Origin of the sequence: Pantoea sp. SO10 (genome assembly GCF_005281435.1) — a bacterium.
GTDB lineage: Bacteria > Pseudomonadota > Gammaproteobacteria > Enterobacterales > Enterobacteriaceae > Pantoea > Pantoea leporis.
Genome location: NZ_CP040095.1, coordinates 2,929,021 through 3,159,706, shown reverse-complemented (window position 1 = coordinate 3,159,706; position 230,686 = coordinate 2,929,021). Strand labels below are relative to the sequence as shown.

At 55.6% G+C, this 230,686-nt stretch carries 216 protein-coding genes, 7 tRNA genes, 1 other RNA gene and 2 pseudogenes (2 of these 226 running past the window's edge); 126 read left to right on the top strand and 100 right to left on the bottom strand.

Features of this window, described 5'->3' with window-relative positions; all coding sequences use genetic code 11:
* Positions 1–127: the 3' end of a tRNA/rRNA methyltransferase gene (locus tag FCN45_RS14640; protein ID WP_137386321.1), read on the top strand. The gene continues 986 nt to the left of window position 1, outside the view; only the last 127 of its 1,113 coding nucleotides appear in the window; its start codon lies beyond the left edge, outside the window; its stop codon occupies positions 125–127.
* A 37-nt stretch (positions 128–164) separates the two neighbouring features.
* Here the strand turns inward: FCN45_RS14640 and emrB are convergent, their stop codons facing one another.
* The 12 genes from emrB to FCN45_RS14580 all read right to left on the bottom strand — a co-directional run bounded on the left by emrB (position 165) and on the right by FCN45_RS14580 (position 13,875).
* Positions 165–1,700, bottom strand: coding sequence for a multidrug efflux MFS transporter permease subunit EmrB (gene emrB / locus FCN45_RS14635; protein WP_101763434.1), 1,536 nt, complete (start codon positions 1,698–1,700; stop codon positions 165–167).
* A gap of 17 nt (positions 1,701–1,717) precedes the next feature.
* Positions 1,718–2,890, bottom strand: coding sequence for a multidrug efflux MFS transporter periplasmic adaptor subunit EmrA (gene emrA, locus FCN45_RS14630; protein WP_110868299.1), 1,173 nt, complete (start codon positions 2,888–2,890; stop codon positions 1,718–1,720).
* Between the two features lie 148 nt (positions 2,891–3,038).
* Positions 3,039–3,569, bottom strand: coding sequence for a transcriptional repressor MprA (gene mprA / locus FCN45_RS14625; RefSeq protein ID WP_008101638.1), 531 nt, complete (start codon positions 3,567–3,569; stop codon positions 3,039–3,041).
* Positions 3,570–4,277: 708 nt separating this feature from the next.
* A complete protein-coding gene (gene proX / locus FCN45_RS14620) occupies positions 4,278–5,273 on the bottom strand; it encodes a glycine betaine/L-proline ABC transporter substrate-binding protein ProX (RefSeq protein WP_137386320.1) in 996 nt (331 codons plus the stop codon).
* A 63-nt stretch (positions 5,274–5,336) separates the two neighbouring features.
* Positions 5,337–6,515 carry a glycine betaine/L-proline ABC transporter permease ProW gene (gene proW, locus FCN45_RS14615; protein ID WP_137386319.1) on the bottom strand — a complete coding sequence of 393 codons (1,179 nt, stop codon included), beginning with the start codon at positions 6,513–6,515 and terminating at the stop codon, positions 5,337–5,339.
* A gap of 2 nt (positions 6,516–6,517) precedes the next feature.
* Positions 6,518–7,708 (bottom strand): glycine betaine/L-proline ABC transporter ATP-binding protein ProV, encoded by a 1,191-nt coding sequence (proV, locus tag FCN45_RS14610; RefSeq protein ID WP_137386318.1) that lies wholly within the window; start codon positions 7,706–7,708, stop codon positions 6,518–6,520.
* 482 nt (positions 7,709–8,190) lie between these two features.
* Positions 8,191–9,150, bottom strand: a complete 960-nt coding sequence (gene nrdF, locus FCN45_RS14605) for a class 1b ribonucleoside-diphosphate reductase subunit beta (RefSeq protein ID WP_036647504.1) — start codon at positions 9,148–9,150, stop codon at positions 8,191–8,193.
* Between the two features lie 8 nt (positions 9,151–9,158).
* The gene (gene nrdE / locus FCN45_RS14600; protein WP_101763438.1) at positions 9,159–11,297 is read right to left on the bottom strand and encodes a class 1b ribonucleoside-diphosphate reductase subunit alpha; all 2,139 of its coding nucleotides are present in this window, start codon (positions 11,295–11,297) and stop codon (positions 9,159–9,161) included.
* A complete protein-coding gene (nrdI, locus tag FCN45_RS14595) occupies positions 11,276–11,680 on the bottom strand; it encodes a class Ib ribonucleoside-diphosphate reductase assembly flavoprotein NrdI (protein WP_061718050.1) in 405 nt (134 codons plus the stop codon). The genes nrdE and nrdI overlap by 22 nt, the downstream gene beginning before the upstream one ends.
* A gap of 3 nt (positions 11,681–11,683) precedes the next feature.
* On the bottom strand, positions 11,684–11,926 hold the full coding sequence (nrdH, locus tag FCN45_RS14590; protein WP_137386317.1) for a glutaredoxin-like protein NrdH: 243 nt from the start codon (positions 11,924–11,926) through the stop codon (positions 11,684–11,686).
* A gap of 403 nt (positions 11,927–12,329) precedes the next feature.
* Positions 12,330–13,265 (bottom strand): IS110 family transposase, encoded by a 936-nt coding sequence (locus tag FCN45_RS14585; RefSeq protein ID WP_137385699.1) that lies wholly within the window; start codon positions 13,263–13,265, stop codon positions 12,330–12,332.
* Between the two features lie 289 nt (positions 13,266–13,554).
* The gene (locus tag FCN45_RS14580; protein WP_008101623.1) at positions 13,555–13,875 is read right to left on the bottom strand and encodes a DUF883 family protein; all 321 of its coding nucleotides are present in this window, start codon (positions 13,873–13,875) and stop codon (positions 13,555–13,557) included.
* A gap of 150 nt (positions 13,876–14,025) precedes the next feature.
* Here FCN45_RS14580 and FCN45_RS14575 point away from each other — a divergent pair, with 150 nt between their 5' ends.
* The 4 genes from FCN45_RS14575 (at position 14,026) to FCN45_RS14560 (ending at position 17,343) form a co-directional block, all read left to right on the top strand.
* The gene (locus FCN45_RS14575) at positions 14,026–14,364 is read left to right on the top strand and encodes a DUF2002 family protein (RefSeq protein WP_008101622.1); all 339 of its coding nucleotides are present in this window, start codon (positions 14,026–14,028) and stop codon (positions 14,362–14,364) included.
* A 134-nt stretch (positions 14,365–14,498) separates the two neighbouring features.
* Positions 14,499–15,914, top strand: coding sequence for an S-methylmethionine permease (gene mmuP, locus FCN45_RS14570; RefSeq protein WP_101763440.1), 1,416 nt, complete (start codon positions 14,499–14,501; stop codon positions 15,912–15,914).
* Positions 15,904–16,839, top strand: a complete 936-nt coding sequence (gene mmuM, locus FCN45_RS14565) for a homocysteine S-methyltransferase (protein ID WP_137386316.1) — start codon at positions 15,904–15,906, stop codon at positions 16,837–16,839. Before mmuP ends, mmuM begins: the two co-directional genes overlap by 11 nt.
* 84 nt (positions 16,840–16,923) lie before the next feature.
* The gene (locus FCN45_RS14560) at positions 16,924–17,343 is read left to right on the top strand and encodes a hypothetical protein (protein ID WP_137386315.1); all 420 of its coding nucleotides are present in this window, start codon (positions 16,924–16,926) and stop codon (positions 17,341–17,343) included.
* A 34-nt stretch (positions 17,344–17,377) separates the two neighbouring features.
* Here FCN45_RS14560 and speG read toward each other — a convergent pair whose 3' ends face one another.
* Genes speG through FCN45_RS14530 form a run of 6 tightly spaced genes read right to left on the bottom strand, consistent with a single transcriptional unit; the run spans position 17,378 to position 22,902 of the window.
* Positions 17,378–17,923, bottom strand: coding sequence for a spermidine N1-acetyltransferase (speG, locus tag FCN45_RS14555; protein ID WP_137386314.1), 546 nt, complete (start codon positions 17,921–17,923; stop codon positions 17,378–17,380).
* Positions 17,920–18,612: an ABC transporter ATP-binding protein gene (locus FCN45_RS14550; RefSeq protein WP_137386313.1), complete on the bottom strand. Its 693-nt coding sequence runs from the start codon at positions 18,610–18,612 to the stop codon at positions 17,920–17,922. Before FCN45_RS14550 ends, speG begins: the two co-directional genes overlap by 4 nt.
* Positions 18,605–19,438, bottom strand: a complete 834-nt coding sequence (locus tag FCN45_RS14545) for an ABC transporter ATP-binding protein (RefSeq protein ID WP_137386312.1) — start codon at positions 19,436–19,438, stop codon at positions 18,605–18,607. The genes FCN45_RS14550 and FCN45_RS14545 overlap by 8 nt, the downstream gene beginning before the upstream one ends.
* The gene (locus FCN45_RS14540; RefSeq protein ID WP_101763443.1) at positions 19,428–20,285 is read right to left on the bottom strand and encodes an ABC transporter permease; all 858 of its coding nucleotides are present in this window, start codon (positions 20,283–20,285) and stop codon (positions 19,428–19,430) included. Before FCN45_RS14540 ends, FCN45_RS14545 begins: the two co-directional genes overlap by 11 nt.
* Complete coding sequence (locus FCN45_RS14535) at positions 20,282–21,334, bottom strand: ABC transporter permease (protein WP_137386311.1); 1,053 nt, start codon at positions 21,332–21,334, stop codon at positions 20,282–20,284. Before FCN45_RS14535 ends, FCN45_RS14540 begins: the two co-directional genes overlap by 4 nt.
* Complete coding sequence (locus tag FCN45_RS14530; protein WP_137386310.1) at positions 21,334–22,902, bottom strand: ABC transporter substrate-binding protein; 1,569 nt, start codon at positions 22,900–22,902, stop codon at positions 21,334–21,336. Before FCN45_RS14530 ends, FCN45_RS14535 begins: the two co-directional genes overlap by 1 nt.
* An 806-nt stretch (positions 22,903–23,708) precedes the next feature.
* Here FCN45_RS14530 and mgtA point away from each other — a divergent pair.
* Positions 23,709–26,432: a magnesium-translocating P-type ATPase gene (mgtA, locus tag FCN45_RS14525; protein WP_137386309.1), complete on the top strand. Its 2,724-nt coding sequence runs from the start codon at positions 23,709–23,711 to the stop codon at positions 26,430–26,432.
* Between the two features lie 134 nt (positions 26,433–26,566).
* On the opposite strand, the gene FCN45_RS14520 is transcribed toward mgtA, so the two are convergent.
* Together FCN45_RS14520 and FCN45_RS14515 are read right to left on the bottom strand one after the other, a co-directional pair.
* A complete protein-coding gene (locus FCN45_RS14520; RefSeq protein WP_008101584.1) occupies positions 26,567–27,226 on the bottom strand; it encodes an epoxyqueuosine reductase QueH in 660 nt (219 codons plus the stop codon).
* Between the two features lie 123 nt (positions 27,227–27,349).
* Positions 27,350–27,706, bottom strand: a complete 357-nt coding sequence (locus FCN45_RS14515) for a hypothetical protein (protein ID WP_110868297.1) — start codon at positions 27,704–27,706, stop codon at positions 27,350–27,352.
* A gap of 224 nt (positions 27,707–27,930) precedes the next feature.
* Between FCN45_RS14515 and FCN45_RS14510 the strand changes: the two genes are divergently transcribed.
* A complete protein-coding gene (locus tag FCN45_RS14510) occupies positions 27,931–28,098 on the top strand; it encodes a hypothetical protein (protein ID WP_199559730.1) in 168 nt (55 codons plus the stop codon).
* Here FCN45_RS14510 and FCN45_RS14505 read toward each other — a convergent pair.
* The 3 genes from FCN45_RS14505 to smpB all read right to left on the bottom strand — a co-directional run bounded on the left by FCN45_RS14505 (position 28,065) and on the right by smpB (position 29,917).
* Positions 28,065–28,919 (bottom strand): PA4780 family RIO1-like protein kinase, encoded by an 855-nt coding sequence (locus tag FCN45_RS14505; protein WP_101763447.1) that lies wholly within the window; start codon positions 28,917–28,919, stop codon positions 28,065–28,067. The two genes, FCN45_RS14510 and FCN45_RS14505, sit on opposite strands and share 34 nt — an antisense overlap.
* Before the next feature lie 107 nt (positions 28,920–29,026).
* Positions 29,027–29,390: a transfer-messenger RNA gene (gene ssrA / locus FCN45_RS14500) on the bottom strand.
* 44 nt (positions 29,391–29,434) lie between these two features.
* Complete coding sequence (gene smpB / locus FCN45_RS14495; protein ID WP_137386308.1) at positions 29,435–29,917, bottom strand: SsrA-binding protein SmpB; 483 nt, start codon at positions 29,915–29,917, stop codon at positions 29,435–29,437.
* A gap of 159 nt (positions 29,918–30,076) precedes the next feature.
* On the opposite strand from smpB, the gene FCN45_RS14490 reads away from it, so the two are divergent.
* Positions 30,077–30,511 carry a type II toxin-antitoxin system RatA family toxin gene (locus FCN45_RS14490; protein ID WP_008101549.1) on the top strand — a complete coding sequence of 145 codons (435 nt, stop codon included), beginning with the start codon at positions 30,077–30,079 and terminating at the stop codon, positions 30,509–30,511.
* Positions 30,504–30,794: an RnfH family protein gene (locus FCN45_RS14485; RefSeq protein ID WP_137386307.1), complete on the top strand. Its 291-nt coding sequence runs from the start codon at positions 30,504–30,506 to the stop codon at positions 30,792–30,794. The genes FCN45_RS14490 and FCN45_RS14485 overlap by 8 nt, the downstream gene beginning before the upstream one ends.
* Before the next feature lie 54 nt (positions 30,795–30,848).
* On the opposite strand, the gene bamE is transcribed toward FCN45_RS14485, so the two are convergent.
* From bamE to nadK, 3 genes are all read right to left on the bottom strand, one after another.
* Positions 30,849–31,196 (bottom strand): outer membrane protein assembly factor BamE, encoded by a 348-nt coding sequence (bamE, locus tag FCN45_RS14480; protein ID WP_101763449.1) that lies wholly within the window; start codon positions 31,194–31,196, stop codon positions 30,849–30,851.
* Between the two features lie 187 nt (positions 31,197–31,383).
* Positions 31,384–33,045: a DNA repair protein RecN gene (gene recN, locus FCN45_RS14475; RefSeq protein WP_137386306.1), complete on the bottom strand. Its 1,662-nt coding sequence runs from the start codon at positions 33,043–33,045 to the stop codon at positions 31,384–31,386.
* An 85-nt stretch (positions 33,046–33,130) separates the two neighbouring features.
* Positions 33,131–34,009, bottom strand: a complete 879-nt coding sequence (nadK, locus tag FCN45_RS14470; RefSeq protein ID WP_061718023.1) for an NAD(+) kinase — start codon at positions 34,007–34,009, stop codon at positions 33,131–33,133.
* A gap of 122 nt (positions 34,010–34,131) precedes the next feature.
* Here nadK and grpE point away from each other — a divergent pair, with 122 nt between their 5' ends.
* A complete protein-coding gene (grpE, locus tag FCN45_RS14465) occupies positions 34,132–34,710 on the top strand; it encodes a nucleotide exchange factor GrpE (RefSeq protein WP_101763451.1) in 579 nt (192 codons plus the stop codon).
* Between the two features lie 46 nt (positions 34,711–34,756).
* On the opposite strand, the gene ung is transcribed toward grpE, so the two are convergent.
* On the bottom strand, positions 34,757–35,434 hold the full coding sequence (gene ung / locus FCN45_RS14460; protein WP_008101537.1) for a uracil-DNA glycosylase: 678 nt from the start codon (positions 35,432–35,434) through the stop codon (positions 34,757–34,759).
* A gap of 265 nt (positions 35,435–35,699) precedes the next feature.
* Between ung and grcA the strand changes: the two genes are divergently transcribed.
* Positions 35,700–36,083 carry an autonomous glycyl radical cofactor GrcA gene (gene grcA / locus FCN45_RS14455; protein ID WP_008101535.1) on the top strand — a complete coding sequence of 128 codons (384 nt, stop codon included), beginning with the start codon at positions 35,700–35,702 and terminating at the stop codon, positions 36,081–36,083.
* Between the two features lie 186 nt (positions 36,084–36,269).
* Here the strand turns inward: grcA and srmB are convergent, their stop codons facing one another.
* Positions 36,270–37,598, bottom strand: coding sequence for an ATP-dependent RNA helicase SrmB (gene srmB, locus FCN45_RS14450; protein WP_137386305.1), 1,329 nt, complete (start codon positions 37,596–37,598; stop codon positions 36,270–36,272).
* 141 nt (positions 37,599–37,739) lie between these two features.
* Between srmB and FCN45_RS14445 the strand changes: the two genes are divergently transcribed.
* Positions 37,740–38,489 (top strand): tRNA1(Val) (adenine(37)-N6)-methyltransferase, encoded by a 750-nt coding sequence (locus FCN45_RS14445; protein WP_137386304.1) that lies wholly within the window; start codon positions 37,740–37,742, stop codon positions 38,487–38,489.
* On the opposite strand, the gene nadB is transcribed toward FCN45_RS14445, so the two are convergent.
* On the bottom strand, positions 38,455–40,092 hold the full coding sequence (gene nadB, locus FCN45_RS14440; protein WP_101763455.1) for an L-aspartate oxidase: 1,638 nt from the start codon (positions 40,090–40,092) through the stop codon (positions 38,455–38,457). The genes FCN45_RS14445 and nadB overlap by 35 nt on opposite strands.
* Before the next feature lie 440 nt (positions 40,093–40,532).
* Between nadB and rpoE the strand changes: the two genes are divergently transcribed.
* The 11 genes from rpoE to acpS all read left to right on the top strand — a co-directional run bounded on the left by rpoE (position 40,533) and on the right by acpS (position 49,879).
* Positions 40,533–41,111 carry an RNA polymerase sigma factor RpoE gene (rpoE, locus tag FCN45_RS14435; RefSeq protein ID WP_007886161.1) on the top strand — a complete coding sequence of 193 codons (579 nt, stop codon included), beginning with the start codon at positions 40,533–40,535 and terminating at the stop codon, positions 41,109–41,111.
* Between the two features lie 27 nt (positions 41,112–41,138).
* Entirely contained in the window at positions 41,139–41,795 is a 657-nt protein-coding gene (gene rseA / locus FCN45_RS14430; protein ID WP_137386303.1) for an anti-sigma-E factor RseA, read from the top strand.
* Complete coding sequence (rseB, locus tag FCN45_RS14425) at positions 41,795–42,751, top strand: sigma-E factor regulatory protein RseB (RefSeq protein WP_137386302.1); 957 nt, start codon at positions 41,795–41,797, stop codon at positions 42,749–42,751. The genes rseA and rseB overlap by 1 nt, the downstream gene beginning before the upstream one ends.
* Positions 42,748–43,212 carry a SoxR-reducing system protein RseC gene (gene rseC, locus FCN45_RS14420; RefSeq protein WP_137386301.1) on the top strand — a complete coding sequence of 155 codons (465 nt, stop codon included), beginning with the start codon at positions 42,748–42,750 and terminating at the stop codon, positions 43,210–43,212. The genes rseB and rseC overlap by 4 nt, the downstream gene beginning before the upstream one ends.
* Before the next feature lie 218 nt (positions 43,213–43,430).
* On the top strand, positions 43,431–45,230 hold the full coding sequence (gene lepA / locus FCN45_RS14415) for a translation elongation factor 4 (protein ID WP_101763458.1): 1,800 nt from the start codon (positions 43,431–43,433) through the stop codon (positions 45,228–45,230).
* A 9-nt stretch (positions 45,231–45,239) separates the two neighbouring features.
* Entirely contained in the window at positions 45,240–46,211 is a 972-nt protein-coding gene (lepB, locus tag FCN45_RS14410) for a signal peptidase I (RefSeq protein ID WP_101763459.1), read from the top strand.
* Positions 46,212–46,329: 118 nt separating this feature from the next.
* Positions 46,330–47,010, top strand: a complete 681-nt coding sequence (rnc, locus tag FCN45_RS14405; protein WP_036620136.1) for a ribonuclease III — start codon at positions 46,330–46,332, stop codon at positions 47,008–47,010.
* Positions 47,011–47,059: 49 nt separating this feature from the next.
* A complete protein-coding gene (gene era / locus FCN45_RS14400; protein WP_008101512.1) occupies positions 47,060–47,965 on the top strand; it encodes a GTPase Era in 906 nt (301 codons plus the stop codon).
* 3 nt (positions 47,966–47,968) lie between these two features.
* Complete coding sequence (gene recO / locus FCN45_RS14395) at positions 47,969–48,697, top strand: DNA repair protein RecO (protein ID WP_008101510.1); 729 nt, start codon at positions 47,969–47,971, stop codon at positions 48,695–48,697.
* Between the two features lie 70 nt (positions 48,698–48,767).
* On the top strand, positions 48,768–49,499 hold the full coding sequence (gene pdxJ / locus FCN45_RS14390; protein WP_137386300.1) for a pyridoxine 5'-phosphate synthase: 732 nt from the start codon (positions 48,768–48,770) through the stop codon (positions 49,497–49,499).
* A complete protein-coding gene (acpS, locus tag FCN45_RS14385; protein WP_101763460.1) occupies positions 49,499–49,879 on the top strand; it encodes a holo-ACP synthase in 381 nt (126 codons plus the stop codon). Before pdxJ ends, acpS begins: the two co-directional genes overlap by 1 nt.
* On the opposite strand, the gene FCN45_RS14380 is transcribed toward acpS, so the two are convergent.
* Both FCN45_RS14380 and FCN45_RS14375 read right to left on the bottom strand, forming a co-directional pair.
* On the bottom strand, positions 49,876–50,124 hold the full coding sequence (locus FCN45_RS14380) for a YfhL family 4Fe-4S dicluster ferredoxin (protein WP_101763461.1): 249 nt from the start codon (positions 50,122–50,124) through the stop codon (positions 49,876–49,878). The two genes, acpS and FCN45_RS14380, sit on opposite strands and share 4 nt — an antisense overlap.
* A 55-nt stretch (positions 50,125–50,179) precedes the next feature.
* Complete coding sequence (locus tag FCN45_RS14375) at positions 50,180–51,019, bottom strand: MurR/RpiR family transcriptional regulator (RefSeq protein WP_101763462.1); 840 nt, start codon at positions 51,017–51,019, stop codon at positions 50,180–50,182.
* Between the two features lie 167 nt (positions 51,020–51,186).
* Between FCN45_RS14375 and yfhb the strand changes: the two genes are divergently transcribed.
* Together yfhb and tadA are read left to right on the top strand one after the other, a co-directional pair.
* Positions 51,187–51,825, top strand: a complete 639-nt coding sequence (gene yfhb, locus FCN45_RS14370; protein ID WP_137386299.1) for a phosphatidylglycerophosphatase C — start codon at positions 51,187–51,189, stop codon at positions 51,823–51,825.
* Between the two features lie 91 nt (positions 51,826–51,916).
* On the top strand, positions 51,917–52,384 hold the full coding sequence (gene tadA, locus FCN45_RS14365) for a tRNA adenosine(34) deaminase TadA (protein WP_225608164.1): 468 nt from the start codon (positions 51,917–51,919) through the stop codon (positions 52,382–52,384).
* Here the strand turns inward: tadA and mltF are convergent.
* Positions 52,381–53,838, bottom strand: coding sequence for a membrane-bound lytic murein transglycosylase MltF (mltF, locus tag FCN45_RS14360; protein WP_110868275.1), 1,458 nt, complete (start codon positions 53,836–53,838; stop codon positions 52,381–52,383). The two genes, tadA and mltF, sit on opposite strands and share 4 nt — an antisense overlap.
* 270 nt (positions 53,839–54,108) lie before the next feature.
* On the opposite strand from mltF, the gene purL reads away from it, so the two are divergent.
* The 5 genes from purL to glnB all read left to right on the top strand — a co-directional run bounded on the left by purL (position 54,109) and on the right by glnB (position 62,460).
* Positions 54,109–57,999: a phosphoribosylformylglycinamidine synthase gene (gene purL, locus FCN45_RS14355; protein WP_137386297.1), complete on the top strand. Its 3,891-nt coding sequence runs from the start codon at positions 54,109–54,111 to the stop codon at positions 57,997–57,999.
* A 610-nt stretch (positions 58,000–58,609) separates the two neighbouring features.
* Positions 58,610–60,037 carry a HAMP domain-containing sensor histidine kinase gene (locus FCN45_RS14350; RefSeq protein WP_101763467.1) on the top strand — a complete coding sequence of 476 codons (1,428 nt, stop codon included), beginning with the start codon at positions 58,610–58,612 and terminating at the stop codon, positions 60,035–60,037.
* A 3-nt stretch (positions 60,038–60,040) separates the two neighbouring features.
* Positions 60,041–60,712, top strand: coding sequence for a two-component system QseEF-associated lipoprotein QseG (qseG, locus tag FCN45_RS14345; protein ID WP_137386296.1), 672 nt, complete (start codon positions 60,041–60,043; stop codon positions 60,710–60,712).
* Between the two features lie 2 nt (positions 60,713–60,714).
* Positions 60,715–62,046 (top strand): two-component system response regulator GlrR, encoded by a 1,332-nt coding sequence (gene glrR, locus FCN45_RS14340; protein WP_101763469.1) that lies wholly within the window; start codon positions 60,715–60,717, stop codon positions 62,044–62,046.
* Positions 62,047–62,121: 75 nt separating this feature from the next.
* Positions 62,122–62,460 (top strand): nitrogen regulatory protein P-II, encoded by a 339-nt coding sequence (glnB, locus tag FCN45_RS14335; RefSeq protein ID WP_007886217.1) that lies wholly within the window; start codon positions 62,122–62,124, stop codon positions 62,458–62,460.
* Positions 62,461–62,511: 51 nt separating this feature from the next.
* On the opposite strand, the gene hmpA is transcribed toward glnB, so the two are convergent.
* Positions 62,512–63,696, bottom strand: coding sequence for an NO-inducible flavohemoprotein (hmpA, locus tag FCN45_RS14330; RefSeq protein WP_137386295.1), 1,185 nt, complete (start codon positions 63,694–63,696; stop codon positions 62,512–62,514).
* A 339-nt stretch (positions 63,697–64,035) separates the two neighbouring features.
* On the opposite strand from hmpA, the gene glyA reads away from it, so the two are divergent.
* Positions 64,036–65,289, top strand: coding sequence for a serine hydroxymethyltransferase (gene glyA, locus FCN45_RS14325; RefSeq protein ID WP_101763471.1), 1,254 nt, complete (start codon positions 64,036–64,038; stop codon positions 65,287–65,289).
* Between the two features lie 128 nt (positions 65,290–65,417).
* Positions 65,418–66,557, top strand: coding sequence for a 3-phenylpropionate MFS transporter (locus FCN45_RS14320; protein WP_110868271.1), 1,140 nt, complete (start codon positions 65,418–65,420; stop codon positions 66,555–66,557).
* Here FCN45_RS14320 and csiE read toward each other — a convergent pair.
* Entirely contained in the window at positions 66,554–67,822 is a 1,269-nt protein-coding gene (gene csiE / locus FCN45_RS14315) for a stationary phase inducible protein CsiE (protein ID WP_110868270.1), read from the bottom strand. The genes FCN45_RS14320 and csiE overlap by 4 nt on opposite strands.
* A 155-nt stretch (positions 67,823–67,977) precedes the next feature.
* Here csiE and FCN45_RS14310 point away from each other — a divergent pair, with 155 nt between their 5' ends.
* From FCN45_RS14310 to FCN45_RS14300, 3 genes are all read left to right on the top strand, one after another.
* Positions 67,978–68,604: a DUF1007 family protein gene (locus FCN45_RS14310; protein WP_137386294.1), complete on the top strand. Its 627-nt coding sequence runs from the start codon at positions 67,978–67,980 to the stop codon at positions 68,602–68,604.
* Positions 68,595–69,575, top strand: coding sequence for a nickel/cobalt transporter (locus tag FCN45_RS14305; protein ID WP_137386293.1), 981 nt, complete (start codon positions 68,595–68,597; stop codon positions 69,573–69,575). Before FCN45_RS14310 ends, FCN45_RS14305 begins: the two co-directional genes overlap by 10 nt.
* Positions 69,576–69,766: 191 nt before the next feature.
* Complete coding sequence (locus tag FCN45_RS14300) at positions 69,767–70,780, top strand: hypothetical protein (protein ID WP_101763476.1); 1,014 nt, start codon at positions 69,767–69,769, stop codon at positions 70,778–70,780.
* A gap of 35 nt (positions 70,781–70,815) precedes the next feature.
* Here FCN45_RS14300 and suhB read toward each other — a convergent pair whose 3' ends face one another.
* Positions 70,816–71,619: an inositol-1-monophosphatase gene (gene suhB / locus FCN45_RS14295; protein ID WP_008108283.1), complete on the bottom strand. Its 804-nt coding sequence runs from the start codon at positions 71,617–71,619 to the stop codon at positions 70,816–70,818.
* A 121-nt stretch (positions 71,620–71,740) separates the two neighbouring features.
* Here suhB and trmJ point away from each other — a divergent pair, with 121 nt between their 5' ends.
* The 5 genes from trmJ to sseB all read left to right on the top strand — a co-directional run bounded on the left by trmJ (position 71,741) and on the right by sseB (position 76,544).
* Positions 71,741–72,484, top strand: coding sequence for a tRNA (cytosine(32)/uridine(32)-2'-O)-methyltransferase TrmJ (gene trmJ / locus FCN45_RS14290; RefSeq protein ID WP_137386292.1), 744 nt, complete (start codon positions 71,741–71,743; stop codon positions 72,482–72,484).
* A gap of 135 nt (positions 72,485–72,619) precedes the next feature.
* On the top strand, positions 72,620–73,117 hold the full coding sequence (gene iscR / locus FCN45_RS14285) for a Fe-S cluster assembly transcriptional regulator IscR (RefSeq protein ID WP_008108287.1): 498 nt from the start codon (positions 72,620–72,622) through the stop codon (positions 73,115–73,117).
* Positions 73,118–73,205: 88 nt separating this feature from the next.
* Positions 73,206–74,378, top strand: a complete 1,173-nt coding sequence (locus FCN45_RS14280; RefSeq protein WP_137386291.1) for an IscS subfamily cysteine desulfurase — start codon at positions 73,206–73,208, stop codon at positions 74,376–74,378.
* Between the two features lie 62 nt (positions 74,379–74,440).
* A complete protein-coding gene (pepB, locus tag FCN45_RS14275; RefSeq protein WP_137386290.1) occupies positions 74,441–75,727 on the top strand; it encodes an aminopeptidase PepB in 1,287 nt (428 codons plus the stop codon).
* A gap of 49 nt (positions 75,728–75,776) precedes the next feature.
* A complete protein-coding gene (gene sseB / locus FCN45_RS14270; RefSeq protein ID WP_137386289.1) occupies positions 75,777–76,544 on the top strand; it encodes an enhanced serine sensitivity protein SseB in 768 nt (255 codons plus the stop codon).
* Positions 76,545–76,574: 30 nt separating this feature from the next.
* Here the strand turns inward: sseB and sseA are convergent, their stop codons facing one another.
* On the bottom strand, positions 76,575–77,414 hold the full coding sequence (gene sseA / locus FCN45_RS14265; RefSeq protein WP_137386288.1) for a 3-mercaptopyruvate sulfurtransferase: 840 nt from the start codon (positions 77,412–77,414) through the stop codon (positions 76,575–76,577).
* A gap of 147 nt (positions 77,415–77,561) precedes the next feature.
* Between sseA and FCN45_RS14260 the strand changes: the two genes are divergently transcribed.
* The 13 genes from FCN45_RS14260 (at position 77,562) to FCN45_RS14200 (ending at position 97,708) form a co-directional block, all read left to right on the top strand.
* Positions 77,562–82,448 (top strand): alpha-2-macroglobulin, encoded by a 4,887-nt coding sequence (locus FCN45_RS14260; protein WP_137386287.1) that lies wholly within the window; start codon positions 77,562–77,564, stop codon positions 82,446–82,448.
* 6 nt (positions 82,449–82,454) lie between these two features.
* A complete protein-coding gene (pbpC, locus tag FCN45_RS14255; RefSeq protein WP_137386286.1) occupies positions 82,455–84,779 on the top strand; it encodes a peptidoglycan glycosyltransferase PbpC in 2,325 nt (774 codons plus the stop codon).
* Between the two features lie 168 nt (positions 84,780–84,947).
* A complete protein-coding gene (gene ndk, locus FCN45_RS14250) occupies positions 84,948–85,379 on the top strand; it encodes a nucleoside-diphosphate kinase (protein WP_007884899.1) in 432 nt (143 codons plus the stop codon).
* A 188-nt stretch (positions 85,380–85,567) separates the two neighbouring features.
* Positions 85,568–86,737 carry a bifunctional tRNA (adenosine(37)-C2)-methyltransferase TrmG/ribosomal RNA large subunit methyltransferase RlmN gene (locus FCN45_RS14245; RefSeq protein WP_137386285.1) on the top strand — a complete coding sequence of 390 codons (1,170 nt, stop codon included), beginning with the start codon at positions 85,568–85,570 and terminating at the stop codon, positions 86,735–86,737.
* 75 nt (positions 86,738–86,812) lie between these two features.
* On the top strand, positions 86,813–87,547 hold the full coding sequence (gene pilW / locus FCN45_RS14240; RefSeq protein WP_137386284.1) for a type IV pilus biogenesis/stability protein PilW: 735 nt from the start codon (positions 86,813–86,815) through the stop codon (positions 87,545–87,547).
* Entirely contained in the window at positions 87,537–88,553 is a 1,017-nt protein-coding gene (gene rodZ / locus FCN45_RS14235) for a cytoskeleton protein RodZ (RefSeq protein WP_137386283.1), read from the top strand. The genes pilW and rodZ overlap by 11 nt, the downstream gene beginning before the upstream one ends.
* 38 nt (positions 88,554–88,591) lie before the next feature.
* Positions 88,592–89,713: a flavodoxin-dependent (E)-4-hydroxy-3-methylbut-2-enyl-diphosphate synthase gene (gene ispG, locus FCN45_RS14230; protein ID WP_101763487.1), complete on the top strand. Its 1,122-nt coding sequence runs from the start codon at positions 88,592–88,594 to the stop codon at positions 89,711–89,713.
* A 105-nt stretch (positions 89,714–89,818) separates the two neighbouring features.
* A complete protein-coding gene (gene hisS, locus FCN45_RS14225) occupies positions 89,819–91,093 on the top strand; it encodes a histidine--tRNA ligase (RefSeq protein ID WP_137386282.1) in 1,275 nt (424 codons plus the stop codon).
* 39 nt (positions 91,094–91,132) lie between these two features.
* Entirely contained in the window at positions 91,133–91,750 is a 618-nt protein-coding gene (locus tag FCN45_RS14220; protein WP_101763489.1) for a YfgM family protein, read from the top strand.
* A 19-nt stretch (positions 91,751–91,769) separates the two neighbouring features.
* Positions 91,770–92,951 carry an outer membrane protein assembly factor BamB gene (gene bamB, locus FCN45_RS14215; RefSeq protein WP_110866466.1) on the top strand — a complete coding sequence of 394 codons (1,182 nt, stop codon included), beginning with the start codon at positions 91,770–91,772 and terminating at the stop codon, positions 92,949–92,951.
* Positions 92,952–93,129: 178 nt separating this feature from the next.
* A complete protein-coding gene (gene der / locus FCN45_RS14210) occupies positions 93,130–94,620 on the top strand; it encodes a ribosome biogenesis GTPase Der (protein WP_101763491.1) in 1,491 nt (496 codons plus the stop codon).
* Between the two features lie 94 nt (positions 94,621–94,714).
* A complete protein-coding gene (locus FCN45_RS14205; protein WP_101763492.1) occupies positions 94,715–94,942 on the top strand; it encodes a zinc ribbon domain-containing protein in 228 nt (75 codons plus the stop codon).
* Positions 94,943–95,269: 327 nt separating this feature from the next.
* On the top strand, positions 95,270–97,708 hold the full coding sequence (locus FCN45_RS14200) for a glucose/quinate/shikimate family membrane-bound PQQ-dependent dehydrogenase (RefSeq protein WP_137386281.1): 2,439 nt from the start codon (positions 95,270–95,272) through the stop codon (positions 97,706–97,708).
* 87 nt (positions 97,709–97,795) lie between these two features.
* Here FCN45_RS14200 and FCN45_RS14195 read toward each other — a convergent pair whose 3' ends face one another.
* The 4 genes from FCN45_RS14195 to xseA form a co-directional block, all read right to left on the bottom strand.
* Positions 97,796–97,978 carry a general stress protein gene (locus tag FCN45_RS14195; protein WP_045814915.1) on the bottom strand — a complete coding sequence of 61 codons (183 nt, stop codon included), beginning with the start codon at positions 97,976–97,978 and terminating at the stop codon, positions 97,796–97,798.
* 103 nt (positions 97,979–98,081) lie between these two features.
* Positions 98,082–98,408, bottom strand: a complete 327-nt coding sequence (locus tag FCN45_RS14190) for a protealysin inhibitor emfourin (RefSeq protein WP_137386280.1) — start codon at positions 98,406–98,408, stop codon at positions 98,082–98,084.
* Positions 98,393–99,418 (bottom strand): M4 family metallopeptidase, encoded by a 1,026-nt coding sequence (locus FCN45_RS14185; protein WP_137386279.1) that lies wholly within the window; start codon positions 99,416–99,418, stop codon positions 98,393–98,395. The genes FCN45_RS14190 and FCN45_RS14185 overlap by 16 nt, the downstream gene beginning before the upstream one ends.
* Positions 99,419–99,467: 49 nt before the next feature.
* A complete protein-coding gene (xseA, locus tag FCN45_RS14180) occupies positions 99,468–100,841 on the bottom strand; it encodes an exodeoxyribonuclease VII large subunit (RefSeq protein WP_110866471.1) in 1,374 nt (457 codons plus the stop codon).
* Positions 100,842–101,010: 169 nt separating this feature from the next.
* Here xseA and guaB point away from each other — a divergent pair, with 169 nt between their 5' ends.
* The 3 genes from guaB (at position 101,011) to FCN45_RS14165 (ending at position 105,076) form a co-directional block, all read left to right on the top strand.
* Positions 101,011–102,477: an IMP dehydrogenase gene (guaB, locus tag FCN45_RS14175; protein ID WP_101763497.1), complete on the top strand. Its 1,467-nt coding sequence runs from the start codon at positions 101,011–101,013 to the stop codon at positions 102,475–102,477.
* A gap of 72 nt (positions 102,478–102,549) precedes the next feature.
* A complete protein-coding gene (guaA, locus tag FCN45_RS14170) occupies positions 102,550–104,130 on the top strand; it encodes a glutamine-hydrolyzing GMP synthase (RefSeq protein WP_101763498.1) in 1,581 nt (526 codons plus the stop codon).
* A gap of 169 nt (positions 104,131–104,299) precedes the next feature.
* Positions 104,300–105,076, top strand: coding sequence for a DUF3750 domain-containing protein (locus FCN45_RS14165; RefSeq protein WP_008108318.1), 777 nt, complete (start codon positions 104,300–104,302; stop codon positions 105,074–105,076).
* Positions 105,077–105,103: 27 nt separating this feature from the next.
* On the opposite strand, the gene FCN45_RS14160 is transcribed toward FCN45_RS14165, so the two are convergent.
* Entirely contained in the window at positions 105,104–105,283 is a 180-nt protein-coding gene (locus FCN45_RS14160) for a DUF2158 domain-containing protein (RefSeq protein ID WP_101763499.1), read from the bottom strand.
* Positions 105,284–105,499: 216 nt separating this feature from the next.
* Between FCN45_RS14160 and FCN45_RS23725 the strand changes: the two genes are divergently transcribed.
* On the top strand, positions 105,500–105,757 hold the full coding sequence (locus FCN45_RS23725) for a hypothetical protein (protein ID WP_137386278.1): 258 nt from the start codon (positions 105,500–105,502) through the stop codon (positions 105,755–105,757).
* A 13-nt stretch (positions 105,758–105,770) separates the two neighbouring features.
* Positions 105,771–106,271 (top strand): AlpA family transcriptional regulator, encoded by a 501-nt coding sequence (locus tag FCN45_RS14150; RefSeq protein ID WP_137386277.1) that lies wholly within the window; start codon positions 105,771–105,773, stop codon positions 106,269–106,271.
* On the opposite strand, the gene mgtE is transcribed toward FCN45_RS14150, so the two are convergent.
* The 5 genes from mgtE to ppk1 all read right to left on the bottom strand — a co-directional run bounded on the left by mgtE (position 106,268) and on the right by ppk1 (position 112,381).
* Entirely contained in the window at positions 106,268–107,701 is a 1,434-nt protein-coding gene (gene mgtE, locus FCN45_RS14145) for a magnesium transporter (protein WP_137386276.1), read from the bottom strand. The genes FCN45_RS14150 and mgtE overlap by 4 nt on opposite strands.
* Before the next feature lie 121 nt (positions 107,702–107,822).
* Positions 107,823–108,008 carry a YfgG family protein gene (locus tag FCN45_RS14140; protein WP_137386275.1) on the bottom strand — a complete coding sequence of 62 codons (186 nt, stop codon included), beginning with the start codon at positions 108,006–108,008 and terminating at the stop codon, positions 107,823–107,825.
* A 153-nt stretch (positions 108,009–108,161) separates the two neighbouring features.
* Entirely contained in the window at positions 108,162–108,761 is a 600-nt protein-coding gene (gene tehB / locus FCN45_RS14135) for a tellurite resistance methyltransferase TehB (RefSeq protein WP_245250861.1), read from the bottom strand.
* Between the two features lie 27 nt (positions 108,762–108,788).
* Complete coding sequence (gene ppx, locus FCN45_RS14130) at positions 108,789–110,315, bottom strand: exopolyphosphatase (RefSeq protein WP_101763505.1); 1,527 nt, start codon at positions 110,313–110,315, stop codon at positions 108,789–108,791.
* Between the two features lie 5 nt (positions 110,316–110,320).
* Positions 110,321–112,381 carry a polyphosphate kinase 1 gene (gene ppk1, locus FCN45_RS14125; protein WP_101763506.1) on the bottom strand — a complete coding sequence of 687 codons (2,061 nt, stop codon included), beginning with the start codon at positions 112,379–112,381 and terminating at the stop codon, positions 110,321–110,323.
* A 182-nt stretch (positions 112,382–112,563) separates the two neighbouring features.
* Here ppk1 and FCN45_RS14120 point away from each other — a divergent pair, with 182 nt between their 5' ends.
* From FCN45_RS14120 to pstB, 3 genes are read left to right on the top strand one after another with little or no spacing between them, the layout of a single operon-like run.
* Positions 112,564–114,657 (top strand): ABC transporter permease subunit, encoded by a 2,094-nt coding sequence (locus tag FCN45_RS14120; protein ID WP_137386273.1) that lies wholly within the window; start codon positions 112,564–112,566, stop codon positions 114,655–114,657.
* Complete coding sequence (pstA, locus tag FCN45_RS14115) at positions 114,654–116,252, top strand: phosphate ABC transporter permease PstA (RefSeq protein ID WP_137386272.1); 1,599 nt, start codon at positions 114,654–114,656, stop codon at positions 116,250–116,252. Before FCN45_RS14120 ends, pstA begins: the two co-directional genes overlap by 4 nt.
* A gap of 11 nt (positions 116,253–116,263) precedes the next feature.
* Complete coding sequence (gene pstB, locus FCN45_RS14110) at positions 116,264–117,031, top strand: phosphate ABC transporter ATP-binding protein PstB (protein ID WP_101763509.1); 768 nt, start codon at positions 116,264–116,266, stop codon at positions 117,029–117,031.
* A 109-nt stretch (positions 117,032–117,140) separates the two neighbouring features.
* Here the strand turns inward: pstB and purN are convergent, their stop codons facing one another.
* Complete coding sequence (gene purN / locus FCN45_RS14105; RefSeq protein ID WP_137386271.1) at positions 117,141–117,779, bottom strand: phosphoribosylglycinamide formyltransferase; 639 nt, start codon at positions 117,777–117,779, stop codon at positions 117,141–117,143.
* Positions 117,776–118,816 (bottom strand): phosphoribosylformylglycinamidine cyclo-ligase, encoded by a 1,041-nt coding sequence (gene purM, locus FCN45_RS14100; protein WP_008108330.1) that lies wholly within the window; start codon positions 118,814–118,816, stop codon positions 117,776–117,778. Before purM ends, purN begins: the two co-directional genes overlap by 4 nt.
* Positions 118,817–119,045: 229 nt before the next feature.
* On the opposite strand from purM, the gene upp reads away from it, so the two are divergent.
* From upp to hda, 3 genes are all read left to right on the top strand, one after another.
* Positions 119,046–119,672: a uracil phosphoribosyltransferase gene (upp, locus tag FCN45_RS14095; RefSeq protein WP_008108331.1), complete on the top strand. Its 627-nt coding sequence runs from the start codon at positions 119,046–119,048 to the stop codon at positions 119,670–119,672.
* A 118-nt stretch (positions 119,673–119,790) separates the two neighbouring features.
* Entirely contained in the window at positions 119,791–121,074 is a 1,284-nt protein-coding gene (uraA, locus tag FCN45_RS14090) for a uracil permease (RefSeq protein ID WP_137386270.1), read from the top strand.
* A gap of 93 nt (positions 121,075–121,167) precedes the next feature.
* Positions 121,168–121,869, top strand: a complete 702-nt coding sequence (gene hda / locus FCN45_RS14085; protein WP_036649513.1) for a DnaA inactivator Hda — start codon at positions 121,168–121,170, stop codon at positions 121,867–121,869.
* On the opposite strand, the gene arsC is transcribed toward hda, so the two are convergent.
* Positions 121,866–122,213 (bottom strand): arsenate reductase (glutaredoxin), encoded by a 348-nt coding sequence (gene arsC, locus FCN45_RS14080; RefSeq protein ID WP_137386269.1) that lies wholly within the window; start codon positions 122,211–122,213, stop codon positions 121,866–121,868. The genes hda and arsC overlap by 4 nt on opposite strands.
* A gap of 4 nt (positions 122,214–122,217) precedes the next feature.
* Positions 122,218–123,681, bottom strand: coding sequence for a M48 family metallopeptidase (locus FCN45_RS14075; protein WP_110866485.1), 1,464 nt, complete (start codon positions 123,679–123,681; stop codon positions 122,218–122,220).
* A 641-nt stretch (positions 123,682–124,322) separates the two neighbouring features.
* Here FCN45_RS14075 and FCN45_RS14070 point away from each other — a divergent pair.
* The 9 genes from FCN45_RS14070 (at position 124,323) to FCN45_RS14030 (ending at position 133,021) form a co-directional block, all read left to right on the top strand.
* Positions 124,323–124,928: a DsrE family protein gene (locus FCN45_RS14070; RefSeq protein WP_137386268.1), complete on the top strand. Its 606-nt coding sequence runs from the start codon at positions 124,323–124,325 to the stop codon at positions 124,926–124,928.
* Between the two features lie 23 nt (positions 124,929–124,951).
* Positions 124,952–125,560 carry a DsrE family protein gene (locus FCN45_RS14065; protein ID WP_137386267.1) on the top strand — a complete coding sequence of 203 codons (609 nt, stop codon included), beginning with the start codon at positions 124,952–124,954 and terminating at the stop codon, positions 125,558–125,560.
* A 126-nt stretch (positions 125,561–125,686) separates the two neighbouring features.
* On the top strand, positions 125,687–126,712 hold the full coding sequence (locus FCN45_RS14060) for a substrate-binding domain-containing protein (RefSeq protein WP_137386266.1): 1,026 nt from the start codon (positions 125,687–125,689) through the stop codon (positions 126,710–126,712).
* Between the two features lie 11 nt (positions 126,713–126,723).
* On the top strand, positions 126,724–127,722 hold the full coding sequence (locus FCN45_RS14055; protein ID WP_245250866.1) for an ABC transporter substrate-binding protein: 999 nt from the start codon (positions 126,724–126,726) through the stop codon (positions 127,720–127,722).
* Positions 127,722–128,585: an ABC transporter permease gene (locus tag FCN45_RS14050; protein WP_137386264.1), complete on the top strand. Its 864-nt coding sequence runs from the start codon at positions 127,722–127,724 to the stop codon at positions 128,583–128,585. The genes FCN45_RS14055 and FCN45_RS14050 overlap by 1 nt, the downstream gene beginning before the upstream one ends.
* Entirely contained in the window at positions 128,582–129,394 is an 813-nt protein-coding gene (locus FCN45_RS14045) for an ABC transporter permease (RefSeq protein ID WP_137386263.1), read from the top strand. Before FCN45_RS14050 ends, FCN45_RS14045 begins: the two co-directional genes overlap by 4 nt.
* Positions 129,391–130,374: an ABC transporter ATP-binding protein gene (locus FCN45_RS14040; RefSeq protein WP_110866491.1), complete on the top strand. Its 984-nt coding sequence runs from the start codon at positions 129,391–129,393 to the stop codon at positions 130,372–130,374. Before FCN45_RS14045 ends, FCN45_RS14040 begins: the two co-directional genes overlap by 4 nt.
* Before the next feature lie 70 nt (positions 130,375–130,444).
* Entirely contained in the window at positions 130,445–131,263 is an 819-nt protein-coding gene (locus FCN45_RS14035) for a phosphodiesterase (RefSeq protein ID WP_371419603.1), read from the top strand.
* 165 nt (positions 131,264–131,428) lie between these two features.
* Complete coding sequence (locus FCN45_RS14030) at positions 131,429–133,021, top strand: sensor domain-containing diguanylate cyclase (protein ID WP_137386261.1); 1,593 nt, start codon at positions 131,429–131,431, stop codon at positions 133,019–133,021.
* Positions 133,022–133,053: 32 nt separating this feature from the next.
* Here the strand turns inward: FCN45_RS14030 and bcp are convergent, their stop codons facing one another.
* Together bcp and FCN45_RS14020 are read right to left on the bottom strand one after the other, a co-directional pair.
* Entirely contained in the window at positions 133,054–133,521 is a 468-nt protein-coding gene (gene bcp, locus FCN45_RS14025) for a thioredoxin-dependent thiol peroxidase (RefSeq protein ID WP_101763523.1), read from the bottom strand.
* Between the two features lie 140 nt (positions 133,522–133,661).
* Positions 133,662–134,228: a glycine cleavage system transcriptional repressor gene (locus FCN45_RS14020; protein ID WP_101763524.1), complete on the bottom strand. Its 567-nt coding sequence runs from the start codon at positions 134,226–134,228 to the stop codon at positions 133,662–133,664.
* 143 nt (positions 134,229–134,371) lie between these two features.
* Between FCN45_RS14020 and dapA the strand changes: the two genes are divergently transcribed.
* The 6 genes from dapA (at position 134,372) to ypfH (ending at position 141,084) form a co-directional block, all read left to right on the top strand.
* A complete protein-coding gene (gene dapA / locus FCN45_RS14015) occupies positions 134,372–135,250 on the top strand; it encodes a 4-hydroxy-tetrahydrodipicolinate synthase (RefSeq protein ID WP_101763525.1) in 879 nt (292 codons plus the stop codon).
* Between the two features lie 14 nt (positions 135,251–135,264).
* On the top strand, positions 135,265–136,293 hold the full coding sequence (gene bamC, locus FCN45_RS14010) for an outer membrane protein assembly factor BamC (protein WP_101763526.1): 1,029 nt from the start codon (positions 135,265–135,267) through the stop codon (positions 136,291–136,293).
* Positions 136,294–136,559: 266 nt separating this feature from the next.
* Complete coding sequence (gene purC / locus FCN45_RS14005) at positions 136,560–137,273, top strand: phosphoribosylaminoimidazolesuccinocarboxamide synthase (RefSeq protein WP_007884822.1); 714 nt, start codon at positions 136,560–136,562, stop codon at positions 137,271–137,273.
* A gap of 214 nt (positions 137,274–137,487) precedes the next feature.
* A complete protein-coding gene (locus FCN45_RS14000) occupies positions 137,488–138,357 on the top strand; it encodes a neutral zinc metallopeptidase (protein ID WP_110866495.1) in 870 nt (289 codons plus the stop codon).
* Positions 138,358–138,383: 26 nt separating this feature from the next.
* The gene (locus tag FCN45_RS13995; RefSeq protein ID WP_137386260.1) at positions 138,384–140,315 is read left to right on the top strand and encodes a tRNA(Met) cytidine acetyltransferase TmcA; all 1,932 of its coding nucleotides are present in this window, start codon (positions 138,384–138,386) and stop codon (positions 140,313–140,315) included.
* Between the two features lie 73 nt (positions 140,316–140,388).
* Positions 140,389–141,084: an esterase gene (gene ypfH / locus FCN45_RS13990; protein ID WP_101763528.1), complete on the top strand. Its 696-nt coding sequence runs from the start codon at positions 140,389–140,391 to the stop codon at positions 141,082–141,084.
* 47 nt (positions 141,085–141,131) lie between these two features.
* Here the strand turns inward: ypfH and FCN45_RS13985 are convergent, their stop codons facing one another.
* The 3 genes from FCN45_RS13985 to FCN45_RS13975 are packed head-to-tail and all read right to left on the bottom strand — an operon-like array spanning position 141,132 to position 142,836.
* Positions 141,132–141,320 carry a YpfN family protein gene (locus FCN45_RS13985; RefSeq protein ID WP_008108368.1) on the bottom strand — a complete coding sequence of 63 codons (189 nt, stop codon included), beginning with the start codon at positions 141,318–141,320 and terminating at the stop codon, positions 141,132–141,134.
* Between the two features lie 18 nt (positions 141,321–141,338).
* A complete protein-coding gene (gene dapE / locus FCN45_RS13980) occupies positions 141,339–142,466 on the bottom strand; it encodes a succinyl-diaminopimelate desuccinylase (protein ID WP_137386259.1) in 1,128 nt (375 codons plus the stop codon).
* A gap of 1 nt (position 142,467) precedes the next feature.
* Complete coding sequence (locus tag FCN45_RS13975; RefSeq protein WP_101763530.1) at positions 142,468–142,836, bottom strand: ArsC family reductase; 369 nt, start codon at positions 142,834–142,836, stop codon at positions 142,468–142,470.
* A gap of 404 nt (positions 142,837–143,240) precedes the next feature.
* Between FCN45_RS13975 and ypfM the strand changes: the two genes are divergently transcribed.
* Positions 143,241–143,300 (top strand): protein YpfM, encoded by a 60-nt coding sequence (gene ypfM / locus FCN45_RS23890; RefSeq protein WP_137386901.1) that lies wholly within the window; start codon positions 143,241–143,243, stop codon positions 143,298–143,300.
* 196 nt (positions 143,301–143,496) lie between these two features.
* On the opposite strand, the gene acrD is transcribed toward ypfM, so the two are convergent.
* From acrD to narQ, 3 genes are all read right to left on the bottom strand, one after another.
* Entirely contained in the window at positions 143,497–146,613 is a 3,117-nt protein-coding gene (gene acrD, locus FCN45_RS13965; protein WP_137386258.1) for a multidrug efflux RND transporter permease AcrD, read from the bottom strand.
* Positions 146,614–146,808: 195 nt separating this feature from the next.
* Positions 146,809–147,441: a response regulator gene (locus FCN45_RS13960; RefSeq protein WP_137386257.1), complete on the bottom strand. Its 633-nt coding sequence runs from the start codon at positions 147,439–147,441 to the stop codon at positions 146,809–146,811.
* 109 nt (positions 147,442–147,550) lie between these two features.
* Positions 147,551–149,239, bottom strand: coding sequence for a nitrate/nitrite two-component system sensor histidine kinase NarQ (gene narQ / locus FCN45_RS13955; RefSeq protein WP_137386256.1), 1,689 nt, complete (start codon positions 149,237–149,239; stop codon positions 147,551–147,553).
* 244 nt (positions 149,240–149,483) lie between these two features.
* Between narQ and FCN45_RS13950 the strand changes: the two genes are divergently transcribed.
* From FCN45_RS13950 to nudK, 8 genes are all read left to right on the top strand, one after another.
* Positions 149,484–149,756, top strand: coding sequence for a YdgH/BhsA/McbA-like domain containing protein (locus FCN45_RS13950; protein WP_101763534.1), 273 nt, complete (start codon positions 149,484–149,486; stop codon positions 149,754–149,756).
* Positions 149,757–150,035: 279 nt separating this feature from the next.
* Positions 150,036–151,538: an L-asparagine permease gene (gene ansP, locus FCN45_RS13945; RefSeq protein ID WP_101763535.1), complete on the top strand. Its 1,503-nt coding sequence runs from the start codon at positions 150,036–150,038 to the stop codon at positions 151,536–151,538.
* Between the two features lie 163 nt (positions 151,539–151,701).
* A complete protein-coding gene (gene napF / locus FCN45_RS13940) occupies positions 151,702–152,172 on the top strand; it encodes a ferredoxin-type protein NapF (protein ID WP_137386255.1) in 471 nt (156 codons plus the stop codon).
* The gene (locus FCN45_RS13935) at positions 152,162–152,440 is read left to right on the top strand and encodes a chaperone NapD (RefSeq protein ID WP_137386254.1); all 279 of its coding nucleotides are present in this window, start codon (positions 152,162–152,164) and stop codon (positions 152,438–152,440) included. Before napF ends, FCN45_RS13935 begins: the two co-directional genes overlap by 11 nt.
* Positions 152,437–154,923, top strand: a complete 2,487-nt coding sequence (gene napA / locus FCN45_RS13930; RefSeq protein WP_137386253.1) for a nitrate reductase catalytic subunit NapA — start codon at positions 152,437–152,439, stop codon at positions 154,921–154,923. Before FCN45_RS13935 ends, napA begins: the two co-directional genes overlap by 4 nt.
* Positions 154,924–154,934: 11 nt before the next feature.
* A complete protein-coding gene (gene napB / locus FCN45_RS13925) occupies positions 154,935–155,366 on the top strand; it encodes a nitrate reductase cytochrome c-type subunit (protein WP_137386252.1) in 432 nt (143 codons plus the stop codon).
* Between the two features lie 7 nt (positions 155,367–155,373).
* Positions 155,374–155,958, top strand: coding sequence for a cytochrome c-type protein NapC (napC, locus tag FCN45_RS13920; protein ID WP_101763540.1), 585 nt, complete (start codon positions 155,374–155,376; stop codon positions 155,956–155,958).
* A 228-nt stretch (positions 155,959–156,186) separates the two neighbouring features.
* Positions 156,187–156,765 (top strand): GDP-mannose pyrophosphatase NudK, encoded by a 579-nt coding sequence (gene nudK, locus FCN45_RS13915; RefSeq protein WP_101763541.1) that lies wholly within the window; start codon positions 156,187–156,189, stop codon positions 156,763–156,765.
* 88 nt (positions 156,766–156,853) lie between these two features.
* On the opposite strand, the gene FCN45_RS13910 is transcribed toward nudK, so the two are convergent.
* Genes FCN45_RS13910 through FCN45_RS13875 form a run of 8 tightly spaced genes read right to left on the bottom strand, consistent with a single transcriptional unit; the run spans position 156,854 to position 164,780 of the window.
* The gene (locus FCN45_RS13910; protein WP_101763542.1) at positions 156,854–157,816 is read right to left on the bottom strand and encodes a ribokinase; all 963 of its coding nucleotides are present in this window, start codon (positions 157,814–157,816) and stop codon (positions 156,854–156,856) included.
* Complete coding sequence (gene alsK, locus FCN45_RS13905; protein WP_137386251.1) at positions 157,816–158,709, bottom strand: allose kinase; 894 nt, start codon at positions 158,707–158,709, stop codon at positions 157,816–157,818. The genes FCN45_RS13910 and alsK overlap by 1 nt, the downstream gene beginning before the upstream one ends.
* Positions 158,706–159,398, bottom strand: coding sequence for a D-allulose 6-phosphate 3-epimerase (gene alsE / locus FCN45_RS13900; protein ID WP_061717928.1), 693 nt, complete (start codon positions 159,396–159,398; stop codon positions 158,706–158,708). The genes alsK and alsE overlap by 4 nt, the downstream gene beginning before the upstream one ends.
* Positions 159,398–160,447, bottom strand: a complete 1,050-nt coding sequence (locus FCN45_RS13895) for an ABC transporter permease (protein WP_101763544.1) — start codon at positions 160,445–160,447, stop codon at positions 159,398–159,400. The genes alsE and FCN45_RS13895 overlap by 1 nt, the downstream gene beginning before the upstream one ends.
* 16 nt (positions 160,448–160,463) lie before the next feature.
* Complete coding sequence (locus FCN45_RS13890) at positions 160,464–161,453, bottom strand: ABC transporter permease (protein WP_101763545.1); 990 nt, start codon at positions 161,451–161,453, stop codon at positions 160,464–160,466.
* A complete protein-coding gene (locus tag FCN45_RS13885) occupies positions 161,446–162,951 on the bottom strand; it encodes a sugar ABC transporter ATP-binding protein (RefSeq protein ID WP_110866694.1) in 1,506 nt (501 codons plus the stop codon). The genes FCN45_RS13890 and FCN45_RS13885 overlap by 8 nt, the downstream gene beginning before the upstream one ends.
* A 2-nt stretch (positions 162,952–162,953) precedes the next feature.
* The gene (locus FCN45_RS13880; RefSeq protein WP_110866506.1) at positions 162,954–163,937 is read right to left on the bottom strand and encodes a substrate-binding domain-containing protein; all 984 of its coding nucleotides are present in this window, start codon (positions 163,935–163,937) and stop codon (positions 162,954–162,956) included.
* A gap of 12 nt (positions 163,938–163,949) precedes the next feature.
* Positions 163,950–164,780 (bottom strand): DeoR/GlpR family DNA-binding transcription regulator, encoded by an 831-nt coding sequence (locus FCN45_RS13875; protein ID WP_101763547.1) that lies wholly within the window; start codon positions 164,778–164,780, stop codon positions 163,950–163,952.
* Between the two features lie 488 nt (positions 164,781–165,268).
* Between FCN45_RS13875 and FCN45_RS13870 the strand changes: the two genes are divergently transcribed.
* A complete protein-coding gene (locus FCN45_RS13870; protein ID WP_110866507.1) occupies positions 165,269–166,342 on the top strand; it encodes a DUF1176 domain-containing protein in 1,074 nt (357 codons plus the stop codon).
* A 92-nt stretch (positions 166,343–166,434) separates the two neighbouring features.
* Here the strand turns inward: FCN45_RS13870 and ampH are convergent, their stop codons facing one another.
* The 3 genes from ampH to tal all read right to left on the bottom strand — a co-directional run bounded on the left by ampH (position 166,435) and on the right by tal (position 170,780).
* Positions 166,435–167,604 (bottom strand): D-alanyl-D-alanine-carboxypeptidase/endopeptidase AmpH, encoded by a 1,170-nt coding sequence (gene ampH, locus FCN45_RS13865; RefSeq protein WP_137386250.1) that lies wholly within the window; start codon positions 167,602–167,604, stop codon positions 166,435–166,437.
* Positions 167,605–167,750: 146 nt separating this feature from the next.
* Positions 167,751–169,760 carry a transketolase gene (gene tkt / locus FCN45_RS13860; RefSeq protein WP_110866508.1) on the bottom strand — a complete coding sequence of 670 codons (2,010 nt, stop codon included), beginning with the start codon at positions 169,758–169,760 and terminating at the stop codon, positions 167,751–167,753.
* A 69-nt stretch (positions 169,761–169,829) separates the two neighbouring features.
* On the bottom strand, positions 169,830–170,780 hold the full coding sequence (gene tal, locus FCN45_RS13855; RefSeq protein ID WP_101763551.1) for a transaldolase: 951 nt from the start codon (positions 170,778–170,780) through the stop codon (positions 169,830–169,832).
* A gap of 341 nt (positions 170,781–171,121) precedes the next feature.
* Between tal and maeB the strand changes: the two genes are divergently transcribed.
* Positions 171,122–173,401, top strand: a complete 2,280-nt coding sequence (gene maeB, locus FCN45_RS13850) for an NADP-dependent oxaloacetate-decarboxylating malate dehydrogenase (RefSeq protein ID WP_137386249.1) — start codon at positions 171,122–171,124, stop codon at positions 173,399–173,401.
* Between the two features lie 104 nt (positions 173,402–173,505).
* Here maeB and hemF read toward each other — a convergent pair whose 3' ends face one another.
* Both hemF and amiA read right to left on the bottom strand, forming a co-directional pair.
* The gene (gene hemF / locus FCN45_RS13845; RefSeq protein ID WP_137386248.1) at positions 173,506–174,426 is read right to left on the bottom strand and encodes an oxygen-dependent coproporphyrinogen oxidase; all 921 of its coding nucleotides are present in this window, start codon (positions 174,424–174,426) and stop codon (positions 173,506–173,508) included.
* A 48-nt stretch (positions 174,427–174,474) separates the two neighbouring features.
* A complete protein-coding gene (gene amiA / locus FCN45_RS13840) occupies positions 174,475–175,332 on the bottom strand; it encodes an N-acetylmuramoyl-L-alanine amidase AmiA (protein ID WP_110866511.1) in 858 nt (285 codons plus the stop codon).
* Positions 175,333–175,543: 211 nt separating this feature from the next.
* Here amiA and FCN45_RS13835 point away from each other — a divergent pair, with 211 nt between their 5' ends.
* The 11 genes from FCN45_RS13835 to FCN45_RS13785 all read left to right on the top strand — a co-directional run bounded on the left by FCN45_RS13835 (position 175,544) and on the right by FCN45_RS13785 (position 185,351).
* Positions 175,544–175,969 carry a GNAT family acetyltransferase gene (locus FCN45_RS13835; RefSeq protein ID WP_061717913.1) on the top strand — a complete coding sequence of 142 codons (426 nt, stop codon included), beginning with the start codon at positions 175,544–175,546 and terminating at the stop codon, positions 175,967–175,969.
* Positions 175,970–175,977: 8 nt separating this feature from the next.
* On the top strand, positions 175,978–176,430 hold the full coding sequence (locus tag FCN45_RS13830) for a DUF2919 domain-containing protein (protein WP_233501682.1): 453 nt from the start codon (positions 175,978–175,980) through the stop codon (positions 176,428–176,430).
* Between the two features lie 63 nt (positions 176,431–176,493).
* A complete protein-coding gene (locus FCN45_RS13825; RefSeq protein ID WP_101763568.1) occupies positions 176,494–177,114 on the top strand; it encodes an RpoE-regulated lipoprotein in 621 nt (206 codons plus the stop codon).
* A gap of 102 nt (positions 177,115–177,216) precedes the next feature.
* Complete coding sequence (locus tag FCN45_RS13820; protein ID WP_137386247.1) at positions 177,217–178,113, top strand: Dyp-type peroxidase; 897 nt, start codon at positions 177,217–177,219, stop codon at positions 178,111–178,113.
* Positions 178,114–178,382: 269 nt separating this feature from the next.
* Positions 178,383–179,399 (top strand): sulfate ABC transporter substrate-binding protein, encoded by a 1,017-nt coding sequence (locus tag FCN45_RS13815; RefSeq protein WP_137386246.1) that lies wholly within the window; start codon positions 178,383–178,385, stop codon positions 179,397–179,399.
* Entirely contained in the window at positions 179,399–180,232 is an 834-nt protein-coding gene (gene cysT / locus FCN45_RS13810; RefSeq protein WP_137386245.1) for a sulfate/thiosulfate ABC transporter permease CysT, read from the top strand. Before FCN45_RS13815 ends, cysT begins: the two co-directional genes overlap by 1 nt.
* Entirely contained in the window at positions 180,232–181,104 is an 873-nt protein-coding gene (gene cysW / locus FCN45_RS13805; RefSeq protein WP_101763571.1) for a sulfate/thiosulfate ABC transporter permease CysW, read from the top strand. The genes cysT and cysW overlap by 1 nt, the downstream gene beginning before the upstream one ends.
* A complete protein-coding gene (gene cysA / locus FCN45_RS13800) occupies positions 181,094–182,182 on the top strand; it encodes a sulfate/thiosulfate ABC transporter ATP-binding protein CysA (protein ID WP_101763572.1) in 1,089 nt (362 codons plus the stop codon). The genes cysW and cysA overlap by 11 nt, the downstream gene beginning before the upstream one ends.
* Positions 182,183–182,254: 72 nt before the next feature.
* Positions 182,255–183,136 (top strand): cysteine synthase CysM, encoded by an 882-nt coding sequence (gene cysM, locus FCN45_RS13795; protein WP_110866517.1) that lies wholly within the window; start codon positions 182,255–182,257, stop codon positions 183,134–183,136.
* A 176-nt stretch (positions 183,137–183,312) separates the two neighbouring features.
* Complete coding sequence (locus FCN45_RS13790) at positions 183,313–183,993, top strand: response regulator transcription factor (protein WP_008107810.1); 681 nt, start codon at positions 183,313–183,315, stop codon at positions 183,991–183,993.
* Positions 183,990–185,351, top strand: a complete 1,362-nt coding sequence (locus tag FCN45_RS13785; RefSeq protein ID WP_137386244.1) for an ATP-binding protein — start codon at positions 183,990–183,992, stop codon at positions 185,349–185,351. The genes FCN45_RS13790 and FCN45_RS13785 overlap by 4 nt, the downstream gene beginning before the upstream one ends.
* 224 nt (positions 185,352–185,575) lie before the next feature.
* On the opposite strand, the gene crr is transcribed toward FCN45_RS13785, so the two are convergent.
* From crr to cysZ, 5 genes are all read right to left on the bottom strand, one after another.
* Positions 185,576–186,079 carry a PTS glucose transporter subunit IIA gene (gene crr, locus FCN45_RS13780; protein ID WP_097096509.1) on the bottom strand — a complete coding sequence of 168 codons (504 nt, stop codon included), beginning with the start codon at positions 186,077–186,079 and terminating at the stop codon, positions 185,576–185,578.
* A 41-nt stretch (positions 186,080–186,120) separates the two neighbouring features.
* Positions 186,121–187,848 (bottom strand): phosphoenolpyruvate-protein phosphotransferase PtsI, encoded by a 1,728-nt coding sequence (gene ptsI / locus FCN45_RS13775; RefSeq protein WP_110866519.1) that lies wholly within the window; start codon positions 187,846–187,848, stop codon positions 186,121–186,123.
* 157 nt (positions 187,849–188,005) lie between these two features.
* Positions 188,006–188,263, bottom strand: a complete 258-nt coding sequence (gene ptsH, locus FCN45_RS13770; RefSeq protein ID WP_137386243.1) for a phosphocarrier protein Hpr — start codon at positions 188,261–188,263, stop codon at positions 188,006–188,008.
* Positions 188,264–188,651: 388 nt separating this feature from the next.
* Positions 188,652–189,623, bottom strand: coding sequence for a cysteine synthase A (gene cysK / locus FCN45_RS13760; protein ID WP_101763577.1), 972 nt, complete (start codon positions 189,621–189,623; stop codon positions 188,652–188,654).
* Between the two features lie 140 nt (positions 189,624–189,763).
* Entirely contained in the window at positions 189,764–190,522 is a 759-nt protein-coding gene (gene cysZ, locus FCN45_RS13755) for a sulfate transporter CysZ (RefSeq protein ID WP_101763578.1), read from the bottom strand.
* A gap of 217 nt (positions 190,523–190,739) precedes the next feature.
* Here cysZ and zipA point away from each other — a divergent pair, with 217 nt between their 5' ends.
* The 3 genes from zipA to FCN45_RS13740 all read left to right on the top strand — a co-directional run bounded on the left by zipA (position 190,740) and on the right by FCN45_RS13740 (position 194,024).
* On the top strand, positions 190,740–191,717 hold the full coding sequence (zipA, locus tag FCN45_RS13750) for a cell division protein ZipA (protein WP_137386242.1): 978 nt from the start codon (positions 190,740–190,742) through the stop codon (positions 191,715–191,717).
* A gap of 68 nt (positions 191,718–191,785) precedes the next feature.
* Positions 191,786–193,804 (top strand): NAD-dependent DNA ligase LigA, encoded by a 2,019-nt coding sequence (gene ligA, locus FCN45_RS13745; protein ID WP_137386241.1) that lies wholly within the window; start codon positions 191,786–191,788, stop codon positions 193,802–193,804.
* A 1-nt stretch (position 193,805) separates the two neighbouring features.
* The gene (locus tag FCN45_RS13740; protein WP_101763581.1) at positions 193,806–194,024 is read left to right on the top strand and encodes a DUF3820 family protein; all 219 of its coding nucleotides are present in this window, start codon (positions 193,806–193,808) and stop codon (positions 194,022–194,024) included.
* 31 nt (positions 194,025–194,055) lie between these two features.
* Here the strand turns inward: FCN45_RS13740 and FCN45_RS13735 are convergent, their stop codons facing one another.
* Positions 194,056–195,057 carry a bile acid:sodium symporter family protein gene (locus tag FCN45_RS13735; RefSeq protein ID WP_101763582.1) on the bottom strand — a complete coding sequence of 334 codons (1,002 nt, stop codon included), beginning with the start codon at positions 195,055–195,057 and terminating at the stop codon, positions 194,056–194,058.
* Positions 195,058–195,159: 102 nt separating this feature from the next.
* Here FCN45_RS13735 and FCN45_RS13730 point away from each other — a divergent pair, with 102 nt between their 5' ends.
* Positions 195,160–196,080, top strand: coding sequence for a LysR family transcriptional regulator (locus tag FCN45_RS13730; protein ID WP_101763583.1), 921 nt, complete (start codon positions 195,160–195,162; stop codon positions 196,078–196,080).
* On the opposite strand, the gene FCN45_RS13725 is transcribed toward FCN45_RS13730, so the two are convergent.
* From FCN45_RS13725 to FCN45_RS13705, 5 genes are all read right to left on the bottom strand, one after another.
* Positions 196,077–196,406, bottom strand: a complete 330-nt coding sequence (locus FCN45_RS13725) for a FlxA-like family protein (protein WP_101763584.1) — start codon at positions 196,404–196,406, stop codon at positions 196,077–196,079. The genes FCN45_RS13730 and FCN45_RS13725 overlap by 4 nt on opposite strands.
* 161 nt (positions 196,407–196,567) lie before the next feature.
* A tRNA-Lys gene (locus FCN45_RS13720) sits at positions 196,568–196,643 on the bottom strand.
* 4 nt (positions 196,644–196,647) lie between these two features.
* Positions 196,648–196,723 (bottom strand) — tRNA-Val (locus tag FCN45_RS13715).
* Positions 196,724–196,764: 41 nt separating this feature from the next.
* Positions 196,765–196,840, bottom strand: a tRNA-Val gene (locus FCN45_RS13710).
* A gap of 49 nt (positions 196,841–196,889) precedes the next feature.
* Positions 196,890–196,965, bottom strand: a tRNA-Val gene (locus FCN45_RS13705).
* 273 nt (positions 196,966–197,238) lie between these two features.
* Between FCN45_RS13705 and gltX the strand changes: the two genes are divergently transcribed.
* Positions 197,239–198,660, top strand: coding sequence for a glutamate--tRNA ligase (gltX, locus tag FCN45_RS13700; RefSeq protein ID WP_101763585.1), 1,422 nt, complete (start codon positions 197,239–197,241; stop codon positions 198,658–198,660).
* A gap of 35 nt (positions 198,661–198,695) precedes the next feature.
* Here gltX and FCN45_RS13695 read toward each other — a convergent pair whose 3' ends face one another.
* Both FCN45_RS13695 and FCN45_RS13690 read right to left on the bottom strand, forming a co-directional pair.
* Positions 198,696–199,049 carry a YfeC-like transcriptional regulator gene (locus FCN45_RS13695; protein WP_101763586.1) on the bottom strand — a complete coding sequence of 118 codons (354 nt, stop codon included), beginning with the start codon at positions 199,047–199,049 and terminating at the stop codon, positions 198,696–198,698.
* Between the two features lie 111 nt (positions 199,050–199,160).
* Complete coding sequence (locus FCN45_RS13690; RefSeq protein ID WP_137386240.1) at positions 199,161–199,949, bottom strand: formate/nitrite transporter family protein; 789 nt, start codon at positions 199,947–199,949, stop codon at positions 199,161–199,163.
* A 362-nt stretch (positions 199,950–200,311) separates the two neighbouring features.
* Here FCN45_RS13690 and FCN45_RS13685 point away from each other — a divergent pair.
* Together FCN45_RS13685 and FCN45_RS13680 are read left to right on the top strand one after the other, a co-directional pair.
* Positions 200,312–200,387 (top strand) — tRNA-Ala (locus tag FCN45_RS13685).
* 42 nt (positions 200,388–200,429) lie between these two features.
* Positions 200,430–200,505: transfer RNA gene (locus FCN45_RS13680), tRNA-Ala, on the top strand.
* Between the two features lie 124 nt (positions 200,506–200,629).
* Here FCN45_RS13680 and FCN45_RS13675 read toward each other — a convergent pair.
* The 4 genes from FCN45_RS13675 to FCN45_RS13660 form a co-directional block, all read right to left on the bottom strand.
* Positions 200,630–202,246 carry a rhodanese homology domain-containing protein gene (locus FCN45_RS13675; RefSeq protein ID WP_137386239.1) on the bottom strand — a complete coding sequence of 539 codons (1,617 nt, stop codon included), beginning with the start codon at positions 202,244–202,246 and terminating at the stop codon, positions 200,630–200,632.
* Positions 202,239–202,829 carry a cysteine dioxygenase gene (locus tag FCN45_RS13670; RefSeq protein WP_137386238.1) on the bottom strand — a complete coding sequence of 197 codons (591 nt, stop codon included), beginning with the start codon at positions 202,827–202,829 and terminating at the stop codon, positions 202,239–202,241. The genes FCN45_RS13675 and FCN45_RS13670 overlap by 8 nt, the downstream gene beginning before the upstream one ends.
* 5 nt (positions 202,830–202,834) lie before the next feature.
* Positions 202,835–203,923, bottom strand: coding sequence for an LLM class flavin-dependent oxidoreductase (locus FCN45_RS13665; RefSeq protein ID WP_137386237.1), 1,089 nt, complete (start codon positions 203,921–203,923; stop codon positions 202,835–202,837).
* 192 nt (positions 203,924–204,115) lie between these two features.
* The gene (locus FCN45_RS13660; protein WP_101763591.1) at positions 204,116–205,306 is read right to left on the bottom strand and encodes a NupC/NupG family nucleoside CNT transporter; all 1,191 of its coding nucleotides are present in this window, start codon (positions 205,304–205,306) and stop codon (positions 204,116–204,118) included.
* A gap of 369 nt (positions 205,307–205,675) precedes the next feature.
* Between FCN45_RS13660 and FCN45_RS13655 the strand changes: the two genes are divergently transcribed.
* On the top strand, positions 205,676–206,917 hold the full coding sequence (locus FCN45_RS13655; RefSeq protein ID WP_008101352.1) for an Nramp family divalent metal transporter: 1,242 nt from the start codon (positions 205,676–205,678) through the stop codon (positions 206,915–206,917).
* Between the two features lie 45 nt (positions 206,918–206,962).
* On the opposite strand, the gene FCN45_RS13650 is transcribed toward FCN45_RS13655, so the two are convergent.
* Both FCN45_RS13650 and mgrA read right to left on the bottom strand, forming a co-directional pair.
* Complete coding sequence (locus tag FCN45_RS13650) at positions 206,963–207,319, bottom strand: DUF2502 domain-containing protein (RefSeq protein ID WP_101763592.1); 357 nt, start codon at positions 207,317–207,319, stop codon at positions 206,963–206,965.
* A 159-nt stretch (positions 207,320–207,478) separates the two neighbouring features.
* Positions 207,479–208,468, bottom strand: coding sequence for an L-glyceraldehyde 3-phosphate reductase (gene mgrA, locus FCN45_RS13645; RefSeq protein ID WP_101763593.1), 990 nt, complete (start codon positions 208,466–208,468; stop codon positions 207,479–207,481).
* Between the two features lie 213 nt (positions 208,469–208,681).
* Here mgrA and FCN45_RS13640 point away from each other — a divergent pair, with 213 nt between their 5' ends.
* Positions 208,682–210,334, top strand: a complete 1,653-nt coding sequence (locus FCN45_RS13640) for an alpha-keto acid decarboxylase family protein (protein ID WP_137386236.1) — start codon at positions 208,682–208,684, stop codon at positions 210,332–210,334.
* A 160-nt stretch (positions 210,335–210,494) separates the two neighbouring features.
* Positions 210,495–211,460 (top strand): glucokinase, encoded by a 966-nt coding sequence (gene glk, locus FCN45_RS13635; RefSeq protein ID WP_101763595.1) that lies wholly within the window; start codon positions 210,495–210,497, stop codon positions 211,458–211,460.
* Between the two features lie 31 nt (positions 211,461–211,491).
* Here glk and FCN45_RS13630 read toward each other — a convergent pair whose 3' ends face one another.
* On the bottom strand, positions 211,492–212,217 hold the full coding sequence (locus FCN45_RS13630) for a LytTR family DNA-binding domain-containing protein (protein WP_137386235.1): 726 nt from the start codon (positions 212,215–212,217) through the stop codon (positions 211,492–211,494).
* Positions 212,214–213,905: a sensor histidine kinase gene (locus tag FCN45_RS13625; protein WP_110866529.1), complete on the bottom strand. Its 1,692-nt coding sequence runs from the start codon at positions 213,903–213,905 to the stop codon at positions 212,214–212,216. Before FCN45_RS13625 ends, FCN45_RS13630 begins: the two co-directional genes overlap by 4 nt.
* Before the next feature lie 269 nt (positions 213,906–214,174).
* On the opposite strand from FCN45_RS13625, the gene FCN45_RS13620 reads away from it, so the two are divergent.
* Complete coding sequence (locus FCN45_RS13620) at positions 214,175–214,699, top strand: GNAT family N-acetyltransferase (RefSeq protein ID WP_137386234.1); 525 nt, start codon at positions 214,175–214,177, stop codon at positions 214,697–214,699.
* Between the two features lie 118 nt (positions 214,700–214,817).
* Positions 214,818–216,056 (top strand): alanine transaminase, encoded by a 1,239-nt coding sequence (alaC, locus tag FCN45_RS13615; protein ID WP_008101332.1) that lies wholly within the window; start codon positions 214,818–214,820, stop codon positions 216,054–216,056.
* Between the two features lie 41 nt (positions 216,057–216,097).
* On the opposite strand, the gene ypdK is transcribed toward alaC, so the two are convergent.
* The 3 genes from ypdK to FCN45_RS13600 form a co-directional block, all read right to left on the bottom strand.
* Positions 216,098–216,169: a membrane protein YpdK gene (gene ypdK, locus FCN45_RS13610; RefSeq protein ID WP_099686956.1), complete on the bottom strand. Its 72-nt coding sequence runs from the start codon at positions 216,167–216,169 to the stop codon at positions 216,098–216,100.
* A gap of 202 nt (positions 216,170–216,371) precedes the next feature.
* Positions 216,372–217,400, bottom strand: a complete 1,029-nt coding sequence (locus tag FCN45_RS13605) for an HlyD family secretion protein (RefSeq protein WP_137386233.1) — start codon at positions 217,398–217,400, stop codon at positions 216,372–216,374.
* Positions 217,401–217,405: 5 nt separating this feature from the next.
* Complete coding sequence (locus tag FCN45_RS13600; protein ID WP_137386232.1) at positions 217,406–219,007, bottom strand: MFS transporter; 1,602 nt, start codon at positions 219,005–219,007, stop codon at positions 217,406–217,408.
* A 150-nt stretch (positions 219,008–219,157) separates the two neighbouring features.
* Between FCN45_RS13600 and FCN45_RS13595 the strand changes: the two genes are divergently transcribed.
* From FCN45_RS13595 to FCN45_RS13580, 4 genes are all read left to right on the top strand, one after another.
* Entirely contained in the window at positions 219,158–219,943 is a 786-nt protein-coding gene (locus FCN45_RS13595) for an IclR family transcriptional regulator (protein WP_137386231.1), read from the top strand.
* A 7-nt stretch (positions 219,944–219,950) separates the two neighbouring features.
* The gene (locus FCN45_RS13590) at positions 219,951–220,403 is read left to right on the top strand and encodes a universal stress protein (RefSeq protein WP_101763602.1); all 453 of its coding nucleotides are present in this window, start codon (positions 219,951–219,953) and stop codon (positions 220,401–220,403) included.
* A 9-nt stretch (positions 220,404–220,412) separates the two neighbouring features.
* On the top strand, positions 220,413–221,216 hold the full coding sequence (locus FCN45_RS13585; RefSeq protein WP_137386230.1) for a hypothetical protein: 804 nt from the start codon (positions 220,413–220,415) through the stop codon (positions 221,214–221,216).
* Positions 221,217–221,469: 253 nt separating this feature from the next.
* Entirely contained in the window at positions 221,470–221,751 is a 282-nt protein-coding gene (locus FCN45_RS13580; protein WP_008101319.1) for a membrane lipoprotein lipid attachment site-containing protein, read from the top strand.
* A 518-nt stretch (positions 221,752–222,269) separates the two neighbouring features.
* Here the strand turns inward: FCN45_RS13580 and FCN45_RS13575 are convergent.
* Complete coding sequence (locus tag FCN45_RS13575) at positions 222,270–223,487, bottom strand: MFS transporter (protein ID WP_137386229.1); 1,218 nt, start codon at positions 223,485–223,487, stop codon at positions 222,270–222,272.
* Between the two features lie 268 nt (positions 223,488–223,755).
* Between FCN45_RS13575 and FCN45_RS13570 the strand changes: the two genes are divergently transcribed.
* Positions 223,756–223,995 carry a hypothetical protein gene (locus tag FCN45_RS13570; RefSeq protein WP_008101313.1) on the top strand — a complete coding sequence of 80 codons (240 nt, stop codon included), beginning with the start codon at positions 223,756–223,758 and terminating at the stop codon, positions 223,993–223,995.
* A gap of 38 nt (positions 223,996–224,033) precedes the next feature.
* On the opposite strand, the gene FCN45_RS13565 is transcribed toward FCN45_RS13570, so the two are convergent.
* Positions 224,034–224,933 (bottom strand): DMT family transporter, encoded by a 900-nt coding sequence (locus FCN45_RS13565; protein WP_137386228.1) that lies wholly within the window; start codon positions 224,931–224,933, stop codon positions 224,034–224,036.
* Positions 224,934–225,113: 180 nt separating this feature from the next.
* Here FCN45_RS13565 and FCN45_RS13560 point away from each other — a divergent pair, with 180 nt between their 5' ends.
* The 3 genes from FCN45_RS13560 (at position 225,114) to FCN45_RS13550 (ending at position 226,635) form a co-directional block, all read left to right on the top strand.
* Positions 225,114–225,983, top strand: coding sequence for an AraC family transcriptional regulator (locus tag FCN45_RS13560; protein WP_137386227.1), 870 nt, complete (start codon positions 225,114–225,116; stop codon positions 225,981–225,983).
* Positions 225,984–226,088: 105 nt separating this feature from the next.
* Positions 226,089–226,400, top strand: a complete 312-nt coding sequence (locus tag FCN45_RS13555; protein WP_246862529.1) for a hypothetical protein — start codon at positions 226,089–226,091, stop codon at positions 226,398–226,400.
* Positions 226,401–226,425: 25 nt separating this feature from the next.
* On the top strand, positions 226,426–226,635 hold the full coding sequence (locus tag FCN45_RS13550; RefSeq protein ID WP_137386226.1) for a hypothetical protein: 210 nt from the start codon (positions 226,426–226,428) through the stop codon (positions 226,633–226,635).
* 20 nt (positions 226,636–226,655) lie between these two features.
* Here the strand turns inward: FCN45_RS13550 and FCN45_RS13545 are convergent.
* Positions 226,656–226,730, bottom strand: a tRNA-Arg gene (locus FCN45_RS13545).
* A gap of 87 nt (positions 226,731–226,817) precedes the next feature.
* Positions 226,818–227,732: a formate/nitrite transporter family protein gene (locus FCN45_RS13540; protein WP_137386225.1), complete on the bottom strand. Its 915-nt coding sequence runs from the start codon at positions 227,730–227,732 to the stop codon at positions 226,818–226,820.
* A gap of 243 nt (positions 227,733–227,975) precedes the next feature.
* Here FCN45_RS13540 and ccmA point away from each other — a divergent pair, with 243 nt between their 5' ends.
* Both ccmA and ccmB read left to right on the top strand, forming a co-directional pair.
* Positions 227,976–228,590: a cytochrome c biogenesis heme-transporting ATPase CcmA gene (ccmA, locus tag FCN45_RS13535; RefSeq protein WP_137386224.1), complete on the top strand. Its 615-nt coding sequence runs from the start codon at positions 227,976–227,978 to the stop codon at positions 228,588–228,590.
* Positions 228,590–229,177: pseudogene (gene ccmB, locus FCN45_RS13530) on the top strand (heme exporter protein CcmB); the annotation flags it as partial. The gene ccmA and the pseudogene ccmB, both read left to right, overlap by 1 nt.
* Here ccmB and FCN45_RS23885 read toward each other — a convergent pair.
* A pseudogene (locus FCN45_RS23885) lies at positions 229,148–229,246 on the bottom strand (hypothetical protein); the annotation flags it as partial. The pseudogenes ccmB and FCN45_RS23885 sit on opposite strands and share 30 nt — an antisense overlap.
* 60 nt (positions 229,247–229,306) lie before the next feature.
* Here FCN45_RS23885 and FCN45_RS13525 point away from each other — a divergent pair.
* The 3 genes in view from FCN45_RS13525 to ccmE are tightly spaced (each overlapping or abutting the next) and all read left to right on the top strand, a layout consistent with a single transcriptional unit that may run on beyond the window.
* A complete protein-coding gene (locus FCN45_RS13525; protein WP_110866541.1) occupies positions 229,307–230,047 on the top strand; it encodes a heme ABC transporter permease in 741 nt (246 codons plus the stop codon).
* Entirely contained in the window at positions 230,044–230,277 is a 234-nt protein-coding gene (ccmD, locus tag FCN45_RS13520) for a heme exporter protein CcmD (protein ID WP_137386222.1), read from the top strand. Before FCN45_RS13525 ends, ccmD begins: the two co-directional genes overlap by 4 nt.
* A protein-coding gene (gene ccmE / locus FCN45_RS13515; RefSeq protein ID WP_008101293.1) for a cytochrome c maturation protein CcmE crosses the window boundary here: on the top strand, positions 230,274–230,686 show its 5' portion. The gene runs 73 nt beyond the window's last position; the window shows 413 of its 486 coding nt (coding positions 1–413); its start codon is at positions 230,274–230,276; its stop codon lies off the right edge, out of view. Before ccmD ends, ccmE begins: the two co-directional genes overlap by 4 nt.

The following is a 230,686-nucleotide window of genomic DNA, read 5'->3' as shown; positions in this document are numbered from 1 at the left end:
GTCAGACAGCGCTTTCCAGCAGGGCGATCTCAGCCTGTCGATTGGTGGCACCGGCAACGTTGAAAGCCTCAACGTGTCAGTGGCAACCGGTATTCTGCTCGCCGAATGGTGGCGTCAGAACGCATAATAAAACGGGCCGCAAGGCCCGTTTTTGTTTGTCTCGCTTAGTGAGCGCCACCGCCGCCACTGCCCGCACCAAATGGTGGACGCGCAAACCACACCAGCACCAGCAAGATCAAGAACACGCCCGCCGATGCCCAGAAGATCTCATTCGCCGAAATAATCAGACCCTGATTGGTAATTTGCTGCGCGATATACGCCGAGGCCTGCTGCTGGGTCATGCCCATGCTTTGCAACTGGTCATACATCTGCTGTGAATTGACGTTGTACGGATTCACCGACTCCGACAGATAGCTATGATGCATCGATTCACGGTTACTCCACATGGTGGTAGTAATCGAGGTACCGATGGAACCTGCCAGCGTACGCACGAAGTTCGACAGGCTTGATGCCGCCGCCATGCGTTCTGGCGGTAAGCCTGACAGCGTAATGGTGGTGAGCGGCATAAAGAAGCACGCCACCGCAAAGCCCTGAATAAACTGCGGCCACGCTGATGCACCAAAATCCATCCCCGGCTCAAACGTGTAGGCGCGCCAGTAGAAACAGACGGCATACATGATGAAGCTAAAGGTCACCAGCTTACGCATATCCAGCTTGTGGGCGAAGCGGCCAATGATTGGCGACAGGATCACCGGCAAAATCCCCACCGGTGCCGACGCCAATCCGGCCCAGGTGGCGGTGTAGCCATATACCTCCTGTAATAGCTGCGGCAGCAACACTATCGAGCCGAAGTAAAGCATATAGGCCAGGCTGATCGACAAACAGCCGATGGTGAAGTTGCGCATCTTGAACAACGACAAATCGACTATCGGATGGTCGTCGGTGAGCTCCCACACCAGCAACACCAGCAGCGCCACCACGGCGACCACCATCAGCACAATGATCTCGGTTGAGCTAAACCAGTCGAGCTCTTTTCCGCGATCCAGCATCACCTGCAGCGAGCCAATGCCCACCACCAGCAGTACCAACCCAACCATATCGATCCGGCGGATTTCGGTTTTGGTTTCACGTCCACGCAGCGTTTGCAGCGTCAGTAACACCACCACCAAACCAATCGGTACGTTGATGAAGAAGATCCAGCCCCAGTGATAGTTATCGCTGATCCAGCCGCCGAGAATTGGACCGCAGATCGGTGCCACAATCACCGTCATCGCCCACAGCGAAAGCGCCACGCTGCGTTTCGCTGGCGGATAGTTGTTCAGCAGCAAACTCTGCGACAGCGGAATCAGCGGACCGGCAACCACGCCCTGAATGACGCGAAAGAAGATCAGCATCTCCAGGCTTTCGGACATGCCGCAAGCCCAGGACGCCAATACAAACAGGATGGTCGACCAGGTAAACAGCTTCACTTCACCGATGCGCTTGGCCAGCCAACCGGTAATCGGAATCGAGATGGCGTTCGCCACCCCGAAAGAGGTAATCACCCAGGTGCCCTGCGAGTTCGAGGCACCGAGGTTACCGGCGATGGTCGGAATCGCCACGTTAGCGATGGTGGAGTCGAGTACCTGCATGAACGTCGCCAGCGACAGGGCGATGGTCATCAGGACTAACGGCGCACCTTCAAGCGGTTTTTGTGCCATAACAGCCTCCCGCGGCGTTAGTCAGCGTTGGCACGAACGATGTCAGTAATCAGCTGGTTAACCGGCGCGAGGTCGATTGCCAACGCATTACTTTCATACGCGGCTTGCGAACGCACGGTGCTGGCCAGCGTGGCACCCTCTTTGTTTTGGGTATCCACTTTCACCAGCGTGGAGAGGCCGATACGTAGCGGATGTTCCGCCACTTGTTTCGGATCCAGCTCGATACGCACCGGCAGACGCTGGACCACTTTAATCCAGTTACCGGTGGCGTTCTGCGCAGGCAGCAGCGAGAAGGCGCTGCCGGTACCCATATCCAGACCCACCACTTTGCCGTGATACTCGACGTCATCGCCGTAGATATCACTGATCACCGTGGCCGATTGGCCGATACGGACACCTGCAAGCTGGGTCTCTTTGAAGTTTGCATCGATCCACAGATTAGTGGACGGCACCACCGCCAACAGCGGGGTGGTGGTGGAGATTTGCGAGCCAACCTGTACGCTGCGACGTGAAATGAAGCCATCAATCGGGCTACGGATTTCAGTACGCTGCAGCGCCAGCCAGGCATCGCGCAGCTCAGCCGCACTCTGCTGTACCGCGGGCTGATTTTCCAGCGAGGTATTCAGAATCATTGCCTGGTTAGCGTTGTATTGCTGCACTGCCACATCCAGCTGCGCTTTGGCTGTCGCCACGGCATCACGCGAGTGTTGCAGCTCTTCGCGGCCAATCAGATTAGACGCGCCCAGCGGCTCGCGGCGTTTCAGGTCAGCTTCGGCCTGTTCCAGCGCAGTTTGCTGCAGTTTGATGGTAGCTTGATACTGCTTGCCATTGATCATCAGCTGGTGAGTTTGACGCACGCTGGTGGCTAACGCGGTCTGCGCTTTTTCAAACGCCTGCTCGGCATCGGTTTTATCCAGCGACACCAGGACGTCGCCTTTCTTCACCACGTCGGTGTTATCAAACCACACTTTGTTTACGCTGCCAGAAACCTGCGCCATCACCTGCACCTGGTTGCCCGCCACGTACGCATCATCGGTTTCCTGGAAGTGACGCAGCACCAAATACCAGTAAGCCAGATACGAAACACCAATAATTACAAACACGATAGCCAGCAGGATCAGCACACCTTTGCGCTTCTTCTTTTTATTCGCTGGCTGTTGCGGGCTTTGAGCTTCCGCTGTCGCACTCATGTCGTTCTCCACGTTTTCCATTTAGTCGGGATGTGCCGATCCTTCAACACGGTTGCCCGAGTCAAAAAAGCCAGCACTTAAGCGCTGGCCGGACAAAAGGGGATTAAAATAGCGATTTCGGAAGGTGATTGTGTCGCACTTCTTGCTATTAGCGCGACAGGGAAGCGATAACCTGATCTTCGTCCATTTTATCGAGACGGTTAAGTAACTTACGGGTAATCGATTCCAGCTGATCCTGCTCGTTAGTAGAGAGCGAAGACCACAGATATTGCAGGCTCTGATGCTGCGGTGGCAGCAGCTGGCGCAGGAATTCATTGCCTTTTTCGGTCAAATGCAGATGCAGGCAGCGACGGTCGTTCTCGCTTTCACGACGTTCGATCCAGCCGCGCTTTTCCAGCTCATCAGCGATACGCGTGGCATTGGTGCGTGAAGAGCCGAGGGCAGAACTCAGTTCTGAAGGCTGAATGCTCTGATTTTCCTGTGCATCAAGGGTAATCAGCGCCATGAATAAGGTCTCGTTAATTCCCTGCGCCTTCAACATTTTGTTGCGATTATCCAGCAGTTTACCCTGCATGTGCATGCACAAGCGGGTCAGAATGATCTCCTGCAGCGGAAAATCTTTATGGCGGTTAGCACGGATGTTAAGCATCTGTTCAATGGGAGTAAACGAACTTTCCATTTTAAAAAAACCTCTTAGTTGCAACTGGTATAGTAATGATGGTGACAGATTAAGTGTAGTCACAATTTCCGCAGGTGATTGTTAGCACGATCACATAGTCAACATCTGACATTCCAGGTTGTTCCTTAACCCTGGGCATTTTGCCCTGACATCCCACCTGAACATACAGGCAGCCGATGCCATCAATTCATCTCGGGAAACCTTTTTACAGATAAATAATTTCGCGAGAAAAAATAACTCTGGTGAATAACTGCGCGGCTAACCATAACAAACCCAATCATTAATGAATAGTATTGCTCAGCGGTTTAGAACCATCTTTACGATTTCTAAACACTTTTCGCGCGCCGCTTATCCACGTAAATCAAGCTGTTGATTAACATACTCTTAACAACGCCCGCGCGAATGCGACACCAGCCTAAGTGATGGAATTTGATCGCTAAACGGGAAGCAGTCATTGCGTGCGGATAAGAGAGATAATCATTTGTAGGTAATAGTAACCGAAAAAATTATTTCAATGGTGTGTTAATTAACAGGACGTACCAGTGCGCTATAGCGCACGCTTCGCTTATCGGGGGAAAGGAAAAGGGGAGAGGCAGCCATTTGCCGTAGCGGCGCAATTTATTGCGCTGAGTTCCTGAAGTGGATTGATTGCATGAAAAACGGCGCGATAAATCGCGCCGCTACAATACTAACGCTAATGTAAATGCGTTACTTCGCTGCCGCCAGTGCGTCCTGAATCCACTTATCGAATTCCGCCTGATGACCTTTGATCCAGCCATCAACGTGGCCATTGATATCGGCTTCAGAAGCATGGCCCGCATGCATCGCCGCATTCTCGGCGTTGATGTCGCCAATCGGCAGCTTCATCTCAGCAAAAAGCTTTGCCGCGGCCGGATTTTTCTCGGTCCAGACTTTGTTGGCGACGATGTGCATGGTGTTCACCGGGAAACCGTAGTTAGCCCCGTTCGCCAGCTTAGTATCGACTTTGCTCTGCTCGCCCGGCAGTGAAGAGAACGGCACCTGCAGCCATACCACATCTTTACCTGGCTTCAGCACGTCGCTGACCCAATACGGCGTCCAGGTGTAATAGAACACCGGTTTGCCCTGTTTAAAGCGCGTGATGGTATCGGCGATCATCGCCGAGTAGTTGCCCTGATTGTGCTCCACGGTGTTGCTCAGCTTGTAGGCATCAATCTGGTGATTAATCACCGCTTCACAGCCCCAGCCTGGCGTACAGCCGGTCAAATCCGCTTTGCCATCACCATTGGTATCAAACAGTTTGGCGATCTTGGGATCTTTCAACTGTTCAATATTGGTGATGTGATACTGCTCGGCGGTTTTCTTATCGATCAGGTAACCCTGAGCCGCGCCACCGACGTAAGTGCCCTGGCGATAAAACTTCGCATCGCCGCCCGCGGCTTTATACATATCGTCGTGCAGCGGTTGCCAGTTGGTGGCAATAAAGGTGGCATCACCGGCTGCGATGGTGGTGTACGCCACGTTGTAATCAATCTCGCTTGGCTTCTCAACGGTATAGCCGAGTTTCTCCAGCGCGCGGCTTACCAACAGCGTCTGGAAGGTCTCTTCAGAGATGGTGCTCTGCGTCGGTTTAACGGTGATGCCTTTACCGGGCAGGTCGGCGGCGGACACGTGCGTCGCGGCGAACGTCGACAGGACGGCGGCGATGAGAGCTGTCTTGCGCATAGTCATTCCTTATTTTACGTGTTACGTCGAAGACGGGCGGCCGCAGCGGACCGCCCATTGAAATCAGGCTTTTTTACTGAAAGGGCGCATCAGCAGACCGAGCGGGCCAGTGCTGTACCAGTGGCGGCTGCCACGGCTGCGGCTGTCGCGGCCCATCGACTGCGTCAAGCGATCGAGGATAATGGCGAGGATCACGATGCCCACGCCGCCGACGGTGGCGAGGCCCATATCCAGGCGACCAATGCCGCGCAGCACCATCTGACCGAGACCGCCAACCGCAATCATCGAGGCGATCACCACCATCGACAGCGCCAGCATCAGCGTCTGGTTTACGCCAGCCATGATGGTCGGCATCGCCAGCGGCAGCTGCACTTTGAACAGCATCTGACGCGGGCTGGCACCGAAGGATTCACTCGCTTCAATCAGGTCGGCTGGTACCTGCTTAATACCAAGAATGGTGAGGCGCACAATCGGCGGCAGTGCAAAGATAATGGTCACCACTACGCCCGGCACGTTGCCGATACCAAACAGCATGACGATCGGCACCAGATAGACGAAGGCCGGCGTGGTCTGCATCGCATCCAGCAGCGGACGAATAATGCGCGCGGCACGTTCACTGCGCGCCAGCCAGATGCCGAGCGGCAAGCCGATGATGATGCAGAACAGCAGGGCGGTTAGCACCAGCGCCAGCGTCACCATCGCCTGCGACCAGGCACCAATCGCGCCAATGGCAATCAGCGAGACCAATGTAGCAATGCCCATCGCCGGGCTGGCAATCTGCCAGGCGATCAGTGCGAACACCACAATCGCTACCGGCGCGGGCATGCCGAGCAGTAACTGCTGGAACGCGCTGAGGATGTAATCCACCGGCACGCGAATGCCCTGAAACACCGGGCGGAAATGGCTGACCACCCAATCGATGCCTTCAGTCACCCAGCTATCAAGCGGAATCCAGGTTTTATGGAACGGGTCCATGAGGTTGAAATGTTCCGGCGCGGGAGCGGGTGCGCTGCTCAGCCAGTCGCTGCTGCTGGCAGCATTGCTGGTGGCATCGTGGCCACCGCTGCTGGCGGCGGAGGGATCGCCCCATGCATCGGCGCTGCCGGAGCTGCTATCTGCAGGCGCGGCACCGCCGCTCGCCCAGGGATCGCTGCTGCTGGCGGCGGGGCTGGTATCAGTGGTGGCAGGTTGCTGGGTGGTTTGGCTGGCGCTTTCCCACGGATTCGCTGTTTGTTCGCTCATGATTAGGCTCCTTCACGGTCTAAAGCACGCAACAGCATGCTTTTCGAAATGATACCGACGTACTGATTCTCTTCGCTGACTACCGGCACGGCGCAGGGCGCTTGTGCCACATGCGACAGCAGATCGTTCAGGGAGGTATCGGCAGGAACCGCTAAGGGCGTGTCGAGCAGCGCGCTATCCAGCCCTTCACCGGCCGCCAGCGCGGCTTTCAATGAATCGGTGGACACCACGCCAACAAACTTCTGTTTCTCCAGCACGTAGCCATATTCGCGATCTTCATCCTGCAGCAGCTTGATGGCGGATCGCGGACCAAAACCGGCGGCTTTGCGGATCAGTGAACCCGCGCTGCGACGCGCGATATCTTTGGCGCTAAACACGTGACTAATATCGACGCCGCGGAAGAAGGTGCGCACATAATCATTGGCAGGATTATTGAGGATTTCATCCGGCGTGCCGACCTGTACCACTTCGCCGCCCTGCATAATGGCAATGCGGTCGCCAATACGCATCGCTTCATCGAGGTCGTGAGAAATAAATACAATGGTACGCTGATGTTTGGCCTGCAGTTTTACCAGTTCATCCTGCATTTCGGTACGAATCAACGGATCAAGTGCTGAGAAAGCTTCATCCATTAATAAAATATCAGGATTAATCGCCAATGCGCGGGCTAATCCAACGCGTTGACGCATGCCGCCAGAAAGTTCATCGGGATAAGAGTGGGCGTAATTATCCAGGCCAACCTGACGCAATGCTTCCAGCGCTTTTTCCTGACGTTCGGCTAAGGGAATGCCGGCTAATTCCATGCCAAAGGCGGCATTATTTAGCACCGTCATGTGTGGCATCAGCGCGAAGGATTGAAATACCATACTGATCTTATTTCTGCGGACTTCACGCAGTTCCGATTCCGATATTTTGGCAATATCGACACCGTCTATGATTACCTGGCCGCGAGTGGGCTCGATCAGACGATTGAGAAGGCGAACCATGGTGGACTTACCTGAACCTGAAAGCCCCATGATGACGAAGATCTCGCCTTCTTCAATGGCCAGACTGGCATTTTTGACGCCAACAGAGAGGCCGGTTTTTGCCAGAATACTCTCTTTGCTTTCGCCTTTATCGAGCAGCTTAAATGCCTTTTCGGGATTATCCCCAAATACTTTATATAAATTCTTTACTTCGAGTTTAATTGCCATGCAGTAATTAATTTCCCGGTTAAATGTTTAACTATTTCTTGTTGTGGTCCTGATTAAAATTAAGCGCCCTATACCCTAACATAGTGAAATTATCTGACAACCCTGAATGGCGATATTCGGCGGCGCGCGCAGCAGTCAATCGCTAAAATCGCCAGTGCTCACAAGGGATGCGCGCGGATTAATTTTTTGCATTTGAGAAGTGAATTTATGTGCGTTTCAGACTGTTTCTGGTGCAGAGCGGCCGAAAATCAATCCAAAAGGAAGAAATATAAGTGAAATAAATGGGTGAGAAGAGCGGAAATAAGATTGGTTTAAAAATTAATTATCACTGAATCAATACGCTAAATAATTCGCGTCACAGCAAGGCGACAAGCCCACTCGACCCAGCAGCATAGTGAACTATGGGACTGGGAAGAGTGGGCGCAGTCAACGCTGCTGTGCCAAAAGTAGGTGCCGCCAGGCAACGCGAACTATGACGCGTATTAAAAATTCCAGTCTTCGTCTTCGGTTTCCACGGCTTTCCCCATTACATAAGAGGAGCCAGAACCTGAGAAGAAGTCGTGGTTTTCATCGGCGTTGGGCGACAGCGCGGACAAAATCGCCGGGTTCACGGCGGTCAGTTCCGCCGGGAACAGCGCTTCGTAGCCGAGGTTCATCAGCGCTTTATTGGCGTTGTAGTGCAGGAAGGTTTTCACCTCTTCCGCCCAACCGACTTCACCGTACAACGCTTCGGTATACACCACTTCGTTTTCGTACAGCGCCAGCAGCAAATCAATCGCGAACTGCTGCAACTCTTCGCGGCGGCCAGCATCGACGTTTTCCAGCGCCTTTTGGTACTTATAGCCGATGTAGTAGCCGTGTACCGCTTCGTCGCGAATGATCAGGCGAATCAGATCTGCGGTGTTGGTCAGCTTGCCACGGCTCGACCAATACATCGGCAGCCAGAAACCGGAGTAGAACAGGAACGATTCAAGGAACACGCTGGCGATTTTCTTCTTGAGCGGATCCTCGGCGCGATAGTGCTCCAGCACAATCTTCGCCTTGTTCTGCAACGCTTCATTCTCTTCACTCCAGCGATACGCCGCATCGACATCTGCGGTGTTACACAGCGTGGAGAAAATCGAACTGTACGAACGCGCATGCACCGCTTCCATAAAGGAGACGTTCGACAGCACGGCTTCTTCATGTGGCGTAATCGCATCTTCCATCAGACCCGGCGCACCAATCACGTTCTGGATGGTGTCGAGCAGCGTCAATCCGGTAAACACCCGAATAGTCAGCTGCTGTTGCTGGTGGTCCAGCGACTGCCACGCTGGCAAATCGTTGGAGAGCGGCACTTTTTCCGGCAGCCAGAAGTTACTGGTCAGTCGGTTCCACACTTCGAGGTCTTTTTCGTCCTGGATGCGGTTCCAGTTAATCGCTTGAATTTGTTTGAGTTGCATAGTTTTCATCACAGTGAGCAGGAGACGCAGCCCTGCACCTCGGTGCCTTGAAGCGCCATCTGGCGCAGACGAATGTAATAGAGCGTTTTGATGCCTTTTTTCCACGCGTAGATCTGCGCTTTATTGATATCGCGCGTGGTGACGTCGTCGCGGAAGAACAGCGTCAGCGACAGGCCTTGATCGACGTGCTGCGTGGCTTCGGCGTAGGTATCAATAATCGCTTCCGGCCCAATGGAGTACGCATCCTGATAGAGGTCGAGATTGTCGTTGGTCATAAACGGTGCCGGATAGTAGACGCGGCCAGTTTTGCCCTCTTTACGGATCTCAATGCGCGACACAATCGGGTGAATGCTGGAGGTCGCATGGTTGATGTACGAGATCGAACCGGTGGGCGGAATCGCCTGCAGGTTCTGGTTGTACAGCCCATGTTGCATCACTGCTGCACGCAGCGCTTGCCAGTCGGCCTGCGTTGGCAGAGTCAGTCCGGCATCGGCGAACAGCTTTGCCACGCGTGCGGTGCGCGGCAACCAGCGCTGTTCGACATATTTATCGAAGTAACTGCCGCTGGCGTATTTCGACTCGGCGAAACCGTCGAAACTCTTCTGATGCTCCTGCGCCAGCAGATTCGAGGTGCGCACGGCGTGATAGGTGACGCAATAGAAGTAGAGATTGGTGAAATCCAGCGCCTCTTCTGAACCGTACGCCATGCCTTCGCGCGCCAGATAACCATGCAGGTTCATCTGACCGAGGCCAATCGCGTGCGAGCGGCGATTGCCTTCCGCCACCGAAGGCACCGAATTGATCTCACTCATCTCGGAAACGGCGGTCAGTGCACGCACGGCGGTTTCCACGGTTTGCGCCAGATTGCGCGAATCCATGGCATGCGCAATGTTGAGAGAGCCGAGGTTGCAGGAGATATCTTTGCCGACGCGACGATAGCTAAGATCGTCATTGAATTCGCTGGCGCTGTTAACCTGCAAAATCTCGGAACAGAGATTACTCATGTTGATGCGCCCGGCAATCGGGTTGCTGCGGTTCACGCTGTCTTCAAACATGATGTACGGGTAGCCCGATTCAAACTGAATCTCCGCCAGCGTCTGGAAGAAATCGCGCGGCTTGATGTAGGTTTTGGTGATGCGATCGTCCGCCAGCATCTCATCGTAATGCTCGCTGATGCTGATATCACCAAAGGCTTTGCCGTAGATGCGCTCGACATCGTACGGCGAGAACAGCGCCATATCGCGATTCTCTTTCGCCAGCTGGAAGGTGATATCCGGGATCACCACGCCGAGCGACAGCGTTTTGATGCGGATCTTCTCGTCGGCGTTTTCACGTTTGGTATCAAGAAAGCGGAAAATATCCGGGTGATGCGCATTCAGCCACACCGCACCTGCGCCCTGACGTGCACCCAGTTGGTTAGCGTAGGAGAACGCATCTTCCAGCATCTTCATCACCGGAATTACGCCGGACGACTGGTTCTCAATGCGCTTAATCGGCGCGCCTGATTCACGCAAATTGGAGAGCAGGAACGCTACGCCGCCGCCGCGTTTCGACAGTTGCAGCGCCGAGTTCACCGCGCGACCAATCGATTCCATGTTGTCTTCGATGCGCAGCAGGAAGCAGGAGACCAGCTCGCCGCGCTGCTGCTTACCGCAGTTAAGGAAAGTTGGCGTAGCCGGCTGGAAGCGACCGCTCAGCATTTCCGCCAGCAGCTCGCGCGCTAAGGTTTCATTGCCGCGTGCCAGCGTCAGCGCCACCATGCAGGCGCGCTGTTCGAAGGTTTCCAGATAGCGTTTGCCGTCGAAGGTTTTCAACGTGTAGCTAGTGTAAAACTTCCACGCCCCGAGGAAGGTGTGAAAGGCGAACCCTGCCGCATCAGCTTCATCGTGCAGCTGACACAGGAAATCGAAAGCGTACTGATTTAGCACCTCGGCTTCGTAGTAGCCTTCGGCCACCAGATAGCGCAGGCGCTCGCCTGCCGAGGCAAACTGCACGGTATTGGGTTGTACATGCTGCAGGAAGAACTGGCGCGTCGCTTCGTGATCTTTACTGAACTGGATGCGGCCATCGGCGTCATACAGGTTCAGCATCGCGTTAAGCGCGTGGTAATCAGTCAGCGAGCTGTTTAGGGTGTCTGTCGTTGCCAAAATTGGGTCACTCCCGCTTTTACATTAGCGATATCGTCGGGGGTTCCCATCAGCTCAAAGCGGTAGAGATAGGGAACCTGACATTTCTGCGCAATGATGTCGCCCGCCAGGCAATAGCCTTCACCGAAGTTGCGGTTACCGGCAGCGATCACCCCGCGAATCCCGCGTCGGTTGGCATCATCATTGAGGAATTGAATCACTTGTCTCGGCACTGCACCGCGCGAACTGCCGCCGCCGTAGCTCGGCACCACTAAAATGTAGGGCTGTTCAATATGCAGGCGCTGCTTGCCGTCAACCGGAATGCGGCGGGCAGGCAGCCCAAGACGCGTGATGAATCGGTGCGTGTTTTCCGACTGGCTAGAGAAATAGACCAGTGGAAACATGGCTTATCCCCCGACGGCCGCGAGCTGGCCCAGGCTGGCAATTTTGTCGGGACGGAAGCCACTCCAGTGATCGTCTTGCGTCATCACCACTGGCACCTGGCGGTAGCCGAGCGATTTGAGGTTGTCGATGGCTTCAGGTTGGGTATCAAGGTTGATCAGCTGATAGTCGATACCTTTGCGGTCCATGGCATTTTTAGTCGCATTGCACTGGACACAGTTGTCTTTGGTGTAAATAATAATGCGCATGATTCGTATTTCCCTTTGATTGCGGTCAGATTGCGAGATACGAAGCAAATTCCTGTTTGCATCGAACTTCGTCCTTGACGATATTTGGTAGTTAGTTGATGGGTTGAATACTAGATGTAGTGGGTAAAAGGGTCAAGCCCACCAGATATAGGGTTTTGTGATTATGATCTTCGGATATTCGCTAAGGCCAGAGATCATGCGCCTTCCAGGCCGGAAAAATTTTTTGTAAAGGGAATGGAGTGGGAAGGTTGGTTGGATTTTGTGCGATTTGGCCCTCATCCCAGCCTTCTCCCGCAAGCGGGAGAAGGCGCCGATCCAGCATAGGTGTTACAGTTGAACGCCACCTAAACATTCCCTCTCCCGCCTGCGGGAGAGCAGCTGTGTTTAAAGTCAATGGATGCCGCTACGCCGGCCTCCATTCTTTATTGTCCCTCAGCATCGCGTTCAAAATGGTTATCAGCTTTCTCACACACGCCGTTATCGCGACTTTGAACACTTTTCCCCGCCCTGTCAGGCGCTCAAAAAAAGCTTTGATTGTTGGGTTGTAACGCACCGCCGTCAGCGTGGCCATATACAGCACCGACCGCACCGCACTTCGGCCGCCCCAGATGCAGCGCTTACCTTTCATTTTTCCGCTGTCGTGCGCGTAAGGGCACACGCCGACCAGCGCACTGATTTTATGACGGCTCAGCGCTCCCAGTTCCGGCAACATTGACAGCAACACAGCCATCGTCGTCGGTCCTATTCCCTTTACCTCTTCCAGAAGCTTAACCTTCTCTTTCCACAGCGGCATCGTTCTTATCTGTCTGTCGATATCGTCATCCGCATCCTTAATCTCCGCTTTCAGCCAGTCAATATGACGCTTGAGGCTCGCCGATATGGCAACGTCATCACAGCTTTTATACCGGTTTATTTCCATCGCACGATTCTCAACCAACTGCCTGCGACGGGTCACCATGCCTGCCAGCCGTTGTGTCTGCTCATCCGGCGTGGCGCGTACTTCCGGCTCCATGCGCCGGCCAAACTCGCAGATGAGGCGCGCGTCGTTTGGATCGGTTTTATGCAGCGTTCCCGTTGCGCGGGCGAAATTTTTTACCAGACGCGGATTGACTACAGCAACGGCAAAGCCCTGCAGCGTCAGCGTGGCGGCCAGCAGCGAGTGATAGCGGCTGGTTGCTTCCATAACCACAAGTTTCACGCGAAGGGCAGACAATACGCTCAGCAGTTGCTGATGACCGTCGGGTGAATTATCGAGATGCAGATAAGTACAGGAAGTATCGATATAAACGTCAAACGTCTCTTTAGCAATGTCGATGCCGATTACAGAGTATTCAGTCATTTCACATCTCCCGGCCTTGTAAGATACGGACTCGCAGAGCGGTCCTGGCAGCTGTTCGGGTTAAGAGAAAAACTGACGTTCCGCCATAAGCTCTCCCGCGGGCTTGATGTCCCAGAGGGCAGACGGGCTGAAACGTCAGGTACAACGCTTTGACAGTGTAGCCGCCCGGAGGCGGGTAACTAAGATGACTTTAAACATACAAGGGTTAGGGTGAGGGAAAGCGCGCACTATCTCGCGCCCACAAAAAAGCCCCGCATCAGCGAGGCTCATTGCATCAACGAACACAGGCTTATCGGCGTGAAGATACCAGTAGCGCGCCAAGCACTAAGCCTATCGCCGCACCGACGCCCACGCCGTGCCACGGCTTGTCATGGACATAGGCATCAACCTGCGTACCCGCATCACGTGCCGCTTGCGATACGCGACTCTGTCCGCCGCTCAGTTTGGCACGCGTCTGCTTCAACAGCGCCTGCGCCTGGCTACGGGCATTATCAACTTCGTCTTTAGCTTCACTGCCATAAGATTTAAGTAACGCCTCTAGCGAATCGGCCAGCTCGTTTACATCCTGATTGATATCAATGTCATCGTTTTTTGCGCTTCGATTAAACATTTTTTAGCTCCCTTTGATTTAACACGTAATACTTAGTGTAGACGAAGCGTGATTAAACGCAGGGATGTGCCAGGCTTTAGGGAAAATTCCGAATGCCCATGCCATCCTGCTGCTGTAAGGTTGCGGGGCTGTGAGAAGAGAGGAGCAAGCATGTATTTACGACCAGATGAGGTAGCGCGCGTACTTGAGAAAGTGGGCTTCGAAATGGATACCCAAACGCCAAAAATTTACGGTTATCGTCGCGGCGAAAACTATGTGTACGTCAATCGCGAAGCGCGTATGGGACGGACCGCCTTAATCATTCACCCGACGCTGAAAGAGAAAAGCCAGAGCTTTGCTGAACCGGCTTCAGAGATGAAAACCTGCGATCACTACACGCAATTCCCACTCTACTTAATGGGCGATTCGCAGGAGCATTACGGCATTCCGCACGGCTTCAGCTCGCGCGTTGCGCTTGAGCGTTATCTGCAAGGCGTATTTGGCGCCTGAACTTGCGCCCCGTTTCACGCGGGGCCGCAAACCCTGACTCAATCCTCTCCTTCTGCCCCCGTTGCAAATCCGCACGCTGACGCGTATAACCTTGTGTCCATATAGATGTTCAGACGTCCATACGGATAAATATCATGCAAACTCAGGATACGCCTCCACAGGAAAACTTTAAGCGCACCATGAAAGTGCGGCATCTGGTGATGCTGTCGCTGGGCGGTGTGATCGGAACCGGGCTGTTCTTCAATACCGGCTACATCATCTCAACCACCGGTGCAGCCGGCACCTTGCTGGCCTATCTGATTGGTGCGCTGGTGGTGTGGTTGGTGATGGTCTGTCTTGGCGAACTGGCCGTGGCGATGCCGGAAACCGGCGCGTTCCACGTCTATGCCGCGCGCTATCTCAGCCCGGCCACCGGTTATACCGTCGCCTGGCTTTACTGGCTCACCTGGACGGTGGCGCTGGGTTCCAGCCTGACCGCCGCCGGGTTCTGTATGCAGTATTGGTTCCCAAGCGTGCCGGTGTGGACATGGTGTCTGGTGTTCTGCATCGCTATTTATCTGCTGAATATCGTCTCAACGCGCTTCTTTGCCGAAGGTGAATTCTGGTTCTCCATCATTAAAGTGATCACCATCATCGCCTTTATCATTCTCGGTGCGGGTGCGATCTTTGGTTTTATCCCGATGAAAGACGGCAGCGCTGCGCCGGGATTACACAATCTCACCGCTTCCGGCTGGCTGCCGCACGGCACGCTGCCGATTCTGATGACCATGGTGGCGGTCAACTTCGCTTTCTCGGGCACGGAATTGATCGGCATCGCTGCCGGTGAAACCGAGCAGCCACAAAAAGCGCTGCCGCTGGCGATCCGCACCACCGTCGCACGGTTGATCATCTTCTTTATCGGCACGGTATTTGTGCTGGCGGCGCTGATCCCGATGGATCAGGCCGGGATCGTCAAAAGCCCGTTTGTGCTGGTGTTTGAAAAGATCGGCATCCCGTACGCGGCGGATATTTTCAACTTCGTGATCCTCACCGCCATTCTCTCCGCCGCCAACTCCGGCCTGTATGCTTCTGGCCGCATGTTGTGGTCGCTGGCTAATGAGAAGACGCTGCCGCGCTGTTTTGCGCGCGTCAACCGTCGTGGCATTCCCGTGCTGGCGCTGACCGTGAGCATGATTGGCGGCTTGCTGGCGCTGTTCTCCAGTGTGATTGCGCCGGACACAGTGTTTGTGGCGCTGTCGGCGATTTCCGGTTTTGCCGTGGTGGCGGTGTGGCTCAGCATCTGCGCCTCGCACTATGTGTTCCGTCGTCGCCATCTGCAGGCGGGCGGCAGCTTACAACAGCTGGCGTATCGCGCGCCGCTCTATCCGCTGACGCCGATTCTGGGCTTCCTGTTATGCCTGCTGGCGTGCGTCGGACTGGCGTTCGATCCGTCGCAGCGTATTGCGCTGTGGTGCGGCATTCCGTTTGTGCTGTTCTGCTATGCCGCATACCATGTCACGCAACGACGCAAGTCATCCCTTAAGGCTGAGGAGGCCAACGATGTCGCGTAATCCTGTCGCGCAGGCTCTAACCCAAACTGACACGCTGATTCTGGATGGCGCGCTGGCGACCGAGCTGGAGGCGCGCGGCTGCAATCTGGCCGATGCGCTGTGGTCGGCCAAAGTGCTGATGGAAAATCCTGAGCTGATTTATCAGGTGCATCACGACTACTTTGCTGCCGGCGCGCATGTGGCGATCACCGCCAGCTATCAGGCCACGCCGCAGGGTTTTGCCGCGCGCGGCTTAGATGAAGCGCAGGCGCTGGCACTGATCACCCAGAGCGTACAGCTGGCGCAGCGCGCGCGTGATGACTATCGCGCATCTTCCGCCAGCACCGCGCCCTTGCTGGTGGCCGGTTCGGTCGGGCCGTATGGCGCTTTTCTGGCCAATGGTGCGGAGTATCGCGGTGATTACGCGCTGCCGGAAGAGGAGATGAAAGCGTTCCACCGTCCGCGCGTGAAGGCGTTGCTGGAAGCGGGTGTCGATCTGCTGGCCTGTGAAACGTTGCCGTCCTTTACCGAAGCGCAGGCGCTGGTGAGTTTACTGGCTGAATTCCCTGCCAGCAGCGCGTGGTTCTCCTTTACCCTGCGCGATGCCGAACACATCAGCGACGGCACGCCGTTGAGTAAAGTGGCTGAGCTGGTGCATGCGGCACCGCAGGTGGTGGCGGTTGGCATCAACTGCGTGGCGCTGGAGAGCGTAACGCCCGCTCTGCGCCGCTTCCAGGCGCTGTGTGATAAGCCGCTGCTGGTCTATCCGAACTCCGGCGAGCAGTACGATGCCAGCAGCAAAACCTGGCACTCCGCGCCGTCGGGCTGCACGCTACATGACAAATTCGCCGAATGGCAGCAGGCGGGCGCACGTCTGATTGGCGGCTGCTGCCGAACCACGCCGCAGGATATCGCGGCGATCGCTGCCTGTTGTCAACCGCAATAAAGCGCAGAAAATCATCAGTGATAGCGCGATTAAGAACAGAAGGGCAGTTTACACTGTCCTATCTGATGCTGAAGCGGACCTGCTATGAACCTGCGACCTCTTTTTCCTGCCTGTGCGCTGCTGCTGAGCGGCTGCGCCACCATTGTCGGCACTGAAACGCAACCGGTGAAAATCGACTCCCTGCCGCAAGGCGCGCGTTTCACCGTGCAGGATGAGACCGGCCGCGCGGTGGCGCAGGGCTATACGCCGCAAACCGTCGAGCTGGCGAAATCGACCGGGAATTACTTTGGTAAGAAGCACTATCAGGTGATGCTGGAGAGTCCGGGCTACGTGCCGCTAACCTTGCCGATCGAGGCCAATGCCAATCTGTGGTATTTGCTGGGCAATATTCCGCTGTTGGGCTTCCCCGGCTGGCTGCTGGTCGATCCCTTCTACGGCGGCATGTACGAACTCAAACCAGAACATCCGCAGCCGAAGCTGAACGTCGTCGGCGCGCGGGGTTGAGGAGTGTTGGTCGCCGGCAATAGCGACCAAACGTTCACTGCGCGGTAGGCTTGACCATCGCATTGACGCTTTTATGCTGCGCCAGATGCTGCTGCTGGAAAATGCACATGCGGATGGTGTTGCGGTATTCGCCGTTGATGAAAAACTCGTGCTTCAGTACGCCTTCCACCTCAAATCCCAGCTTGGTGTAGATATGCACCGCCTTCTTATTCTCTTCATCGACAATTAGATAGAGTTTGTAGAGATTCAGCACCGAAAAGCCGTAATCCATCGCCAGCTTTGCCGCTTTGGTGGCTAAGCCTTTGCCCTGATGGGAAGGATCGATAATGATCTGAAACTCAGCGCGGCGATGCACGTGATTAATCTCGACCAACTCCACCAACCCGGCTTTGTGTCCATCATGCTCCACCACAAAGCGACGCTCGGTTTGGTCATGGATATGTTTGTCATACAGGTCTGAAAGCTCGACAAACGCTTCGTACGGTTCTTCAAACCAGTAACGCATCACGCTGGCGTTGTTATCTAATTGGTGCACAAAGCGTAAATCTTCCCGCTCCAGCGGACGTAACTTAACCGTCATACGGTGTTCCTTGTTGTTGAATGTTGCTCCACGATGCGGCCCTGCGCCATACGCGCCGCGCGATCGCACATGTGATCGATCACATCCGGATCGTGGCTGACCAGCACCATGGTTAAACCATCTTTTTGCTTTAGATCGTTGAGCAGGTTGAGGATCTCAGCCTGCACCGACATGTCCAGCGCCGAGGTCGGCTCATCCAGCAGCAGGATCTTCGGTTCCAGCAGCAGGGCGCGCACAATCGCCACGCGCTGCCGCTGACCGCCTGAAAGCTGATGCGGATAGCGATCTGCCAGCGCCGGATCGAGCCCGACATGACGGAACCCGGCATTAATGCGGTCGTCGATGTTATCACGTTTGAGCATTTTCAGCGGTTCCGCCAGCGTGCGACGCAGGCGATGGCGCGGATGCAGCGAAGCGTAGGGATCCTGAAACACCATCTGCACATCGCGGCGCAGCTGGCCGGTAAACGCTTTGCCGGGCTGCACGGCGGTGCCCGCCAGCGACATGCTGCCGCTCCAGTGCGGATTCAATCCCGCCAGCACCCACAGCAGCGACGACTTGCCGCAGCCGGACGGGCCAACCAGACCAAAACACTCACCGGCCGCGACCTGCAGCGACACATCGTGCACCACGGTGCGCAGCTCGTAACCTTGCTTGTGCGAAACGCTGAGGTTCGCTAACTCAATCATAATTCTTCTCCAGCGCGGCACGATCCAGCACCGGTAAACGCTCGCCGTGCGTGGCTTTACTCGGACGACAGGCCCACAAGGTGCTGGTGTAAGGATGGCTGGCGTTGGAGAGTTCGGACGCCGGCAAGGTATCCAGCACGCGGCCCTGATACATCACCATCACACGTTCGCAGTGCTCGGAAACCTGTTGCAGATCGTGGCTGATCAGCAGCAAACCCATGTTGCGCTGCTCAACCAGACGACGAATCAGCGCCAGCACCTGATCGCGCATCGCGTGATCGAGTGCCGACGTAGGTTCATCGGCGATCAGCAGTTCAGGATCGGTGATCAGGGCGATCGCCAGCATCACGCGTTGCCCCATGCCGCCAGAAAGTTGATGCGGATAGCGTTTCATCAGCTGACGCGGATCGGGCAAGCCCACCGCATCCAGCATCTCGCACACTTTCTCTTTACGTTCAGCGCGGCTCAATGTGTGGTGCAGCACCAGCGGTTCTTCCACCTGCCAGCCAATGGTGCGCGTGGGATTGAGCGCATATTTCGGATCCTGCATCACCATCGCCACTTTACTGCCGCGTAGCTGGATCCAGTCACGCTCGCGCAGGCTCAGCGCATCGGTGCCGACAATCTGCAAACGATCGGCCTGCAAGTGCAGCGAAGGTGACAGCAAGCCCATCAGCGTACGTGCGGTGAGTGATTTACCGGAACCGGATTCACCCACCAGCGCCACGCGCTCGCGGCCAATTTGGAAGCCGATGTTATCGACCAGCAGCGCATCATCGCTGCGAATCGTCAGGCCTTGTACATCAATTAACAGATCATTTGGCATGACGAGTATCCAGTCGGTCACGCAGGCCATCGCCTGTCAGGTTAAACGCCAGGCTGGCGAACAGAATCGCGCCGCCGGGTGCGGCGGCTACCCACCATTGGTCGAAGATCACTTTACTGCCTTCTGCCACCATCGAACCCCATTCGGCGGTAGGCGGTTGCACGCCCATGCCAAGGAAGCCGAGGCCCGCCGCTGAAAGAATGATTCCGCCGAGGCTCAGCGCGGCACGTACCACCGCCGTTGGCATACACAGCGGCAGAATGTGGCCAAACATCAGGCGTAAACCGGTGATGCCCTGCATGCGCGCGGCGGCGAGGTAATCACTGCGGCGCAGCGCCAGCGTTTCCGCGCGCGCCTGACGGGCAAACGGCGGCCAGCTGGTGAGCGCCAGCGCCAGTGCGCCATTCATCAAGCCGGGGCCGAGCATGGCGACCAGCGCCAGCGCGATCACCAGATTCGGCAGCGACAGGAAGATATCGGTTATGCGCATCAACACGCGCTCGGTCCAGCCGCCCACGTAACCGGCGGTGATGCCGACCAGCAGGCCAACCGGAATGGTCAGCACCAGAATCAGTGACACCAACAGCAGCGTGGGGCGCGCGCCATAAATCACGCGTGACAGCAGATCGCGGCCAAAGCCATCGGTGCCAAACCAGTGCAGCGCCGATGGCGCCTGCAAACGCTGGGAGATGATCTGCGCATTGGGATCGAAAGGCGCCAGCAATGGCGCGAACAACGCCATCGCCACCACAATCAGCACCAGCGTCAGGCCGATGGAAAGCGAGGTCACGCGCGCGCGGCGGCGGCGCGGACGCAGCGTTTCCAGTTCAGAGAGTTGTTGAGTCATCGGGTTCTCGGATCGGTTAACCAGGTCAGGGCATCGGCCAGCGCGTTGAGCAGAATAAAGCAGCTGCCAATTAGCAAGGTCGAGCCGAGAATCGCCGGTACATCGGAGGAAAACAGCGCGTTAGTCATGTAGCGACCAACGCCCGGCCAGGCAAATACCGTTTCGGTCAGTACCGAACCTTCCAGCAGCGTGGCGTAGGAGAGGGCGATAACGGTAATCAGCGTGCCCAGCACGTTGGGGAAAATATGACGCAGCAAAATGCGGCCACGGCTGGCACCTTTCGCACGCGCCAGCACCACATACTCTTTGCTGCTCTCTTCCAGCAGCGCCGCGCGCAGCAGGCGCGTGATACCCGCCATCGCCAGCAGGCCGAGAATCACCACCGGCAGCCACAAGTGGGCAATCGCATTGCGGAACATCTCGGGATCGCCGGACATCCAGCTATCAATCAGCACAAAGCCGGTTTTTGGCTCTAGCGTGTAGATCCAGATGTCATCAAGCTGGCCCGGTCCGGCGGACCAGTGCAGCACGGCATAAAACAGCAGCAAACCCAGCAGGCCGAGCCAGAACACCGGCACCGAGTAGCCGAGTAGCGAAACAAAACGCGCCACGTTATCGATTATGCTGCCCGGCTTCCACGCCGCCAGCAGCGCTAAGGCAATGCCGAACACCGCGGCAAAAATCATCGCGCAGGTGGCCAGCTCAATGGTGGCCGGGAAGGTGCGCATCAGATCGGCGCTGACCGGTTGATTGGTCAGATGCGATAAGCCGAGATCGCCGCGCGCCAAATGGCTGATATAGCGCCAGAACTGCACCAGCACCGGCTGATCGAGGCCGAGATCGTGGCGCACCTGCGCGTAGGTGGCTTCGCTGGCGTGATCGCCTGCGATCTGTTGCACCGGATCGACTGGCGACAGGTGCGACAGCATAAAAGTGAATGCTAACAAACCAACCAGCGTCACCAGCAGCGAAAGCAGGCTGGTGACGATGTGGCTAATGCGTTGCCAGAGTGGCCGGGCGAACCCGGCCTGTGAAGCTGACACTGCCATTACTTAGAAACCTGCGAGTAATACACCATGTCCGGGTTGATACCCTGCACATAGCCTTGCAGATTGTCGCGCAGCGCAATCAGGTTTTTCGCCTGCAAGCCAATCACGTACGGCGAGTTCTTCAGCACTTCACGCTGCATCGCCTGATAGAGTTCGACGCGCTTGTTGTTATCGCTCTCGGCGGTGGCGGCCAGCGTTTGCTTGTTCAGCTCCGGGATGTGCCAGTCGGAACGGTAAGCCACGGTTTTGCTGCCATCTTCCGGGTTGTAAGCGAAGGACGCGGCGTTGGTGTTGGGATCGAAATAGTCTGCGCCCCAGGCGTTCAGGGTGGCTTCATATTTGTGCGCCTTCACGCGGGTCGAGACTTCAGAGCTCAAGCCCGGTTGCACTTCCACTTTCACGCCGCCTTTGGCAAAGCTGCCCTGCAGCGCCTGTGCGATATCGAGGTAAGGCGGCTGGTTGCTGGTGGAAAGCGTGAAGCTGACGTTGGTCAGACCGGCTTTCTTCAGAATCGCTTTGGCTTTCTCAGGATCGTAAGTGTACGGCGTGTCGTTGATTGCGCCGAGGAAGCCTTTCGGCAGGAAGGTTTGATGCACGTCGAACTGGCCTTTCAGCAGGTCGTTAGCGATACCTTTATAGTCGAATAGGTATCGAGCGGCTTCCCACAGCGCCGGGTTCTTCAGCACCGGGTTTTCACCGATGTTGAACTGGATGTAATAGAGAGAAGCCATCGGAATCGCTTCGGTCTTCACGCCCGCTTTGCCTTTCAGCGAGGCGATCTGATCCGCACCGAGGTTACGCGCGATATCCACATCGCCCTGTTCCAGCAGCAGACGACGCGCAGCCGGTTCCGGAACGTTTTTAATCAGGATATTTTTCAGCTTCGGAGCGCCCGCTGGCGAAGTTGGATTCGCGCTCAGCAGAACCGCTTCGTGCAGCACCACTTTACGAATCTGATACGGGCCGCTACCGGCAGAGTGAGTACCGAGCCACGCGTGGCCGAAGTCACCGTTCTTCGCGTTGGCCTGCGCGGTTTTCTCATCAACAATCGAAGAGACCGGCGCGGAGAGCAGGCTGAGCACATACGCCGGGCTGACGTTGGCGCTCCAGCTGATCTGTACGTGGTTGTCATCAACCTTTTTCAGGAAGGTATCGACGTTGTCTTTATTCCAGCCAAGTTGGGTAAGAATAAAGGAGGGATCGAGGTTGAGTTTCACCACGCGACCCAGTGAGAAGATCACATCCTCAGGACGCAGCGGATTGCCGCTGGCGAACTGAGCACCTTTGCGTAGTTCAAACGTCAGGCTGCGATTATCGCTGCCCGCTTGCCAGGACGTGGCCAGCGTTGGCTGCAAATCGGTTGGATTAGTGGGATCGGACTGAACCAGGCGCTGATAAATGTTAGTGAACGCTTGCACCGTGGTGAGTTCGAAGCCCTGCGCAGGGTCGAAGCTGTCGGCATCATCGGTAGACTGGGCAATCACCAGCGTATCTTTCGGCGTCGCTGCCTGAACCGAGAAGGCGGCTACCAGCGATAACGCCAGCAGTGATGGAATAATTTTTTTCATGTTGTTTCCTTGCCTAAAAAAAGTAACGCGAGTTTACGAGAGCGCAGCAGTGAAGAATAGTCAATTTCAGGCTATGCATATGCATTAATGATCTAAGACGCATGGTTCAGTTATAAGGGAAAACCGCACAATCCGTAGCGGCGCAATTCATTGCGCAATGTGTGGACGGGCTTTGGGTGCAGGATCGTTAACGCAAAATCGCGCGATTAATCACGCCGCTACGGAATGTGCATGTGAGGTAATATCAACTCAACTGCAACGGAATATAAATGATGGGTGACTAACCGATAATTAACTTTACTTCGTTACTTGCCAGAATATAATGGCCGCAATTTCAAAGCAGGAGAGTTCAGTTGGACAGTCACCCTTTTAGTTGGCATCACAAGGCAAGCTGACGCGCGAACTTTTTTGTCGCTGCTTGCCAACACGGCGGGCAGCAATCCTCTCTTTTCTGATGATTGTTCCCTTTAAACGACATTGTAACGGGCCAAAGCCCGTGGGGATATCATCATGCACATGATTTTTAACACACTTTTCCCTCCGCCTCGATACGCGCGCTGAACCTCAGCGTGCTGATTAGCGCTGCACATTAGACGGCTTTTCGCTGTTCGATTGCGTGGTGTTTACCTTCGTCTTTATTTATTACTCGTTATTTTTCGAGCGACTCTTTTCGTCTTTAATTTCCGGGAGGTGATATGGAAATTCCCGACAGGTTATTTTTAATTTAACAAACGCATTGCCGTTAATTTAATTTGTGTGCCTCGCACGCAGGGATTTTTATTGCCGTAATAAAGAGGAATGTCACTATGACTGACATGAAACTCAACCAGGACAAAAAAGCCTGGAACACCACGCGCCAGCCGCGTCAAAAAACACCGCGTTACCTGATTGAAGATGAAGCCGGTTTTACTGCCGACGAAACGCTGGTGCGTCTGCGCAGCGATGCGCTTGGCCTGAGTGAACGTGAAGCCGAGGCGCGCCTGGATGTATATGGCCGCAATCAGGTCGAACACGACAAAGCGCCACCGGCGTTGTTGCAGTTGCTGCAGGCATTCAACAATCCGTTTATCTATGTCCTGATGGCGCTGGCGCTGGTGAGCTTTTTCACTGATTTCTGGCTGCCGCTGCGCAACGGCGAGGAGACCGATCTGACCGGTGTCATCATCATTGTGACGATGGTAACGCTCAGCGGTTTGCTGCGCTTCTGGCAGGAGTTCCGTACCAACAAAGCGGCGCAGGCGCTGAAATCGATGGTACGCACCACCGCCACGGTGCTGCGTCGTGAGTCAGCGCAGCAAGCGCCGCTCAAACATGAAGTCGATATCGCCACGCTGGTGCCGGGTGACATCATCTATCTGTCGGCGGGAGATTTGGTGCCAGCCGATGTACGGCTGCTGGATTCACGCGATCTGTTTATCAGCCAGGCGATTTTGACTGGCGAATCGTTACCGGTTGAGAAATATGACGTCACCGGCCACGTCACCAGCAAAAGCAGCGGGGCCAGCGAACAGGGCACATCGCTGTTGGAACTGGGCAGCGTCTGCCTGATGGGCACCAACGTGTCCAGCGGCAGCGCCAAAGCGGTGGTAGTGGCAACCGGCAGCGAAACTTACTTCGGTAGCCTGGCGAAATCGATTGTGGGTAATCGCGCACAAACCGCCTTTGACCGCGGCGTCAACAGCGTGAGCTGGCTGCTGATCCGCTTCATGTTGGTGATGGTGCCGGTGGTGTTGCTGATTAATGGCCTAACCAAAGGCGACTGGCTGGATGCTTCACTGTTTGCGCTGGCGGTAGCGGTAGGTTTAACACCGGAAATGTTGCCGATGATCGTCAGCTCCAACCTGGCGAAAGGTGCCATCGCCATGTCGCGGCGTAAAGTGATCGTCAAACGTCTGAATGCGATTCAAAACCTCGGCGCGATGGATATTCTCTGCACCGACAAAACCGGCACGCTGACGCAGGACAACATCATTCTGGAGCATCATCTGGATTGTGCTGGCGTGGAGAACTCACGCGTGCTGATGCTGAGCTGGCTTAACAGCCACTATCAAAGCGGCACGCTGAATCTGATGGATCGCGCCATTTTGCAGTACGGCAAAAACCGCGTCAGCGAAGCGGTGAGCGATACCTATATCAAAGTGGATGAACTGCCGTTTGATTTCATTCGCCGTCGCGTCTCGGTGGTGGTGCGCGATCGTCGTCTCAATCAACAGATGCTGATCTGCAAAGGCGCGGTGGAAGAGATGCTGAGCATCGCGACTGCCGAGCGTGAAGGCAAACTGGTGCAGCCGCTGAACGAAACGCGTCGTGCAGAACTGCTGGCGCTGGCACATCAATACAATGAGCAGGGTTTTCGCGTGCTGCTGGTGGCGAGCCGCGTGCTGGCGGATCCAGGTTTACAGCAGCCGCTGAGCGTGGCGGATGAGCAAGGCTTAACGGTAGAAGGACTGCTCACCTTCCTCGATCCACCGAAAGAGAGCGCCGCCAAAGCCATCGGCGCGCTGCGCGACAATGGCGTTAGCGTCAAAGTGCTGACCGGTGATAATCCGGTAGTGACCGCGCGCATTTGCCAGCAGGTTGGCATCGACAGCGGCGCGATCGTTACTGGCGACCAAATTGCCCTGATGAGCGACGAGCAGTTGGCAGACGCCGCCGCGCAGAGTGCGGTATTCGCTAAACTCACGCCGCTGCAGAAATCACGCATCCTGCGCGCGCTACAGCAACAGGGCCACACCGTTGGCTTCCTCGGCGACGGGATTAATGATGCGCCGGCGCTGCGTGATGCTGATGTCGGGATTTCCGTCGATAGCGCGGCGGACATCGCTAAAGAGTCCTCCGATATCATCCTGCTGGAAAAAGATTTGATGGTGCTGGAAGAGGGCGTAATGAAGGGACGCGAAACCTTCGGCAACATCATTAAGTATCTGAACATGACCGCCAGCTCGAACTTCGGCAACGTGTTCTCGGTGTTGGTGGCGAGCGCCTTTATTCCGTTCCTGCCGATGCTGGCGATTCATCTGCTGATTCAGAACCTGATGTACGATCTGTCCCAACTGGCGCTGCCGTGGGACAAAATGGACCGCGAGTTCCTGCGTAAACCGCGTAAATGGGACGCGCGTAATATCAAACGCTTTATGCTGTGGATTGGGCCAACGTCGTCGATTTTCGATATCACCACTTTCGCGCTGATGTGGTACGTGTTCGCAGCGAATACGCCAGAAATGCAGTCGCTGTTCCAGTCCGGCTGGTTTATTGAAGGCTTGCTGTCGCAGACGCTGGTGGTGCACATGCTGCGCACGCAAAAGATTCCGTTTATCCAGAGCCGTGCGGCGCTGCCGGTGCTGCTGACCACTGCGTGTGTGATGATCGCCGGCATTCTGCTGCCGTTCTCACCGCTGGGCGCGATGGTGGGATTGGTGCCGCTGCCATGGTCTTACTTCCCATGGCTGGTGGCAACGCTGCTCGGTTATTGCGTGGTCGCGCAGGGCATGAAAATGCTCTACATCAAGCGCTTTGGTCAGTGGTTTTAAACACATGGAGGTGAAATGCGTAACCGCAATCTCAATAAGGTGGTGTTTCACCTGATAATGATGATGGTTGTCATGGTGGTGTTAACGCTGGTGTTTCGTTAATGAAAAAAGGGCAGGATTTCCTGCCCTTTTCTTTACTCTTCGTCGGGCTGGTAATACTGCACGCCGATCTCAATGCGCTCGCGGCCGCTAGCTACGCGATGGCGATTGCTGTCGCGCAGCGAATAGATGCAGCCGCAATACTCCTGCTGATAGAAACGTTCGCGCTTGCTGATCTCAATCATGCGTGACGAGCCGCCACCTTTCCGCCAGTTAAATTCCCAGTAGAGCATATCGGGATAGTGCGCCGCCGCGCGCACGCCGCAATCGTTAATCTGCTGCATATTCTTCCAGCGCGAAATGCCGAGTGAACTGGTGATCACCGGGAAACCGTTTTCATGTGCATACAGCGCGGTGCGTTCAAAGCGCATGTCGAAACACATGGTGCAGCGCACGCCACGTTCCGGTTCCCACTCCATGCCACGCGCCCGCTCAAACCAATTGTCTTTGTCGTAATCGGCATCAACAAAGGGCACGCCAAACTGCTCGGCAAAGCGGATATTCTCCTCTTTACGCAGCTCATACTCTTTCAGCGGATGAATGTTTGGGTTGTAGAAGAAGATGGTGTAATCGATGCCGGAAGCCAGCATTGCTTCCATCACTTCGCCCGAGCAGGGCGCACAGCAGGAGTGCAACAGGACTTTGTTATGACCGTTGGGCAAGGGCAGCGGCTGGCGGGTAAAGGTGTCAGACATGAGCATTATTGGTTAATGGAGTGTTGGGTAAAGTCTAAGGGGATAGCGTTAAAGATGCAAAGTTGAGGAAAAACAGGCAATAAAAAAGGCCGCAAACGCGGCCTCTGGATTGAGCGACGAACCTTATTCAGTCACTTTCTTTTTCAGATCGCTGGCACCTTCTTTGGTTTTATTCCAGCCTTTCTGCGTGCCTTCTTTGGTGGCATCCCAACCTTTCTCAGAACCTTCTTTGGTTTTGTTCCAGGCTTTCTGCGTACCTTCGCTGGCTTTGCTGGTCAGGTTATCACTTTTGCCTTCTGCCGCATGCTTCGCTTTCAGCTGCTGCTCTTTACCTTCGTTCTGCGCCTGATGCAGTTTTTCTTTAGCGGTATTCGCACCGGCCTGCGCGTTAGCGACAGTTTCATCAGTTGCATGTGTGGTCGCGGCAAAAGCCGAAGATGCCATCAGAATGGCTGACAGTGCAATAATGGTCTTTTTCATAATTCCCTCTTTCATGAAATATGTCGTCTCAGGTAATCATCCTGGCACAGGCCGGGATGGAAAGATTTAAGAATAAACCAGGAATGAAAAAGGTCTAGTTTCGCTGGCAAAATCACCAGTAGATAGCATTTTAGGTTGTTGCAGGAAGGGATAAGAGCCACCTGAGCGGTGGCTCTGCAATATTAATCTGCTATCTGCCTGGCGCAGCATAGCAGTGGTGCAACGTGCAACGGTTGCGTACCGAGGTTGGCAATCAGGGATTGAACTTTACGCTGGTAACGTTGTGGAATCCGGGTGGCAATAAACACGCGATAGTCGAGGCGTTTATCGCCAGCCTGCCTGAGCTGTGGAGCCGCCTCTACTCTTCGTCGCGCTCTTTAGCGGCGCGCTGACGATCATAGAACTCATCTTCGGCGGCGATGATCTCATCCATCAATGAGTTCATATCCACTTCATGCACCTCTTCTACGAAGAGACCGGTGAGCGGCGTTTCTGGCGTCAGCTTTCCATCTTCATATAACTGCCAGATCTCTTTCGCATAGCGCGTTTGCAAAATCTGCGGAGCATATTGCCCGTAATAGGCGGTGATGTTGTTCACATCGCGCTCAAACATCGATTCAGCGTGGTTGTTTGCCGCGGCATCAACCGCTTGTGGCAAGTCGATAATCACCGGTCCGTTGGCATCCTGCAGCACGTTGAATTCCGACAGGTCGCCATGAACAATGCCGGCGCACAGCATGCGCACGATATTGCGGATCATGGTATCGAAATCCTTCAGGGCGTTCTCTTCAGTCAGGAACACATCGCTCAGGCGTGGCGCAACCAGACCTTCTGCGTCTGTGACCAGCTCCATCAACAAAACGCCGTCGATGCAAATGTAGGGCTGCGGGACGCGTACGCCAGCATTCGCCAGGCGGAATAACGCATCAACTTCCGCGCTTTGCCAGGTCTCTTCTTGCTGCTTGCGCCCGAATTTCGACCCTTTTTGCATCGCACGTGAATTACGGCTGTTGCGGACTTTACGCCCTTCCTGATAATGCACGGCCTGCTTGAAACTTCGTTGTGTGGCGTCCTTGTACACTTTCGCACACTGGATTTTGCCGCCCGTTAACACGGTATAAACGTCAGCTTCTTTGCCGCTTCTTAGTCTTTGTAGTACTTCATCCACCAGGCCATCATCAACGAGAGGCTGGAGTCGGTTTGGGATTTTCATGCGAGTCGCCTTGAAAGAGTCCAGATACAAAAAAGCCCGTAAGGCTTGCGCCATACGGGCTCTTAGGACTTCATCGAATGACTCTGGTGATCATCGATGGAGAATTTTGGTGGAGCTGGCGGGAGTTGAACCCGCGTCCGAAATTACTACACCGTCGGCACTACATGCTTAGTCAGTCTTTACATTCGCCGGCCAGCTGCGGACAGACACGCCACTGACAAACTAGCCTGATTAGATTTAGTGCTTCAACCCCAGGCAAGGCATCCACACGATCTCTTTTGGGTTTGACCTCTCTTGATCCCCCGTCTTAAGAGCGGAAGCTAGGGAGAGAGGGCTTCAAAGCAGGTTATTAAGCTGCTAAAGCGTAGTTTTCGTCGTTTGCGACTATTTTTTTGCGGCTTTTTACGAGGCAAACCGCCCCTCGGCATGCTCCTAAGGCTTCACAATCCCGTCGAGTCCAGAATCAGCCCCAAGAAATTTCAATACTACAGACAAGTGACGCTAAAATCCAGCGCTTAACGCTTTGAATTCTTCATAATGCGCGCTTTGTCCATCTTCCATTCGCGCTCTTTCACGTCGTCACGCTTGTCGTGCTCTTTCTTACCGCGCGCCACACCGATTTTCAGTTTGGCCCAGGCATTTTTCCAGTACATCGACAGCGCAACCACGGTAAAACCTTCGCGGTTGACGCGACCGTACAGCGAATCGAGTTCACGTTGTTTCAGCAGCAGCTTGCGGCTTCGCGTGGGATCACACACCACATGCGTTGAAGCAACCGCTAGCGGCTGGAAAGTAGAGCCGAACAGGTAAGCTTCACCATCGCGAAACAGAATGTAGCTATCGCTGATGTTAGCCTTACCGGCACGGAGTGATTTGACTTCCCATCCTTGCAACGACATACCCGCCTCGAACTCTTCTTCAATGAAGTATTCATGACGTGCGCGTTTATTGAGGGCAATAGTGGCTGAACCGGGTTTGTTAACTTTTTTCTTTGTCATAGTGCGGCGTAGTCTACATCACTCAGTTTATGGGCGCATCCCCTGTCCTGCAGGGCGGTAAAAAACACTCCATTTTAGCACAGCAAGCAAAGCCGTGAATTTTTGTTTGGTGACTGAAAATGGTATTATTCAATGGTTTTGTGATGAACAGGAACCATTATGGCCCAGATTAGTCGTTCAGCGCTGGTCCCTTATAGCGCTGAACAGATGTACCGTCTTGTGAATGACGTGGATGCTTATCCTCAGTTTCTGCCGGGTTGCACCGGCAGTCGCGTGCTGGATAACAGCGGAGATCAAATGACCGCGGCCGTTGATGTCTCGAAAGCGGGCATCAGTAAAACTTTCACCACGCGCAACACGCTGATCAGCAACCAAAGCATATTGATGCAGTTGGTTGATGGCCCGTTTCGTAAATTGACCGGCGGCTGGCATTTCACTTCATTAGGTGATGATGCCTGCAAGGTTGAGTTGAACCTCGATTTTGAGTTCACCAATATGCTGGTAGAAATGGCGTTCGGCCGCATCTTTAAAGAGCTGGCAAACAGCATGGTGCAGGCGTTCAGTCAGCGCGCAAAAGAGGTCTATCGTGCCTGATATCAGCGTGGAAGTGGTTTACGCACTGCCAGATAAGCAGTATTTGCGTGCCGTAACGCTTGAAGAAGGCGCAACCGTTGAGCAAGCGATCAAGGCTTCGGGGTTGCTGTCACTGCGTAAAGATATTGACCTGAACTCGAATAAGGTTGGGATTTATAGCCGCCCGGTAAAATTGGGTGATGCCGTCCAAGATGGTGATCGCATTGAGATCTATCGTCCGCTGATTGCCGACCCGAAAGAGTTACGGCGTCAACGCGCAGAGCGGTCAGCTGAGAAGAAATAGTCGGAATGTAAAAACGAAAAAAGGCGCTTAAGCGCCTTTTTTATTGCCGTTCACTTAGCCTTCTTTGCCTGAGAGCTTCGGCTTATTGTCGATGTTAGTCAGTGTTCCGTTGCTGTCAAAGGTCAGCGTCAGCGTTTGCTGTTTCACACCTTCATGGCCTGGTTCCTGGCGGAACACGTAATACCAAACGTTGCTGCCAAACGGATCGCGCATCATCGGCGTACCGAGCGTGTAGGCAACCTGCTGCTGCGTCATGCCGTTGTGAATTTTCGACACATCGTTGGCGACCAGGTAATTCCCCTGATTGATATCCGGACGATACACAACGCGCTCAAGGGTGGAACATCCAGCGGTCATCATCAACATTACTACTGCCGCGGCAGTCAGCGTTTTACAGCGCATCTATACATTCCTTTTCTGGGGCCAAACGCCTTTCAGCAGGCTATTTTTTTGCCATCAAATTCTGAACTCTGCCTGCGGCAGGCTTTATTACTCAGACGACATAACTGCCGATGATAATAAACCTTTTCGCTATTTGAAACCTCTACAGAGCAAGCATATGACCACCAGCCGGGAAAAAAGTGCGGTATCAGGCGGCTAAAAGTTCTTTAGCGTTAGCCAGCGTGTTGCGCGTCACCTCGCTGCCGCCCAGCAAACGCGCCAACTCTTGCAGACGCGCGCGTTTATCCAGCGGCTGCATATGCGTTTCTGTCATCGCACCATCGGTCTCTTTGCTGACGTAAAAGTGCTGATGACCGCAGCCGGCAACCTGCGGCAGGTGCGTGACACACATAACCTGTGTTGACTCGCCCAACTGACGCAGCATTTGGCCGACAACAGCGGCGGTTGGGCCGCTGATGCCAACATCTACTTCATCGAAGATCATTGCCGGTGTTTCCATTTTCTGTGCGGTAATCACCTGAATCGCCAGAGCGATACGCGACAGCTCACCGCCGGATGCCACTTTGCCCAGCGGCTGGAGCGGCTGGCCTGGATTCGTCGTAACGCGGAAATCAATGCGCGTTGCGCCATCTGCGGTGAGTTGATCGGCATTGAACTCCAGCACAATGGCAAACTGGCCGTGCGGCATTGCCAGCGTGCGCATGCTTTGCGTAATCAGCTGGCTCAATTCTTGAGCGGAATGCTCACGCAGTTGATGCAGATTTTCAGCGCTGACTAACGCGGCTTTGTGGTGAGCGACAACTTCAGACTGCAAAGTTTCCTGATCGCTCTCTTGCTGCGAAAGCAGTTCCGCTTCATCCAGCAGCTGCTGATAAAGCACCGGCAAGGTTTCAGGTGCGACATGGTGCTTACGTGCCAATGCAATCTGCCGTGACAGACGTTGCTCCAGCTCATGCAGCCGATTGGGGTCGAGATCCAGACGTTCGCAGTAGTGGCGTAGTTCATCACTGGCTTCACTGAGTTGAATCGCGGCTTCCTCCAGCAGATTGAACACGCCGCTGACTTTATTATCCAGCGTCACCAGTTCGCCCAGCATGTGACGAGCGCTATAAAGAAGGCTCTGCAGGTTGGTGTCATCCCCATCGGCGAGAATTTGCAGCGCTTGCTGGCTGGTGGACAGCAACTGGCCGCTGTTCGCCAGGCGTTTATACTCTTCATCAATCTGTTCAAATTCGCCCAGCTGCGGGGCAAATTCATTGAGTTCTTTCAACTGATACTGCAGTAGCTCGCGACGGGATTCACGCTCTTGCGAAAGCTGCTGATGCTGTGCCAGCGCGCGGCAACTCTGATGCCAGCGCTGATAGTGCTGGCGCATTTCAGACAGCAAATCATCGTGGGCTGCATACGCATCCAGCAGATGTTTTTGGTGATCGGATTTGAGCAGCAACTGGTGAGCATGCTGGCCGTGAATCTGAATCAGCAACTGGCCCAGTTCACGCAACTGCGACAGCGGCACCGATGTGCCGTTGATAAAGCCACGCGAACGACCATCCGCGCTAATCACACGCCGCAACAGACACTCATTGCCTTCATCCAGCTGATTCTCCACCAGCCAGCGTTGTGCGGAAGGCGAAGCTTTGAGCTGGAAGCGGGCGCAGATATCAGCGCGGCTGGCACCCTGACGCACCATATCTGCTTCAGCGCGGCCGCCCAGACACAGGCCCAACGCATCGATGGCGATAGATTTACCTGCGCCGGTTTCACCCGTGATCGCCGTCATACCACGATGAAAGTCGATCTCCAGTTCACGAACGATAGCAAAGTTACTGATGGTCAGTTGTGCCAGCATAGAATCACCTGTGTGTAAAAACAGATATGGTTTTACGTACAGTATATCCTGGTTTTTTATACAGTAAAGTAGTCAGCGCTGATTTTCAGAACAATTTTTTAGACCAGCCCAACTTTGAACTTAAGGTATTGAAATAGTTGTAATTTTTAGGATGGATAAGATTGAGATGATTGGCGCTACGGCGGATCAGGACATCTTCACCTTCCTGAATTGGCAAGGCAATCTGGCTGTCGCAACTGATCTCGAGATCGCTGCGCAGGGAAGAAAAACGCAGGCGGATGGTGCTGCTGCTGTTGATGACCAGCGGACGCGCAGAAAGCGTATGCGGGAACATGGGCACCAGCGTAATCGCATCCAGCGACGGCGTCAGAATAGGGCCGCCCGCCGAAAGCGAATAGGCGGTGGAGCCGGTCGGTGTGGAGATAATCAAACCATCGGAACGCTGTGAAAAGGCAAACACCTCATCAATATAGACTTCGAATTCAATCATATGCGCAACTTTACCGGGATGCAGCACCACTTCATTAATGGCGCTACCAATGCGCGGCGAGCACGCTTCTTTGCACACCTGCGCCTCCAGCAAGAAGCGGCTCTCGACGAAGTAATCGCCCTGCAGCACATCGTCCAGCTGCTGTTGCGCATTGTCCGGATCGAGATCGGTGAGAAAACCGAGGTTGCCACGGTTGATGCCAATCACTTTGATGTCATAGCGCGCCAGCACACGGGCAGCACCAAGCATGTTGCCATCGCCACCAACCACGACAGCTAAATCAGCGCGTTGACCAATATCCGCAAGACTGCCGGTTTGGGCATTTTTCAAATCCAGTTCGCGCGCAATTTGCTGCTCGACAATCACCTCATAACCCTTTGCCGTTAGCCAGCGCCAGAGCATTTCATGGGTGGTTAACGCAGTAGGATGGCGCGGATGGCCGACAATCCCGATGCAGTTAAAGTGTTTGTTCATTTAGCGCGAGTTCCTTATAAGCCAAAACGGCCAGGCAATGTGATGGGTTTACTTGAAACCGTCAAACTGATCCCCATAATAAGCCAACCAGCGAGATGAATGTGCAAAACGCGGAGAAATTCATGAGTAGTAAAGAACAGAACACCCCAAACGAGCAAGTCTCAGACGAAATTCAACAGGATCAGCAGCACGTGGACGCAGAGACAACCGCTGAGGTGGATCCGCGTGATGAGCGTATCGCGCAACTGGAAGCCGAGTTAGCCGTGTCGCAAACCGGCGTGCGCGATGCACAGCTGCGTGCGCAGGCGGAGATCGAAAATATTCGTCGCCGTACTGAAATGGACGTGGAAAAAGCGCATAAATTTGCGCTGGAGAAATTTGCCAACGAGCTGCTGCCCGTGATCGATAGCCTGGAGCGCGCGCTGGAAGTGGCAGACAAAGAGAACGCTGAACTGGCTTCGATGATCGAAGGTATCGAGCTGACGCTGAAGTCGCTGCTGGGCGCGGTGCGTAAGTTTGGCGTGGAAGTGGTGGGCGAAACCAATGTGCCATTCAATCCAGAGATCCATCAGGCGATGTCGATGATGGAATCAGAAGATATGGCGCCAAATCACGTGCTGATGGTGATGCAGCGCGGTTACACCCTCAATGGTCGCCTGCTGCGTCCGGCGATGGTGGCAGTGACCAAAGCCAAAGGCTAATCTGTCGCTGTAATAACAACGGCCGCTTAATGCGGCCGTTTGTTTATTAAGGCAACACCGGCATCCAGTCAATCGGTGACTGGCCCGATTGACTGAGCAGCGCATTCGCCTGCGAGAAGTGTTTACTGCCAAAAAAGCCACGATGCGCGGAGAGCGGAGAAGGGTGTGGCGCTTTCAATACATGATGACGTTGCGTATCAATGATGCTGCCTTTCTTCTGCGCATGCGAACCCCACAGCAAGAAAATTACCCCTTCGCGATGCTGATTGATGGCGCTGATGACGTTATCGGTAAAGGTTTCCCAGCCAAAGCGCGCGTGCGAATGCGCCTTACTGGCTTCCACCGTTAACACGGTGTTTAACAGCATCACGCCTTGTGTTGCCCAGCTTTCGAGAAAACCGTGCGTAGGACGCACAAAGCCAGGCATATCTTGCTCCAGCTCTTTGTACATATTCAGTAATGATGGCGGGATCGCCACGCCGGGCAGAACGGAAAAAGCCAGACCATGCGCCTGATTCGGGCCGTGATAGGGATCCTGCCCCAAAATCACCACTTTGATATCGCCCAGTTCGGTCAGCCGAAAGGCATTAAACACATCCTTCTGCGGCGGATACACCGTTACGCCGGCAGCGCGTTCATTGGCCACCGCTTTCAGCGTTTCCACGAAGTAAGGTTTCTCTTTCTCTTCAGCCAGCACGTCGTGCCAGGTCAGCTTCTCAGCCATCGTTGACTCCCTGCAAAATAGTGCGCCTAGCTTAACGTGTCGGACTCAACAGCAGAAGGGTAAAAATAATTTGAATATTTACGTAAAATTTTAATTAGCGAAGTTGTTATGAATCAATTTGTTAGGTTTTCAGCGTGTAATCGTGACTGGACGAAATTGATACAGGTCAAAACGGCGCTTTTCCTGCAGTGATATACCACAGCATTCCAAAACCTTATGAACCTCGCTGCCCAGTTGCGACAGCGTAAAGCCCTGGAGACCTACTATGATTACCGGTATTCAAATTACTCAGGCAAATAATCCACAGCTGTTGAACTCATTCTGGCTGCTGGACGATGATAAAGCCGAAGCGCGCTGCCTGTGCGCCAAAGGGGATTTCGCAGAAGATCAGGTTGTTGCTATCAGCGATCTCGGCGAAATCGCTTACCGTGAAATTCCACTTGAGCAGAAACCGCAGGTGCGCATCGAAGGTGGTCAGCACCTGAACGTTAACGTGCTGCGCCGCGAAACGCTGGAAGATGCCGTCAATCATCCGGAAAAATATCCGCAGTTGACCATTCGCGTATCTGGCTATGCCGTGCGCTTTAACGCGCTGACGCCAGAGCAGCAGCGTGACGTGATTACACGTACATTCACCGAAAGCCTGTAATTGCAGCGCTGACGAAAAGACACACAGCAATACAAGCCGCGCCAATGTTGATTGGCGCGGCTTTTTTTATCTGGCGAGTTTAAAAGAACGGTTCTTCAGGGCGGATGATAGCGAAAGCGCGTTTTCGCTACGCTTAAAACAAAAAAATCGCCTCAAAAGAGGCGATTAATTACAGCGAGTGCTGTTTTATTCCGCACCAGACTTTGGTGCATCGCTACCGCTTGGCTTGCGGCGTTTACCCACATTTTTGGTATCGCGATGACGTTGCTTGACGCGCGGTTTCTCTTGTTCTTTCTCTTTACGCTCTTGACGCTTCGCAAGTGCTTTTTTCGACGGTTTTCCCGTCACTTTAGCACTTGGCGCACGGCTTTCTGGACGCAGCTCATCAATCACACGCGCTTTTAACGGCTCGTTGATGTAACGGGTGATTTTGCCCAGCAGCACGTGATCGTGCGCTTCAACCAGCGAGATCGCGGTACCTTTACGGCCCGCACGCGCGGTACGACCGATACGGTGCAGATAGGTATCTGCGGTGCGCGGCAAATCGTAGTTAATCACGTGCGAGATATCGTCGATGTCGATACCGCGCGCAGCAACGTCGGTGGCAATCATCACCTTTACGCGGCCATCATTCATACGCTTGATGGCTTCGTTACGGTTGACCTGCACCATTTCGCCTTCGAGATAGCTGGTGCGGATGCCCGCTTCATGAAGCCAGGTAACCAGCTCATGCAGGCGCTCACGTTTGCGCACAAATACAATGACGCGCGTGGCATCTGGCTGTTTCAACAGGTGAATCAGCAGCTTATTCTTATGCTCTAAATTATCGGCGCGGTAATACCATTGCTGGATTTTTTTGCGTTCGCTTTTGCTTGGGTCGGCCTCAATAAACACAGGCTCGTTGAGCAAACGCTCGGCGAAGTCTTTGATGTGCTCACCTTCCAGCGTCGCCGAGAACAGCAGCGTCTGTTTGCGCCAGCGGGTTTCTGCGGCGATGGTTTCGATGTCCTGCGCAAAGCCCATATCGAGCATGCGGTCAGCTTCATCGAGAATCAGCGTTTCTACGGCGCGGCAGTCAAAGTTCTCTTCTTTGATGTACTGCAGCAAACGGCCGGTGGTCGCGACGACGATGTCCTGGTTTTCGCTGAATACTTCGGCATGGTTCATATACGCCACGCCCCCGGTGATGGTGGCGATATCCAGATGCGTGTGTTTAGCCAGCTCGCGCGCGTGATCGGCAACCTGCATCGCCAGTTCGCGCGTTGGGGTGATGATCAGAATGCGTGGTGGGCCTGATTTCTTACGCGGGAAATCGAGCAAATGCTGTAAAGCGGGCAGCAAAAACGCTGCAGTTTTCCCCGTCCCGGTTGGAGCCGAACCCAGAACGTCACGGCCTTCCAGCGCGGCAGGAATGGTCTCGGCCTGAATAACAGTAGGGCGAGTGAAGCCTTTTTCCTGCAAAGCTTGTAGCAGGCTTTCGTCGAGTTCGAGTTCGGAGAATGTGGTTACGGTCATGGTCTACCTCAGTTTGGGGCGCTGATTATAGACAGAACGAATATAATCTTCATCTGTTTGTGTAGGTATTACCGGCGCAGGTGAATTCCCATCGCCACCACGTTACACTTCCGGCAGTAAAAAATTCAATGGTAGTGAAGTATGTCTCAGGACCAGCCGCACGCGCGGCCGACGTTAAGAAAAGACGGTTTTACCTTTAAGCAATTTTTCGTGGCGCACGATCGCTGTGCGATGAAAGTCGGCACCGATGGCGTGTTAATCGGGGCCTGGGCGCCAGTAGCCGGCGCGCGTCGCATCCTCGATATTGGCTGCGGCAGTGGCTTGATTGCGCTGATGCTGGCGCAACGTACGCCCAGTTCGGTAGAGGTTGATGCCGTCGAACTGGAAGCCAGCGCAGCGCAGCAGGCGCAGGAAAATATACAGGCTTCGCCGTGGGCGGATCGCATCCACGTCCACCATCAGGATATTGTCAGCTGGAGCGAACAGTGTGAAAAACGCTTTTCGCTCATCGTCAGTAATCCACCTTTTTTCGCGCCCGGTATGGCAAGCGGCAGTGTCGCGCGCGATACCGCACGCAGCACCGCCACGCTCGACCATCTGACGCTGCTGCGTTGTGCCGCCCAGTTGATTGAAGAAGAAGGGCTATTTTGCGTGGTGCTGCCGGCTGAAGCTGGCGAAGCATTGATTTCACTGGCGCTGGCGGATGGCTGGCATTTGCGTTATCGCTACGATGTCGCCGCCTATGCGCAGCGCCCGCCGAATCGCGTGGTGTTAGGCTTTTCGCCCTCCGCCGGCGAAACTTTGCTAGAACGTCTCGCCATTCGTGATGAAGATAAAAGCTATTCAGCCGACTGGCTCAGCCTGGTGAAAGACTTTTACCTGTTCCGCTAGCTTCGGGCTGCAGGATGGTCGGTAACGCTTCATCCAGCAGATCGGGATTGTCGAGGGTAAAGTGTAGCCCTCGGCTCTCCTTGCGCTCCAGCGCACAGCGCACCATAAGTTCGGCGACCTGCACCAGATTGCGCAGCTCAAGAAGATTGTTAGAGAGGCGGAAGTGCGCGTAGTACTCGTCAATCTCCTGTTGCAGCAAATTAATGCGCCGCAGCGCGCGCTCCAGACGTTTGGTAGTACGCACAATTCCCATGTAATCCCACATGAATAATCGCAGTTCATGCCAGTTATGCTGGATTACTACGCGCTCATCGGCATCATCAACGCGGCTTTCATCCCACGCGGGCAGATGTTCTACCGCCGCGATGTCCGGCAAGCGGGCGATCATATCTTCAGCAGCAGACCAACCGTAAACCAGGCACTCGAGCAGGGAGTTGGACGCCATGCGGTTTGCGCCATGTAAGCCGGTGTAACTCACTTCGCCAATCGCATACAGTCCGTCAACATCTGTACGGCCTTGCTGATCGACCATCACGCCGCCGCAAGTGTAATGCGCGGCTGGCACAATCGGAATCGGCTGTTTAGTAAGATCGAGGCCAAAGGTCAGCAATTTTTCGTAAATCATCGGGAAGTGCGCGCGCACAAAGCTTTCCGGCTGGTGGCTAATGTCGAGATACATGCAATCGACGCCCAGCCGTTTCATCTCATGGTCAATGGCGCGCGCCACAATATCGCGCGGTGCCAGCTCGGCACGCTCATCAAAGTCAGGCATAAAGCGAGTGCCGTCAGGACGCAACAGCCAGGCACCTTCACCGCGCAGCGCTTCAGTCAGCAGGAAATTTTGCGCTTGTGGATGGAATAAACAGGTGGGATGGAATTGATTAAATTCGAGGTTCGCTACGCGGCAACCGGCGCGCCACGCCATGGCAATGCCATCGCCAGAGGCCACGTCCGGATTGGTGGTGTACTGATAGACTTTCGCTGCGCCGCCGGTGGCTAACACCACGGCGCGCGCGCGGCAGGTTTCCACCTGTTCACGTTTACGGTTCCAGATCCACGCGCCAACTACGCGGCGCTTGCCGGGCAGGCCAAGCTTATCGGAAAGGATCAAATCCACCGCATTGGTGCGTTCAATAATGCGGATGTTAGGATGGCTCAGCGCCTGGCTTACCAGCGTGGTTTCCACCGCGCGGCCAGTGGCATCGGCGCTGTGCAGAATGCGGCGATGGCTGTGCCCGCCTTCGCGCGTGAGGTGGTAACGCGCTTCACCCTCAGCCTGCGGCTCTTTATCGAAGGCGACGCCGTTATCAATCAGCCACTGCACGCAGTGACGCGCGTTGCTGGCGATAAAGCTCACCGTATCGCGGTCGCACAAGCCGGCACCCGCAACCAGCGTGTCTTCAACGTGTGATTCGATGCTGTCCGTTTCATCAAACACCGCCGCAATCCCGCCCTGCGCATACAGCGTTGAGCCCTCATTCACCTGCGCTTTACTCAGCACGGTAACCTGATAATGCGGCGCTAAGCGCAGCGCTAACGATAAACCTGCCGCACCGCTGCCGACGATGAGGACATCACACTGATATTCCGGGAGAGAAGTCATGGTGTTTAATTTACTAAACAAAAGGTGGCTTGAGCATAAGCTGTGATGGGGGGGCTGTGAAGTATTTTGAACCAACTGCGCGGAAAAATTATTCAGCGGGTAGAGATAGTAGCGTGAATTCAGTGAGTTAACTCTGAAATTGAGCACAATGTGTTTTTTATATCAAACACTCTGAAAATTCAGGGAATAAAGGTGAAAATGACGGCGTCATAAGGTACTCTGCCAGCGATTATCGGTTCCGCAAAAGACACCACCAGCGTGGCAAGTCGCTACACTGAAAGACAATCAACAACAATGATGTCGTGGTTCCGATACGGAAAATTCTGGTCGTAGTGAACTTCGGGCCAAAGGGCCACTCTAAGCGCATGCTTGCTCAGAATAATGAGATGTGCTGGCAGTTCACTTACGCATAAAAAAGTTTTGGGGAGATATTACCTCGGATGAGCGAGCAGTTAACGGATCAGGTTCTCGTTGAGCGGGTTCAGAAGGGAGATCAAAAGTCCTTTAATTTACTGGTGATTCGATACCAGCATAAAGTGGCGAGCCTGGTTTCACGCTATGTTCCGTCAGGCGATGTGCCTGATGTGGTTCAGGAATCTTTTATTAAAGCGTATCGCGCACTGGAATCGTTCCGTGGCGACAGCGCCTTTTATACATGGCTGTACCGCATCGCGGTAAACACAGCGAAAAATTATCTGGTTGCTCAAGGGCGACGTCCGCCATCCAGTGATGTGGATGCTATCGATGCGGAAAATTTCGAAAGTGCGGGTGCACTGAAAGAAATTTCGAACCCTGAGAACTTAATGTTGTCTGAAGAACTGAAACAAATCGTCTTTCGTACCATTGAGGCGCTTCCCGAAGATCTTCGTATGGCCATTACCCTCAGGGAATTGGATGGTCTGAGTTACGAAGAAATTGCCGTCATCATGGATTGTCCGGTCGGTACCGTACGTTCGCGTATCTTCCGTGCACGAGAGGCTATTGATAATAAAGTTCAACCGCTTATCCAACGTCAGTGATAACGGCTACTGGAAGGGTACCAAGGCATGCAGAAAGAAAAACTTTCCGCTTTAATGGATGGTGAAACTTTAGATAACGAGCTGTTGGCATCGTTGTCGAAGGATGCGGATCTTCAGCACAGCTGGGAAAGCTACCATCTCATTCGCGACACCTTACGCGGTGATATCGGAGAAGTGCTGCATTTTGATATCTCCGCACGTGTGGCGGCGGCCATCGAAAACGAGCCGGCACGCAAAGTCACTCCGCTGATCCCTGAAGCGCAGCCTGAACCGTCGCGCTACGAGAAGATGCCGTTCTGGCGTCGTGGTGGCAGCTGGGCGGCACAGCTGACGCAAGTTGGTGTGGCTGCGTGCGTCTCACTGGCGGTGATTGTCGGTGTTCAGCACTACAACAGTTCACCTACCGGCAGCGCAACTGAAGCGTCTGATTCACCGGCATTCAATACCTTGCCGATGATGGGTAAAGCGTCGCCGGTCAGCTTAGGCGTGCCTTCTGAAGCCTTCGACACCAACAGCTCTAATCAGCAGGTGCAGGAACAGCGTCGTCGCGTGAATGCCATGCTGCAGGATTATGAACTGCAACGTCGTCTGCATGCCGATCAGGTTCAGTTTGAGAAAAACGATCCGCAACAGGCTCAGGCTAATGTTCCCGGAAATCAGTCGTTAGGAACTCAGCAGCAGTAATGAAGCAGCTTTGGTGTGCCGTTAGCCTGCTGGCAGGCAGCCTGTTTTGCTCATCTATCGCCTCGGCGCAGACCTCTGCGTCCGGGGCGTTGTTGCAACAGATGGAGCAGGCAAGCCAGAACCTCAACTACGAATTTGCCTACATCAATGTCTCGCGTCTCGGCATTGAATCTCTGCGTTATCGTCACGCGATTATCGATAATCGTATCTTCGCCCAACTGTTGCAGATGGACGGGCCGCGCCGTGAAGTGATTCAGCGCGGAAACGACATCAGCTATTTCGAGCCGGGATTAGATCCCTTCTCGCTGCCGGGCAATCACATTATCGATGCTTTACCTGGTTTGATGTTTGCCGACTTCTCCCGTTTGGGCGAGGCCTACGATTTCATTCCGGTGGGCCGTTCGCGCATGGCCGATCAGATGTGCGAAGTGGTGCGCATCGTGTCACGTGATGGCACGCGTTACAGCTATGTCGTGTGGCTGGATGTGGACACTAAATTGCCGCTGCGTATCGATCTGCTTGATCGGGACGGTGAAACGCTGGAACAGTTCCGCGTCATCAGCTTTGCCGTCGACGAAGGCGTACGCAATCTGATGCAAGGGCTGGAGAAGGCCAACTTGCCGCCATCGCTGTCGTTACCGGCCGGTGACAAAGTGGAACTCAGCTGGCAGCCAAACTGGCTTCCGGCGGGCATGAAACTGATCTCACAAAGTCGCCGCGATATTCCGTCGATGAACAAAACTGTCGAATCGCGCCTGTACAGCGATGGCCTGTTTAGCTTTGCCATTAATGTTACGCCAGCAGATAAAAGCAGCAGCGTGCAGGCATTGCGCACTGGACGTCGCACGGTGCAGACAGAAGTGCGCAATAATAACGAAATCACGGTGGTGGGCGAGTTACCGCCAGCCACTGCCAAACGTATTGCGGACAGCATAGATTCGGGTTCACCAAAATGATGAAAGAATGGGCCACCGTGGTGGCGTGGAAAGAAGGCATTGCCACACTGCACACGGAAGCGAAAACGTCTTGTAACAGCTGCTCGGCGCGTAAAGGCTGCGGCAGCCATGCGCTTAATCAGCTGGGGCCGAAAAATGCCCACGTGATGACTATCGCCAGCGCGGAGCCGTTGCAACCCGGCCAGCGCATTGAGTTAGGCATCCGCGAAAGCAGCCTGCTGGGCTCTGCCTTGCTGGTTTACATGACGCCGCTGTTTGGCCTGTTTTTAGTGGCTGGCATCTTCCAGATGCTGTTCGCCAGCGATCTGGTTGCGGCCTGTGGCGCGCTGTTGGGCGGCATTGGCGGCTTTATCGTGGCGAAAGGGGTATCCAAACTCTTCGGCGATCGCGAGGCTTTCCAGCCGGTGATTCTCAGCGTTGCGTTACCGCCTGATGCGTTGCGCGTGGAAAGCGAAGCTTGATCCCCGTCCAGGCCGCGTTTGATGCGGCCTTTCCCAATCAGCTTAACCGCTGAAATCTGTTGCGATTCCCCACAGTTCCATTCTTTAACGCGCGGCGTTAACAGTGTAATATGCGTCGTCATTAATGAGGCCGACAGGGTTCCGGGTTAAGCTCACTTTCCTGAATGTGTTCGTGCTCAAGTTTCCCACTGATTTTCTACGTGAAGATATTCATATAAATGAAGCACATACGAAATTTCTCCATCATCGCTCACATTGACCACGGCAAATCAACGCTCTCTGACCGTTTGATTCAAATTTGTGGTGGCCTGAGCGATCGTGAGATGGCGGCGCAGGTTCTGGATTCCATGGATCTGGAACGCGAGCGCGGCATTACCATTAAAGCGCAGAGCGTGACGCTCGATTACAAAGCGCAGGACGGTGAAACTTACCAGCTCAATTTTATCGATACTCCTGGTCACGTTGACTTCTCCTATGAAGTTTCCCGCTCGCTAGCGGCGTGTGAAGGAGCATTGCTGGTGGTCGATGCAGGGCAGGGCGTTGAAGCTCAGACGCTGGCGAACTGCTACACCGCAATGGAAATGGATCTGGAAGTGGTACCGGTACTGAACAAAATCGACCTGCCTGCCGCCGATCCAGAGCGCGTAGCGGAAGAGATTGAAGATATCGTCGGCATTGACGCCACCGATGCGGTGCGTTGCTCGGCGAAAACCGGCGTCGGCGTACCCGACGTGCTGGAGCGTCTGGTGCGTGACATCCCGCCGCCAGAAGGCGATCCGGAAGGCCCGCTGCAGGCGCTGATCATCGATTCCTGGTTCGATAACTACCTTGGCGTAGTATCGCTGATTCGTATTAAGAACGGCACGCTGCGTAAAGGCGACAAAGTTAAAGTCATGAGCTCCGGTCAAAGCTACAACGCTGACCGTCTCGGCATCTTCACGCCTAAGCGTGTTGATCGCAACGAGCTAAACTGCGGTGAAGTAGGCTGGCTAGTGTGTGCGATTAAAGACATCCTCGGCGCACCCGTGGGTGATACGCTGACCTTACAACGCAATCCGGCGGAGAAAGTATTGCCTGGCTTCAAGAAAGTGAAGCCACAGGTTTACGCCGGTCTGTTCCCAATCAGTTCTGACGACTATGAAGCGTTCCGTGATGCGCTGGGCAAATTGAGCCTGAACGATGCGTCACTGTTCTATGAGCCAGAGAGCTCAACGGCGCTGGGCTTCGGTTTCCGCATCGGCTTCCTTGGTCTGCTGCACATGGAGATCATTCAGGAACGTCTGGAGCGTGAATACGATCTGGATCTGATCACCACTGCACCAACCGTAGTGTATGAAGTGGAAACCACCGACGGTGAAACTATCTATGTTGATAGCCCGTCGAAGCTGCCACCGCTGAATAATATTGCCGAGCTGCGTGAGCCGATTGCTGAGTGTCACATGCTGCTGCCGCAGGAGTTCCTCGGCAACGTCATTACGCTGTGTATTGAAAAACGTGGCGTGCAAACCAACATGGTTTACCACGGCAAGCAGGTTGCGCTGACGTATGAGATTCCGATGGCGGAAGTGGTTCTTGACTTCTTCGACCGTCTGAAATCAACCTCGCGCGGTTATGCTTCGCTGGATTACAACTTCAAACGTTTCCAGACCTCTGACATGGTGCGTGTCGACGTGATGATTAACTCAGAACGTGTTGATGCGCTGGCGCTGATTACTCACCGTGATAACTCACAATATCGTGGCCGCGACCTGGTGGAGAAGATGAAAGATCTGATCCCACGTCAGCAGTTCGATATTGCGATTCAGGCGGCAATCGGCAACCACATTATCGCTCGCTCAACGGTAAAACAGCTGCGTAAAAACGTCCTGGCGAAATGCTATGGCGGTGACGTGAGCCGTAAGAAGAAACTGTTGCAGAAGCAGAAAGACGGTAAGAAGCGAATGAAGCAGGTCGGCAACGTTGAGCTGCCGCAGGAAGCATTCCTTGCCATTCTGCATGTCGGTAAAGACAGCAAATAAGGATTTTTAATGGCTAACATGTTCGCCCTGGTTTTAGTGATCGCAACGCTGATCACTGGCGTTATCTGGTGTATCGATCGCTTTAAATGGGCACCGGCGCGTCGTGCGAAGCAGGCTGCCGCGCAAGCGCAGGCCGGCAACGCACTCGACAGTAAAACGCTGGCGAAAGTAGCCGCGCAGCCGGGTTGGGTTGAAACCACCGCATCGGTGTTCCCGGTGCTGGCGGTGGTGTTGATCGTGCGTTCGTTTATTTTTGAGCCGTTCCAGATTCCCTCGGGCTCAATGATGCCAACGCTGCTGATTGGCGACTTCATCCTCGTGGAGAAGTTTGCTTACGGTATTAAAGATCCGATTACCCAAACCACACTGATACCAACTGGCCATCCGCAGCGCGGTGATGTCGCGGTATTCAAATACCCGAAAGATCCCAGCGTGGACTACATCAAGCGCGTGATTGGCTTGCCGGGCGATAAAGTGGTGTTTGATCCTTACAGCAAAACCCTGACCATCAATCCGGGTTGCAGCAGCGGCAGTTGCGACACGGCGCTGCCAGTGACTTACACTAACGTTGAGCCAAGCAACTTCATTCAAACCTTCAGCGGCTTTGATGGCAATGAAACCGGCAACGGCTTCTTCCAGGCGCCACAGGGCGAAACCATGAAGGGCGGCCTGCGTCTCGGCACCCGCAAAGAGACATTGGGCAACGTAACGCACGATATCTTGCTGGTAAACGAAGCGCAAAGTCAGGCAAGCATGTATTATCAGCAGCCGGGCCAGCCGCAATCGACCTGGATTGTGCCGCAAGGGCAATATTTCATGATGGGTGATAACCGCGATAACAGCGCCGACAGCCGCTACTGGGGCTTTGTGCCCGAGAAGAATCTGGTCGGCAAAGCGGTGGCCATCTGGATGAGCTTCGAGAAACAAGAAGGACAGTGGCCGACCGGCGTGCGCTTTAGCCGCATTGGTGGGATTCACTAATTAGCTTCAAAAAAGGTTGGCCTCTCTTTCGGGAGGCCAGTGCACACGAAACAGACCAGGTTGGAACCTCAGCCCTGTTTCGTATGCAGTGATAGGCGCACAGAACAACTGGAATAGCATGAACCCCATCGTCATTAACAAGCTGCAGCGCAAACTGGGCTACACTTTTACTCATCCGGATTTATTGCAGCAGGCACTGACGCATCGTAGCGCCAGTAGCAAACACAATGAACGTCTTGAATTTCTTGGCGATTCTATTCTCAGCTACGTGATTGCCAATGCGCTCTATCACCGCTTCCCGCGTGTGGATGAAGGCGACATGAGCCGTATGCGTGCCACGCTGGTGCGCGGCAATACGCTGGCAGAGATGGCGCGAGAGTTCGACCTTGGCGAATGTTTACGCCTCGGCCCGGGCGAGCTGAAAAGCGGCGGTTTCCGTCGTGAATCGATCCTCGCGGATACCGTTGAAGCCTTAATTGGCGGCATCTTCCTCGATAGCAGCATTCAAACCGTCGAAAAGTTAATTCTCGACTGGTATCACTCACGACTGGAACAGATCAGTCCGGGCGATAAGCAAAAAGATCCGAAAACGCGCCTGCAGGAGTATTTGCAGGGACGTCATCTGCCGCTGCCGTCGTATTTGGTGGTGCAGGTGCGTGGCGAAGCCCACGATCAGGAATTCACCATTCACTGTCAGGTGAGTGGCATGGCAGAACCGGTGGTGGGCATTGGCTCCAGCCGCCGTAAAGCCGAGCAAGCAGCCGCCGAACAGGCGTTAATTAAGCTTGGCCTCGAATAAATAGTCACATTGCAGCGTCGAAAGCGGCGCTGCCCAAGTCAGGACTCGAATGAGCGAACTCGAAACATATAGCGGCTTTGTCGCGATTGTAGGCCGACCAAACGTCGGTAAATCCACTTTGCTGAACCAGTTGCTGGGGCAGAAAGTGTCGATCACGTCGCGCAAGCCGCAAACCACGCGTCACCGTATTATGGGCATCCATACCGAAGGCGCTTATCAGGCGATCTACGTGGATACGCCAGGGCTGCACATGGAAGAGAAACGGGCGATCAACCGCCTGATGAACCGTGCCGCCAGCAGCTCCATTGGTGACGTTGAGCTGGTGATCTTTGTGGTTGAAGGCACGCGCTGGACACCAGACGACGAGATGGTGCTCAACAAGCTGCGTGATAACAAAGTTCCGGTGGTATTGGCGATCAATAAAGTCGACAACATCCAGGACAAGAGCATTCTGTTACCGCATCTGCAGTTCCTTAGCCAGCAGATGAACTTCCTTGAAATCGTCCCTATCTCAGCGGAAAGCGGCAAAAATGTCGACGCGATTGCGGCGATTGCGCGCAAATGCCTGCCAAAATCTGAGCACCATTTCCCGGAAGATTATGTCACCGACCGCTCGCAGCGCTTTATGGCGTCTGAGATCATCCGTGAAAAGTTAATGCGCTTCCTGGGTGCAGAACTTCCTTACTCCGTTACCGTCGAAATTGAGCAGTTTGTTTCGAACGATCGCGGCGGCTACGACATCAATGGCCTGATCCTTGTTGAGCGCGAAGGCCAGAAGAAAATGGTCATCGGTAATAAAGGCGCCAAGATCAAAACCATCGGCATTGAATCGCGTAAAGACATGGAAGAGATGTTTGAAGCGAAAGTGCATCTCGAACTGTGGGTTAAAGTGAAATCGGGCTGGGCGGACGATGAACGTGCGCTGCGCAGCTTAGGTTACTCTGACGAAGGTTAAGTAATGGAAGGCTGGCAACGCGCCTTTGTGCTGCATAGTCGCCCTTACAGCGAAACCAGCCTACTCCTCGATCTGTTCAGCGAAAGCGAAGGGCGCGTCCGCGTCCTTGCCAAAGGCGCCCGCTCGCGCCGCTCCCAACTAAAAGGTGCACTGCAACCCTTTACGCCACTGCTGGTGCGCTGGGGTGGACGCGGTGATGTCAAAACGCTGCGCAATGCCGAAGCCGTTTCGCTGGCATTGCCGCTCAGCGGCATTACGCTCTATTGCGGGCTCTACGTCAACGAGCTGCTGTCGCGCGTGCTGGAGCAGCAAATTCCCTTCTCTGATATGTTCTTTGATTACCTGAATTGCATCCAAACGCTGGCGGCAGGCAACGGCTCGCCTGAACCGGCGCTGCGCCGCTTTGAGCTGGCGCTGCTCGGGCATCTCGGTTACGGCGTGGATTTTCTGCACTGTGCCGGCAGCGGCGAAGAGGTGGCCGATGGCATGACCTACAGCTACCGCGAAGAGAAGGGTTTTATTGCCAGTTTGGTGGTCAATCAACGCAGCTTTACCGGCCGCCAGCTGCGTGCGTTGTGGGAGCGCGAATTTCCCGATGCTGATACCCTGCGCGCCGCTAAACGCTTTACGCGCATGGCGCTGAAGCCCTATCTTGGCGGCAAACCGCTGAAGAGTCAGGAACTGTTTCGCCAGTTTGTGCCAAAAAAGAAACCCGATGTGGCAAACGACTAGCGCTGGTCGTACCGCCTGATATATTCAGCGCGGTACACTGCAAACACACTGAACACATTTAAGGATTGTCATGGCTGAGTTGCTGTTAGGCGTCAACATTGACCACATTGCCACCGTACGTAACGCACGTGGTACAAACTATCCCGATCCGGTGCAGGCCGCGTTTGTTGCTGAGCAGGCCGGCGCTGACGGCATTACCGTGCATCTGCGTGAGGATCGCCGTCACATCACCGATCGCGATGTACGCATTTTGCGTGACACCATCCAGACGCGCATGAATCTGGAGATGGCGGTAACGGACGAGATGATCGACATTGCCTGCGAAATCAAGCCGCACTTCGTTTGTCTGGTGCCGGAAAAGCGTCAGGAAGTGACCACCGAAGGCGGGCTGGATGTGGCGGGTCAGCAGGATAAAATCAATGCTGCGGTGCGCCTGTTAAGCGACGCCGGCATTCTGGTGTCACTGTTTATCGATGCCGATCACCGCCAGATTGAAGCGGCGGTTGCCAGCGGCGCGCCTTATATCGAAATTCACACCGGTGCCTATGCCGAAGCGCCCGAAGGTCTCGCGCGCCAGGCTGAGCTGTCGCGCATCCGCAAAGCCGCGACTTTCGCCGCCAGTCTGGGCCTGAAAGTCAATGCCGGCCACGGTTTGACTTACCACAATGTGCAGCCGATTGCTGAATTGCCGGAAATGCACGAGCTGAATATTGGCCATGCGATTATTGGTCGCGCGCTGTTCAGCGGTTTGGCCGATGCGGTCAGTGGAATGAAGCTGCTGATGCGGGAAGCGCGTCGCTAATGGCGATTCTCGGGCTCGGCAGCGATATCGTAGAGATCGAGCGCATTGCTGGCGTCATTGAGCGCTCCGGCGACCGTCTGGCGCGTCGCGTATTAAGCGAAGCCGAGTGGCAGCAATATCAGGCGCACCAGCAACCGGTGCGCTTTCTGGCTAAGCGTTTTGCGGTGAAAGAGGCAGCCGCGAAAGCGTTTGGCACCGGCATTCGCGGTGGCCTGGCCTTCAATCAGTTCGAAGTGTACAACGATGCGCTGGGCAAACCGGGATTACGTTTCTTTGAGCAGGCCAGGGTGATTGCCAGCCAGCTCGGCGTGAAGCATGTGCATGTGACGTTAGCGGATGAACGCCATTACGCCTGCGCAACGGTGATTATCGAGAACTAAGGATGCAACACCACGAACTTCTCCCACAGCGCCTCGCGGCTTTCCGGGTGCTGTGGATCGGTAATGATGGTGTTATCAATCGGACAGACGCTTTGGCAGGTCGGCACATCATAATGGCCCACGCACTCGGTGCAGCGGTCGACATCAATTTCATAGATCGCGTCGCCTAAGCTGATTGCCTGGTTTGGGCATTCAGGTTCGCACATATCGCAATTGATGCATTTGGTGGTGATGAGCAAGGCCATGGCAGAAGTCCAATAACAGCAGAAAAGGCGCGGGTATTATACGCGCCTGATCTCATCAGACCAGCTTTTTCACCAACGCTTCGCTGTGGCGAATGTGGCTGGAGGCGCGTTCAGGATCGTTTTGTACCAGCGCCATAAACAGCAGATCGGTCAACGCCAGCTGCGCGCTGGTCGACGAGATCGCCGCACTGCGCGTGCTCTGCTCTTCCGCCACGGTGTAGAGGCAAACCGTGGCGCACTGCTGCAGAGCATTCGGCGTAAAGCCGGTAAAGGCCAGCACATCGGCACCGACCTGCGCCGCTTCCTGCGCCGCCAGATTGATTTCGCGACGTTCGCCAGTATAGGAAATCGCCAGCAGCACATCGCCCGGCGCCATCGCTTGCACGCTGGCGAGCAAAGCGTGCATATCCTGCTCCGCCACCGCATTGATGCCGATCTTCATCAGCTTCCACGAAAAATCTTTCGCCACTAAACCGGACGCGCCGATGCCAACCAGCAAAATACGATTGGCATTTTTCAGCAGCTGCAAGGTTTGCAGCAGCTTCTCTTCGCTATTGATGTCCAGCGTGGCGCGGATCGCCGAGATCTTTTCGGTCAGCAGCTTTTCGCCGACCACTTTCAGCGGATCGTCGCTGAGAATATGGTTATGCACGGTAATCGCATCGCGATCGGCCATCGATTCGCTCAGCGCCAGCTTCAGCGCTGGAAATCCTTTGTAGCCCAGCTTCTGGGCAAACTTCACCACGCTGGACTGGCTAACGCCCGATTCCTCAGCGAGTTTTTGTGAACTGAGATGCCGTGCACGATCCGGCTGCGACAGCAAAAAATCCGCCAGCCGGCGCTCATTTAGCGCCAGTCGAGGGTAGAGCTGACGAATGCGCAGCAATGAACTCATGGTTCGATCCTTAATTCCTTTATCCGCAAACAGCGCGTAAACGCGAAGAATAAACTATTCAAATGGCATTGTAGTCACTGGAATTAAAAATAGCAGCTTTCGCCCTGAACGCCGAAGCTGGCTACACTGTAGTGCAGAAACCACGAAGGATAGAGAAGGAGTGCTGTTTGACAAAGGGTACACAACGACGCGTGGTATTTTTCGATCTCGATGGCACGCTGCATCAGCAAGACATGTTTGGCACCTTTATGCGCTATCTGCTGCGACGTCAGCCGATCAATCTGCTGCTGGTGGTGCCGCTGTTACCGGTGATTGGTCTTAGCATGCTGATCAAAGGCCGCGCCGCACGCTGGCCAATGAGTTTATTACTGTGGGCGATTACTTTTGGCCACAGCGAAAAACGTCTGCGCCAGCTTGAGGCGGAATTCGCTGAGTGGTTCCGCCAGCGTGTTACTGCGTTTCCGGTAGTGCAGCAGCGACTCACCGACTATCTCAGCAGCAGCGATGCCGATGTCTGGCTAATTACCGGTTCGCCGCAGTCGCTGGTGGAGCAAGTCTATTTCGACTCGGCCTTCCTGCCGCGCGTACAGCTGATTGCCAGCCAGATGAAACCGGGCCGCGGCGGACGTTTGCTGTCGATGCGCTGCCTCGGCCATGAAAAGGTGGCACAGCTGGAGGAGAAAATCGGCACGCCGCTGCAACTGTATAGCGGCTACAGCGACAGCAAACAGGACAACCCGCTGCTGTTCTTCTGTCAGCACCGCTGGCGCGTCACGCCGCGCGGTGAGCTGCAACAACTGGAATAACGCTTCGATTCCGGCAGCAGCATCGCTATAATGCGCCGCCTTTATTGCCCGCAGGAGTTGCCCGGTGAACCCACAAACTGATGAATATTGGATGCGTTATGCGCTGGAACTGGCGAAGCGCGCGTGGGAGCAGGGCGAAGTGCCGGTTGGTGCGGTGCTGGTGCAGGGCGACAAGGTGATTGGCGAGGGCTGGAACCGGCCGATTGGCCAGCACGATCCTACCGCACATGCCGAGATCATGGCGCTGCGTCAGGGCGGCAAAGTACTGGAAAACTATCGTCTGCTGGATACCACGCTATATGTCACGCTGGAACCCTGCGTGATGTGCGCCGGTGCGATGGTGCACGGCCGCATCACGCGGCTGGTGTACGGCGCTAAAGATGATAAAACCGGCGCGGCCGGTTCACTGCTGGATGTGATTGGTCATCCCGGCATGAATCATCAAATTCAGATTGATTGCGGTGTGCTGGCGGAAGAGTGTGCCGGGATGCTGAGTGACTTTTTCCGCATGCGTCGCGAACAGAAGAAGGCGCTGCGTCAGGCGCAGCGCACCGGTTAATTCATGGCAATTTTCGGTTCGACCGCCGGGTAACCGGCGCCTAACTCCGCTTCCAGTGCCGACTGCTGAGCTAAACGCTTCTCCTGTTCCTGCAAATATCCCACCAAACTGATCTGATATTTACGGATATTCTCCACGTAGTTATAAGCTTCGTGGCCGCGCGCGTAGCCGTAGGTGGTTTGCGTGTAATAGCGCTTCTGGCTCAACATCGGCAAACGCAGCTTCACATCGGCCCAGCTGTCGGGATTGCCGCCCTGTTTCGCCGTCAGCTTGCGTACGTCCAGCATGTGCGCGTAACCCATGTTATATGCCGCCAGCGCGAACCAGATACGTTCATCTTCAGGAATCGTTTCCGGGACTTTCTCCATCATGCGCTTGAGATATTCGCTGCCGCCGCGAATGCTCTGTTCGGGATCGAGGCGATCGTTAACGTCAAGGCTGTCGGCGGTATTACGCGTCAACATCATCATGCCGCGCACGCCGGTTGGCGATGTGGCCTGCGGATTCCAGTGCGACTCCTGATAAGATATTGCCGCCAGTAAACGCCAATCCATGCTGGCGGAATATTTCTCAAACAGCGGTTTGATATCCGGCAAAGTGTTATCAATGGCGCGCAGGAAGGTGCGGGTATCAACGTAATCGAAGGTGCCAACGTGGCCGAGATACTTCTCTTCCAGCCGCGCCATCGTGCCTTCCTCGCCCATCTGGCTGTAGAAGTCGAGCATCGCCGCACTCAGGCTGTCGTCTTCATTGCGCGGTAAATACCAGGTGACCGGCTCTTCGTCGGTCACATCAAACGCCACCGCCAGCTGCGGATGAATGCGCTGCAGCAGGCCGATGGTAACCGAATCGCCCACCGTGTAATCGAGTTTGCCGTCAGCAACTGCTTCAAGCAGCGCTTTCTGACCCTGATCGGTGGAGATCGCCCAGTCGAGATCGGGATAGCTGTCAGCTTTGGCGGAACGTAAAGTTGACAGATATGCCGAACCGGACTGCACAATCAGGCGGCCTTTGAGATCGCCGAGATTCTTAGGGCGAGGCTTATCAATGCGGTACACCAGCTGCTGCGACACAGAATAGTAGCTCGGGCCACTTTGGTAGTGCGCGAGGCGCTCGCTGTTGTAGATCAAGCCGGCCGCTAGCAAATCCGCTTTACCGTCATCGAGGTCGTCAAACAGATCGCCGAGGTTAGGACGCACCTCAACTTCCAGTTTTACGCCAAGGTAATCGGCGAAGCGCTTCGCCAGCTCGTAATCCATACCGGCTGGTGCATTGTTAATGGTGTAGTAAGTCAGCGGAGAGTTAACGGTACTGATGCGCAGCACTCCGCGTGATTTGATCTGTGATAGCGCGTCTGTTCCGCCCCCGTACCACGGGATTGAAGGCCACAATGCTAGCGCAAGTAGCACGGTGATCAGACCGATAAACAGATAGTTTATTTTTAGGCGTTTCAAATAGTTGTCTCGTAATGGCTCACAGGCCTCTGTCTTTTAAAGGCAGTATTTATGTTGTTTTAACTCCCAGAGCGAGGGGCATTTTGCGCAACAAAAAGGGGCAGGGCAACTTTTATAGCAAGAATTGTGCAAAATTCAGCCAAACGCCAGGTGCCAGAATTTATGCGCAAACGGTTTCGTAACCCGAGCTGTTTCTCTATAATACCGCCCGTTTTCCCCTGTTGCGCCCAATGAAGCGTCGCCCGGCACTTCAAAGACGAGAGATCTTTAATGATGGAAATTCTGCGTGGTTCGCCCGCTCTGTCGGCATTTCGTGTAAACAAACTGCTGACCCGCTTTCAGGACGCTCACCTTCCGGTGAGTGATATTTACGCCGAGTACGTCCATTTTGCCGATGTTAGTGCACCGCTCAGCGCGGACGAGCAAGCCCGCCTGCAACGCCTGCTGAAATACGGTCCTTCTCTCGCCGAACATGCGCCACAAGGGCGTCTGTTGCTGGTAACGCCGCGTCCCGGCACCATCTCACCGTGGTCATCGAAAGCCACCGACATCGCCCATAACTGCGATCTGCCACAGGTCTTGCGTCTTGAGCGCGGTATGGCCTTCTATGTGCAGGCACCTGAGCTGACGGAAGCCCAGTGGCAGCAGCTGGCGAGCCTGTTGCATGACCGCATGATGGAAACGGTGTTCGCTGATCTCAACGATGCGCAGCAGCTGTTTGCTCACCATCAGCCGCAGCCGCTGAAAAGCGTTGACGTGCTGGGCGCAGGCCGCAGCGCGCTGGAGCAGGCCAACACCACTCTGGGTCTGGCGCTGGCTGATGATGAGATCGATTACCTGCTTGATGCCTTTACTAAGCTGGGCCGCAATCCAAACGACATCGAGCTCTACATGTTTGCGCAGGCAAACTCCGAGCACTGTCGTCACAAGATCTTCAATGCCGACTGGATTATCGACGGCGAAAAGCAGCCGAAGTCGCTGTTTAAAATGATCAAGAACACCTTTGAACACAATCCTGAGCACGTGCTGTCTGCCTATAAAGACAACGCTGCGGTAATGGAAGGTTCTGAGGTTGGCCGCTTTTACGCCGATGCGCAGAAGGGCGAATATGAGTTCCATCAGGAAGCCGCACATATCCTGATGAAGGTCGAAACCCATAACCACCCAACCGCCATTTCACCGTGGCCGGGTGCCGCGACCGGTTCTGGTGGCGAAATCCGTGATGAAGGCGCAACCGGACGTGGCGCGAAGCCAAAAGCCGGTCTGGTCGGTTTTTCGGTATCGAACCTGCGTATTCCAGGCTTTGAACAGCCGTGGGAAGAGGATTTCGGTAAGCCGGATCGCATCGTCACTGCGCTGGATATCATGACCGAAGGTCCATTGGGCGGCGCGGCGTTCAACAACGAATTTGGTCGTCCAGCCCTCAACGGCTACTTCCGTACCTACGAAGAGCGCGTTAACAGCCACAATGGCGTGGAGCTGCGCGGCTATCACAAGCCCATCATGCTGGCGGGCGGCATCGGTAACATCCGTGCCGATCACGTGCAGAAAGGCGAGATCGTGGTCGGCGCCAGGCTGATCGTGCTGGGGGGCCCGGCTATGAACATCGGTCTGGGCGGCGGCGCGGCATCGTCAATGGCATCAGGCCAATCGGATGCCGATCTCGACTTTGCGTCAGTACAGCGCGACAACCCAGAGATGGAACGTCGTTGCCAGGAAGTGATCGACCGCTGCTGGCAGCTGGGCGAAGCCAACCCGATTCTGTTTATCCACGACGTCGGCGCGGGCGGTTTGTCGAACGCCATGCCAGAGCTGGTGAGCGACGGTAATCGTGGCGGTAACTTCAACCTGCGCGACATCCTCAGCGATGAGCCAGGCATGAGTCCGCTGGAAGTATGGTGTAACGAGTCGCAGGAACGTTATGTGCTGGCGGTCGCGCCGGAGAAACTGGCGCTGTTCGACGAGCTGTGCCAGCGTGAACGCGCGCCATATGCGGTCATCGGTGAAGCCACCGAAGAGCTGCATCTGAACCTCGCCGACAGCCATTTCGACAATAAGCCAATCGACATGCCGCTCGACGTGCTGCTGGGCAAAACGCCGAAGATGACGCGTGATGTTGCCAGCCAGCAGGCCAACGGCGAAGCGCTGCAGCGTGACGGGATTAGCGTAGCGGATGCGGTGAATCGCGTGCTGCACCTGCCGACCGTGGCGGAAAAAACCTTCCTGATCACCATCGGTGACCGCAGCGTAACCGGCATGGTGGCGCGCGATCAGATGGTAGGACCGTGGCAGATTCCGGTCGCGAACTGCGCCGTCACCACCGCCAGCCTCGATAGCTATCACGGTGAAGCATTCTCGCTGGGTGAACGTGCACCCGTCGCATTGCTCGACTTCGCGGCTTCAGGTCGCCTCGCCGTCGGTGAAGCGCTGACCAACATCGCCGCAACCTCCATTGGTTCGCTGCAACGCGTTAAGCTCTCTGCGAACTGGATGGCCGCCGCCGGTCATCCAGGCGAAGACGCGGGCTTGTACGCGGCGGTTAAAGCGGTCGGCGAAGAGTTGTGTCCCGCGCTGGGTATCACCATTCCGGTGGGCAAAGACTCGATGTCGATGAAAACCCGCTGGCAGCAAGGTACTGAGCAGCGCGAAATGACCTCGCCGCTGTCGCTGGTGATCACCGCCTTTGCGCGCGTGGAAGATGTGCGTCGCACCGTGACGCCGCAGTTGCAGGCGGATCAAGACAACCTGCTGCTGCTGGTGGATCTCGGCAACGGCGCGAACACCCTTGGCGCGACTGCGCTGTCGCAGGTTTATCGTCAGCTGGGCGATAAGCCTGCCGACGTGCGTGATGCTACGCAGCTGGCGGGCTTCTTCAACGCCATTCAGGCGCTGGTGGCCGAGCAGAAACTGCTGGCTTACCACGACCGTTCTGACGGCGGCCTGCTGGTCACGCTGGCGGAGATGGCCTTCACCGGTCACTGCGGTATCGAAGCCGATATTGCCGCGTTGGGCAGCGATGCGTTAGCCGCATTGTTCACCGAAGAGCTGGGCGCGGTGCTGCAGATCAACGCAGCGGATCGTGCAGCCGTCGAGAAGGTGTTCGCTGACCACGGTCTGAGCGCTAACCTGCACGTGATTGGTAAAGCCCTGCCAGGCGATCGCTTCGTGATCCGCTCTGGCGACAGCGCGGTGTACAGCGAAAGCCGTAGCACGCTGCGTACCTGGTGGGCAGAAACCACCTGGCAGATGCAGCGTCTGCGTGATAACCCAGCCTGTGCCGATCAGGAGCATGAAGCGAAGAAAGACGATAACGACCCAGGTCTGAACGTCCATCTGACCTTCAAACCAGAAGAAGATGTTGCGGCACCGATGATTGCGACGGGCGCACGTCCGCGTGTGGCAGTGCTGCGTGAGCAGGGCGTTAACTCACACGTAGAGATGGCCGCCGCCTTCCATCGTGCGGGCTTTACTGCAGTTGACGTGCACATGAGCGATCTGCTGGCGGGCCGTCGCGGTCTGGAAGAGTTCCAGGCGCTGGTCGCCTGCGGTGGCTTCTCGTACGGTGACGTGCTGGGCGCGGGTGAAGGCTGGGCGAAATCCATCCTGTTCAACGGCCGCGTGCGTGATGAGTTCGAAAACTTCTTCCATCGTCCACAAACACTGGCACTTGGCGTGTGTAACGGTTGTCAGATGATGTCGAACCTGCGCGAGCTGATTCCAGGAAGCGAGCTGTGGCCACGCTTTGTACGCAACCAGTCCGAGCGTTTCGAAGCGCGTTTCAGCCTGGTTGAAGTGGCGGCGAGCCCATCGCTGCTGCTGGATGGCATGGTCGGATCGCATATGCCAATCGCGGTATCGCACGGTGAAGGTTTTGTCGAAGTGCGTGACGGCGCGCATCTGGCACAGCTGGAGAGCAAAGGTTTGGTGGCGCTGCGCTTTGTCGATAACTTCGGCAAAGTGACAGAAAGCTATCCGGCTAACCCGAACGGATCGCCTAACGGCATCACTGCGGTAACCAACGAGAGCGGACGCGTCACCATTATGATGCCGCACCCAGAGCGTGTGTTCCGTACCGTGAGCAACTCCTGGCATCCGGCAGAGTGGGGCGAAGACAGCCCGTGGATGCGTATCTTCCGCAACGCGCGTAAGCAGTTGGGATAACAAAACAAAGGCCGCTAAACAGCGGCCTTTTTTATTCTGCGCGTTTTGCAGGTCCGCCATTCATGGCGACCTTACTAAAATCCGCATAATCTTCAAACTGTCGGAAAATAACGACAATCCCGCCAATACGTTGTCGTCAAAAGGTGACATTTAACTGATTGATTTATATAGCAAGTAAATTACCACGACAAACACGTTGCTAATCAGCGACACTTTTCACAGACCGTCCGGTCCGCTTTTCTCTAGGAGAGTGCTTCGTCTCTGGCATTCCTCTGATAATAAACGCTATTTATTTATTGGCACGATACTTGCTATACTCCCTACGTGGCTCATTCACCTGTTTATGATTGCCCCGCTTCAGCGGCTGAGCTCATAAAAACCGAATGACGCACCAAACGGAGCCTGTCGTCCACCTCACCGATAATCGTTTGCTTTGCAACGTTATCAAACATCGGGCGCAACGTTGAGTTAGGCTCCACCTATTTTGCAAGCGATGCTGCGGCGTCGCTCTCACGGCAGGCCAAAAGGCCTGCCGTTTTCATATCTGGCCTTTCTTCCGTTTTGATACTTCGCTAGCATGCCTGCAGCTCACATTTAAGGAAGCGCGGTTGTGATGAAATGGCGTCTGTTTCCCCGATCCCTGCGGCAGCTAGTGTTAATGGCTTTCCTGCTGGTACTGCTGCCGTTACTGGTGCTGGCATGGCAAGCGTGGGAAAGTCTTTCGGCGTTAAGCAACCAGGCGGCGGATACCAACCGCAATACCTTTACCGATGTGCGTCGCAGCGAAGCGATGGCGCGTACCGCGCTGGAGCTGGAGCGCAGCTACCGCCAATATTGCGTGCTCGGCGATGCGTCGCTGGCGAAGCTGTATCAAACGCAGTGGACGCGCTACGGCCAAATGCTCAGCAGTCACGCCGCCAGTTTGCCCGATCTGCCTTCCTTCAAAGTGCTGCAAACCACCTTGCCTTCACTGCAGCAACTGCAGTGCGATAACGGCAATCCTGAGGCGCAAGCCGCCAGCGCGCTGGAGCGTTTTTCCGATACCAACACGCAAATGGTGCAGGCAACGCGTGAAGTGGTATTTTCGCGCGGCTTACAGCTGCAGCGTGAAATCGCCGATCGCGGTCAGTTTTTTGGCTGGCAGGCGCTGATTCTGTTCCTGATTAGCCTGGTGCTGGTTTTGCTGTTCACGGGGATGATCATTGGTCCGGTGAAGCGGGTTGAACGCATGATTAATCGATTGGGCGAAGGTAAGGCGCTGGGCGATAGCGGCAGTTTCCGTGGTCCGCGTGAGATCCGTTCGTTGGGGCAGCGCATCGTCTGGCTGAGCGAGCGGTTAAGCTGGCTGGAAGAGCAGCGCCACGAATTTTTGCGCCACCTGTCGCATGAGCTGAAAACGCCGCTTGCCAGTCTGCGTGAAGGCACAGAACTGCTGGCCGATCAGGTCGCTGGACCACTGAATGCCGAGCAGCAGGAAGTGGTGGCGATTCTCGATACCAGCAGCCGTCATTTACAGCGGCTAATTGAGCAGTTGCTCGATTACAACCGCAAGCTGGCCGATGGACCGATGGCGCTGAAGCCCGTGGCGCTAAATGAGATCATTGATTCGGTGGTAAAAGTGCACTCGTTGCCAGCCAATGCGCGTGAGATGACCACCCACGTTGATCTGCAAGTGCATCATTGTCTGGCTGAAGCGACGCTGCTGCAGCGGGTGATCGATAACCTCTATTCGAACGCCGTGAACTACGGCAGTGAATCCGGTAACATCTGGCTGCAGAGCCAGCAGAAGGGCAACCAGGTGTGGATTGAGGTGGCAAACACCGGCACACCGATTCCGGCTGAAGAGCAGGCGATGATTTTTGAGCCCTTTTATCAGGGCAGCCAACAGCGCAAAGGGCCGGTTAAAGGCAGCGGGCTGGGCTTAAGCATCGCCAAAGATTGTCTGCGCAGGATGCACGGCGATCTGCAGTTGGTAACGCGCAAGGATGCGGATGTCTGTTTTCGTATCATTCTGACGACCAGCGCCGGGAATGCCTGATTAATGAAATTAACCCTATTCAAACTTGTGGCCAGTGTAGTGCTGGTTTTCGGCGTCAGCGCCTGCCAGGCACCGTCACAAGATCGTACGCAGCATAATGGCGTTAGCGTGCCTGAACCGGAGGTACGCCTGCCGGATTATCTGGCGACCGATTGCCAAAACGTGTGGCAAATCGAAACGCCAGCCGCCGCAGGCAATCCGCTCTATTGGCAGCGCGCCATGGATTGCGCCGAGCGCTTATCGCCGGCCGAAGCGCGTGCAGAAGCGCGTCGCTGGCCGGTGCAGGGCTGGGCGCGCGCCTTCAAGCAGGGCATTTTGCTCGCGAACGGTAACGTCACGCCAGTTGAGCGGCGTGATTTCGTCACCACTTTAGACGGTTACAGCGCGGCTTATCCGACGTCGGTGCGTCCGCTGCTCCAGCTGTGGCGCAGCAATCAGGCGGCCCAACTGGAGCTGAGCGAAGCGCGTGGACGCTACGCCGCTTTGCAGCAGAGTAATGACGCGGAGATGGATAACCTGCGCCAGCAGCAAACCAAAATGCGTCAGTCGCTGGCCGATACCCAACGCAAGTTAGAGCGTTTAACCGACATTGAACGCCAGCTGTCGTCGCGTAAAGCGCCTGATAGCAGCGACACATCGCACGGCGGCAGCGATGTGCAAAGTGAGGATCAGTAACCATGAAACAAGCCGCACGTTTATTGCTGGTGGATGATGATCCGGGCTTATTGAAACTGCTCGGCATGCGTCTGAGCAGCGAAGGCTATCAGGTGGCGACGGCCGCCAGCGGGCCGGAAGCCCTGCGCCATCTGCAGAAAGAGAAAGTCGACTTGGTGATCAGCGACCTGCGCATGGACGAAATGGATGGTCTGGCGCTGTTCGGCGAAGTGCAGAAACGTCATGCGGGCTTGCCGGTGATCATTCTCACTGCGCACGGATCGATCCCGGAAGCGGTATCCGCCACGCAACAAGGCGTGTTCAGCTTTCTGACCAAACCGGTCGATCGTGATGCCTTATATAAAGCGATAGATGAAGCGCTGGCTCAACGCGCGCCGATCAGCGATGACGGCTGGCGCGAAGCGATTGTGACGCGCAATCCGCAGATGCTGCGCTTGCTGGAGCAGTCGCACATGGTGGCGCAATCTGACGTCAGCGTATTGATTAACGGTCAAAGCGGCACCGGTAAAGAGGTGCTGGCGCAGGCGATTCACGCCGCCAGCCCGCGCGCCACCAAGCCGTTCATCGCCATCAACTGTGGTGCGCTGCCGGAACAACTTTTAGAGTCCGAACTGTTTGGCCACGCTAAAGGCGCCTTTACCGGCGCGGTCAGCGCACGTGAAGGTCTTTTCCAGGCGGCGGAAGGCGGCACGCTGTTTCTTGATGAGATTGGCGACATGCCACAGGCGCTGCAGGTGAAACTGCTGCGTGTGCTGCAGGAGCGCAAAGTGCGGCCGTTAGGCAGCAACCGCGATCTGGATATCAACGTGCGGATTATTTCCGCGACGCACCGCGATTTGCCCAAAGCGATGGAGAAGAAGAGTTTCCGCGAAGATCTTTACTATCGTCTTAACGTGGTGAATCTGAAAATTCCTGCGCTGCACGAGCGCGCTGAAGATATTCCACTGCTGGCGAATCATCTGCTGCGCCAATCCGCCGATCGCCATAAACCTTTCGTGCGCAGTTTCTCAGTGGATGCGATGAAGCGATTGGTCAGCGCCGCATGGCCGGGCAATGTGCGCCAGCTGGTCAACGTGATTGAACAGTGCGTCGCCTTGAGTACCGCGCCGGTCATCGGTGATGCCCTGGTTGAACAGGCACTGGCGGGCGAAAATACTGCGCTGCCCACTTTCGTCGAAGCACGAAATCAGTTTGAGCTGAACTATCTGCGTAAACTGCTGCAGATGACCAAAGGAAATGTCACCAACGCTGCGCGTCTGGCTGGACGTAACCGCACTGAATTCTATAAGCTGCTGTCGCGCCATGAATTGGACGCCAGCGAATTTAAAGAGTAGCTTGCTGCGGCAGCGTCAGGAACAATTATACTAACGGTATCCGTCCATCATGGAGGGAGTAAAAAAGGATCTGTCATGAAAAAGATCGATGCAATTATCAAACCATTCAAACTCGATGATGTACGTGAAGCCTTAGCTGAAGTAGGCATCACCGGGATGACCGTCAGTGAAGTGAAAGGCTTTGGTCGCCAGAAAGGTCACACTGAGCTGTATCGCGGCGCTGAGTACATGGTCGATTTTCTGCCAAAAGTGAAAATCGAAATGGTGGTAGGTGACGATATCGTCGATACCTGCGTAGAAACCATTATGAAAACCGCGCAGACCGGCAAAATCGGCGACGGCAAAATCTTCGTCTTTGACGTGGCGCGCGTAGTGCGTATCCGTACCGGTGAAGAGGACGAAGAGGCGATTTAAGCCCCTTCGCGCATTGCCTGTAAAAGCCTGCCTTGCGCAGGCTTTTTTGTTTTACAGCACCTTGTGCGGGCCAAATACTTCGTAGTGGATGCGATCAGCATTGATGCCGGCATCGACCAGTTGACGTGCGACAAACTGCATAAACGGTAGCGGGCCACAGATCCAGAATTGACGATCGGCCTGGTTCAGCGCGGAGGACACGCTCGCCAAATCCATCAAGCCCTGCGCGTCGTAACGTCCGACATCGGCACTTTCTGGTTGCCGATACCAAACGTGGCTGGTGAAGTTTGGCAGGCGTGCGCCGAGGGATTTCACCTCTTCAGCAAACGCATGCTGCGAACCGGCTTCCGCGGCGTGCAGCCAGTTAACCGCCGCCGCATGTTGCTGCTGCGCCAGAGTAGCCAGCATCGCCAGCATTGGGGTTTGGCCGACGCCAGCAGAGATCAGCGTAATCGGCGTAGCGGCTTCAGCCTGCAGGATGAAATCACCGGCTGGTGCCGCGCATTGCACGATATCGCCCACCTGCGCACGATCATGCAGCCAGCCCGACATGCTGCCCAGCGCTTCGCGTTTAACCGCGATGCGATAAAATTGCCCATTTGGCTGGTGCGTCAGCGAATACTGGCGATGCTGAATATTTTCACAGCCTGCCGGTTGTAAGCTGATGGCCAGATACTGCCCTGGCAGAAAGGTTGCCACCGGCTTACCGTCGTTTGGCACTAGTTCAAAACTCTTGATCACCGAACTCTCCTGATTGATAGCGCGAATACGAAAATCACGCGCACCGCGCCAGCCGCCGGTTTTCTCTTCGGAGGCCGAATAGATGGCTTCTTCACGCTGGATAAACACATCGGCCAGCACGCCGTACGCTTTGCCCCATGCGGTCAGCACTTCTTCACCCGGATGCAGCAGCTCATCAATCGTCGCCAGCAGGTTTTCACCCACAATCGCATACTGCTCGGGCTGAATGTTCAGGCTGGCATGCTTCTGCGCGATTTTCTCCACCGCCGGCAACAGCACGGCCAAATTTTCCAGGTTGCTGCCGTAAGCCACAATGGCGTTGAACAACGCTTCCTGCTGATTGCCGCTGCGCTGATTGTTCATGTTGAACACGTTTTTCAGTTCAGGATGTTGCGTCAGTAAACGTTGGTAGAAATGGCCGGTCAGCTGCGGTCCAACCTGGGCAATGGCGGGCAAGGTCGATTTGATGGTAGCGATGGTTTGCGCGTCGAGCATGGTGAAATCCTCAGAGTGAATTTAAACATGTATTTTAAATGCATCTTATGAGTAATCGAAGCGCCTGTAAATCCCTTGTTGTGATTAAGGATTAAGCAAGAAAGGTGCGGGCTGGCGCGCAAAGCTGAAATTCTTTCGCCATGAAAGTGAGCAAATTTCGTGATTTTCTGGCTTGCAAAAAAGCGTAAAAAACCCGTTCCAGCGCCATGCCAATCGTTTGCGCAAAAAGAGGGGATTGACGCTACCGTCACCTGTCAAAACCGTTTACACTGTTCGCCTTCGCCCCCTAGCCGGGGCCTAAACTGCCGTTAAAAAGTTAGCTGAGTCAGGAGAGTCCGGATGTTAAAGCGTGATATGAACATTGCCGATTATGATGCCGCGTTGTGGCAGGCTATGGAGCAAGAGAAAGTGCGTCAGGAAGAGCACATTGAACTGATTGCTTCTGAAAACTACACCAGCCCACGCGTAATGCAGGCCCAAGGTTCACAGCTCACCAACAAATATGCCGAAGGCTATCCGGGCAAACGCTATTACGGCGGATGTGAATACGTCGATATCGTTGAGCAACTGGCGATCGATCGCGCTAAAGAGCTGTTCGGCGCAGATTTCGCTAACGTACAGCCGCACTCCGGTTCTCAGGCCAACTTCGCGGTTTACACCGCGCTGCTGCAGCCGGGCGATACCATTCTGGGTATGAACCTGGCGCACGGTGGTCACCTGACGCACGGTTCCCCGGTAAACCTGTCGGGTAAGCTGTACAACGTTATCCCTTACGGCATCGATGAAACCGGCAAAATCAACTACGAAGAGCTGGCTGAGCTGGCACAAACACACAAGCCAAAAATGATCGTCGGCGGCTTCTCTGCTTACTCTGGCGTGTGCGACTGGGCCAAAATGCGTGAAATCGCAGACAGCGTTGGCGCCTACCTGTTCGTCGATATGGCACACGTTGCGGGCCTGATCGCCGCAGACGTCTATCCGAACCCGGTTCCTCATGCCCACATCGTGACTTCAACCACCCATAAAACCCTGGCGGGTCCGCGCGGCGGCCTGATCCTGGCGAAAAACGGTGACGAAGAGCTGTATAAAAAACTGAACTCCGCGGTCTTCCCTGGCGGTCAGGGCGGTCCTCTGATGCACGTGATCGCCGGTAAAGCGGTGGCGTTCAAAGAAGCGATGGAGCCAGAGTTCAAGACTTATCAGCAGCAGGTGGCTAAGAACGCGAAAGCGATGGTGGAAGTTCTGCTGGAGCGCGGTTACAACATCGTTTCCGGTGGCACACACAACCACTTGTTCCTGATCGATCTGGTCAGCAAAAACCTGACCGGTAAAGAAGCCGATGCCGCTCTGGGCCGCGCCAACATTACCGTGAACAAAAACAGCGTACCTAACGATCCGAAGAGCCCGTTCGTGACCTCTGGCGTGCGTATCGGTACCCCAGCGGTGACGCGTCGTGGCTTCAAAGAAGCTGACGTTCGCGAGCTGGCTGGCTGGATCGCTGACGTGCTGGACAACATCAACGACGAAGCGACCATCGAACGTACCAAACAGAAAGTGCTGGAAATCTGCAGCCGTCTGCCGGTGTACGCGTAAGCTTTACGCTTCTCGATGCAGTGCAAAAAAGGATGGTGCAAGCCATCCTTTTTTATTGCCGTCGCAGCAGTGCTCTGACAAAGTAGCGCCCACTCGTGCTGCTCAGCAGCATTTTTGCTGGAGGGAATATGGCAATCGGCTCCGCCAAATGGCTCGGTTTGGGCTACTTCACTTACTTCTTCTGTTACGGCATTTACCTTCCTTTCTGGAGCGTGTGGCTCAAAGGCACCGGACTTGATGCAGAAAAAATCGGTCTGCTGCTGGGGTGCGGCATGGTGGCGCGCTTTGTCGGCAGTTTGCTGATTGCCTCGCAGGTAAAAAATCCCTCACAGCTGGTCACTGCGCTGCGCTTGCTGGCGCTGATGACGTGCCTGTTCGCTATCGGTTATTGGCTGGGACAACAGTGGATGTGGCTGCTGTTCGTGATGATCGGCTTCAACCTGTTTTTCTCACCGCTGGTGCCGCTGAGTGATGCGCTGGCCGCCACCTGGACGCAGCAAATTGGTCTGACATATGGCCCGGTTCGTTTGTGGGGCTCGCTGGCGTTTGTCATCAGCTCTGCCTTAACCGGCATGCTTGTCACGGCGTTCTCATCGCAGGCGATTCTGGTGCTGCTGTCACTGGGCGCGATCGGCATGTTAGGTGGGATGATGTTAACGCCAGCGACGAAGCCGCAGGGCAGTGAACGTCAGACGTCAACCGATGGTGGCTGGCAGGCATGGCGTGATTTGCTGCGCGAAAATGCGGTGTGGCGTTTCATGTTATGCGTGACATTGTTGCAGGGCGCGCATGCGGCTTACTACAGCTTCAGCGCGATCTGGTGGCAGGAGAGCGGTTATTCCGCGTCGATTATTGGCTATTTATGGTCGCTGGGCGTGGTGGCTGAAATCATCATTTTTGCTCTCAGCAGCCGACTGTTTCGCCGCTGGAGTGCGCGCGATCTGCTGCTGTTATCAGGCGTGTGCGCCATTATCCGCTGGACAATGCTGGGATCCAGCACCGCGTTGCCGTTGCTGATCGTGGCGCAAATTCTGCACTGCGGCAGCTTTACCGTCTGCCATTTAGCGGCGATGCGGTTTATTGCCGCGCGCAAAGGCGCGGAAGTGATTCGTCTGCAATCGCTCTATTCGGCGCTGGCCATGGGCGGCGGTATTGCGGTGATGACTATGATTTGCGGCGTGCTGTTTACGCATCTGCAAGGACATCTGTTCTGGGTGATGGCGTTAGTGGCGTTGCCGGCGCTGTTCCTGCGTCCGCGCGCCGCTTAACTCTCCAGCAACTGGAGAATACGCTGCTGCTGATGACGACTCAGCGGCAGCTCCGCCTGTATTAGCGGCGGTGAGAACAGCGGCAATGAAATGGCATACGGCGTGATCACCAGCGCGATATCGCGCGGCGCGCCTTCACGCTGAAAATGCACGACGTCCTGATAGCTGATGTTGATCGGTAGCAGCGTCATTTCCCGCAGCTGCTGCTCCAGCAACTGCTCCAGCGCCGCATCCGCGCCCGTCAGCAGCAGCACCTGCTTTTCCTGCAATGCACTCTCCTGCATCAGCCAGGCACCAAATAACACCGCCACCAGACTTATCTCTTCAGCACTAAAGCGCGTGGCAAAGTTACGGCTGAAATGCTCAAGTGCGCGTTCCGTGGTACGCAGCAGACGCGGGTAGAGTCGTGCGACATCCAGCGCCACGCTGTTATCGATGCCGATGGCAAAATGGCTGCGATCCAGCGCCTGCGCCAGATGCGTAAAGAGTTGCTGAGTGAGTTCGGCGCGATTTCTGAAGGTGGTTTGTGCCAACTGCTCAAAGCGCGCAATCAGCGCTTCCACTGACTGCATCAGTTTTACCGCCTGCGGATGCTCCAGCTGCGTAGCGGTTGGCGCGTGAATCAGGCTAAATAGCAGCGTCCAGAAGTCGGTCTCGCTTACATCCGGCGCTAAGTGGCAGCGCTTCTGCCAGTGATGGATGACGTCGTCGGCGGCAGCTCGTTCGACTTTTTCCGCCAGCCACGCGCGCTGTCCGTCATTGAACAAGGCGTTTTGGCGCTGGCACAGCGCATACTTCATGAAGATTTGCAGAAACAGGCGGTCGCGCGGGCTGAAGTCGCGCGCCAGACGCAGGCTGCAGTGCTGAATCAGCGCCTGCAGGTTAGTTTCATCCCACAACGCTTTCTCGATTTTCAGGACTTTCAGGCGCTGACGCAGCACCGGGGCAAAATGCTCGCAGACAAAATCCTGCGACAAACGCAGCGCGCGTCGCAGCCAGTGGATCAGGCACAGCCGCCTATCCAGTTCCGTCCCGTGTATGCGGAAGCTGCCATCGACCATCTGGTGTAGCTCCAGTTGATGGTAACGCTGTATCTCCTCTCCCACATCCGCGATATCCTGTCGGGCGACAACAGGCGCCACGCCATTTAACTGGCAGAGCTTTTCAAGCGTCAACGCGGGAGCGGGCAGAAATAGCAGCAGTAACAGATGACAACGACGCTGGGAACGGCTGAAGAGTGGTGCAGAGGAGGGTGCAGAACTCATCAATGGTTTATCCGCAGGTCACTTTTGAGCTAAGAATAGCTAACTCCACGCGGTAACCTTGCACTTTGTCGTGACTTTTGTTCAGAGCTTTAGGGCGGGTCACAATTTTTCTGGGCCACTCTACACTTCACTTTAAAATTGTTACTTTATAACACATGAAAATTGCACTCATTACGTTTACGCTGTTGTTCAGCACCGCAGCCTGGTCACATCCGCATAGCTTCATTGACATGAAAACCGAGTTCATCAGTGACAACCAACATCTTAGCGGCATGAAAATGGTGTGGACCATGGATGAGATAACCTCCGCCGATCTGTTATACGACGCAGGTAAAGCCAAGCCCGGTGATGTGGTGTGGAAAAAGCTGGCGGCGCAGGTGATGGCAAATGTGCTCGGTCAGCACTATTTCACCGAAGTGTGGCAGGACAGAAATCGGGTCAAGTTTCTCAATCTGCCGAAAGAGTACAACTTATCGCGCAACGGCAACAAAGCGGTGCTGGAGTTTATCGTGCCGTTTGGCGAGCCGCAGTTATTAAGCGCGAAGCAGTATCGCATTCAGACTTTTGATCCCAGCTACTTTGTTGATATGTATTACGATAATCCACAGGCATTAACCATGGACGACACCGTTAAATCGCATTGCCAGATCGATCTGCATACGCCGAAACCGGATGACTCGCTGAAGCAATATGCGCTGTCGCTGGATAAAGCCGATGCGCCGCCAGAGGATATGGATCTTGGCCAGCAATTCGCCCAAACGGTGACACTGACATGTCACTGATTTCGCTTCCCTCCCGTTCACGTCGTTTATGGCCGCTGTGGCTGATGGCGGCGTTATTGCTGCTAGCGGGCGTGCTGCTGTGGCAGCACTGGTCGCAGATTTTGCTGCAAAGCGTGCTGTGGCAAAAAATCCTCAATCGCGAAATGACGCAGCTTTTGCAGCAGGTGGCTGAACAACCGCAGCATGCGGGCGTGACGCTGATGCTGTTCAGCCTCGCTTACGGCGTGCTGCATGCGCTGGGGCCGGGACACGGCAAAGTGGTGATCACTACCTTTCTTGCCACCCATCCGGCAAAGTTGAAAACCAGCATGAAGCTAACGTTGCTGGCTGCTTTGCTGCAGGGCGGCGTGGCGATTGGTTTGGTAACGCTGATGCTGGTGGTACTGCAAACCTCGTCGCGTCAGATGCATCTCGGCAGCTACTGGCTGGAGAAGGGCAGTTATCTGTTAGTCGTCGCGCTGGGTATTTGGGTCGGTTGGCGTGCATTGCGATCGCTGCGTCAGCAATGGCGTCCTCAGCCAAAGTTGCAGATCCACGCTATTCGCCCAGCGCATCAGCACGATGAACACTGCGGCTGCGGACATGCGCATCTGCCCAGCGCTGCGCAGATGGATCAGGCAGTTAGCGCTAAAACGCAGGCGCTGGTGGTGTTTTCCATGGGGCTGCGGCCCTGTTCCGGCGCCATCATGATGCTGCTGTTTGCCAAAGTGATTGGTGTGTATGCGTGGGGCGTCGCCTCTGCCGTGGCGATGGCGTTGGGCACTGCTGTGACGGTTTCGGCGCTCGGCTTGTTAGTGCAGCGCTCCCGTCTGCTGGCTCAGCGCTTAGGGCAGGCCGGCGGTACTCATCCTGCGACCAGGCTGCTGGTGCCGCTGCTCGCCATGTTAGGTAGCGTGCTGTTAATCGTTGCGGGCGTTGCATTATGGCAAAGTGCCTCGCCGGGCATCGGCGGTGGAATTCGTCCTTTCTGACATTAAGGATATTTGGGTAGTGTAAATATTCCACTGTTGCAAGTATTCTCCCCCTCAACAGTTAATTAAATATCTCCGCTTAGCGCGCTGGTGAAAATAGATTTCTCTGTCTAAGCTCAATTACACCAGTCAATATCCTGGTGGATTAGCAATTATAAAATTTCAGCGAAATATTCTGCGAGGAGAAAACGATGCCTGAAACTCGGATTAATAATGGCAGCGTAGATACGGTGCACGACGTGCATGGCGGCCTACCATTAAAACGTATTTCATGGAGCGCAGTATTTGCCGGCGTTATCGCTGCGCTAATCATTCATATTTTATTGGGGATATTGGGTACAGCGATTGGTGCAACAACCATCGATCCACAACAGGAACAAAATCCGCTGCAGCATCTGGGAACCGGCGCGTTAATCTGGACCGGCGTGAGTATGCTGATTGCCATGGGCGTAGGTAGCTACGTTGCGGGGCGTCTGGCGCAGCGCGAAGGGGCGATGCATGGTTTGTTGATGTTTGGTGTTAGCACCATTTTGACATTGTGGCTCGCGATTACCCTGGCGACTGGCGTTATTGGCGGTGCGTTTAATATTTTAGGCGCCGGCGTAAATGCCGTGGGTAATGGAATTTCCGCAGCGGCGCCATCACTAACCAATATGGCAAAAGAGAAGCTGCAGGAAAGTAATATCAATTTAGATGATTTAAAAAACGAATTACAAACTACGCTGCGTCAAACCGGCAAGACAGAATTACAACCTGAGAATCTGCAAAAGGATGTAAATAACGAAGCCAATAACGCGCAAAATCAAGCAGAGCAAACGGCACAAAATCCACAGAATGCTGATAATGATCTGGCTAATTGGTTGAAAGGCGTTATGAATCGTCACTCAGATACATTGCAAGCTGCCGATCGTGATGCGCTGAAAAATATTATCAAAGCGCGCACCGGTAAAAGCGATCAAGAGGTTGAGCAGATTGTGACTCAAACCGAGGAGAGCTATAAAAAAGCCGTGCAACAGTATCAGGAGTTGAAACAGCAGGCGGAGCAAAAAGCCCGTGAAGTGGCTGAGCAAGCGGCGGCCGCAACGGCGAAAGCGAGCTGGTTCACCTTCTTTATGCTGGTGATTGAAGCAGTACTGGCAGCATTGCTGGGGCGCGTGGGTCGCAGGACGCAACCGCGTCAGGTATTAAGCCACGAACGTCGGTAACAAAAAAGGCGGCTGATTCAGCCGCCTTCTCGCATTTAGCGCTTCAGCGCTTCACTCAACTCTTCACGCATCGATGCCAGCATTGCTTTCACTACGCGTGGGTTACCCGCAACGATGTTACCTGACATCACGTAACCGTGGTTGCCGGTAAAGTCAGTCACCAGGCCGCCCGCTTCACGCACCAGCAGCTCGCCCGCCGCAAAATCCCACGGCTTCAGGCCAATCTCAAAGAAACCATCAACGCGACCTGCAGCGGTGTAAGCCAGATCCAGCGCCGCCGAACCGGTGCGACGGAAATCAGCGCACTGGGTGAACAGTTTGCCAACGATGTTGATGTAAGGGGTTGCGTGCTGCTTCAACTTGAACGGGAAGCCGGTCGCCAGGATGGTACCATCCAGATCGCGCGCCGTGCTGCCGCGCAGGCGATAGCCATTCAGCTGTGCGCCCTGGCCGCGTACGGCGGTGAAGAGTTCGTTACGCATTGGATCGTAAACCACAGCCACTTCGGTGCGGCCTTTGATGCGCACAGCGATAGATACTGAGAAGTGTGGAAGACGTTTGATGAAGTTGGTGGTGCCATCCAGCGGATCGATTACCCATTGAATGTCTTGATCTTCGCCCGCCAGCTCACCGCTTTCTTCGGTGATGATGGTGTGTTTCGGGTACGATTTACGAATTACTTCGATAATCAGACGTTCTGCGTCACGGTCAACATTGGTAACGAAGTCGTTGCTGCCTTTCTGGCTGGCTTCGACAGCGTCCGGGGTTTCATAATTCTTGGCAATTAAATTTCCGGCCTTGCGCGCGGCGCGCACGGCTATGTTGAGCATCGGATGCATCGGTATCTCTCGCTGGATGTTAAAGAACGGGGAAAACGGCGCGGAGTATATCAGCGTGTTCAGCAAATGTCCTCTTTTTATGTTAGGATGCGCGCCATCATTTCCCTGACCGCCTCTAATTATGCTGCAGAATATCCGAATCGTACTGGTAGAAACGTCGCACACCGGCAACATGGGCTCCGTCGCACGCGCGATGAAAACCATGGGCTTAACCAACCTTTATCTGGTCAATCCGCTGGTGAAACCCGATTCACAGGCCATTTCCCTCGCCGCCGGTGCCAGCGATGTCATTGGTAATGCGCGCATTGTCGATACCCTGGATGAAGCCATTGCCGGTTGTAGTTTGGTGGTTGGCACCAGCGCACGTTCACGTTCACTGCCGTGGCCCATGTTGGATTCACGCGAGTGCGGCATTAAAAGCGTGGAAGAGGGCCAGCAGGCGCCGGTGGCGTTGGTGTTTGGCCGCGAGCGCGTGGGCCTGACTAACGAAGAGTTGCAGAAATGTCACTATCACGTCGCGATTCAGGCGAACCCGGAATACAGCTCACTGAATCTGGCGATGGCGGTGCAGATTATCGCTTACGAAGTGCGCATGGCCTGGCTGGACGCGCAGGAAAAAGCCGCGCCGACGGAAGAGCCGGTCGAATCACCGTATCCGCTGGTTGACGATCTGGAGCGCTTCTATCAGCACATCGAACAGATGATGCTGAACAGCGGCTTTATCCGTGAAGGCACGCCAAGCCAGGTGATGAGCAAGCTGCGTCGTTTATATACACGTGCGCGCCCCGAACGCGACGAACTGAACATCCTGCGCGGCATGATGGCATCGTTCGAAAAGCGCAAAGGTAATGTGGATAATAGTTGAGTAAAACAGTTGGTTAAATAGTTGAGCAATTTACTTGGTTAAATAGTTGACCGTTTTACTCAGGAATGTCAGACTGGCGTCAATTCTTCAGATAACCCGCCGATAACCGGACGGACGCTTACGAGGTTGTATGCTATGAGACTGACATCCAAAGGACGTTATGCCGTAACCGCTATGCTGGACGTTGCACTGCACTCCAATGAGGGCCCGGTGCCGCTAGCTGACATTTCTGAGCGTCAGGGCATCTCATTGTCCTATCTGGAGCAGTTATTCTCACGTCTGCGTAAGCACGGCTTAGTGGCCAGCGTTCGTGGTCCAGGTGGCGGTTATCTGTTAGGCAAAGATTCAAGCGCGATTGCTGTGGGCGCGGTTATTACCGCCGTTGACGAATCTGTCGATGCCACTAAATGCCAGGGCAAAGAGGGCTGCCAGGGCGGCGAGCGTTGCCTGACCCACGTTTTGTGGCGTGATCTGAGTGAGCGCATCAGCGACTTCCTCAACAACATCACGCTGGCGGAACTGGTGAATAATCAGGAAATCCTTGAAGTGGCCGATCGTCAGAACACTGTCGATAATCGCCGCTTCCAGCAGCATCGTGTGCAAGAAACCATCAACGTTAATCTGCGCGCTTAATCAGTTCTCCTTCGGCCTTTCCTGTTCATACGGGCGAGGCCGAATGTGCTATAAAGACGTATGATTTTTTATACGGAGTTTTAGCGCAATGAAATTACCGATTTACCTGGATTACGCAGCCACTACGCCTGCGGATCCGCGTGTTGCCACCAAAATGATGCAGTTCCTCACAATGGATGGCACTTTCGGTAACCCCGCGTCCCGTTCCCACCGTTTTGGCTGGCAGGCTGAAGAAGCTGTTGATGTGGCTCGCAATCAAGTTGCTGAGCTGGTCAATGCCGATCCCCGTGAAATCGTTTTTACCTCCGGCGCGACCGAAGCGGACAACCTTGCGATTAAAGGTGCCGCGCAATTCCATCAGGCGCGCGGCAAGCACATTATTACCAGCCAAACCGAACACAAAGCGGTGCTCGACAGTTGCCAGCAACTGGCGCTCGAAGGGTTTGATGTCACCTTCTTACAGCCGGGCAGCGACGGTATCGTTACGCCGCAGATGCTCGAATCTGCACTGCGTGACGACACGGTGCTGGTATCGCTGATGCACGTCAATAATGAAACCGGTGTGATTCAGGACATCGCCGCACTCGGCGCGCTGTGCCGTGCGCGTGACATCCTGTTTCACGTTGATGCCACGCAAAGCGTCGGCAAATTGCCGATTGACGTCACTGAACTGCCGGTGGATTTGATGTCGTTCTCAGCGCACAAGCTGTATGGACCGAAAGGCATCGGCGCGCTGTGGGTGCGTCGTAAACCGCGTCTGCAAATTGATGCACAGATGCACGGTGGCGGTCACGAGCGCGGCATGCGTTCGGGAACGTTGCCGGTGCATCAGATTGTCGGCATGGGCGAAGCCTACCGTATTGCGCGTGAAGAGATGAGCAGCGAAATGGCGCGTCTGGCCGAGTTGCGCCAGCGTCTGTGGCGCGGTATTAGTCAATTGGGTAACGTGAACCTCAACGGTTCGCTGGAGCAGGGCGCTCCGAACATCCTCAATATTAGTTTTGCCCACGTCGATGGCGAATCGCTGATTATGGCGCTGAAAGATTTGGCGCTGTCCTCCGGTTCCGCCTGTACCTCGGCCAGTCTCGAACCTTCCTATGTGCTGCGCGCGATGGGCGTTGAGCAGGAGCTGGCACACAGCTCGCTGCGTTTTTCGCTCGGACGCTTCACCAGCGCAGAGGAAATTGAGTACGCTATCGAGCTGGTCAACAAAGCGGTAACACGTCTGCGGGCACTTTCGCCTGCGGCAAACGCCCGCTAATTCATGCACCCCTTGCGCTGGTTCTGGCGCAAGGTGACACCTAACGCAAACGGAGCCACGCGATGACAACACAACCGATGATAATTACGCTCAGCTCCCAGGCCGCCGATGCGCGCTGGGGTGACAAAGCGCTGCTGAGCAGCAACGAAAGTGGCATGACCGTTCACCTGACTGGCGCAGACGCGCTGATGAGCATCCAGCGCGCGGGGCGCAAGCTGGACGGGCAGGGCATTCGTCACGTCTCGCTGCAGGGCGAAGGCTGGGATGTGGAAAAGTGCTGGGCGTTCTGGCAAGGCTACCGCAGCCCGAAAGGCAAACGTCAGGTCGAGTGGCCGGAATTCAATGAAGACGATCAGGCTGAATTTGCACGTCGTCTGAAGATTGTTGACTGGGTGCGCAACACCATCAACCTGCCGGCGGAAGATCTTAGCCCGGAACAGCTGGCGCACAACGCGGTTGATCTGATCAACGAAGTGGGCGGCAAAGCAGTCAGCTATCGCATCACCAAAGGTGACGATTTGCGTGTTCAGGGTTACGCCGGTATCCACACCGTGGGCCGCGGCTCCACGCGCGCACCGGTGTTGCTGGCGCTGGATTTCAATCCAACTGGCGATGAAGATGCGCCGGTTTACGCCTGTCTGGTCGGTAAAGGCATCACCTTTGATACCGGCGGTTACAGCCTGAAGCAGAGCGCTTTCATGGACTCAATGAAGTCCGACATGGGCGGCGCGGCAACGCTGACTGGCGCGCTGGCGCTGGCGATTTCACGCGGTCTGAATAAGCGCGTGAAGCTGTATCTATGCTGCGCAGACAACATGGTCAGCGGCAACGCCTTCCGTCTGGGCGACATCATTCGCTATCGCAACGGTAAAACCGTGGAAGTGATGAACACCGATGCGGAAGGTCGTCTGGTATTGGCCGATGGCCTGATCGATGCCAGCGAGCAAAATCCTGAACTGCTGATCGATGCGGCAACGCTGACCGGCGCGGCGAAAACCGCGCTGGGTAACGATTATCACGCGCTGTTTACCTTTGACGATGTGCTGGCGGAATCGCTGCTTGGCAGCGCGACCGGCGAAAACGAAGCATTCTGGCGTCTGCCGCTGGCCGAGTTCCATCGCAGCCATCTGCCTTCGAACTTTGCCGATCTGAATAACATCGCCAGCCCGTCACATGCGGCAGGTGCCAGCAGTGCGGCGGCGTTCCTGTCGCATTTCGTCAGCAAATATCAGCAAGGCTGGCTGCACATTGACTGCTCCGCGACGTACCGTAAAAGCGCGGTGGATCAGTGGTCCGCGGGTGCGACCGGTTTGGGTGTGCGCACCGTCGCCAATCTGTTACTGAAATAATCCTCATCACGGCAGGCGCAAGCTTGCCGTCTTTTTTGGAATACGATAAATGAGTAACCGTCTTGAAGAGGTGCTGAAGCTGGCGGCTACTGAGCCTGCGCACCGTCCGGAATTTTTCCAGCTGCTGCTGGAAGCCGATGTGTGGGTGCCAGGCGAAAGTCCCGCCGAACAGTTTGATGCGACTTCGCCGGTCGAATTACAGCATTGGGAAAAAGAGGATGGCGGCAGCGTGATCCCGTTCTTCACCTCGGAAGAGGCGATGGGCGAGGCCATCAAAGATGAACAACCTTACCTGCGCATGCCGGTGCGCACGCTGTTTGAAATCACGCAAGGCGAAACGCTGTTCCTCAATCCGAAACTGCCTGCGGGTAAAGAGTTTTCGCCGGGTGAAATCGCCCATTTGATTGGCGAAGAGGGCAGTGCGCTGAGCCAGCAAACCGTGCTGGAAGGTGGTCATGCGTTGCTGTTGTCCGAAGTGGCCGAGCCGCCAGCGCAGATGATTGATTCGTTAACGCAACTGTTTGCCAAGTACAAACAGGTACGCCGTGCTTACATCGCTAGCATTCGTGAAAGCGCTAGCGAAGCACCGAACCTGCTGATTGGTATCGAAGCTGATAGCGATATCGATGAGATTATTCAGGCGGCGGGCGGCGTAGCGACGGATACGCTTGCCGATGATGCGCCCATTGATATCTGTGAAGTGGTTAATGAAGATCGCGGCGTGAGCCACTTCTTTACTGCCCACATCACGCCGTTCTATGAACGTCGCTGGGGCAGTTTCCTGCGCGATTTTAAGGGCAGTCAGCGGATTATATAATGCGTGGTCGCCATTGATGGCGACCTGCTATCACTTCTCGATCGGTAAATCGTCGCGGCTGCCCCATTCGCCCCACGAACCGTCGTACAGCGTCACATCCCGCACACCCAGTGAGGTGAGCGCCAGAATCACCACCACCGCCGTGACACCCGAACCGCAGCTGGCAATCACCGGCTGATCCAGTTTTACCCCCGCCTGAGCAAACAGATCGCGCAGTTCCGCTGCCGGTTTCAATTCACCATTTACCACCAAACTGTTCCACGGCACGTTCAGGCTGTTGGGAATATGCCCGCGCAACAAGCCCGGACGCGGTTCATACACTTCGGCGTTAAAACGGTTCGCCGCACGGGCATCGACAATCTGCGCACCGCCTTCGTGGCTGATCAGCAGCACATCGGTCAGACGTTTCACCTGTGCGCTATCATAAGTCGCTTCGAATTCACCCTCCGGCAAACTAACCGGTCCGGTGGCGACATCGAAACCGGCTGCCTTCCAGCCCTGTAATCCTCCGGCCAGAATCGACACGTTTTCGCAGCCAAAGGCGCGCAGCATCCACCACGCACGCGGAGCCGAAAACAGGTTGCCTTCGTCATACACCACCAGATGTTTGTCCTGGCTGACGCCCAATTCGCGCATGGCCACCGCAAAGGATTCGGCGCGCGGCATCATGTGTGGATAAGCACTGGTGTGATCGGACAAGGCTTCAATATCGAAGAACGGCGCATTCGGCAGATGACCAGCCAGATATTCAGCCTGCACATCACGTACGGCTTCCTGGCCAGGCGGTAACATGCGGGCATCAAGCACCTGCAATGTTTCCTCGGTGTAATGTTCTTTCAACCAATCAGCGGACACAAACATGGCTGTCATAGCAACCTCTTCTCAGCAAACGGGAAACGACCAGTCTCCGGGAATGTGAACGCTATCTCAAGGGTGTGATTGCTAAAGTTGGCGGGTTGATGTGAAATTGCGCGGAATGACGTTTTCTTAACTTCTGGGACTGGTGAGGGAATTACCATGGCAAAACGTTTTAACCGGCTGCTGCTCAGCGCGCTGATCGGTGCTGGATTACTGGGCGGCGGGACCTCGACGAGTCACGCGGAGGAAGCGGCAGCCGCAACAGCAACGCAGAAATCGCTGTCGGTTATCGATCTCTCCGAGCTGCAACTCGACGGCGCCGCCGCGCTGGTGTTGACCTTCAACACGCCGCTTGAAGCGAAGCAGGATTTCGCTGCGCGCGTGCAGATTATCGATGAGAAAAGCGGCAAGGTTGATGGCGGCTGGGAGCTGGCGCCAAACGGTAAAGCGCTGCGTTTTCGTCATCCTGAACCGTCGCGCAAGTTGACGGTTAACGTCGATGCCGGTCTCAAAGCGGCCGATGGCAGCACCTTATCGAAATCGTTTAGCCAATCGCTCACCACGCGCGATATCCAGCCGATGGTGGGTTTTGCCAGTCGCGGATCGCTGCTGCCGCTGCGTCTGACGCAGGGATTGCCGGTGCTGGCGCTGAATGTGAATAACGTCGACGTCGATTTCTTCCGCGTGAAAAGCGCCTCGCTGGCCGATTTTCTGGCGCAGTGGAATTACGGCAACAATATGTCGTACTGGGAATCACGCGAGCTGCTGAAAAATGCCGATCTGGTTTACGGCGCCCGCTTCGATCTTAATCCGGCGCGCAACACGCGCGAGAAAATGCAGCTGCCGTTGGGCGATGTCGATGCGCTGAAACAGCCGGGCGTCTATCTGGCGGTGATGAAACAGGCCGGAACCTACAACTACACGCAACCGGCGACGCTGTTTACATTGAGCGACATCGGTTTGTCGCTGCACCAATTCCCCGAACAGCTGGAACTGTTTGCCCAAAGCCTGACCAATGGCGCGCCACTTGATGACGTTAGCGTGCAGCTGCTGGATGAAAAAGGAAAACAACTCGCCAGTGGCACCAGCGACAGCTACGGTCATTTGCGTTTACCGGCGAATGCTAAAGGCAAGCTGCTGCTGGCGACACAAAAGGACCAAACCTCGCTGATCGATCTTAATCGTCCGGCGCTGGATCTGGCGGAGTTCCCGATTGATGGACCGCAAGGCTACGACAAACAGTTGTTCGTATTTGGTCCGCGCGATCTCTATCGTCCGGGTGAAACGGTGATCGTCAACGCGCTGCTGCGTGATGCTGACGGCAAACCGTTGCCGCCGCAGCCGGTGAAAGCCGACGTGGTGCAGCCGAATGGCGAAGTGTCGCAGACCTTTGTCTGGCAGCCAGAGAACGGCGTCTATCAACATCGCTTCGCGATACCGGCTGCGGCGATGACCGGCGAATGGACGCTGCGCATCAACAGTGGCGACAACCAGCCGCGCAGCTGGCCGTTCCACGTCGAAGACTTCCTGCCGGAGCGCATGGCGCTGGATTTGACCAACAGCGCGCAGCCGTTGGCGCCGGATGACGACGTCACCTTTGCTGTTGAAGGCCGCTATCTGTACGGCGCGCCGGCAGCGGGTAACGAGCTGCAAGGGCAGCTGCTGCTGCGTCCCGCGCGTGATGCGGTTGCCGCGCTGCCTGGCTATCAATTTGGTGACATCACTGAAGAGCTGAAACGTTCGCTCGATGATGTGGATGAGAAGCTGGATGAGAGCGGCAAGCTGCAGCTTAACGTTGAGAGCAGCTGGAAAGAGATCCATTCACCGCTCAATCTGATTCTGCAAGCCAGCCTGCTGGAAACCGGCGGCCGCCCGGTGACGCGCCGCGCGACTCAGGCGATTTGGCCGGCAGCGGCGCTGCCCGGCATCCGTCCGCTGTTTAGCAGTGAATCGGTATATGACTATCGCAGCGATCGTTATCACGATGAGCCGACCGTGGCAGAAAACAGCCTCGCGGAATTCGACGTGGTCTACGCCAATCCGCAGGGCGAAAAACTGGCGGCGTCAGATCTTGATGTGCGCCTGATCCACGAACGCCGCGACTATTACTGGAGCTTCTCTGATAGCGAAGGCTGGCAATCGCGCTTCGATCAAAAGGATCTGCAGGAGGATCAGCAGCGCATCTCTATTACGGCGGGCGGCAGCCAGAAAGTGAGTTTCCCGGTGGAGTGGGGCACCTATCGCCTGGAAGTGCATGCCGGCGACAACATCCTTAGCAGCGTACGCTTCCAGGCCGGATATGGGTGGCAGGACAACACCAACGGCACCGGCGCGCTGCGTCCGGATCAGGTCAAACTGAAAATTGATAAAACCGCCTATCAGCCGGGCGACACCGCACACGTGCAGGTGGAGTCGCCTGCTGCCGGCAAAGGCTATCTGATGGTGGAATCCAGCAGCGGCACGCTGTGGTGGCAACCGCTTGACGTTCCGGCGGGCGGCGCAACCATTGATGTACCGATTAGCGAAAGCTGGAAGCGACACGATCTCTATCTCAGCGCCATCGTGGTGCGCGACGGCGACAAGGCCAGCGGCGTCACGCCGAAGCGCGCGGTGGGGTTACTGCATCTGCCGATGGCGACCGAAGCGCGCCGCCTCAGTTTAGCGCTCGACGCGCCGGATAAGATCCGTCCTGAGCAGACGCTAAAAGTGCAGGTCAAAGCCAGCCGTGAAGGTGGCGCATTGCCGAAGCAGGTTCAGGTATTACTCTCGGCGGTGGACAGCGGCGTGCTTAACATCACTGACTACAAAACCCCGAATCCGTGGGAAGCGTTCTTTGGCCGCATGCGTTATAACGCCGATCAATACGATGTGTTTGGTCAACTGATTGAAGGCGGTGGCAAACTGGCCGCGCTGCGCTTTGGTGGTGACGCCGACGATGCGGATACGCTGTCGCGCGGCGGCAAAAAACCGGTCACTGATGTGCAGATCGTGGCGCAGCAGTTGCAGCCCGTAACGCTGGATGCCAATGGCGAAGGTACGCTGGAACTGCCGATTCCGGCGTTTAATGGCGAACTGCGTTTGATGGCGCAGGTGTGGAGCGACGACAGCTTCGGGTCGGCCGATCGTAAGCTGGTGGTTGCCGCGCCATTGATCAGTGAACTGGCGACGCCGCGCTTCCTGGCCAGCGGCGATCAATCTACGCTGGCGCTGGATCTCACTAACCTCACCGATCAACCGCAAACGCTGAAAATCAACATCAGCGCCAGCGGCCAGCTCGCCCTGAACGGCAACATCCCTGCCAGCGTGCAGCTGGCGCAAGGCGCGCGCACCACCTTGCAAATTCCGGTCAGAGCGCTGGGCGGCTTCGGTGAAGGCGAGGTACAGGTCAGGGTTTCCGGCATGAGTTTGCCGGGCGAAACGCTGGCAGCGAGCGAGCGTAAATGGAAAATTGGCGTGCGTCCGGCCTATCCGGCACAAACGCTGAGTTTCGATAACGTGATGCAAACCGGTCAGAACTGGCAGGTGATGGCCAGCGCCTTCAATGGCTTGCAGCAGGATACCTTGAGCGGACAGCTGTCGCTCAGTAACCGTCCACCGCTGAATATCGCCAGCTATATCCGTTCGCTGTACGCCTATCCTTATGGCTGCCTTGAACAGACCGCCAGCGGCATTTGGCCGTCGGTGTTCACCAATCATGCGCAGCTGACGGCGATGGGCATCAAAACCAGTAACGATGAAGCGCGTCGCGCCTCAATTGATACCGGCATCGCGCGTCTTGCCGGCATGCAGCGCGGCAACGGCAGCTTTGGTTTGTGGAGCAAAGAGAGTCAGGAAGAGTTCTGGCTGACGGCTTACGTCACCGATTTCCTGCTGCGCGCCAGCGAAGCCGGTTACGGCGTACCGGATGGCGTGATTACCCGTGCCGACGAACGTCTGCTGCGCTATCTGCAGGATCCCGCGCAGATCGAAACCAGCTGGAGCAGCGATGCCGATGGCTTGCGTTTCAGCGTGCAGGCTTATGCCGGATTGGTGCTGGCGCGTCAGCAGCAGGCGCCGCTCGGTGCGTTGCGTGCGCTGTATGAAAAGCGCGATCGGGCTAAATCGGGGCTGGCGATGGTGCAGCTTGGCGTGGCATTGAAGCTGATGGGCGATCAACAGCGCGCACAACTGGCGCTGGCGCAGGGCATTGGCCTGGAACGTAAACCCAACAGCTGGCTCGGCGATTACGGCAGCCCGGTGCGCGATCGCGCGCTGATTCTGTCGCTGCTGACAGAAAACCAGCTGCTGCCGGAGATGCAAGGTCCGTTGTTGATCGAGCTGGCAAAAGCCGTGCACGGACAGCGCTGGTTCTCGACCCAGGAAAACAACGCGTTGTTCCTCGCCGCTCGCACCTTGCAGCAGCACAAAGGTGAAAGCTGGCAGGCGACCCTGCAGGGTAAAGCGGAACCGCTCAGCAGTGATCAGCCGCTCAATATTGGCATGACGGAAGATCAGCTGCGTCAGGGCGTGTCGGTGAAAAGCGACAACGCGTCGCCGCTTTACGGCACGCTGAATGTGGTGGGTTATCCGCGCACCGCACCGTCGCCTATGAGCAACGTGCTGCAGATCAGTCGTGAGTACTTCACGCTGGAGGGTAAGCCGGCGGATCTCACCAACCTGAAAAGTGGCGAACTGCTGGTGGTGCGGCTCAAAGTCGCGGCCAGCGAGCGCGTCAGTGATGCGCTGGTGGTGGATCTGCTGCCTGCCGGACTGGAGCTGGAAAACCAGAACCTGAGCGACAGCAGCGCCAGTTTAGGCGACAGTGCCGACGCGCTGAAAGAGAGCATGATGGATATGCAGCAAGCCAACATCAAGCACATCGAATTCCGTGACGACCGCTTTGTCGCCGCGCTGGCGCTCGATGGCTACACGCCGGGCACGCTGCTGTATCTGGCGCGTGCGGTGACGCCGGGCAGCTATCGCCTGCCGCCGCCGCAGGTGGAATCGATGTATGTGCCGGAATGGCGCGCGATTGGCAGCACGCCGGAAAAACTCAATGTGCGTTAAGCATTGATGTCTGGAAGTAAGCGACTAAAGCGGTGGCGCTGGCTGCCGCTTTTTTTACTGCTGCTGCTGGCCGCGCTGTGGCTACTGGATCGCCTTACACCGCTACCGCTGCATGAGTTACAGCCGGCGCGCGTGGTGGTGGCCGAAGACGGTACGCCGCTGTGGCGCTTTGCTGACCCGCAAGGCATTTGGCGCTATCCGGTGACGCTGGAGGATGTCTCGCCTGCCTATATCGAGGCGCTGCTGACCTACGAAGATCGCTGGTTCTGGCATCATCCCGGCATCAATCCGATGGCGATTGTGCGTGCAGTCGGGCAGAACGTGCTGCATCACGGCGTGGTCTCCGGCGGTAGCACGCTCACCATGCAGGTGGCGCGACTTATCGATCCGCAACCGCGCACTCTGCGCGGCAAAGTGGTGCAGGCGTGGCGCGCGCTGCAGCTCGAATATCATCTCTCAAAACGCGACATCCTCACGCTGTATCTCAATCGCGCCCCTTTTGGCGGCACGGTGGAGGGCGTTGGCGCGGCGAGCTGGATGTGGCTGGGGAAACCGCCTTCGCAACTTACCCAAGGTGAAGCGGCGCTGCTGGCGGTGTTGCCACAGGCACCAAGCCGCCTGCGTCCGGACCGCTGGCCTCAGCGCGCCGAAGCAGCACGCAATAAAGTGCTGGATCGCCTCGCGCAATATCACGTCTGGTCAGCGCAGGTTGTCGCCGATATCAAACAAGAAGCGGTGTGGCTGCCGCCGCGCCAAATGCCGCAACGTGCGCCGCTGCTGGCCCGACGCCTATTGTCGCTGTCACCCGATACCAAAATCACCTCAACCATTGATGTGTCGCTGCAGCGCGAACTGGAGAATCTGGCGACGTCGCTGAAAAACAACTTACCGCCGCGCACCTCGCTGGCGCTGCTGGTGGTGGATCACCAAAAAATGAAAGTGCGCGGCTATGTCGGATCGGTGGATTTCAATGACGATAGCCGTTTTGGTCATGTCGATATGATCTCGAGCGTGCGATCGCCAGGATCGGTGCTGAAGCCTTTTGTCTATGGCATGGCGCTGGATGATGGGCTGATTCATGGCGAATCACTGCTGCAGGATGTGCCGCGCCGCTTTGGCGACTATCGTCCTGGTAACTTTGACTCGGGCTTTCACGGGCCGGTGAGCGCCAGCGCTGCGCTGGAGCGATCGCTCAATCTCCCTGCGGTGCAGTTGCTGGATGCGCTGGGGCCAAAAAGTGTCGCCGCGCGCTTGCGTAACGTGGGATTGAATCTGCGCTTTCCCGCTGGCGCAGAGCCCAATCTGTCGCTGGTGCTGGGCGGCACTGGCGCACGCATGGATGAGATTGTGGCGGCCTATAGCGCCTTTGCCCGTCACGGCAATGCGGCGCAGTTGCGCTGGCTGACGACACAGCCGCTGCAGGAGAGGCCGCTGTTGTCGCCAGGCGCAGCATGGATTGTGCGGCGCATTCTGGCTGGCGCGGCGCAACCTCCGGCCAGCGGCGCGGTGGCGGAGATTGCGCCTTTGGCGTGGAAAACCGGTACCAGCTACGGCTACCGTGATGCATGGACGATTGGCATCACGTCGCGCTATCTGATTGGCGTGTGGGTTGGGCGGCCGGATGCCACGCCGGTCGCCGGGCAATTTGGTTTTGCCTCGGCGGTGCCGGTGATGAATCAGGTCAATAATGTGCTGGCGGGACATATGCCGGTGAGCGGTGCGCCGCGCGATCCGCGTCCGCTTTCGGTCAGCGCCATGAGCATTTGCTGGCCTGGCGGTCAGCCGTTGCCTCCCGGCGACGAAAACTGTCGCCAGCGTCGTCAGAGTTGGGTGTTGAATCAAACTGTGCCACCGACGCTGCTGGCGCCGGGGCAGGAAGGCGTCAATGGCTTGCGTCAGCGCTACTGGCAGAACAGCCGGGGATGGCGTGTGGCGGCCGATTGCCCGGATGCACAAAGTCGGGAGCGCCTGATGTGGCCGCTGCCGCTTGAACTCTGGCTGCCGGTTGCTGAACGCCGTGCGCAGCGCTTACCGCCGATCGATCCCGCTTGTCCGCCGCGCAATCAGGGCAATGCGCCACCGATGGTGATTACTGGTGTGATCAACGGCCAGCGCGTACAGCCGCTGCCGGGTAAAGTGGTGCTGGTGATGCCGGTTGCGGTGCAGGGCGGGCAAGGTGAGCAGCGCTGGTGGTTCTTAAACGGACAGCCGCTTGAGCGGGACGCGAGTAATAAGAGTGCGGCGCTGGTGCTGGATGAGCCGGGCAGTTATCAATTGGTGGTGATGGATGAAGCGGGGCAACTCTCATCGGTGTCATTTATCCGCGGTTAAGTGCATGGATATGGCATACTTTTTGCCTGCGCGCCCCGACAAAAATCAATTATTTTCAATAATTCCGCAAATCGCTAATAGGCAACGCGCTGCGATATCCCTATAATCGGCGCGTTTTCTTACCGGGAGGAGCTCCCGGATTCTTCAGGATGCTAACTAGAGGTCAACATGGCAATCGAACGTACTTTCTCAATCGTGAAACCAAACGCCGTCGCTAAGAACGTGATTGGTGCAATTTATAACCGTTTTGAAAGCGCGGGCTTCAAAATCGTTGGCGCAAAAATGCTGCACCTGACCAAAGAGCAGGCTGAAGGCTTCTACGCTGAGCACAAAGGCCGTCCATTCTTTGATGGTCTGGTTGAATTCATGACTTCTGGTCCGGTTGTGGTTTCTGTACTGGAAGGCGAAAACGCCGTTCAGCGTCACCGCGATCTGATGGGTGCAACTAACCCAGACAACGCGCTGGCAGGGACCCTGCGTGCGGATTACGCGGACAGCTTCACCGAGAACGCGACCCACGGTTCTGACTCTGCTGAATCTGCAGCACGCGAAATCGCGTACTTCTTCGCAGAAAACGAAGTCTGCCCACGCACTCGCTAAGTGCGTTGATGGCCTGAGCGGACACCCGTCTTTACAGCTGTTCAACCTCTGTGAAACGGTTCCCCTGGCATCATGCAGCAGATGTAGTACAATTATGCGCCCTTGTTGAGCCAGCCTCAGCGAGGGCGCTGTTTTTTTCCTACTATTAACCAGAGCCGTAACGTGTAACAACGAGGCCAGAGAACATTATGTCCGAACAGATTGTGACGCCGTCGTCCGCTTCCCCCGTGGTTGTTTCCCCAAAAAACGAAAAAATTAACCTGCTGGATCTTAACCGTCAGCAGATGCGCGAATTCTTTCTTGAGATGGGCGAAAAGCCGTTCCGTGCCGATCAGGTCATGAAGTGGATGTACCACTACTGCTGCGATGATTTCGAGCAGATGACCGACATCAACAAAGTGCTGCGCGGTAAGCTGATGCAGCGCGCTGAAATCCGTGCGCCGGAAGTGGCGGAAGAGATGCGTTCCACCGATGGCACCATTAAATGGGCGATTCGCGTGGGCGACCAGCTGGTTGAAACCGTCTACATCCCGGAAGCGGATCGCGCAACCCTGTGCGTCTCCTCGCAGGTAGGCTGCGCGCTGGAGTGCAAATTCTGTTCGACGGCGCAGCAGGGCTTTAACCGCAACCTGCGCGTATCAGAAATTATCGGCCAGGTATGGCGCGCCGCGAAAATCATCGGTGCTGCGAAAATTACCGGTCAGCGCCCGATCACCAACGTGGTGATGATGGGCATGGGCGAACCGCTGCTGAATCTGAACAACGTGGTGCCGGCGATGGATATCATGCTGGACGACTTCGGTTTCGGCCTGTCAAAACGTCGCGTTACGCTGTCAACCTCAGGCGTGGTGCCGGCGCTGGATAAGCTGGGCGACATGATCGACGTAGCGCTGGCGATTTCACTGCACGCGCCGAACGATGCGATTCGTGATGAGATCGTGCCGATCAACAAAAAGTACAACATCGAGACTTTCCTTGCGGCGGTCAAACGCTACATCGGCAAGTCCAACGCCAATCAGGGCCGTGTGACCATTGAGTATGTGATGTTGGATCACGTCAATGACAGCACCGACAACGCGCATGAACTGGCGGCACTGCTGAAAGATACGCCGTGCAAAATCAACCTGATTCCGTGGAACCCCTTCCCGGGCGCGCCGTATGGTCGTAGCTCCAATAGCCGTATTGACCGCTTCTCCAAAGTGCTGATGGATTATGGTTTCACCACCATCGTGCGTAAGACCCGTGGTGATGATATCGACGCCGCTTGTGGTCAGCTGGCGGGCGATGTGATTGACCGTACCAAGCGTACGCTGCGTAAGAAAATGGCAGGCGAAGCCATCTCTGTGAAGGCGCTCTGAAAGCCAGCGCCTGCTGATATTCAGCGGGCGTAACTCATGTCAGTCTCTCCGCATATTTTTCATGGAGAGACTGAAATGCGTAAAGGATTACCCGCCGCGATTCTGGCTGGCTTTGTTGTAACCGGTTGTGTCAATCATCCTGCAAAGCAGAGTGCAGCGGATATCCGTCTGCAGCTCGGATTGCATTATCTGGCGGTGAAGGATTATGCCGCTGCACAGCGCAATTTATTGCGTGCTCAGCAGGCAGCGCCGAAAGATTATCGCGTGCTGTTGGCCCTGGCCCGTGTGGCGCAGGCGCAGCAGAACAGCGCACAAACCCGCTGGCACTATCAGCGGGCGCAGCAGTTAGCGCCACTGAATGGTTATGTGGCTAACAATTACGGTGCGTTTCTCTGCGGTTTAAGGCAGTATGACGAAGCGCATCAACAGTTTAAGCTGGCAATTGAGGCGCAGGAAATCGATGCTCGTCAGGATGCATTCCTGTTTTCGGGCTATTGTTACCTGCAGGCTGATGAGAGTGCCGCAGCGCGCGAGCAGTTAGGTTACGCGCTGGATGCCGCACCGGAGCAGGGCAGTCAACTGCTGAGGGAAGTGGAAAGGCGGCTTGAACAGCAGGAACAGCAGTCGGTTCCGCTGCTTTTAGAAGTGTACCACCAGCGTTTGCCCGCAACGGCAGAGAGCCTGTGGTTACAGATACGTTTCGCCGCGCAACAGGGAAACGCTGCTGACGTTACACGTTATGGCGACCGGTTGGCGCGAAGTTTTCCACAATCGATACAGTACCAGCGTTATTTAGCTAATGAATACTGAAGCCACTCAAGAGAATTCTGCAGTACATTCCACAGGTGAACGCCTGCGTCTGGCCCGTGAGCAGATGGGGCTGACCCAGCAAAACGTCGCTGAACGCCTGTGCCTGAAACTTACTACCGTGCGTGATATTGAAGAGGATAAATCACCAGCTGATTTGGCTTCGACATTCCTGCGCGGTTACATTCGCTCTTATGCCCGTCTGGTGCATGTGCCGGAAGATGACCTGCTGCCGATGATGGCAAAACAGGCTCCGGTGCGCGCTGCCAGGATCGAGCCGATGCAGAGCTTCTCATTGGGTAAGCGTCGTAAAAAGCGCGATGGCTGGCTGATGATCTTCACCTGGTTGGTGATTTTCGTCGTAGTCGGTTTGACCGGTGCGTGGTGGTGGCAGAACCATAAAGCGTCACAGGCTGATTTGGTGTCGATGGCCGATCAAAACGGCAGCGGCGACAATAGCCAGTCCATTCCATTGGGCGACAACAGCACCGACAGCAATACTGATGCGGATACTAACGCTGCCGGTACGCCAGTCGATAACGGTGCTGGCGCAGTGGCCACGCCTGAAAGCAACGCCGGCGCACCTGCGTCGAGCATGAGCAACAATGCGCAAACCACCGGCAGCGACAACGCCGTGGTTTCGCCAAGCCAGGCTCCGATTGATACAGCGCCGCCAGCGGCGACCTCTCCGGCGCCAGCAAACAGTGTTCCTGCTGGTCAAATGCCTACCGCGAATGCGGCAGTCAGCCAACCGGCAGGCGATCCGAATGCCATCGTAATGAACTTCAAAGCCGACTGCTGGCTGGAAGTCAGCGATGCGACCGGCAAGAAGTTGTTCAGCGGTTTGCAACGTAGCGGCGGTAAGCTGAGTTTGTCCGGAACGGCTCCGTATCGTCTGAAAATTGGCGCACCGGGTGCGGTTGACGTGCAATATCAGAATCAGCCCGTTGATTTAAGTCGTTTTATCCGTAATAACCAGGTTGCCCGTCTGACGCTGGGTGCGCAATAACGCGCAGCGCGCTTTCCGGGTAATTGTGGAGAGAGAATATGCATAACGAAGCACCCATCATCCGTCGCAAATCAACACGGATTTACGTCGGCAAGGTGCCAGTTGGCGATGGTGCGCCCATCGCCGTTCAGTCAATGACCAACACCCGCACCACTGACGTGGACGCCACCGTTAACCAGATTCGCCAGCTTGAGCGCGTCGGGGTTGATATCGTGCGCGTCTCCGTTCCCACTATGGATGCGGCTGAAGCCTTCAAACTGATTAAGCAACAGGTCAACGTGCCGCTGGTCGCGGACATTCACTTTGACTATCGCATCGCACTGAAAGTCGCTGAATATGGCGTGGATTGTTTACGTATCAATCCAGGCAACATCGGTAACAATGAGCGTATTCGCCAGGTGGTGGATTGTGCGCGTCATTACAATATTCCGATCCGTATCGGCGTTAATGCCGGTTCGCTGGAAAAAGATCTGCAGGAAAAATATGGCGAGCCAACGCCGCAGGCGCTGCTCGAATCCGCGATGCGCCATGTGGATCACCTTGATCGCCTCAATTTTGATCAGTTCAAAGTGAGCGTCAAAGCCTCTGACGTCTTCCTTGCCGTTGAATCCTATCGTTTGCTGGCGAAAGCCATCGATCAGCCGCTGCATCTCGGTATCACCGAAGCGGGCGGCGCGCGTGCGGGTTCCGTGAAATCGGCGATCGGTTTAGGTTTGCTGCTGGCCGAAGGCATCGGCGATACGCTGCGTATTTCGCTGGCGGCCGATCCGGTTGAAGAAGTGAAAGTCGGCTACGATATCCTCAAATCTCTGCGCATCCGCTCCCGCGGCATCAACTTTATTGCCTGCCCGACCTGTTCGCGTCAGGAGTTTGATGTCATCGGTACGGTCAATGCGCTGGAAGAGCGGCTGGAAGACATCATCACACCGATGGATATTTCCATTATCGGTTGCGTGGTGAACGGTCCGGGTGAAGCGACAGTTTCTACCCTCGGCGTGACCGGCGGAGCCAAGAAAAGCGGCTTCTACGAAGATGGTGTGCGCCAGCGCGATCGTCTTGATAACAACGACATGATCGACCAGCTGGAAGCGCGTATTCGCGCTAAAGCCAGCATGCTGGATGAAAGCCGCCGTATCAACGTGCAGCAGCTGGAAAAATAATCGTGGTGCGCGCCTGTCGCGTGCCAGTTTGTGATTGAACCTGTGCGGTTTCATCCTCATAAGGTATGATGCCGCTCAGGTTTTTTTGTCTTAAGAGATTCTAACGTGGCGAAGAATATTCAAGCGATTCGCGGGATGAACGATTACCTGCCGGCGGATACCGCGATTTGGCAGCGTATTGAAGGCACCCTTGAGCAGGTGCTGGCCAGTTATGGTTACAGTGAAATCCGTCTGCCAATCGTTGAGCACACCCCGTTGTTCAGCCGCGCGATCGGTGAAGTCACCGACGTGGTTGAGAAAGAGATGTACACCTTTGAAGACCGCAACGGCGAAAGTCTGACGCTGCGTCCGGAAGGCACTGCAGGTTGCGTGCGCGCCGGTATCGAGCACGGTCTGCTGTACAATCAGGAACAGCGTCTGTGGTACACCGGCCCGATGTTCCGCTACGAGCGCCCGCAGAAAGGTCGTTATCGCCAGTTCCATCAGATGGGTGTCGAAGTCTTCGGCCTGCAAGGCCCGGACGTAGATGCTGAGCTGATCATGATGACCGCGCGCTGGTGGAAAGCGTTAGGTATTGCCGAGCACGTTGAGCTGGAGCTGAACTCTATCGGTTCGCTGGACGCGCGTGCCAACTATCGCAGCGCGCTGGTGGCATTCCTTGAGCAACATCAGGACGTACTCGACGAAGATTGCAAACGCCGCATGTACACCAATCCACTGCGCGTGCTCGACAGCAAAAATCCTGACATCCAGAAACTGTTAAACGATGCGCCAACGCTAGGCGAATTCCTTGATGAGGAGTCACGCGAGCACTTCAGCGGCCTGTGCGCCTTGCTGGACGACGCGGGCATTAACTATCGCATTAACCAGCGCCTGGTGCGCGGCCTCGATTACTATAACCGTACCGTTTTTGAATGGGTGACCAGCAGCCTCGGTTCGCAGGGCACCGTGTGCGGCGGCGGACGTTACGATGGTTTAGTTGAACAGCTGGGTGGACGTGCCACGCCAGCGGTTGGTTTTGCTATGGGTATGGAGCGTCTGGTGTTGCTGGTGCAAGCAGTTAATCCAGAATTTGAACCGACGCGCATTGTTGATGTCTATGTTATCGCTTCGGGGCAGGGCGTTCAGTCCGCCGCGATGCAACTGGCGGAAAAACTGCGTGATGCTGATCCGGCACTGAAGATGATGACCAACTTTGGTGGTGGTAACTTCAAGAAGCAGTTTGCCCGTGCAGACAAGTGGGGCGCACGCATTGCGCTGGTGCTGGGCGAAGATGAAGTGAAAGCGGGCCAGGTTGTGGTGAAAGACCTGCGTACCGGCGATCAACAGACGCTGGCTCAGAGCGACGCCGCTGCGACGTTGCGCACGCTGCTGCAGTAAGCGCAGCACTGCAACAGCCATTTTAAAGAGAGGGATTGCGTGGAAGTTTACAGCAACGAAAACGAACAAGTTGACGCGCTGCGTCAGTTCTTTGCCAACAATGGCAAATTTCTGGCCGTTGGCGTAATCATCGGTATCGCTGCGCTGGGTGGCTGGCGTTTCTGGTCCAGTCATCAGGAAGGCACCGATAAAGCGGCATCAGCCGAATATCAACAGCTGACCAGTGCGATGCAGGCGGACAAGCCTGATTCGCTGGAAGCGGTCGCCACTTTCGCCAGCGAAAACAACAACACCTATGGTGCGTTGGCTTCGTTGGATCTGGCTAAGCAGTATGTTGAAACCAATCAGCTCGATAAAGCTATCACTCTGTTACAGAGTGGGCTGAAAGATACCAAAGATGCCAACCTGCAGGCGGTGATTAACCTGCGTCTGGCTCGCATTCAGTTGCAGCAAAGCCAGGCCGATGCCGCACTTTCTACCCTTAACAATGTTAAAGGTGATGGCTGGACAGCCATTGTGGCGGACATTCGTGGCGAAGCACTGTTAAGCAAAGGCGATAAGCAGGGCGCGCGTGATGCCTGGAGCAAAGGTGCTGAATCGCAGGCCTCTCCTGCGCTGAAGCAAATGCTGCAGATGAAGATGAATAACTTAAGTTAAGCCAGTCAAGAGAGCGCACATGGAATTACGTAAATACCTGCTGCCAGGGCTGATTTCAGTCACTCTGCTCAGCGGTTGCTCGCTGTTCAGCGGCGAAGAAGATGTAGTGAAAATGGCCCCGCTGCCTAAAGTGGAAAACCAGTTTACGCCGCAGACCGCGTGGAGCACGTCGGTTGGCGACGGCGTTGGTGATTTCTATTCCAATCTGCATCCAGCCTGGCTGGACGGTACCGTGTATGCTGCAGATCGTTTTGGTGTGGTTAAAGCGCTTGATGCCAGCAATGGTAAAGAGAAATGGAAAGTCGATCTCTCTGAGAAAACCGGCTTCTTCTCGAAAAACATCTCGGCACTGCTCTCTGGCGGCGTCACCGCCAGCGGCGACCGCATCTACATCGGTAGTGAACGTGGTCAGGTATTTGCGTTGAATACCAGCGATGGTGGCATTGCCTGGCAGACCAAGGTCGCCGGTGAAGCGCTGTCGCGTCCGGTGGTGAGCGACGGTTTAGTGCTGGTTCACACCAGCAACGGTATGTTGCAAGGCCTTGATCAGAGCACTGGCGTGATCAAATGGACCGTTAACCTTGATATGCCTGCGCTGTCACTGCGCGGTGAATCAGCCCCGACCGTGGCCTTTGGTGGCGCAATTGTGGGTGGCGATAATGGCCGCGTGAGCGCAGTCATCGTCAATCAAGGTCAGCTGATTTGGCAGCAGCGTATTTCGCAGCCAAGCGGCGCCACGGAAATCGATCGCCTGAGCGACGTCGATACTACGCCAGTCGTGGTAAACGGTGTGGTTTATGCGCTGGCGTATAACGGTAACCTTACCGCGCTGGAACTGCGTTCTGGTCAGGTGCTGTGGAAACGTGAGATTGGCGGCGTGAAAGACATGGTGGTGGATGCGGGTCGTATCTATCTGGTCGATCAGGATGACCGCGTGATTGCCCTGAATGCTGACGGTGGCGTAGCCATCTGGCGTCAAAGCGATCTGCTGCATCGTAATCTGACCTCGCCGGTGCTGTTCAACGGTTATCTGGTTGTCGGTGATAGCGAAGGTTATCTGCACTGGATTAACACCCTTGACGGCCGCTTCGTGGCGCAGCAGAAACTGGACAGCGATGGCTTCCAGACTGAACCGGTGGTTGCCGGTGACAAGCTGCTGATCCAGGCGAAAGGCGGAGAAGTTTACGCCATCACCCGTTAAGGATATGGCTCTGCGGGAACGCGTTTCCCGCTCGCTTACACGGCTCCTGATTCGTCAGGGGCCGTTTCGTTTTTAGTCAGGCATGGTATTCTTTGCGCCTTCAGCCTGACGCCTGGCGTCAAATGTCGTTATAATCACGCCATTCGGGCGAATTATTTTAAAAACTGAGGCAAGTGTTATGGTACCTGTGGTCGCGCTGGTTGGGCGTCCCAATGTGGGAAAATCTACGCTATTTAACCGTTTAACACGCACACGTGATGCGCTGGTGGCGGATTTTCCTGGACTGACTCGCGATCGCAAATATGGTCGCGCCGAAGTGGAAGGGCGCGAATTCATTGTTATTGATACCGGCGGTATTGATGGCACCGAAGAGGGCGTAGAAAACCGCATGGCGGAGCAGTCGCTGCTGGCGATTGAAGAAGCCGATGTGGTGCTGTTTATGGTGGATGCGCGCGCGGGCGTAATGCCGGCGGATCAGCAAATCGCTAATCATCTGCGTGCCCGTGAGAAAGCCACCTTTGTTGTCGCCAACAAAACTGACGGTATCGACCCGGAAGCGGCGGTGCTCGATTTCTATGCGCTGGGCTTAGGCGAGATTCACGCCATTGCAGCTTCGCATGGCCGCGGCGTTAACAGCCTATTGGAAACCGCACTGTTGCCGTGGATGGAAGAAATCGTTCCAGAAGTCGAGCTCACTGAAGAAGAAGAGAACGCCGCCTATTGGGCCGATTTAGAAGAAGAGAGTGAGAAGGCGCTGGAGGAAGAGGAAGAAGAAGATTTCGACCCAACCACACTGCCAATCAAACTCGCTATCGTTGGCCGCCCGAACGTGGGTAAGTCAACGCTAACTAACCGCATTCTTGGCGAAGACCGTGTCGTGGTCTTCGACATGCCGGGCACCACGCGCGACAGCATCTATATTCCGATGGAACGTGACGGACGTGAGTATGTCCTGATTGATACCGCTGGCGTACGTAAGCGCGGTAAAATCACCGAAACCGTCGAAAAATTCTCAGTTATCAAAACGTTGCAAGCTATCGAAGATGCTAACGTGGTGATGCTGGTGATTGATGCGCGTGCCGGAATCTCCGATCAGGATCTCTCGCTGCTCGGCTTTATCCTGAACAGTGGGCGCTCACTGGTGATCGTGGTCAACAAGTGGGATGGCATGACGCAGGAAGCCAGAGATGAAGTCAAAGAGATGTTGGACTTCCGCCTGGGCTTTATCGATTTTGCGCGCATCCACTTTATTTCCGCCCTGCACGGCAGCGGCGTCGGCAACCTGTTCGAATCGGTGACCGAAGCGTACGACTGCTCCACCAAGCGTGTGGGCACCGCAATGCTGACGCGCATCATGACCATGGCCGCCGACGATCACCAACCGCCGTTGGTACGGGGTCGCCGCGTGAAACTGAAGTATGCGCACGCCGGTGGTTATAACCCGCCAATTGTGGTGATTCACGGCAACCAGGTGAAAGATCTGGCTGATTCCTATAAGCGTTACCTGATGAACTACTTCCGTCGTTCACTCAACGTTATGGGTACGCCGATTCGCATTCAGTTCAAAGAAGGCGATAACCCGTACGCGGGCAAACGCAACCTGTTGACGCCAACGCAGCAGCGCAAACGTCAGCGTCTGATGTCGCATCTGAAGAAGAACAAGCGTTAAGATGAGAAGGGCCCAGCAGGGCCCTTTTTTTTCACCTGTAACTTGTAGTGGCGCCATTTATGGCGGCCGCCATCCAAAGCGCAGAGGATAATGGATGAACTTTTCCTGCCCAACCTGTCAGCAACCACTCACTCTCAGTGAAACCGGTTTTGACTGCCCCAATTGTGAACGTCATTTCGATCGTATCGCCTTATGCCCGGATTGCCATCAGCCGTTACAAGTGCTGAAAGCCTGTGGCGCTGTCGACTACTTTTGTCAGCACGGCGACGGTCTCATCTCGAAAAAGCGCGTCGAATTTACGCCTGCCTTCATCGCAGATTAAAAACTCCGGATTCCACGCCTAGAGTTATTAACCAGTTACGCCTGGATTTGTAGCAAAAATGCTATTAACCAGTGACTGCCGCGTTATGGATATTCACTTTTTATTGTACCAGGTGGTACAATCCTGCCGCCTTGTCGCGAGAATAACTCTCACCTACGTTGTGTCCTCGCTCACAAGCGCCGAATCACGGGCATTGCACCCGTATCAATAGATATAAAATAAAGCGTAACGGAATAGTTCCTGTCTCCCGCTGCGGCTGGGGCCTTGTCATCGGCTGCCACAGATTTATCGGCGCCAGCGCTTTATTTTTTCAGGAGAGTTTTTGTTATGGCAGAAAATTCCGCTCGTCCCGGCAAAGGGCTGAGCATCTGGTCCGTACTGTTTGGCCTGGTCTTGCTGGCAATCGGCTTGTTCTTCGCAATCGGCGGCGGCAAGCTGGTCGCGCTGGGCGGCAGCTGGTACTTCCTCATCGCCGGTATCGTTATGTTGCTGGCGGCCATTCAGTTCTTCCGTCGCAAATCATCCGCCGTCACCCTGTTTATTCTGGTGTTTGCTGGCACGCTGATTTGGTCACTGTTTGATGCAGGCCTGCATTTCTGGCCGCTGGTCTCGCGCTTGATGGTGCCGGCCGGCTTGATGCTGTTTGCATTCCTCACCTGGCCAGCCCTGCGTAAAAGCGAAGGCAAAAGCTCCCTGGCGAAAATCTCTTATGTGCTGTCTGCGGTGATCGTGGTCGGCATGGTGGCGACTTTCGTGCAGATGTTCCAGCCGCATCCTATCGTGGCATTTGACGGTAAACAGCTGCCGCTGATTCCGGTCGATAAATCAAAACCTCAGCAAGACTGGAGCAGCTACGGCCGTACGCCGGGTGGCGACCGCTTCGCTGCCATCGATCAGATTACCCGCGACAACGTGAAAGACCTGCAGGTTGCCTGGACTTTCCACACTGGCGATACGCCAATCAGCCCAACCGGTAACGGTGCGGAAGATCAGCAAACCCCGCTGCAGGTGGGCAACACGCTGTTCCTGTGCACCCCGCATAACAATGTGATTGCGGTTGCCGCAGACAGCGGTAAGGAAATCTGGAAACGCGAAATCAACGCGCAGGCAGAAGTGTGGAACCGCTGCCGTGGCTTAGCCTATTTCGATGCGACTAAACCCCTGCAGCAGCCAACCGAGCCGGGTTCAACGCCGGTTACTGCCGCTGTGCTGCCTGCTGGCGACACCTGTCAGCGTCGTATTCTGATGAACACCATTGATGCGCGTCTGATTGCTATCAACGCCGACAACGGTGAGCTGTGCGACACCTTCGGTACGCACGGTGTGGTTGACCTGAAAACCGGTCTGGGCAGTGCGCCAGATCCGCAATATCAGTTGACGTCACCGCCAGCGATGGCCGGTACCACTGTTGTTGTGGGTGGTCGTGTCGCCGATAACGTACAGACCGACATGCCTGGCGGCGTGCTGCGTGGTTTTGACGTCATCACCGGTCAGATGCGTTGGGCGTTTGACCCAGGCAACGACGACCCCAATGCGGTGCTGATGCCAGGTAAAAATTACACCCGCAGCACGCCAAACTCGTGGGCGCCAATGTCTTACGATCCGGCAATGAACACCGTGTTCCTGCCGATGGGTAGCTCGTCAGTGGATCTGTGGGGTGCGAACCGTACCAAACTGGATCACACTTACGGCGCATCAATTCTGGCGTTGGATGCCACCACCGGTAAGCAGAAGTGGGTTTATCAGACCGTGCATAACGATCTGTGGGACTTCGACCTGCCAATGCAGCCGAGCCTGGTCGACTTCCCGATGAAGGACGGCACTAACAAGCCAGCTGTAGTTATCGGCGCGAAAACCGGCATGATCTGGGTGCTGGACCGCTTGACCGGCAAGCCTTTGACCAAAGTTGAAGAGCTGCCGATGCCGCAGGGTCACATCCCGAACGAGCAGTACACCAAAACTCAGCCGCACTCCGTGGAAATGCCAAACATTGGCAACCAGAAAATGACGGAATCGGATATGTGGGGGGCAACACCGTTTGATCAGCTGGCGTGCCGTATTGCCTTTAAAGGCATGCGTTACGATGGTCTGTTCACCGTGCCGGATACCGATAAATCCCTCAGCTTCCCAGGTTCACTGGGCGGTATGAACTGGGGCGGTATCTCGTTTGACCCGAACAACCAGTACATGTTCGTTAACGACATGCGTCTGGGCCTGTGGGTACAGATGATTCCACAAGACACCAGCAAAACGGCGGCCAGCAACGGCGGTGAAGCCATCAACACCGGTATGGGTGCGGTTCCGCTGAAAGGCACACCGTACGCGGTGAACAAAAACCGCTTCATGTCGCCGCTGGGCATTCCGTGCCAGGCTCCGCCGTTCGGTACGCTGTCAGCGATTGATATGAAAACCCGTCAGATCGTGTGGCAGGTGCCGGTGGGTACGGTAGAAGATACCGGTCCGTTTGGTATCAAAATGCGCGCGAAAATGCCAATTGGTATACCGACCTTAGGCGGCACGCTGGCAACGCAGGGTGGTCTGGTGTTCATCGCGGGTACGCAGGATTACTATCTGCGCGCTTTCGATAGCTCAACCGGTAAAGAAGTGTGGAAAGCACGTCTGCCAGTCGGCAGCCAGGGCGGTCCAATCAGCTATGTTTCGCCGAAAACCGGCAAACAGTACATCCTGATCTCCGCAGGCGGTGCACGTCAGTCGCCAGACCGTGGTGATTACGTGATTGCTTACGCGCTGCCAGACAGCAAGTAAGTTATACAAGGAGAAAGGCCGACATCATGATGTCGGCCTTTTTTTTATCACCCTCCGTGGCACATCTCTTCCTTTAAGGCACCTTAATTACTGCTGCTTAGAAGGGCGACGGCTTTTTTGACCTCCTTTTCTTCCAGCTTCCCTGGCTCTTTCAGGATCGTTTCTGAAATTACCCCCACTGACTTTGCCGCCAGCGCTACCGGCTTCCCTGGCGCGCTCCGGGTCCTCTGCAAAGTTCCCGGCACCACCTCGTTGCTTTTTTTGTGTCATAGCAGAGTCCTCATCTAAGGGTGTTTTCTTCGACGTGGACTAGCTAGCCACATAATGAGTATAGTCAATCAGTTACGCTCTGCCTTGAGAGATCTCCGATAACCTATTCACCGTCTCGCCACAGCGATTGCAGCTCGGGGGGCGCCAGTTGTTCGGGAATTAAAATCACGAAACTTCCCGCTTCGCGATGGGTGGCGTAGGTGATTTGAATGCGGAAGTAGCGCTGATCGCCACGACCGACATTTGCCGCCTGATCTTCCGTTTCCCCCAACGGCATTGCCTGTTCCAGCACCTCGCAGACGCGCTGCTTTTGCGGTTCCGGCAGTTCCGCCAGCGCAAAGCGCCGTTCGCCGCGCAGTTTAGGGATAAAAGCGATTCCGCCTTCCCGCGCCAGCTCAATGATTGCGTCATCGGTCAGTTGGATGTCCATGTTACGCCTACCTGCTGCCAGGCGGATTGGATCTTTTCCGCCACTGAGCTGTTGAATCGTTGATTGGCGTGCTGCACGGTAAAGCGCGCAAAGGTGCTGAAATCGGCATCCTGCGGCAGCGTTTTGTCGCACAGCGTGTCGTACCACGCTTGACCGGCCTGTTCCCACGCAAAGCCGCCCAGCGCTTTAGCAGCGAGGTAAAAGGCGCGATTGGGAATGCCGGAATTGAGGTGCACGCCGCCGTTGTCGTCACGCGTTTCGATGTAGTGCGCCATATCGGCCGGTTGCGGATCTTTACCTAGCACCGGATCATCGTAAGCCGTTCCCGGTGACGACATCGAGCGCAATCCGCGCCCGTTGATGCCCTGCGCCAGTAAACCTTCGCCGATAATCCAGTCGGCCTGATCGGCGCTCTGCTTGAGGTGAAATTGCTTCACCAGCGAACCAAACACGTCAGACATCGATTCATTCAGCGCGCCTGCCTGTTGGAAATAGATTAATCCCGCTTCGGTTTCTGTCACGCCGTGCGTCAGCTCGTGCGCCACCACATCCAGCGCGATAGTGAAGCGATTGAAAATCTCGCCGTCACCGTCACCAAACACCATCTGCTGCCCGTTCCAGAAGGCGTTCTGATACTCCTTGCCGTAATGCACGGTGCCATCGAGCTTGAGGCCTTTATTGTCCAGCGAGTTGCGTTGGTAGATTTGCCAGAAGAAATCGTAGGTAATGCCGAGATAGTTCCAGGCTTCTTCGGCTGCAACATCACCATTTCCCGGCTGGCCTTCTTCGCGCACCAACGTGCCGGGCAGATTTTGCGTCCCTTCGGCGTCATAGATAGCACGCAGCACTGTGCCTGGCTGAGCGGTGGTGGTGCTTGCTGGTTTAGCGTTATGTTCGCCCATCAAGTGCTGGACGTGGGTGAGGGTGCGGCGCGCGTAGTCTTGTTGCGCGCCGGAGCAGTTATCAATGATATTGCGCAGAATGTAGGGAGGAATAACGCTGTAAGACATAAAAAAACTCCTGGCCGTTTAGGTACATGCCAGAAGTATAGTTTTCCCGCTATGAACGCGCTTTGCGGCTCCGGGATTTCTGCGGTTCGAGTGCGGTAACCTGGCTTTCCACCCAGCCATCGTCCAGCCGGGTGCGCAGCAAGTCGCCTTTGCTCAGCTGTTGGGTTTTCTTCACCACCTGACCTTGGGTGTCGGTGGTTACGCTGAAGCCACGCGCCAGCGTCGCCAGCGGGCTCACGCCTTCCAGCTGTGCCGCCAGCGTGCCAAAGCGCTGACGATTGTGATTGAGCTGCTTCTCCATGCCCTGCTGTAAGCGATAATGCCATTGCTGGAGCTGCTGCTGAGCGCGCAGAATACGTCCCTGCGGCTGCTGGGCGTTAAGGCGTTGCAGCAGGCGATCCTGCTGACGATTGGCCACACGCATGCGCTGGTCCATCGCTTCACCGAGACGGCGCTGCAGCTGGAAGAGCGCGGTTTGCTGGCGTGCCAGACGCAGCTGTGGATGCTGCTGCTGCAAGCGGTGCTGAATGCGCGTGAAACGACGCTGCTGCTGAGCCAGATAGAAATCCATCGCCATCTCCATGCGCTGCTGCTGCGACTGCAAACGGCGTAACAGTTCAAGCTGATTACGGCTCACCAATTCTGCCGCAGCAGACGGCGTCGGTGCACGTAAATCCGCTACGAAGTCAGCGATGGTGACATCGGTTTCATGCCCAACGGCGCTGACAATCGGCAGGCGGCTGGCAAAAATCGCCCGCGCCACGCGCTCGTCATTGAAGCTCCACAAATCTTCCAGCGAACCGCCGCCACGACCGACAATCAGCACGTCACACTCATCGCGCTGGTTAGCCAGCTCAATGGCACGCACAATGCCAGCCGGCGCATCCACGCCTTGCACCGCGGTGGGATAGATAATCACCGGCAGTGAAGGATCGCGTCGATGCAGCACGCGCAGCACGTCGTGCAGCGCCGCGCCGGTGGCGGAGGTAATCACGCCCACCTGACGCGCCGGATCCGGCAGCGGCTGTTTGAACTGTTGATCGAATAAGCCTTCCGCGGCCAAACGCGCTTTCAGCTGCTCGAATTGCTGCTGCAGCAAGCCTTCACCGGCCGGATGCATGCTTTCGATAATCAGCTGATAATCGCCGCGCGGCTCATACAGCGTGATGCTGGCGCGCACTAACACCTGCTGGCCATGTTGAGGACGGAAGGTGACGCGACGGTTGCTGTTGCGGAACATCGCGCAGCGCACTTGTGCGCCATCATCCTTCAATGTGAAGTACCAATGACCGGAAGAGGGCTGAGTGAAATTTGAAATTTCAGCGCTGAGCCACACCAGGCCCATCTCATTTTCCAGCAGTTGGCGCACCGTGGTGTTCAGGCGGCTGACGGTAAAAATATTGGCGGTTGGCGGTAGCGACATGTGATGTAGATCAAATTTTAAATCAGAGGGTTAATCAACTGATACTACATTGCTTGCCCCGAGGATCAAGACTTTTTCTGAAAAAACACTGGAGGCAATCGGTTTCGGCCTGTATAATGCCGCGGCAATATTTTATCTGTTTTAATCGCCCCCAGGTGGAGATATTGCAATGTTAAGAATCGCTAAAGAAGCCCTCACATTTGACGACGTTCTGCTCGTTCCCGCTCACTCCACTGTCTTACCGAACACCGCTGATCTCAGCACTCAACTGACGAAAAACATCCGTCTGAACATCCCCATGCTCTCCGCTGCAATGGACACCGTGACCGAAGCCGGTCTGGCAATTGCGCTGGCGCAGGAAGGTGGTTTGGGCTTTATTCACAAAAACATGTCAATTGAGCGCCAGGCGGATGAAGTTCGTAAGGTGAAAAAGCACGAAAGCGGCGTCGTTACCGATCCACAAACCGTGCTGCCAACTACCGCGCTGGCGGCGGTGAAAGAGCTGACCGAACGTAACGGCTTCGCCGGCTACCCGGTCGTGAACACCGACAACGAGCTGGTAGGCATCATCACGGGCCGTGACGTGCGTTTTGTTACCGACCTGACCTTGCCGGTTTCCGCGGTGATGACCCCGAAAGAGCGCCTGGTAACGGTGAAAGAAGGTGAAGCACGCGAAGTTGTGCTGCACAAAATGCACGAAAAACGTGTTGAGAAAGCGCTGGTTGTTGATGACAGCTTCCACCTGCTGGGCATGATCACCGTTAAAGATTTCCAGAAAGCCGAACGTAAACCTAACGCGTGTAAAGATGCGGAAGGCCGTCTCCGCGTAGGCGCTGCTGTTGGCGCCGGTGCGGGCAATGAAGAGCGCGTTGATGCGCTGGTTGCTGCCGGTGTTGACGTGCTGCTGATTGACTCATCACACGGTCACTCTGAAGGCGTGCTGCAGCGTATTCGTGAAACCCGTGCAAAATACCCGAACCTGGAAATCATCGGCGGCAACGTTGCCACCGGCGCAGGCGCATTGGCGTTGGCGCAGGCCGGCGTGAGCGCGGTGAAAGTGGGGATCGGTCCTGGCTCAATCTGTACCACGCGTATCGTCACTGGTGTTGGCGTGCCACAGATCACCGCGGTTTCTGATGCGGTTGCCGCGCTGGAAGGCACCGGCATTCCGGTTATCGCTGATGGCGGCATCCGCTTCTCTGGCGACATCGCTAAAGCGATTGCAGCAGGCGCAGCGGCCGTCATGGTCGGTTCTATGCTGGCTGGTACCGAAGAGTCTCCAGGCGAAATCGAGCTTTATCAAGGCCGTTCGTTCAAGTCTTATCGCGGTATGGGTTCACTGGGCGCGATGTCTAAAGGCTCTTCAGATCGTTACTTCCAGAGCGATAACGCCGCTGACAAACTGGTACCGGAAGGTATCGAAGGCCGCGTGGCCTATAAAGGCCGCCTGAAAGAGATCGTGCACCAGCAAATGGGCGGCTTACGCTCTTGCATGGGCCTGACGGGTTGCCAGACCATTGACGATCTGCGCACCAAAGCGGAGTTCGTGCGTATCAGCGGCGCGGGCATCAATGAAAGCCACGTGCATGACGTGACCATCACCAAAGAGTCACCAAACTACCGCATGGGTTCATAATCCCGTAAAATTTAGCGCCCGGCACCCGCCGGGCGCTTTTATTATTAAGTCCATCCCAATGGAAACGCCTCAATGACGACTGAAAATATTCATAAACATCGCATTTTGATCCTCGATTTTGGTTCTCAGTATACGCAGCTGGTTGCGCGCCGCGTGCGCGAGCTGGGTGTCTACTGCGAACTCTGGGCGTGGGATGTCACCGAAGAGCAAATTCGCCAGTTTAACCCGAACGGCATCATTCTCTCTGGCGGTCCGGAGAGCACCACCGAGCTGAACAGCCCGCGTGCGCCGGAATACGTGTTTAACGCGGGTGTGCCAGTGTTGGGCGTCTGCTACGGCATGCAGACTATGGCGATGCAGTTGGGCGGCAAGGTTGAAGGCTCTAACGAGCGCGAATTTGGTTATGCGCAGGTTGAAGTGCTGACTCAGAGCGCGCTGGTGCGTGACATCGAAGATGCGATTAGCGCAGCAGGTAAACCGCTGCTGGACGTTTGGATGAGCCACGGCGACAAAGTCACCGCCATCCCAGCCGGTTTCGAAACCGTTGCCAGCACCGAAACCTGTCCGTTTGCCATCATGGCTAACGAAGAGAAGAAATTCTACGGCGTGCAGTTCCACCCGGAAGTGACGCACACGCGTCAGGGCCTGCGCATGCTTGAGCGTTTCATTCGTGACATCTGCGGCTGTGAAGCGCTGTGGACACCAGCCAAAATTATCGAAGATGCGGTTGAGCGTATTCGTCAGCAGGTTGGCGATGACAAAGTGATTCTCGGTCTGTCTGGCGGCGTGGACTCTTCTGTGACCGCGATGCTGCTGCATCGCGCCATCGGCGAGCGTCTGACCTGCGTGTTCGTGGATAACGGCCTGCTGCGTCTGAATGAAGCTGAGCAGGTGCTGGAAATGTTCGGTGACCACTTCGGTCTGAACATCGTGCACGTTGCGGCAGAAGCGCGCTTCCTTGATGCGCTGGCGGGCGAGAACGATCCCGAAGCCAAACGTAAAATCATCGGCCGCGTATTCGTAGAGGTGTTTGACGAGCAGGCGCTGCGTCTGGAAGACGTGAAGTGGCTGGCACAAGGCACCATCTATCCTGACGTGATCGAATCGGCGGCTTCTGCCACCGGTAAAGCACACGTGATCAAATCGCACCACAACGTGGGCGGTTTGCCGAAAGAGATGAAGATGGGCTTGGTTGAGCCGCTGAAAGAGCTGTTCAAAGACGAAGTGCGTAAAATCGGTCTGGAACTCGGCCTGCCGTACGACATGCTGTATCGTCATCCGTTCCCAGGTCCAGGTTTGGGCGTGCGCGTGCTGGGCGAAGTGAAGAAAGAGTACTGCGACCTGCTGCGCCGTGCAGACGCCATCTTCATCGAAGAGCTGCATAAAGCTGACCTGTACAACAAAGTCAGCCAGGCGTTCACCGTGTTCCTGCCAGTACGTTCTGTTGGCGTGATGGGCGATGGTCGTAAATATGATTGGGTGGTTTCACTGCGTGCGGTGGAAACCATCGACTTCATGACAGCGCACTGGGCGCACCTGCCGTACGATTTCCTCGGCCGCGTCTCTAACCGCATCATCAACGAAGTTAACGGCATTTCCCGCGTGGTTTATGATATTTCAGGTAAACCACCTGCGACGATTGAGTGGGAATAAATCCTGCTTTGATCACTGCGTAAAAACGAAGCCCGCTTAATTGCGGGCTTTTTTTTCAAACCTTCTGATGGCAAATCATGCGGCTAAATGAATCGCATAGTTCGTGAATACAAACGCCCCCGTTTCGATGCAAGATAGCGGTTGATTTTTACTCATCAGGATGCCGTCGATGTTGCCCTTCAAAGCCGTACTGATCTCTTTTCTTTGCATCATCTTGCTTTCATTAGGCGCAAGTCTGGCACAGGCAACGCGAAGCGGTGAGCTCACCTCTGAACGCGGTGGCTGGGCATCCGCAAGGCGCGATTCGGCCGGTATCGCACCGGATCCGCAGCGTTATGCGGCAGAAGCTATCGTGCAGGTTTATGCTGCGCCGACTTATGGCTGGAAGGGCGCGGTGGCGGTACATCCGTGGATTATCTTCAAACGCGCCGGTGAAACCCGCTATAACCGTTACGAAGTGATTAGCTGGGGCAGCGGCGATAAAGTGCGTCGTAATAGCAATCTTCCTGATGGTTACTGGTACGGTGCGAAGCCGCGTCTGCTGGTTGACCATCGCGGCAGTAGCGCAGAAGCGATGATTCCGCAGATCGAAGCGGCCATTAAATCCTATCCCTGGCCGACCACGTATCACGCCTGGCCGGGACCCAACAGCAATACTTTTATGGCACATATTGGCCGCGAGGTTCCGGCGTTGAAGTTGGATCTACCGGCTAACGCGCTCGGCAAAGATTATCGCTCGCTGCTTAATCCGGTAGGTTTACCGCCGTCAGGTCGCGGCGTGCAGCTTTCTCTGCTGGGCGTGTTGGGTGTGACGGTTGGCGCGGAAGAGGGGCTGGAAGTGAACTTGCTGGGATTAAACATGGGGCTGGATTTCACACCATTTAGGCTGCGTCTGCCGTTTATCGGCGGCATCGGTCAGAATAATGTGCAGCGAGACAATCCCTAAAAGTGGCCCCGATTTGGGGCCATTTTTTTAACAGACGCCGAAATCGCCGTCTTCGTGATACAGATTCACGCTATCGGCTCTGACTTCAATTTCACGCTTGATGTGATCGTCAACGCGAGCGCACCACAGCATATCGCCTTCCACGCGCAGCACCTGCATCTTTGGGCCACCGGTCTTAGACTGCACAAAATCATCCACGTTAAACATGCTTCTTCTCCTTCAGGTCAGTGATAACAACAGAGTCTATATGCACTTCAGGCGCTGTGCGCTTGATTTTGTGCGCTGTCTTCCAGCACAAAACTGAATCAAAGCGCGTTGAGACCGTTCTGGTTATTTTCTGCAACATTCGCCGCTGAAATAGTACCGAAACACTTCGCGGTTGTCAGTTGACAACTTATTGCGGTGAGCATAAGGTAGCCAGCGATGTCATACAGGAAGCGGCATCCGCATAAAGCGGTCGAAGAGGCTTTGCGATATGCAGAAGCGAGAGGTTGGAAGATTGCCGTTGGCGGTCACCATGCGTGGGGCAAGATGTACTGCCCAGATAATTCGACAGAGTGTCGATGTGGGGATTACTGCATTACCTGCATCTGGAGTACGCCAAAAAATCCCGAAACGCATGCCAAACTGTTACGGCGCGTGGTGGATAACTGCAGTGAAAGCCCTCAGCGGGTTAAGTGACGAGGAGTGAAACATGGAATTTGAGTTTACGCTGCGTTTTCAGCTCAATGATGAGAGCGACATCGATGAAGTGATCGAACGGCTCGATTCGCAAGGCTGCACTGATGCGTTAATTGGCGCGGGTGTGGCGGGAAAATTAAGCATGACGTTCTGCCGCGAAGCCAGCACTGCACAGGACGCGGTGCGCAGCGCGTTGGAGGATGTTTTTGAGGCATTGCCAGATGCGGAACTGATTGAAGCCGCGCCAGATTTAGTCGGGCTGACGGATATCGCAGAGTTGATAGGAGTTTCGCGGCAGAACATGCGCAAGCTGATGCTCAGCCATAGCCCGCAGTTTCCGCGCCCGATTCATGATGGAAAAACAGCCATATGGCATTTAATCGATGTGCTGGAGTGGTTAAATCAGCGTGGTTCAACGCGGGTCAATCCAGCACTGAGTGAACTGGCGCGCGCAACGTTGCAACTCAATTTACAGCAGATGCTGCAACGTTACGCACACTGTTTAAAGCCTTAATGATGCAGCAAAAATATCGTCGCCAGACCAAGGAAGATAAAGAATCCGCCGGTATCGGTGATCGCGGTGATCAGCACGCTAGAGCCAACGGCGGGATCGCGTTTCATTTTGGTCATGATTAACGGAATCAGCACGCCCATCAGTGCGGCCAGCAGCAGGTTCAGCACCATCGCCAGCATCATCACGCCGCCGAGTTGCAGGTTGTCATACATCAGCCAGGTCACACCGCCCATAATGCCGCCCCAGAACAGGCCGTTAATCAATGCCACGCCGAGTTCACGCATGATCAGGAACGAGAAGTTACCCGGTTCAACCTGATGCAGCGCCAGCGCACGCACAATCATGGTAATGGTTTGATTGCCGGTGTTGCCGCCGATGCCGGCGACGATTGGCATCAGCGCCGCCAGCGCAACCAGCTGCGATATGGTGGCTTCAAACAGGCCAATCACGCGCGAAGCGACAAATGCGGTACACAGGTTAACCGCCAGCCAGGCCCAGCGTTTGCCCACCGCTTTGCGCACCGGCGCAAACACGTCTTCGCCCTGGCTGATACCCCCCATTTTACGGATGTTGCTTTCGTTCTCTTCGTTCACCAAATCGACCACGTCTTCAATGGTGATACGGCCAATCAGTTTGCCTTGAGCATCGGTGACCGCAGCGGAGATCAGGTTATAACGTTCAAACGCGCTGGCAGCGTCTTCCGCTTTATCGTTGAGCTGAAACGTGGTGGGATGCGAATTCATCACTTCTGCGACCAGCATCTTCGGTTTGTTGAGCAGAATATCAGTGAGCGTTAACTCACCTACCAGTTGATTCTGTTCGTCGGTGATAAAGATCTTATCGGTGCCGTCAGGCATTTTCTTGCCTTTACGCAGATAGCGCTGCACCGTGGCTAAGGTCACGTCAGAGCGCACCGTCAGGATATTGAAATCCATGATCTGCCCGACGCGATCGCGATCCAGCTCGATCACGCTCATCAGCCGCGCGCGCAGGCTTGGTTCAAGGGTAGTGAGCAGACGTCCGGTTAAATCGCGCGGCAGGTAGCGCGCCAGATATACCTGATCGTCGATATCCAGCGGCTCGATGGCGTGCAGAATATCGCGATCAGACATTTCTTCCGTCAGGCTGGCCCAAACGGTTTCTGAAGCCTCAACCAGGACGTGACCTCGCTGTGCCGTCGGCACTAAACGCCACAGCGCCTGACGCTCTTCTTCCGGCAAGGCTTCGAGGATGTCGGCCAAATCCGCGGCGTGCAATTGCTGCAGCTCACGCTCTAATTCATGACGCCAGTCGGTGATATCACGCAGTTCGGCGGCATTCAGATCGACGGATTTATCCAGCAGAACATCAACCAGATCGTGCTCGTTGAGCAGCAGGTTGAGAATGTGATGACGGGTTTCAGCTAATTTTTGTGAATGCGAAGCAGACATAACGCGTTCCTTGTGTCTGTAAAGTCAGCTCACAGTGTAGCGCGTTGCGGGTAACAGGACGTAAAAAGCAGCATTGTCTCAAAGGACAATGTTTAGCAGCGACAGCCGACCCGCAAATTATTTAGCGCGAATCACTGTTGCTCAGCGTGACCGGTTCAGGGATGGTTTTCTTTTGCTGATGATGCTCGATGGCACCGGGAATGATGAAAAGCAGGCGGCCAAACAAAATTAAGAAGCTGACCAGTAAAACAATGCGGGTCATGGTGCCAGTTTTGGGACGTCTTCGTGCAGAGATAGCGCTGTTCACGCGGGGTGGTTCCTATAAATGCCCGATGGGCGGAGGCAATATTTAGTCACACTTAGATCGCTAAAGCAATCGCTGTGTGAAAAATGAGCAAAAAAGATTCAGCGCACTGATCGTCATCAGACAATCTAACGGCCGCACAAAGCGGCCGTTAATTCAGTAACTGGCTTTCTGCGCCAGCAGCGTGGCGAAACGGGTTTTAATGCGGTTACCGTTTTCATCACGACGATGCAGCTCACCGACCTCTTCGTTGTACTTCACAATATGCCAGTTGCGGTAATAGTGGCTGAGTTCACCGGATTTAAACGCAAACGGGAAGTTTTGCGTATTGGGATAATCATCGGTATCCATCGCCGCCACAATCAGGTTGTAGCCATATTTACGCGTGCTGGCCTGCATATCGGCAATCAGCTGCGGAATGGTTGCCGGCTGCAGGAACATCATCACCACGGTCGACAGCACAAACTGATAGCTGCCGTTGAAGCGCACGCTATTGAGATCGCACAGCTCGGTGTGAATGTTCTGTAGATTCTCTTCCGCAATGATGCTGTTCAGGCGCTCCAGACTGGCGGGATTGCTGTCCCAGGCCGTCACGTCAAAGCCATGCTGATTGAGAAACAGACTATTGCGGCCCTGGCCGCAGCCCAAATCCAGTGCTTTCCCTACTTCAAGATGAGGCAGGGCCGCCAACACTTCAGAATGGGTCGGCGTGAGGCCATATTTTTCAGCATAATAATTATCGGGGCGTGTAGTCATAACCAGATTGCGGGCCAGCTGCCCGCATTACTCCTCTTCTTCCAGCATTAGTTTCCAGCCGGTGACATCATTCCAGTAAGCTTGCTCGCGCTCCAGATCCAGCTGCACCAACGTATTCTGGCTCAGGAAGCCGGCAGGGAAGGTCAGCGTCCAGTGGCCGTCGTCGGTGCTGAGCTTGAGAGAATCCGGTTTGGTGGTCGCCTGGCGCTGATTATTCAGCAGCGTGCCAAGACGCAGCAGGAATACCATCGGCAGAAACTGTTTCTTTTTAAACAAGGTGAAACGCGGCATCTCATCCTGCTTCACCGCTTTGCGGTGATAACGTACCAGCGTGGCCAACAGCATCTGTTGATCCTGATTAAAGCCCGGCATGTTGGAGTTCTGCAGGATGTAAGCCGAATGGCGCTGCATGCCGCTGTGATTGATGGTCAATCCCACTTCATGCAGCAGCGCGGCCCATTTCAGCAGCGCCGACAGTTGCGGATTAGCTTGCTTGGGATTCTGCTCCTGCCACTGCAAATAGAGCTTCTCGGTGGTTTCCAGCACACGGCGCGCCTGATCGCTATCAATCGCATAGTGATTTGCCAGACTTTGCGCGGTGCGGCTGCGAATGTCCTGATGACGGAAACGGCCTTCCATCTCATACAGCACGCCTTCACGCAGTGCGCCGTCAGAGAGACGCAGCTCGCGAATCGCTAACGCATCAAACACGCCACACAAAATTGCTAAGCCTGGCACAAACACCGCTTTACGCTCTTCCGACAAGCCCGGCAGGCTCAGCGCATTAAACGACTTATGCTTCAGCACTTCGCTGGTCAGCAACTCCAGCGTTTCTGGCGTAATCAGCTTCTCTTTTTCGCCCATCGCCAGCAGCACTTCGCAGGCCGCTTTGATGGAGCCCGACGCGCCCAGCGCATATTGCCAGCCGTGCAAACGATATTGCCACGCCATGGTTTCTAGCTTTTGCGCAGCGGAGAGGCGCGCACGGCGGAAGTTTTCTGGCGTGATTTCGCCTTTGGGGAAGAAGAGATTGGCGAAGCTGACGCAGCCCATGCGGCGGCTCTCTACCAGCTGCGGCTCAAAGTCTTCCCCAATCACCAGTTCGGTGGAGCCGCCGCCGATATCGATCACCAGCTTGCGGCCTTTTTCCGGCTGCGTGTGCTCCACGCCCATAAAAATCAGACGCGCTTCTTCGTTGCCGGAGATCACCTCGATCGGATAGGGAATCACCTCGGCCGCGCGCTGCAGAAACTCTTCCGCATTGCTGGCGATACGCAGCGTGTGCGTGCCGACGATCGTCACGTTGGCGGAACTGAAGCCCTGCAAACGTTCGGCGAACAACGCCAGACAGCTCAGCCCGCGCTCAATCGCTTCTTCGCTCAGGCGATTGTGCGCATCCAGCCCATCGGCGAGATGCACGCGCTGTTTCAGGCGTCCCAGCACTTGTAAAGCGCCATCCACCACGCGGGCAATGACCATATGGAAGCTGTTCGAGCCGAGGTCGATTGCCGCGAATTCCTGAGGTTTCGGCGTACTTTTATGTGAGATTGGCATAGGCGTTATTCGGGTTGTTCCAGTTTCTTGATGTAGTCATAAATGGCCAGTTGCGAACGCACCTTTTTACGGTTGCCGCGCGGCACATAACGATTACTCAGCTCTTTATCGACGATGCGGGCTTTCACCGTATCACTAAACAGAATGGCGATGATGTCCAATATGCGCTGCTTCACGCGGGGATCAAGAATCGCCACGGCAACTTCAATGCGGTGATCAATGTTACGCGTCATCCAGTCCGCGGAAGAGAGGAACACCTTTTTCTCGCCGCCGTTCTCAAAAATATAGACGCGGTCGTGTTCGAGATAGCGGTCAACGATGCTGGTAATGCGAATATTTTCACTGATGCCCGGTAAATCAGGGATCAGCGAACACATGCCGCGCACCAGCAGATTCACTTTCACGCCTGCCGACGAGGCGGCGTAAAGTCGATCAACTAAACCATTATCCACCAGGTTGTTGATCTTCAACGTAATGCCAGCAGGATTGCCTTGCTGCGCGTTGGCGATCTCGGCATCAATGAACTTATACAGCACGTCACGCGAGTTCTGCGGTGACACCAGCAAATGCTCGAAAGTGACCGGACGATACGGATTCTCAATGAAGTTGAACACGCGACGCACTTCATTGGTGATGCGCGCATCGGCGGTCAGCAATGAATAGTCAGTATAAATGCGCGCGGTTTTTTCGTTGAAGTTCCCGGTACCGATATGCGCATAACGCACCACTTCTTCGCCTTCACGGCGCGAAATCAGGAACAGCTTGGCGTGAATTTTCAGACCCGGCGCGGAGAAGATCACATGCACGCCCGCTTCGGTCAGGCGTTTCGCCCAGCGGATGTTGGCCTCTTCATCGAAGCGCGCCTGCAGTTCCACCACCACCGTGACTTTCTTACCGTTATAGGCGGCGTGAATCATCGCATCCATGATGCGCGAGTTTTTCGCTACGCGGTAAATATTGATCTTAATCGCCAGCACGTTCGGGTCGAACGAGGCCTGACGCAGCAGCTCCAGCACATGCTCAAAGGTGTGATACGGATAGTAGAGCAGCACATCGCGATTGCGGATGGCGTCGAAACCGTTGCGGAAGCCGTCAAAGCCGATGTGGCGAATCTGCGGCAGCGGACGGTTTTCCAGATTGCTTTTACCAACGTTCGGGAAGCCGATGAAATCTTTGAAGTTATGGTAGCGGCCGCCGGGCACAATCGAATCGTAGTTCGAAATCGACAACTTATGGCGCAGCATTTCCACCATCGCATCCGGCATATCGCGCTGATAAACAAAACGGACCGGCTCGGCATTGAGACGCTGCTTCAGGCTCGACGACATCAGCTCCAGCAGGCTCGATTCCATCTCTGTAACCAGATCGTATTCGGCGTCGCGCGTCATCTTCATCGAATAGGCGTTCAGCGTATCGTAATCGAAGAAGCCTTTGAAAATTTCATCGAGGCAATAGCGCAGGATGTTATCCAGCAGAATCATTGGCTTGCGCCGACGTGGCGACTCAGCCGGCAAGTTTATAAAGCGCGGCACTTTATCAGACGGGATCTCCAGCAGCGCATAACGAATATCGTCGCCGCGAATGATCTCCACCGCCAGATAGGTGTAATCGTCTTTCAGGAATTCGATCAGATCGGTGTCATGGTTAATCAGAATCGGCGTGACGTGCTGGCGTAATTGATGTTTGAAGTAGTAGCGCAGCCACTCTTGCTGATTCGGTGACAGTTGACGTTCGTTAATCAGGAAGATCTGATTACGCGCCATTTCCAGCAGCAGATCGTTATAGAGCGCATCAAACTCCTGATCCGATTTCTGCACCCGCAGCTGAATTTTCTTCAACAGATGCCGCAAAGAGGTTGGTTTGCCTTGCTCTTCGCTGATCAGAATTCGCCGCTTGAGATCGGCAAAGCGCACTTTATAGAACTCTTCGAGGTTATTGGAGTAAATCCCGAGGAAGCGCATGCGTTCAATCAGCGGATTACTTTTATCCGAGGCTTCCTGTAACACACGTTCATTGAAGCTTAACCAGCTTAATTCTTTTTCTATATACAGCTTATCCTGACCCATTCTGACTCCGAGATGCTGATGCTGGACGGAATGTCCGGCGGAAAAGACGCAAAAATGCGTTACCGCTCAGTGTCCGTCACCATTATGGCGAGAGTATGGCAGGCTTGTCCAACGTCAAAGGTTGTCTTATCAATCAGCTACGGGCAACATAGCGACTTGTTTCCACCGGTAACCTGGCCTGCATGAGCATAAATCGTATTCCCGTCCACTTTAGCGACCGTCGTCGACGCGCCACTGATAATTTAGTGCGCCGCGTCGTCACAGCTTGCGGCGTGGGAATTTTGCTGCTGATGTTACTGCTGTTCTTCTGGTTGATCTGGGTGGTGTTGCCGCTGTTTAGCGCGCCTGGGATGCATGCCACCACCAATATTCAGCTGTGGGACAAAGCTCCAATGCTGGCGATGGGCAGCGACGGCCATTTAGGCTGGCGCATCAGCCGCAACGAAGCGCGCTTTATTCCGCTTGATGGTCAACCTGCCGCTCCCGCACTGGCGCTGAATGGCAAACCCGATGCGGCGATCGCAAGCTTTGATAACCGCAGCGTGCTGCTCAATATGCAGGGCGAACTGCTGTTAATGCAACCGGTTATCCGCAACGGCAGCGGCGAATGGGGCTTCCCGCTCGGCGATCGTCCGCTGCGCTTACCGCAAGGCCCGGTCAGTAATATGGCGCTGACGTCGCTCAACGACCATCAATGGTTGATCGCGGCGCAAACCGCAGCTGGCATCAGCCTGCTGACGCTGGAAAATCAGCAAAAAGTGAATCAGATCCTGTTGCCGCAGCAGCACGCCGATCATCTGCTGTTGTCACCGGATGGCTCTTTGCTTTACGCCAGCAGCGGGCGTTTGCTGCGCGTGTGGCAAATCACATCTGATGGCGCACAGTTACGTGAAACGCAAACCCTCAATCTGCCGCCGCAAAGCCTGCATATGCTGGCCGGTGGACGCACCTTGCTGATTCAGGATGCGCAGGGCGTGCAGCAATGGTTCGCTATCGCCAGTGATCAAGGGCCGCGCTTACAACAGATTCACACCTTCAACGGTAGCCAGCAGGTGCGCGAAATAACGCCGGAGCCGCAGCGCCGCGTGTTTGCCACTTACGATGCGCAGGGCAAGGTTCAGCTGTTCGCCAGCAAGCAGCAGGGCGCGATTTTAACGCGTCAGCTGGCACCGGGCATTCAGGCATTGGCCTTCGCGCCGCACGGTGATGCCTTGATCATTGAACGCGCCGGGGAATGGCAACAGTTTGCGCTGGATAACCCGTGGCCAGACTTCACCTGGCGCAACCTGTGGCAAAAAATCTGGTACGAAAACTATCCGCAGGCCGATTGGGTATGGCAATCCACCGCGGCGGGCGACAGCTATCAAGCCAAGTTCAGCCTGATGCCGCTGGTACTGGGCACGCTGAAAGCCGCCTGTCTGGCGCTGCTGTTTGCCACGCCGCTGGCGCTGGCTGCCGCGATGTATACCGCCTGGTTTATGTCGCCGGGTTTACGTCGCTGGGTGAAACCGGCGATCGAAATGATGGGCGCGCTGCCCAGCGTGGTAATTGGTTTAATCGCTGGCGTGTGGCTGGCACCGCACATCAGCACCGCGCTGGTTGGCGTGCTGCTACTGCCGCCGGTGTTGGCCGCGACCTTATTATTGTGCGGCGTGCTGAGTCCGCGTTTGCCGGCCAGCTGGCGACGTCCCGGTTTTGAAGTGATTCTGCTGCTGCCGCTACTGTTAGTGGTGACGTTGCTGACGCTGTGGCTGCCAACGCTGTTCTGGCCGGAGATTGGCGAGCGTTTAGCGCATTACGAACAGCGCAACTTATTAGTTGCTGCACTGGCGATGGGTTTTGCACTGGTGCCGCTGATTTTCACCCTATCGGAAGATGCGCTGTTCAGCGTGCCGGGCGCGCTGGGGCAGGGCTCGCTGGCGCTGGGCGCCACGCCGTGGCAAACCCTGACGCGTGTGGTGCTGCCGGGTGCCTCGGCGGGCATCTTCGCCGCCTTGATGATTGGCTTTGGCCGCGCCGTCGGCGAGACGATGATTGTGCTGATGGCCACCGGCAACACGCCGGTTAGCGAAGGCGGCTTATTTGCTGGCCTGCGTGCACTCTCCGCCAACATTGCCATTGAGATGCCCGAAGCCGCTGCGGGCAGCGCGCATTATCGCATTCTGTTCCTCAGTGCGTTGTTGCTGTTGATCTTCACCTTGGTGATCAACACCATCGCCGAGTTGATTCGTCAGCGCTTGCGCCAACGCTACAGCCAGCATGAGGGCCACGGATGACGGCGATGAAACAAAACGATCGCTGGCGCTGGCTCACCGCTGGCGCCGTCGCGGTTTGCCTGCTGGCGTTTACCTTGCTGATTGGTTTGCTCGGCTGGCAGGGCGTGCGTGCCTTCTGGCCGCATCCGGTCGATCAATATCAGTTCCAGCCGCCGCAAGGCAGCCCGGTGATGGTGCTGGGTGAAACCTTGCAAAAGCAGCAGCAGGGCGAACAGTGGCGCTATGTGGTGAAAACCGGCAACCGTGACTTTGCCGCGCCGGATTTCCGCGTGCTCTACAGTCAGGGCGAGGCGAAAACCCGTCGTCCTGCTGATGTGTTGGTGCTGCAGCGCCGCAACGGCGGTAACGCCTATGGCTGGCTGGTGGAGCTGCGCCAGGATAACGAAGTCATGACCGCTCAAAGCCGCGATGCCTTGCTGCATCAGCGTTTGCAGCAGGTACATGAGCAGCTGCGCCAGGCGAGTAACATCCGCCGCATCGAGATGGCGCGCCTTAATGCACAGCTGGAAAGCCTGCAGCAGCAGGCCGATGAGCAGCAGCGTAATGGCCGCTTCAGCCTGGAAGTGCAGTCTGAGTTTGATGCCAATCGCACGGCGTTACAGCGCCGCTTTAACGCGCTGGCGCAGCAGTTAACCCATCTGCAGCACGAAAGTCAGCGCGATACGCTGGTGCTGCGCGATGTGAACGGCGTGGATCACACCATCCCATTGGCGCAGGTGGTGGATGCGTGGTATCCGAATGCCATGACCTTAACCAACAAAACGCTGCACTTCTTCGGTCAGATTTGGCAATTCGTCAGCGATTCACCGACTTCCGGTGGCGGCGAGAGCGGGGCGTTTCCGGCGATTTTTGGCACCGTGCTGATGGTGCTGTTGATGTCGATTATCGTCATGCCGCTCGGCGTCATCGCGGCGGTATGGCTGCACGAATACGCCGGACGCAATGCGCTGACGCGGCTGGTGCGCATCGCGGTGGTGAATCTTGCGGGCGTGCCGTCAATTGTCTACGGCGTGTTTGGCCTCGGTTTCTTTGTCTGGCTGATTGGCGGCACCCTCGACCAGCTGTTTTTCTCCAGCGCCTTACCCAATCCTACTTTTGGTACGCCGGGCTTGCTGTGGGCCGCGCTGACGCTGGCGCTGCTGACGCTGCCGGTGGTGATCGTTGCCACCGAAGAGGGATTGTCGCGCATTCCGGATAATCTGCGTCAGGGATCGCTGGCGCTGGGCGCAACGCAGGCGGAAACGCTGTGGCGCGTGGTGCTGCCGCTGGCGGTACCGGCCATGCTCACCGGCTTGATTCTGGCGGTGGCGCGTGCGGCCGGAGAAACCGCGCCGCTGATGCTGGTGGGCGTGGTGAAGATGGTTCCGGAGCTGCCGGTTGATGCGGTGTTCCCTTATCTGCACCTCGATCGCAAATTCATGCACCTCGGTTTTCAGATCTACGATTTGGCGTTCCAGAGCCCTAACATCGATGCTGATCGACCGCTGGTTTACGCCACCGCTTTGCTGCTGGTGGTGATCATCCTGTCGCTCAATCTGCTGGCGATGGCGTTGCGCCATCGGCTGCGTGAGCGTTACCGGATTATGACGCACTAAAAAGGTTTCTGATGACGCCCGATTACGACATTGCCCTTAGCGTTAATCAGCTGTCGCTGTGGTATGGCGAACGCCAGGCGCTGAATAACATTGATCTGCAGATTCCGAAGAACCGCATCACGGCGTTGATTGGTCCTTCCGGCTGTGGCAAATCGACGCTGCTGCGCTGTTTCAATCGCATGAATGATGTGATCGATCGCTGCCGCATTGAAGGCGAGATTCTGCTCGGTGATTACGCGGTGATGCAGGCGAATCAGGATCTTCCCGCGCTGCGTCGCCGCATTGGCATGGTATTCCAGCGGCCGAATCCGTTTCCTAAATCGATCTACGAAAACGTGGTATACGGCCTGCGCTTGCAGGGCGTGCGCGATCGTCGCGTGCTGAATGAAGCCTGTGAGCGTGCGCTGCGCGCGGCGGCGTTGTGGGGCGAAGTGAAAGATCAGCTGGGGCAGAACGCGTTAACGCTCTCTAACGGCCAGCAGCAGCGTTTGGTGATTGCGCGCGCCATTGCCATCGAGCCGGAAGTGTTACTGCTGGATGAGCCCACTTCGGCACTTGATCCGATCTCAACGCTGGTGATCGAGGAGTTGATGACCACGCTGAAGCAGCATTTCACACTGGTGCTGGTGACGCACAATATGCAGCAGGCGGCACGCGTGTCGGATTACACCGCGTTTATGCACAACGGTCAGTTGGTAGAGTTTGACGAAACCGACAGAATCTTCACCTCACCGAAAGCGCGGCGAACCGAAGATTATATTACGGGAAGATTTGGTTAAAAAAGTCTGCGATTTGTAGCGGCGCAATTTATTGCGCAATGCCCGGATGGGCACGATGTTGCCATCGAAATGCGCGATAAATCGCGCCGCTTCGGAATATGCATAACATTCAATCGTGAGCATAGCCTTGCGTCGGTAATAACTGACCATCCAGCCATGCTTTACCTTCACGCATCTGCAAACGCCCATCAATAAACCAGCTGATCACCAGCGGATAGATCGCGTGTTCCTGATGCTGCACGCGCGCGCTGATCTCGTCTTCGCTGTCGCCAGCAAACACCAGCACGCGCGCCTGCAAAATAATGGGTCCGCCATCCAGCTCGTCAGTGACAAAATGCACTGAGGTCCCATGCTCCTCGTCGCCGTTTTCCAGCGCCTGACGATGCGTGTGTAAGCCCGGATATTTTGGCAACAGCGACGGATGAATATTCACCAGACGGTCGTGATAGTGCGCGACAAAAGCGCTGCTGAGGATGCGCATATAACCGGCCAGCACCACCATATCCGGCGCGTAAGCATCAATCTCCTGCATCAGCTGGCGATCAAAGGCTTCGCGGTCGGCAAAATCACTGGCGGCTAACGCAAGTGACGGGACGTTGGCTTCCCGCGCGCGCGTTAAACCAAACGCGCTGGCTTTATTACTGAAAACGGCAGCGACGCTGCCGTTGATACGCCCGCTTGCGCAGGCGTCGAGGATGGACTGAAGATTGCTTCCGTTGCCGGAGATCAGTACAACCAGTTTTTTCATGGATTGATAACCACACGCTCTTCTGAATCAGACGCTTTAATCACACCGATTTTCCACGCTTTTTCGCCCGCGTCTGTCATCAGCTGTACCGCTTTATCGGCTTCTGCCGGGCTCAGCGCAATCACCATGCCCACGCCGCAGTTAAAGGTGCGGTACATTTCGTGACGGCTGACGTTGCCCGCCTGCTGCAACCAGCTGAACACTGACGGCCACTGCCAGCTGCTCTCTTCCAGCACCGCCTGGGTGTTATCTGGCAACACGCGCGGGATGTTTTCCCAGAAGCCGCCGCCGGTCAGATGCGAAATCGCATGCACATCAACCTGTTCGATCAGGCTAAGGATGTTTTTCACATAGATGCGGGTTGGCGCCAGCAGGTGATCGGCCAGTGATTTGCCATCCAGCTGTTTGGTGGCCGGATCGGTCTGGCTGACTTCAAGAATCTTGCGCACCAGTGAATAACCGTTCGAGTGTGGGCCGCTGGAACCCAGCGCGATCAGCACGTCGCCGTCCTGCACTTTCGAACCGTCAATGATCTCTGATTTTTCCACCACGCCAACGCAGAAACCCGCCACGTCGTAATCTTCGCCGTGGTACATGCCCGGCATTTCAGCGGTTTCACCGCCGACCAGCGCACAACCCGACTGCAAGCAACCTTCGGCGATGCCGGTGATCACCGATGACGCGGTATCCACATCCAACTTGCCGGTCGCGTAATAATCGAGGAAGAACAGCGGCTCAGCACCCTGAACAATCAGGTCGTTAACACACATCGCGACCAGATCAATGCCGATGCTGTCGTGGCGTTTGAGATCCATCGCCAGACGCAGCTTGGTGCCGACGCCATCGGTTCCGGAGACCAGCACCGGCTCGCGGTACTTCTGCGGCAGCGCACAGAGCGCGCCGAATCCGCCCAATCCACCCATGACTTCCGGGCGGCGGGTTTTTTTCACTACGCCTTTAATACGGTCAACCAGATCGTTACCAGCATCGATATCAACACCGGCGTCTTTGTAGCTGAGAGAGGTTTTGTCGGTCACTGCGGAATCCCCACGCGAGTTGCGGTTGGTGGCAAAAATTAAGCGCGGCAATTCTAACAGCGCAGGCAAACGTTTGCGAGTCCCATCTCATGCTGCCTTTGCATCGCCTCAGATTTTCGCCAATCCTTAGATGACGCAGGCTATTGACCGATGACAAGTGGCGCAGCAGCGAAAAGGCGGTATAATCCGGCGATTTTTTTTAGCTCAACTCAATTCCGGGAGAACAATCATGAAGATCGTGGAAGTCAAACACCCGCTGGTCAAACATAAACTGGGCCTGATGCGTGAGCATGATATCAGCACCAAGCGTTTCCGCGAGCTGGCCTCGGAAGTGGGCAGCTTGCTGACCTATGAAGCCACCGCCGATCTGGAAACCGAGCGCGTCACCATCGAAGGCTGGAATGGTCCGGTTGAAATCGATCAGATCAAAGGTAAAAAAATCACGGTGGTTCCGATTCTGCGTGCGGGTCTTGGCATGATGGAAGGCGTGCTTGAGCACGTTCCCAGCGCGCGCATCAGCGTGGTTGGCGTGTATCGTGATGAAGAGACGCTGGAGCCGGTTCCTTATTTCCAGAAGCTGGTTTCGAACATCGAAGAGCGCCTGGCGCTGGTGGTCGACCCGATGCTGGCAACCGGCGGTTCGATGATCGCCACCATCGATCTGCTGAAAAAAGCCGGTTGTACCAGCATTAAAGTGCTGGTGCTGGTGGCCGCACCTGAAGGTATTGCCGCGCTGGAGAAAGCGCATCCGGATGTGGAGCTCTACACCGCATCTATCGATCAGGGATTGAACGAGAAGGGCTACATCATTCCTGGCTTGGGAGATGCAGGCGACAAGATTTTCGGAACCAAATAAAAGAAACCAGCCGGCCAGAGAGTCGGCTTTTTTTTGGCAGAAACACAACATTGTCATCCTCGAGTTATTCGAGCCAACGCAGCCATGGCTCGAAGAACGAAGAGGACAGGGGATAATAATGACTCGTCGTGCAATCGGCGTTAGCGAACGCCCACCGCTGTTACAAACCATTCCACTCAGCTTGCAGCATCTGTTCGCCATGTTCGGCGCAACCGTGCTGGTGCCGATTCTGTTCCACATCAACCCGGCCACGGTGTTGCTGTTTAACGGCGTCGGAACGCTGCTCTATCTGTTTATTTGTAAAGGCAAAATCCCCGCTTATCTCGGATCGAGCTTTGCCTTTATTTCGCCGGTGCTGCTGCTGTTGCCGCTGGGTTATGAAGTGGCGCTGGGCGGTTTTATTCTCTGCGGTTTGCTGTTCTGTATGGTGGCGCTGATCGTCAAGAAAGCCGGTACCGGCTGGCTTGATGTGATGTTCCCACCGGCAGCGATGGGCGCGATTGTCGCGGTTATCGGTCTGGAACTGGCGGGCGTGGCGGCGAATATGGCCGGCTTACTGCCTGCTGACGGCACATCGCCAGACAGCAAAACCGTAATCATCTCGATGGTGACGCTGGCGGTCACCGTGTTTGGTTCGGTGCTGTTCCGTGGTTTCCTCGCCATTATCCCGATTTTAGTCGGCGTGCTGGTCGGCTATGCACTCTCTTACGCGATGGGCATTGTCGACTGGACCGCGGTGGAAAATGCGCCGTGGTTTGCGCTGCCAACCTTCTACACGCCGCGTTTTGAATGGGTGGCGATGCTGACCATTCTGCCAGCCGCACTGGTGGTGATTGCCGAGCACGTGGGTCACTTGGTGGTCACCGCGAATATCGTGAAGAAAGATCTGATCCGCGATCCGGGTCTGCACCGCTCGATGTTCGCTAACGGTTTATCCACCATGATCTCCGGTTTCTTCGGCTCCACGCCGAACACCACTTACGGTGAGAATATCGGTGTAATGGCGATTACCCGCGTGTACAGCACCTGGGTAATTGGCGGCGCGGCGATCTTTGCCATTCTGCTCTCGTGCGTCGGCAAGCTGGCGGCGGCAATTCAGGCGGTTCCTGTGCCGGTGATGGGCGGCGTATCGCTGTTGCTATACGGTGTGATTGGCGCGTCCGGTATTCGTGTGCTGATCGAGTCTAAAGTGGATTACAACAAAGCGCAGAACCTGATCCTGACCTCGGTGATCCTGATCATCGGCGTGAGCGGTGCCAAAGTGCATATCGGCGCGGCCGAGCTGAAAGGCATGGCGCTGGCGACTATTGTAGGTGTCAGCCTGGCGCTGATCTTCCGTTTAATCAGCGTATTGCGCCCGGAAGAGGTGGTGCTGGACGCTGAAGAGAAGCGCGAAAGTTAAGGCTGCAAGCCGGGCAGGGAAGCCCGGTTCATCTCCGGCAAAGATCGTGATAAACTTGCGCGGTTTTCTGCCCGCTCATCCGTTGAGGTACTTCTGAACACGCCGGCACAGCTCTCATTGCCACTCTATTTACCCGATGATGAAACCTTCGCCAGTTTCTGGCCGGGGGAAAACACGTCTCTGCTGGCGGCGCTGCAAGGCGCACTCTCTCAGCAACACGGTAGCTATCTCTATTTCTGGTCGCGCGAAGGCGGTGGCCGCAGTCATCTGCTGCATGCCGCCTGTGCGGAACTCTCGGCGCGCGGCGAAGCGGTGGGCTATGTGCCGCTGGATAAGCGCACCTGGTTTGTGCCGGAAGTTCTGGAAGGCATGGAGAATCTGGCGCTGGTGTGCATTGATAATATCGAGTGCATCGCGGGCGATCCGGAGTGGGAAATGGCGATCTTTGATCTCTACAATCGCATTCTGGAAATCGGTAAAACGCGTTTGCTGATTACCGGCGATCGACCGCCGCGCCAGCTCAATCTCGGCTTACCGGATCTGGCTTCACGTCTCGACTGGGGACAGATTTACCGTTTGCAGCCGCTTTCTGATGACGACAAATTACAGGCGATGCAGCTGCGTGCCGGATTGCGTGGTTTTGAGTTGCCGGAAGATGTCGGGCGCTTCCTGTTGAAACGCCTCGACCGTGAGATGCGCACGCTGTTTGATACGCTGGATCGTCTCGATCGCGCCTCCATCAGCGCCCAGCGCAAACTCACTATTCCTTTTGTTAAAGAAGCGCTGGAGCTTTAGATAATCTCCAGCACCGCTTCGGGTGGACGACCAATACGCGCCTGTTCGCCCTTGATCACAATCGGGCGTTCAATCAGTTTCGGATGATCCACCATCGCCTGCAGCAGCTGAGCCTCGCTTAACGCGCTATCCGCTAAAGCCAACTCTTGATACAAGTCCTCTTTACGCCGCATCAGTTCGCGCGCGCTGTGCATGCCGAGCTGTTTCAACAGACGTTTTAGCGTGGGGACATCGGGCGGCGTCTCAAGATAAAGCACCACATCGGGCTCGATACCTCGCTCCTGCAACAGCGCCAGCGTTTCGCGGCTCTTGCTGCAGCGCGGGTTGTGATAAATGCTGACCATCTTCTTATCCTTTTTGATAAACCTTAAAACGCTTTTGCAGTTCACGGAACTGGTCGATACGTGCGTCATAGCGCGCTTGTTTCAGGCTGCCGAGCGGCACTTGCGCGCTGGCGCTGCTCAAGGTGGAGATCGCCTGATCGAGCTGGCCGTTGAGCGCCAAACCTTCCGCGCGCGCCGAAAGTTCTTCATCGCGCAAACCCTGCGCCGCAGAGGCCTGCGCCAGCAGATCAAAGGCGTTAACATCGTCTGGATGGGCAAAGGTGTAGCGATTGAGGATGCGGCTGGCGTTGGCGGGCTGCTTCGCTTCAACATAGGCATTAGCCAGATTCAACTGCAACACCGGATTGCTGTTGCTGCCTTTGGCGCTGCTGAGCATGGCGATCGCCTGCTGCGGCTGATTCAGGCCGATGTCGATGTCGGTCATGATATCAAGGAACCAGACGTTATCCGGCTGTTTCGCCAGCAGCGGGGCGATCACCCGTTTGGCGCTATCAAAGCTTTTAGCCTGCAGGAACTGTATCGCTTTGCCGTACTGCGCCGCCTGCTGCTCGCGCACGTTGCCTTTGGCGTATTCGTTCAGCAGGTCATCAGTTAGCTGATTGCGGCCAGTGGCGTACATGCCGAGCGAGCGCACTTTCGCCATGTAGAAATCCTGCGACGACTGCACCACCACCGGACGCATCTGGTTGGCGCGGTTACGCGCATCGGCAAGTCGGCTGTCGGGTAACGGGTGCGTCAGCAAAATTTCCGGCGGCTTGGAGGAGAAGCGGCTCTGATCCGCCAGCTTCTGCAGAAAAGTCGGCATCGCTTGCGGATCGAATCCAGCGCGTTGCAGCACCTGAATACCGATGCGGTCAGCTTCCTGCTCGTTGCCTTGGGTAAAGCTGATAATGCCTTGCTGCGCACCCGCCAGCGTACCGGTCAACGCCGCCATGCCGGCTTGCGGGCTGGCCATTGCCAGCAGAATCGATCCCAATGCGCCGACCCAGGTCAGCGGCGCATTGCGTCGCTGCTCTTCCATGGCGCGCGCCAGATGGCGCTGCGTGACGTGCGAGATTTCGTGCGCCATCACCGACGCCAGCTGGCTTTCGTTATCGGTATAGCGGAACAGCGATGAATGCAGCACCACGTTGCCGCCAAAGAAGGCGAAGGCGTTGAGTTCGTCGTTCTGGATCAAAAAGAAGTGGAACGGCGTACGCACCGAGTTGGCATGCGCTACCAGTCGCTGACCAAGCTCGTTAATGTATTGATTCAACAGCGGATCGTTAATCAGAGGCGCACTGGCGCGCAGCTGGCGCACGTAGAAGTCGCCCATCTGCAGTTCCTGATTAATCGAAAGCGTTGAACCTGCTGTGGTGCCCATGTCGGGCAGCGTATCACTAACGTCAGCGCGCGCACTCAGCGCAGGCGTCAGCAGCAGCGTAGGAATAAGGGCCGCCAGCACTGATTTTTTCAACCGGTTAAACATGCCTTGATCCTGTAAAAGTCACCCGAAATTGGACAGGTAAGTGGTTCAAATGTTCTGCACTATTTTTCCCTTTGCGGAACGCGCTCTATCTTAACCAGACTGCGGCGACAAGCAAACGATGAAGATTCATAAGCTTTAAATGAAAAAAAGGTTACAGCATGACGAAATTGCAGCAAAAAATTGAATAGCACGCCGCGATTTAAACAGGCTTCTTCACTCGCAAAAGTTAAAGTTACGTAAAGTTGCTCAAAATTATTGAATTTGGCATGAACTTTTCCAGGTTTACTCTGAAAAGCGGCGGTAAATCAGCGGTGTTGGCCCGCTTTATCCATCAGTGTTTTTAATCGTGAAGACGACGCGCAGAGCATGCTACACAGTTATCATCGGACGGATTTTAAACGCACGTAAACTTATTCCCTCTGTATTAGGGTCACAATTTCACGGCCACGCATTTCTCAACTCCTGCCAAAGCGACAATCGAAACCCTTTTTCAATTAACCTTGCTAATTATTTTTCACGCAATGAAAACGCCGGACAGCCCGTCACTACAGGACTTTTGCCTTGCTCACGCTGTGGTATAGATAAGGCACTTTATTCAAACGGACTGTGAATTGACGCGCAGTGTAAGCCGGAGAGTTTTTATGCGTTCTGTAGTTTCATACGCCCTTATCGCAATTGTCGGTGGCTTTGTTGGCGCCACCGTGAGTAAAGGTGATGACCTGTATCAGCGTGTTGTCAGCCATTTTTCCTCTGCACCCACCGATCCCGACGGCTTCTGGAGCACGCCCGCCGTCGACGGCTACGGCAAAATCCATTACGAACCGGATGCGGCTTTCAAACCGGTGGTCGGTTTAAGCAACAAAGTGGTGTTTCAAATTACCCGCAGTGAAGGGGAGATGACGCGCCCAAATCTTGGACTGGAACGCGTAGCGCGCGTGGTCAATCTCTATATCGCTTCGGGCGTACCGGCTGACGATTTGCACTTTGTGGTGTCGGTCACTGGTGATGCCACGCCTGCAATGCTGGATAACGCGCATTTCCAGCAGTTCTACAAAGCGGACAACCCCAATCTGGCGCTGATCGGCGCTCTGAATAAGTTGGGCGTGAAGGTTTCAGTATGCGATCAGTCGGTGGCGTTCCATCACTTCCCGAGAGAGTGGATTGACCCATCGGTGATTCATGCACTCTCCAGCCCGACTACCGTGTCGACGCTGGAAAATCAGGGTTATGCACTCTTACAGATGTAAATTTCAGGCACAGGAGAAGTGAAATGCGTCCAGCATCCTATATCGTTATTGCGGCTCTGGCAGGGTTTGTCGGCGGCAATGTATTACAGCTCCCCGATTTGGTCGACAAGGTCAGCGACAAATTTGCTGACAAGAAAAGTGAACCGGCGGATTTCTGGAGCACGCCGGCGATCGACGGTTACGGCAAAATCCACTTTGTGAATGTGCCGGACTACAATCCGGCCACCACGCCAGGGTTGAGCAATAAAATCGTCTTCCAGATCAACCGTAATGAAGGCGATGTGCGTCAGCCGAACCTTGGGCTGGAGCGCGTGGCACGCGTCACCAATCTCTATTACGCGGCGGGCGTGCCGCTCGATCAGTTGAAATTTGTGGTGTCGATTAACAGCGATGCGGTTCCTGCGGCATTGAATAATGAGCAATTCCGCAAAACCTACGGCACCGATAATCCCAATCTCAAGCTGATTGATGAGCTGAAAAAAGCCGGCGTGAAGGTGACCATTTGCGATCAGTCGGTGGCTTTCCATCAGCTGGAGCGCAACTGGATCGATACGCGCGTCACCCACACGCTGTCGAGCGGCACCACCGTGGCGTCACTGCAGAACGAAGGTTACGCCTTCCTGATGCTGTGATTTCTGCCTGACAGCAGTTCGCGCTGCTGTCATCCCGCTGTCATTTATCCGCGATGTTGCTGTCACAGTTCGCCGCTACTTTAAGCGCCAATGAGATCGATCTCATTGGCACTTTACGAGGCGAACATGTCCGATTTAATCAGCGTGGCCAAACTGGCTGGCGTTTCTCGCGCTACCGCCGCCCGCGCATTCTCTGATCCGCACCTGCTGCGAGCTGACACGCTGGAAAAGGTGTTGAGCGCCTCTGAGCAGCTCGGCTTTCGCCCCAATCACATTGCCCGCCAACTGCGTACCCAAAGTTCAACCACCTTCGGTGTGCTGCTGCCGTCGCTGCTGAATCCGATTTTCGCCCGTCAACTGCAAGCGATGGAGCGTCAGGCGCGTGCCGCCGGTTACGGTCTGCTGGTGGCAACCAGCGATTATCAGCCCGAGCGGGAAGCGGCGATGGTGGAGCACATGCTGAACCAGCGCGTTGCCGGTTTGGTTCTTACCGTCGCCGACGCCGACAACAGCGCCATCCTGCATACGCTGCATCAAGCCAGCATGCCGTTTGTCCTGACGCATAACGTGCCGCAAGCCACGCACTGGCCCGCGATTTGCGTCGATAACCGCCAGGCGATGCAGCAAGCCACCGAACACCTGCTGCAGCTCGGACATCGCCACATCGGTATGGTGGCCGGTCCCATGCTGCAATCGGATCGCGCCCGTCTGCGCTATCAGGGCTATTGCGATGCCATGCAGCAGGCCAGATTGCGCGCGCTGCCGGTACTCGAAATGCCCAGCCATACCCAATCTGATTTCGCGCTGCTGCAGCCGCAGTTGAGTGGCGACACGCCGCTCAGCGCGGTGATCTGCACCAACGATCTGCTCGCCATCAGCCTGATTGGTGCGGCGGCGCGCGCCGGAGTGCGCATTCCGCAGCAGCTGTCGGTAATGGGTTTTGATGGCATCGATATCGGCGAGCACATCGCGCCGTCGCTGGCGAGCGTAAGCCAGCCAGCTGACATGCTCGGCGCCGGGGCGATCGACATGCTGTTACAACAAGCCAGCCGCGGCACGCGCGTGCTGCCACATCGATTAAGGCTCGGCGCCAGTATCGCCGCGCCAGCAACCTCTTTTTCTTCCATTGCCACTATCAGGGAACCATCATGAAAAAAGTCACAATGATTGCCGGGGCGCTCGCACTAACCGCCGGTTCGCTGTTCTGTTCGCTGGCGCAGGCCGCCGATACGGCGATTTGCTACAACTGTCCTCCCGAATGGGCGGACTGGGGAACCCAGCTTAACGCCATTGCTAAAGACACTGGCATTCAGGTGCCGCAGGACAATAAAAACTCCGGCCAGGCGCTGGCGCAGCTGGTGGCGGAGCAGGGCAATCCGGTGGCAGATGTGGTGTATTACGGTGTCAGTTTTGGTATCCAGGCGGATAGCGCCGGCGTCATCAGCGCCTATAAGCCCGCGCATTGGGACGAGCTCCCAGCCGGAATGAAAGATCCTAACGGCAAGTGGGTGGCGCTGCACTCCGGCACCATGGGCTTTATGGTTAACCTTGATGCGCTGGGCGGCGCGCCGGTGCCGCAATCCTGGGACGATCTGCTGAAGCCTGAATACAAAGGCATGATCGGCTACCTCGATCCGGCTAGCGCCTTTGTCGGTTACGTGGCGGCCGTGGCGGTCAACCAGGCGAAGGGCGGCAACATGCAGGACTTCACACCCGCGCTGACATGGTTCAAAAAACTCCAGGCTAACCAGCCGATCGTACCGAAGCAGACCGCCTACGCGCGCCTGATCTCCGGTGAGATTCCGATCCTGCTCGACTACGACTTCAACGCCTACCGCGCCAAATATAAAGATCACGCCAATGTCGCCTTTGTGATCCCGAAAGAGGGCACGGTTACGGTGCCGTATGTCATCAGCCTGGTGAAGAACGCGCCGCACGCAGACAACGGCAAGAAAGTGATCGACTACGTGTTGTCGGATAAAGGTCAGGCGATTTGGGCCAATGCCTTCCTGCGTCCGGTACGCACCTCGGCGATGTCCGCTGACGCTAAGAAATTCTTCCTGCCAGACAGCGATTATGCGCGTGCGCAAACCGTGAACTATCAGCAGATGGCCGATGCGCAGAAGGCCTTCTCGGCGACATACCTGAGCGAGATGCGTTAATGTCGATGGCTGACACGCTGGCGGCCTCGCGCCGCCAGATACCTACGCAACCGGGCAGCCGCTGGTTGTGGCTGACGCTGCCCGCGCTGCTGTTCTTTTGCGCTTTCTGGCTGCTGCCGTTTGCCCGCCTGCTGCAAATCGGCATGCAGAACGATCGCAGCACCCAGCACAGCGGTTACTGGACAGTGATCACGCAGCCGCACTATCTGCTGAGCCTGCTGAACACTGTGCTGCTGTCGCTGGCGGTGACGCTGGTGACGTTACTCATCGCCGCTATCGTCGGCTGCTTTCTGGCACGCCAGCGCTTTGCCGGGCGCGGCACTTTGCTGGCGTTGCTGACCTTTCCGCTGGCGTTTCCCGGCGTGGTGGTGGGTTTTCTGGTGGTGATGCTGGCTGGACGTCAGGGATTGCTGGCGCAAATCAGCATGAGTTTGCTGCATGAACGCTGGACGCTGGCCTATTCGCTGGCGGGTCTGTTTATCGGTTACCTCTATTTCTCGCTGCCGCGCGCCATCGTCACGCTGGTAGCAGCCAGTGAAAAACTCGATCGCTCGCTGGAAGAAGCGGCGCGTTCGCTCGGTGCCAGCCAGTGGCGCATCACCTGGGACGTGATTATGCCCGGCCTGCAACCGGCGCTGCTCTCTACCGGCGCGCTGTGCTTCGCTACCAGCATGGGCGCTTTTGGCACCGCCTTTACGCTCGGCACCGATTTGGCGGTGCTACCACTGACCATTTACGGCGAGTTCACCAATTACGCCAACTTCGCCACCGCCGCCGCGCTGTCAGTGTTGATGGGTGGATTCGCCTGGCTGGCACTGATGCTGGCGCGCCGTCTGGCGCAGGCTAAGGAGGCGCAATCATGAAACGTCGTGGACTGTTTAGCCTGCAACTGCTGATCACCGCCATCACCGCGCTGTTTATGATCGTGCCGGTGGTGCTGTCGATACTGGCGGGCGTCACCAATAACTATTTCATCGGCCTGCGCAGCGGCTTCACGCTGAAGTGGGTGGAGCAAGTGTGGCAGATGTACGCCGATACTTTCTGGCTGTCGCTGCTGATCGCGCTGTTCTGCCTGCTGGTTACCTTGGTGATTGGCGTTCCCGCTGCGTGGGGATTGCTGAAAGCGCCGGGCCGCTGGGCGGCGCGTATTGAAGAGTGCTTGATGCTGCCGGTGGCGCTGCCCGGTCTGGCAACAGCGCTTGGCATCATTCTGCTCTACGGCCAGTTTTCCGGCCTGCGTGATAGCTGGCTGTTCATCCTGATTGGTCACGTGCTGTTTACCTTGCCGTTTATGATGCGGCCGGTGCTGGCGGTGATGCAGGCGGTGGATATGCCGCGCCTGGAAGAAGCATCGGCCAGTCTCGGCGCCAGCTTGTGGCAGCGCTTCTTTACCGTGGTGGTGCCGAACTGCCGCAACGGCATTCTTGCTGGCGCGTTTATGGTGATCACGCTGTCGGTGGGGGAATTCAACATTACATGGATGCTGCACACGCCGCTGACCAAAACCTTGCCGGTTGGCCTTGCCGACAGCTATGCCTCAATGCGGCTGGAAGTGGGTTCCGCCTACACGCTGATTTTCATTCTGATGATTCTGCCGCTGCTGCTGATGCTCAATGCCGTGAATCACTGGCTTAACCGCGCGGTTTCGCGCCAACACAAGGAGGCAGCATGAACCCTGCGGCCGTTACCGTGACGCTGCGCGGCTGCGCACGTCATTTTAATCATCATCAGGCGCTGCAACCGCTTGATCTCACGGTGCATGCCGGCGAAACGCTGGTGCTGCTGGGGCCGTCCGGCTGCGGCAAAACCACCACGCTGCGCATAATCAGCGGGCTGGAAAGCTGCGATGTCGGCGGCGAAGTGTGGTTTGACGATCGCAACGTTACCGCTTTACCGATTGAAAAACGCAACGTCGGCATGGTGTTCCAGAACTACGCGCTGTTCCCGAATCTCAATGTGGCGGGAAACGTAGCGTACGGCCTGAAAGTGCAGGGCGTGGCGCGTGCCGAACGGGAAGCGCGCGTGCAGGAGATGCTGGCGCTGGTGGATCTCACCGCGCTGGCGCAGCGCAGCATCGATAAACTCTCCGGCGGCCAGAAGCAGCGTGTGGCGCTGGCGCGCGCGTTAGCCGCGCGGCCCAAAGTGCTGCTGTTTGATGAGCCGCTGGCGGCGCTGGATGCGCGCCTGCGCGATCGTCTGCGTCTGGAGATCGGCGCGCTACTGAAGAAGCTGGCGATCACCGCCGTTTACGTGACGCACGATCAGCAGGAAGCGATGGCGCTCGGCGACCGTATTGCGGTGATGGAGCAGGGACGTTTGGTGCAGATCGATACGCCGCAGAAAATTTATCAGCATCCGGCGTCAAAATTTGTCGCCGATTTTGTGGGTGCGATTAACTGCGTAGATGTGGATACGCGCGGCCATCCGCAGCGCTTTTGCCGCCCGGAAGATGTGCTGCTGGCCAGCGATGAGCGTTATCCGCGCCAGGGTTTTATTGTTGCCAGCACTTTTCTGGGCGCGTCGCAGCGGTTGATGATCGACATCGGGCTGGCGACGCCCATTCAGGTGGATCGCCACGCGCGTGAAGCCTGGCATGCCGGACAAGCGGTGAGCTGGACGCTGGCGCAGGACGCCGCGCTGCAGTTTTCTTAATTGGCCCGGTCGCCATAAATGGCGACCGCCGCGCTTAAACATCCAAAGGAAAAAATTCGTGTCTGAAGCAATGACGCTCATCGCGCAAATCAGCGATTTACACATCAAGGCCAACGGCCGTTTATCCTATAAAAAAGTCGACACTCAAGCCGCGCTGCTGCGGGTGATTGAGACGCTAAACCGCCTTGCGCCGCGCCCCGACATGGTGGTGATGACCGGCGATCTGGTCGATTTCGGCACCGCGGCAGAGTATCAAACGTTAAAGCAGGCGCTGCGCCAACTGCAGCTGCCGTTTCTGCTGATGCCGGGCAACCACGACGATCGCCAGGCGCTGCGTGCGGCGTTTCCGGATCATCACTATCTGCAGCACGGAGCAACCCTGAACTGGCAGATGCAAGTGAAAGGCGTGCAGCTGCTGGCGCTCGATTCCAGCGTGCCGCAGCAGCCGTGGGGCTATGTGGATGAAGCGCAGCTGTGCTGGCTTGATGAGCAGTTGCAGCGCCAGCCGCAGTTGCCGACGCTGGTGATGCTGCATCATCCGCCGTTTCTTTGCGGCATCGAACATATGGATAACCAGCCGCTGCGCAATCCGGCGGCGCTGGCGGCGATTATCCAGCGCCATCCACAGGTGGAACGCGTGCTGAGCGGTCATCTGCACCGCTCGGTGCAGGCGCGTTTTGCCGGTACGCTGGCGTGCGTGGCGCCGGGCGTATCGCATCAGGTGGCGTTTGATCTCGCGGAAAATGCACCGGCGAATTTTGTGCTGGAGCCGCCCGGTTTTCTGCTGCATCGCTGGCATGCGCAGCAGGGCATGAGCACGCATTTGTGTGCTATCGGCGATTATCCCGGTCCGTGGCCGTTTTACGATGCCAACGGTTTGATCGATTAGCGCCAGCGCAGAGAAAGAATTGTGTGAGGCTGACAGGATGCTTCGTGCTCAATTTGCGTTGTGGGTGTACAATCGCCCGTTAGCTCACCAGGGCAAGTGCATCCAACTATAACAAGACTGTCAGGCACACATATCGATGAATCTATTCACTAAGGTCGGTGCGCTATGCTAACGCGCCTGCGGCCAAAAACTGACCTGCGCACGCTGATCGCGCTGTTGGCGATCACCAGCATCGTCATCACACTTGCCAATACGCTGTACGCCACCTGGCGCGTACAACGTATGGTCCTGATCGAAAGCACCCTCGAAGCCAATCGCGCTTACGCCACCAAACTGGCGGCGACGACGGAGGTCTTCTTTCAGCTGGCTCAGTCGCAGCTGCACTACAGCGCGACGCAGCTGGGCAATGATTTTGATGATGCCGATTTGGCGCAGCAGGAAGTCAATCGCCTGCGTGAGCAAACTAATAGCTTTAACTCGGTGGCGGTGGTGGATAGCAACGGCATCGTGAAAGCCATTTCACCCGAATCGCTGATGCTGAAAGGCATGCAGCTCACCAGCCAGGCTTCGCGTGAAGCGCTGGCGCAGCGTCAGCCGATGGTCAGCAAACCCAGCATCTCCGCCGCCAATAATCTGATTGTGTTTGTCTCCTGGCCGATCTGGAGCAAAGACGGACGTTACCATGGCTACGTTGGCGGCACCATCTATCTGAAGAAGAAAAGCATCCTCAACGCGCTGCTCGGCGAGCAGTTCTATCGCGATGGCACACATGTTTACGTGCTGGATCGCAATAATCAGGTGCTGTACCACCAGAATACCCAGCTGATTGGTAAAAGCGTGCCGGGCATCGTTAGCGATCGCCAACGCGAGGAGAAAACCAACGGTGAAGTGCAACTGACGGAAGAGAACGAGCCTAAGCTGGCCGGTTACGCCATCGTGCCCACCACCGGCTGGATGGTGGTGGCGCTCAAACCCACCGATGTGACGCTGGCGCCGCTCACCGGCTTGCTGCTGAAAGTGTTGAAAAACTCGGTGCCATTTGCGCTGCTGACCTTGCTGGTGGCGGTGATTCTGGCGCGTCTGATTGCGCTGCCGCTGTGGCAACTGGCGCGCAAAGCCAGCCAGATGGATTCCCAGGGCGTGTCGAACGAGATTGGCGGCATTCGCGCCTGGTATTTCGAAGCGGCGCAGGTCAAACGCGCGCTGCTCACCGGTATTGGTTTAGTGCAGGATAAAATTGGTCGCCTGAAATCGGAAGTGCAGAGCGATCCCATGACCAATCTGCTTAACCGTCGAGGCCTGAGCGCGGTGCTCGACTACTTCGCCACCATGCGCCAACCGTTCTCGGTGCTGGCGCTGGATATCGATCATTTCAAACGGGTCAACGATACCTTCGGTCATGACGTCGGCGATGAGGTGATTAAACATGTGGCGCGAACCTTACTCAGCAGCGCCCGTCAAACCGATGTGGTGTGCCGTAACGGCGGGGAAGAGTTCCTGATGTTGCTGCCTGCGACGTCGGTGGAAGACGCACGCATTCTGGCCGAGCGCGTGCGCATCAGCATTGCAGAAAACTGGATTGATCAGGTTGGCAATGTCACGCTGTCGGTGGGCATCGCCGACTGGCAGCCGGAAAGTGGTTCGCAGGAGCAGAGCCTCAAGCAAGCCGATGCCGCGCTTTATCAGGCGAAAAATGCCGGACGCAACTGCGTGATGATCTCCGGTCAGGATGCATTGGTCAGCAGCATTACGCATTAACGCTCCGGGTGCGGCCTGCGCACCCGTTTATCTCAGGCTGACTTCAGATAATCCAGCACGATGTCGTGGTGATTGGAGGTTTTGAAATCGTCGAACACTTTCTCAACTTTGCCGTTGGCATCAATCAGGAAGCTGATGCGGTGAATGCCGTCATAGGTTTTGCCCATAAAGGTTTTCTCGCCCCAGACGCCAAACTGCTCGCACACCTGATGATCTTCATCCGATAACAGCGTGAAGTTCAGCAGCTCTTTATCGGCAAAGCGTGACAGCTTCTCCGCTTTGTCGGTGCTGATACCCAGCACAACAACGCCTTCAGTTTTCAACTCATCCATGTTGTCGCGCAGACCGCAAGCCTGCACGGTGCAACCCGGCGTCATGGCTTTAGGATAGAAATAGACCAGAACGCGCTGTCCCTGGAAGTCGGCCAAATTTACTTGTTCGCCGTCCTGATCGGGCAAACTAAATTTCGGTGCGGTATCACCGGCTTTCAGTGGATTCATCACAACTCTCCATTTTTTTACATGCTGTGGGTAATACACCATCAAGAGCAAAAGTGCCAGGTGGTGTTTACCGTCAGGGTTATTTCACCACACGGTTTGCCGCAGCGGCAGAGTGTGTGGCGAAATAACCCGGAGCCTGATTAAACGGTGCTGTTAGCATCGTCGGTGACACTATAAAGACGAATTGAGCCTTGTGCATGCAGTTCTTCGCACAGCTGATTGAAAGCCTGCTCGATGGGCGCACTGAATTGATTGGCCGGGCTGTGCGCCGTTATTTGAATATAGAGCGTCGGTGCCACGCCATCCTGCGCCGGTTTAATTCTGGACACCAGTTCGGCAATGTTCATCTGATGTTTATCGAACAGATCGGTGAAGCGCTCAATGATATGCGGTGAATCCGGCACTTCAATCTGCACCCACACGGTGGCGGGCATCGGTGGCGTGGCGCGCGCATTGGTGCGCTTCATTACAATCAGCAACTCCAGCTCGGCACCTTTCATCGGCAGCGTCGATTCAATCAGGGTTATCGCGTTCCAGCTACCGGACAGCAGCATGATAAAAGTGAACTCATCGCCCAGCATTGCTAAACGGCTGTCCTCGATATTGCAGCCGCAGCTGCTAACGTGACGGGTGATGGTATTGACGATACCCGGACGATCAACGCCCAGTGCGGTGATCACCAGATGGTGAGGCTGTGACTGCGACAAAATGGCATTTCCTGTACGTTCGCTAATAACTATAAGGTAAACATAAAAAAAACTGCTGACAAGCGCGGGAATGGCGTGGCTCGCTTGCTTTTCTTTCAATGTAAAACGTAACATGAGGCACTTGTTTGTCGAGGGGATAGCCCATGTTCACCGGAAGTATTGTTGCGCTCATTACGCCAATGAATGAAAAAGGTAATGTCTGCCGCGAAAGTTTGAAAAAACTGATTGATTATCATGTTGCCAGCGGCACCGCGGCGATTGTTTCTGTTGGCACCACCGGCGAATCAGCCACGCTCAGCCATGACGAGCACGGTGATGTGGTTATGCAAACCCTGGAACTGGCGGATGGCCGTATTCCGGTTATCGCCGGCACCGGCGCAAATGCCACGGCTGAAGGCATCTCTCTGACCAAACGCTTTACCGGCAGCGGTGTGGTGGGCTGTTTAACGGTCACGCCTTATTACAACCGTCCGACGCAGGAAGGTCTGTTCCAGCACTTTAAAGCTATTGCGGAAAGTACCGATCTGCCGCAGATGCTGTATAACGTTCCTTCGCGTACCGGTTGCGACATGCTGCCGGAAACCGTCGCGCGTCTGGCCGAAATTAAAAATATTATCGGAATCAAAGAGGCCACCGGGAACTTATCGCGTGTATCACAGATCCAAGAGCTGGTTAATGATGAGTTCATCATCGTCAGCGGCGATGACGCTACGGCGCTGGACTCCATGCAACTGGGCGGCAAAGGCGTAATTTCGGTCACGGCTAACATTGCAGCGCGTGAAATGGTTGAACTCTGTGCCTTAGCGCAACAGGGCAAATTCGCCGAAGCGCGTCGCCTGAATCAGCGTCTGATGCACCTGCACCAGACGCTTTTCTGTGAACCCAATCCAATCCCGGTGAAATGGGCAGCAAAACAGCTAGGATTAATCGCGGATGACACGCTGCGCTTGCCAATGACGCCACTGACCGAAGCCGGTCAGACGAAAACGGCGCAAGCGCTGATTAAAGCAGGTCTGCGATAATTTAGGGAGAATCAATGAGTTATTCAGTTAAGCGCTCGACGCTGGCAACGGTAGTGGGCCTTTCCACCCTGATGCTGCTCACAGCGTGTTCCAACGATCAGCGTTATAAGCGCCAGGTCAGCGGGGATGAATCTTACCTGCAGGCGCCTGAGCTGCATGATTTAAAAGCCCCAGCGGGCATGATTCTGCCGTTGCAGAATGGTGATTACGATGTTCCGCACAGCGTGGCGAAAGGCGCGGTTGGCAAAGAGCTGGATATTCGTCCGCCAGCCCAGCCGCTGGCGCTGCTGAACGGCACGCGTGCGCAGTTCACCGGTAACACGGGCGTGCTGGCCGTGGAAAGCAGCCGCGGTTCTATCTGGTCGCAGGTTGTGGGTGTGATTCAGTCTTACAAGTTCCCGATTGCCCAGCGTGATGACGCTTCGCAACAGCTGACCACCGATTGGGTGCAGTGGAACCGTGCTGACGAAGATAACCAGTATCGCGGTCGCTATCAGATCAGCGTGCAGAATCAGAGCTATCAGCAAGTGCTGACCGTACGTTTGCTGGAACTGCAGCAGTCTGGTCAAGCCGTTACTTCTCCGGCACAGATTCAACGCTATACCGGGCAGATGTTGAACGACATCAGCACCGGTCTGGATAAAGTCGATTCTGCCAGCCAGGATGCGGCGGCCAACCGTGCCACCGGACAGATTGATGTGCAGAGCGGCGCGGATGACACCGGTTTACCGCTGTTGATTCTGCGCGCACCGTTTAACGTCACCTGGCAGCGTTTGCCAGCGGCGCTGAAACGCGTGGGCATGGAAATCACGGATGACAACCGTTCGCAGGGCAGCCTGAAAGTGACCTACAAACAGCCGGGCAGCGGCGTGTGGGATCAGATTGGCGCCAAAGATCCAGAACTGCCAAACGGCGATTACAAGTTGCAGGTTGGCGATCTGGATAACCGCAGCAGTCTGCAGTTCATCGATCCGAAAGGTCACGTGCTAACTCAGGCGCAGAACGACGCGCTGGTGCAGGTGATTCAAGGCGCGCTGAAATAAATTGCCAAAGGGCCGGAGATTTCCGGCCTTTTTGTTTTGATTTGGCATATACACAAATCCTTCAAGCTGCAGATGCGTTGGCTGCTCTCGTTCACCCGAATCACTTACTTGAGTAAGCTCATCGGGATTCATTCGTTTGCCGCCTTCCTGCATCTCGAATGATTTTGTGTATAATAGCGCCCGGCGAAGTAAACGATTGCGTCACGCAATCGGCGCGCGGTGAAACACCGCTGAACACGGGTTCTTTCATGTTTGGAGTTAACAAGATGCAAAAGCGAGCTGAGTTGTATCGCGGTAAAGCGAAAACCGTATACAGCACCGATAATCCGGATCTGCTGGTACTTGAATTCCGCAACGATACGTCAGCAGGAGACGGTGCACGAATCGAGCAGTTTGATCGCAAAGGAATGGTAAACAACAAGTTTAACCATTTCATCATGACCAAATTGCAGGAAGCGGGCATTCCGACCCAGATGGAAGCGCTGCTGTCAGATAACGAAGCGCTGGTGAAAAAGCTGGAGATGGTGCCGGTGGAGTGCGTGGTGCGCAACCGAGCGGCAGGATCGCTGGTAAAACGTCTGGGTGTGGAAGAGGGCATTGTGCTCAATCCACCGCTGTTTGATCTCTTCCTGAAAGATGACGCCAAACACGACCCGATGGTCAACGAATCCTATTGCGAAACCTTCGGCTGGGTGAGCAAAGCGAATCTGGCACGCATGCAAGAGCTGACCTTCAAAGCCAATGATGTGCTGAGTAAACTGTTTGATGACGCAGGTTTGATCCTGGTCGACTTCAAGCTGGAGTTTGGTCTGTTTAACGGCGAAGTGGTGCTGGGTGATGAGTTCTCGCCAGATGGCGCGCGTCTGTGGGACAAAAACACCATGGATAAAATGGACAAAGACCGTTTCCGTCAGAGCCTTGGCGGCTTGGTTGAAGCGTACGAAGAAGTTGCACAGCGTTTGGGTGTGAAGCTGGATTAAGTCCTGTTTGCACCGGCCCGTAGCGGCGCGATTTATCGCGCTCTATTACGGTCGGTGCACCTTCCAGACATTGCGCGATAAATCGCGCCGCTACAAATTCCTTCCCCCTTTATCACACCATTTCTCTCATTCTTACCGTGCTGTCACTACAACACTGGTGCTTACCGCTGCCGCCAACTAAAATCATGCCAAACATGTTTAAAGGAGTTAGACCATGCGCTGGCAAGGGCGTCGTGAAAGCGACAATGTAGAAGATCGACGCAATGATTCACCTGGCCTTGGCGGCGGCGGGGGACGGCAAATCCGCATTCCACGCGGCAAAGGCGGCCTTATCTTGCTGGTGGTGGTCGCTGTTGCCGGCTATTACGGCTACGACCTCACCGCGTTATTGGAAGGCGGCGGCAGTGTCGCGCCAACGTCGCAGCAGCGTCAGGTAAACACCGCGCAGAGCAACGAAGATGCCAAATTCACCTCGGTGATTCTGGCAACCACCGAAGATACCTGGAGCAAGCTGTTCCAGCAGATGAACAAACAGTATGTGCCGCCGAAGCTGGTGATGTATCGCGGGGCGACGCGCACCAACTGCGGCACTGGCCAATCGGCGATGGGGCCGTTTTACTGTCCTGCCGATCAAACTGTGTATATCGATTTGTCATTCTACGATGACATGAAAACCAAACTCGGCGCCGGTGGCGACTTTGCGCAAGGCTACGTGATTGCGCATGAAGTGGGGCATCACGTACAAAAGCTGCTTGGCATTGAGCCAAAAGTGCGTCAGATGCAGCAGGGCGCGAGCCAGGCGCAGGCGAATCAGCTGTCGGTGAAAATGGAGCTGCAGGCGGATTGCTTCGCCGGCGTTTGGGGCCATTACATGGAGCAGCAAAACGTTCTGGAAGTGGGCGATCTGCAGGAAGCACTTAACGCAGCTGAAGCGATTGGCGACGATCGTCTGCAGCAGAAAGGTCAGGGCCGCGTAGTGCCGGATAGCTTCACCCATGGCACCTCTCAGCAGCGTTACACCTGGCTGAAACGCGGTTTCGATAGCGGCGATCCTGGCCAGTGCAACACCTTCGCTAGCAAGTGATCTCCCTGGTTGAACAAACGGCGGCGATGCAGCTTGCAGGCATTCGCCGCCTTTGCGTGATAGCGGGTGATGTGGAGTGGGCGCAGCAGCAGGCCACAGGTTGGCACACCGCGCTGCCCGGCGACTGGCTGACGGTGAGCGACAGCACCGATTTCTCGCACGCCGTTGCGCCCGCGGCTTTACGCACCTTGCTGGGGCGTGAATTCCAGCATGCAATATTTGATGCCCGCCGCGGTTTTCACGCCGAAGCTTTTGCAGCACTGGCTGGAACCTTACGCGCGGGCAGCTGGTTATTGCTGTTAACGCCTGATTGGGAAAGCTGGCCCAGGCAAACCGATGCCGACAGCTTGCGCTGGGCGGATGTCGCTGAACCGATCGCCACGCCGCACTTTATCCACCATCTGCAATCGCTGATGCGGCAAGACGCGCAGGTGATGTTGCAACGTCAGCATCAAGCGGTGCGTTATCCGGTGGAAACGCATCTGCCCGACTGGCGCTGTCAGGCGCCGCAGCAGCAGATGCAAATCCTTGAACAGCTTGAAGCGATGCCGCCGGGCGTGGCAGTGATCACCGCCGCGCGCGGTCGCGGCAAATCGGCGTTGGCCGGCATGCTAGCGCAGCGCAATCAACACTGTTTAGTCACGGCGCCGGCCAAAGTCTCCACGGCGGTGCTGGCAGAATTCGCTGGTGAGCATTTCAGTTTCATGGCTCCCGATGCCGTTCTCGCGCAGGAAGCGACGCCTCAGGCGCAGTGGCTGATTGTCGATGAAGCGGCCGCCATTCCCGCGCCCATCCTGCAACAGCTGGTGCAACGTTTCTCGCGCGTACTGCTTATCACCACCGTGCAAGGTTACGAAGGCACCGGACGCGGCTTTATGCTGCGCTTCTGCGCCACCTTGCCGGATGTGCGCCTCTTCCAGCTCGACGAGCCGTTGCGCTGGTCGCCGAACGATCCGCTGGAGCAATGGCTCAGCCAGGCATTGCTGTTTGAAGATGCGCAGGAGAGCCGCGCAAGCGGTGAGATCGCCATTTATCCGGCCACACCGGAACACAACATAACGGCGCTGGAAGCGGGCTATCGCCTGCTTGCCAGTGCGCACTATCGCACCTCGCCACTGGATTTGCGGCGCATGCTGGATGCGCCCGGCATGCGCTTTTGGTTGGCGGGTGCAGCCGAACAGGTAACCGGCGCGTTGTGGCTGGTGGAAGAGGGCGGATTGGATCAGCCATTGGCCGACGCGGTGTGGGCCGGTCATCGTCGGCCGCGTGGCAATCTGGTGGCGCAATCGCTGGCGGCCCATGCCGGTTTCGCGCAGGCGGCAACGCTGCGCTCACTGCGCATTAGCCGGATTGCGGTGCAGGCGTTACAGCGTCAGCGTGGGATCGGCAAAGCGCTGGTGGCCACCGCACGACAGCAGGCGCAGAATTGTGATTATCTCTCGGTAAGTTTTGGCTACACCGAATCTTTGTGGCGCTTCTGGCGCGCCTGCGGTTTTACGCTGGTGCGGATTGGCTCACAGCGCGAGGCCAGCAGCGGCTGCTATGCCGCGATGGCGCTGCTGGCAATCTCGGCGGCAGGTGAAGCGCTACAACAGCAGGCAGCGCAGCGCCTGGCGCGTGATTGGCCGTGGCTGCAAGCGATTATAGATTTACCGTTAACGCTGGTAAGCGATGCCAGCCAGCAGCTAAACGAGGATGACTGGGCGCTGCTGGCCGGTTTTGCCTGGGCGCAGCGCCCGTTCGAAGCCAGCTATGCGGCGCTACAGCGGCTGGTGCGCCAGTCTCCTTCACCGTTGTTGAATGCCATCCTGCTGCAAAAACAGACGCTAACCGATGCCGCGCAACATGCCGGTCTCAGCGGTCGTAAAGCCTTGATAAACCAGCTGCGATCGGAAGCTGGCACAGCACTGATTCGCCTCAATCCCGACGCGGCGCAGTGGCTGCGTTCATTGCAATAAATCCATTATCTCGTTCAAATTTTCCCGATATCTCTGTGCCAGCAGCGGCGTATAGTGATTTGAGGAGGATCTTATGGCACTACGATATGTAATTGTTCAGCAACCCAGCAGTGCAGCACAGCTGTTTCTGCTGTATCACGGCATCAACGACAACCCGGATTCGATGGCGCAGATTGGTAGCTGGTTCGCGAAAGCGTTCCCGCAAGCGCTGGTGGTGTCGGTCGGCGCACCTTACGCGGGCAGCGTGCCGCAAGGACGTCAGTGGTTTGCCGATATTCCGCCGCACGATCGTTCGGAACAGCAGGGCGTGGATGCGATCATGCCTGAGTTCGTGGCATCGGTGCGTCACTGGCAGCAAGAGAGCGGCGTGCGTGCCGAAGCCACGGCGCTGGTGGGCTTTTCCCAGGGCGGCATTATGGTGCTGGAAGGCATGAAAGCGCAGCCGGATTTGGCGGGACGCGCGATTGTGTTTAGCGGCCGCTATGCCACGCTGCCGTTGCGGGCAAGCACGCGCAACACCATTCATCTGATTCATGGCGATTACGACGAACAGATTCCGCTGCAGCACGCCGAAGAGGCGAAGCAACGTCTGATTTCGTTGGGCGGTGATGTCACGCTGGATGTGGTGGAAGATCTACCGCACGCGATTAACGATCGCAGCATGGAGCTGGCGCTGAATCATCTGCGTTATACCGTGCCGCGTCGTTACTTCGATGAGGCGCTAAGCGGTGCGAAGCCGGGCGATGATGATGTGGTGATGATGATGTAGCAGGATGCGTAACGGCGCGAGTTATCGCGCCGTTTGCGATATGACGATTATTTCTTTTTCGGCCAGTCGTCCTCGTCATCCCATTTATCGTTGAAATCACGATGCGGCGGTAACGTCGGTTTGTTGTCCATGAATTTTTTATGGTCGATACGTTTTAGGTCTTTGTAAACGTTCATCAAAATACCAACCATCAGCAGAATCACCAGGATCCACCAGTACTCTTTAAAGAATTCCATCCCCTTTCTCCTTCGCGCTTAGGCGATCAGCTGTTCCATGATGCGCTGATACATACGGCTCAGCATCTGTAAATCTGACGCTTTCACGCACTCATTGATCTTATGAATGGTGGCGTTCACCGGGCCCAGTTCCACCACCTGCGCACCCATGCGCGCAATGAAGCGCCCATCGGAGGTGCCGCCGGTAGTCAGCAACTGCGGCTTAATTTCATTATAGTGCGCCACAGCGTTCACCACGGCATCCACCAGCTTACCGCGTGATGTCAGGAATGGCTGGCCGGAAACATTCCACTCCAGCGTATAGCGCAGCTGATGACGATCGAGCAGCTCCGCCACGCGATCTTTAATCATCTGATCGGTCAACTGCGTGCTGAAACGGAAGTTGAACTGCACAAAGAATTCGCCAGGAATCACGTTGTTGCTGCCGGTTCCGGCCTGCACGTTGGCGATCTGCATGCTGGTCGGCGGGAAGAATTCGTTGCCTTCATCCCACACGGTTTCTACCAGCTCATTCAGCGCCGGCATGGCGCGATGCACCGGATTATCCGCCAGATGCGGATAGGCTACGTGGCCCTGCACGCCGTGAAGGGTGAGATTCGCGGTCATCGAGCCGCGACGGCCATTCTTCACCACGTCACCCACAATCTCGGTGCTCGATGGTTCGCCGACCAGGCAATAATCCATGCGTTCGTTGCGCGCCACCAAGCGCTCAACCACTTTCACCGTTCCGTTAACCGCGCTGGCTTCTTCATCGGAGGTAATCAGAAACGCCAGACGACCTTTATGCTGCGGATTAGCGGCCACAAAGCGTTCCGCTGCCACCACCATCGCCGCCAGCGAACCTTTCATATCGGCGGCACCGCGGCCAAACAGCATGCCGTCGCGGATGCTGGGTTCAAACGGCGGGCTGATCCAGCGGTTGGCGTCGCCCGGCGGCACCACATCGGTATGACCGGCAAACGCCAGCGTTTCGCCCTGGCCGCGCGTCGCCCAAAAGTTCAGCGTATCGCCAATGTGCATTGGCTCCACCGTGAAGCCGATGGCTTCCAGACGCGCAATCAGCAGCGCCTGACAACCGGCATCATCCGGGCTGAGTGACGGGCGACGAATAAGCTGCTGAGCCAGCTCAATAACCGGACAGAACATGTTATGACTTCTCCTGGATAAAGGCGGAATAAAGGGAATCTTTGAAGCCGACCAGCAGATCGCCATTCGGCGCGGCTAACACCGGACGCTTGATGATGGCAGGCTGCGCCAGCATCACCGCTTTGGCGCTGGCGGCATCGTTTACCGCGTCGCGTTCGGCTTCCGGCAGCTTGCGCCACGTGGTACCGCGCGTATTCAGCAGCGCCTCATAACCGAGTTGATCGATAAACGATTGCAGCAGCGCGTCGTCAATGCCCTCCACGCGATAGTCGTGAAAACAGTAGTCGATACCGGAAGACGCCAAATAGTTGCGTGCTTTTTTAATCGTGTCGCAATTTTTAATTCCGTACATCACCCACTGCGCTGTCATCGCTTATTCCCGTTGAGTAAAAAATAAAGCGCGAGTTTACCACAGCGCTCTAAGGGCTGTGAGCGCTGACAGTGAAAGCCGGCCTGATTCACCCATTTTTCATGACCCTTAAGCCGTTATAAATTTTATTACTTAGGGCCAGGAAGCGCTTTCACTTACGCACTTAATAATTGCCTGCGACATCATTAAGCCACTAAGGATTATCCTAAATGCAGATTTCTGCTATCCGATTTAAGTCAGCCATTTTTCCTGCCGCATTATAGAGTTGCTGAAATGTGCGTCAGTACGCAATTTCAACAGATTGAAGCTTTTCTACGCTTTTGCCGATAGTGATAACAGGTGGAAACGTATTCACCACCAGAAAAAAACGGCGTAGAATTGCCGCTACAATAAGAGAGGGTTTTATGGTCGACACCGAAATGGGAAACTGGAAAGAATTCATCGAAGCGATGTTACGTAAGTAACTCGTGAAGAGAAAAGCAGGGCACTTCCCAACTTGCTGTAATTCTTACCACACACAACAATAAAGCCGCCATGGATGTTCATGGCGGCTTTTTTATTCATTTAACCGCGCGCGATGAATCACGCCGCGACAAGTGTGTGCACTTGATATGCGCGGAACCTGATGTCCGCACAAGCCTTAGCGGCGCAATAGCATGCTCAATCGTGTGGCTTCTCTTTTAGCGGGAAGCGGCGGCGTACCACCACAAAGAACAGCGGCACAAAGAAAATCGCCAGCACGGTAGCGGAAATCATTCCGCCCATCACGCCGGTACCCACCGCGTGCTGGCTGCCGGAACCGGCACCGCTGCTGATGGCCATCGGCAGCACCCCGAAGATAAACGCCAGCGAAGTCATCAGGATCGGGCGCAGACGCTGACGCGAGGCTTCCAGCGTCGATTCCATCAGCTCGCGGCCTTTACTGTTGATCTCATTGGCGAACTCGACAATCAAAATGGCATTCTTCGCCGACAAGCCAATCACCGTGAGCAAGCCCACCTGGAAATAGACATCGTTCTCCAGCCCGCGCATCCAGGTTGCCACCAGCGCGCCCACCACGCCGAGCGGCACCACCAGCATCACTGAGAATGGAATTGACCAGCTCTCATACAACGCCGCCAGACACAGGAATACCACCAGCAGCGAAATCGCATACAGCGCCGGCGCCTGCGAACCGGATAAGCGCTCCTGATAGGAGGCGCCGGTCCACTGGAAGCCTACGCCCAGCGGCAGCTGCCCAACCAGTTTCTCCATCTCGTCCATCGCGGTACCGCTGCTGACGCCGTTCGCCGCTTCACCGACAATCTCTAGCGCAGAGTAACCGTTGTAGCGCTCCAGACGCGGTGAACCGGTTTGCCAATGGCTGGTGGCGAAGGCAGAGAAGGGCACCATGCTGCCGCTGTTGTTACGCACATACCACTTATTCACGTCTTCCGGCAGCATGCGGAACTCTGCCGCCGCCTGCACGTAGACTTTCTTCACGCGACCGCGATCGAGGAAGTCATTAACGTAGGTTGAGCCCCACGCGGTGGTTAAGGTGTCATTGATGGTGTCCAGCGACACACCAAGCGCCTGCGCTTTGCGCTGGTCGACATCAATCTGCAACTGCGGACTGTCGTCGAGGCCGTTGTGACGTACGCGTGACAGCGCCGGATTGCTGTCAGCCATCTCCAGTAACTTATCGCGCATTGCCATTAGTCGCGTGTGGCCGATGCCACCGTGATCCTGCAACTCCATATCGAAGCCCGACGAACTGCCCATGCCGGTAATCGCGGGCGGGCTGCTGGCGATAACGCGCGCTTCGTTGATCGTGTGGAAGGCTTTTGTCGCACGCTCGATGATGGCGAAAGAGGTGCGATCGCTGCCCGGACGCTCCTCCCAATCTTTCAAGCGAACGAACAGGCGCGCGACGTTTTGACCGTTACCGCCAGGACCCGCTCCGATGGTGGAGAACACCGAAACCACATTGTCTTTCTCCTGGGTCATATAATAATTCTCGACCTTCGCCACCACGTCCGAGGTTTGTTGCAGCGTCGAACCGGCCGGCAATTGCACCTGCGTCAGGAACACGCCGCGATCTTCCAGCGGCAGGAACGAGGTGGGCAGACGAATAAACAGGAACGCCATCACGCCGATAATCGCCAGATAGAGCAGCAGCCAGCGGCCGCCTTTACGCAAAATTTTGGCGACGCCGCGCTCGTAACGTTCTGCGCTGGCGTTGAAGGTGCGGTTAAACCAGCCGAAGAAGCCACGACGACCGTGATGATGGCCTTGCTCCAGCGGTTTCAGCAGCGTGGAACAGAGCGCGGGCGTCAGAATCATCGCCACCAATACCGACAGCACCATCGCCGAAACGATAGTGATCGAAAACTGGCGATAGATGGCGCCGACGGTGCCGCCAAAGAACGCCATCGGCACAAACACCGCCGACAGCACCAGCGCAATGCCGACTAGCGCGCCCTGAATCTGGCCCATCGATTTACGCGTAGCGGCGCGCGGCGACAGACCTTCCTCGCTCATGATGCGCTCGACGTTTTCCACCACCACGATAGCGTCATCCACCAGCAAGCCGATGGCGAGCACCATGGCGAACATCGTCAGGGTGTTGATGCTGTAGCCGAAGGCGTAGAGCACCGCAAAGGTGCCGAGCAGCACCACCGGCACGGCGATAGTTGGAATTAGCGTGGCACGAAAGTTTTGCAGGAACAGATACATCACAAGGAACACCAGCAGGATCGCTTCCAGCAGGGTCTTCACCACGTCTTTAATCGAGGCCTTAACAAACGGCGTGGTTTCGTAAGCGACTTTGGCTTCCAGCCCGTGAGGGAAGTAGTGCGACAGCTCAGCAATACGCTCACGCACCAGTTTGTCGGTGTTCATCTCATTGGCGCCGGAAGCCAGCTTAATGCCGAGCCCCGATGCCGCCTGACCATTGTAGCGGCTGAGGAAGTCATATTTTTCCGCGCCCATCGCCACATCCGCCACATCGCCGAGCGTCACCACCGAGCCGTCGCTGTTGGTTTTCAGCGTCACCGCTTTGAACTGCGCCGGGGTTTGCAGCATCGACTGCGCATTCACCGTGGCGTTGAGCGCTTGCTTGTCCACCGACGGCAATCCGCCTACCTGACCCACCGCCACCTGCGCATTTTGCGATTCAATCGCGCTCACCACGTCTTCGGTGGTCAGCGCGTAGGCAATCAGCTTGTTGGGATCGAGCCAGATACGCATCGCATATTGCGAGCCGTAAGCATCCACCTGGCCGACACCATCAACACGGCTGAGCGGATCCTGAATGTTACTGGCGACGTAATCTGAAATATCCTGTTTGTCCATGCTTCCGTCGGTAGAGACGAAGGCAATCATCAGAATATTGCTGTCACCGGTTTTATTCACCGTCACACCTTGTGACTGTACCGCCACGGGCAGTTTACGCAGTGCACTTTGCAATTGGTTTTGCACCTGCTGGCGCGCTTCGTCGGGATTGGTGCCCGCGGTAAAGGTGAGGGTAATCTGGGCCTGGCCGGTGTTGCTGCTGTTGGAGGACATGTACATCAAATTATCGATGCCGGTCATGTTCTGTTCGATAACTTGCGTAACGGTGTTTTCCAGCGTTTCCGCGGATGCGCCGGGATAGTTGGCGGTGATACGCACGTTAGGCGGCGCGAGATCGGGATATTGCTCAACCGGTAGCGAGACGATCGCCAACGTACCGCACAGGCAGAGCAGAATAGACAGAACCCAGGCAAAAATGGGCCGGTCGATAAAGAAATTCGACATGAAACCGACACTCCTCAACTGCGTATTTTTTACTTTTATTATGATGAGCGCGATGCGCGGACGGCGTCACGCTGGCGGAGTGCAAACTGCTCTCTCGAAAGACTCCTGCTGCAGACACTCTACGCGGCACAAATTAGAGAATCGTGAGTAAATTATGGAGAAAGTGTAAATATAGTGACGGTTTTTTGTGCGCGACTACAGATGTCGGCTTTCGAGCCACAGTATCGTAGCGGCAACGCGCGAACGGACATCCAGCTTGCGCAGCAGGTTGCGAATGTGCACTTTTACCGTCTCTTCGGAGATATGCAAGGTGGCAGCAATTTCCTTATTCGATAAGCCACGCGCCACTTCCTGCAGCACATCCAGTTCGCGTTCGGTGAGCTGTTTGAACGGATTTGTCGTCGGCTGGCGCGTCGCCAGATAATCGGCCACCACCTCGCTAAACACGTTTTCACCTTTAGCGCCGCGCATCACTTGCGCCAGCAGTAGTTCGGGTTCGCTGTCCTTGAGCAGATAGCCGTCGGCACCGGCATCCACCATCGCATAAATATCACTGCGCGCATCGGAAACCGTCAGCACCAAAATGCGTGCGGCGATGCCTTCATTACGCAGCGCTTTCAGCGTGTCCAGTCCGGACATGCCTTTCATGTTGAGATCCAGCAGAATGACATCTGGCGACAAACGGCGTGCTTCGGCCAGCGCTTCGGTGCCGTTATTGGCTTCCGCTACCACGTCCAGCCGCGGCTCCAGCGCCAGCAGCTGGCGAATACCACGGCGCATCAGTGGATGATCGTCAACGATCATAATAGTCAGGGAAGGGTTAGCCATAATGTCTCCAGTATCAAATGCAACTTTCTTTCATTAACGCATCTGCCGTAGCGGCGCAGTTTATTGCGCGATGAATCGCGCCGCTACAGCAGGTGCGCTCTATAATCTGTCAGCTCAACCGGTGCGTCGGGCGCGGTGGAAAACGCAGCGTGACGCGCGTGCCTTGCGCCTGCGGGGTAATCATCAGCGTGCCGGATAACCGCGCGGCGCGCTCCGCCATGATGGTGAGACCATAATGCCCTGGCGGCTCTTCGAGGCTGCTGATGCCGCAGCCATCGTCTTCGATGGTCAGTAAGTGGTCCTCATCAGCGACACGCTGATAGTGAATCTGAATATTGTGCGCCTGCGCATGGCGAATCGCGTTGAGCAGCGCTTCGCGCGCAATCTGCAGCACATGCACTTGCTGCTGCGCATCCAGCATCTGCAAGCCGGGCTGATAATCGAAGTCGATTGCCGCCTGCGATTGCTCCTGCAGCGGCGCAATCATCGCCTGCATCGCCTGCACCAAATCAGCCTGTTCGATGGTCAGACGGAAGGTGGTCAGCAGTTCGCGCAGCTGCTGATAGGCTTCGGCCAGCGCGCGATCGAAATCAGCGATAATCGCCAGCGCCTGCGGTTGCGACCCATCGACATTGCGTCGCAGCAGCGCCAGCTGGATGCGCAGGAAAGAGAGCGACTGCGCCAGCGAATCGTGCAGTTCGCGCGCAATGGTGGCGCGCTCTTCTATTAATAGCATCTGCTGATACTGCTTTTGCGTCTGCCAAATCCACAATGCGCGCGCCAGCATGTTCGCCAGGCTCTGCATCAGTTCGTCGGCGGGCGGTGCGCGGTGGGTTTGCCAGCACAGTTCGCCCAGCCGCTGCTCTTCCTGCATCAACGGCAAACGCTGCCAGCCCACCTCATCCGTTGCCACACCGGCCTGAAACTCAATCCCTTCGCTGACAATTTTCAGCACCGTCAGCGCTTCACGGCGCTGTACCAGACGCAGCAATCCCTGAAACAGTTCGGGATTGGGTGGGCTGCTGGTGAGAATTTGTGAGCTTTCATACAGTAGAGAAAGTGTGCGATTGGCCTGGGTGAGATCTTCGGTTTTATCACGCACCGCGCACTCCAGCAGGCGATAGTGCGAATGCAGCCGTTCGGCCATGGTAGTAAAAGCCTGCGCCAGCACGCCCAGTTCATTCGGCTGTTGCACCGGCAGCGGCGGAAAAGCGAAATTCGCCTGCTCAACATATTGGCTGGCGGTCACCAGCGCGTTGAGCGGTCGCACCACGTTGCGGCGGATAAAGCGAATCGTCCACAACGCCAGCGCCACAATCGCCAGAAAACCGAACAGGCTGCTGGCGGCCACCAGATGCATCTTCAGTTCAGCATAATGCTGTAATGCCAGCACGAAGCGGTCGATCTCGCTGACGTAGCCCGCGACACGCTGCTGGTAGATTTGTGCTCGCCTGGGCTGCAACGTTTCCTGCAGCATCGGCCAGCTGTGACGCAGATAGCGATAGCGGCTACTCACTTCAAGCGGTACCCACGCGCGCTCCAGGTGCTGCAGCGCCGGGGATTCCAGCGTTTGCCGGTAAAGTTGGATGTGATGATCCAATTGCTGCGGATCGCGCGTGCTGTCCCACGCCAGACGATATATCTGCATGCGCAGCGATCCGGCGACATTCACCGCTTCGGCATCGCGCAGGCTGCTGGAGAGCGTCATCAGCGCCAGCCCGGTGGTCAACAGCGACAGCAGCACAATCACGCTGAGTGCGCGCGCAATGGTACGAGTAACGGGACGTTTCACAATCACAGTAATAACCCTTGTAAGAGCGGGGGATTATAGGGCAGCCGTGCGGTGACGGCGAGTGACATCTCGTCACATCAGGTTACTTTTAACAGAGAAAACCCTTTCTCTTTACCTTTCTCTAAATAACCCGCGCTAAGCTGGCGAATTATTAAACGGCTTTACGGCTTGCTCAACCTGGTTTTCATTCCCTGCGTGATAATAAGTCCTGTAACGCTTAACCCTTAACGGAAGACAACAGGAGCATCACATGAAGAGACGTTATGCCGTTCTGACTGCTGCACTGCTTGCCACCGCAAGTTTCTCGACGCTGGCGGCCCAGCCTGTAAGCGCTACGCAAGCGCAAAACCTGCAAAGCGCGGGCACCGTTTCCATCAGCGGCGTACGCGGCTCGCTGGATGATGCAACGCGCCATCTGTCGCAAAAAGCGCAAGAGGAAGGTGCCAGCGGCTATCGCGTTATTGGTGTACAAACCCCAGGTGATTCCAGCCTGTGGAGCGGCACCGCAGAGATTTATCGTTAATTCCCTCCAGTAGTTATCCCTGTAGCCATCCCTTTACCGGTCAGCCCTCTGGCCGGTTTTTTTGTGCACCGCGACGGATTATTACAATTCATCTTGTGCAGCCTGGCGGTATTTTTTGCTTCGTTCTTGCAGAACGGGTAGGATTCATCGCCGTAAATTCCCAGCCCGCCACGCGACATCGTTCCGCCGCTGTGACACCGGGTTTTTACCCCATTTCGCACCGCCATACGCAATCGTTTGGTTACGCGGTGATTGATGGTCAGGACAAACAGGATAGCTATGAAATCAACTAAAAAAACCGCAGCCGAACAACGCGCTGCGAAAAGACGCTGGCTCAACTCGCACGACAGCGGTTACCACAAAGCAATGGGTAATCGTCAGGTACAAATGATCGCCATCGGCGGTGCTATCGGTACCGGTCTGTTCCTCGGTGCTGGCGCGCGCCTGCAAATGGCCGGTCCTGCACTGGCGCTGGTTTATCTGGTGTGCGGTATCTTCTCCTTCTTTATCCTCCGAGCGTTGGGCGAACTGGTGTTACATCGTCCTTCCAGCGGCAGCTTTGTTTCTTATGCGCGTGAATTCCTTGGGGAAAAAGCGTCTTACGTTGCGGGCTGGATGTATTTCGTTAACTGGGCGATGACCGGTATCGTCGATATCACCGCAGTCGCGCTTTATATGCACTATTGGGGCGCGTTTGGCGATGTGCCGCAGTGGGTGTTTGCGCTAGGCGCGCTGGCGATTGTCGGCACCATGAACATGATCGGCGTGAAGTGGTTCGCCGAGATGGAGTTCTGGTTCGCGCTGGTGAAAGTGCTGGCTATCGTGGTGTTCCTGATTGTCGGCGTGGTGTTCCTCGGCAGCGGTAAACCGCTGGACGGCAATACCACCGGCTTCCATCTGATCACCGATAACGGCGGTTTCTTCCCGCACGGCTTGCTGCCAGCGCTGGTGTTGGTGCAGGGCGTCGTGTTCGCCTTCGCCTCGATTGAGCTGGTGGGTACCGCAGCAGGCGAGTGTAAAGATCCCAAGACCATGCTGCCAAAAGCCATCAACAGCGTGATCTGGCGTATCGGCCTGTTCTACGTCGGTTCCGTGGTGCTGCTGGTACTGCTGCTGCCGTGGAATGCCTATCAGGCGGGGCAAAGTCCGTTCGTGACCTTCTTCTCCAAACTGGGCGTGCCTTATATCGGTAGCGTAATGAACATCGTGGTGCTGAGCGCCGCGCTGTCGAGCCTTAACTCGGGTCTCTATTCCACCGGCCGTATTCTGCGCTCCATGTCGATGGGCGGTTCTGCGCCACAGTTTATGTCGAAGATGAGCAAGCAGCAGGTGCCGTATGCCGGCATTCTGGTCACCGTTGCCGTTTACATCATCGGCGTGGTGCTCAACTACTATGTGCCGTCGCAGGTGTTTGAAATCGTTCTGAACGTGGCGTCACTCGGCATCATCTCGTCGTGGGCCTTTATCGTGGTGTGCCAGATGCGTCTGCGCAAAGCGATCAAAGAGGGTAAAGCCGAAGATGTCAGCTTCAAGCTGCCGTGGGCGCCGTTCACCTCCTGGTTGACGCTGCTGTTCCTGGTGAGCGTGCTGGTGCTGATGGCGTTCGACTATCCGAACGGCACGTACACCATCGCCTCGATTCCCCTGATTGCCGTGGTGCTCGTGCTGGGTTGGTTTGGCGTGCGCAAACGCGTTAATGCCGAAGCGATGAAAGAGCACGAACATCATGCTGACGACCAGGATGATGTATCGCCGAAACTGGCGGACGATAACGCGCGTTAATCGTAGCGATTCTCATCTACGGGGGCCTTTTGGCCCCCGTTTTTATTTCAATTCCCCTTCACTTGATCCCACGTCGGGATTTACCCCTTTGGGGTGATATAGCCCGCTTTAGCGTCAGGTTATTTTACGCACCATCTCTCTTTCCCCCGTTTAAGGTGAACCGATGGCGCTGTCGCGACGTGAACTCTTTACCGGGCAGCGCGTAGCGTCTGCTGACGGCATCGCTTTGCCATGGTGGCGGGGAGAGAAGGGTTGTGATGGCTGCGGCACATGCGTCTCGGCCTGCGAAACCCGCATCATCCGTCTGGCTGTCGGTGAAGTGCCGCACCTCGATTTTCTGCAGGGCGAATGCACGTTTTGCGCCGCCTGCGTGGACGCTTGCCCGCAGCCGCTGTTCCACGCGCGTGAAACCGAGCCGTTTCCACAGCGCATTCGCATCGACAACCGCTGCATCACCTTCCTGGGCGTGAACTGCCGCAGCTGCCAGGAGAGTTGTGAACAGCAAGCCATCCGTTTCCAGCTGATGCCGAACGGCATCGCACAGCCTGAAACCCTTCCGCAGCATTGCACCGGTTGCGGCGCCTGCATCGCGCCTTGCCCGGTCTCAGCCACAGGATTACATCATGAACCATGAAAACAGTTGGCACGTCTGCGGCCTGGTGATTCAGGCGCGGCCGGCGTCGATTCCCGCCGTAAAAAGTGCGCTGCTGGCCTTTGCCGATTGCGACATCGCCGCGGAAGACGCCGCGCGCGGCGCGCTGGCGGTGACGCTGGGTGCCGCGGATAGCGCCGCGCTGCTGCGCAATATTGAAGAGAGCCGCAACATCGCTGGCGTGTTGGCGGTATCGCTGGTGTATCACCAGCAAGACGAAATTGAAGAACCTTGTAAGGAAGCATCATGAGCATAAGTCGTCGTGATTTTATGAAGGCCAATGCGGCGGCTGCTGCTGCAACGGCTGCAGGACTCACCATTCCCACCGTTACCAAAGCCGCGACCTCATTGGCTGCGCCGATTCGCTGGGAAAAAGCGCCGTGCCGATTCTGCGGCACCGGCTGTGGCGTGCTGGTTGGCACCCAGGATGGCCGCGTAGTGGCGTCGCAGGGCGATCCGCAGGCAGAAGTGAACCGCGGTCTGAACTGTATCAAAGGCTATTTCCTGCCGAAGATCATGTACGGGAAAGATCGTCTGACCCAGCCGCTGCTGCGCATGACCGACGGTAAATATGCCAAAGAGGGCGAGTTCAACCCGGTCAGCTGGGATCAAGCCTTCGACATCATGGAAGAGAAGTTCAAAGCGGCGCTGAAAGCCAACGGCCCGGATTCGGTTGGCATGTTCGGTTCCGGTCAGTGGACAGTGTGGGAAGGTTATGCGGCCTCCAAGCTGATGAAAGCCGGTTTCCGCACCAACAACCTCGATCCCAATGCGCGTCACTGCATGGCTTCAGCGGTGGTTGGCTTTATGCGCACCTTCGGCATGGACGAACCGATGGGCTGCTACGACGACATCGAGCAGGCCGACGCTTTTGTGCTGTGGGGCTCCAACATGGCGGAGATGCATCCGATTCTGTGGTCACGTATTACCGCGCGTCGTCTCAGCCGTGAGAATGTCAAAGTGGCGGTGCTTTCCACCTATCGTCATCGCAGTTTTGAGCTGGCCGACAACGCGATGGTGTTCACTCCGCAGAGCGATCTGGCGATCCTCAACTTCATCGCCAACTACATTATTCAGAACAACAAGGTCGATAAAACCTTCCTGCAGAATCACGTTACGCTACGCAAAGGCGTGACCGACATCGGTTACGGTTTGCGCTCCACCGATCCGCGTCAGGCTTCGGCGAAGAACCCGGACAGCGGCGAATCCACGCCGATGAGCTTTGACGAGTTTGCGAAGTTTGTCTCTGAGTACACGGTAGAAAAAGCCAGCGCAATGAGCGGTGTGGAGAAAGATCAACTCATCGCCCTCGCCGAGCTGTATGCCGATCCGAAAGTCAACGTGGTGTCGTACTGGACCATGGGCTTCAACCAGCATACGCGCGGCGTGTGGGCCAATAACCTGTGCTACAACCTGCACTTATTGACCGGCAAAATTTCACGTCCGGGCACCGGTCCGTTCTCGCTCACCGGCCAGCCGTCGGCGTGCGGCACGGCGCGTGAAGTCGGCACCTTCTCACATCGTTTACCGGCGGACATGGTGGTTAATAATGACAAACACCGCGCTACCGCCGAGAAGCTGTGGAAGCTGCCGCAGGGCACGGTGCCGGCCAAAATTGGTTTGCATGCCGTGGCGCAGGATCGCGCGCTGAAAGATGGCAAGCTCAACGCCTACTGGGTGATGTGTAACAACAATATGCAGGCCGGTCCGAACCTGACGCAGGAGCGTATGCCGGGCTGGCGCGATGAGCGCAACTTCATCGTGGTTTCCGATCCCTATCCCACCGTCAGCGCCTTGTCAGCTGACCTGATTCTGCCTACCGCGATGTGGGTGGAGAAAGAGGGCGCCTATGGCAATGCCGAGCGTCGCACTCAGTTCTGGCATCAGCAGGTGAAAGCGCCGGGGGACGCGAAATCCGATTTGTGGCAGATGGTGAACTTCTCTAAACGTTTCAAGGTAGCGGAAGTGTGGCCGGAAGCGCTGCTGGCGCAGAATCCGGAGCTGCGCGACAAAACGCTGTTTGATGTGCTGTACGCCAACGGCCAGGTCAACCAATTCCCACTGAGTGAAGTGGCAGATGACCAGTTGAATGATGAAGCGCGCGAGTTTGGCTTCTACATCCAGAAAGGCTTGTTCGAGGAGTACGCCAGCTTTGGTCGCGGTCACGGCCACGATCTTGCGCCGTTCGATGCTTACCATCAGGCGCGCGGCCTGCGCTGGCCGGTGGTGGATGGCAAAGAGACGCGCTGGCGCTATCGCGAAGGTTACGACAGCTACGTCAAAGCCGGTGAAGGCGTGCGTTTCTACGGCAAGCCGGATGGCAAAGCCACCATTTTTGCGCTGCCTTACGAAGCGCCAGCCGAATCGCCGGATGAAGAGTACGACCTGTGGTTCTGTACCGGTCGCGTGCTGGAACACTGGCACACCGGCACCATGACGCGTCGCGTGCCGGAGCTGCACCGCGCAGTGCCGCAGGCGCTACTCTATATACATCCGCTGGATGCCAAAGAGCGCAATTTCCGCCGCGGCGAGAAGGTTCGCGTGGTGTCGCGTCGTGGCGAAACCCTTGCCACCGTGGAAACGCGCGGTCGCAATCAGCCGCCCAAAGGTCTGGTATTTATGCCGTTCTTTGATGCGGGCGTGCTGGCCAACAACGTCACGCTGGACGCCACCGATCCGCTGTCGAAGCAGACCGATTACAAAAAATGCGCCGTCAAGCTGGTTAAAATTTAAGGCAGGATGCAATGAAACCCTTAATCACACTTGTTACTTTAGCCGCCCTGATGCTGGGCGGCACGGTTTACGCCAATAACGGCGTCGATCTCAATCAGTCACCGGAAGTGACGGCTACGCAACAGGGCACCATTCATCAGCCCAAAGAGCAGAGCCGCAAGCCGTTGAACTACGTGAATCAGCCGCCGGTGATCCCGCATAGCGTCGATGGCTATCAGGTGACGAAAAACGTGAACCGTTGTCTGCAGTGTCACGGCACGCAGAGCTATCTCACCACCGGCGCGCCACGCATTAGCCCAACGCACTTCACCGATCGCGATGGACTGGTGAGCAGCACCGTGTCGCCGCGTCGCTACTTCTGCCTGCAGTGTCACGTACCGCAAACCGATGCCAAACCGGTGGTGGAAAACACCTTCAAACCGGCTGACGGCTTCGGTAAGTGAGGACATGATGAAAGAGAAACTTCTGCGCATCTGGCGCTGGTGGCGGCGTCCGAGCCGTCTGGCGCTCGGTACGCTGCTGATTCTGGGCTTTGCTGGCGGCATCATTTTCTGGGGCGGCTTCAACACCGCAATGGAGATGACCAACCGCGAGCAGTTCTGTATCGGCTGCCATGAGATGCGTAACAACGTCTATCAGGAATATATGCAGACGGTGCACTACAACAACCGCAGCGGCGTGCGCGCCACCTGTCCGGATTGTCACGTGCCGCACGAGTGGGGCCCGAAAATGCTGCGTAAGATCCAGGCGAGCAAAGAGGTGTATGCCAAGATTTTCGGCATCATCGATACACCGCAAAAGTTCGAGGATCATCGCATCAAGCTGGCGCAAAACGAGTGGCGCAGGATGAAAAACAACAATTCGCAGGAGTGTCGTAACTGCCACAACTTCGATTATATGGATTTCACCGCGCAGAAGACCGTGGCCGCGAAGATGCACAGCAAAGCAGTTGAGGAAGGGAAAACCTGTATCGATTGCCACAAAGGTATCGCGCACCATCTGCCCGATATGAAAGACCAACCCAACGGTTTTTGAGGCCTAACAACGCGGCATGAATGGGCGTAATGCCGATCACTACCGCAGCGCATCAAACCACTGCACAATCCGTAGCGGCGCGATTTAACGCGCAACCCATTGCGCCGCTACACTCTGTGCACTGAGTCAGGAGCGCCCATCACGGCGACCGGCCTCACAATTCAGATAGTTTTCCCCACCGCTTCGGCCTATCATCTCAGGCTCCCTCAATTTAGCAGTGGAGCGGTTATGTCGTTAAAGATCAACATCATCAAAGACAAGTTGCTGTCAGAAAACTGGTTTGTGCTGCGCAACTTCACCTACGAACTCACCCGCAACAACGGCGAAGTCGTGCGTCACAAGCGCGAAGTGTACGATCGCGGTAACGGCGCCACCATCCTGCTGTACAACACTGAAAAAAATAGCGTGCTGCTGGTGCGTCAGTTCCGCATTGCCACTTATGTCAATGGCAATGAAAGTGGCGAACTGATTGAGACCTGCGCCGGGCTGCTGGATGACGACTCGCCGGAAGATTGCATCCGCAAAGAAGCGATAGAAGAGACCGGCTATCAGGTGGGTAAGGTCGATAAAGTTTTTGAAGCCTACATGTCGCCGGGCGGCGTGACTGAACTGATCCACTTCTTCGCCGCGGAATACAGCGATGCACAGCGCGCCAACAAGGGCGGTGGCGTTGAGGATGAAGAGATTACCGTGCTGGAGCTGAGTTTCCCGGAGGCGCTGGCGATGGTGAAAGATGGCCGCATTCGTGACGGTAAAGCCATTATGCTGCTGCAGCATGCGCAGATTGCCGGTTGGTTGCAGGCGTAAACATAATCTCCTAATCGCACAGTTTCGTAGCGGCGCGATTCATCGCGCAATAAATTGCGCTGCTACAGCAATGTGTGGCCAATTTGCCTTAAACACACTCTCCCAACGTTTCCGGGACACATTGCGGATACGCCTGCAATCTTGCCAGCGCTTCGGCATACGAAGGCATCGAGTGCGCTGCACCGGAGCGTTCCACACACAGCGAAGCATAAGCTGAAGCAAACAGCGCCGCCTGTGGCAGTTCATCGCCGGAAGCCAGCCGCGCCGCCAGTGCGCCATTAAACGCATCGCCCGCGCCGGTGGTATCCAGCGGCTGAGCCGGAAACAGCGGAATACGCAGCGGCGGCTGGTCTGCTACTGACAGCAACGCACCGCAAACCCCCAACGTAATAATCACCTGACGCGCCCCTTTACGGTGCAGCTTTTCTGCCGCTTGCTGCGCGCTGGCGAAGTCGGTGACCTTCACGCCGGTCAGCTGCATCGCTTCGGTACTGTTAGGCGTCAGCAAATCCACTTTTGCCAGCAGCGCATCGGTGACCTTCTGCCAGGGCGCGGGATTCATTATCACAAAGGTGCCGCCGGCGCGCGCGTTGTCGATCATGCGCTGGATGGCGCTGAGATTATTCTCCAGCTGCACCAGCAGAATATCGGCTGCCGCAACGGTGGGTTGGCAGCGCGTCACCTCGGCGGCTGTTACGGTGGTGTTCGCGCCGGGATAGACCGAAATCATGTTCTCGGCATCGTCCCCGGCGACATAAATCAGCGCATTGCCGGTCGGTTTCTCCTTGCAGGTAAACAAGGTAATGGCATCGAAACCGGTCTTTTCCAGATGGCGACGCGCAAACATGCCGAAGTCATCATTACCAATCTTACCGATATAGTGCACGCGCGCGCCGGCGCGCAGCGCGGCCGTCGCCTGGTTCGCGCCTTTGCCGCCCGGTCCCATCATGCTGGTATGGGCGGTGAGCGATTCGCCCGGCATTGGAAAGCGGTTCATTACCGCGACTACGTCGAGGTTGAACGAGCCAAACACACACACTTTTCCTTTCATCATGCACTCCTGAACAGACGTTCGGCGGCTAAACAGGCACCGCGACAACCGGTGTGGTCGGTGGATTGGCTAAACACGATCTTCAAACCCTCACGCGTGGCGGGTGGACGAAGATGCTGCTGAATCTGGCTGCGCAGCTGTGCCAGCGGGAAGTCCGCCATCGCCAGCACGCCGCCGCCCAGAATCAGGTATTCCGGATCGAGTATGTTCATCTCGGTGGCAATCAGTTGCGCCAGCCGCTGTACAAAAGCCTGCAGCTCCGGATGCTCACGATGCTGGGTAAACAGCGCCGACATGTTGGTTTCCGGCACATGGGTGCTCGCCCAGCCGCTCAGCCAATGGCCCGACGTCACGGTTTCCGCACAGCCACGATTGCCGCACGGGCAGGGCAGATGGTTGCCGGCAACAGGCACATGACCCAACTCACCCGCGCCACCGTGTTGACCATGATAAAACTGGCCGTTAAGCCACAGGCTGTTGCCCATGCCGGTGCCGGGATACAAACCCACCGCGCTGTCTGGCAACTGCTCCAGCTGCAGTAAATCCCACAGCATCAGATGGTTAACATCTTTGTCCATCGCCACCGGTACGCCAAGGCGTTCGGTGAGGCGCGCGGCAACCGGTTGCTGGTCCAGCGCCTGAATAAACGGCAGCGAAATCACCTGCTGGCGGTCACGGCTAAGAATGCCGGGTAATCCGAGCATCACGCCGCTAACTGGCTGCTGCTCCAGCGTTTCGCTGATTAACTGGCCCAACGCGTTAAGCGCATCAGGCTGCTGCGCCCAGCTGGCCGTCGGCACTTTACGGAAGCTCGACCAAACGCGCTCCTCTTCCATCAGCTGCAGACGTGTGCCGGTGCCGCCAATGTCGATACCGAGCCAGCATTTTTTCATGCGGATACCTGCGCCAATCCCTGAGCCTCATCAATGCTTTCGCGCATCATATTCCAGGCGGTTTCCAGATCGTCGTGAATATTGAACAGACCGGAGGTGCCGACAATCAGCACTTCTGCGCCCGCGCCGACCAGCGTGTTGTAGGTGCGGGTGTTACAGGAACCGTCGATCTCAATCAGATATTGATAGCCGTTGGCCTGCTTCAACGCTTTCAGCTCCTGTACCTTCTGCACCATTTCCGGAATAAACGGTTGTCCGGCGTAGCCGGGATCCACCGTCATCACGGTGATCTTATCCACCAAATGAATGTAGTGGTGGATAAAGGAGACCGGCGTAGCAGGATTAAGCACCACGCCAACTTTCTTGCCGAAGCTGCGGATCATATTGATCACCCGGAATGCATCGCGGTTGATGGTTTCGGCGTGCGGGCAGATGTAATCGGCACCCGCTTTGGCAATCACTTCTATGAAATCGGTGGGCTGCTCGACCATCAAATGCACATCCAGCGCCACTTTGGTGAACGGGCGAATCTGCTCAATAAAGAACGGTGACAGCGTGATATTTTTCACGTAGTGACCATCCATAATGTCGATATGCAGGAAGTCGGCGCGGGAGTCCAGCACGGCGAGCTGGTGCTTGATCTCCATCAGATTCATACACATCAACGACGGGGAGACTTGAATACGCATCATACTTCCTTTTTTTCGGTCAAAGGGTTAAGCGCCGCCGCCAGTTTGCTGAGCTTGACGGCACGATGTTCGTTAAAGCGAGTTTTGAATTGTTTGAAGGCCAACACCACAATCAGCACTGCGCCCCACATTGCCAGGCTAACGTGCTGGCTGATGTTCATCAGGTTGAAGCCGGTGGAGAGCACTTGCAGTGCGATCAACGCCAGCACTACGCCGGTCACGCGACCAAAGCCGCCATTCGGGTCGGTGCCGCCAAGGATAATGGCCAGCACCGTCAGCAGCAGATACGCATCGCCGTAACCCATACGCGCCGAGTTGAAGCGCGCCATCATGATCAAACCGGCCAACACGCACAGCAGGCTGGAGATGACGTACACCAGAATCACCATGCGATGCGTATTGATGCCGCTAAACCAGGTGGCGTTGATGTTGCTGCCGCCCATATAGATGCATTTACCGGCGCGGGTTTTGCCGAGGAACAGCGCCAGCAGCGCGGCGGCAAACAGGAACACCCACAGCGGCAGCGGAACGCCAAGCAGCGTGTTGGAACCGAGCGCCTGCACCACCGACGGCATGCCGCTGACGGCCGCGCCTTTGGTCAGCCAGATGCCGATACCGTTCAGCGTCATCATGGTCGCCAGCGTCACCAGAATCGGGTGCGCACCGATGCGCGTCACCATCACGCCGGTAATCACGCCGATCACCGCCGCAATCAGCATCGCGCCGATAATCGCAATAAACAGCCACAGCAGTTGCATGCCAGTGCCGGCATCGGCGGGCAGGGCGCGCATCAGCGTCCAGGCGATAAACAGCGCCGTCAGGTTGGCGGTGGCGATGATCGCCAGATTCAGTCCGCCGCTGAGAATGGCGATAAACATCGCCAGCGTCAGCAAGCCCAGCTCGGGCAGCTGAAATGCCATGCTCATAAAGGTCGAATCAGTGAGAAAGCGGCCCGGTAACATGACGGTGAAGATCGCCAGCGCCAGCGCAATTAACAGCATCAGGCCGATATTGGTGCCGTCCGGACGCAGAGCAGAGAGTGATTTCATGTTGATGCGGCTCCCGTTAGACGAAACTGACATCAGTTTCTTTACGTTTTTTGTAGTGAGTCACGGCGATGGCCACCATGATTACGCCGCCCACCACGATGTTCATGAAGTAGTTGGAGACGCCAATCAGGTTGAGGCCGTTCTTCAGGATGGCGATAAGAAAGACACCCATCAGCGTGCCGCTCACCGTGCCTTTGCCGCCCATCAGGCTGGCACCGCCCAGCACCGTGGCGGCCAGCACATCCAGCTCGCCGCCGACCAGCGCATTTGGCACCACTTCGCCCATGCGATAGACCTGCACCAAGCCGCCAATCGCCGCCATGGCACCCAGCCAGCCATAGGCGAAGACATGAATCAGACCGACGCGAATACCGATGCGGCGCGCCGATTCCGCATCGCCGCCCACCGCATACAGTTGGCGACCGAGATTGGTTTTGTTCAGCAGCAGCGCGGTAAGTCCGGCAATCACCAGCATGGTCACCAGCGGCAAGCCAATCTGGAAGCTGTTGCCTTGCCAGGTGAATGGCAGCACGCTGCGCAGCGTGATCCACCAGTCCGGCAGCGAATAGAGGCTTTTGCCGCCGGTTACCCACATCAACAGGCCAAACAGCAGCGACTGCATGCTGATGGTGATGATGATTGAGACGACGCGCAGCGTGGTGATCAGCAGGGCGTTGATCACGCCAAACAGCGTGCCGCACACCACCGCCAGCAGGATGCTGAGCAGGGCGTTATCAAACTGGAACTGCACAAACAGCGAGGCGATCAGGTATTGCACCACCGACGCCACCGCAGCAAAGGAGATATCGATGCCGCCGGTCACCAGCACCACAAACAGGCCGAGGGCGAAGATGCCGGTCACAGCGTAGCTTTCTGCCAGATCCAGCAGGTTTTGCACCGTCAGAAACTGATCGCTGGCGGCAGAGAAAAACACGATGAACGCCAGCAAAACCCAGGCCAGCCAGCCCTGGCTGGAACTCGGACGTAAACGAGAAAAATCAGGCATTGATCACCTCCGCCAGCTGCTGTTGCTCAACGGTATCGGGTTGGTATTCGGCATGAACGGTGCCATCACGGAAGTGCAGGATGCGGTCGCAGTTATACCAAACCTCCGGCACTTCGTCGGAAATCAGGATGATCGACAAACCCTCTTTCGCCAGCAGATGAATCAGTTGATAGATGCTGGCTTTAGCGCCGACATCCACGCCAACGGTGGGCGAATCGAGGATCAGGATGCGCGGCTGGGTCAGCACCCATTTCGCCAGCACGATTTTCTGCTGGTTGCCGCCGGAGAGCGTGGAGATGGCCAGATTGGGATCGGCAACACGCACGCCAAGCTGCTGAATCCACTGCAGGATCAGCTTGTTCTTGCGGTATTCATCAATCAGGTGGAAACGGTTTTGCAGCTTGTCGAGAATCGGCAGCACCATGTTGTCGGCCACCGATTGTTGCTGCACTAAACCCAGGGTTAAGCGATCTTCGGAGACGTAGCCGATGCCGGCTTTGATCGCATCTTCGTGCCCACGGAAGCGCACCGGTTTGCTGTCGAGCCAGATCTTGCCGCTGTCCGGTTTGGTCATGCCAAACAGCGACAGCGCCAGTTCGGTGCGTCCCGAGCCTAAAAGGCCGCACAGGCCCAGCACTTCGCCCTGATAGAGTTTGAAATTAACGTCATGGTATTGTCCGGCGCGCGTCAGTTTTTCGACTTCGAGGATCAGGCGATCGTCATGGCGCGTCGGCGTTTTCAGCTGATAGTCGAGCTTCAGGCCGGTCATCAGCTCGGTCAGATGGTGCGGCGTCATCGCTTTTGCGGGCCAGCAGCCCATTTTGCGGCCGTCGCGGATCACCGTCACGCGATCTGAGATCTCCAGCACTTCATCCAGTCGATGGCTGACAAACACCACGCAGATGTTTTTGTCTTTCAGGTAACGTACGGTGCGCAGCAGCTGATTCACTTCGGTGCGCGTCAGCGACGCCGTCGGCTCATCCATGATCACCAGCCGCGCATCGGCGACCAGCGCGCGGCAGATCGCCACCTGCTGACGCTGCGCAATCGACAGCGACGCCACTTTCTCATCGAGATCGAGTTCAAACTTCAGTTCATCAATGATGCGCTGCGCGGTTTCACGCAGTTTGGCTTTGCGGTGCCAGCCGAGCAGGCTATTCAGGTTGTGCTCGAAGGCGATGTTTTCCGCCACGCTGAGGTTGGGGAACAGCGACAGATCCTGATAAATCACCTGGATACCGAAGTCACGCGCCTGGCGAGTGGTCAGACGCGGAAAGCTCGGGCCGTCGCCCAGCGTGATGCGGCTGCCGCTATCCGGGGCGTGCACCCCGGAAATGACTTTGATTAAGGTGCTCTTGCCACAGCCGTTGGTGCCAGCGAGACAGTGCACTTCGCCAGCCAGTAAGGTCAGCGAGATATCGCTCAGTGCGCGGTTGCCACCAAATGTTTTCGACAGGTTATCGAGCGCAATCAGCGTCTGTGGGATCACCTCATTCATCATTACAGCCCCATTTTCACCAGTTTTGGCAGGTTCTCTTTGTCCAGGCTTTCGGTGTTGTTGCCGAGGATGGTGTGGGTCGCCTCGTCAACTTTCACTTTGCCCAAACCCTCGATGGTCATTCCGTCGGTGATTGGCTCTTTCTTCTGCATCATGTCGGCGATACGCACGAACACTTCGCCTGCGGTCTGCGGGTTCCAGATGTAGCCGCCTTTGATCGCGCCACGCTGCACCAGCGATGCGCCCTGGCCAGGACTAAAGGCACCAATTACGCAGACCTGATCGATCTTGTTACGGTTCATCACCGCGCGACCGGCGCCAATCGGACCCTGTGAACCAAAGGCCATAATTCCTTTCAAATCCGGATACTTGGACATCAGTTCATTAGTGGTGCGAATCGAGTCATCCAGCGATTCGCCGACGCCAAACTTGTCGGTGACCATCTGCATCTTCGGATAGTGTTCTTTCTGATAATTCAGCGCGGCGTCGGTCCACTGCTGGTGCAGCGGCACGGTCAGGCTGCCGACGTACATGGCGTATTTGCCCTCTTCATGCATGCATTTCGCCAGCGCTTTCATATGGTTGATGCCGTGCGTCGGCGCATCCACCAGTTCGAAGTCCCAGTTAGCGCCTTTCTGATCCGGCGATTCGTGGGTGATCACTTCAATGCCGGCATCACGGGCGCGCTTCAGCACTGGTTCCAGCACTTTCGGGTCATTTGGCACCACGCCAATGATGTCGACCTTCTGGGCAATCAAATCTTCGATAGCGCGCACCTGCAGAGCCGGATCGGCCGCCGTTGGTCCCACCATCCACGCGTCAATGCCGCGTTTCGCCGCTTCACTCTTGATGCCCGCTTCCATGGCGTTGAACCACGGAATACCGCCAATTTTCACCACGATGCCCATGCGTAATTTGTCAGCAGCCTGCGCGCCGGAGGCGGCAAACAGGGCGAGCAGAGAACAGGCGATAAGATGTTTTTTCATAAAGACTCCGATTTAATTTTTTATTAGCTGCATAGAATGGCTGCGCTGGGAGCAATCAATAATATTGACGCCGTTCCACGCTAATTCTTGTTCCAGCTCTTTGTCTTTTAATTGGTCAGTAATGAGAAAGTCCACATCGCGATAATGACAAATACGCGCGAATGAGGGCCGCAGGAATTTACTTCCGTCCAGCAGCAGATGTTTTCTTTCCGCTGCTAATAACATTTGCTGTTTTAAATGTGCGTTGTTTTCGTTACCTTCACGTAAATAACCGTCATTGCCTAAACTGCTACAGGAGAAAAAGATCTTATTGATCTGAAATTCCCTGAGCGGTTGCTCGGCGACGACGCCGTGGAAATCTTCATAACGGTCAGAATATTCTCCCCCCAGACAGATGGTGCGGATGCTGCCGCGCGCCGCAAGGGTTTGTACAATCCTGATGGAATTGGTTAATACCGTTAATTCAATATCCGGCAGCTGTCGCGCTAAATACCAGCAAGTGGTGCTGCTATCGAGTAATATACAATCGCCGGGGCTAATGAAATCGAGTGCGCGTTTGGCAATAGCCATTTTTGCATCAACATGTTCATTGACTCTCTGGCGGAAAGATAATTCATACTCGTTAACACCTCGCGTATTTCCCTGAATGTTGGCGGCCTGTCGTTTTGCGGGTACCGCACCACCGTGACTGCGTTGTAACAGACCACGTTTCTCCAGCTGCGTTAAATCACGCCGAATAGTTTCTTGTGAAACCTGACATAACGTGACTAATTCAGCGACAATGACCCGACCATTTAAATTTAATTCGTCAATAATTCGCTGCTGTCTTTCAATCGGCAACATAACTAACCTCCGATGGCTATAAATTACTGGATAGCGCATTTAGAAAGTGTGGGCTGCGCACGAGTCCACAGTCACCAAAACGCCTTAGCTGATTAGAGTGATCTGGATCTGTCTTATATGTAAATGAGATGTCTGGTTATCAAAATTAAGTGATATGTCTCACATAAATAAGCCTAATGGCGCGAAATCCGCGTTCTACGCGCGTTGCAAATCCAAAACATGGATTTAACCTAACATGACCGCTTATGACCGTTTGTGTGTATTTGACCGTTTTGTCATGAGTTAACAAGAGTCCGACGAATCCGATTGAGCAGTAATCGGTCAAAACGGATGATGAGCGCTTGCCCCATCCAGTACCCGTTCGCCACAGGTGACGGCTTTTTCAGCGGTTAACCTCGCTTTTAGGGCCGGCTCACAGTTTAGGCCTGCTGACAGCGTTCCCGTTGCGCTATTATTTTCTTTCCAGGAATTTGGGGACCGATTTTTTGATGTCGTATTGGATGAAGTTACTGCTTTTATTGCCCTTTCTTTTTGTCGCGTGCGTTCAGGCTCAGCCACTGCAAAAGTCATTTTCTGACTGGCAACTGACCTGCAATAACGCGGCTTTTTGCGTGGCACGCAGTTTTCCCGGTGACAACGGCTTAGTGATGACGCTCTCACGTCATGCTGGCGTCAACGATCGTCCCTTGCTGCGTATTGATTACGGCAGCGCCTACAGCGGTGAGCTGCCGGGCGGCCCGCTCAAGGATAACCTGCTACTCGATCAACGCCGTCTCACACCAGACCTTAAACACTGGACGGTGGAACCGCATCATCTGGCGACCAGTAATGCTATCGCCATCGACGAGTTTCTGGCGCAGACGCTGGATGCGCAAAATCTGCAGCTGACCTATAAAGCCAACGCCACCATTCCGCTTAGCGGCATGAAGGCGGCATTACTGTTGATGGATGACGTGCAGGGCCGCGTCAACGGTGCCAGCGCCTGGGTGAAGCGTGGCGACCGCGTGCAGTGGGATGTGCCGCCGCAGCCAGCGTTGCCGGCGTTACCTTCGCCATTACCGCCGCCGCCACCGCTGACGCAGGAAGAAACCAGCGGTTTAATTGATTTTGGTACCTGGCGGGTGAATACCGATAACTGCTCGCTCGATCCACTGCGGCGTGAAGTGAGCGTGTCGCCGCTGACCGACAGCAAAGCGCTGCTGCTGATCAGCTGCGAAACCGGTGCGTATAACGTGATCGATCTGGCCTTTGAAGTGACGCGCACGCAGCCTTATGTATCGCGCGGTCTGAGCTTAACGCTGCCGTTTACGCCGCCGTCACGCGGGGATAATCAGCTGGAGTTGGTGAACGCGGAATTTGATGCCAGCCATGGATTGCTCTACACCTTCAGTAAAGGACGTGGTTTGGGGGATTGCGGCGTGGCAACGCGCTGGCAGTATGACGGCAACGAGTTTGTGCTGGCGGAGTATGCGGAAGAGAAGACCTGCGATGCGTGGCACAGCAGTGAGGATTGGCCAACATTATGGGTTACTGAATCGCAAAATCCGGCGCAGTCGCGTTAATACCACGTGCAGCATTAAATCATTGCACATTCCGTAGCGGCGCGATTTATCGCGCAATGAATTGCGCCGCTACAGCCTGCACCACAACCCAGTTAGCGGATGGCTTGCACCGTCATCGGTGAACCCGATTGATTGCCCACCAGCTCGGTCAGCATATTATTCACGCCATCGCTCATCGGGGTGAAGCGCGTTAACGGCGAGCGAGTCACCACCACAAACACGCCGACGTTGTGCTGCGGCACCATCGCCATATAGGTAATGAAGCCGCCGCCACCGCCGGTTTTCTGAATAATCCCCGGACGACCTTCCTTTGGCCCCATATAGACCCAACCCATGCCCAGCGCATCGGCGCGGCCCGGCACATCCATGCCTTCCACTTTGGTTAGCTGGTCACGACGATAAATCAGCGTTTGCAGGCGATCAATTTGCGGCGTGCGGTGATTCACCGCCGAGTTAAGGAACTGCTGCATCCAGCGGCCCATATCGTCTGGCGTTGAGTAAACGCCGCCGCTACCGATGGCCGCAAGCGTGTTGTTACACGGACTGGCACCTTTCTCGGCAATCATCAGACGCTGACACTGATCCGGTGACGGCGTAAAGGTGGTGTCTTTCATGCCCAGCGGACGCGTTATCAACTGCTGGAACAGTGCTGGATAGGGCATGCCCGCCGCTTTGGCGAGCGCATCGCTCAGCAGATCAAAGCCCAGGTTTGAATAGGCGGCATTGGTGCCTGGCGCGGCCTTTAATGCCGCTCCGCTCAGCCACTGCCAGCGATCGGACCTGGTCGGCCAGACAAACACCGGACGATGCGGTTTACCGCCGGGCTGCTCGCGCGGCAGGCCGCTGGTGTGGGTGGAGAGGTTAATCAGGCGAATCGGCTGGCCGTTATAGCTTGGCACGCGCGCGCCAGGCGGCGCGTATTTGCTCAGCGGATCGTCAAGACGCAGTTGACCGCGTTCGGCCATCTTCACCATCACTTCGCTGGTCATCAGCTTGCTGAGCGAGGCAATACGAATCACCGAATCGGGCTGCGGACGCACGTTGTTGCCGGGGCGCGTATCACCAAAGCTGGCGAAAACCCGCTGATTGCCATCAATCGCCACCAGCGCCATGCCGGTTGCGCCGCTGCCATAGAAAATGTGCTCGGCGTAGCGATCAACAATTTGCGATGCCAACAGCGGATCGGGCGACGACTGCGCCATGCTTTTTAATGGAAGCACTGTAACCATTAAGGCCAGTAAAAAAGGAGTACGTTTTTTCAACGGGTATGCGTCCGCTATAAGAATCGGAGGAAAGCTTATAGTAATCAGTTTGCGCGAGGCGTGAAGGGGGCAGAGCGGATTTTTTTCTGTTTCAGGCTGTGATCAAAAAATGGCCCTTACGCCAAAAAGACGCAGGGCCAGATCGATTAGTGCGGCTTGAGTAAAGCTTCAGTATGGCTGACGATGTTCTCCACGGTGAAACCGAATTCCGGGAACAGTTTGCCGGCGGGGGCTGACTCACCAAAGGTGGTCATACCGACAATCGCGCCATCCAGACCAACATACTTGTACCAGTAATCAGCAATACCGGCTTCGACCGCCACGCGCGCTTTCACGCCGGATGGCAGCACCGATTCGCGATACGCGACGTCCTGCTTATCAAACACGTCGGTGCTCGGCAGCGAAACCACGCGAATCTTGTGGCCAGCAGCGGTGAGTTTATCTGCCGCGCCCAGCGCGATTTCAATCTCCGAACCGGTGGCGATGATGATCGCATCCGGCGTGCCGTTGCTGTCCTGCAGCACATAGCCACCGCGTGCAATATTCGCCACCTGCTCTTTGCTACGCTCTGGCTGCAGCAGGTTCTGACGCGAGAGGATCAGCGCGGTTGGCCCATGATGGCGCTCAACGGCGGCTTGCCACGCCACGGCGGTTTCCACCTGATCGCACGGACGCCACACACTCATGTTGGGCGTAACGCGCAGGCTGGCAATCTGCTCAACTGGCTGGTGCGTCGGACCATCTTCGCCGAGGCCGATGGAGTCATGCGTATACACCAGCACCTGACGCGCCTTCATCAGCGCCGCCATGCGCACCGCATTACGCGCGTATTCGACGAACATCAGGAAGGTAGCGGTGTATGGCACGAAGCCGCCGTGATGCGCGATGCCGTTGCCGATCGCCGTCATACCAAATTCACGTACGCCGTAGTGAATGTAGTTACCGGCACTATCCTCTTTGATCGATTTTGAGCCCGACCAGATGGTGAGGTTACTGGGTGCCAGATCCGCTGAGCCGCCGAGGAATTCCGGCAGCAGCTTGCCAAACACTTCCAGCGTATTTTGTGAGGCTTTACGGCTGGCGATTTTCTGTGGATTAGCCTGCAGCTCTTCAACAAACTTCTGCACTTCGCTACTCCAGTTAGCCGGCATTTCACCGCTCAGACGACGGGTAAACTCCTGCGCCAACTCGGGGTGTGCCTCTTTATAAGCGGCAAACTTATCATCCCAGGATTTCTCGCGCTGCGCGCCCGCTTCTTTGGCATCCCACTGCTGATAAATCTCTTTCGGGATCTCAAACGGCGGATAGTGCCAGCCCAGTTTCTGCCGCGTCAACGCCACTTCTTCTTCGCCCAGCGCCGCGCCGTGCGACTCCTCTTTACCGGCTTTGTTCGGCGAGCCGAAACCGATAGTGGTGCGACAGATAATCAGTGACGGCTTATCGGTGACGCTTTGTGCCTCTTTAATCGCCGCAGCGATCGCTGCCGAATCGTGGCCGTCGATACCTTCTGCGCTACCGATGACGTGCCAGTTGTAGGCTTCGAAACGTTTGTGCGTGTCGTCGGTGAACCAGCCTTCGGTTTCACCATCGATGGAGATGCCGTTGTGATCGTAGAAACCAATCAGTTTGCCGAGGCCGAGCGTACCGGCCAGCGAGCTCACTTCGTGCGAGATGCCTTCCATCAAACAACCATCGCCCATAAACACGTAGGTGTGGTGATCGACGATGTCGTGGCCGGGACGGTTAAACTGCGCCGCCAGCGTGCGTTCGGCAATCGCTAAACCTACCGCGTTGGCCAGGCCCTGGCCGAGCGGACCGGTGGTGGTTTCCACGCCAGGCGTGTAGCCGAGTTCAGGGTGTCCCGGCGTTTTAGAGTGCAGCTGACGGAAGTTTTTCAATTCTTCCATCGGCAGGTCGTAGCCGGTGAGATGCAGCAGGCTGTAGAGCAGCATCGAGCCGTGACCGTTGGAAAGAATAAAGCGGTCACGATCGGCCCACGCCGGATTGTTGGGATTGTGTTTCAACACATCGCGCCATAACACTTCGGCGATATCTGCCATGCCCATCGGCATACCTGGGTGCCCGGAATTTGCTTTTTGTACCGCATCCATGCTGAGTGCACGAATTGCGTTAGCCAACTCTCTGCGTGAAGACATAAGGTTCTCCCTTGTGATTTGGCGATAGCGGATGAGCCAATGCCCATCCGCCATAAGAGTGAGTGCGGATTACAGACGAGAAGAGAGCACGTCTTCCAGCTTCTGCTGGTCGACGGCGAACTGACGGATGCCGTCTGACAGTTTTTCTACCGCCATCGGATCCTGATTGTGTTCCCAGCGGAATTCCGCTTCAGACAGTGAAGCCGGCTGATGGAAACCTTCGGTTGATGGCTCCAGCTTACGCTCCAGCGGCGCGTCGCTATTGGCCAGCTCTTCCAGCAGGTTAGGGGAAATGGTCAAACGGTCGCAGCCGGCCAGCGCCTGAATCTGTTCCACTTTGCGGAAGCTGGCGCCCATGATGACGGTGCTGTAACGGTGCTTCTTGTAGTAATCGTAGATACGGCGCACAGATTTCACGCCCGGATCTTCATCAACCACATACGGATCCATCGGTTTGCGGGTGTTGTACCAGTCGTAAATACGGCCAACAAACGGAGAAATCAGGAACACACCGGCTTCGGCACAGGCACGCGCCTGAGCGAAGGAGAACAGCAGCGTCAGGTTGCACTGAATGCCGTTTTTCTCCAGCTCCTCGGCGGCTTTGATGCCTTCCCAGGTTGACGCCAGTTTGATCAGAATGCGTGAGCGGTCGATGCCGTGCTCTTCGTACAGACGCACCAGCTTCTCGGCTTTGGTGACACACATGCCACGATCGAAGGAGAGGCGCGCATCCACTTCGGTCGAAACACGGCCCGGTATGCTTTTCAGAATTTCCATACCGAGGTTGATCGCCACTTTGTCGCTGGCGTTGATGATTTGCGTCTCTTTGCTGCCGCCCTGTTTTTTCGCGTAGTCGATGGCGTCATCAATCAGATGTTTATAACCCTCAAGACCGGCGGCTTTCAGAATCAATGAGGGGTTGGTGGTCGCGTCTTCTGGATTGTAATGGCGAATGGATTCGATATCGCCGCTGTCCGCCACCACGGTGGTGTATTGTTTCAATGCATCTAGCTGGTTCATCACTTAACTCCTTGATTAGCAATAATGTGGGCAAAGGTGTTGCACCCATTCCTGTTAAGTATTGGTCCAACACAGTGCTACAGACGTTACACGAAGAAAATGCGTTTTCTCTGATTGTGGCGTCGTGGCGCTTAAGAGGTGCGATAGTGAAAGGAGGACTGGCCTAAACGGTTCAGCTACGCTTTTTGCCATCAATAAGGATAGCAGGCTGTGCCGATCCCGCAGGCGAAGCGGTGGCAATCCGTGCCTTTCAGTCTGTGCGTTCTTTGAGCGCCTTCACCCTCTTTTGTGCCGCACATTCCTATACTGAATGCCTATTTAGCGATGCCAAAGGATGCCCAATGGACGATCAACTCAAGCAAAGCGCGCTCGATTTTCATCAATTTCCCACGCCCGGAAAAATTCAGGTTTCACCCACCAAACCGTTAGCCACGCAGCGCGATCTGGCGCTGGCCTATTCGCCTGGCGTCGCTGCGCCTTGTCTGGAAATTGCCGCCGATCCGCTGGCGGCGCGCAAATACACCGCGCGTGGCAATCTGGTGGCGGTGATCTCCAACGGCACCGCGGTGCTGGGGCTGGGTAACATTGGCGCGCTGGCGAGTAAGCCGGTGATGGAAGGCAAGGGCGTGCTGTTTAAAAAGTTCGCCGGCATTGACGTGTTTGATATCGAAATCGATGAACGCGATCCCGATAAGTTGATTGAGGTGATTGCCGCGCTGGAACCCACTTTTGGTGGCATCAATCTGGAAGATATCAAAGCGCCCGAGTGTTTCTATATTGAGCAACAGCTGCGTGAGCGCATGCAGATCCCGGTATTTCACGACGATCAGCACGGCACGGCGATCATCTGTACCGCGGCGGTGCTCAACGGCTTAACCATCGTTAAAAAAGCCATCAGCGAGGTGCGGCTGGTGGTTTCCGGCGCAGGCGCTTCGGCGATTGCCTGCCTGAATCTGCTGGTGGCGCTCGGCATGCAGCAGCACAACATTGTGGTGTGCGATTCCAAAGGGGTGATCTATCGCGATCGCGAGCCGAATATGACGCCGACCAAAGCGGCCTATGCGGTGGCCGACAGCGGCGCACGCACGCTGGATGATGTGATTGGCGGCGCGGATATTTTCCTTGGCTGTTCCGGCCCCAAAGCGCTGACGCCGGAGATGGTGCAGAAGATGGCGCAGCATCCGCTGATTCTGGCGCTGGCCAATCCCGAGCCGGAAATCATGCCGCCGCTGGCCAAACAGGTGCGGCCCGACGCGATTATCTGCACCGGGCGCTCTGATTTCCCCAATCAGGTGAACAACGTGTTGTGCTTCCCGTTTATCTTCCGTGGCGCGCTGGACGTGGGTGCCACGGCGATCAATGAAGAGATGAAGCTGGCGGCGGTGCACGCGATTGCGGCGCTGGCGCAGGCGGAACAGAGCGATGTGGTGGCGTCGGCGTATGACGATCAGGATCTGAGTTTCGGCCCGGAATACCTGATCCCCAAACCGTTCGATCCGCGTTTAATCGTGCAGATTGCGCCCGCGGTGGCGAAAGCGGCGATGGAATCGGGCGTCGCCACGCGACCGATTGAGGATTTTGATGCTTATCGTGAGCAGCTCACCGAGTTCGTCTATAAAACCAATCTGTTTATGAAGCCGATCTTTTCGCAGGCGCGTAGAGATCCCAAACGCGTGGTGCTGGCCGAAGGCGAAGAGGTGCGCGTGCTGCACGCCACGCAGGAGCTGGTGACGTTAGGGCTGGCGAAGCCGATTCTGATTGGCCGGCCAAATGTCATCGCTATGCGTCTGCAAAAGCAGGGTTTGAAGATCGAGGCGGGCAAAGATTTTGAGATCGTCAATAACGAATCCGATCCACGTTTTAAAGAGTACTGGAATGAGTATTACCAGATCATGAAACGGCGCGGCGTGACGCCGGAAACTGCCCAGCGCGCGGTGATCGGCAATCCCACGCTGATTGGCGCGATCATGGTGCATCGCGGTGAGGCCGATGCGCTGATCTGCGGCACCATCGGCGATTATCAGGAACATTATGATGTGGTGGAGAAAGTGTTTGGGCTGCGAGAGGACGTGAAGGTGGCGGGCGCGATGAATGCGCTGCTATTGCCGAGCGGCAATACCTTTATAGCTGACACCTACGTTAATGAAGATCCCAGCGCAGAACAACTGGCGGATATCACGCTGCTGGCGGCGGAAACGGTGCGACGCTTCGGCATTGAACCGCGCGTGGCGCTGCTGTCGCACTCCAGCTTTGGCACCTCAAATGCGCCGGGCGCGCGCAAAATGCGCGACGTACTCGCGTTGATTCAGCAACGCGCCCCGGATCTGGAGATTGACGGCGAAATGCACGGTGATGCGGCGCTGGTCGAGAGCATTCGCCGTGAACTGATGCCGGACAGCCCGCTAAAAGGCACCGCGAATTTGCTGATTATGCCGAACGTCGAAGCGGCGCGTATCAGCTATAACCTGCTGCGCGTCTCCTGCTCCGAAGGTGTCACGGTGGGCCCGGTGTTGATGGGGATCAGCAAGCCGGTGCATGTGTTGACGCGTATCGCCTCGGTGCGGCGCATCGTGAATATGGTGGCGTTAGCGGTGGTGGAGGCGCAGACCGAGCCGTTGTAACGACTTGATTGGCGAATGTGTTGCGCCGCAATGAAATTCTGCACACCTTGTCGCGGCGCAATTCATTGCGCGATAAATCGCGCCGCTACGGGGTGTGCGGTTTGTTAATTTTGTAGCTTCAACCAATCTTTGACTGGCAGGAAGTCGCGGTACAAGGCGGCTTCGGGGGAATCGGTTTCTGGCTGATAATCGTATTCCCAGCGCACCAGCGGTGGCATCGACATCAAAATGGATTCGGTGCGGCCGCCGGTTTGCAGGCCAAACAGCGTGCCGCGATCCCACACCAGATTGAACTCGACGTAGCGACCACGACGATAGAGCTGGAACTGGCGCTCGCGATCGCCCCACGGCAGCGCTTTGCGCCTGGCCACAATCGGCAGGTAGGCGTTGGCAAAACCGTTGCCGACTGCCTGCATGAAATCGAAGCAGTAATCGAAATCGGGCGTGTTCAGGTCGTCATAAAACAGACCGCCGATACCGCGCTGCTCGTCGCGATGCTTAAGGTAGAAGTAATCGTCGCACCACTTTTTGTAGCGCGGATAAACCTCCTCACCAAACGGCTGGCACAGATCGTGTGCGGTTTGATGCCAGTGCAGCGCATCCTCTTCGAAGCCGTAATAGGGCGTAAGATCGAAACCGCCACCAAACCACCACACCGGATCGGCGCCCGGTTTTTCCGCAATAAAGAAGCGCACGTTGGCGTGGCTGGTGGGCACGTAAGGATTGGATGGATGCACCACCAGCGATACGCCCATCGCTTCAAAGCTGCGCCCGGCCAGTTCAGGACGATGCGCGGTGGCGGAGGCGGGCATTTGATCGCCATGCACGTGCGAGAAGTTAACGCCGGCTTGTTCAAACACCGCACCATCACGCAATACGCGACTGCGTCCGCCGCCGCCGCCGGGACGTTGCCACTCATCTTCGGCAAAGCTCGCCTTGCCATCTTCCGCCGCTAATTGGGCGCAAATATCATCTTGCAGCGCCAGCAAAAAGGCTTTGACGCGGGAAATATCGGGATTGCTCATCAGTCACTCGTTCCGGAAATTTGCCGCGATTCTACCACAGGATAAAGGCTATGCTTCGCGACGATCGACCTCATCGAAGTAGCGGGTGATGCCGTCGGCAATGGCGCTGGCAATTTTCTGGCGGAACGCCTGCGTGCCAAGCAACTGCTCTTCACGCGGATTGGTAATGAAGGAGGTTTCCACCAGCACCGAAGGAATCGACGGCGATTTCAGCACGGCAAACGCGGCCTGTTCGGTGTGCTGGCTGTGCAGATGATGCACCGGGCGAATCTGATCGAGGACGTGTTTACCCAGCGTCAGGCTGTTGCGAATGGTATCGGTCTGCACCAGATCGAACAGAATCTGGTTGAGGTAATGATCTTTATCCTGCACCTCAGCACCGCCCACTTTGTCTGCATCGTTTTCACGCTGCGAAAGGTAACGCGCCATCGCGCTGCTGGCACCGCGATTGGAAAGGGCAAACACCGATGCGCCGTTAGCATCCGGGCTGGTGTAGCCATCGGCGTGAATCGACATAAACAGGTTAGCGCCGTGCTGGTGGGCGATTTCGACGCGCTGATAGAGCGGAATAAAGTGGTCGCTGTCGCGCGTCAGGCGCACTTCGATGCGTGGATGCGATTGCAGCAGCGTCTTCACGGTATTGGCGATCGCCAGCACAATGTGTTTCTCTTCCGAGCCCTCTTCGCCGACGGCGCCGGAATCGATGCCGCCGTGGCCGGGATCGATCATCACGATGCGTTTGCCGTTGCTGGCGGGTTTCGGTGGCGTATGACGCGGACTAACGCGCAAATCGCTGTTCTGTTCTTTGGCCTGCACCGCACGCGGTGACAACACCGCCAGCGCTAAACCGGAAAGTATCAGTTGGCGACGATTGGTAAGGCGCTTAAGCAGTGAAATCTTCATCATTTACGGGTCCATGGCAGGTAAATCCTGCCCCGTGTTATAGCGTAACAATTGCCAGGCGGCGACCTCGCAACTATTTCAAGTGTTTACTTTCTATTGCAACAGACTAACAGCGATGTCGCGCTTTTTTTGCTCCGTTGTCACGCGTGAGGGTTGCGCCTGGCAAAGAATGCGTGATAATCAGCGAATTGTGCCTAACAGCAGGGTAACGTCGATGGAAATCCGTTCTTTCCGCCAGGAAGATTTTGAAGAAGTGATCACGCTCTGGGAGCGTTGCGATTTGTTACGCCCATGGAACGATCCAGAGCTGGACATTGAACGCAAAATGAACCATGACGCGGAACTGTTTCTGGTCGCGGAAGTCGGTGGCGAAGTGGTCGGTACGGTGATGGGCGGCTACGACGGCCATCGCGGCTCCGTCTACTATCTGGCGGTGCATCCTGATTATCAGGGCCGTGGCTTTGCCAATGCGTTGATGAATCGTCTTGAGAAGAAGCTGATTGCGCGCGGTTGCCCAAAAATCAATTTGATGGTGCGCGAAGAGAACGATCAGGTGGTGGCGTTTTACGAAAAGCTCGAATACGAGCCGGTGGACTCGCTGCTGCTGGGCAAGCGTTTGATTGAAGATCGCGAGTATTGAGGGTCGGTTTGAAATACCTTCCCGAAGAGTACGATGCGAAAGGGCAGCTGCGGCTGCCGTTTCTTTTCTGGCTGATCCTGTTACTGCAGGCGCGCACCTGGCTGCTGCTGGTGATGGCGGGCGCATCACGCCAGCAGGGCAATGATTTGCTGGCGCTGTTCTATCCCGACCGCCAAAGCTTCTGGCTGGGGCTGGCGTTAGGCATTCCGGCGGCTATCGGCTTATTGCTGACCGGCTATCGCCAGCGCTGGCCGCGCCTGTGGCAAAGCTGGCGTCATGTGTTGAGCGCATCGCTACTTGTCAGCCTGCTGTGGCAGGGTTCCAGCCTGCTGCAAGGCGCCTTTCCCGACTCGCCGCTGCCGCTGTTATTGACGCTATTTGACCTGCTGGCGTTGTTCTGGCTGCAAACGCAACCTCGCCTGCGCGACTGCTTTCTGCCGGAACATCAGCAGGTCGAATAAACTTTTTGCCGGTTTGTGACTCCAACAGGCACGCCAATCGGCTTAGCAGATCAAGGAGTTTTCATGAAAGTTGTTCGTCACGCACTGCTGGTTAGCAGCATGGTTCTGGCCGGCTGCGCCAGTTCGGGTTCCTCTGGCAGCGCGAGCGATAGCGAAAGCCATTGGTACAATCCGCTTAGCTATCACTGGTCGGCGCTCAATCCACTCGGCTGGTTTGGTGGATCGCTGGAGGTCACCGAGCAAGGCGTTGCGGGCCTGACGAGCACCACCTCAATGTCGGAAGACGCCATCCATAAAGCGCTGAACGGCGATTACAAACTGCGTCAGGGCATGCGCACGCAGAATGGTCAGGTGATGGATTTCTGGCAGGCGCTGGATGGCGACAACGTTAAATTGGTGATTAACGGCAGCAGCAGCGTGGAGCGCATTGAAGTGCAGGATGCCGATGCCAAAGCGGCGGACGGCAGCAAGATCGGCGATCTGTTCAGCGACAAGTTCAGCAAAGCCTTTAATAACTGCAAAATGGTCACCGGTCTTGATGCACGCGATGTTGAGTGCCGTGCGCCGGGCAGCCAGCACATCTCCTACATTTACAGCGGTGAATGGCATGGTCCGGAAGGCTTGATGCCGTCGGACGATACCCTGAAAAGCTGGAAAATCAGCAAGATTGTCTGGCAGCGTTAAACCAGATAAAACTTGCTTAAAAACCCGCTCAAAGAGTGTGGCTTTCCGGTATGATGCGGGCGAAAAAAACATCGTCTAACCTTCATGCCGGAGAGCATTGCAATGTCTCAGTTTCAGAGCGGGATCCTGTTGGAGCACCGCCGTTTCGCCATTTGGCTCGAAGCCCGCGTCACGGGCGATCTTGACGCGCTGCGCCAGGGCAGCAAATTCTTCTTACAGCAGCTTGAAGCGCTGCAGACGCAATTCAGTGATGCCGGATTGGGCGCGGTGATCGCCTTTGGTGATGCGCTGTGGCGCGATCTGCAAGGCAACGCTTCTGCACCTGAACTCAAAGCTTTCGCCGCGCTTGGTAACGGCATTGCGCCTGCCACGCAGCGCGATTTGCTGATCCATATTCAATCCCAACGACATGACGTGAACTTCGCGCTGGCTCAGGCGGCACTGAGCGCCTTTGCCGCTGCGGTCAATATCGAAGAAGAGACGCACGGTTTCCGCTGGATTGAAAATCGCGATCTGTCGGGCTTCGTCGATGGCACGGAAAATCCGCAGGGCGAAGCGCGCAAGGAGGTAGCGATTATCAGCGCAGGTGCAGATGCGGGCGGCAGCTATGTGTTTACCCAGCGCTGGGAGCACAACCTTAAGCTGTGGAACCGCATGGCGGTGGAGAAACAGGAAGCGATTATTGGCCGTACTAAAGAGACGGATGAAGAGTTGCCGGGCGATCAGCGTCCTGCGACATCGCATCTCAGCCGTGTCGATCTGAAAGAAGAGGGGAAAGGGCTGAAAATTCTGCGCCAAAGCCTGCCATACGGCAGCGCCAGTGGCACGCATGGGCTGTACTTCATCTCTTACTGTCATCGTCTCTACAATATTGAGCAGCAATTGCTGAGCATGTTCGGCGAGCGCGACGGCAAGATGGACGCCATGCTGCGCTTCACCAAACCGGTTAGCGGCAGCTACTTTTTTGCGCCGTCGCTGGATGCTTTGCAAGCGCTGTAACCTCTATGTATTAAGGTCAACCTGGCGCGATTCATCGCGCCGCTACGGATATCAGCCCTTATTTGTCGCGGCGCCATTTATTGCGCAATGAATCGCTTAATGCCGATTTACATTTCCATTCGCCGCATAAACTCTCCCGCCGTCTTATGCCTTTTTAGACTTTGAAATCCCTAAACGATATATAAAACCGTTACAGCTTTCCCCTGAGTTATAAATACACTGACAGCATCTAATGGCATTGGCTTAACTGCCGTCTTTCAGGGTGCAGCATGACGCTTCCGATTTCGAAAAAATGGCTTGGCGGTATCGCGCTGTCGTGTGCTTTAGCCGGTGCGGCGCAAGCGACCGAGTTGCTGAATAGCTCTTACGACGTTTCGCGCGAACTGTTCGTTGCCCTGAATGCACCCTTTGAAAAACAGTGGGACGCTGCCCATCCCAATGACAAGCTGACCATCAAGCAGTCGCACGCCGGTTCTTCTAAGCAGGCGCTGGCAATTCTGCAAGGGCTGCGCGCCGATGTGGTGACCTACAATCAGGTGACCGATGTGCAGGTGCTGCACGACAAAGGCCAACTGATTCCCGCTGACTGGCAACAACGTCTGCCAAACAGCAGCTCACCGTTTTACTCCACCATGGCGTTTCTGGTGCGTAAAGGTAACCCCAAGCAGATTCACAGCTGGGCCGATCTGGCGCGCGATAACGTGAAGCTGATTTTCCCTAACCCAAAAACCTCGGGTAACGGCCGTTACACTTATCTCGCCGCGTGGGGCGCTGCCGATCAGGCGGATGGCAAAGATAAAGCCAAAACCAGAGCCTTTATGGCGAAGTTCCTCAAGAACGTGGAAGTGTTTGATACCGGCGGTCGCGGTGCGACCACCACCTTTGCCGAGCGCGGTCTGGGCGATGTGCTGATCAGCTTTGAATCGGAAGTGAATAACATCCGTAATCAGTACGGTAAAGACGACTACGAAGTGATCGTGCCAAAAACCAATATTCTGGCGGAGTTCCCGGTGGCGTGGGTCGACAAAAATGTCGAGCACAACGGCACCGCAGACGCGGCCAAAGCTTATCTGAATTATCTCTACACGCCCGAAGCACAGAAAATCATCACCACTTACTACTATCGCGTGAATAACCCGCAGCTGATGGCGGAGCAGAAAGATCGCTTCCCACAAACTGAACTGTTCAACGTCAAAGACGCCTTTGGCGGCTGGGATAACGTGATGAAAGTCCATTTTGCCAATGATGGCGAGCTGGACAAATTACTGGCAGCGGGGCGCGGTTAATGTTCGCGCTCGCTCAAAAACGTGTTTTGCCGGGCTTTGGATTGAGCCTCGGCACCAGCTTACTCTTCACCTGTCTGATTCTGCTGCTGCCGATCAGCGCGCTGCTGATGCAGCTGTCGCAGATGACGCTGGCGCAATACTGGGCGGTGATTAGCCATCCACAGCTGATCGCCGCGTATAAAGTGACGATTCTGGCGGCGGGCGTGGCCTCGATGTTCAACGCCGTATTCGGCATGCTGATGGCGTGGATTCTGACGCGTTATCGCTTCCCCGGCCGCACGCTGCTGGATGGTTTGATGGATCTGCCGTTTGCGCTGCCGACTGCGGTGGCAGGTTTAACGCTGGCGGGTCTGTTTTCGGTCAACGGCTGGTACGGTCAGTGGCTGGCGCATTTTGATATAAAAGTCTCTTACACCTGGCTCGGCATCGCTGTGGCGATGGCCTTTACCAGCATTCCGTTTGTGGTGCGTACCGTGCAGCCGGTGCTGGAAGAGTTAGGTCCGGAATATGAAGAAGCCGCGGAAACGCTGGGCGCAACGCGCTGGCAGAGCTTCCGTCGCGTGGTGCTGCCAGAAGTGGCGCCGGCATTGCTTGCCGGCACTGCGCTGTCGTTTACCCGCAGCATCGGTGAGTTTGGCGCGGTAATCTTTATCGCCGGCAACATCGCCTGGAAAACGGAAGTGACCTCGCTGATGATTTTTGTGCGTCTGCAGGAGTTTGATTATCCGGCGGCGAGCGCCATCGCCTCGGTGATCATGGCGGCTTCCTTGCTGCTGCTGTTCGCGATTAACACCTTGCAGAGCCGCTTTGGCCGTCGCTTAGGAGGCCACTGATGGCGGAGATTTCACACATCAACCACGCCGACCGCCAGCCAATCAACTGGGGCAAGTGGCTGCTGATTGGCATCGGTGCGCTGGTTTCCATCCTGCTGCTGGTGGTGCCGATGGTTTCCATCTTCTGGGAGGCGCTCAACCAGGGTTTGGTTGCCTCGCTGAGTAACCTGAAAGATGGCGACATGCTGCACGCCATCTGGCTGACCCTTTTGGTGGCGCTGATTACCGTACCGGTCAACATGGTGTTCGGTACGCTGCTGGCGTGGCTGGTGACGCGCTTCACCTTTCCCGGCCGCCAGCTGCTGTTGACGCTGTTTGATATCCCGTTTGCCGTGTCGCCGGTGGTTGCCGGTTTGATGTATCTGCTGTTCTGGGGCGTCAACGGTCCTGCCGGTGGCTGGCTGGATGCGCATAATATTCAGATTATGTTCTCCTGGCCGGGCATGGTGCTGGCCACCATCTTCGTTACCTGCCCGTTTGTGGTGCGTGAATTGGTGCCGGTGATGCTGAGCCAGGGCAGTCACGAAGATGAAGCGGCGGTGCTGCTGGGCGCATCCGGCTGGCAGATGTTCCGCCGCGTGACGTTGCCGAATATCCGCTGGGCGCTGATGTACGGCGTGGTGCTGACCAACGCACGTGCGATTGGTGAATTTGGTGCGGTCTCGGTGGTTTCGGGATCGATTCGCGGCGAAACCTATACCTTGCCGCTTCAGGTTGAATTACTGCATCAGGATTACAACACCGTGGGCGCCTTTACTGCCGCCGCGCTGCTGACCCTGATGGCAATCGTAACGCTGTTTCTGAAAAGCGTGGTGCAGTGGCGATTAGAGCATCAGCAGAAGCGCCTACAGGAGGAAAATCATGAGCATTGAGATTAAACAAATCAACAAATCGTTTGACCGCACATCGGTTCTTAACGACATCTCTCTGGATATTCCTTCCGGCAAGATGGTGGGACTGCTGGGGCCATCCGGTTCTGGTAAAACCACGCTGCTGCGTATCATCGCTGGGCTGGAACATCAGAACAGCGGACAGATCCATTTCAATGGCAAAGACGTCAGCCGCATCCATGCGCGCGATCGTCAGGTGGGCTTTGTGTTCCAGCACTACGCGCTGTTCCGCCACATGACGGTGTTCGACAATATCGCCTTTGGCCTTACCGTTCTGCCACGTCGCGAACGTCCAGGTGCTGCTGAGATCAAACAGCGCGTTACGCGTCTGCTTGAGATGGTACAACTTTCCCATCTGGGCAACCGCTTCCCGGCGCAGTTGTCGGGTGGACAGAAGCAGCGTGTAGCGCTGGCGCGTGCATTGGCGGTAGAACCGCAAATTCTGCTGCTGGATGAGCCGTTTGGCGCGTTGGATGCGCAGGTGCGTAAAGAGTTGCGTCGCTGGTTGCGTCAGTTACATGAAGAGTTGAAATTCACCAGCGTGTTCGTGACCCACGACCAGGAAGAAGCGATGGAAGTGGCGGACACCGTGGTGGTGATGAGCCAGGGCAACATCGAACAGGTTGGCACGCCAGATGACGTATGGCGCGATCCATCGACGCGCTTTGTGCTGGAATTCCTTGGCGAAGTGAATCGTTTTACAGGCGAAGTACACGGCTCGCAGTTCCATGTGGCAGCGCATCGCTGGCCGCTGGGCTACACGCCTGCGCATCAGGGCGAAGTTGAACTGTTCCTGCGTCCGTGGGAAATCGATATTTCACGCCAGAGCAGCCTGGAAACGCCTTTGCCGGTGCAGGTGCTGGAGATCAGCCCGCGCGGCCACTTCTGGCAGTTAGTCGTTCAGCCGAGCGGCTGGCAGGGCGAGGTGTTCTCCGTGGTGTTCGACGGCGATCACCATGCGCCGATGCGTGGTGAACGCCTGTTCGTTGGCCTGCAACAGGCGCGAATTTACCATGGCACTACGCCGCTTCGCCCGGTTGCCTTTGCCGAGAGCGCCTGATATTTTTGACACTCCTTCGGGCGGGACTTTCCCGCCCGTTTTATTTGCCCCTCTTTCGTCTGGAATTAAACCGTGACCACACTGGAAAATACCATCGGCAATACGCCGTTGATAAAGTTGCAGCGCCTGACGCCTGATAACGGCAGCGAGATCTGGCTAAAGCTGGAAGGCAACAATCCAGCCGGTTCCGTCAAAGATCGTGCGGCCTGGTCGATGATTCATCAGGCGGAGTTGCGCGGTGACATCAAACCGGGCGATACCTTAATTGAAGCCACCAGCGGCAATACCGGCATTGCGCTGGCGATGATCGCCGCGATGAAGGGCTACAAGCTGCGCCTGCTGATGCCCGATAACATGAGCCAGGAGCGCCAGGATGCGATGCGCGCCTACGGCGCTGAATTGCTGCTGGTATCGCGCGAGCAGGGCATGGAAGGGGCACGCGATTTGGCACAGGCGATGGCCGATCGCGGCGAAGGACGCGTGCTGGATCAGTTCAACAATCCCGATAATCCGCTGGGCCACTATCTCACCACGGGCCCGGAAATCTGGCAGCAAAGCGCTGGCCGCATGACGCATTTTGTCTCCAGCATGGGCACCACCGGCACCATTACCGGCGTTGGGCGTTACCTGAAAGAGTTCGCGCCAGCGGTGCAGATAATTGGCCTGCAGCCACAAGAGGGCAGCAGCATTCCCGGTATACGTCGCTGGCCGGAAGCCTATCTGCCCGGCATCTTCCGCCCGGAGTTAGTGGATGAGGTAATCGATATGGCGCAGCGCGAGGCGGAAGAGACCATGCGCGCGCTGGCGCAGCGTGAAGGGATCTTCTGTGGCGTCAGCTCTGGCGGTGCGGTGGCCGGCGCATTGCGTATCGCCACGGCGCAGCCTGGCAGCGTGGTGGTGGCGATTGTGTGCGATCGCGGCGACCGCTATCTCTCAACCGGCGTTTTCCACTGATCCCACTTTCCCACCGATGATTTGGCCTGCGCGTACTGTGATGGTACGTCCAGGCCATTTTTGTCTATAGTCTTCGTAATATTCGTCTGACGTAAGCAACGTAAGGATCGCGTAAAACCGGCTGCGTTCGTTGTGGACTCAGGACAAAATAGCGGCAATTTACACGAGAGATAACGATGAAAATTCTGCTGGTTGATGATGATGTAGAACTTGGCACCATGTTGAGCCAATACCTGATTGCTGAAGGTTTTGAAACACAACTGGTTTTAACCGGTAGCGCCGGGGTGGAAGGCGCGTTATCGGGCAACTATACCGCAATGATTCTCGACATCATGCTGCCTGATATGAGCGGCATCGATGTGCTGCGCCAGGTGCGGCAGAACAGCCGATTACCGGTAATTATGCTGACGGCGAAAGGCGACAATATTGATCGGGTGATCGGCCTGGAAATGGGTGCGGATGATTACATGCCGAAACCGTGCTATCCGCGTGAACTGGTGGCCCGTCTGCGCGCCGTGCTGCGTCGCTTTGAAGATCAGACTCCGCTGCCGGATAAGAAAGAACTGCTACGCTGGGGCGATCTCAGCCTCAATCCCGCCACACGTATCACCGAGTGGCAGGGCAAAGCGTTCGATCTGACGGCTTCAGAGTTTAACTTGCTGGATCTGCTGCTGCGTGCGCCGGATCGCGTGGTGTCGAAAGATGAGCTGTCGGAAAAAGGCCTTGGTCGTCCGCGCGAAGCTTACGATCGTAGCGTTGATGTGCACATCAGCAACATCCGTCAAAAGCTGGCAGCGTTAACTGCCGACAGCGTCAACATTGAAACTGTGCGCAGTATTGGTTATCGCATTCGATGAAACACAGCTATCGCGGCCGCATGTTCTGGAAAATTTTGCTGGGCTTCTGGATTGTGTTTGTCATCATCAGCCAACTGTTGTGGCTAGGTTTTACGCTCTCCGGTAATCGACATGAGCCGCCAGAGCTGGTGGCGATTCGGCGTATCGTTAATCTGCAAATGGCGTCAGCGGTTTCAGTGCTGGAGCGCGGTGGTCCCAGCTCGCTTGATGACATGATGGCCGACTGGGAACCGAACGATCGGCAATTCTTCTCGGTGATCCAGCACGAAAAACCCGCTGCGACGCCCAACAATGCGCCGCCAGAAAGCATCAACGAACCCTTTCAGGGACCGTTTCCTGATGTGATTGTGCGCTGGGTAAAAGGGCAGGATGGCAAACAGTACGAGCTGCGTTACGACGTTAAAGGTCTGCGCGAAGACAGCTCAATGGGCGGCGGCCGCCCGCGCCGCATCCTGAATATCCCCGAACCGATGTTTACCTTCGCTGGCGCATTGGGGCTGCTGTTTAGCCTGTTGCTGGCGTGGAACCTGACGCGACCCATGCGTCAACTGCGTGAGGGCTTTGCGCGCGTCTCCAGCGGTGATTTGTCGGTACGGCTCTATCCGGTGATGCGCAAACGCCATGATGAGCTCTCGAACGTTGCGCAGGATTTTGATGCGATGGTTGAGCGCCTCGATACGCTGGTGAAAGCACGTGAGGAGCTACTGCATGATATCTCCCACGAGCTGCGTTCACCGCTGGCGCGCTTGCAGCTGGCGACCGGCCTGGCGCGGCAGACGCCGGAATCCGTCGAATCGTCGCTCAATCGCATTGATGAGGAAGCCCGACGCCTCGACAAGATGATTGGCGAGCTGCTGACGCTTTCGCGTGCTGAGCACGAAAGCATGCCGGGGGAACAATATTTCGACCTTACCGGCCTGCTGCATGCGGTGGTGACCGATGTGCGCTACGAAGCGCAGATTCCCGGCGTGATTGTCGATTTTCAGGTGGATGAGAATGCCGATTACACCGTTCACGGCAATGCGGAACTGATTCGTCGTGGTGTGGAGAATGTGCTGCGCAATGCGCTGCGTTTCTCGCACAAAGGGCAGCACATCAACGTGCGGCTGCAGGCGGAAAATCAGTGGCTGGCAATTAGCGTGCGCGATCAAGGGCCGGGCGTGGACGATGAGAAGCTTTCGAGCATCTTCGATCCTTTTGTACGGGTTAATTCTCCGCTGATGGGCAAAGGCTACGGTTTGGGGCTATCGATTGTGCGTAAGGTGATTCTGGCGCATCACGGTGAAGTTCAGGCGGTAAATCGCCCGGAAGGTGGTCTGGAGTTAACGTTAAGGTTACCGCGCTGGAAACCGGAATGATTTTTCCTGATAACGCGCACATTTGCTACACCGGGCAGGACGACGGGGCAGAGGAGTAAAGCGTCCCGCGCCATGGACGGCGCGGGCCGAGGCCCAGGGACGGTTTATACCGTCTTTACGATCTGACCCGTCGTCCTGGCCGCTCCTCGCACATACAGAGTTAAGTAAACAAAAAACGGCACCCATTGGGTGCCGTTTTGCAATTCTCACGAATCAGCCGAAGTTTACTTTTTAATGCGGATAACCGGAGTCTCGCCCACAGTTACCTGACCGGAGAGTTTGATCAGCTCTTTAATCTCGTCCATGTTCGAGATTACAACCGGCGTAAGCGTGGATTTCGCTTTCTCTTCCAGCAGTGCCAGATCAAACTCGATCACCACGTCGCCTTTCTTAACCTTCTGGCCTTCTTCAGCGATGCGTTTGAAACCTTCACCTTTGAGCTCAACCGTGTCGATACCGAAGTGAACAAACAGTTCGATACCGTTATCAGACTCGATTGAAAATGCGTGGTTAGTTTCGAAAATCTTGCCGATAGTACCATCAACCGGTGCAACCATTTTGTTGCCGGTAGGTTTGATTGCGATACCGTCACCCACGATTTTCTCAGCGAATACCACATCAGGTACGTCTTCGATATTTACGATTTCGCCTGACAGAGGCGCAACGATATCAATAGTGCCTGACGCGCTCTCTGATTTTTCGCCAAAAAGTTTAGAAAACAAACCCATGATCTTCTCCTAAGCAGTAATTTGAGGCTAGCGTCCGTGGATCAGCAGAGCGTTTTTTCTTTAATGAACTTGTTGACCAAATTCATCAAATCATCCGCTGTTGGTTGATCCAGAGCCTGCTCCGCCAATGCCTTCGCATCTTCGAAATTAGTATTACGAATGATTTTCTTGATGCTTGGGATTGAAATGGCGCTCATGCTGAATTCGTCCAGCCCCATTCCCAGTAACAGTAGTGTAGCACGTTCATCACCAGCCAGCTCACCACACATGCCGGTCCATTTCCCTTCGGCATGTGATGCGTCGATCACTTGCTTAATGAGGCCAAGAACAGACGGCGTCATTGGGTTATAGAGGTGTGAAATCAAATCATTACCACGATCGACCGCCAGAGTATACTGCGTCAGGTCATTTGTCCCAATACTAAAGAAGTCGACTTCTTTCGCCAAGTGGCGAGCAATCACTGCGGATGCTGGCGTTTCAACCATGATGCCGACTTCGATGGTCTCATCAAAGGATTTGCCTTCTTCACGCAGTTGCGCTTTCAGCAGCTCCAGTTCGCCTTTCAGAATGCGAACTTCTTCTACTGAAATGATCATTGGGAACATGATGCGCAGTTTACCGAATGAGGATGCACGCAGAATCGCGCGCAGCTGCGCATGCAGAATCTCTTTACGGTCCATGGCGATACGAATCGCGCGCCAGCCGAGGAACGGGTTGTCTTCTTTCGGCAGGTTCATGTAAGGCAGATCTTTGTCGCCGCCGATGTCCATGGTACGCACGATAACCGCCTGCGAACCCACGGCTTCAGCCACGGCTTTATACGCCTGGAATTGTTCTTCTTCGGTTGGCAGTGAATCACGGTCCATAAACAGGAACTCGGTACGATACAGGCCAACACCTTCCGCACCATTGCGTTCAGCACCGGCAACATCACGCACGGTACCGATGTTAGCGCAGACTTCAACCTGATGACCGTCCAGCGTAATGGCTGGCAGATCTTTCAGTTTCGCCAGTTCATGCTTTTCAGACAGATATTGAGTCTGAATTGCTTTCAGTTCTTCCTGCACGTCATCAGTTGGATTGACGTAAATTTTGTTGTTCACGCCATCAATGATCAGGAAATCACCGTTTTTCACGGTGGCAGTCACGTTGCCGGTGCCGACAATCGCAGGCAGCTCAAGCGAACGCGCCATGATCGAGGTGTGAGAAGTACGCCCACCCAGATCGGTAATAAAGCCCAGCACCTTTTTCAGGTTCAGCTGTGCGGTTTCTGACGGCGTTAAATCTTTCGCCACCAGAATAGATTCGTCAGCAATTGCGCTCAGGTCGACAATGTGCAGACCGAGAATGTTCTGCAGCAGACGCTTACCAATATCACGTACGTCAGCCGCACGCTCTTTCAGGTATTCGTCATCCAGTTCTTCCAGTGCAACGGCCTGGCCTTCAATCACGGTGTGAGCAGCGGCGTCCGCGGTAGCGTGGTCTTTCTTGATGAGGTCGATGATTTCCTGCTCAAGCTCTTCGTCTTCGAGCAGCATGATGTGACCTTCAAAGATCGCCGCTTTCTCTTCACCGAAGGTTTCACCGGCTTTAATGCGAATGGCTTCGAGCTGTGAAGCAGCTTTGCTGCGTCCATCGAGGAAGCGCTGAACTTCCTGCTCAACCTGATCGTCAGTAATTTTTTTACGGCTGATGACGATCTCATCTTCCTTCAGCAAAAGTGCGTTGCCGAAAGCGATACCCGGTGATGCTAAAATGCCTGAAATCATAACCCTACCTTTTAATCACGATGGCTCATTGACCCGATGCGTCGCCACTGTCGCGGAGCAGTACTCTAAAGATGCAATAACGCGGACAGATTGTCCGCGATCAAGATATTTGCACTCAATGGGGCAAAGGGGTCGGTTTAGTTGCGAGCTGAGCCGGTTACTCCAGCTCAGCCATCAGCTTGACCAGGTGCTCAACCGCTTGCTGCTCGTCTTCACCTTCAGCAGACAGCGTAACAACCGTACCTTGAGTCAGACCCAAAGTCTGCAGTTTGAACAGGCTTTTCGCGCTGGCAGATTTGCCATTAGAGGTCACATTGATTTCTGAATTAAAAGCCTTTGCTTCTTTAACGAACTGGGCTGCAGGACGAGTATGAAGGCCGTTAGGTGCGGTAATGGTAACTTCTTGCTGGAACATTCTATTTCCCCAACTTTATCAGGTTTGGTGTTATGGATCTAAAGTCTAGCCTGGAGCCGTAACTTTAGCCTGTGTAGGTGCGCTGGTATGGCTTTAAGCTCACCATAAAATGCGCTCGAATGAGTACGTCATTAACAGTGACAGATCAAAAACTGCACGAATGCGTCACTCTTCTCATTATGCCGTGATTCGCCGTTTCGCCAAATCAGTAAATCGATTCAGCTTGATCCACTTCAAAGGCAGATTAATTTCAGGCACCGAAATAATTGGAAGCTTAAATACCAGAGCCGCATCACTGAAAGCAATCTGTCTGGTGATAAAAGTGAGATCTGCACCACAAAAAAGCACCCATTCGGGTGCTTTTTTCGTCAGTTTCAGACTTTAAGCATCACTGCTGGAGTTCTTTCTCAGTGAAGAGATCGGCAAACAATGCGGTACTTAAATAACGTTCGCCAGAGGAGGGCAGAATCACCACGATGTTCTTGTTGGCGAAGGCTTCATCTTCTTGCAGCTTCAGCGCGGCAGCAACGGCAGCACCTGAAGAGATACCTGCTAAAATACCTTCTTCTTCCATCAGCTTACGGGCGGTGCTAATGGCTTCTTCATTGGTGATCGCCACTACGCGGTCGATCAATTCCAGATCAAGGTTGCCAGGAATGAAGCCGGCACCGATGCCCTGAATTTTATGTGGGCCTGGTTTGATCTCTTCGCCCGCCAGTGCCTGAGCAATAACCGGTGAATCGGTTGGCTCAACGGCAACGGTAATCAACTCGGTCTTGCCTTTGGTATTCTTGATGTAGCGGCTCACGCCTGTCAGCGTACCGCCGGTGCCCACGCCCGCAATAAACACGTCCACTTCGCCGTCGGTGTCTTCCCAAATTTCTGGACCGGTGGTTTTTTCGTGGATTTCCGGGTTGGCTGGGTTGCTGAACTGCTGCAACAGCACATATTTGTCCGGATCGCTGGCGACAATCTCTTCCGCCTTCGCGATGGCACCTTTCATGCCTTTAGGACCTTCGGTTAGCACCAGGTTAGCTCCCAGCGCTTTCAGCAGCTTGCGGCGCTCAATTGACATGGTTTCTGGCATGGTTAGCGTCAGCTTGTAACCGCGCGCTGCGGCGACGTAAGCCAGCGCAATACCGGTGTTACCGCTGGTTGGTTCAACCAGCTCAACGCCCGGCTTCAAAATACCGCGTTTTTCCGCGTCCCAAATCATATTGGCACCGATACGGCATTTGATGCTGAAGCTCGGGTTGCGCGACTCGACCTTAGCCAGAATGCGGCCGTTACCGATGCGGTTCAGTCGAACCAGCGGCGTATGACCAATTGTCAGAGAGTTGTCTTCATAGATCTTACTCATAGCTCGTCCTTAACTGTATGAAATATTGGGAACCCTCAGAGCATACCTTTTCTAATGATGTGCGGAAGGAAAGAAATCGCATATCTATATAGCGCACAACCATAAGCCTTACGCAAAAATGCATAAGACGATTTAAAGCTTTAGCGGCGCGCATGTTGTGCATGATAACGATCCACCCACATGGCCGTTGCACCGCATACCGCAACCGGCAGAATCGCCAGATTGATAATCGGGATCATGGTGAACAGGCTAACCAGCGCACCAAATTGCATATTTGCGCTTTTGTGCTGGCGCAACGCCTGGCGCATCTGCTGGAAACTCACTTTGTGGTTATCAAATGGGTAGTCGCAATACTGCACGGACAACATCCACGCACTGAATAAAAACCATAGAACGGGCGCCACCGTTTGTCCAAAGCCGGGGATAAAGTGCAGCAACAGCAAACCAAGCGCACGCGGCAAATAGTAGCCGAGCTTCTGAAACTCTCGCTTCATGATGCGCGGTATGTCTTTTATCAGGCCCACCCAACCGCTATCTGGTAATGGCGTTCCGGTCAATCGCCCTTCAAGTTGCTCGGCGAGCAAGCCACAGAAGGGCGCGGCAATCAGATTTGCCAGAGTCGAAAAGAAGTAACTGAATACCAACACAATCGAAATCACTGAGAGCGGCCACAGCAGATAACTCAGCCACTGCAGCCAGTCAGGGATATGTGACATTAAAGCCGGGATCCACTGACCCAAGCGCTGAAACAACCAGATAAAGGCACCGCCAAGTAGCACGATGTTGATCAGTAGCGGCATGATGACATAGCGACGAATGCCGGGCAGGCGCACCAGTTTCCATCCTTCAGCGAAGTAGTGAACACCATTAAATGTTGAGACCGAATTTCCTGCGGGCATAGCGAGCCTTTCTCCTAAATATAGCGGCGCGACCATCATAACCTGGCTTTTTATCGGCTTCAGGCAGTGTTTGCGCGAAAAAACAGCAAAAAAGCGTGGGGCAGCTATCTAATTTGTCAGAAAATACTGCACAGACTTGCACTTGTTTAGCTGGGCAAATACAGTTAGAGGATAAAGTTTGCCGTGGTGGCAAGGTATTGGAACAACAGAGAATACAATGATGCAGGATTTGCGTCTGATATTAATCGTTGTTGGCGCGATCGCCATAATAGCGCTGCTACTTCATGGACTGTGGACCAGCCGTAAAGAGCGCTCCTCCGTGTTTCGTGATCGCCCGCACAAACGTCTGAAACAGCGCGAAGAAGCCGATGAAGATCTGCTGAGCGAAGAAGATGATGGCGTCGGCGAAGTCCGTGTACGTCGTCCTCGTGATGCGGATGAAGAACCTGAATTCACTGCACGTCCAGCGAGCGCGCCGCGTGCGCCTGAACCTGTACGTCAACCGGCATCACGTCAGGCTGACCCATTATTAGGCGATCCGCTGCTGGATAACGAGCCAGACGTGCGTAAGCCGGCTGCGCCGCAAGCGCCAGTGGCGAAGCCAGCGCCAGCGCCTGCACCACAACCAATTCAGGCCGATCCATTGCTGGATAACGAACCGCTTTCCGCGACTCAACCTGCACCCGAATTCCTCGCCGCAGAAGAGCCAGAATTCGAACCTGAAGCGCCAGTTGCACATCAACCAGAAGCGCCACAGCCAGCGGCTGCTGCGCCTGGCAGTAAAAAAGAGGCCGTATTAGTGCTGCACGTCGCTGCACATGCGGGCGGCGAACTGAACGGTGAAGCGCTGTTGCAGGGCATCCTGCAGGCCGGATTCCAGTTTGGTGAGATGAACATTTTCCATCGCCATCTTAGCCCAGCCGGCAGCGGTCCGGTGCTGTTTAGCCTGGCGAACATGGTGAAGCCGGGTTCATTCGATCCGGATCAAATGGGGAATTTCTCAACGCCTGGCGTCTCGATCTTCATGATGGTGCCGTCGTACGGCGATGCGAATCAGAACTTCAAGCTGATGCTGCAATCCGCGCAGCGTATCGCTGATGATGTAGGCGGCGTGGTGCTGGATGATGAGCGTCGCATGATGACGCCGCAGAAGCTGGAAACCTACAAAACGCGTATTCGCGAAGTTATCGGTTAATCGCCGTTAGCTGAGTCAAAACAAATATAACCCCCGCCTGTCGGGGGTTTTTTATCGGATAAGAGACTATGAAATCGGTTCAGGAGCAGATCACCGCGCTGCGCACCACGTTACGTCACCACGAATATCTCTACCACGTGATGGATACGCCGGAAATTCCGGATGCAGAGTATGATCGATTGATGGTTCAGCTGCGTGAGCTGGAAAGCGCACATCCTGATTTGATTACCCCTGATTCACCCACCCAACGCGTGGGCGCGGCACCGCTAGCCACTTTTGAGCAAGTGCGTCATGAAGTGCCGATGTTGTCGCTGGACAACACCTTTGATGAAGCGGGCTTCCTTGCCTTTAATAAACGCGTGCAGGATCGCCTTAAAAGCACTGACGAATTGACTTACTGCTGCGAGCTCAAGCTGGATGGTTTAGCCGTAAGCTTGCTGTATGAAGATGGCCTGCTGGTGCGTGCGGCGACGCGCGGAGATGGTACCACTGGCGAGAACATTACGGCGAACGTGCGCACAATTCACGCCATTCCGCTGCGTCTGCATGGCGATAACATTCCCGCACGCGTTGAAGTGCGCGGCGAAGTGTTTATCACCGAAAGCGGTTTTGAAAAGCTGAATGAAGAAGCGCGTCGCACCGGCGCGAAAGTCTTTGCTAACCCACGCAATGCCGCAGCCGGTTCACTGCGCCAGCTCGATCCGCGCATCACCGCTAAACGTCCACTGACCTTCTTCTGCTACGGCTTTGGCCTGCTGGAAGGCGGTGAAATGCCTGCCAGCCATTGGCAACGTCTGCAACAGTTTAAAGCGTGGGGATTGCCGGTCACCGATCGTATTCGTCTGGCTCACAGCGCTGATGAGGTGCTGGCGTTTTATCGTCAGGTTGAGCAGGAGCGCCCGTCGCTCGGCTTCGATATCGATGGCGTGGTTATCAAGGTCGATTCTCAGGCGCTGCAAGAGCAGCTCGGCTTTGTGGCGCGTGCGCCGCGCTGGGCTGTGGCCTTTAAATTCCCGGCGCAGGAACAGATGACGTTCGTGCGCGATGTCGAATTCCAGGTGGGCCGCACCGGCGCGATTACGCCCGTCGCGCGTCTGGAGCCGGTTCAGGTTGCGGGCGTTGTGGTAAGTAATGCCACGCTGCACAACGCCGATGAAATTGCCCGACTGGGTTTGCGCATTGGCGACAAGGTGGTGATTCGCCGCGCTGGTGACGTGATTCCGCAAGTGGTCAACGTGGTGGAATCGGAGCGCCCGGCAGAGACGCGTGAAATCGTCTTCCCAGGTCATTGCCCGGTGTGCGGTTCAGACGTTGAACGCGTGGAAGGTGAAGTCGTGACGCGCTGCACCGGCGGCCTGATTTGTGGCGCGCAGCGTAAAGAAGCGCTTAAACACTTCGTTTCGCGTCGTGCGATGGATGTCGATGGCATGGGCGATAAGATCATCGATCAGTTGGTGGAGAAAGAGTACGTCTTAACGCCTGCCGATCTGTTCCGCCTTACTGCCGGTAAGCTAACCGGACTCGATCGCATGGGCCCTAAATCGGCTCAGAACGTGGTTGATGCGCTGGAAAAGGCCAAATCCACCACGCTGGCACGTTTCCTCTATGCGCTGGGTATTCGCGAAGTGGGCGAAGCTACTGCCGCCAACCTTGCCAATCACTTTGGCGAGCTGGAAAAGGTGATGAATGCCGATCTCGATGCGCTGATTGAAGTGCAGGATGTTGGCAAAGTGGTGGCGACGCATGTGCGTAACTTTATGGATGAAGAGAGCAACCGCGCCGTTATTCGCGATCTTACTGAAGAGATTGGCGTGCACTGGCCGCAGGTTGAAGTGGTCAATGTCGAAGAAATTGATAGTCCATTTGCCGGTAAAACCGTGGTACTGACCGGCTCTCTGTCGCAGATGAATCGCGATGATGCCAAAGAGCGTCTGGTAGCGTTGGGCGCTAAAGTGAGCGGTAGCGTGTCGAAGAAAACCGATTTGCTGATTGCGGGGGAAGCGGCCGGTTCCAAGCTGGCGAAAGCGCAGGAGCTCGGCATTCCGGTGATCGACGAAGCGGAAATGATTCGCCTGCTCGGAGCGTAACGTGGATAAACAGCAACTGGTTGAAATCGCCAACACCGTGATGCCGTTCGGCAAGTACAAGGGCAGAGCGCTGATTGATGTGCCGGAGGAGTATTTGCTGTGGTTCGCTCGCAAAGATGAATTCCCGGCCGGTAAGTTAGGCGAATTGATGCAGCTGACGCTGACCATCAAGATTGAAGGGCTGGAAGGTTTAATCAAACCGCTCAAGCGCAATGAATAACAAAACGGCCCGCTTTTGCGGGCCGTAATATTTAGGACTTCTGCGCTTCTACTTGCTGCTGCGCCAGCCGTTTTTCATTGCCGGCTTTGTAGCGCTGGGCAATGAAAGAACACACCATTAACTGCACCTGATGGAAAATCATCAGCGGCAGCACGATTATCCCCACGGAACTGGCCGGGAACAGGATGTTGGCCATCGGGACACCGTTCGCCAGACTCTTTTTCGAGCCACAGAACAGCACCACAATCTCGTCCGCACGGCTGAAGCCAAACAGGCGCGATGCCGCCAGGTTAATCGCCAGTGCGATAAACAGCACCAGCACGCTGCCGACCAGGATCCACAGCAAGGTATCCACACCCACGCGATGCCAGATGCCGTTCACCACCGCTTCGCTGAAGGCGGAGTAAACCACCAGCAGAATCGAGGTTTGGTCGGTTTTACCAATCAGGCTGCGATGCTTCTCGACCCACGCGCCAATCCAGCGACGCGACAGATGTCCTAAAACAAACGGCACCAGCAGTTGCAGCATAATTTTGCCAATCTGCTCCAGACCGTTGCCCGGCATTTCGCTATGCACATTCATCACCAGATTCACCAGCAGCGGCGAGACAAATACGCCGAGCAGGCTGGAGGCTGAAGCTGCACAGACCGCAGCGGCGACGTTGCCGCCCGCCATTGAGGTGAAGGCGATTGAGGATTGCACGGTCGCTGGCAGAATACACAGATAGATAAAGCCGGTGTAAATCTCCGGGCTGACGTTAACCGGATGCCACCAGACAATCAGCAAACCAATAATCGGGAAAATCACAAAGGTGCTGCACATAATCCACAAGTGCAAACGCCAGTGGCTGCTGCCGGCAATGATCTTCTCGCGCGACAGTTTGGCGCCATGCATAAAGAACAGCAGGGCGATGGCGGCGGTGGTCAGATATTCGAAGATATCTACAAAGACGCCTTTGGCAGGAATAAAGCTGGCCAGCAGCACGGTAATGATGAGTTTAATCATCATCGGATCGAGGCGTAAAAATCCCATTGTTAAAATCCGGTTAAATTTAGAAAAATGATGGTGCTGATTGTGCGCCTGCTGGGTTTAGAAATAAAATTGATTTATTGCATCAATCTATGAGCGATATCGATGAATTACACCTTACGTCAGTTGCGCACCTTTGTCGCAGTGGCGCATCACGGCAGCTTCAGTCTGGCCGGCCAAGCGATTGGTTTGAGTCAATCGGCGGTCAGCCATAGCATTAAAGAGCTGGAAGCGGAAATGGGCGTGCGCTTACTCGATCGCACCACGCGGGAAGTGATGCTGACCGAGGCGGGGCAGCAGCTGGCCACACGGCTTAATCGTCTGCTGGACGACCTCAATACCACCGTGTTGGATGTGCGCAGCTATGGCGAACAGCGCAGCGGCACGGTGCGTGTTGCCGCCAGCCAAACGCCTTCTGCCCATCTGATGCCGCAGTGCCTGGCCAGCAGCCAGCAGCGCTATCCGGATATCCGCGTCATCCTGCATGACCGCGTACAGCAATGGGTGCTGCAAAGCGTACGCAATGCGGAGGTTGATTTTGGCATTGTAATTGGCCCGCTCAACGACACTGATTTCGACAGCGAAGAGATTTTGCAGGAGCCTTTTTTACTGCTGTGTCATGAAGATGACGAGCTGGCGCAAATTGAACAGGCGCAATGGTCGATGCTGGCCGGACGCAATATGGTGCTACAGGATTATGCTTCCGGCAGTCGCGTGTTAGTTGATGCCGCGCTGCAACAGCTGGCGTTGAGTGTGCATGTGGTGCAGGAAATCGGTCATCCCGCTACGCTTTATCCGATGGTGGAAGCGGGAATTGGCATCAGCATTCTGCCTGCGCTGGCCTTGCCGTTGCCGTCAGGACGCAAACTCACGGTGCGGCGTCTTTATCCGGAAATTAATCGCAGCCTGATGCTGATAAAGCGCAAAAACCGCTCGCTGACACCCGCCGCAGAAGCGATCTGGCAGGAAGTGCGCCAGCAGGCAGCCCTGCTGACGCAACAACGCATGCTAAAGCCGGCGTTTTAAACGTACACGTTGATTTGATTGGTATCAGTTGGGCGGTTAATACCATCAGCTTTGGTGGCCGCAGGTTGCTGTGCTTCCTGTTTCTGTTGCGCTTTCTCAGCTTGCTGCTGCTCAATCTGCGCGATTTGCGCTTCAATCATTTGAATCTGTGATTGCAGCATCTGCTCCTGTTCAGACTTTTGCTCATCGGTGAGCGTATCGTCGCTGGAAAGATCTTTCAGCTGCTTAGTGATGGATTGAATCTGTTTATAGAGGCTGGCGATTTCTGAGGTGGAACCGCCGCCGCTACTTGCGGTGCTGACACTACCTACGCTGGATATAGACATGGTTTTCTCCTTGCAATAGACCATTATCGTTATCGGTCAGAGTATAAGGAGGCTTGAGGGCAGGGAATGTTAAACTTGCGAAAAGGGTTCGTTGGGATTTAGCGCATTAACCACAGATTTAACGCATAGCAAAAAGGCGCCTTTAGGGCGCCTTTCTACATTGGTGGGTCGTGCAGGATTCGAACCTGCGACCAATTGATTAAAAGTCAACTGCTCTACCAACTGAGCTAACGACCCGAAGTGGTGGGTGATGACGGGCTCGAACCGCCGACCCCCTCCTTGTAAGGGAGATGCTCTACCAACTGAGCTAATCACCCACTTCGGTACTGCTTAACAAGAATGTCATCTGACTAAGATATGGTGGGTGATGACGGGCTCGAACCGCCGACCCCCTCCTTGTAAGGGAGATGCTCTACCAACTGAGCTAATCACCCATATCTTATCTCTTGTTCACTGCGGGCCATCTTTAAACCTTCTAAAGAGTGGTGGGTGATGACGGGCTCGAACCGCCGACCCCCTCCTTGTAAGGGAGATGCTCTACCAACTGAGCTAATCACCCCCGCTGTGTGGAGTCGCATTATAGGGATCCTTCAAAGTGAGTCAACGGTTTTTAAAACTTAAATGTGCGTTCGCTTTAAAAATAATCATCGTGGGGCGCTTTTCGCCAATGTGCTGGTTTTATTAGCAGAAAAGCGCACAGCAAACCGGGATGCCACCGCGACAATCATTGAGGAATCAGCCTCACCTGCTAGAATGTGCGCACTGTTTTTTCGCGTTAACCCGTTTTTTTGTCATCCAGACAATGAAACCTGCGCATTTAAGGCAATGCTGAATGAAAATCAAAACTCGCTTCGCACCCAGCCCAACGGGCTATCTGCACGTAGGCGGTGCTCGTACTGCTCTTTACTCCTGGCTTTATGCTCGCCATAACAAAGGCGAATTCGTTCTGCGTATCGAAGATACCGATCTGGAGCGTTCCACACCGGAAGCCATTGAAGCCATCATGGATGGTATGAACTGGCTGAGCCTTAACTGGGATGAAGGTCCGTATTATCAGACCAAGCGTTTTGATCGCTACAACGCGGTGATCGACGACATGCTGGAAGCGGGCACGGCCTATAAATGCTACTGCAGTAAAGAACGTCTCGATGCGCTGCGTGAAGAGCAGATGGAAAAAGGCGAAAAGCCGCGTTATGACGGCCGCTGCCGCGACAGCCATGAACATCACGCCGCTGATGAGCCGTGCGTGGTGCGCTTCCGCAACCCGCAGGACGGTTCTGTTATCTTTGACGATCAGATTCGTGGTCCGATTGAGTTCAGTAATCAGGAACTGGATGACCTGATCATTCGCCGTACCGACGGTTCGCCCACCTATAACTTCTGTGTGGTGGTGGATGACTGGGATATGGGCATCACTCACGTGATTCGTGGTGAAGACCATATCAACAACACGCCACGCCAGATCAATATCCTGAAAGCGATCGGTGCAGAAGTGCCAACTTACGCGCACGTATCAATGATCCTCGGCGATGACAGTAAGAAGTTGTCCAAGCGTCATGGCGCTGTTGGCGTGATGCAGTATCGTGATGACGGTTATTTGCCGGAAGCGCTGCTCAACTATCTGGTACGTCTTGGCTGGTCACATGGCGATCAGGAGATTTTCAGCGTGCCGGAAATGGCAGAGCTGTTCACTCTGGATGCCGTGAGTAAGTCGGCCAGTGCTTTCAATACTGAAAAACTGCAGTGGCTGAATCATCACTACATTAATACGCTGCCGCCGGAGTACGTTGCTACGCAGCTGCAATGGCATATTGAACAGCAGAAGATTGATACCCGCACCGGTCCGGAGCTGGCAAAGCTGGTTACCTTGCTGGGCGAGCGTTGCAAAACCCTGGTAGAGATCGCGGCATCTTGCCGTTACTTTTATGAAGAGTTTGAAGCCTTTGATGCTGACGCGGCGAAGAAGCATCTGCGTCCGGTCGCGCGTCAGCCGCTGGAAGTGGTGCGCGACAAACTGGCTGCAATCAGCGACAGCAACTGGAACGCAGAGAATGTGCATCATGCAATTCAGTCTGCGGCAGATGAGCTGGAGCTGGGGATGGGCAAAGTCGGTATGCCACTGCGTGTAGCGGTGACCGGTTCTGGTCAGTCACCGGCGCTGGATGTGACGGTGGAAGCAATTGGTCGCAGCCGCAGCGTTGCGCGAATCGAAAAAGCGCTGGCATTCATCGCGGAGCGCGAAGCAAACGCATAATATGAAAAAGCCGGAAGCATCTGCTTCCGGCTTATTTATTCTTCCTGAATCCCCAGACGTTCCAGTACGCCTCGAATTCCCTCCCGCAACAACAACGCCGCAAATTGATCTTGCTCCGCTGCCGTCATTTGCTGGACAGAATTTATTAATAACGCAGGTAACGTATTTTGTTGTGCACCGTAATTAGCCGCCGGTTCGTTCGCGTGGCGGGTGGATTGAACAAAGCTCTTTACGCGCTCATCTATATGGATCAATCGCGCTTTACCGCCCTGAACACCGGGCTTTGGCGTGGTTGTCCAGTTTTCACGCTTGATCCATTTATTCACCGTTTGCCGACTGTAGCCCGTTTCCTGCGCGAGCTCCTCGGGGGTAAGCCATTCCTTTTTCACGATGCTGTCCCTGTTAAATACATTAGTTCTACATATTACAACAAAACGTAACGGGGAAAAGTAACCTGAACAGAAAATGCCTTCTGCTCTCCAACAAAAGGCAAAATTAGGTTATTGCGCCTGGCTCACTGCGGCTTGTTCCGGACGGAAAGCGATGAAATAGGTGAGGCCAACAAAAATTGCACCGCCCACGCCGTTACCGAGGAACACCGCGATCACGTTTGGCGCAAATTCCGCCCAGCTCATCTGCCCGGCAAAAATTGCTGCCGGAACAATAAACATGTTTGCGACGACGTGCTGGAAGCCAATCGCCACGAACGCCATCACCGGGAACCACATACCGAAAATTTTACCTACCACATCTTTACTGGCGAAGGCGAGCCACACCGCCAGACACACCAGCCAGTTGCAGCCCACGCCGGAAATAAAGGCGTGCAGGAAATCGGCATTCACTTTTGCGTGCGCAATCGCCACGGTTTTTTTCAGGTAATCGCCTTCGGTCATGCCCAGCATGTGACCAAAGAACCATGCAACCGCAACGCTGCCAATGAAATTGGCGAGGGTAACCCAAAACCAGTTACGCAGAACGCTGAAGCCACTGATGCGACGAGCGAACCAGGCGATGGGCATCGTCATCATATTGCCGGTCAGCAGCTCGCCACCCGCCAGTACCGTCATGATCAACCCGACCGGGAACACCGCGGCGCCGAGCAGCACGCCGAACGAACCCCATTCAGCAGGCAGTTGGTTAATGACATGCAGATCGAGCAGGAAGCCAGTGGCGATAAACGAACCGGCCATAAAGCCAAGAATCAACAAGGTGGAGATAGGCAGGCGGCTTTTAGCCACGCCAGCTTGAATCGCCAGTTGGGCGATCTCTTTAGGTGTATGCAGCGACATAGTTCACTTTTCTTTTATGGATTAATGGGGACGTTGCTGGCCGGTCATTGAGAGAACACCCTGGTAGGATGACCGGTTAATTAGCGCGCTAAGTTTTACACGCACTTTTAACGAAAACAAGACTGCTTCTAACATCTTTAACCTAAAGTTAACGCAGGGTTGAGGTTGGAGTGGGGAAGCATTGCCGGATGGTGCATATAAATAGTCGCGAAGCGGGATGGCGTGTTGAAAAAAAAGCCATGCTGACGCGGGGTTGACGCCTTTTTCAGCGATCAAACACAGAACGAGAATTTGACGTTGACACTCAAGGGGCGGTTTCATATTATCCCGTCCGTCGAGTTTACTCGGCAGTTTTTCGGTTCGGGGGTATAGCTCAGCTGGGAGAGCGCTTGCATGGCATGCAAGAGGTCAGCGGTTCGATCCCGCTTATCTCCACCAAACCGCTCCCAACGGTTTGACCGAAAAATGATTTCCAGATGTGGGGGTATAGCTCAGCTGGGAGAGCGCTTGCATGGCATGCAAGAGGTCAGCGGTTCGATCCCGCTTATCTCCACCAAATCTCTGTTCATTCTGAACACATTCAAAAAAATACCTTTTTAAACGCAACGCAGTAAATTGCGATTTTATCGTTTGAAAGGCCGCCATTTTGGCGACCTCATCACTCACCATGCAAATTATCATCAGGCCGTAACAGCCTGCGGCTGCAATTGCAGCACCCGGAAACCGTGCGTGCCATCGCGATCCAGCTGCGCCACCAAACCGTATTCCCAGTCCAGATACGCCTGCATCACGCCCGCTTCAATATCGGTGCCTTCATATGGACGGCGATAGCGATCAATGGCCGGGGACAACAATTGCTGCTCTCCTTGCTCCGTTGGCAAACCCGCTTCGCGCCAGGCAGCGTTACCGCCCTCCAGCACAAACACCGGCTTGCCGGTCAGCTCAGCCACTTGTTGCACCGCATAACCCGCTAGCAGGCTGCTGCCGCAGGTCAGAACATAGCGACGTGCCTCCGGCAACAATGCTTTGCCTTGCTGCTGCAGGGTAGAGCGTAGCAACCAGGCCGCGCCCGGAATATGGCTGTTGAGATGGTTCGCGCGCGTGGTGAAATCCAGTACCTGCGTTTGTCCTTCCTGCAGCCATTCCGCTAACTGCTGCGGTGAGATGAATTCGGGTTGAGCGACGGGCGGCACCTGCGCTTCCCAGTTACCGCGTTCACTGAAATCACTGGCCTGCAGCTCCTCCAGCACCGAAACCTGCCAGCCAAGCTGCGCCAGCCAGGATGCGGTCATATTGGCGCGCACGCCGTCATCATCAATTAGCACAATGCGCGCACCGCGCACGCTGGCGTAATGATCGGTCTCCTGCACCAGTTGACCTCCCGGCACATGGCGGCTACCAGGCAGATGCCCGGCGGCGTATTCGTCGGCATCACGCACATCAAACAGATAAGTGGTGCGCGTCTCCTGCTGCCAGCGTTTCAGCGTGGCGAGTGGGATACGTTCCACACCGGCGCGATCGGCGATGATGCGCGCATTGTTCGCCGCCTGACGCTGTGCGGTTTCGCTGGCCTCACTGTAGCGGCGCGACTGGCCTTTATCCAGCGCATGCCCGGCCAGCGTCCAGCCAATGGTACCATTACGCAGTGCGAACACCGGATTGCGAATCCCGGCGTTCACCAGCGATTGCGTACCAATGATACTGCGCGTGCGGCCGGCGCAGTTCACTATCACCGTGGTCTCCGGCGATGGCGCGATGTCACGTACGCGCAGCACCAGTTCACCGCCCGGCACACTGGTGGCGCCTGGAATACTCATGGTTTGATATTCATCGAAACGACGCGCATCGAGCACCACCACGTTAGCATCGCTGTTAATCAGCTGATGCACCTCGTCCGCAGATAAAGAAGGTGTGTGATTGTGATGCTCAACCAGTTCGCCAAACGCTTTGCTGGGTGAATTCACGTCGATAAACAGTTCGCCGCCCGCCGCTTGCCAGCCGGCCAAATCATCTGCCAGCAGCGCGACATTGCTGTAACCCAGCGCGGCAATCCGTTCGGCAGCGGTTTGCGCCAGGCCTTCGTTACCGTCATACAGCGTGATCGCGGTGGTGCGCTGCGGAATGCGGTCCAGCAGCTCAAGCTCCAGTTTTGACAGTGGAATATTCACCGCAAACAACGGATGCGCGGTGGCAAACAGCGCTTCATCGCGCACATCGACAATCGCCACTTCCTGCTGCTGACGCAGGGCCTCAATAATTTCCGCCGCCTGGCGTAAAGGGAAAACCGGTTTAGTCATGTGAAAGGTCCCAAATGTTCGGTAAGTAACGGTTGCTGTAACCGGAGATAAACGTTTTTTCACTGCCGTCTTCGCGGTAGACCGCGCGTTTGACCGCGCCAATATTGGCGCCATAAACGTGAATGCTGATGGAGACGCGGTCGTCATAGGCGTTGCTGACGCGATGAATATCGCCTACCGTCGGCGACACCGCTTCAACGCGGCCGGGATCGAGTCGGACTGGCGCGCCTTCCGGCTGCAATCCGTTTGGCCCCGGCTGCCAGGATTGAGAAATTTCTGCGCCGCGCAGCATGCCAATCAATCCCCATACGCGATGGTCGTGAATCGGCGTTTGCTGGCCTGGCCCCCAGACGAAACTCACCACCGAAAAGCGTTGCTGCGCATCGGCATACAACAAATATTGTTGATAGTGTTCGGGATGAGGTTGGGTAAAGGCGTCGTCCAGCCAGTCGTCGTGGCGAATCAACTCGCCAAGCCACGCGCTGCCACGCTGCAACACCGTGGCCTCCTCCGGCTGCGCATCCAGCAAGTTGGCAAGATTGGTGACAAAATCACGCAGGCGCTGGTGCTGATACTGGCTCATAAGCTTCAGGCGCTCCTTTTATCGGCGGCTGAGAGCGCATCGACTTTCTCGCGCGTCAGCGGAATCAGCTCGCGACCATATTCCACCGCATCGTTAAGCGGATCGAAGCCGCGAATCAGCACGCTATGAATGCCAAGGCGATAATATTCCAGCAGTGCATCGGAAACTTGCTCCGGCGTTCCCACCAGCGCAGTGGAGTTGTAGCCGCCCTGAACCAGTTTTGCGACGCCGGTCCACAGCACTTTATCCAGACGATCGCCTTCATTGGCGGCAGCGAGTAAACGCTGCGCGCCAACGCTCTGCGGCTTCGCCTTACCAAAGGCAAAGCCACTTTCGTTAAGCTGTTTTTCGGCCGTGGCGCGGATGTGCTCCGCACGTTCCCAGGCTTCTTTTTCAGTTGTGCCAAGAATCGGCCGGAACGAGATGTTGAAGTTAATTTCGCGGCCCTGTCTGGCGGCAGCGGCACGCACGTTGCGTACCGTCTCTTCCGCGCCTTTCAGCGGCTCGCCCCACAGCGCAAACACATCGGCATGGCGTGCTGCAACATCAATCGCCTCCTGCGACGATCCGCCAAAATAGATGGGCAGTTTATTCTGCAGCGGTTTGATGGCTGAGAACGCCTGCTCGGCCTGATAAAACTGGCCTTGATGATCGTACGGCTGCGCGGATTCGAGGCTCTGCTTCAATACGGTGAGGAACTCATCGCTACGCGCATAGCGCTCGGCTTTATTGAGGAAGTCACCGTCGCGGCGCTGCTCGGCATCGCTGCCGCCGCTGATGATGTGCACCGCTAAGCGACCGTCGGTGAGGTGATCAAGCGAAGCCAGTTTGCGCGCCGCTAGCGTCGGCGAGACAAAGCCGGGACGATGCGCCAGCAAAAATTTCAGCGTCGAGGTGTGCGCCGCCGCGTGCGCGGTGACCAGAAAACCATCCGGCTGATCCGACCAATAGCCCACCAGAATGCGATCAAAACCGGCGTCTTCATGCGCCCGCGCAAAACGCGCAATGTACTCTTTATCGAACAGCGGGCCGCTAGCCGGAATGATTTCGGAAGCGAGGCGGTGGCCAATCATGCCAAGGAATTGAATGCTCATGCGGTTCTCCTGAAGTGACGTCATGGAGAAAAACTACGGGCGCAGGCGGTGTGAACGGAAATTCAATATTGTGCAAAGGTTTTGCGTTTAACAGTGAAGCGGGTGATAGCGGGGGAAAAGCGGAAGCGACGCGGATTAGAACCGATTGAAATAATTAAGAAGAGAAGGGCGAGCCGCAGCTCGCCCCGTATATCAGAAGGCCAATACCAGACCAGCGATAGCGGCTGACAGCACGCTCACCAGCGTTGAACCGTACAGCAGTTTCAGGCCGAAGCGTGAAACCACGTTACCTTGCTCTTCGTGCAGACCTTTAATCGCGCCCGCCACAATCCCGATAGAGGAGAAGTTAGCAAAGGAGACCAGGAACACAGAAAGAATACCTTCCGAGTGTGGCGACAGCTGACCGGCGATTTTCTGCAGATCCATCATTGCCACGAATTCGTTGGAAACCAGTTTGGTGGCCATGATGCTGCCTACTTGCAGCGCTTCGTGTGAAGGAACACCCATCACCCACGCAAATGGATAGAACACATAGCCCAGCACGCCCTGGAAGCTGATGCCGAAAATCAGGTCGAACAGCGCGTTCAGACCGGTGATCAAGGCGATAAAACCAATCAGCATTGCGGCAACAATCATCGCAACTTTAAAACCGGCGAGGATGTATTCGCCCAGCATTTCGAAGAAGCTCTGGCCTTTATGCAGGTCCTGCAATTGCAGATCTTCTTCGCTATCCACGCGGTACGGGTTAATCAGCGACAGCACAATAAAGGTGCTGAACATGTTCAATACCAGCGCGGCCACCACATATTTTGGCTGCAGCATGGTCATGTAGGCGCCGACAATTGACATCGAAACCGTCGACATGGCAGTCGCTGCCATAGTGTACATACGGCGCTGTGACATTTTGCCAAGGATATCTTTATAAGCGATGAAGTTTTCTGACTGTCCCAAAATCAGAGAACTCACGGCGTTAAAGGATTCCAGTTTGCCCATACCGTTTACTTTGGACAGCACGGTACCAATGCCGCGAATCACCCACGGCAAGATGCGGAAATGCTGCAAAATACCGATTAACGCAGAGATGAAAATGATGGGGCAAAGCACGTTAAGGAAGAAGAAAGCGAGACCTTTTTCGCTCATATTGCCAAACACGAAGTTGGTGCCTTCGGCGGCATATTTGAGCAGATGATCAAAGAATCCTGCGAAGCCCTGCACAAAGCCGAGACCGATGGAGGAGTTCAGGAAGAACCAGGCCAGCAGAATTTCGATTACCAGAAGTTGAACGATATAACGAAGACGGATGCTTTTACGATCGTGGCTGACCAGCAAGGCCAGCACCGCTACCACCACTAGTGCTAAAAGAAAATGCAAAACATGGGACATGTCGGCTCCAAATTTGAGGAGGGTTGTATTTTGTTGCGTATTCTATGTAACGCGTTACTTAAAAACGAGATCAAAACCACATTATAAGTATTCGCTATCGCGTTTTTTCTCAGATAAGTCTGACCGCTCACAACCCTATTACAAATTCATCACAAGAAATATCCACAAAAACATTGTCTATAAAATAACCCAAGAGTAGAGTCTTTTGCGTTGCATTTGTTTTTAGCAAGAACTGACTTTACCGCAATGTATAGCAATGGCTATACTTTATAGCACCATCTATTACTACAATAACTATAACCAAATTTCATCTGCCTTGAATGACCCTTAATCTGGACAGGTCAACAAGCATTAGGACAGGGTAAAACTATGCTAGAAAGCCGCACCGCCGAGCGCGCCGCTCGCGGAGCCAGAAAGATCAAACTCGCGCTGCTGGGCCCCGCCTTTATTGCGGCGATTGGCTACATCGATCCCGGCAACTTCGCGACCAACATTCAGGCCGGCGCCGCCTACGGCTACAAGCTGTTATGGGTGGTGGTGTGGGCCAACGTCATGGCGATGCTGATCCAGCTGATGTCCGCCAAGCTGGGCATTGCTACCGGCAAAAATCTTGCAGAACACATCCGCGATCGCTTCCCGCGCCCGGCGGTGTGGTTCTATTGGGTGCAGGCGGAAATCATCGCCATGGCCACCGATCTCGCTGAATTTATCGGCGCGGCGCTCGGCTTCAAGCTATTACTTGGCATTTCCCTGCTGCAGGGTGCGGTGTTAACCGGTATCGCGACCTACCTGATTCTGATGCTGCAAAGTCGCGGGCAGAAGCCGCTGGAACTGGTGATTGGCGGTCTGCTGCTGTTTGTAGCGGCGGCTTATATTGTGGAGCTGTTTTTCTCCCAGCCTAAAGTGAGTGAGCTGGTGGTTGGCATGGCGCTGCCATCGCTGCCAACATCGGATGCGGTATTCCTCGCTGCTGGTGTGTTAGGCGCCACCATTATGCCGCACGTGATTTATCTGCACTCGGCGCTGACGCAGCACGGCAATAAAGGCAGCAAGGCGCAACGTTACAGTTCAACCAAGCTGGATGTGGCTATCGCCATGACCATCGCTGGCTTTGTGAATCTGGCGATGATGGCCACCGCCGCCGCGGCGTTTCACTTTAGCGGTCACTCCAGCATCGTCGATCTCGATCAGGCATACCTAACGCTGCAACCGCTGTTGGGTGAAGCGGCAGCAATTGTGTTTGGTTTGAGTCTGGTGGCTGCCGGTCTCTCCTCAACCGTGGTTGGCACGCTGGCGGGACAAGTGGTGATGCAGGGCTTTATCCGTTTCCACATTCCGCTGTGGTTCCGCCGCACCATCACCATGTTGCCCTCTTTTATAGTAATTTGGGCGGGCTGGGATCCCACGCGCATTCTGGTAATGAGTCAGGTGCTGTTGAGTTTTGGTATCGCGCTGGCGCTGATTCCGCTGCTCTCCTTTACCGGCAACCGCGAATTGATGGGCGATGAGATGGTGAACTCGCGTCTGATGCAGAATGCCGGGCGGCTGATTGTGGTGCTGGTGATCGCCCTCAATCTCTATTTGCTGGTCGGCGAAGCGCTCGGTTGGTAACTGCCAGAGAAAAGAAAAATCCCGCCATTGTGCGGGATTTTTTGTTTAGTGATGATGGTGATCGTGGTGACCTCGACGATCATCATGGCGATGATCGTGGCGGTGATGTTCACGACGTTCACGCTCATGCCAGCGGCGTTCGCGCTCACGTTCATAGGCGCGATGACGTTTCCACTCTTCGTGACGCCACCAGCGATGATCGTTGTACTGATAACGATCGTTCCACCAGCGCGGCTCGCGCCAGCGCCCCCCGTCCCAGTAATTACCGTGACGATCGCGATCGCCGAGATGCAGCGTAACGCCCGGACCCAAATTGATGGTGGCGCTGTCGGCTTGTGCTGTGCTGATAGCCAATGGGGATAAGGTTGCCAGCAAGGCGGCAAACAAAATGGCACGTTTCATAACTTCTCCTTTTCAGTAGCTTATAACTGCCACCGTTGCGCTAGTTTGCCACATCGGACCAGGTAAGCCTTGAGAATCAGTCTGAAAACGCTGAGGGAAATCTGAAATGAGAATTTTCTGCTGCGGAAAACGCCCGACCAATGCCGGGCGGGTAAACGTTTACACTAAGATATTGTGGATAGCGTCGATCTCATCCTGGCTTAGTTCCGGCTGGCTCAACATCTCAACCGCATCATCAATTTGCGCGGTTTTACTGGCGCCAATCAGCACCGAGGTGACACGCGCATCGCGCAGCACCCAGCTCAGCGCCATCTGCGCCAACTTCTGGCCGCGCTGTTGGGCAATCGCCTGCAGCTGACGCACTTTTTCCATCTTCTCTTGCGTCAGCTGGTTTTCATTCAGGAACTTACTGCCGCTGGCGATGCGCGAGTCTTGTGGAATACCCTGCAAATAGCGGTCGGTTAACACGCCACCCGCCAGCGGCGAGAAGGCGATGCAACCAACGCCGTTGTCGCCCAGCACATCCAGTAAACCCTGCTCAGGCGTACGTTCAAACATCGAATAACGCGGCTGGTGGATCAGGCAAGGCGTGCCGAGGTCGCGCAGAATCGCAATCGCTTCGGCGGCTTTGTCTGCCGGATAGTTGGAGATGGCGGCATACAGCGCTTTGCCCTGACGCACCACCTGATCCAGCGCACGCATGGTCTCTTCCAGCGGCGTTTCGGGATCGGGGCGGTGATGATAGAAGATATCAACGTACTCCAATCCCATGCGCTTCAGGCTTTGATCGAGACTGGAAATCAGATACTTGCGCGAACCCCAATCGCCGTATGGGCCGTCCCACATGGTGTAACCGGCTTTAGTTGAAATCACCAGCTCGTCACGCAGTCCCTGAAAATCCTCGCGCAGAATGCGACCAAAGTTGGATTCCGCCGATCCCGGCGGCGGGCCGTAATTATTGGCGAGATCGAAATGGGTAATGCCGCGATCAAAGGCATGGCGCAGCAGTTCACGGCTGTTATCGACGCGCGTACTGTCGCCAAAGTTATGCCACAAACCCAGTGAAATCGCCGGTAACTTCAGGCCGCTACGGCCACTGCGGCGGTATTGCATCTGTTGATAACGTTCGGGATGGGGAAAAGCACTCATGCAGCGTTCCTGTCTCATAGGGGAGAAAGTGACATCAGCATATCAGTGTATGCGTTTACACTAAGGCGAAACGCGCCGAAGATCGCAACTTACAGAATTATCTGTCGTCGTAACGAATGCTTGCCACAAATCACCACGCCACGATGATGAATATCTCGCCAATTCAGCCACATCGCTAATACTCCTGATTATCCCCTTAACAAGGAGCTGTCGATGAAAAACCCGAACGTTGGCGATTATTTACTGCACCGATTACAGCAAGCTGGCATCCGTCATCTGTTCGGCGTGCCCGGCGATTACAACCTGCAATTTCTCGACAGCGTGATTGCGCATCCCGATATTGCCTGGGTTGGCTGTGCCAATGAACTGAATGCGGCGTATGCGGCGGATGGTTACGGGCGCTGCAACGGTGCGGCGGCACTGCTGACCACCTTTGGCGTCGGTGAGCTCAGCGCTATCAACGGCATCGCCGGCAGCTATGCCGAATATGTGCCGGTGATTCATATCGTTGGCGCGCCCGCCAGTCAGGCGCAACAGCAGGGCGATTGTGTGCACCATTCGCTGGGCGACGGCGATTTTGGTCACTTCCTGCGTATGGCGCAGGAAGTAAGTGTGGCATCGGCGGTGCTTACGGCGGAAAACGCAGTGGCTGAGATTGATCGCGTTATCAGCGAGGCGCTAACGCAACATCGCCCCGGCTATTTATTGCTGGCGGTGGATGTGGCGGCGGCTGAGATTTCGCTACCAGAGGAAAAAAATACAGCCGCAGATAACCATCAGCAGGTTGCCGTGGCCTTTGCCGATGCGGCAGAACGCTTGCTGGCACCGGCGCAGCGCGTGGCGCTGTTGGCCGATTTCCTGGCCTCACGCTGGCAGTTGCAGCCGCAGCTTGAGGCGTTGCGCCAGCTGCGTGCGATTCCTGCCGCCACCTTGTTGATGGGCAAGGGCGTGCTGAACGAGCAGCAGCCGGGCTTCGTCGGTACGTACGCCGCGCAAGGCAGCAGCGATGCGGTGCGTCAGGCCATCGAAGATACCGACGTTACGATTTGCGTCGGCGTGCGGTTTACCGACACCTTAACCGCCGGCTTCACACAAAATCTGCCCGCCGAGCGCGTGATCGATCTGCAGCCGTTTCAGGCCACGGTCGCTGGCGAGGTGTTTGCGCCGTTGAGCATGCAGCAGGCGCTGGCGGCGCTGACGCCGATTTATCAGCGTCACTGCGCGCACTGGCGGCTGGCAGATGCGCCTGAGTGCGAGGAAAGTGAGCAAATTGCTGCGGCGGTAATCAGTCAGCAGGCATTCTGGCAGGCGATGCAGCGCTTCCTGCAACCCGGTGATATTATCCTTGCCGATCAAGGCACTGCGGCCTTTGGTGCGGCGGCGCTGCGTTTACCGCAGGATGCACAACTGTTGGTGCAACCGCTGTGGGGATCGATTGGCTATACTTTACCCGCCACTTTTGGTGCGCAAACCGCGCAGCCAGATCGGCGGGTCATCCTGATCATTGGCGATGGCTCTGCGCAGCTGACGATTCAGGAGTTAGGTTCGATGCTACGCGACGGCCAGCAGCCGATTATCTTCTTGATTAATAACGATGGTTATACCGTTGAGCGCGCGATTCACGGTGCTGAGCAACGTTACAATGATATCGCGCAATGGAACTGGACCGCGCTACCGCAGGCGCTGAGCCAGCACTGTGCGGCGCAAAGCTGGCGCGTCAGCGAAACGGTGCAACTCGACGCGGTGATGGAACAATTAATGCGGAATCGACGTCTGTCGCTGGTGGAAGTGGTGATGGACAAACAGGACTTGCCGCCGCTGCTGCGTAAGGTCACCGCCGCATTGCATCAGCGTAATAGTGGCTAAATTTCGGAAAGTTGCCGCTGGGAAGTCGGGCAGGTGATCGGTAGGCTGTGCAGCATCTTTGAATGGATTACGCCCATCGTGCAGGTGGGCGTTGTTGTTTTATTGGCAGGCTTTTATAGTGTCCTGCAATTGTTTATGACCCAAGCGGAGCAGCAGAAGAATGACAACATACGCCCTGGTCGGCGATGTGGGCGGTACCAATGCCCGTCTCGCATTGTGTGAGGTAGAAAACGGCGCTATCTCGCAAGCCCAAACTTTCTCAACATCAGACTACGACAATCTCGAAGCGGTGATTCGCCACTATCTGGACGAGCAAAAACAGGACATTAAGCACGCCTGTATCGCTATTGCCTGTCCGATTACCGGCGATTGGGTGGAGATGACCAACCACGATTGGGCGTTCTCGACCAAAGTGATGAAAGAGCATCTGGCGCTGGAAAGCCTGGAAATCATTAATGATTTCACCGCCGTTTCGATGGCGATTCCGATGCTGAGCGAACAGGAAGTGATTCAGTTCGGCGGTAGAGCGCCGGTTGAAGGCAAGCCTATCGCGATTTATGGTGCGGGCACCGGCCTTGGCGTCAGCCATTTGGTGCACGTGGATAAGCGCTGGATCAGCTTGCCGGGCGAGGGCGGTCACGTCGACTTCGCGCCAAATAGCGAAGAAGAGGGTGAAATTCTCGAAGTGCTGCGCGCGGAGATTGGCCACGTTTCGGCGGAACGCGTGCTGTCCGGTGCCGGTTTGGTCAATCTGTATCGCGCTATTGTGAAGTCAGATGAGCGTGAGCCAGAAAACCTCAAGCCTAAAGATGTCACCGAACGCGCATTAAAAGATACCTGCATCGATTGCCGTCGCGCGCTGTCGTTGTTCTGCGTGATCATGGGCCGTTTTGGCGGCAACCTGGCGCTGAATCTGGGCACCTTCGGCGGCGTTTATATCGCGGGCGGTATTGTGCCGCGCTTCCTCGATTTCTTTAAAGCCTCCGGTTTCCGCGCGGCATTTGAAGATAAAGGTCGCTTCCGCGATTACCTGGTCGATATTCCGGTATATATGATCACTCACGATCAGCCGGGCTTACTTGGCGCCGGTGCGCACCTGCGTCAGGTGTTGGGCCGCGAGCTGTAAGCATGCAGGCGAGCGGCATCCGCCGTTCGCCTTATAATCTCATTAACTGCCGAAAGGCTTTCACCTTGCTGCGACTCACCGGCACCTGCGCATCCAAATCACGCAACTTCACCAAATAGGTATTGTTAAACCATGGCTCGATTTCACGAATCTTGCTCAGGTTGACGCAGTAAGAGCGATGGCAGCGGAAGAACTGCTGTTCCGGTAAACGGCTGCAAAACTCACTGATCACCATCGACATCACATAGGCCTCGCGGCGCGTATACACAAACGTCAACTTCTCATGCGCCTCAACGTAATAGATCTCGTTGATATCGGTGACGATAATGCGTTCATCTTTCACCAGATTGACGGTTTGTGGCGAGTTGGCCGCTGCGTTTGGTGGTTGCAACTGTTGTTGCGCGCTGGCTTCCAGTTTTTGCAGCATCGTCATGATGCGCGACTCATGATACGGCTTGAGAATGTAGTCAAACGCGTCCAGCTCAAACGCTTCAACCGCATGCTCCTTCCACGCGGTGATAAACACAATCAATGGCTTATGAGCAAACTGATTGATGTTTTGCGCCAGCAGCATGCCATCAAGTGAAGGAATGTTGATATCGAGGAAAATCACATCCACACGATGGTTCTGCAGATATTTCAGCACTTCCAGCCCATCATCAAAGCAGGCCTCAACGCTGATTTGGCTATGTTGCTGAATCATCCAGCTTAACTCTTGCTGGGCGAGAAACTCGTCTTCAACGATGATGGCTTTCACGTGGCGGTTTCCGTGGTGGGGCGCAGCGGGGCAGGCAGCCGCTGGCCATTCTTGCTAAGCGTAAAGGCGATTTCCGTGCCGGGATGATGGCGGGTGATGACCAAACCCTGGCCGGAGAGCAGCTTAACGCGATGATGCACATTCAGCAGACCAATTTTGTTGCCGGGCATCTCGTTTCGCGCCACGCGGCTCATCACATCATCGCTGATGCCATCACCGGTATCGCGCACCGCAACGCGCACCCGATCGCCTAAATCCTTCACGCTCAGCGTCACTACGCCTTTGCCGCGGCAAGGCTGAATGCCGTGCACAATCGCGTTCTCTACCAGCGGCTGAATCAGCAGGCTGGGCAGCGTGAAGTGCAGATCTTCATCCACGTCATAAATCATCGACAGCTTATCGCCGAAACGCGCCTGCTCAATCGCGATGTAATCCTTCACCTGCCACAACTCTTTCTTGATATCGATAAGCTCGTCATCGTTGAGTTCGAGGTTGTAACGCAGATAACGTGACAAATTGATCACCAACTGGCGCGCGGTGTCTGGATTAAGGCGAATCGAAGAGGAAATAGCATTCAGGGCGTTAAACAGGAAATGCGGGTTAATTTTGCTCTGCAGTGCGCGCAATTCTGCCTTGTTCGCCATCTCACGCAGCTGTTCAGCCCGCGAGACTTCCAGCTGGGTGGAGATGATTTGCGACAGCCCAATCGCCATCTCTTTCAGCGACCCGGTGATGCGATGCGCTCGGCGATAATAGATTTTTAGCGTGCCTGTCACTTCCCCTTTTTCCCAAAGGGGAATAACCAGCATCGAGTGAATATCTTTGGTGCGATGCGCCTCGTCGTTGTTCTTAATAATGATTTTACCGCTGGCGATCGCCTGCGCGGTGGTCGGGCTGATGGCATCATCGCCGTTGTGATAGTTCTGCTCGCCGTAACCGACATAGGCGAGAATCTGTTTGTTATTGGTGATGGCGACCGCATCGGCGTGAATGTCGGTGCGGATGATATCGCACACTTTATGCAGCGACTGGCTATCAACCTGGCGAAACAGCGGCAATGTTTTGTTGGCGATCTCCAGTGCGAGCTTGGCCTGACGCGCCGCAATCGCCTCTTTTTCACCTTCGACGCTCTGCACCAGCAGCACGATTAAACCGATGCTTGAGGCACCCAGAATCATCGGCAGCGCAATCTCGGACACAATCGCCAGGCCCAGCGTCATTGGCTTGGCCCACAGCACAATCAGCAGCATGGTCAGGCTTTCGCACAACATGCCGCCAAGAATACCGGCGCGCCAGCGCTGCTCTTTATTCACCCGGCGGTTGATCACGCCCGAAGCGATGCCAGCAATGATGCTGGTGATCAGGCAAGGCACCGCCGTGACGCCATCCATATCAATCAGATAGCGATGTAAACCGGCAATCACGCCGGTGGCGATGCCCACCCACGGACCAAACAGAATGCCGCCGGACATCACCGCAATCACGCGCACATTGAGCAGCGAGCCGTCGACGTTAATGCCTGACCAAGTGCTGAACAGCGCAAACAGCGAGAATATTGCCGTCACCACCAGTTTTTCTCGCACCGAATGCTCATCTTTTTGCAACAGCTGACGAAACACCCGCGTGCGCGTGAGGAAGAACAGACAGATCAGCATCAGCGCCGCGCGGTCAAAAACCGCCAGCAGCATGTCGAAGTGGGAAGGCAAGGGCATCTCTCAGGCAAGAAACGGGAGGCTATGATAAAAAATGTGGTCAGGATCCGCCAGCGCCACGGCAATCTGCAGACCTTTCTCGTAGCCGGGATCAATTTTGAGCATGCCTGGTCGCCATAAATAGCGACATCCGCCAAAAGAGGAAAACTTGAGGAACAAAAAGAGGATTAGCGAAAGCGTGCGCCGATCGCTGGTTGTCAATACGCCGGTTTGCTATGTTGCCGGATAAAAAGGGGAGCTTAGCCATGCAATTACTCACGCCACGTTTGTCCCTCAGTCGGCTTCAACCTGAAGACTGGCGGATTTTCAAAGCGGTACATCAGGACCGCACGACCATGACGTGGGTCAGTGAAATTCCGGATGAAAACGATATTCGTCAACGCTTTACTGAGCGTTTGGCGCCGTGGCAGGCGAGCAGTTTTCATATGCTGTGTCTGGTGGCGCGCATCCGGGAAACCGGCGAGCCGATTGGCCTGTTTGGCTGCAGCGCCGAGTGGCATCCTTATCGTCAGGCCGAAGTGGGTTACATGCTGCGCGCGGCGTTTACCGGCATGGGTTATGGCAGTGAAGCGCTCGACGCGCTGTGCCAGTTTTTGCTACAGGCAGAATTTCATAAGCTGAAAGCGATGGTGATTGAGGGGAATTGGCCGTCGCGCCGCATTCTGGAGAAGAATGGTTTCGTCCTTGAGGGTACGCTGCGGGATAATTATCTGCTAAACGACCAATGGGTAAGCGATTGGGTGTTTGGCCGCCTGAATCCGCAACATTAAAAAAATTTCCGTCTGCTCTCGACAATCTTGTTATCAGCGCGTTATGTTCTTGGTGCGGTCACCACAGTGACCCACGTCGCTCGGACGGTCCGGGCGCTTACGTAAACCAGAGGACATCATGGCTGATAACAGCACACCCCGTCGTTTCTCGCGTATTGAACGCCTTCCCCCGTATGTTTTTAACATTACCGCTGAATTGAAGATGGCTGCGCGTCGGCGCGGCGAAGACATCATCGATTTTTCGATGGGCAATCCGGATGGCCCGACGCCGCCGCACATCGTCGAAAAACTCTGCCAGGTGGCGCAGCGCGAAGACACGCACGGTTACTCAACCTCGAAAGGTATTCCCCGTTTGCGTCGCGCGATTTCGCGCTGGTACGCAGACCGTTATCAGGTAGAGATCGATCCAGAATCGGAAGCAATAGTCACCATCGGCTCCAAAGAGGGTTTGGCGCACTTGATGCTGGCCACGCTCGACCACGGCGACACCGTGCTGGTGCCGAACCCCAGCTATCCGATTCACATTTACGGCGCGGTCATTGCCGGCGCGCAGGTGCGTTCTGTTCCGTTGGTAGCGGGCGTTGATTTCTTCAACGAGCTGGAGCGGGCGATTCGCGAAAGCTATCCCAAACCGAAAATGATGATTCTCGGCTTCCCGTCGAACCCTACAGCGCAATGCGTTGAGCTCGACTTCTTTGAGCGCGTCATCGCGCTGGCGAAGCAGTACAACGTGCTGGTCATCCACGATCTCGCCTACGCTGATATCACCTACGATGGCTGGAAAGCGCCGTCGATTATGCAGGTGCCAGGCGCGCGTGATGTGGCGGTAGAATTCTTTACCCTGTCGAAAAGCTACAACATGGCGGGCTGGCGCATCGGCTTTATGGTCGGTAACAAAGAGCTGGTCTCCGCGCTGGCGCGCATCAAAAGTTATCACGATTACGGCACCTTCACGCCACTACAGGTCGCGGCGATTGCGGCGCTGGAAGGCGATCAACAGTGCGTGCGCGATATTGCTGAACAGTACAAACGCCGTCGTGATGTCTTGGTGAAAGGCCTGCACGAAGCGGGCTGGATGGTCGATCTGCCGAAGGCGTCGATGTACGTCTGGGCGAAAATTCCCGATCACTACGCGCATCTCGGCTCGCTGGAGTTCGCCAAATTACTGATGCAGGAGGCCAAAGTGTGCGTCTCGCCGGGCATCGGTTTCGGTGATTACGGGGATACCCACGTGCGTTTCGCGCTGATTGAAAACAGCGATCGTATTCGTCAGGCGGTGCGGGGGATTAAATCGATGTTCCGTGCCGATGGCATTTTGCCGGGAACGGTGAAAGCGCTGGAAGAAGAAGAGGAATAACCATTAAGTGGGGCGACTCAGCGTCGCCCCGCCTGGCGGCTCTACAGCATCAGTACAAAAGTACCGACCCAAAGCAACAGGAAGAAAGAAATTCCCATCAAAGCGTATCTCACAAAACAACTCCTCTGAGCGGCTACCCGGCGGGCGATCCCAAACCCGCGTAACCCGAACAGAATAAGAGAAAGGTGGAGTTCATCATCGCTACACGCTTTCTTCTCAGGTCGCTCCGGGCAAGCCCGGAACAGGATCGAGGGCTAATTTACGCGGAATTGTCCCAAAAATAAATAGGCCGCTTCTGAGATATCGCTCACATTTTCAGCGGGTCTCAATCTCCGGTATCGCCGACATTCCCACGCGCAGTTTTGCCAGATCCAGCTGGTTCTCATCAAGCACAATTTTCACCGGTAAACGCTGTACCACTTTGGTGTAATTGCCGGTGGCGTTGTCCGGCGAAATGGCGGAAAAGGTCGCACCCGTTGCTGGGGCGATGCTATCGACGCGACCGCTAAATACCTTGCCCGGCAAGGCATCCACCTTCACGCTCACTTTCTGCCCTTGCTGCACATCCGCCAACTGGGTTTCCAGATAATTAGCGGTGATATAGGTTTGCTGCAGCGGCACCACCGCCAGCAAACGCGTGCCTGCGCTAACGTAGGCGCCGAGGCGCACCGAACGCTGACCGACCATGCCATCCACCGGCGCCACAATCCGCGTGTAGGAAAGATTGAGCTGCGCCTGATCGACGCTGGCCTGCGCGGCAGCGACATCGGCAGCGGCCTGACGCACCGCAGCTTGTAGCACGCCAACTTGCTTGACGGCGGAAGCTAGCGCCGCTTCGCTCTGGCGGACGGTAGCCGAAGCGGATCGCTGCGTTGAGTTGGCTTTTTGCTGATCGTCTGCGGCGATGGTGCCACTTTTATACAGCTGGTTGTAACGCGCGGCGCTTTGTCCGGCGTACTGCGCTGAAGCCTGGCTCGCCGCTAACGTGGCCTTCGCCTGGTCGATAGTGGATTGCTGCTGTTCCAGCTGCGCCTGGCTACTCAAACGCTTCGCCTCGCTGACCTGCAAATTGGCCTGCGCGGTCTCTAACGCCACGCGGTAATCGCGATCGTCGAGTGTCGCCAGCAGTTCGCCGGCCTTTACGCGCTGGTTGTCTTGCACGTTGACGCTGGCGATGTAGCCGGAAACTTTCGGCGCAACCAGCGTATAATCGGCATTCACATAGGCATCGGTGGTGCGGTGATCGTTGCCGGTCATCGATGACCAGACAAAAAAGGCCATCGCTAATAACACCAGTAATAAGGCGCTCAACAGCACCGTTCTCTTCAAAGCAAAAGCTTGCATATCAATTATCTCGACGTCGTCGTAACAGGTTGAATCAGTGTTTGTGGTGGCCAGACGCGTTTTGGCAGCCAGGCGGTTAACAGTACAAGCAGGGCGGCGAAGGCAATCAGCATCTGGTAGCAATCACTCAGGCTCAGCACCATCGCCTGCTGTTTCAGCAAGGTGGCGAAGCCGCTGAGATTTTCCGCGCTGCTGACGCTGCCGTCCGGCAGCAACGGCGCGCTGCTGCTGGATTGTGCGCTGTTCGGCGCCGTCATCAGCCATGAACGGCTGGCGGCGCTATCGACCAGCACGTTGGAGTGGAATTTTTCACGGTGGCTGATAAACCATTCCACCAGCGTGCTGGCGGCGATGCTGGAGAAACCGCGCACCGTGTTGAACATCGCCGAGGCAAAGGGGCCTTCTGGTGGTGCAACCACGCTGGTGGCACTCATCAGCACCGGCAAAATCACCATGGGCTGGCCGAACGCCTGCAAAATCTGCATCAGCCAGAAATTCTGCCGCGCCCAATCGGTGGTGATGTGCATGCCCATCAGGCAGGACGTCACCAACAGCGCTACGCCCGCTGTCAACATCCAGCGGCAATCCACCCAGCGAATATTCAGTAGCGCGGCAACAAAAGGCGCGATCAGCAACTGCGGCAATCCGATGGTCAACGCCAGCGGGGCGAACTGCAGCGTGCGGAAGCCTTGCACCTGCGCCAGATAGGCCGACGGCAGCGCCGAACCTGACAGCGACAGAATCAGCACGCCCGCCAGCACCAGCAAGCCGTGCGCGAGATTGCGCCGTCCCAGCATCTGCAATTTGAACAGCGGCAGCGGATGAAACCATTCATTAATAAAGAACACAGTCAGCAACGCCAGCGCGCTGAATAATAGGCCGCAAAATAACGGCGATTCGAGCCAGTCGAGTCGCTCGCCCTGCGTCAGCGCCAGAATCAACAGCGCCATACCGGAGCAGCCGGTCAGCATGCCGAACAGGTCGATCTGTTTAAAACGCTCAAGGCGCAGCGGATCCTGCGGCAAACCCCAGCTAATCAGCAGCATGGCAATCAGCATGGCGGGCACCACTTGCCAGAAGACAAACAGCCAGCTGACGTCATCGGTCCAGAACGCCGCCAGCGAAGCGGCCATATTCGGACCGAAGGTGGCGGTCAGCGCATATCCGGCTAAACCGTATAATTTGATCGGCGGCGGCAGAAAGCGCAGCGCAACGGTCATCAGCATTGGCGGCAGCGCGCCGCCAAATAACCCCTGCACCACGCGCAAGGCGATAAACAGCGTGGCGTTAGGCATCAGCGGCAGCAGCAGACCGCTCAGCATAAAACCAGCGGAGACGGTGAGCGCAAAGCGGCGCAGCGAAAAGGTGACGGCGAACCAGGGCGCAATCATCATTGCCGCCACTTCAGCGGCCTGATACGCGGAGATGATCCAGCTGCCTTGATCGTAACTGATGCCGATGGCAGCGCGGATATCGGCTAACGCGATATCAGTGACGCGATCGTTTAATCCCGATGTGAGCGCGGCAATCAGCACGCCAACCAATCCCAGCGCCAGGCGCAGAGTAAACGGATGGGGGGCCGGAGCCGCAATGGGCTGGGCGTTCATAGCAGGCTTCTCGTTATAGTGTTGATGCAGTGTATTGCGATGTGATACAGATGGCATCTTACATATCGATATGCTGTATTGCAATGTGATACAGGGTGTAAAAGTGCGATCATTCGCGTTAAAGTAGGGCAGGCCAAAAAGGAACGCATCATGGTTGAACTTCCCTCAAGCCGTGAGGATGAAAAAGCGGGTGGCATTCAGGTCATCGCGCGTGCGGCAAAAATTCTGAACGCGCTGGGTGAGCATCCCGGCGGCATGAGTTTGGGTGAAATTGCGCAGGTGGTTGATCTGCCGCGCTCGACGGTGCAGCGCATTATTGGTGCGCTGGACAGCGCACAGCTGGTGCGCAGCAGCGGTGCCGGCGGGTTACGTCTTGGTCCGGCGCTGCTCAAGCTGATCTCCAGCGTGCACAGCGACGTGGTGGAAATCGTGCGTCCATTCCTCGAACAACTCTCTGCAGAGATTAACGAAACGGTATCGCTGGCGCGGGCCAGCGGCACGCAGCTGGCTATCGTGCATTATGTGGTGGCCTCGCGCGAACTGCGCGTGGTGCCGCGCATTGGGCTGAATTTGCCGCTTTACAGCACATCGGGCGGCCGCGCGTTGCTGGCGCTGGAGAGCGATGAAGATGTGCGCGTGATGGTGGGCGAAGCCTATAAAGAGTTAACCGAGATGACGGTGAAAACGCTGCCGCAATTGCTGGAGCTGATTGCCGAGGTACGCGCCAGCGGATTGGCGATCGATCGCGGTGAGACGCTGGAGGGCATTTCGACCATGGCGGTCGCCATTGATACGCTGTTTGGCCGCTTCTCCATCTCATTATTGGTGCCGACCGCGCGTTTTCATAAGCAGGAAGCGCATTATCGTGACCAAATCATCAAGTGCAAAGAAGCCTTGATTCGTGAAATTGGCAAAATGACCGCTGTGGAAGGATAACCAACTGATGAAAACCTTGCTGATGGCCATCGATAACTCTCCGGTGGCGGAAAAAGTGATTGCGTTGACCATTGAACAAGCGCTGGCGCATCAGGCACAGGTCACGGTGCTGTGCTGCGTTGATCCCGCATACTCCTCCTGCAATCAACCGATTGAGATTGATGCCGGTGAAGATCCGGATGATTTTGTGGCGGCGAAAGATGAGCAGAACACCGCCGAAATGGTGGTGCGTCACGCGCTGGCGCCGCTTTTGCGCGCGGGCGTGGCGGCAAAGGGTTTGATTCTGGCGGGGGAAGCGGCGGAAACCATTGTGGCGCAATCCACACTTTTGCATGCCAGCATGATCATCATGGGACGCCGTCATCTGTCGCCGTTTAATCGTCTGCTGAAAGGTTCGGTCAGCGCTGCGGTGATTGAACGCGCCAATTGCCCCGTTTTAATTGATGTGCGTAAGGATTAACCCCGCTCGATGCTCTCGCTTTTTCCGATTACGCTAGCGGCGTTCGCGCTGCTGGCGATCATTATTATTCTGCTGGTGCGCACCACCTCGCTGCGACTGTGGCAAGGCGTGCTGTTATTTATCTTGCCGCTAATACTGGCGAATTTACTGTGGTTCAGCTGGCTTCATCCACGTCAGGAGCGGCAGGCGCTGATGGAAGAGGTCGCAACCCAACTCAGCCTTGCGCCCGGTTATCGTCTGCTAAAAATTCAGGAACCCGCATTGTGGCAGTTGCTTAATCGCGAGCTGCTGCATAAACGGCTGGAAGGTGTTCCCGCCAATCAGGCGCTGGGGGATATGCGCGGCTGGTTGATGGATCTGGTTAATCAGCGTCTGACGCTCGCCAGCGATGCGGCGATCATTGATTACATCCGCGTCTCGGTCGAGGAGATGCGGGCGTTGCAGCAGCAGGAACCGCAGCGCTGCTTCCGTTTCCTCTATCCGCAGGTGAATGGCGGCGTCAATTTGCAACAGGTGTTGTCACCGGAACTGAATCAGCGCGATGCGCAAGCACTCGAAACGCTGTTGCAGCAAAGTACCGGCAATGAACAGCCGCTGGATCAGGCTGCGGCGCAGCGCGATTTACAAAGCGTGGTGGAAAAACTGTATGGCAAGTGGGGCGATCGGCTGCAACAGCTGAATATGCCGGCGGATACCGCGGTTGATCGCGGCGCAATGTGCGCGATGTCGATTGATCTCTATAGCGGCATTCTCGCATTGCCTGACAAACAAGCGGCCAATCTTTTACGTAAGATGGTCAGCCTTACCGGTTAGCAGGCAAAAAAAAAAGCCCGCTCAGCGCGGGCATGAAGGTCATTATCAGTATGTTTATTATTAATTCACCTGGTGTGGTGCAGACTTCGTTTTGTCTGAACAGATAATCGCACCCTTACCTTGATAAGTGAAACCGTTTGGTTTTATCGATTTGATTGGCGAAAGCTTCACTAATCCCGGACATTTCGCGCTTTATTCCTATAGATAAGCGCGGCGTTGCCTTTTAGACTGCAACGCTCAAGAGGAAACCCTAATGAAAAAAATGCTTATTAGCGCATTGGCGCTTTTTATGTTGGCGGGTTGTAGCGTCAGCAAACCAGGAGGATTTGAGCGTGTTGATGAAGATACCAGCTCAAATACCGTGCAGTATCGTTACGATCCGCACACGCTGAATAAAGACGCAATGGAGATCGACCTTGCGAATTATTGCAGCCAGCGTGGATTTGATAAGGTGGAATCACTGCCGTCGCAAAATAGCCATTTGCCCGGACTAAAGAAAGCCTGGTATCAATGTAATTACGCGGTAAAAAGCTAAAAAAATAGGGCGGGATAATTTCCCGCCCTTTTTATTTTCTTATTATTTGCTGTGTGTGCTTTGCCCAACTATCTGCGGTGTCCATAACCGCCGTGCCCATGATGCCAGCCGCCGCCACCACCACCATGATGGCCCCAGCCTGGGCCGCCGCCTCCACGATGATGATCGATAATACAGCCACTCAACATCGTCATAATGGCTACAACCGATGCAAGCTTAATCACTTTCTTCATGGAGAGTCCTCCTCTGTTCCAATGACGCCAGATTACAGGGGAATAGTGGAGTGAAGATGCAGTAAATGTAGAGTTATTACGGAATGTATTACGGAGTGTGTCAATTAAATGCTAAAAAAGTCGCGGGGTAAAATAAACCAATCGGAATAAGCTGAATGCCTGGTAGTAATAACGAGATTACTCCGAAAGGCAAGGCTTAATAATAGTGGTTCTCAATTAACGTTTTATTGTGGATCAATTGTGGAGAAATGGGATGCCGCGTATTAATGCGGCATCCCAGCGAACTTAATTATGCAGTAAAGGTTCTGCCACGTTTTGGCGATTTGGCAGACGGATGCTCAGCGACAACACCAGCGAAATCACCAGCAAGGTCATAATCAGGCTGAAGGTGACGGTGAAGCCGCCAAAGGCGGAAGCAACCAGCGAACCCAGCACGCTGCCGATACCGAAGCCCAGGTAAATCAGACCATAGTTTTTGGTCAGGTTGTTCAGGCCAAAGAAATCGCTGACCAGCGATGGGAACACGGTAATGGTGCCGCCGAAGCTGAAGGCCACGCAAGCTAAGGAGAGGAAGAAGGTCGATTCACTCATATGGGTGAATAGCAAAATGCTCATGCCCAGCAGCGAGACGATTTGCGCCAGCGTAATCACGCGGATGCGCGCCATTTTATCCGAGAGCACGCCAAGAATCAGACGGCCGCTGAGGTTGGCAATTGCAATCACCGTGACCGCATTGGCGGCGGTTTGCGCGCTCAGATGCACCATGCCTTCACCGATATCTTTCGCCACGCCAATCACGTACAGGCCGCTCATGCAGGCAGTGAGGAACATCAGCGCCAGCATCCAGTACTGCGGTAAACGCACCGATTGCGCCAGCGTGTAATCTTTGGCTTCCAGCTGCGTATTACCTCTGTTCTTCTGCATCGGTGCGTCACGCATCAGCAACGCGCCGACAATAATCATGCTCATCGCCAGCACGCCCCAGATCATGAAGGTATTCTCCAGACCTTGTGAGCTCAGCAGTGCGCCGCAGATGAATTTAAAGCCGAGGCTGCCCAAACCGTACGCACCAATCGAGCAGGCGGAAATGAGCCCTTTGCGCTCCGGGAACCACTTCACGCAGTTAGAGAGCGTCATCAGATAACCGGCGCCATCGGCCAATCCCACCAGAATCCCTGCGCTGAGGTAGAGCATCATCAGATTATCGGCATGCGCGGTCAGCCAGAAACCTACCGCCATCAGCATGCCCGCACCGATGGTGACGTTGCGCACGCCAAAGCGCTCCTGCAATTTCCCGGCAAGCGATGACGCAATCGCCAGGCCAAGACTGAGTAAACCGAACGAGAAAGCCACTTCACTGATCGGCGCATTCAGCTTATTTGCCAGCGGGCCGTTAAACAGGCTCCAGGTATAAACCGAGCCCAAAGCGAACTGGGTGATAATAGTGCCGATAAGGGTGAGCATGCGGGTACGTTGGTCATTCGCGGGGGTTGCTGTTGTCATTTTTATCTCTCACTCGAGAAAGCGGAATCTGTGGAGATAATAAATTGCTCTCGCGCGTGCGGGGGATGCAGAGGCGTGAATGAACCGGATGGTGGAACAAATGCAGTAAAGCGGGTATGAATGGCATTGTGATGACAGTAAGTGATGTCATTTAAGCCGTAGCGGTTGCTACGGGTAACCATCTGTAAGTGTTTGTATCGATCGCGCCGTATCGCCTGCAAAGTTGTGGATGTTTGCCAGGCTTAGAATTCATTCAAAAGGAGGAAATATGAAAGACCGAACATATGAATCCGCGTCAAATGAGGATGAGGTTTGCTGCATTATCGGTCAGGCGGTGATCGAGTTAAGCGATGAGCATCAACCAGTGAATAAATCCACGTTGTCGTTGAAATTACTGGCAATGGCCGACCGCGACAAAGATGATGAACGCGTCCTGCTTTACTGGATTGCCAGAAAAGCCATAACTAAACCTCACCAGCTCAATATCGGCGTTCAGGGCTGGCGCTAGAGGAACAAAAGAGCGGGCGCAATGCCCGCTCTCGTTATTTATGCGGTCCGTAATCGGCCCATCGTCGGCCAGCGTACAAACATCACCATGTTCCCCGCCAGAATCATCACCAATCCGATAATCGCATTACTATGCCAGTGATAACCTTCATAAAGCGTGGAGAGCGTTAGCGCCACCAGCGGGAACAGCAAAGTACTGTAAGCGGCCTGACTGGCACCAATACGGCCCACCAGCGTGAAGTAGGCCCCAAATCCCACGACCGAACCAAATATCGCCAGGTAGCTCATCGCGCCTAACCATTGCATATTCAGCGCTGGCGCCAGCGAATCGCCGTTAATTAATGCCATTGCGGCCATCACCAAAGCGCCATACAGCATCGCGTAGCTATTGGTGGTTAACACATCACGCTGACGGCGTTGATGGCGCAGCGAAATCATATTGCCGAAGGAGAAGCCCAGCGTGCCAAGCGCGCTGAGGCCCACGCCCCACAGCAACTGTGGAGCCGGATGCGCCGCCTGAATATCATTCCAGAACAGTGCGACAATACCGCCCAGGCCAAGCACCGCCGCTGGCAACAGGCGAAACGATGGGCGCTGACGGAAGAAGATCCAGCTATTAAGCGCGTTATACAGTACAGCCATCGAGAATATCACCGACTCGAGTCCGCTGCTGATCCACGCGGCAGCATGATAGAAGCAGACAAAGTTGAAGCCAAATACGCAGCAGCCCTGCAGCAGACAAAGCAGATGATCGCGCTTATCCAGCGTTCGCAGCCGACGCAGCAGTTTGAGGATCACCAGCATCACCAGCGATGCCAGTAAGAAACGCCAAAATACCGCCACCAAAACGGGCGTATCGGCCGCTTCCTGCTGCAGGAAAATGGCAATCCAGGTGGTTCCCCAAATCATCACCACGGCAAGGTATAACATCACATTCATAACGCACTCTCCGACATAATCTGGCCCGCAGTGTGGCGTGAAAAGCAACATGCGGCTTGCACGTTTTTGCGCGGCAATTGCAAAATCTTGCGCTTTTTACTTCTGTGTCCGGCTGTGACCTGTTTTCTGTCTGCGGAGATCCGTAAACTGGGCGCTCATGAACTTCGAGTGATATGAACCATGGCCGATTACCAGACCTTCAACATGCTGCAGCGCCACAAAGCGCAGCTGCGCGACAGTGTACAGTTGTCGAGCGGCATTAAGCTGGCGGCCTGGTTTAACAGCGGCGATCGCGTCACCAATCTTAGCGATCATCACACGCTGAGCCTGTATACCGCAGACGGCTATGAAACCTGGCATAAAACCCAAAACGGCTGGCGCAACGGCGGCGGCCCGGATCGCTTTTGCCTGATGCCCAGCGGGGTAGAATCGGTGTGGGATATTCGCGCCGATTTGTCGTTTGTGCATCTCTATTGCACCGACGAACATCTGCGGCATTTGGGCGAGCAGATTTGGGATCGCAGTCCGTCGCAGCTCAATCTGCATGAAAAGATCTTCGCGGCGGACGATCGCATCACCCAACTTTATCGCCATTTCTTGCTGAGCACTGACTGGCAACAGCCGGCGAACCAATTGATGCTCAGCAGCGCATCAACGTTGCTGATGACGCATCTGCTGCAACGCTACAGCGATGTGCAATGGCAAGCGCCGCAGGTGCGTGGCGGACTGGCGCCCGCCGTGTTGCGGCGAGTCATGGCGTATATTGATGCGCAGCTCGATCAGCCATTAACGCTGGCGCAACTGGCAGCCGAAGCGGCGCTGAGCGAATACCATTTTGCCCGCATGTTCCGCAGCAGCGTTGGCGAGGCCCCGCATCAATATGTGATGCGTCGCCGCATGGATGCTGCGCTGCAGCTGCTGAAATTCAGCCGTTTAACGCTAACAGAAATCGCAATGCGCTGCGGTTTTCACTCCTCAAGTCACTTCAGTAACCGCTTCCGTCAGCTGCATGGCGTGACGCCATCGGCATGGCGCCACGATCAAGTCTGATTACGATCTCACTTTTAAAACGTTGTAATCGGCTGCAAGAACCCCTTTTTTTTCTGAACACATCTCTCAATTAGGCATTCTCAAACTCAGTGAGGCATTTTTTCCATGGATTTTGGAGTAGGATGCTTTGCAGGAAAATTAAGCTATCGCATTGATTACAATGACAAGTTACAAGAGGCTGTAATTATGGAAAAGCGCGTGTCAAAGCTGGAAGCGGATATTCATGAAATGAAAATGGATATCGCGGTGATCAAGTCGAATTACGTCACCAAGAGCGATCTTTATCAGGAGATCGGCAAAGTGCATCAGGATATTGGGAGAATTCATCAGGAGTTGAGCAAGCAGACAAAATGGATAGTCGCGGGGATGCTGAGTACCGCAGGTATGACGCTGGCACTGGCTCGCTGGTTGTTTTGAGTGAATTGATGATCAAGGAGTGAACATGGAAAAGCGCGTTTCAAAGCTTGAAGCGGATATCGACGATATCAAAACCGATATGGCGCTGATGAAAACGGATATCGCGGTGATTAAATCGAACTACGCCACTAAAAGCGATCTTCATCAGGCGATAAATCAACAAACGAAATGGATTGTGGCGGGAATAATGAGCACCGCTGGACTGACACTTGCTCTGGCGAGATGGCTGTTTTAGGCGGGAGAACGATGAAAATCTGGTGTCCCCTGCAGGAATCGAACCTGCAACTAGCCCTTAGGAGGGGCTCGTTATATCCATTTAACTAAGGAGACGCCGGGCGCGCAGTATAGCGCACCGCGAACCTGATTTTAACTATGCAGCGGTTGTTTGCTCAATCTATCAGCAATTTAAGACCAGGCTTACGCCTGTTTTTGCTTCTCTTTCCGCTTCTGTTCCGCACGCGCTTTGGCTTTCGCCGCTTCACTCATATCGTTACGAATCTGCGCATGGCTGATCAACGCAAATATCAGCGTACCGCCCGTGATGTTGCCAAGCAGCGTAGGCAAGGCAAATGGCCAGAAGAATTCGTACCACGGCAGCGTGCCCGCAAACACCAGATACAGCACCTCGACCGAACCGACCACGATATGCGCTAAATCACCTAACGCCACCAGCCAGGTCATCATCACAATCACTACAATCTTTGCGCCACCCGCATACGGGAACATCCACACCATGGTGGCGATAATCCAGCCTGATATCACCGCATTAGCGAACATTTCGCTTGGGGAGTTCACCATCACTTTTTCACTGATGGCGGTAAAGGCCTGACGCGTCGCATCGTCGAATATTGGCATATGATTAAAGGCCAGCGCCCCCAATGCGGTGCCAATCAGATTGCCGAGCAGCACCACGCACCAGAGCCGTAACAGCAGCGCAAAGTTGCTGCCGGTCGGTTTGTGCATCACTGGCAAAACGGCGGTAACGGTATTCTCGGTAAACAGTTGCTGGCGCGCCATAATCACGATGACAAAGCCAAAGGTATAACCCAAATTTTCCAGTAAAAATGCGCCCGGCACGCCTTTAAGATGGACCTGAAAAATGCCTTTCGCCATCAGCGAAGCGCTCATTGACAGTCCCGCCGCAACCGCGGACCAGAGCAGCGCCATGCCGTCACGCTCGAGTTCTTTTTCCCCATCCTGGCGGATCTCTTCATGAATCGCCGCAGCCTGCGAGGGCAGGGCATCTTCATCGACTTCTATCTCCTTACCTTGCTCCTTCTCATCACTCTCTACATCGTTGTCACTGTTTGAAATCGATGGTGATTGTTTCATGTTTTCCTCAGGTGATAATGCCATTGCGTCATAAGCGTAGCTGGTTTTTGCAAGGTCGATTTGTTACGAAGATTCAAATTAAGAGTAACTAAATTTTAACTGAGTTGGATTTTTGAGCAATTTGTTGATCTGGGGCGCACGAATACCCCATTTGGGGTAAGTGGGAGCCAGCTCACAGACTTCGGCCCACAGATTCAATGTGGTATTATCCCCACCTCATTCATTGCCGCGATTCTCCCTTCTATGCTCGAAGTCATTAATCTCTCATGCGTTCGTGATGAGCGAACCTTGTTTCATGGGTTGAGCTTCCGCGTGCAACCGGGTGACATTGTGCAAATTGAAGGGCCAAACGGAGCCGGGAAAACTTCGCTGTTGCGCCTGCTGGCCGGATTAAGCCGGGCGGAAGAGGGCGACGTAACGTGGCAGTCACAGCCCCTTCGTCAACAGCGCGAAGTATGGCAACAAAATCTGCTCTATCTTGGCCATCACCCCGGCGTGAAATCGGTACTCTCACCGCTAGAGAACCTGCATTTCTGGCACGGTAGCAGCAATGAAGACGCGATTTTTGCTGCGCTTGAGCAGGTCGATCTGCTGGGCTTTGAAGAGGTGCCGGTGGCACAACTCTCCGCCGGACAGCAGCGGCGCGTGGCATTAGCACGCTTATGGCTCAGTCCGGCGTCGGTGTGGATCCTCGATGAACCCTTAACCGCCATCGATAAAGGCGGTGTGGAAAAATTAATGGCGCGATTCGTCAGCCATGCCGATAACGGCGGAGCGGTGATTCTGACCACGCATCAGGATCTGCCCGATCACAGCGCGCGCGTGCGTAAAATTCGTCTTACTTCGGAGTGGGCTTGATGTTAGGCCGGGTCATTCAGCGTGAATTAAAAATCGCCTTTCGTAGCGGCGGGGAAGTGATCAATCCGCTGTGGTTTTTCCTGATTGTTATCACGCTGTTTCCGTTAGGTATCGGACCGGAGCCACAGCAGCTGGCGCGCATTGCGCCGGGCGTGGCGTGGGTTGCCGCGTTACTGGCCTCATTGCTGGCGCTGGAACGGCTGTTTCGTGACGATTTTCTTGATGGTTCGCTTGAGCAACTACTTCTATTGCCGACGCCGCTACCGATCACGGTGCTGGGCAAAGTGATTGCTCACTGGCTGATTACCGGGCTACCGCTGATTTTATTGTCGCCGCTGGCGGCATTGTTGCTGTCGCTGGATTTTGCCAGCTGGCGCGCGATGGCATTGACGTTATTACTTGGCACGCCAACGCTGAGTTTTCTCGGCGCGATTGGGACCGGATTAACCGTTGGGTTGCGGCGCGGCGGCGTATTACTGAGTTTGCTGGTATTACCGTTGTCGATACCGGTTTTGATATTTGCCAGCGCGGCGATTGATGCCGCCGGAATGGGATTGCCGATCGGGGGTTATCTGGCGATTCTTGGCGCGATGCTGGCGGTAAGCGCAACGCTGTCGCCGTTCGCGACGGCAGCGGCTTTGCGTATCAGTCTGCATTAATTCGTGCCGCCCCAGAGCGGTCGAAACCTGAATTCTCTTTATTGTGAGCTATGCAAAATGTGGAAATGGTTACACCAGTGGGCAAAGCCTGAGCGGCTTTACCAGCTATGCGGTCGCTTGATTCCGTGGTTCGCGGTGCTGGGTGTTGGCACGCTGTTACTCGGTTGGGTCTGGGGATTCGGCTTTGCACCGGCGGATTATCAGCAGGGCAACAGCTTCCGGATTATGTACATTCACGTGCCTGCAGCGATGTGGTCGATGGGCGTGTATGCATCAATGGCTATTGCGGCATTTATCGGCCTGGTGTGGCAGATGAAGATGGCCGATCTGGTCTCAGCGGCGATGGCGCCGATTGGCGCGGTGTTCACCTTTATCGCGCTGATTACCGGTTCCGCCTGGGGTAAACCGATGTGGGGAACCTGGTGGATCTGGGATGCACGCCTGACATCTGAGCTGGTGCTGCTGTTCCTCTATATGGGCGTTATCGCGCTGTATCACTCCTTTGAAGACCGCCGCACCGCCGGGCGCGCCGCCGGCATTTTGATTCTGGTTGGCGTAGTTAATCTGCCGATCATTCACTTCTCGGTGCAATGGTGGAATACGCTGCATCAGGGCTCATCAGGCATTCTGCAGCAGGCCATCGATCCGAGCATGCGCACACCGCTGCGCTGGTCCATTCTCGGTTACCTGCTGGTGTTTGGTGCGCTGACCTTAATGCGCCTGCGTAATTTGATTCTCTTCACCGAGCGCCATCGTCCGTGGGCGATTGATGTGGCGCAGGGAGGAAGCAAATCATGACGCCAGCCTTTGCATCGTGGAGCGATTTCTTCGCCATGGGCGGCTATGCCTTTTACGTCTGGCTCGCCGTTATCCTTACGTTGATCCCGTTATTCGGTCTGGTGCTGCACACCATACTGTTCCGCCGCCGTTTGCTGGCGGAAATTCGCCAGCGTCAGTCCAGGGAGCGCCGCATTCGCGCGGCTAAATCGAAAAAAGCTGCCAGTGGAGCAGCGGGAGAATCCGTGTGAATATCCGTCGTCGTAATCGCCTCTATGTGGCGATCGCGGTGTTGATCGGGCTTGGCCTGGCGACCGCGCTGGTGATGTACGCGCTGCGTTCCAACATCGACCTGTTTTATACCCCGAGTGAAATTATCAACGGCAAAGGTGAAGATCATCAGAAGCCTGAGCCGGGCCAGCGCTTGCGCATTGGCGGCATGGTGATGCCGGGCAGCGTAAAGCGCGATCCGAAAACCCTCGCCGTCTCTTTCAAACTGTATGACGCCAACGGCGTGGTCAGTGTGACCTATGAAGGCATTCTGCCGGACCTGTTCCGTGAAGGGCAAGGCGTGGTAGCGCAAGGCGTGCTGGAAGAGGGCAATCTGGTGAACGCCAAAGAAGTGCTGGCGAAACACGATGAAAAATATACGCCTCCCGA

Coding starts and splice junctions, on each gene's coding strand:
- emrB (WP_101763434.1), bottom strand. CDS start 1,700: ATGGCACAAAAACCGCTTGAAGGTGCGCCGTTAGTCCTGATGACCATC.
- emrA (WP_110868299.1), bottom strand. CDS start 2,890: ATGAGTGCGACAGCGGAAGCTCAAAGCCCGCAACAGCCAGCGAATAAA.
- mprA (WP_008101638.1), bottom strand. CDS start 3,569: ATGGAAAGTTCGTTTACTCCCATTGAACAGATGCTTAACATCCGTGCT.
- proX (WP_137386320.1), bottom strand. CDS start 5,273: ATGCGCAAGACAGCTCTCATCGCCGCCGTCCTGTCGACGTTCGCCGCG.
- proW (WP_137386319.1), bottom strand. CDS start 6,515: ATGAGCGAACAAACAGCGAATCCGTGGGAAAGCGCCAGCCAAACCACC.
- proV (WP_137386318.1), bottom strand. CDS start 7,708: ATGGCAATTAAACTCGAAGTAAAGAATTTATATAAAGTATTTGGGGAT.
- nrdF (WP_036647504.1), bottom strand. CDS start 9,150: ATGCAACTCAAACAAATTCAAGCGATTAACTGGAACCGCATCCAGGAC.
- nrdI (WP_061718050.1), bottom strand. CDS start 11,680: ATGTTTCCACTGGTCTATTTCTCTAGCCAGTCGGAAAACACGCACCGA.
- nrdH (WP_137386317.1), bottom strand. CDS start 11,926: ATGCGCATTATTATTTACACCAAAGACAACTGTGTCCAGTGCAATGCG.
- FCN45_RS14585 (WP_137385699.1), bottom strand. CDS start 13,265: ATGACTGAATACTCTGTAATCGGCATCGACATTGCTAAAGAGACGTTT.
- FCN45_RS14580 (WP_008101623.1), bottom strand. CDS start 13,875: ATGTTTAATCGAAGCGCAAAAAACGATGACATTGATATCAATCAGGAT.
- FCN45_RS14575 (WP_008101622.1), top strand. CDS start 14,026: ATGTATTTACGACCAGATGAGGTAGCGCGCGTACTTGAGAAAGTGGGC.
- mmuP (WP_101763440.1), top strand. CDS start 14,499: ATGCAAACTCAGGATACGCCTCCACAGGAAAACTTTAAGCGCACCATG.
- mmuM (WP_137386316.1), top strand. CDS start 15,904: ATGTCGCGTAATCCTGTCGCGCAGGCTCTAACCCAAACTGACACGCTG.
- FCN45_RS14560 (WP_137386315.1), top strand. CDS start 16,924: ATGAACCTGCGACCTCTTTTTCCTGCCTGTGCGCTGCTGCTGAGCGGC.
- speG (WP_137386314.1), bottom strand. CDS start 17,923: ATGACGGTTAAGTTACGTCCGCTGGAGCGGGAAGATTTACGCTTTGTG.
- FCN45_RS14550 (WP_137386313.1), bottom strand. CDS start 18,612: ATGATTGAGTTAGCGAACCTCAGCGTTTCGCACAAGCAAGGTTACGAG.
- FCN45_RS14545 (WP_137386312.1), bottom strand. CDS start 19,438: ATGCCAAATGATCTGTTAATTGATGTACAAGGCCTGACGATTCGCAGC.
- FCN45_RS14540 (WP_101763443.1), bottom strand. CDS start 20,285: ATGACTCAACAACTCTCTGAACTGGAAACGCTGCGTCCGCGCCGCCGC.
- FCN45_RS14535 (WP_137386311.1), bottom strand. CDS start 21,334: ATGGCAGTGTCAGCTTCACAGGCCGGGTTCGCCCGGCCACTCTGGCAA.
- FCN45_RS14530 (WP_137386310.1), bottom strand. CDS start 22,902: ATGAAAAAAATTATTCCATCACTGCTGGCGTTATCGCTGGTAGCCGCC.
- mgtA (WP_137386309.1), top strand. CDS start 23,709: ATGACTGACATGAAACTCAACCAGGACAAAAAAGCCTGGAACACCACG.
- FCN45_RS14520 (WP_008101584.1), bottom strand. CDS start 27,226: ATGTCTGACACCTTTACCCGCCAGCCGCTGCCCTTGCCCAACGGTCAT.
- FCN45_RS14515 (WP_110868297.1), bottom strand. CDS start 27,706: ATGAAAAAGACCATTATTGCACTGTCAGCCATTCTGATGGCATCTTCG.
- FCN45_RS14505 (WP_101763447.1), bottom strand. CDS start 28,919: ATGAAAATCCCAAACCGACTCCAGCCTCTCGTTGATGATGGCCTGGTG.
- smpB (WP_137386308.1), bottom strand. CDS start 29,917: ATGACAAAGAAAAAAGTTAACAAACCCGGTTCAGCCACTATTGCCCTC.
- FCN45_RS14490 (WP_008101549.1), top strand. CDS start 30,077: ATGGCCCAGATTAGTCGTTCAGCGCTGGTCCCTTATAGCGCTGAACAG.
- bamE (WP_101763449.1), bottom strand. CDS start 31,196: ATGCGCTGTAAAACGCTGACTGCCGCGGCAGTAGTAATGTTGATGATG.
- recN (WP_137386306.1), bottom strand. CDS start 33,045: ATGCTGGCACAACTGACCATCAGTAACTTTGCTATCGTTCGTGAACTG.
- nadK (WP_061718023.1), bottom strand. CDS start 34,009: ATGAACAAACACTTTAACTGCATCGGGATTGTCGGCCATCCGCGCCAT.
- grpE (WP_101763451.1), top strand. CDS start 34,132: ATGAGTAGTAAAGAACAGAACACCCCAAACGAGCAAGTCTCAGACGAA.
- ung (WP_008101537.1), bottom strand. CDS start 35,434: ATGGCTGAGAAGCTGACCTGGCACGACGTGCTGGCTGAAGAGAAAGAG.
- grcA (WP_008101535.1), top strand. CDS start 35,700: ATGATTACCGGTATTCAAATTACTCAGGCAAATAATCCACAGCTGTTG.
- srmB (WP_137386305.1), bottom strand. CDS start 37,598: ATGACCGTAACCACATTCTCCGAACTCGAACTCGACGAAAGCCTGCTA.
- FCN45_RS14445 (WP_137386304.1), top strand. CDS start 37,740: ATGTCTCAGGACCAGCCGCACGCGCGGCCGACGTTAAGAAAAGACGGT.
- nadB (WP_101763455.1), bottom strand. CDS start 40,092: ATGACTTCTCTCCCGGAATATCAGTGTGATGTCCTCATCGTCGGCAGC.
- rpoE (WP_007886161.1), top strand. CDS start 40,533: ATGAGCGAGCAGTTAACGGATCAGGTTCTCGTTGAGCGGGTTCAGAAG.
- rseA (WP_137386303.1), top strand. CDS start 41,139: ATGCAGAAAGAAAAACTTTCCGCTTTAATGGATGGTGAAACTTTAGAT.
- rseB (WP_137386302.1), top strand. CDS start 41,795: ATGAAGCAGCTTTGGTGTGCCGTTAGCCTGCTGGCAGGCAGCCTGTTT.
- rseC (WP_137386301.1), top strand. CDS start 42,748: ATGATGAAAGAATGGGCCACCGTGGTGGCGTGGAAAGAAGGCATTGCC.
- lepA (WP_101763458.1), top strand. CDS start 43,431: ATGAAGCACATACGAAATTTCTCCATCATCGCTCACATTGACCACGGC.
- lepB (WP_101763459.1), top strand. CDS start 45,240: ATGGCTAACATGTTCGCCCTGGTTTTAGTGATCGCAACGCTGATCACT.
- rnc (WP_036620136.1), top strand. CDS start 46,330: ATGAACCCCATCGTCATTAACAAGCTGCAGCGCAAACTGGGCTACACT.
- era (WP_008101512.1), top strand. CDS start 47,060: ATGAGCGAACTCGAAACATATAGCGGCTTTGTCGCGATTGTAGGCCGA.
- recO (WP_008101510.1), top strand. CDS start 47,969: ATGGAAGGCTGGCAACGCGCCTTTGTGCTGCATAGTCGCCCTTACAGC.
- pdxJ (WP_137386300.1), top strand. CDS start 48,768: ATGGCTGAGTTGCTGTTAGGCGTCAACATTGACCACATTGCCACCGTA.
- acpS (WP_101763460.1), top strand. CDS start 49,499: ATGGCGATTCTCGGGCTCGGCAGCGATATCGTAGAGATCGAGCGCATT.
- FCN45_RS14380 (WP_101763461.1), bottom strand. CDS start 50,124: ATGGCCTTGCTCATCACCACCAAATGCATCAATTGCGATATGTGCGAA.
- FCN45_RS14375 (WP_101763462.1), bottom strand. CDS start 51,019: ATGAGTTCATTGCTGCGCATTCGTCAGCTCTACCCTCGACTGGCGCTA.
- tadA (WP_225608164.1), top strand. CDS start 51,917: ATGCGTTATGCGCTGGAACTGGCGAAGCGCGCGTGGGAGCAGGGCGAA.
- purL (WP_137386297.1), top strand. CDS start 54,109: ATGATGGAAATTCTGCGTGGTTCGCCCGCTCTGTCGGCATTTCGTGTA.
- qseG (WP_137386296.1), top strand. CDS start 60,041: ATGAAATTAACCCTATTCAAACTTGTGGCCAGTGTAGTGCTGGTTTTC.
- glrR (WP_101763469.1), top strand. CDS start 60,715: ATGAAACAAGCCGCACGTTTATTGCTGGTGGATGATGATCCGGGCTTA.
- glnB (WP_007886217.1), top strand. CDS start 62,122: ATGAAAAAGATCGATGCAATTATCAAACCATTCAAACTCGATGATGTA.
- hmpA (WP_137386295.1), bottom strand. CDS start 63,696: ATGCTCGACGCGCAAACCATCGCTACCATCAAATCGACCTTGCCCGCC.
- glyA (WP_101763471.1), top strand. CDS start 64,036: ATGTTAAAGCGTGATATGAACATTGCCGATTATGATGCCGCGTTGTGG.
- FCN45_RS14320 (WP_110868271.1), top strand. CDS start 65,418: ATGGCAATCGGCTCCGCCAAATGGCTCGGTTTGGGCTACTTCACTTAC.
- csiE (WP_110868270.1), bottom strand. CDS start 67,822: ATGAGTTCTGCACCCTCCTCTGCACCACTCTTCAGCCGTTCCCAGCGT.
- FCN45_RS14310 (WP_137386294.1), top strand. CDS start 67,978: ATGAAAATTGCACTCATTACGTTTACGCTGTTGTTCAGCACCGCAGCC.
- FCN45_RS14305 (WP_137386293.1), top strand. CDS start 68,595: ATGTCACTGATTTCGCTTCCCTCCCGTTCACGTCGTTTATGGCCGCTG.
- FCN45_RS14300 (WP_101763476.1), top strand. CDS start 69,767: ATGCCTGAAACTCGGATTAATAATGGCAGCGTAGATACGGTGCACGAC.
- suhB (WP_008108283.1), bottom strand. CDS start 71,619: ATGCATCCGATGCTCAACATAGCCGTGCGCGCCGCGCGCAAGGCCGGA.
- trmJ (WP_137386292.1), top strand. CDS start 71,741: ATGCTGCAGAATATCCGAATCGTACTGGTAGAAACGTCGCACACCGGC.
- iscR (WP_008108287.1), top strand. CDS start 72,620: ATGAGACTGACATCCAAAGGACGTTATGCCGTAACCGCTATGCTGGAC.
- FCN45_RS14280 (WP_137386291.1), top strand. CDS start 73,206: ATGAAATTACCGATTTACCTGGATTACGCAGCCACTACGCCTGCGGAT.
- pepB (WP_137386290.1), top strand. CDS start 74,441: ATGACAACACAACCGATGATAATTACGCTCAGCTCCCAGGCCGCCGAT.
- sseB (WP_137386289.1), top strand. CDS start 75,777: ATGAGTAACCGTCTTGAAGAGGTGCTGAAGCTGGCGGCTACTGAGCCT.
- sseA (WP_137386288.1), bottom strand. CDS start 77,414: ATGACAGCCATGTTTGTGTCCGCTGATTGGTTGAAAGAACATTACACC.
- FCN45_RS14260 (WP_137386287.1), top strand. CDS start 77,562: ATGGCAAAACGTTTTAACCGGCTGCTGCTCAGCGCGCTGATCGGTGCT.
- pbpC (WP_137386286.1), top strand. CDS start 82,455: ATGTCTGGAAGTAAGCGACTAAAGCGGTGGCGCTGGCTGCCGCTTTTT.
- ndk (WP_007884899.1), top strand. CDS start 84,948: ATGGCAATCGAACGTACTTTCTCAATCGTGAAACCAAACGCCGTCGCT.
- FCN45_RS14245 (WP_137386285.1), top strand. CDS start 85,568: ATGTCCGAACAGATTGTGACGCCGTCGTCCGCTTCCCCCGTGGTTGTT.
- pilW (WP_137386284.1), top strand. CDS start 86,813: ATGCGTAAAGGATTACCCGCCGCGATTCTGGCTGGCTTTGTTGTAACC.
- rodZ (WP_137386283.1), top strand. CDS start 87,537: ATGAATACTGAAGCCACTCAAGAGAATTCTGCAGTACATTCCACAGGT.
- ispG (WP_101763487.1), top strand. CDS start 88,592: ATGCATAACGAAGCACCCATCATCCGTCGCAAATCAACACGGATTTAC.
- bamB (WP_110866466.1), top strand. CDS start 91,770: ATGGAATTACGTAAATACCTGCTGCCAGGGCTGATTTCAGTCACTCTG.
- der (WP_101763491.1), top strand. CDS start 93,130: ATGGTACCTGTGGTCGCGCTGGTTGGGCGTCCCAATGTGGGAAAATCT.
- FCN45_RS14205 (WP_101763492.1), top strand. CDS start 94,715: ATGAACTTTTCCTGCCCAACCTGTCAGCAACCACTCACTCTCAGTGAA.
- FCN45_RS14200 (WP_137386281.1), top strand. CDS start 95,270: ATGGCAGAAAATTCCGCTCGTCCCGGCAAAGGGCTGAGCATCTGGTCC.
- FCN45_RS14195 (WP_045814915.1), bottom strand. CDS start 97,978: ATGACACAAAAAAAGCAACGAGGTGGTGCCGGGAACTTTGCAGAGGAC.
- FCN45_RS14190 (WP_137386280.1), bottom strand. CDS start 98,408: ATGGACATCCAACTGACCGATGACGCAATCATTGAGCTGGCGCGGGAA.
- FCN45_RS14185 (WP_137386279.1), bottom strand. CDS start 99,418: ATGTCTTACAGCGTTATTCCTCCCTACATTCTGCGCAATATCATTGAT.
- xseA (WP_110866471.1), bottom strand. CDS start 100,841: ATGTCGCTACCGCCAACCGCCAATATTTTTACCGTCAGCCGCCTGAAC.
- guaB (WP_101763497.1), top strand. CDS start 101,011: ATGTTAAGAATCGCTAAAGAAGCCCTCACATTTGACGACGTTCTGCTC.
- guaA (WP_101763498.1), top strand. CDS start 102,550: ATGACGACTGAAAATATTCATAAACATCGCATTTTGATCCTCGATTTT.
- FCN45_RS14165 (WP_008108318.1), top strand. CDS start 104,300: ATGTTGCCCTTCAAAGCCGTACTGATCTCTTTTCTTTGCATCATCTTG.
- FCN45_RS14160 (WP_101763499.1), bottom strand. CDS start 105,283: ATGTTTAACGTGGATGATTTTGTGCAGTCTAAGACCGGTGGCCCAAAG.
- FCN45_RS23725 (WP_137386278.1), top strand. CDS start 105,500: ATGTCATACAGGAAGCGGCATCCGCATAAAGCGGTCGAAGAGGCTTTG.
- FCN45_RS14150 (WP_137386277.1), top strand. CDS start 105,771: ATGGAATTTGAGTTTACGCTGCGTTTTCAGCTCAATGATGAGAGCGAC.
- mgtE (WP_137386276.1), bottom strand. CDS start 107,701: ATGTCTGCTTCGCATTCACAAAAATTAGCTGAAACCCGTCATCACATT.
- tehB (WP_245250861.1), bottom strand. CDS start 108,761: ATGACTACACGCCCCGATAATTATTATGCTGAAAAATATGGCCTCACG.
- ppx (WP_101763505.1), bottom strand. CDS start 110,315: ATGCCAATCTCACATAAAAGTACGCCGAAACCTCAGGAATTCGCGGCA.
- ppk1 (WP_101763506.1), bottom strand. CDS start 112,381: ATGGGTCAGGATAAGCTGTATATAGAAAAAGAATTAAGCTGGTTAAGC.
- FCN45_RS14120 (WP_137386273.1), top strand. CDS start 112,564: ATGAGCATAAATCGTATTCCCGTCCACTTTAGCGACCGTCGTCGACGC.
- pstA (WP_137386272.1), top strand. CDS start 114,654: ATGACGGCGATGAAACAAAACGATCGCTGGCGCTGGCTCACCGCTGGC.
- pstB (WP_101763509.1), top strand. CDS start 116,264: ATGACGCCCGATTACGACATTGCCCTTAGCGTTAATCAGCTGTCGCTG.
- purN (WP_137386271.1), bottom strand. CDS start 117,779: ATGAAAAAACTGGTTGTACTGATCTCCGGCAACGGAAGCAATCTTCAG.
- upp (WP_008108331.1), top strand. CDS start 119,046: ATGAAGATCGTGGAAGTCAAACACCCGCTGGTCAAACATAAACTGGGC.
- uraA (WP_137386270.1), top strand. CDS start 119,791: ATGACTCGTCGTGCAATCGGCGTTAGCGAACGCCCACCGCTGTTACAA.
- arsC (WP_137386269.1), bottom strand. CDS start 122,213: ATGGTCAGCATTTATCACAACCCGCGCTGCAGCAAGAGCCGCGAAACG.
- FCN45_RS14075 (WP_110866485.1), bottom strand. CDS start 123,681: ATGTTTAACCGGTTGAAAAAATCAGTGCTGGCGGCCCTTATTCCTACG.
- FCN45_RS14070 (WP_137386268.1), top strand. CDS start 124,323: ATGCGTTCTGTAGTTTCATACGCCCTTATCGCAATTGTCGGTGGCTTT.
- FCN45_RS14065 (WP_137386267.1), top strand. CDS start 124,952: ATGCGTCCAGCATCCTATATCGTTATTGCGGCTCTGGCAGGGTTTGTC.
- FCN45_RS14060 (WP_137386266.1), top strand. CDS start 125,687: ATGTCCGATTTAATCAGCGTGGCCAAACTGGCTGGCGTTTCTCGCGCT.
- FCN45_RS14055 (WP_245250866.1), top strand. CDS start 126,724: ATGATTGCCGGGGCGCTCGCACTAACCGCCGGTTCGCTGTTCTGTTCG.
- FCN45_RS14050 (WP_137386264.1), top strand. CDS start 127,722: ATGTCGATGGCTGACACGCTGGCGGCCTCGCGCCGCCAGATACCTACG.
- FCN45_RS14045 (WP_137386263.1), top strand. CDS start 128,582: ATGAAACGTCGTGGACTGTTTAGCCTGCAACTGCTGATCACCGCCATC.
- FCN45_RS14040 (WP_110866491.1), top strand. CDS start 129,391: ATGAACCCTGCGGCCGTTACCGTGACGCTGCGCGGCTGCGCACGTCAT.
- FCN45_RS14035 (WP_371419603.1), top strand. CDS start 130,445: ATGACGCTCATCGCGCAAATCAGCGATTTACACATCAAGGCCAACGGC.
- FCN45_RS14030 (WP_137386261.1), top strand. CDS start 131,429: ATGCTAACGCGCCTGCGGCCAAAAACTGACCTGCGCACGCTGATCGCG.
- bcp (WP_101763523.1), bottom strand. CDS start 133,521: ATGAATCCACTGAAAGCCGGTGATACCGCACCGAAATTTAGTTTGCCC.
- dapA (WP_101763525.1), top strand. CDS start 134,372: ATGTTCACCGGAAGTATTGTTGCGCTCATTACGCCAATGAATGAAAAA.
- bamC (WP_101763526.1), top strand. CDS start 135,265: ATGAGTTATTCAGTTAAGCGCTCGACGCTGGCAACGGTAGTGGGCCTT.
- purC (WP_007884822.1), top strand. CDS start 136,560: ATGCAAAAGCGAGCTGAGTTGTATCGCGGTAAAGCGAAAACCGTATAC.
- FCN45_RS14000 (WP_110866495.1), top strand. CDS start 137,488: ATGCGCTGGCAAGGGCGTCGTGAAAGCGACAATGTAGAAGATCGACGC.
- FCN45_RS13995 (WP_137386260.1), top strand. CDS start 138,384: ATGCAGCTTGCAGGCATTCGCCGCCTTTGCGTGATAGCGGGTGATGTG.
- ypfH (WP_101763528.1), top strand. CDS start 140,389: ATGGCACTACGATATGTAATTGTTCAGCAACCCAGCAGTGCAGCACAG.
- FCN45_RS13985 (WP_008108368.1), bottom strand. CDS start 141,320: ATGGAATTCTTTAAAGAGTACTGGTGGATCCTGGTGATTCTGCTGATG.
- dapE (WP_137386259.1), bottom strand. CDS start 142,466: ATGTTCTGTCCGGTTATTGAGCTGGCTCAGCAGCTTATTCGTCGCCCG.
- FCN45_RS13975 (WP_101763530.1), bottom strand. CDS start 142,836: ATGACAGCGCAGTGGGTGATGTACGGAATTAAAAATTGCGACACGATT.
- acrD (WP_137386258.1), bottom strand. CDS start 146,613: ATGTCGAATTTCTTTATCGACCGGCCCATTTTTGCCTGGGTTCTGTCT.
- FCN45_RS13960 (WP_137386257.1), bottom strand. CDS start 147,441: ATGGCTAACCCTTCCCTGACTATTATGATCGTTGACGATCATCCACTG.
- FCN45_RS13950 (WP_101763534.1), top strand. CDS start 149,484: ATGAAGAGACGTTATGCCGTTCTGACTGCTGCACTGCTTGCCACCGCA.
- ansP (WP_101763535.1), top strand. CDS start 150,036: ATGAAATCAACTAAAAAAACCGCAGCCGAACAACGCGCTGCGAAAAGA.
- napF (WP_137386255.1), top strand. CDS start 151,702: ATGGCGCTGTCGCGACGTGAACTCTTTACCGGGCAGCGCGTAGCGTCT.
- FCN45_RS13935 (WP_137386254.1), top strand. CDS start 152,162: ATGAACCATGAAAACAGTTGGCACGTCTGCGGCCTGGTGATTCAGGCG.
- napA (WP_137386253.1), top strand. CDS start 152,437: ATGAGCATAAGTCGTCGTGATTTTATGAAGGCCAATGCGGCGGCTGCT.
- napB (WP_137386252.1), top strand. CDS start 154,935: ATGAAACCCTTAATCACACTTGTTACTTTAGCCGCCCTGATGCTGGGC.
- napC (WP_101763540.1), top strand. CDS start 155,374: ATGAAAGAGAAACTTCTGCGCATCTGGCGCTGGTGGCGGCGTCCGAGC.
- nudK (WP_101763541.1), top strand. CDS start 156,187: ATGTCGTTAAAGATCAACATCATCAAAGACAAGTTGCTGTCAGAAAAC.
- FCN45_RS13910 (WP_101763542.1), bottom strand. CDS start 157,816: ATGAAAGGAAAAGTGTGTGTGTTTGGCTCGTTCAACCTCGACGTAGTC.
- alsK (WP_137386251.1), bottom strand. CDS start 158,709: ATGAAAAAATGCTGGCTCGGTATCGACATTGGCGGCACCGGCACACGT.
- alsE (WP_061717928.1), bottom strand. CDS start 159,398: ATGCGTATTCAAGTCTCCCCGTCGTTGATGTGTATGAATCTGATGGAG.
- FCN45_RS13895 (WP_101763544.1), bottom strand. CDS start 160,447: ATGAAATCACTCTCTGCTCTGCGTCCGGACGGCACCAATATCGGCCTG.
- FCN45_RS13890 (WP_101763545.1), bottom strand. CDS start 161,453: ATGCCTGATTTTTCTCGTTTACGTCCGAGTTCCAGCCAGGGCTGGCTG.
- FCN45_RS13885 (WP_110866694.1), bottom strand. CDS start 162,951: ATGAATGAGGTGATCCCACAGACGCTGATTGCGCTCGATAACCTGTCG.
- FCN45_RS13880 (WP_110866506.1), bottom strand. CDS start 163,937: ATGAAAAAACATCTTATCGCCTGTTCTCTGCTCGCCCTGTTTGCCGCC.
- FCN45_RS13875 (WP_101763547.1), bottom strand. CDS start 164,780: ATGTTGCCGATTGAAAGACAGCAGCGAATTATTGACGAATTAAATTTA.
- FCN45_RS13870 (WP_110866507.1), top strand. CDS start 165,269: ATGTCGTATTGGATGAAGTTACTGCTTTTATTGCCCTTTCTTTTTGTC.
- tkt (WP_110866508.1), bottom strand. CDS start 169,760: ATGTCTTCACGCAGAGAGTTGGCTAACGCAATTCGTGCACTCAGCATG.
- tal (WP_101763551.1), bottom strand. CDS start 170,780: ATGAACCAGCTAGATGCATTGAAACAATACACCACCGTGGTGGCGGAC.
- maeB (WP_137386249.1), top strand. CDS start 171,122: ATGGACGATCAACTCAAGCAAAGCGCGCTCGATTTTCATCAATTTCCC.
- hemF (WP_137386248.1), bottom strand. CDS start 174,426: ATGAGCAATCCCGATATTTCCCGCGTCAAAGCCTTTTTGCTGGCGCTG.
- amiA (WP_110866511.1), bottom strand. CDS start 175,332: ATGATGAAGATTTCACTGCTTAAGCGCCTTACCAATCGTCGCCAACTG.
- FCN45_RS13835 (WP_061717913.1), top strand. CDS start 175,544: ATGGAAATCCGTTCTTTCCGCCAGGAAGATTTTGAAGAAGTGATCACG.
- FCN45_RS13825 (WP_101763568.1), top strand. CDS start 176,494: ATGAAAGTTGTTCGTCACGCACTGCTGGTTAGCAGCATGGTTCTGGCC.
- FCN45_RS13820 (WP_137386247.1), top strand. CDS start 177,217: ATGTCTCAGTTTCAGAGCGGGATCCTGTTGGAGCACCGCCGTTTCGCC.
- FCN45_RS13815 (WP_137386246.1), top strand. CDS start 178,383: ATGACGCTTCCGATTTCGAAAAAATGGCTTGGCGGTATCGCGCTGTCG.
- cysT (WP_137386245.1), top strand. CDS start 179,399: ATGTTCGCGCTCGCTCAAAAACGTGTTTTGCCGGGCTTTGGATTGAGC.
- cysW (WP_101763571.1), top strand. CDS start 180,232: ATGGCGGAGATTTCACACATCAACCACGCCGACCGCCAGCCAATCAAC.
- cysA (WP_101763572.1), top strand. CDS start 181,094: ATGAGCATTGAGATTAAACAAATCAACAAATCGTTTGACCGCACATCG.
- FCN45_RS13790 (WP_008107810.1), top strand. CDS start 183,313: ATGAAAATTCTGCTGGTTGATGATGATGTAGAACTTGGCACCATGTTG.
- FCN45_RS13785 (WP_137386244.1), top strand. CDS start 183,990: ATGAAACACAGCTATCGCGGCCGCATGTTCTGGAAAATTTTGCTGGGC.
- crr (WP_097096509.1), bottom strand. CDS start 186,079: ATGGGTTTGTTTTCTAAACTTTTTGGCGAAAAATCAGAGAGCGCGTCA.
- ptsI (WP_110866519.1), bottom strand. CDS start 187,848: ATGATTTCAGGCATTTTAGCATCACCGGGTATCGCTTTCGGCAACGCA.
- ptsH (WP_137386243.1), bottom strand. CDS start 188,263: ATGTTCCAGCAAGAAGTTACCATTACCGCACCTAACGGCCTTCATACT.
- cysK (WP_101763577.1), bottom strand. CDS start 189,623: ATGAGTAAGATCTATGAAGACAACTCTCTGACAATTGGTCATACGCCG.
- cysZ (WP_101763578.1), bottom strand. CDS start 190,522: ATGCCCGCAGGAAATTCGGTCTCAACATTTAATGGTGTTCACTACTTC.
- zipA (WP_137386242.1), top strand. CDS start 190,740: ATGATGCAGGATTTGCGTCTGATATTAATCGTTGTTGGCGCGATCGCC.
- ligA (WP_137386241.1), top strand. CDS start 191,786: ATGAAATCGGTTCAGGAGCAGATCACCGCGCTGCGCACCACGTTACGT.
- FCN45_RS13735 (WP_101763582.1), bottom strand. CDS start 195,057: ATGGGATTTTTACGCCTCGATCCGATGATGATTAAACTCATCATTACC.
- FCN45_RS13730 (WP_101763583.1), top strand. CDS start 195,160: ATGAATTACACCTTACGTCAGTTGCGCACCTTTGTCGCAGTGGCGCAT.
- FCN45_RS13725 (WP_101763584.1), bottom strand. CDS start 196,406: ATGTCTATATCCAGCGTAGGTAGTGTCAGCACCGCAAGTAGCGGCGGC.
- gltX (WP_101763585.1), top strand. CDS start 197,239: ATGAAAATCAAAACTCGCTTCGCACCCAGCCCAACGGGCTATCTGCAC.
- FCN45_RS13690 (WP_137386240.1), bottom strand. CDS start 199,949: ATGTCGCTGCATACACCTAAAGAGATCGCCCAACTGGCGATTCAAGCT.
- FCN45_RS13675 (WP_137386239.1), bottom strand. CDS start 202,246: ATGACTAAACCGGTTTTCCCTTTACGCCAGGCGGCGGAAATTATTGAG.
- FCN45_RS13670 (WP_137386238.1), bottom strand. CDS start 202,829: ATGAGCCAGTATCAGCACCAGCGCCTGCGTGATTTTGTCACCAATCTT.
- FCN45_RS13665 (WP_137386237.1), bottom strand. CDS start 203,923: ATGAGCATTCAATTCCTTGGCATGATTGGCCACCGCCTCGCTTCCGAA.
- FCN45_RS13660 (WP_101763591.1), bottom strand. CDS start 205,306: ATGTCCCATGTTTTGCATTTTCTTTTAGCACTAGTGGTGGTAGCGGTG.
- FCN45_RS13655 (WP_008101352.1), top strand. CDS start 205,676: ATGCTAGAAAGCCGCACCGCCGAGCGCGCCGCTCGCGGAGCCAGAAAG.
- FCN45_RS13650 (WP_101763592.1), bottom strand. CDS start 207,319: ATGAAACGTGCCATTTTGTTTGCCGCCTTGCTGGCAACCTTATCCCCA.
- mgrA (WP_101763593.1), bottom strand. CDS start 208,468: ATGAGTGCTTTTCCCCATCCCGAACGTTATCAACAGATGCAATACCGC.
- FCN45_RS13640 (WP_137386236.1), top strand. CDS start 208,682: ATGAAAAACCCGAACGTTGGCGATTATTTACTGCACCGATTACAGCAA.
- glk (WP_101763595.1), top strand. CDS start 210,495: ATGACAACATACGCCCTGGTCGGCGATGTGGGCGGTACCAATGCCCGT.
- FCN45_RS13625 (WP_110866529.1), bottom strand. CDS start 213,905: ATGCTGCTGGCGGTTTTTGACCGCGCGGCGCTGATGCTGATCTGTCTG.
- FCN45_RS13620 (WP_137386234.1), top strand. CDS start 214,175: ATGCAATTACTCACGCCACGTTTGTCCCTCAGTCGGCTTCAACCTGAA.
- alaC (WP_008101332.1), top strand. CDS start 214,818: ATGGCTGATAACAGCACACCCCGTCGTTTCTCGCGTATTGAACGCCTT.
- FCN45_RS13605 (WP_137386233.1), bottom strand. CDS start 217,400: ATGCAAGCTTTTGCTTTGAAGAGAACGGTGCTGTTGAGCGCCTTATTA.
- FCN45_RS13600 (WP_137386232.1), bottom strand. CDS start 219,007: ATGAACGCCCAGCCCATTGCGGCTCCGGCCCCCCATCCGTTTACTCTG.
- FCN45_RS13595 (WP_137386231.1), top strand. CDS start 219,158: ATGGTTGAACTTCCCTCAAGCCGTGAGGATGAAAAAGCGGGTGGCATT.
- FCN45_RS13590 (WP_101763602.1), top strand. CDS start 219,951: ATGAAAACCTTGCTGATGGCCATCGATAACTCTCCGGTGGCGGAAAAA.
- FCN45_RS13585 (WP_137386230.1), top strand. CDS start 220,413: ATGCTCTCGCTTTTTCCGATTACGCTAGCGGCGTTCGCGCTGCTGGCG.
- FCN45_RS13580 (WP_008101319.1), top strand. CDS start 221,470: ATGAAAAAAATGCTTATTAGCGCATTGGCGCTTTTTATGTTGGCGGGT.
- FCN45_RS13575 (WP_137386229.1), bottom strand. CDS start 223,487: ATGACAACAGCAACCCCCGCGAATGACCAACGTACCCGCATGCTCACC.
- FCN45_RS13570 (WP_008101313.1), top strand. CDS start 223,756: ATGAAAGACCGAACATATGAATCCGCGTCAAATGAGGATGAGGTTTGC.
- FCN45_RS13565 (WP_137386228.1), bottom strand. CDS start 224,933: ATGAATGTGATGTTATACCTTGCCGTGGTGATGATTTGGGGAACCACC.
- FCN45_RS13560 (WP_137386227.1), top strand. CDS start 225,114: ATGGCCGATTACCAGACCTTCAACATGCTGCAGCGCCACAAAGCGCAG.
- FCN45_RS13555 (WP_246862529.1), top strand. CDS start 226,089: ATGGATTTTGGAGTAGGATGCTTTGCAGGAAAATTAAGCTATCGCATT.
- FCN45_RS13550 (WP_137386226.1), top strand. CDS start 226,426: ATGGAAAAGCGCGTTTCAAAGCTTGAAGCGGATATCGACGATATCAAA.
- FCN45_RS13540 (WP_137386225.1), bottom strand. CDS start 227,732: ATGAAACAATCACCATCGATTTCAAACAGTGACAACGATGTAGAGAGT.
- ccmA (WP_137386224.1), top strand. CDS start 227,976: ATGCTCGAAGTCATTAATCTCTCATGCGTTCGTGATGAGCGAACCTTG.
- FCN45_RS13525 (WP_110866541.1), top strand. CDS start 229,307: ATGTGGAAATGGTTACACCAGTGGGCAAAGCCTGAGCGGCTTTACCAG.
- ccmD (WP_137386222.1), top strand. CDS start 230,044: ATGACGCCAGCCTTTGCATCGTGGAGCGATTTCTTCGCCATGGGCGGC.